Genomic DNA, 206,158 nt, shown 5'->3' with positions numbered 1-206,158 from the left:
ATAGAGCGATGCTGAATAGTGGCAGAGTGAAAAAGCAAGAATAAACTGCCTATATAGAGCGATGCTGAATAGTGGCAGAGTGAAAAAGCAAGAATGAACTGCCTATATAGAGCAATGCTGAATAGTAGCAGAGCACCGAAGCAAAAAAGCACTGCCTATATAGGGGATGGATAGATAGTAGCAGAGCACCGAAGCAAAAAAGCACTGCCTATATAGGGAGATGGACAAATAGTGGCAGAGCACCAATGCAAAATACCTTGTCTTGTGACAGTAGTGTGCCTGCATGTTGGCAATTGTCATCATGCAGGTGCACCTGGGATGCATAGAATAGACTGCATCTGCGCGCCATTGGGGTGTGGAAAGCTTTTACAGCGGCGTATCATATTGACACGCCGTGTATTATAGAATTATAATGATTTGCAATTGTGTTGCATATTTAAAAAGGAGCGGGAATGGAAACAGCGGTACATATTTTTGCCGGGTTCCTTGATAGTGGTAAGACTACGGCTTTACAGGGGACTTTATTAAGAAAAGAAGATGTCGCAAAACGTTCTGTAGTCATATGCACAGAAGAAGGCGAGGAAGAGTACGATATTGATGCTCTTAAAGATAGGGGAACAAGCCTTGTCACAATTGAAGAAGAGGAAGAACTGACAGAAGACTTTCTTGAGGAAATAAAGAAGGTTCACAATCCGGAAGTCGTATATATCGAATTTAACGGAATGTGGGATCTTAAGGCATTTGTCAAAAAAGACCTGCCGGAAGGTTGGTATCTTTCAAATATTTTCAGTCTTGTAGATGCGAACACTTATGATATGTACCTGATGAACATGCGTCAGACTATCATGAATCCGCTTAGTGTTTCGGATGTGATCCTTTTTAACAGGTGCGATGAAAGTTTCAAAAAGAGTGATGTAAGGCGTTCAATAAAAATCCTGAACAATTTGGCTGAGGTATATTTTACAAAGCCGGACGGAAGTATAGATTTTGCAAATGAAGAGTTTTCTGTTCCGGAGAAGGACGGAATACTTGATGTTACCGACAAGTTCTTTTGCCCGTGGTTTATTGACTGTATAGAAGATACCGACAAATACTATGGGAAAACGGTTAGATTCACGGCTCTCATAACAGGCGGAAACGGACTTGGCAGTAATCAGTTCTATGCGGGGCGTTATGCTGCTATATGTTGTGCGGAAGATGCGCAGTATATCGGATTTGTGGCAAAGTACGACGGTGAGATTCCCAAAAACGGCGACTGGGTGATACTTGAAGCAAGGATCGCCAAGGGGCAGAGATCGGACAATAAGCTTGTTATTCTTCTGGTGGTCAATAAGCTTACCAAGATAGAAGCACCGGAAGACAGATTTTTATATTTTTGAATAAAAAAGAATGGAGAAATGCAATGTCAAAGAGAGAAGTACCTATAGTGATCATTACCGGATATCTCGGATCGGGCAAGACAACCCTGATGCAGAATATCCTTAAGCAGGAAAAGAGAAAGATAGCACTTATCGTAAATGATATGGGAAGCGTAAATATAGATGCGTCCATATTGAATAAATCGGGAAACAAACTCCTTCAGGTTGAGATGGTTGAGATGCAGAATGGGTGCATCTGCTGTACTTTGAAAGACGAGTTCATGGCCGAGATAGAGCGCTTGTCAGCCGATAAGTCAATTGAGGCTATTTTTGTGGAAGCGTCGGGAATCAGCGAACCGTCATCAATTGCAGGCGCTTTTATAAATTACGAAGAGATGACTCCCGATACAAGAGTATATCTTAAGGCTGTTGTTTCTGTGGTCGATGTAGACAGGATATACCGCGAGTTCCTTCATAATCTTACTTCCGAGGAAGAGAACGACGACGGAGACATCATCAACCTCATCATGGATCAGATTGAATTTTGTAATCTGATGATACTTAATAAGACAGATCTTTTGACCGAAAGCGAGCTTTCAGAGGTAAAAGAAGGACTTCGCAATATCCAGCAGGAAGCAGAGATGATCACTGCCGTACACGGAGATGTCGATCTTGATGTTATCCTTAACAGACCGGACTTTGAGTTTGAAGAGGTGGAGGCATACAGCGCGGTTCAGAAGGCTCTTAACAACTGCGAACATGACGATGAGAAGGCATGCGTTGATGAGTACGGAATTTCTTCATTTGTATTTGAGGAAAAGAAACCCTTCAACCGTGAAGCTTTCAACAAGCTTGTAATGGACTATCCAGAGACACTTATAAGAACCAAAGGCTACATCTGGTTTGACGATGACTGGGATCACATACAGCTCTTTGAACAGGCGGGAAGGAATGCTTCTATCACTGAGATGTCTCAGTGGGTATCCGCTTGGCCTGAAGAAGAACTCGCACCTGTATTAAAAGACTTCCCCGATCTTACTGACGACTGGGATGAAGTGTACGGTGACAGAGGCAACCAGGTTGTGTTCATCGGTAAGGGGTATGAGAAGGCAGAGATTGTGAAGCTTTTGTATGATTGCATCGAAGAAAAATAAAGATATTAATTACACATAAAATAGTGGATAAATATACGTAAATATAGTACCTTAATTATAGGAGAAAGGAGAATTCATTATGAGATATGTATGCAGTGTTTGTGGTTATGTTTATGACGAAGACAAAGGCGACAGCAATAATGGTATAGCTCCGGGTACTAAGTGGGAAGATCTGCCGGAGGATTTCAAGTGTCCGGTCTGCGGTGTTGACAAGGATATGTTCAATGCACAGGTATGACTTTAAGTTAAGAGGGCTTTCGGCGGATGAATTAAGAAATGCAGGGCAGGAGCGAAATGTTCCTGCCTTTTATACTGCCCTAAAATTATAGAATTAAAAAGAAAATTGCATAAATAATCGCAGAAGTTCTTTTGCCCTGTTAAGACGGTATCCGGGATAGTGCTCCTTGAAATGATTATTGCCGGATATTGCGTCGGTGTAGTATCTAAGCGCAAGTTCAAAGCATATCTTTTTAAAAGAAAATGGGATAAGCTCGGCGATATCTTTGTCCTCGCCTGACGCATCAAGGTATCCCTGTATGAGTTTCGAGGCAGCAGATTTATTAAGACTATTGTCCGATAGGCAGCAGGATCTTATGCAATCGGCAATCTCTTCAGGGACAGAGCCTGTCATGACGGTATCAAGGTCAAGGAAGCCAATGACTTTTCCGTCTTTAAAAAGCATGTTTGAAAGCTTTGCATCTCCGTGGATGACTGATATAAAACTATGCTCGGTGGATAGCATTTCAGGCATCGTCTTTTTTATAATTTCTTCGATTTCGTGATCTCTTATATTATCAGGCGCTTCCCGGTACTGCTTATAATAATATGAGATGTCGTGTAGATGGGGATATATGGCGCGTGGGCCTGCAGGGAGTGTCTTAAGAACAGAGTGGAGTTTCCCAAGGCCGTAACCGCATTGATAGCACTGACCTTCTGACAATGGAGTGCTTAAGATATCGCCTTCTAGATATTTATACATTCTAAAGCTACGGCGCTCTTCATCGGAAAGATCGGTAAAAAAGTAGCTGCCGTTTTGTTGTTTCATCCACTTTGGATACAATATTTTTTCACGATCGAAGACATCTGAATATAGATTGTAATTATATTCAAGCGCAGAAAGAGACATACCTTCCTGCATGCGCTGCAGTACGTATCTGCCTGCAGCGGTTTCGACCAGGTAGGTGTCGTTTATATTTCCGCCGGGTATGGCAGAAACGTTTATGATGTTTTCGGTTAAGTATTTTTTGCAGATATCTGTAATCATGGGCATTTGATGAATAAAATTTTTATAGTATCTTTTTTACCTTAAAGAAGATCATACTTCCGACAACGATGAATATGCTAAGTGCGATGACGATGGGATAGCTGAATTTCCAATCAAGCTCAGGCATATATTTAAAGTTCATGCCGTACCAGCCTACGATCAAAGTAAGAGGCATGAAGATCGTGGTTACGACGGTGAGGACTGTCATAATGCGGTTCTGCTTGACATCGAGCTGCGACTGGTACAGGTCGTTTAGCTGAATGGTGTAATCTCTTAGGTGCGTTGCTGCGTCGTACAGCCTGTCTACGCGGCTTGAGAACATACGAAAGTATCTTAAATTGTCTTCGGAAAAGAAGCCGTTTTCGTTCTCTTCAAGCTCCTGGCCGAGGTCCTGCAGCTGTTCATAGTGTATTCTCAGATCTCTGATGTCGCCGCGAATCTCGTTGTTGCGCTGAATATGCGCATCTTCGGCATCAGACATGATTTCTTTTTCTATTCCGTCAAGTTCGAGTTCGTATCTTTGCATGATCCTAAGGTCGTTATGAATTATCTGCTCGAGAAAATCATAAAGAAAACGCTCAAGAGAAGGTTTGCGCCATTTCTTGGTCTGTTTGATGCGCTTTACGAGGTTAAGGGCGTTGGCGCTTTTGTCAATGAAGATGATACCTTTTTCATCAAGGGCAAAAGAAAAGCTCTCGGGAACATCGGTCCCTGCCGACTCCACGGGAATACAGAAAGTTCCGGTAAGTGAATCGAAGTTTACTTCCGCCTTGGTTGTAAGGATGTCTTCATTTTCCATGTCAAGATCTATGCCCATATCAAAGTTTTCGCTCTGCGCCAGCCACTGCTCCGGGGTAAGAACTGCTACATATGGATAGCTCGCATCGTGGCACTGCTCGGCGCTACATTCTTCAAGGGTGTTCTTGATAAGATAATACATATTATTCCTCCGGAATATTGTTTGAATTCTATATCATGATAGCATTCAATAAGCGCGATAGAAAGAATAAATTGCTATGTCGATTTGTATGACTTATTATAAAAACAATCGGTTTCAAAAATAAGCAAGCAGGGGACAGACATGGAAAAAAGCTTGTCGCTGAGAGCATAGGTTTTGTCGACAGTATGCTCAAAGAGGGCTGGCGCATCAAGATTGTGATTGTTGCATCCAAGGGAAAAGAGCGGTTCTATGAGAAGTTTGGTTTTGCGGAAAGGCCAAATGAATCAGAGGGAGCCGGAATGAATATGTGGAGGGAGATATGATCTGATCGGAAGAAGGACCGCGTTTTAGAGTGACGAAGACAGAAGTGAAATGATTTTTTTAATCCTTATAAAATCCTTATATTTTTCATCTATCCTGTTTTTGACAGGAGGATAACAAATATGTTTAGTATCAGGGAAAAAGGATTAACGGGATTTAACTTAAAGTATCTGGCATTGGCTTTTATGGTGTTGGATCACATTCATTATTTTTTCGAATTTACAGGAAAGGTGCCGATTGTTTTCTCGTGGATTGGAAGACTTGCGGCACCGCTATTTCTGTTTTGCTTTGTGGAAGGATTTATTCATACGCATGACAGAAAAAAATACTTTTTAAAAATATATCTTATATCCGTTGGTATGGGAGCGATTCAGTTTGGCTTCTATAACGTGTTGTCTTTTGCGGTAAGAGGAGACGGATTTTTTCCGAAGAACGGAATGCTGTCCACGTTTGCAATCTTGTTTGTTGTAATGCAGGGAATTGATTGGATAAGGGAAAAGAAATTTGTTCGAGGAATCATTGCGGTGGTAGTTCCGCTCATCTTGCCTTTCATAATGTATTATCTTGTTTTTGCTCCGTTTGTAGCTACGGAGAATAAGATAGGACTCTTTTTGGCAAATCTGGTAAGTCTTTCGGTGCTTCCGCTTCATTCTGCAATCGTTGACGGTGGAACGGTGACGGTACTTGAAGGAATGATTCTTTTGATCTTCAGTTACTGCAAAAATAAGAATATTCGTATCTATGCGTGGGCTGCTTTTACGTTCTTACTTAACACGGCGGTCTTGCTCCTTGCGGGAATGCCGCTTAATGCAGAAACACTTTTCTTCAAGGCATATGAATGGATGGGAGTTTTTGCGATGTTTCTCATGTTATACTACAATGGTGAATACGGTAAGGGTAACGCCAAGCTGTTCTACTGGTTCTATCCCGTGCATGTGTATGTTTTGTACGGAGTTTCAATTTTACTTTACATGGTGATGCAATGAAGATTTTGGCTATAGATGACGAACAGGATATTTTGCGATTGATAGAAAAGGCGCTTAAGGGGCAGTATCAAGTTGATACTGTCCTTGTACCTTTGCAGAGTATTCCTGAAGATATGTCATCGTACAGTTTGATAATAATGGATGTTATGATGCCGAATGAGAGCGGCTATGATGTGATAAAAAGAGTCAGGAGTAAAGTGGGCTGTCCGATTATTTTTTTGAGCGCAAAGGCACTTGAAGAAGACGTGGTTTACGGACTTTCGCTTGGAGCCGACGATTATATCAGAAAGCCTTTTTCTGTCGCAGAATTAAGGGCGAGGATAGCGGCGCATATAAGAAGGGATAACAGAGACGAAGTGCGCGGCATGATCCGTTCAGGAGATATTACTTTGTATCCGGAAGACTGTGAGCTTAGAGTGAATGATAAAAAAGTGGAGCTGACAAAGAGTGAGTTTGAGATTGTGGAGCTTCTTTTTAAAAACAGAGGACAGGTGTTTTCCAAGACTCAGATCTACGAGTTTATTTACGGCTACGACAAGGATGGTGATGAATCGGCAATAACAGAGCATATCAAGAATGTTCGAAGAAAGCTTAAATCTAACGGAGCGGAGCCCATAGAGACCGTATGGGGGATAGGATATAAATGGAAAAAACAAATATAAAACTGACTACGGTTATTGGAATATATCTTTTGGTCATTGCAGGGCTTATGCTCGTTGCGACTGTTTTTTCTGTAATAATCTTTAACGGATTTACGGGTGAAAGAGCGGACAGCACAGAGAAGCAGGTTGAGGAGTGGCTTGATGAGGCGAAAGAAGCAGAAAAGCCGGATGTATTATCTTTTCCTCAAAAAGGTGATTATGTCATTGAATCTGAAAATGAAGTGACGGAATCAAAGATTGAAAACTGCAAGAAGCAGGATATGGATAGGTTTATCTCTTTTTATAAAACAAGCGGGATGAGCCGGCAGATAAAAGGAAGAGAAGTTTTTATTGCAAGAGTTGTGAACGGCTATACTGTATATGTCCATTACAGCATGAAGGCGAAAGGTGAGATGCTCGCGCTTTTTCTGTGTCTTGCAATCTACATTCTTGCAATTTTCGTACCTTCATTTGTGCTTATCTGGAAACTTAAGAGTATGATCTACAAAATTGCGGAAGAGAAGTGGCGAGGGGAATATGAGACTAAGCAGGAGATGGCGCAGATGGCGCATGATCTGAAAACTCCGCTCACGGTCATTCGCGGGAACGCGGACCTTCTCCTTGAGAACAATACGGATCCCGACGCCCGTGAATCGCTGACTTCAATCATAAATAATTCTGAACGCATTGCGCAAAGTATATTAGAGATTTTGGAGAAATAAGTAATATCCTTCGCGAAGTTGTCTGAGCAGATGCATCAAACGCTCGCTTCAAGCATAGGAAAAGCCTCTTTTAAGCGATTGCAAAAATCCGGATTTTGGTAAGTAATCAATGAGGCATTGGGATCGCCGAATACGATCAGTCTTTTATCAAGCCCGTTCTCTTCGAATATAGTATTAAGATATCTGATAAAACCTGTGTCGAACCAGTCATAGTAGAACTTGGCTGTATAATTGTATTCTTTTCCATTGCATTTAAAAGATACTTCACTTGTTCCCGTACCTTTTTCAAGGGTGTCTTTTGATACATTATTGGTTACATCTTCAAAGCTTAGTTCATCTCCCGAGATATGCTGACATTCCTTCAGAAAATCCGCATATTCAACTCCTTCAAAATCCGTATAAAATACATTCGAAAACTCGATTGCAGAGAAGAGAAAAGAAACGATTCCTTCTTCTCCCAGGTCGTTAAGCATATCCTGCGGAAATTTTTTCATGGATTTTATGACATTGGATTCATCGGCTTTTACGGATAAGCCGAGATCTTTTATTTTTTGATAATTCTTTTTCACAAATGCTTCTATATCTATCATTTTTATAATCCCTTTCCTTTTAAGTTGCGGCCGTGTCATTCACGGTGTAAGTTTTACATACAGTTAGTATACCATTTATGCATTGAAGTTTTTTATGGATTTATTTTGGTATGCGGGGAGGTATAAAATGCATTCTGATACAGAATTGACAGAAACGACAGATTTTACAGAATTATCTATATCACGACTTTATGTTGACACAAAAAAGAACATCCCCCATAATTTTATTTAGAGGTTTTTACCGGTGTAATGCGTTGTCTTTTTAAAGCGCTAAGTCAAGGCGCAGGCAACGTCAACAAAAATTCCGAATAAATTGAAGGGAGATTTTTATGGCAAACGAAATGGTTGTATTTCAGGGTAAGTCATTTTCAGTCGGACTTCAGTCAATGCTTGGATCTACGGCATATGGATGGTGTTTGACAGGTCTACCGAAGGGCGTTGTACTTTTAGGCATTGATACGGAAAAGGTTCCGTCATCTGCTACAGTTGCGCCTGTTATTCAGAAGTTCTGGTTCGTTGCTGTTTCTGAAACAGATAAGAAAGCAGAGATTGAATTCACAATGATCAATTTCACCAGCTTATCAGAGACAGAACAGAAACATAATGTTTCAATCTCAGTTGTTCCCAGTGATTCAGATGAATTTGCTAAGTATAGCGAAAATAATGATGTGATGCTTAGAAGTATCGGCAATGCAGCAATTCCTTACGGATATGTGCTCGGAGCGCAGGAGCCGCTCGTTAAGTATGGCTATGCATGTGATGCAGGCGATACGGCAGCACTCAAGTATGGTTATCCATGCGGCGTACAGGATGGAGCAAATATTAACGTAAAGTATGGATACGCATGTGATGTATCCGATACAGCAGCGCTTAAGTATGGTTATCCGTGTGGTGTGCAGGATGCTACATTAAAGTACGGCTATCCATGCGGCGTAGAAGATGCGTCGACCGGCGTTAAATATGGCTATCCATGCGGAGAACCGGTACTCAAATACGGTTATCCATGCGGAGATGCACCGGTACTTAAATACGGCTATCCATGCGGAGATACACCGACACTTAAATATGGCTATCCATGCGGAGCAAAGGATGCCACTCTTAAATACGGATACCCGTGCAATATTCAGAATTCCGCAGTCGCATACGGATATAATAGCAGTACACAGAATGCGTTGATGAAATATGGTTATTTCTGCTAATAAATTGAATACACAATGCCCATCGGCGGTTTGGAGGTTAAGAAATGGCACATATTGAATATAAACCGGTAACGGCAGTCTGGGAGGTTACAATGGGATGCAACATGCGTTGCGGCCATTGCGGCTCGTCTTGTGCGGGCGCACTCCCGGGAGAACTTAGCACAGATGAAGCTCTTGACCTATGCGATCAGATCGCGGAGCTTGGGCTGAGATGGATAACATTGTCAGGAGGAGAGCCGCTTACAAGGAAGGATACACCTAAACTGGTAAAAAGACTTTCTCGTAACGGAGTTAAGGTAAACATAATTACAAACGGCTGGCTTCTTGACGAAGAGATGGCAAAAAAACTTAAAAAGAGTGGGATATCGACGGTTGCAATAAGTATCGACGGAACGCCAAAGATACATGACAGTGTCAGAAAAGAAGGAGCTTTTGAACATGCCCGCAATGCTTTTTTTGCCATGACGGAGCTTGGAATAGAGACTGGTGCTGTCACAACGATCACAAAGAAAAATATCGATATTCTTTCCGACCTTAAAGAAGAACTCATAAGCATGGGCGTTAAGACATGGCAGGTACAGCTTGGTCTGCCGATGGGAAATCTTAAGGAAAACCATGATTGGGTGCTTGATCCGGAACAGGTCAATGATGTTATTGATTTTTGTTATAATACGGCAAAAGAGGGAAGAATACGAATATATCCCGCTGATTGTATTGGATATTATTCGAAAAAAGATCTTGAGACAAGGCGTATTTCTTTTGGCTTTGACAGACATTCTTTGTGGGATGGCTGCAATGCAGGTGTCCGAGGCTTTGGCATATTGCACAACGGTGACATATTGGGATGTACTTCAATTCGCTCAAAAGAGTTTATTGAGGGAAATATTCGCAAGAGAAAATTGCGTGAGATATGGGAAGATGAAAATGCTTTCTTATGGAGGAGGCAGATGACAAAAGAAAAACTTTCCGGTTCATGCAAAACCTGCGTATATGGCTCTAAGTGCCTTGGTGGTTGCCCGAATACAAGGCTTACGATGAAGGGTAGCATATATGAGGAAAATGAGTATTGCGCATACAATCTTTCCCTTAAGAAAAAAGAAACGAAGTATTCCAAGTGTGATAATGCCGCTGCATTACGTAGACTCGCTGATTCGCTTATACAGCAGGGCGATTATCAGGAAGCTTCTTTTGCACTTAAGAGGACAAAAGAACTTGATCCTGACAATGTCGATGTATACAGCGCAATAGGCTACAGTGAATTTATGTGCGGAAACTATGAATCATGCCTCGAAGCAAATAACAAAGCGCTTGAAATGGACGGAAGCAATACTTATGCCATGGGCGGTCAGGCTCTTGCTTTATTCAGGCTTGGGCAGAAGGATGAAGGCATACGCATCATGCGCAAAGCTGTCGAGATGACAGGCGGCCGCGACATGAACCTTATTCAGGATCTTAGGTACATGACAGACGGTAAAATGTGATAATATGTAAAAGATAATATGAAGGGCAGCCTTTTACACAATGGATGGAAAAGGCTGCCCTTTTCATTGCCGTAGGGAAAAATTATAATGGGGAAGAGGGTATAGGAGAAGAGCAAATGAATGAAAAGAAGAGCTAATAAATAAAATGGGGCTGGCAGAGAATATGGCAGCAGCTTTAGTTAGGAAAGGATGACATTTGCCCGGTTCCTGTCAGATTTTAGTCAGAATTGGTCAGAATTACCTTCGAGCATCGAAATGTTTGAAAACCTCCGAAATTGTTGCCGGTTACGTTGGCTATACAGTATGCTCGGCATCGAAAAATCTGGAAATGTTGTATTTTTGATGCTTTGAACATATTTATACATCTTTTGAAGCATCGAAAAACATCTGTGTTTAATATTTTGATGATTTATAGTGATCCGGTATCATAAAAGGAGAACATTGTCTTAGGAAATAGCTGACGGAAAAAATTCATCGACCTAAGGGGGTAATATGCTAAATTTGCATGAAAAAACAGTATCTTCAAGCCTTGGAACAACATACTACTGGACAAATGATATTGATAGTGACATTTCATTAGTTTTTTTGCCCGGATTATCGGCAGATCATAGGTTGTTCGAATTTCAGCTGGATGCATTTAAGGACGAGTACAAAGTTGTGGCGTGGGACTGCCCATGTCATGGCAAGTCGAGACCGTATGACAAATTTTCTTATCTCAATGTCTGCAATGAACTGGATAGTATTCTTGAAAAAGAGAGTGTGGATAAAGCTGTATTCATCGGGCAGTCGTTGGGCGGGATGATAGCTCAGTACTACATTGACAGCCATCCTTCCAAAGCTGCCGGCTTTATTTCGATTGGTAGCGCTCCTTTCGGAGATTATTATTCAAAATCGGATATGTTTTGGCTGTCTCAGCTTGAGTGGATGTGCAAACTTTTTCCCGATAAAATGCTCAGATCTTCAATGGCAAAGATATGTGGCTTAACGGAGGTTTCTCAGAAGCGTATGATTGAAATGCTATCTTCTTACACGAAGAATGAACTATGCCACTTGCTGTATGTCGGTGAAGCTGCGTTTATACCTGAGAACAAGAAAGTGGATATTTCATGCAAGAGCATTCTTTTGCTGGGTGATAAAGATAAAGTCGGTAAGGTGACCGCGTATAACAAAGAGTGGGCGAAACGGACGGGATTTCCGCTTATCATCATTCAGGATGCGGCACATAATGCAAACGACGATCAGCCGGATAAAGTTAATGCTGTTATAAAAGATTTTTTGGAAACTATTGAACCGGCAGAAGTACGTGAGAGATTAAAAGATATCGCAAAATCTATGATTAAAAGCTATGGAGGGTGACGAGATGGGAAAAATTGAGAGGTACGATGTAAGCGAAAAGTGGGCACATTCAGGAATTATCAAAGCAGGGGATACTTGCTATATAGGGTATTGTGTGGGAAATGTCGGCGGAGCTATTGAAGAGCAGATAAATGGAGCTTTTGACAACATGGAAGAAAGACTTGCCATGGTTGGACTTACCTTGGAATCTGTGGTTCAGATGGATTGTCTTTTCAGAGATGTTTGGAATATTCCCGTCATGGAGAAAATCATAAAGGAAAGATTCGGCGGAAAGTACCCTGTGCGCAAATCTATTCAGACTGAGTTTGCACATGTTGGCGGCAAAGATGGATTGCAATTTCAGGTCGATGCTATTGCTTATTGCGGATAAGTGATTCTGATGGAAAAGAGGACTGTATGAAATACGAATGGATCGATGAATATCTTCTGAAAATGCCGGGAGTTTCCAAAGATCTGCAAAAAGATTGGAACTGGATTCGGTACCGGATCGGCGAAAAGATGTTTGTCGCAATATGTCTGGATGATAATGACAAGCCCTATTACATAACTTTGAAACCGGAACCGCTTGAGGGCGATTTCTGGCGCAAGCAGTACGAGGATATAATTCCCGGATATTACATGAACAAGACACATTGGAATTCTGTAAAAGCGGATGGAAATGTGCCTGATGATATTTTAATGGATCTTCTTGAAAAGGCGTACAGAATAGTGCTTGAGAGCCTCAGTAAGAAAAGGCAAAAGGAGATACTGGGAGATGCCATTTGACTTTAAAAAGAATATAAAGAGTTTTATATGCCTAAAGATAAGCCTGAGATTATTACGGTTCCTAAGATGAATTATATCGCGGTTCGCGGCAAAGGTAATCCTAATGATGAAGCCGGTGAATACAAAGCTTCAATCGGGCTCTTATACGGGATTGCCTTTACTATAAAAATGAGTAATAAAGGTGACCATCAGATAGATGGATACTTCGATTATGTAGTCCTGCCATTGGAAGGATTCTGGTGGATGGAAGGAAAGCATCTTTTTTATGGGAAAATTAGATTTTTGATGCTTTTGTCTTTTGTATTAAAACTGAAAAGCATCGATTTTTCAGGCCTTCGCGGCTTTCGATGCTATTTCTATTATTATCAAAGCCTAAAAAGCATCGATTTACCGGACTTTTGCAGCTTTTGATGCTTTCAGCTCCGAAGCGCTCAAACAACCTATCAAAATAACTTAATAAATAGGCAGCATTTTTGAATGAAGCAGAAAAAAAGCTCATTCAAGGATGCTGCTTTTTAGTACCATAAAAGTGTAGTTGATAGAGAGTAATTATCTCTGGCATCTGCACGCAAAGAGTTGCAATTTCATTAAATGATACATTGACAGTTATCTATGTGTGTGATATATCTATACATAGACAATTATCTATGTGAGGTAAAAAATATGAATAGGATCGATGTGGCACTGATATGCAAAGCACTTTCTGACGCAAACAGACTGGAGATCGTGCAAATGCTTTCGGAAGGTGAAAAATGTGGATGCAGATTACTTGAGAGATTCGAGATTACTCAGCCGACTCTTTCGCATCATATGAAAATACTGGTGGAGTCCGGTATGGTAAATGATCGAAAGGATGGGAAGTGGCATTACTATTCTTTGAACGCGGAAACGCTTAAGATGTTTAAAGAATTTATTGAAAAGCTTGGTTGTATATGCGCAAGTGAAGAGACGGGCAGGTGTTGCAGATGATAGACGATTTTATATTGAACCAGGTACTTGGGATGAAGTGGCTGGATGAACTGATAGAAAGCCTGCTTTTATTTGCGGGTGCTGATCCGGAATCAGGACTTGGCGGTGGAATACATTTTTTTCTATATGATGTGATCAAGATTACAATTCTCTTGTGTGTTCTCATTTATCTGATTTCCTATATTCAGAGCTTTTTTCCGCCGGAGAGAAGTAAGAAGATTTTGGGACGTTTTCATGGCATATGGGCGAATTGTATCGCAGCTCTTTTGGGAACCGTGACACCTTTTTGCTCATGCTCATCAATTCCGCTTTTCATAGGCTTTACGAGTGCGGGGCTTCCTCTTGGCGTGACATTTTCGTTTCTCATATCTTCGCCAATGGTTGATATAGCAAGTCTGATCCTTCTTATTAGCATTTTTGGAACCAAGGTGGCTGTTTTATATGTGGGGCTGGGGCTTGTGATCGCAGTGCTTGGAGGAACCTTGATTGAAAAGCTTCATATGGAGGACCAGGTTGCGGAGTTTATTCGAAAGGCCGATTCGGTTGATATTGATTCACCTTCTCTTTCGCAAAAAGAGCGGCTTGTCTATGCGAAGGATCAGGTTTTGGATACTTTAAAAAAGGTTTTTCCATACATTCTTCTGGGCGTGGGAATCGGAGCTGTCATACATAACTGGATCCCGCAAAGTTTTGTGGAAGGCATACTTGGAAGCCACAATCCGATTGGTGTGGTGCTTGCGACTATAGTCGGCATTCCTATGTATGCAAATATTTTCAGTACCATAACCATAGCTGATGCGTTACTCTATAAAGGTGCTCAGCTTGGGACTGTATTGGCATTTATGATGGGAGTGACGACACTTTCACTTCCCTCAATGATAATGCTGAAGAATGCAATCAAAACAAAGCTGCTAACCGTATTTATCGCTATATGTACTGTGGGAATTGTAATTATCGGATATCTGTTTAATTTGATACAGAGTACGATTCTGTAGGAGGAAAAGAGAATGTCATTATTTGATTTTGGTAAGAAAAAAGAAGAGGAGAAAAAGTCCTCATGTTGCTGCGGGGGCAATTACTCTGCTGAAAATATGCAGATCGCTGAGGAAGAAAAAAGCTCAAAAGGGATAAAAATCCTTGGCGGTGGCTGTGAAAAATGTAATAAGCTTGAAGTGGCAACCATTGAAGCATTAACGGAACTTGGCATGGATACAACTATCGATCATGTAAGAGATTATGAAAAGATTGCCAGCTACGGAGTCATGACTACACCGGCCTTGGTCATTGACGGCAGAGTTGTTTCTTATGGTAAGGTTCTTAAGAAAGACGAAGTTGTAAAAATACTGAAAGGCATTGAAGGATAGAGAAGGTGATTATTCTGATGCTGTATCATAAAACTTGACACTTCTTCTTCACAGATTTTATAAAAGATCATGTGAATATATGGAGGGAAAAGGTATCTGTGGTAATCTGAGCGCGCTGTACAATTATCTCCTTCTTCAATGCGGTGTTGATGCGTATGTTTTTCATGATAATGGAATAACGCATGCGTGGTCGTACGTTAAGATTGACGGAGTCGGATATCATGTAGATACTACATGGACTTCAACATTAAATGATTTTATGACTCCAAGTAGTGTTCGTGAAAAGAATCTTGCGGAACATGGAATCACTGCTCCAATCAATCCAAGGTATTCTTTTGATGATGCGCCTCTAAATAAGCCCGGAATTGTTTTTTCTGCAAACGATAATAGATTCGCAGAGCTTCGTAATGGTTGGATTATATTAAATATCGACAGGGAAAGAAAGGTCATAACTTATGATTCTGAGGACGGAGTAAAAGAGTTTGCTTATGGCGATTTTTAATAACAGAATAATGTAGAAAACAGACAGTCTTTTGGCCTGAGCAGGAAATTAAGCTCATTCCGGGAGGCTGTCTGTTTTGATGGAAATGTGCAGGGATGCAATAGTTTTGTGGTCTTCCGCTTTCGGACATTGACTTTAAGAATCATTGAATTTGTATCAATCATCAACTTCAAAAAGGCGCCAATGTAGGGTATTATATTGAAGAGACCAAAATGGAGAGTGGCCGTAGGATTGTATTTTGACTCATATTAATACCTAAGAAAATAATAGTAGAATTATAGGGGAGAAGGATTATGGCGAGAACGGATTATTATTATTCAGATGAAGCACCAAAGGTGAATTCAATTGTTGCGGCTGCTTCAGCTATAGTGACATTAAAAGATGGAAAAATTGTTTTGCATAAGCGAGTCGATAACAAGGAGTGGTCACTACTTGGAGGAGGGATGGAGTATGGAGAATCTATTTCTGAAACTATTTTGCGAGAAATAAAAGAGGAGTCGGGATTGAATTGTGAAATTCATAAAGTAATCGGAATATATACTAATCCTAATCATGTGATAGCATATTCAGATGGTGAGGTAAGACAAGAATTTTCTATATGTTTTCATTGTATTGCAGATGATGGGAAGATTATTGTAAGTGATGAATCGACCGAAGTGCGGGCTTTTACGAGAGATGAGATCGAACTTTTATGTCTACATCCGGCGCAAAAGATAAGAATTGATGACTACTTTAGAAAGGAAGCTGAGGCGTTTATTAGATAATATGAAAAAGATAACAAAAGAGATATTGACATATATAATCATGCTCCTTTTATCCATTATTTTAATTATTTTAGGGGTGGTTTTAAGTGGAGATGCGGCAGATATCATGATGAATATTGGATTGTCGATTATTTCTACGGTAATAGTATATTTTATTCTTAAATTTTGTGCTGGAGATCCTATGGATTCTATTGTTGAAAAAGTTGATCAATTGTCAGATGAGCTTACTTCATCGGTAGACATGTTAAAGAGCACCAAAGAAACGGGAATAATTAATTCTTGGAACAATAGATCTGATTGTCCTACTAAAGAATGGATAAATAGGATAGAGATGAGCGATGGAGCTATTAGAATACTTTGTTATGCCATGTCATTTTTAGTGGATGACGGTGATTTTGATGAGGTAATGTTGAAGAAGGCATCCGAGGGGAAAAAAATCCAAATTCTATTAGGGAAGCCAACCGGAGAATGTATTAAAGCCAGAACTATAGAGGAGCGGATTGAAGGAAATATTGCAGATAGAATTGAACGTGCGGCTGCAAGAGTAGAGGATATTAATAAAAGACTTTCGGAAGAGAATAAGATTGAAGTCAAATATCATGATACTCCGTTATATGCCTCTATCTATATTATGGGGTCTAAGGCAATTATCACACCGCATTTATATGCAACAAGAGGAGCATTGGCGCCGATACTGGAAATTCAAAAAACAGATAATAAGCAATGTATGTATACTAAGTATTTGGAAATGTTCAATGAAGTGTGGAAAGCAGGGAGTGCTAAGAATGTTTGAATTAAAAGATATATTTTGTAAAATTGCAAAATCTGCAGGAGAGATAATATTAAATGCAGATAGAGAGCAATTGGATATTAACTCAAAACAAGGTTCAGCCAATTTTGTAACAAAATATGATGTTTTAGTAGAGGAATATCTGAAAGAAAATCTTTTAAAAGCTGTTCCTGATGCGATTTTTATTGGTGAAGAAGGAGATGAGAACTTTAGTAGCGATTTGAACAAGGCTTTTATCGTGGATCCTATAGACGGTACTACAAATTTTATAAAAGATTATCATATGAGTTGTATTTCTATTGCTTATTTGCAAAAAGGCGAGGTAATTATATCCGTTATTTATAACCCTTTTTTAGATGAAATGTTTTGCGCTGAACGTGGAAAAGGAGCATTTTGCAATGGTGCAAGAATACACGTTTCTAAGTATCCATTGGAAAATGGCCTTGTTTTATTTGGCTCGTGTCCATATCATAAAGAATTATGGAAAAAATCTTTTGAATTGGCATATGAATATTTTGAAAAGGCACTTGATGTTAGAAGAAGTGGATCTGCAGCATTAGATTTGTGTTCAATTGCGGCAGGGCGCGCTGAATTGTACTTTGAATTGTTACTTTCCCCTTGGGATTATGCTGCAGGTATACTCTTGGTGGAAGAGGCCGGTGGTACAGTTACTGATATGAATGGTGAAAAAGTTGGCTTTGATAAGCCTTCTTCAATAATTGCTAGTAATGGATTGTGCGTATAGGTATGTGAAGCTCTTGTAGCTCATTAACACAGGGCTTCAAATTTCAGCAAGGAAGGATGAGGGCACTCTGCTTGATACAGGGTGCTTTTTAGTACCATAAAAGTGTAGTTGTTAGAGAGTAATTAACTCTGACATCTGCACTTATTTTTTTATAATAAGGGGAGTAATTGGTATGGCGAGGTGCTTTTTCTATGGATGAGTAGCAATTAGGGGCGCATTCAAAAACTGTTTCAGAAGAGGATGAAGTATTATATAACTACACATTTGAATATTTTGAGAGAAAGCTCTTGAGGATATTTGAAAGATGGCTTTTTGTGCGTAAAAAATAAAGAGATGGAGCTTTAAGCGCAAAATTCCTTAGTTACTTCGACTAACTTATTTTGCGCTTTCTTCATGTTTGCAGTGCTTCTCTACATACCCGTGAAATCAAATATCCTGCGCGTGCTCATAAAAGCCTAGAGAGCCCCTTAAGAGAGCTTCCTCGGCTTCATCGTGTGCAAGGTTATCATAAGCGGTAAGAAGAGAATCAAATTTTTTTTGCTGATCCGGAGAAAGCTCAGCTCTTAAAGCTACATAAAGCAAGTTTATGCCTGAAACTTTCTGATTGTATTCTTCTGATGAGAGATAAGAGTCCATGATATCGTCATAGGACTCTGTGATGTTTTTTCTTGAGATGGCAACATCCATCGCTTTATCCTCCTGGTATTGTAAGTAAATATGTCATCGGGTAATAGGCGGAAAGAAATATTTAGCACAATATCAGAGAGGATTTTGTCTTTTTGGGTAGCAAAAAAGCGTCCATAATATCGGCATTATTATCTTCAAAGAAAGATAACAGCGATCTTATAAACGGAGTTGAATTGTAGAAAACGGTAACCAAAGCCTGATGGGAGAGTGCTTTGTGGCATTTGTTCCAGATCTTTTTTACAAAATTTCTTATCTTAGAAGAAATACATGTACCAAAAGAATCCTGAATGAGGGAGGCAATAAGCTTTGCTGCATCGCGTATTGTCTTTCTGCAGGAATCAATGATGGGGCTAAATAAATTGCGAAATGTTTTGATGTAAGCGCGTAAGCGTTTTAGTGTAACAATTTTATGGCCGTGTTTTCTATATTCATCCATTTATATAATCACCTCTTTCCCTGGATATAACGTACTACGCTTTTAAGGTTCTATGCGATATGGATAATGCTGTATAGAATACGATTGTTTTTAAATCTTAGGACTCGGCACCGATTATTGCATTGACAAGATCGGCTTTCTGCTTTGGAGTCCAGTTTTTTGCATTTCGTGCTATTGCACGCTGGGTCTTGTAAAATTCAAGTTCGGGGTCTTCTTCAGAAGTCGCCATACCAAGAAGGTATCCGGCCTCTACGTGAAGGACACCGGCGATACTTGCTACAACAGGTCCTTTGGGAATGCGCTCTCCGTTGATGTAGCGGGACATCGATGCATTCGTTACGCCGATTTTCTCGGCAAGTTCTTTTTGACTTAGTCCGTTTTGTTTCAGCAAATCAGAGATACGCTTTCCTAAATCATTGCTCATATACATTTCCTCTTTCCTCGTTAAGATTTACGCATACGTTGCAAGGTTCGCAGCGCAGTCACTACTTCGACATTTCATAAAAAAGCATGAAAGCGTATTAGTTTCTGAATGATAGAAGAAGTCTTTCATCGGTAAATCTGCGTTGATTAATTATTACATTGTTCGGGGATAACCCCCTCATATTAACTTGGTTCTAATAAGGCTGCAGTAGGCCAAATAAAAAAATAATAGATATGCGTATAACTGATTTACCAAAAGTATAATTTTATTTACCGAATGTGTCAATAGGGTAATCAGAATAATTGATTCAAATTAGTCCGTAGCCATGCATTGTTATGGATGTAATGGCAGCAGGATAAATGTTTTTGGTGGATGGTATTGATGGGATTGCGATTACCTTTTGTGTAATTATAATGAAATTATTACAGCAAACAGAGGAACGATAATCATTGATGATTACTGGATTTAATTAGAATTTGAAGTAGGCGTTTATTGTTTAAATTTGCGATTACCATTTGTATAATTTGTGAAACGAGATGCACTCAGAGAAGTTTTTGAAACTTCAAAATCAGTTTTTATTAAAATGGTAATAACACTTCCTGTACGCTGAACTCTGAAACCGGAGTACAGGAAAAATATATTCTAAACAAGACATACAGTTGTCTTGTTTGCTTTGATAGGATAAGCAGGAAAGGTGAGCATATGAAGATTGACAGGTTGATAGGAATACTATCGATACTCTTGCAAAAAGAGATGATAGGTATCCAGTTTACATGGATAAAAAAGAAGCAGCTCTTTACGAGGAAATGAAAAAGGACCTCATCCTTCCGTTCAAAGAGGGAGAGATGATAACTGCAGCAAATGCAGCAGCTCTTTCAGGAAAACTATCCCAGATGCACAACTGCAATTTGTGATATTGTATAATCAGCAAAAAAACATGAGAGCCTCGGAGAATAAATCTCTGGGGCTTTTTACGTGGAGGAATTAAATGCCAAGGAAAGCTTTGCATCCGTGCTCGCATCCAGGTTGCCCTAACCTTTGTGAAGGACGGTATTGTGATGAGCATAAAAAGATACATCCAAATAATGACAGAAAGAATGCGGCAGAGCGAGGCTACGGAAGCAAGTGGCAAAAGGCAAGAAAGATATTTCTTAGTAGGCCAGAGAACTTCTTTTGTGTAAGATGCAAAGAAGATGGTGTTCTTACAAGGGCTACTGTTGTTGATCACATAAAACCGCATAGAGGAGATCAGGAACTCTTCTGGGATGAGAGTAATTGGCAGCCACTTTGTAAGAAGCATCATGATCAAAAAACATGGAATAATGATAAATATCCAGTCTGTTTATTGTAAATCTCAAGAATAAAACTTATGATAGTTTTAGGAGGGGGAGCACTATGATATTTGATGAAAATGTTACACTAAGCGATTTTATTGAAATATATGGTGGTAATGATCAAGGTGGAATAGTGATACCAAGAGATTATCCATACATTTATATTGTTTTTCAAAACGAAGGGGCTAGAAATCATAATAATGATAATTTGGATTGGAATGGCAATGGAACACATGATGTTGTTCATTACACGCATGAAGCTGATAACAAGAAAAATGATGCTGTTATAAATCATAAAAGAAGAAGATGTTATAACAGCATTTTTGTATTTGCAAGGCAAGAAGATGATTCGCTCAATGTTTTGGGGGAATATGAGTTTATTGAAAATGGGGTAGAGAATGATGGTAGCTCATATTTTGTATTGAATAAGTTAGATAGACCAATTTCCGATGCAGAGATTTATTTTTCTGAAAAAGATGGAGAGCTTTCACTTGTAGGAGATTCTAAGATTTTTTTTGAACGATTAAGAGGGATAGTTCGTGAAGAAGCAGAAAATGAACAGATTCTGTATAACGATGCGAATGAAGGCCAATACTATTATAGGGTTGATGATAGATTTGAAAATGTAGTTAATAATTTAGATTCAAATGAATATAAGAGAGCAATGCAAAGAGAATATAGTATTAGAAAGCTTAATGAAAAAATCAGGCGTTTGGCAAGTAGGTATATAATGCCTGAGGGAGTAAATTGTGAAGTTGAGAACGCTTTTTTATACTGTATCAATGTTGGATGTGGAAATATGCTTCTCATGGTTTTGCAAAATGGAGATGAACACAAAATATTTTGTTTTGATTTTGGAATTGAAAATGTGTTTGGAGCTGGTGGCGGTGTCTATAGGGAGCATATAGAAGATTGCTTAGAGCATATCAGAAATATTTTTGGGATTGAGGAAATTATTTTTGATAAATTGTTTATTACTCATCCGCACTATGATCATATTTCAGAGAGTAACCCTTACTTCCTTAGTAGAGAAACAGAAGTGTATATGGGATTTTATAATAATTTTTCAAGTGATAAGTACTTTTCTCTTATAGCAGATACAGCATATAAATGCTGCAATTATGTATCATTAATATGTGATAGCAGTGATGAAATGGTGAATATTCTTCATCCAGAACAAAAAATAGGATATAAGGCACATAGAGGGTATGTTCCCTATAATGCAGAAAAGCTGAATAATGTTTCGCCTATAATATGCATATGTTTAGTTGATAATAATGAGAATAATTATAAAGTAGTTTTTACTGGAGATATCGAAAGACAAGGGTGGCAATGGTATATAAATTGCCCTGGAACAGAAATGCTTGATGTTGATGTATATATTCATTCGCATCATGGAAGTGAAAATGGGCATTCTTTTACAAATCTTACTGGTCGTAATCATGTTTGCTATGACTACTTTGAATCAAGAACAGAATTTGTTTCTACAAGAGATGGATGCAGATTTGGTGGAGGAACTTTAAATGTTGCTACAGGTATATCTCATGATGCATATAGGACAGATGTTCCAGATGGCATTTCATTCTATGAGTATGATATATTCAGAAGAATGCGTAGGCACTATTATGTACGAAGGTAGGGGCGGTTGAAATCTCTAAACCTTGTAGGCTTCCAGACCGAGCCGCCCTCTCACGTGCACAAAAAGCGAAATCAAACAGGGAATAACCCCGGTAGAGTTAAAAGGAGCTAGAAATGGCTAAAGATGGCACTTTACGAGGTGGTGCAAGGGCCGGAAGTGGGCGGAAATCAAAGGCACTTACCGAGAAATTAAATAATGGAAACCCAGGAGGGAGAAAAGGATAATCAAACTTTTTGAGGGTTTGCCAAGCGTTTTGAGGGTCTGACTTGAGGGTCAGATCCTTTTAATGTGGGGAGTTTTTGAGGGTCTACTTTGAGGGTCTGAGTGTTACGGGGCTGTTGTTATGGTTATAGTGGGTGGCCAATAGGATAGCATATCATTATCTGTCGCCCTGGTGCGACGGCCCGACGCCCCATGGGACCCGCCGCTCGCACCGGACAGGGCTCGGTATTAAAGCAAACAAGGAAACGAAGGGAGTGCAAGGATCATCACTACATTAAAAGAACCAGAATTAGTCAGTTTCAATAACTGATTAACTCTGGTTTTGTTTATTATCACGGTAGACCCTCAAACCAAACCCTCAAACCAGACCCTCAAAGTAGCCCCTCACGATAGACCCTCAAACTGGACCCTCAAAATGATTGACCCTCAAAAACTTTGAATACCCGGAGAAAACTCAGAATTATGGAGTTTTCTCCCTCCTCTAATTTACATGGAAATGAAATGCCTGAGCTCAAATCATACATGACGTAAAAACAAAAGAGCGGTGATGATTTTGATGCTAAGAGCGTATTTGAAGAGACATGGAACTGGATCGGGGAAAGGGGATGTGAAAAGCTCATAAGCGCGCAGCTTGTAAGAAATTATGCTATGAGCGTATCAAGATGGATTCAGTGCGAGCATGCGATATCAGAATATGGTTTTCTGGCTAAGCATCCTACGACCGGAGCAGCAATCCAATCTCCATATGTATCAATGTCTCAGAACTACATGAAGCAGGCCAACAACCTTTGGTATCAGATTTTTCAAGTGGTGAAGGAAAACTGCTCTACAGAATTTCAAGGTGCTATACCACAGGATGACGTAATGGAGCGACTGCTTCGTTCAAGAAAAGGAGTTCAATGAAAGAAAGGTCAGAGTTTTTAAAAGAGTTAAAGGCACATAACCTCATAGTTGTAAGGTTCAGAAAGCTTGTGAAGGAAGAAAACCTTAGCTTTACAGTAAGGTACTTCGGGAACAGGACACTGCTTATACGAAAAGAGTTGGAAAAATACCTGGAGGAACATCCGGAGGCAAGGAGGGATTTACATGGCTGGAAAAAGTTCAGGTCTAAGACGTGACAAGAGGCATAGAGTTTTAAAAAGCGGCGAATCCATCAGAGCTAATGGGAAGTACCAGTATAAGTACTTAGTTGATGGAAAACCTAAGTTTGTTTATAGCTGGAAGCTGGAGCCTACTGATCCATTGCCTGCAGGGAAAAAGCCATGCTTATCACTCAGGGAATTAGAAAAGCAAGTAGAGAAGGAGATAGATTCTCCGATTTCTCCGCTGGCTAAGAAAATGACCGTTTTAGAGCTTGCTCAGAGATATGTGAAAGCAAAAGTTGCTGTAAGGCCAAATACAAAGCAAAATTATGCTTTTGTACTGAATCTGCTGGCTAAGGAAGAATTTTCCAACAAGATTATTGCTAATGTAAAGACATCAGATGCGAAGCTCTTTATGATCAAGCTTCAAGAGGATGGAAAGGGTTGCAGTACAATAAAATGTATCAGAGGAGTTTTAAGACCGGCGTTTCAGATGGCTGTAGATGACGATATGCTGGTAAAGAATCCGTTCTGCTTTCAATTTGGAGGAGTTGTGGTAAATGATGCTAAGCCAAGAGAAGCTTTGGATGAAAAACAGATGGAGAGTTTTCTTAGGTTTGTTCATGACGATTATGTTTATTGTAAGTACTATGAGACTATGTACATTTTGTTTCACACGGGACTCCGAATTTCAGAGTTTTGCGGTTTGACCGACAAAGATATTGATTTTGAAAATATGATTATAGACGTTAATAAACAGCTCCACAGGGATTCGAAGATGAATCTTATGATCAATCCTACCAAGACGAATGCTGGAACGAGGAAGCTACCAATGACTGAGGATGTTGCAAAAATGTTTATGGCCATTCTGCAGGATAGGGAGATGCCAAGATTCGATAAAGGTGTTGATGGATATAAAGGATTCTTATTTTATGATAAAAATGGCCTTCCGGAAGTGGCCATGCATTGGGAACATAGGATTAAGAATATGAAGGAAAAATACAATAAGCTTTATAAGCTTCAAATTCCGGCTCTTACTCCGCACATATGCAGGCACACGTATTGCACCAATATGACCAGAGCGGGAATGAATCCCAAGACGCTACAATACCTGATGGGGCATTCGGACATAAGTATCACAATGAACGTATACACTCATCTTGGGCTTGATGATGCAAAAGAGGAGATGATCAGGATGCAGGAGCTCAATATGGCAAGGGATGAAATGAAGAAGGAGGGCAAGGTTAAGCCACTCAGTCAGAAAGCGTTTAGAGTTGTGTGAGTGGGATTGAGGTGAAGCAGAGGAAGCGGGGGAAAGAAGATAGGAAGAAAAAGAGGATAGAGAGGCAAAGCGGATAACCAATCAATGCACCAAATAGGCAGCCTTTTGGCGTGGGCAGGGAATTAAGCTCATTCCAGAGGCTGTTTTTTATTGCAATTTGCAATTATAAGAAAATGATTATTTCGCTTTAATTGGGGCTTAATAATTGACTGGTAGAATAAGGTAAGTAATTGTTTGTATTAAATAAAATTACATGCTGTTGAATACGTTGAATAAGCTCTTTAATCATGCATTACAGAAGGAGGTAAGAAATTATGAAGTATCAAGAAGAGCAGGCACTGAGTAATCTATCATTGAGGATGTTGAATTTAACAGAACAAATTGATGAGTTCGATTATGGTGAGTTTCAGGCTTGTGTAAGTGAGTTAAGAGCTATTAGAGATAATATGAACCCGAGAGGACGTGGTTCATCACAAGCTATAAATTATCTAGACTGGGCTCTTGAAGCTTTTGATGGAGTAACAACTAATAAGGTGTCTGATTTGGAAAATTGTGGAGGGATTGGATATATCTCCGATGCGGAATATTGCTGGATAGATCCAAATGAAGATTTTAAAGGAATGTAAGTATTTTTTCAAAAAGTCCTTGGGATAGCCGTCCTGAGGGCTTTTTCAAACTCCGAATATCTCCGAATGGCGAACCAGGGGTGACTACTTTTTGACTACTTTTCATGTCCATGATATTCCGAAATATTCCGTAATATTACACGATTGTGTTATTATTTTAATGTCGCGTGATAGAGTAAACACTTTTGTAATCCACCGGTGGTGCGCATTTCAGCGAATAACTCGGAATATCAAGGAGTAGGAATATATGTAAATATCGGTATTTTCGTCAGTTGACGGGGATATGAGAGACTGGAGCTGTAGGCATTGTCTACAGTTTTATCGTAGGACATTTGGTTGATTGAATGGTATATAATCGTGGAATTATATAGAGAATCATTATATAATAGTGGTACTAAAGGAGGCGATGGATATGACAAACACTGAAGCATGGGATTATGCGATTGGCATGATCAAGGTGGATGGATTAGAGCCGACAAAGGAATTTAAAGAGTATATTGAAAAGGAAAAGCGCGGAGAAGTTACAATGGAAGATGCTAAGCGCTTTTTAGATAAAAAGTATAAGATTAAGGAGTCAACAAATGCGTGATCCTTATCTGTATGAGGATGTCCCTGTATTAAGAAATTTGCTTGGGATAAAAACTCAAGAGTTATTAGACGAAGCGGAGGCAGACTACGTTGTCTATCGTTTGAAGGATTTGGTAACACATCCGCTTCCGGGGGATTATCATACCGATCATTTTTTGAATATGCATCAGCAGATTTTTCAAGACATCTTTGATTGGGCGGGATGTCCAAGAACTATAGCTATATACAAAGAGGAAGATGTTTTGGGCGGTCAGTCGGTGGAATACTCAGATCCTTTTGATATAGTTACGGATATTCATCATGTTTTGAAAAATATGAGAGAGAAAGACTGGAACTTAATGGATACGGCTGAACTTGCAAATCAATTCTGTGAATCGCTTGCTGCTTTATGGAAAATTCATCCCTTCAGAGAAGGGAATACTCGAACTACAGTTACATTCTGCTGCCAGTTTATTGATGAACAGGGACGGCACATTAACAGAAAATTATTTGAAGATAATGCCGGATATGTGCGGACAGCATTAGTTGCGTATAATGCATATTTTGCAGATGGAAGTGATTTCAGAAAAAAAGAGTATTTATACAAGATTGTATATGATGCTTTTAAGAATAATTGAATTTATGCCTGAAAAATAGGCAGCCTTTTGGACTGGGCAGGGAATTATGCACATTCGGAGGCTGCTTTTATGTAGATCCCACATGGAGCCTTACATTAAATGATTTTATGATGCCAAGTGATGTTCGTGAGCAGACTTTGGCCGGAGCTGGAATCAGCGGTCCGCTTTATCCAAGGCATTATTTAGATGAAGAGCCTATTTATGATCCTAAATTTGATTTCTCTGCAAATGATGATAGATATGCAGAGCTTCGTGATGGCTGGAATATAATAAACATCGACAGGGCAAGAAAGGTTATAACCTATGATTCTGAAGATGGAGTAAAAGAGTTCGCATACGGCAATCTTTAAAACAGTAACAAAAATATAATAATGTAGCAAATAGGCAGCCTTTTGGCGTGGGCAGGGAATTAAGCTCATTCCGAGGCTGCTTTTTGTTGCAATTTTTATGATGAGAAATTTATAATATGAGAAATCGATAAATCGGAATTTGAGGTGATATGCATGAGAATAGAAATGGAGCCAATTGGTTACGTTAGAAATGAAGTGAAGGATAGAAAAGATACTGCTTGGGGAGAAGACACTTCTTCTATCTTGTTGGATAAACGGTACATATCAGGTTTGAAGGGCCTTGAAGACTTTTCTCATGTAATCATCATTTATCATCTTGATAAAGCAAAGTATGAGAAGGATAAGCATCTCCAAAGAAGGCCTCAGAACAGAGAAGATATGCCATTAGTTGGTATTTTTTCGCAGCGTGGAAAAGATAGACCTAATCGTATCGGTATGACTTCCGTCAAAGTGGTTTCTGTTTCAGAGGATGCACTTGTTGTTAAAGGACTTGATGCTGTGGATGGTACCCCAGTGTTAGATATCAAGCCATATTATCCTGTTTATGATAAGAAAGATGCAGTTGTTCCAGAATGGGTTAATCGATTGATGGAGCATTATTTCTAATAGATAAATTGGAAATTGTTGAGCTGTCCGCATAAGAAAAGAGCTCGATAAATTCAAGTTTGCCGGAATCAATAATGTAGTAAATAGGTGGCTTTTCGGCGTGGGCAGGGAATTAGGCTCATTCCGAAAGGCTGTTTTTGCCAAAATACGGCACAATCCCAACTCAGAATATCTCCGAATGGCGAGCCCGGGGTGACTACTTTTTGACTACTTTTCATGTCCATGATATTCCGAAATATTCCGTAATATTACACGATTGTGTTATTATTTTAATGTCGCGTGATAGAGTAAACACTTTTGTAATCCACCGGTGGTGCGCATTTCAGCGAATAACTCGGAATATCAAGGAGTAGGAATATATGATTAAAATACTGTTTGTCTGCCACGGCACAGCACTCTAAAAACTCTTGAAACCTGCATGAATACTGGGCTTTGGCTCTTGCATAATATGGCTTTAACCCCCGTTTAACCCCTGTTTTTTTGGGGGTAAAAAATCTCAATTTATAATTAAGAAAAAACGAAGAAACACATGATTTTTGCGCTACATAGAGCAGTTATCCGAAAGGATAGCTGTTCATTTTTTTTAACGGCATATGTTATGAGATTCGGCAAGGGATTTGATGAAAGTAATTTACGTAATATGCGTCGGTTTTATAATATATTTCCAATTCGTGACGCATTGCGTCCTGAATTCAAATAACAGTTCGTAGAAGACTTGAAGGAAAAATTACAGGCTGGTGGGTGCCTACAGTCGGCGTGAATCTCGCTCTTACCATGATTTCCGAGCACTACGAGGTGGTATGGCTATGGCTCGGCGGAGGGAGAAGGAACACTTTAGAATAAAGGTACATGTACCTAAAATGAGGTGTGCTTTATGGTAATTGCAAGACAACGATATTTGGACAAGCTTATTAGTCATATGAATAATGGTCTGATAAAGGTCATTACTGGAATAAGAAGATGCGGAAAGTCTTATAGAAGATGCGGCAGTTTTACTTTGCTTTCCCAAATGCGAACGCATTGCGTTCGGAATTGAGTTGGACTCATTAGCGAAGCCTTATGCGTGTAGAAGATGTAGAATATACTTTGCCGGAAGACAATAAGCAGATTTTTGCTGCAAAGTATTTGCCGTACATGCCAACAAAAGATGAACTTAGACGTGAATTGAATATTGAGGATTTCGAGAAGAAAGACTTAGATTAACAAATCAAAATAGTCCCGATTACATAGAACGGTTATTTCGAAAGAGGTAGCTGTTCTTTTTTTGCGCTCATTTTGGGCGGTAACAATTCATTTCAAAGGAGGATAAAGAATGGAGTACGAGAAATTCAAAGAACAGTTCGTGGAAGACTTGAAGGAGAGATTACAGGCAGGTGGCGGTGAGTACCTGGTTGAGCCGCATGAGGTTCAGAAGATGAATCAGACCTATGAGGCAGTTACGATCAAGCCACAGGAAGCAACGATTGGCGTGAATCTCAATCTTACCGAGATTCATGAGCGCTACGAGGACGGCATGAGCTATGACTCATTGGTAAATGAAGTAGCAGATAGGGCAGACAGAGCTTTACATGACCGTCCTGATTTCAATTTGGAGGAACTTAAGGATTATGACCGGATGAAAGAGAAGCTTTCCATGGAGGTTGTATCTTCCGGGCGAAATGCAGAACTTTTGAAGGGGGTTCCGCACAGAAACATAGAGGATATGTCTGTTGTATATCGCTTCGTGCTTGATATTGACAAAGAAGGCATGGGCTCAATACTTGTAACAAACCAGCTCCTTGATAGCTACGGCATCACACCGGAACAGCTTCATGCAGATGCACTGCAGTATGCTCCCGTAATGCGCCCTGCTGTCATTCAGACTATGGCAGAGACTCTGCTTGAGATGATGGGACCTGAAGCAAAAGATATGATTCCCGTTATGCCTGAGGATCCGTTATTTGTTGCATCGGTACCCGACAAGACTCAGGGCGCAGGCGTTATTGCCTATCAGGATTTCATGGACCAGGCGGCTGAGAGAGTAGGCGGTGACTTCTTTATTTTGCCCAGTTCGATCCATGAAGTTTTACTTGTAAAAGACGACGGAAACGTAGATATAAACAACTTGGAAGGAATGGTAAAAGAGGTGAATGAGACGCAGGTCGCTCCTGAAGATGTGCTTACAGACAGCGTTTATCACTATGATTCCAAGGAAAAGCTGTTTGAGCTTGCAGGGAAATATCAGGAGAGGGTTAACGAAAAGAAGCGTGAATCAACCCTCGATAAGCTTGATGCCAAGAAGCGTAAAGAACCGGCGCACGAAAAGAGCACACGTCCTCGTTCCCGTGGCGGCGAGGCACTTTAATGAAAAGAGGAACAGGCATGAAGCCCGTAGCCTGTAGAAGTTGTCCTTACGGAAGACATCAGCCGTGTATCGGCTGGTGTACCCGTAAGATTTTGGAAGAGATGAGGCAGTTAAAAGAGGAGAAAAGAAAATGACGTTTGATTATTTCTATGGTCGTGAGAGCGACCTTTTTTCATTTCTCAGGATCCCCAAGATGCTCTTCACAGATGAGCATTTCAAGCGACTTTCCGCAGAAGCGAAGATCATGTACGGTCTACTTCTTGACCGTATGTGTTTATCGGCTGTGAATGACTGGAAGGATGAGAATGGCAGAGTCTACATCATTTACACAATTGATGAAACATCAGAGAATCTTGGCTGTGGTAACAAGAAGGCAGGAAATGTCCTTGCGGAGCTTGAAAACATCGGACTCATAGAAAAGAAACGTCAGGGTTTGACCAAGCCAAATCTTATATATGTAAAGAATTTTGCTTCTGAAGTGTTAAAAGAGCATTTCCAGAAATGTCAAAACGACACTTCAGGAAATGTCGAAAGTGCTGCATCAGGATATGTCAGAATGACAGCTCAAGAACCGTCAGAAAGACGAACTATTAATACTGATAATAATAAAACTGATATTAGTAAGACTGATTCTATTCCATTCTATTCCGGAGAAATCCGCGTTTATGGAGATATGCCCAAGGTAGAAGGAATGGAAGGGAATGGAAATAGAGCTGAAAAAGAGCTGCTTGATAATCAGATATATGTAAGAGAAAGCATCAGTTTGGATGTTCTGGTCAAAAGATATCCTTGTTATAAGGAACTGCTTGAGCAGATTGCAGCGCTTATTGTTGATGTCCTTTGTTCTACAAAGAAAACTATCTGTGTTGGTAAAGAGGACAAGCCTTCAGCGATAGTGAAGTCACAGTTCGAGAAGCTTAATTCAATGCATATCGAGTACGTGTTAGAGGGGCTTCAGAATAACACTACAAGAGTCAGAAACATGCGGCAGTACCTGACAGCTGCTTTGTACAATGCGCCGCTAACCATGGACGCACATTACGAAGCACTAGTACGGCATGACTTAGCATATGGAAACACAAAGGAGGAAAAATGAGTAAGGCACAAGTTATTGCTTTAGTAAATCAAAAAGGAGGAACAGGCAAGACGCAGAGCACCGAGAACCTTGGCATAGGTCTTGCCAATGAAGGTAAAAAAGTTCTTCTTGTCGATATGGATCCGCAGGGATCGCTGACTATCAGCTTGGGGCATCCAAGAGCTGATGAGCTTCCTGTTACTGTTGCGGATATCATGGCAAAAGTATTGCAGGATCAGGTGATAGCACCCAGAGAAGGAATCCTTCATCACGAAGAGGGCGTAGATCTCATGCCTGCAAATATCTCTTTGTCCGGTATGGAAGTCTCTCTGGTAAACGTCATGAGCAGAGAAAAGGTGCTGAAAGAATATATTGATTCTGTAAAAGATAATTACGACTATGTGCTTATCGATTGCATGCCGTCACTTGGAATGCTCACAGTCAATGCTTTGGCTGCGGCAGATAAGCTGGTAATTCCGGTACAGGCTCAGTATCTTTCTGCAAAAGGTCTGGAACAGCTTCTTCAGACAGTAAACAAAGTCAGAAGACAGATAAATCCAAAGCTTAAGATTGATGGAATCTTGCTGACCATGGTTGATAGCAGAACGAACTATGCAAAGGATATCTGTAATCTTATCCGCGGAACTTATGGCAATAAGCTTAAAGTCTACAAGACAGAGATTCCGCATTCTGTAAGGGCTGCTGAGATCAGTGCAGAAGGAAAGAGTATCTTTTCACATGATCCGAAGGGGAGAGTCGCGGAGGCATACAAGAATCTGACAAAGGAGGTACTTAAGAATGAAGAAAGAGCGCTCAAACATTCAGCTGAGCAGTTACGATGATATTTTTGGAGGAAATGACTATGAAAGCACTAAGAGTGAAGCTTCAGGTGATGCTGTTGTGGAGATACCTCTTTCCGACCTTCATCCGTTTAAGGACCATCCCTTTAAAGTCAGAGATGATGAGGAGATGGCTAAGACTGTGGAGAGCGTCAAAGAATACGGAGTTCTCCAGCCTGCCATTGTCAGAGCTGATGAGTCTGGCGGCTACGAGCTTATTTCCGGTCATAGAAGATACCGTGCATCAGAGCTTGCGGGAAAAGAGGCGTTGCCGTGTATCGTAAAAGAGCTTGATGATGATGCGGCTACGATCCTTATGGTTGATAGCAATCTGCAGAGGGAAGAGATATTGCCGAGTGAGAGAGCGTTTGCGTTTAAGATGAAGTTGGAGGCGATGAAACATCAGGGAATGAAACGTGAGGTAGATACTTCCCGACAAGTTGTCGGAAAGCTAGAAGCAGCGAATATTATGGCAGATGAGGTTGGAGAAAGTGGTAGACAGATACAGAGATTTATTCGTCTTACAAACCTTCTCCCTGAGTTCCTTGAGATGGTAGATAACAAAGTTATAGGCTTTAACCCCGCTGTAGAAATATCCTTCTTAAATGAGACTCAGCAAAATGACTTATTGGCAGCTATCGCCTATTCTCAGGCTATACCATCTTTATCTCAGGCACAGCGTATCAAGAAGTTGGCTCTTAACGGAGAGATTACACAGGAAGGCATGAATATTATTCTTTCTGAGGAAAAGAAATCAGAGCTCGACAGAGTTACTTTAAAGAATGATGTCCTAAAGAAGTACTTCCCTAAGTCATATACCCCTAAGCAGATGGAAGAGACAATCATTAAGCTCCTTGATCAGTGGCAGAAGAAACGGAGTAGGGACATGAGTTTATAGAAATGTGATAGAGACTGATGTTGTTGACACCCTACATTGTAGGGCATATACTATTAATTGCAAGGAGTAAGAAATGGTTAGAACATTTATTGAAGTTCCTCTTTTTACAAAAAGATGGAAAGAAATCGGCTTAGATGACAAAGATTTATTGAGACTACAAATAATGCTTTTGAAAGACCCACAGTCAGGACCGGTGATGGAAGGAACTGGAGGTATTAGAAAAGTAAGATTTCCAATCGAAAAACGTGGTAAAAGCGGTAGCATCAGAGTGTGCTATACAGATTTTGAAGAGTATGAAGCAACTTATCTAATTACTGCATTCAAGAAAAACGAACAGGAAAATCTTACTGAAGAAGAAAAGAAAATTCTTAAAAAACTTGTGAAAGCATTGAAAGAAGAGGCCGCTAGAAATAGGAGGTAATCTGATTATGAGTTCATTGTTTGATGATCTGCAAGAAGGATTGCAAGAGGCTATAGATTATGAAAAAGGTTTAGGCAGTGCCAAGACGACAACTTACGTAATCGCACCGATAAAAAAATATACTAATGAAGAAATAAAAAAAGTTAGAAATAGAGCAGGAATGACTCAGACCGTATTTGCTAATTACATGGGAGTTTCCAAGAAAACTGTAGAAGCATGGGAACTTGGAAGAACGCATCCTACAGGTCCTGCATATAGGTTGTTGGATATTTTAGCGAGTGGTAATGCGGAATCTCTTGCTTTTATTTCAAAAGTATGATGATATAAGAGCACGCAATCATAACAACGTAGCTTCAGAAATAACAAGTTGATATTTTATTTGCACTTAAGGTAGTGGATTCTAAAAATCTGCTACCTTTTTTCGTGCCCGGAAAGGAGGAAATTTCATGCAGGAAGAAATAGAAGAGAAAACCGTGCGGCTTGCCATCTCAGGAACGAGACTCACAGGTAGAGCAGTTGCGGCTGCAATTCGAACTTATCTAAGGCACAGAGCTAATGAGAAGCTGGCTTCAATAGATGAGCATATTCAAGGTAAGCAATCTATAGATGAGCTGGTAAAGCAGAATCAGGGAGTCAGTAGCATGGTTGTCGGTGATGCGGGTATCAGAACCTTTGAAAGGATAGCCAAGAAGTACGGCGTGGATTTTGCTATTATGAAGGATAAATCAGAAAAGCCGCCGGTCTATACAGCTTTTTTCAAAGCAAGAGATACCGATGCAATGGAAGCAGTCGTTAATGAATACAGCAAGAAAATGATGAAGATAAAGGAGCGTCCGAGCGTGTTAGAAAAGCTTAAGAAATTCATAGAGATTGCGAAGAAACATCCCAAAAAGGACAGACACAGAACACAGGAGAGAGCACTATGACAAAAAATCAGAAACGTTTCATCCTGCTGAACATTCCCTACGTGCTTGTCGGCGTATTCGCAACCAATTTGGGAGAAGCTTGGAGGCTATCAAAGCTTATTGATACGCCAAATGAGATAGGAGCACTGGCTAAGGCACTGCCTATTGCCTTAGCCAATCTTGTGCCAAGCTTTAACCCTTTTGATCTGATTGTTGGTATTATCTGCGGCGTGTTATTGAAGGTTATAGTTTATATCAAGGGAAAAAATGCTAAGAAATACCGTCATGGTGCAGAGTACGGAACCGCACGCTGGGGAAAAGCGCAGGATATAGAGCCGTTTATGGCTCCAAAATTTAAGGATAATATCATCCTTACGCAGACAGAGAAGCTTATGATGAACAGTCGACCAAAGAGTCCTAAGTTTGCAAGAAATAAGAATGTACTTGTAGTAGGTGGTTCCGGTTCAGGTAAAACAAGGTTTTTTCTGATTCCGAATCTTTTGCAAATGCATTCAAGCTACGTGGTAACCGATCCTAAGGGTGACGTGGTTATAAATACAGGAAAGACCTTGCTTAAGCATGGGTATAAGGTGAAGATTTTCAATACCATCAATTTCGATAAGAGTCAGCATTACAATCCGTTTGCCTATATTCGCAGTGATAATGATATTCTAAAGCTGGTGAATACGCTTATAGCAAATACGAAGGGTGATGGTAAGGCGGGAGATGAGTTTTGGCAAAAAGCTGAAACTCTTTTATATTGCGCTCTTATCGGATATATCCATTACGAAGCTCCGGAGGAAGAGCAGAACTTCAATACTTTGCTGGAGTTTTTGAATGCATCGGATGTTCGCGAGGATGATGAGGACTATGAGAATCCTGTGGATATGATGATGAAAGAACTGGAAGAAATCAATCCAAAGCATTTTGCGGTAAGGCAGTATAAAAAGTACAAATTGGCGGCAGGAAAGACAGCAAAGTCTATTCTTGTCAGCTGTGGTGCCCGCCTCGCTCCGTTTGACATTGATCAGGTGCGGGAGATTACCATGTATGATGAGTTGGAACTTGATACCTTGGGAGATAGGAAGACAGCGCTGTTTCTTGTAATGAGTGATACCGATCCGACCTTTAATTTCCTTATATCCATGATTTACAGCCAGTTATTCAATCTGCTGTGTGATAAGGCTTATAACGTATATAAGGGAAGACTTCCTGTTCATGTGCGTTGTCTTATTGATGAGACAGCGAACATTGGTCAGATTCCTAATTTGGAAAAGCTCGTAGCAACAATACGAAGTCGTGAGATCAGCGCCTGCCTGTTTCTTCAGGCAAAGTCACAACTCAAAGCAATCTACAAGGAGAACGCTGATACAATCATCGGCAATATGGATTCTCAGCTTTTCCTTGGCGGTACAGAGCCAACCACGTTAAAAGACCTGTCTCAGGCTTTGGGAAAAGAAACTATCGACATGTATTCCACAGGTGAGAGCCGTGGCAACAATCCTTCTTATTCCATGAACTATCAGAAAAACGGGAAGGAGCTCATGACAATCGATGAGCTTGCAGTCATGGACGGCGATAAGTGCATCCTGCAGCTTCGAGGAGTACGACCATTTTTGTCGGACAAATATGATGTGACCCAGCATCCACTTTATAAAGAGACTGGTGAATATGATGAAAGGAATAAGTTGGATATACAACGGTTCTTGCATCAGACGTTGAAAGTCAGATCTGGAGAGTTTTTTGATGTGATAAAAATCTAAAAAGTGTCTCTCTCCTTGCTGTGCTTCATGTATAATGGAGTGCAGTGAGAGGAGAAATGTAAAATGAATTTGGATGAATTAAAAGATATATATGACAATGTTGCTATTGAATATAAGAAAATATCTCGTTTTCATACGCTTACGATGCTTACGTATGATGTGGCGTTAGCAGGGGCTGAGAAAGCTGTTGGAAATATACCTAAACTATCTTTATCAGACGAGGAAAAAAAGCAATTATCTTATTCTGCAGCAGATAAAGAAATAGAGAGCGTTGAGTTAATAAGAGGGTGGATTTCTTTTGAAGAATACGCAGAAAAAATTGGTGAACCGATTATTGACGTACAGCAAAAAGCCGAAAGTGGTGAATATGGAAAGGTTGAAGAATATAAGGGTGAGAAAAGAATTTTTTGGCCACCAGAGGAACAAGGGAATGAAGATTTACCACCTGTAGGTTCTAAGAAAAAATATGGTGTTGGAGTAAAAGTAAGAGGGACGATAGTCACTAGTAAAAAAATGGAATATGAAGATATGATGGCATTTTTAGCTTCTTCAAAAAATTTAGAAAGAAATACTAGTGAAGGAAAGGCGTTACTTAATAGGGAAACTTTTTTATTGTATTGGTCGACATTTGAACAATATGTAAAAAATCTATCTACTGCGTTGTTTAGCCTATTTCCAGAGCAAGTTTTTAAGACTAATGCATATAGAAAAAAAGAAATGTCATACTGTGATATTTATGAACTATCATCCCAATTAACGAATTTAACTGACTTAAAAGAAGCTATTATTGATAGTATTTTAGGAGATTCAGTGACGGAGAGACAGGCCATTTCTAAGAGGATAAATTTTATAAAAGATTGCTATCTTGATAAAGGAATTGATCCGTATGCTACATGGTGCGTCTTTAAGGGCAAAAAATTAGATATAGATTTTCAAGTATTAGATCAAGTAAGAATAATAAGAAATGCAATTGTTCATGCTAATGGTAAAATGTCAGAGGAGTGGGATAAAATAAACCTTATAATTAGACCTGCTGATGATGTTATATTTGTCGATGATGAATTGCTTTTAAAGACTGAATTAATTTTGAGTTCAATATCATATAATTTATATAGACTCGTGAATTCAAGTCTTTCAAAAAGATTATAGATTGTTACATAGACCAGTACCCTGGGGACGCCCAGTCCGTACCGGTCTATTATTATGCCCATTTTTAGCGCAGAAAATTGGCATGAGACGTAACTTCCAATCACATTTTAAAGAAAAAGAAAGGAAAGTCCGGGAGCCGACGCTTCCGGACAAGGTAATAATTATGGCATTTTTTCAGAGTTCAATCACAGTTTTGCAGACACTCGTTGTTGCGCTTGGAGCAGGTCTTGGAGTTTGGGGCGTTGTAAATCTTCTTGAGGGATACGGAAACGATAACCCCGGTGCGAAGTCGCAGGGAATGAAGCAGCTCATGGCAGGCGGAGGAGTTTGCCTTATCGGAACACAGCTCATTCCGCTTCTCTCAGGATTGTTTTAAGAAGCCGGTTTACGGGCTTTTGGCAGGGCAGATTTTGTACGTACCGAGTACAAAATCTGCGAACTTTCGGCAGGCAATATCAAGTCGCCATATAAGTTGAATAGCCCGTAAACCTCAACCAAAATAAGGAGATCATTGCATGGAAAGAATTTTTGAGCAGATGACCTCTTGGATTAAGGGATGGATTGTTGATGCGCTGATGGTGCTTCTTGAGGGGATGTTCGACAACATCAACAACAGGGTTGGACAAGTGGCTTCGGATGTAGCTACAAGCCCGGCGAATTTTACGCCGGGTGTGTTCAACCTGATGAGAGAAGTATCGAATAATGCGGTTATGCCGATAGCGGGGATGATACTTACGTTTATCGCATGTTATGAGCTGATACAGCTCGTCATTGCACACAACAATCTGGCAAATTTCGAGACCTGGATATTCTTTAAATGGATATTCAAGACCTTTGTAGCAGTAATGCTTATCACTAATTGCTTTGATATCACCATGGCGATATTTGATGTGGCAGGACATGTCATCACCAGCAGCGGAGCTATAATACAGAACTCCACTGCAGTTGATGGCTCAGGACTTGCACAACTTCGCACGACCTTAGAAGGAATGTCAATCGGAGGACTTCTTCCGTTATTTGGAGAGATTTTCCTCCTCAGCATAGGAATCAAGATCATGTCTATGATGATATTCCTTGTTATCTACGGTCGAATGATTGAAATCTATCTGATGCTCAGTCTTGCGCCGCTACCGTTTTCAACCTTTGGAAACAGGGAGCAGAGCCAGATAGGACAGAACTACGTAAAGAGCCTTGTGGCACTTGGATTCCAAGGATTTCTCATTGTCATATGCGTTGCAATCTACGCAGTTCTCATCCAGAACGTCACAATCTCAGCCGATATCAGGGGCTCTTTGTGGGGAATTCTCGGCTACAACATATTGCTGGTGTTTGCGCTGTTCAAGACAGGCACTTTATCCAAGAGAATTTTTTCAGCACAATAGAATCACAATAAGGAAGGATTACTATGGCAATAAGAGTAAATGTGCCAAGAGATTTATCCAGGGTAAAAGAAAAGGTGGCATTCAATCTGACCAAGCGCCAGCTCATATGCTTTACGCTTGCGGGAATGATCGGACTTCCCACCTTTTTTCTTATAAAAGGCTTTACCGGCAACGTGAGCGCAGCCACCTTTATTATGATGGCTGTCATGATGCCGATGTTTTTCATGGCTATGTATGAAAGAAATGGTGAGGCCATTGAACGCATTATCCAGCACTCAATCGACTGGAAAAGGCAAAAGAAAAAGCACGACGAGGATAAGTATCCTTGGCAGATGTTTAAAAATGGTATCTGCAGAGCCGATGACAATTTCTACAGCAAAACCATGAGGTTTTCGGATATCAACTACAAGCTTGCTACCGATGAGGATCAGCAGGCTATTTTTGACAACTGGAAGAAGTTTCTTAACTTCTTTGACAGCTCGGTTCGCTTTGAACTTACCTTTGTGAACGTTACAAAGGATGAAGCGAAGTTCTACGAGACAATCCGCATCAAAGAAAGAGACGATGGCTTTGACGATGTCAGGGCAGAGTATTCGGAGATGCTGAACAGACAGCTTGATAAAGGCAATAACGGTCTTGAGAAAACCAAGTATATCACCTTTGGAATCCGCGCCAAGTCCTTTAAGGAAGCAAGACCGCGTCTTCGCTCCATTGAGAACGATGTCTTTAATAACTTCAAGAAGATGGACGTAAAGGCAAAGCCACTTACCGGAAAAGAGAGATTAGAACTAATCCGCCTGATCAACAGATTAGGAGGTGATACGAACGACAAGCTGAAATACCCGACCAAGAATACGATAAGGACTAAGACAAGATACGCGACAGTTTCGGCTTTTTCCTATGATGCACCGACTATGGAGGACAGATTCCTCATGGATCTTCTAAACTCGGACGCATCGCAGGTTATCAGCATTCACCTGCAGTCTATCAATCAGAACGATGCAATCAAGAAGGTAAAAAAGACTATCACCAACATCGACTCTACCAAGATAGACGAGCAGAAAAAGGCTGTTCGCTCCGGGTACGACATGGATCTGATCCCCGGAGATCTCGTGACTTATGGCAAGGATGCAAACAGCTTCTTGCAAGACCTTCAGGATCAGAACGAGCGAATGTTCAGAATGACATTCCTTATCATGAATACCGCAGGTTCCAAAATAGAGCTCAAGAACAACTACCTGCAGACATCAAGTACTGCCCAGCAGTTTAACTGCGACACATACAAGCTGGACTATCGGCAGGAACAGGCGCTTTACAGCGTTCTGCCGCTTGCAAGCGACCTCATCCATATAGACAGAAGCCTTACCACAAGCTCAGTAGGAATCTTCATTCCATTTACCACGCAGGAACTCATGCAGACTGATGATGAAGCTCTTTACTACGGACTCAATGCATTATCGCAGAACATCATCATGGGAGATAGAAAGAGCCTTTCCAATCCAAACGGCATGATCCTTGGAAAGCCCGGCTACGGTAAGTCTTTTGCTGCAAAAAGAGAAATGAGTAACGTCATTCTTTCTACAGATGATGACATCATAATCTGCGATCCCGAGCAGGAGTATTCAGCACTTGTAAAGAAGTTTCGCGGTCAGGTGATCCACGTAAGTCAGAAATCCAAGCAGTACATCAATCCTATGGATATCAACGAGAACTACTCGGATGGCGATAATCCGGTATCTCTTAAGGCAGAGTTTATCTTATCCCTTTTTGAACTTGTTATGGATGGAAAAGGGGGACTTGGTCCCGTGGAAAAGACTGTTATCGACCGCTGCATTCATAAAATCTATGAGAAGTATTTCGACAATCCGGTACCTGAGAACATGCCCATTCTGGCTGACCTCTACAATGCATTGATGTTGCAGGAGGAAAAAGAAGCTCATGAAGTGGCGACTGCACTTGAAATCTATGTTACAGGTTCCCTTAATGTATTCAACAACCGCACCAACGTAGATATCAATAACCGAATTGTCTGCTATGACATCAAAGATCTTGGAAATCAGCTCAAGAAGATAGGTATGCTCATAGTTCAGGATCAGGTCTGGTGCCGTGTTACCGCCAATAGAAGCGTCGGAAAGGCTACACGCTACTATATGGATGAGTTCCATCTGCTTCTTCAAGATAAGCAGACAGCCAGCTACAGTGCGGAGATTTACAAGCGTTTCCGTAAGTGGGGCGGTATACCGACAGCAATAACTCAGAACGTAAAAGACCTTCTGAAGTCGCCTGAGGTCGAGAACATTTTCGAGAACAGCGAATTTATCTACATGCTAAAGCAGGCACCGAAAGACAAGGAAATACTTGCACAAAGGCTCGGTATCAGTAAGTACCAGATTTCTTATGTCGAGAAGGCAGAAACCGGCGAAGGATTGCTTATATTCGGAAACCTGATATTGCCGTTTAAGGATCAGTTCCCAAATGACTTGGAGCTTTACAAGATTATGACCACAAAGCCAAAGGAAGTTGCCGTCTGGCAGAAAGGAGTATAGCGGTGAATTTTAACCAAGATGAAAACATTGGCGGCGAAGCTTTAGATGAAGGCGTGATAGCCGCCGCTGAAATAAACCGTGAGCTTCAAAAGCAGTATCGGCGTAAGCAGATAAGGAAAAGCTATTATCGAAAAGATCCGGATTTGCCTTATGTAAAGAGCTTTGCCGACAGAATGCAGGAAGCAGCGGAAGGAGTTAAGGACGCAGCCAAAGAAACAGTAAAACAAATAGTGAAAGCCATTAGAGAGCACCCTGTGGTGCTCTTAATTATTGTCATCATATTTTTGTGCCTGTTTTTCCTGCATTTTTTGTTATGTGGTTTTGAAGTGATGATATCGAGTATGGGAGATACAGTTCTTTCAGCTACTTATACGGCTTATGACGAGGATATAACGGGAGTGGACGCGGACTACGTGAAGCTGGAAAGAGAGCTGCAAGAGACTATAGATAGAACCGAAGAGGACTTCCCCGATTACGATGAGTATGTTTACAACCTTGATGAGATAGGTCATAACCCTTATGAGCTGGCCTCATACCTGACAGTCAGATATGAGGACTATAAGCGCAGACAGCTTAAAAGCATAGTGAAGGATCTTTTTAAAGAGCAGTATGACCTTTCCTATGATATCCGCATAGAGAAACGTTCGCGGACTGTAAGAGCAGATGATTATTCCTACGTGGGGACGGAATACTATACCGTCAATATCCTCACAGTGAACTTAGCAAATAAGAGCCTTGGTGCTGTTATAGCGGGAAAAGGACTTAATGAGGACGAAAAGGCAAGGTACGAAGTGCTTCTGGCGACTCAGGGAAATAAGTCATATCTTTTTGACGATGTCTATGCGGATTATGAGGATCCTGATGAATATCATCCTGTAGGAGAGGCGTTATCAGATCAGAGTTTTGCGGCAATGATAGCGGAAGGGGAGAAGTATTTGGGACGTGCCTATGTATGGGGAGGATCCAATCCCACAAGCGGATTCGACTGTAGCGGATTTGTCAGCTGGGTTGTTAATCACTGCGGATGGAACCTTGGTAGACAGACAGCCAATGGACTTAAGAATCGCTGCAGCGTGGTTTCTCCAGAAGAAGCAAGGCCGGGAGATCTTATTTTTTTCAAAGGAACATATGCAACAAACGGGGCAAGTCATGTCGGCATCTATGTTGGTGACGGCATGATGCTTCACTGCGGAAATCCTATACAGTACACATCCATTAACACAAGGTATTGGGAAAAACACTTCTATTGTTTCGGAAGGCTCCCGTAGAAGGAGGAAATATGCTTGAGAGATTAGAAAAATACAAATCAGAACTGGAAAGGGCAAAGGGTAAACGCGCCGAATGGGATACCAAGGTCAAGGCTCTTGAAAAGAAGGTTTCGGAGGAAGAAAAGACAACCGTCCATGAGATGGTAAAAGCGGCCGACCTTACACCTGAGGAGCTTTCAAGGCTCATTGCCTATTCAAAGAATCATATGCCGGGAGAAACGTCGGTTGAGACAATCGTAAATTTGGAATCAGGAAATTTTGATACGGAGGACAAAGATGATGAAGAACAGATTTAAGTTGCCTGCACTTGCAGCTTCACTTATGATATGGGCATTTCCTGTGACGGCTTATGCCTATGTTCCGGAAAACGTTGATACATCAGTTATTGATGAAGATAAAGATGCGGTTAAGGATGAGGGAAAAGAAAAAAATAAAGAGGAAGAAGATCACAAGCCTCTTACACCTGAGGGCAACACTACAATTGTTGATGACAATGTGAGCAGTGACAATCACAGCAAGCAGTTCATGACGGTAACTACCAAGAACGGAAAAATCTTTTATATCATCGTAGACCGCGACAACACAACAGGAGCAAACAACGTTCATTTCCTCAATCAGGTAGATGAGAGAGACCTTATGGACCTGTTAAGCGATGAGGAGAAAAAAGAACTCGAAGGTCAAGAAGGTGATGATATTGAAACTCCCATAGAACCTGTTCAGCAAACTCAGCAACCACAGGATATTGTGGCAACGGAGGAGCCGGAACTTGAAGTGGTCAAGGAAAAGAAGAAACCGAATCTTTTACTTGGACTTATTATTGTTCTCGGTCTTGCGGGCGTAGCAGGATTCTACTTCTACAGTAACAGCGAGAGCTTCAAGCGCAGGAAGAACGGTGAAGATCCCGATAGCGACTATGCAGATGATTATATTGATATTCCTGAAGATAAGGAGGAAGAGTAAATGGAGCAGATGATTTTTGATAAGGAGGCGGCAACTCGCCGTTTCATGACAATCGGGAAGAAAATGGGAACTATGGTAAAAGAGCGGGTGAAAAAGCCGTCTGTTCTTAAAAAGCTTGATTCATATAAGCAGAGGTGGTGAAAATTGCAAAACCGCACAAACAGGATCTCGGTGAGATTGTCAGATGATGAGCTTGAGCGTATGAGGGCAAAGATGGAAGAAGCGGGAATCACAAACATGAGTAAGTATATGCGAAAGATGATACTCGACGGATACTGCGTGAGGGTAGATACCAAAGATCTCAGGGAAATGGTATATCTTATCCGCATGTGCTCAAACAATCTCAACCAGTATGCCAAGAAAGCGAACGGTCTTGGCGTCATCTGCGTACCGGATATCAAAGATCTGCAACGGAGGTTTGAAGATATCTGGAAAGGCATGCGGGCAATCCTTAAAAAGTTTGCATCCATCAAATGAGAATGAAAGTAAGTTCATGGAGGCATCCTTGCATTTTAAATTTGCAGGAAATAGACTCAATGCAAATGAGATGAATTAAGGAGGTTTGACATGTGGATTATGAGATTTCTTTTAAAAATATTGGTGTTACCGTTACTGCTGGCTGTCGATGCGGCAACTCTCATTACGAAGGTATCTATATACGTAGGATGCTATGTCGTTGGCTTTGCTGTATGGTTGTGTGGTATCTTCTGTATTCTTTCAATTATATTTAAGATGATTCCATGTGCGATCTTCTTTGCGGCGATACTGATAGTCATGTTTGCATGTTTGTTCGCGGCAGCCAATATCCAGCTTTTCTTAGAATCAGCTCACAGAGTACTTAAAAGAGTATAAAACTAAATAAATGATATAGACCAAGGGACAGCTTTTCCATAAAGGATGAGTTGTCCCTGTCTTTTTGAAAGGGGAAGAATATGGCGGCAACAAGGCTACTGGCTCTTCATCAGATTAGGGGCAGAACCATCGCAGAGAGCTTAAAGGAGCGAATGGATTATACAGAAAATGATCTTAAGACCGAGGAGAAAAAGTATATTTCCACATATGGCTGTGATATCGAAACCGCGGATGAAGAGTTTTTGCTTTCTCAATCGTTGTACCACAACGGTGTAAGGGATGTCAGGAGAAAAGAAATAATTGCTTACCAGATCAGACAGTCATTTAAGCCCGGGGAGGTAACGCCGGAGAAAGCAAATGAGATCGGATACGAGCTTGCTATGAGGTTCACCAAGGGGAAATATGCATTCACGGTCTGTACTCATACGGACAAAGCCCATATCCATAACCACATCATCTTTAATGCAATCTCAATGGATGGAAAAAAGAAATTCCGCAATTTCTATTTTTCGGGAATTGCTCTTCGAAGAATTTCAGATATTATCTGCTTCGAAAATGGTCTGTCTATAATAAAGCGTGCTCCGTACAAGGAGCGAAAAAGCAAAGGCAGATATTCAAGGAAAGAGCATTTTACCGATAAGAAGCTGGAGTTTATTAAGGATATTGAAGCAAAGCTCATGGAAGGAAAAGGTAAAGGATATGTGACCTGGGCAAAGCGTTTTAACGCAAAACAGATGGCTAAGACAGTTCTTTTTCTTCAGGAACATAAAATCGAGTCTTATGAGCAACTTAAAGAAATGACCGATGAGAGAAGCGGGAGGCTCAAAGAACTTAAGGATTCTATGAAGGAGAAGGAAGCGCTTCTTTCGGAGAACAAAAAACGGCAGCAGGCCATTATCGATTATTCCAAGAACAGGAAAGTGTTCGAAGCCTACAAAAAGAGCGGATACAGTAAGAAATTTTACAGTGAGCATGAAGCGCAGCTCCTTATCTATAAGGCAGCAGAGGAAGTCTATAAATCTGTGCCAAAGGGACAGAAGCTCAATATGCGTAAGCTTCGTGATGAGTATGGCCACATTCTTGAAGAGAAGAAAAAAGAGTTTACGGAGTATGCGGGAATCAATAAAGATATCCATGAGTACCTGATCGCAAAGCGCAATTTAGAAATGTTGTACCGTCAGGAGCAAGGCAAAAATGAAAAAGAGGGTCGTGATAAACGTACCCGAAACTCACGGACGCAGTCAGTGTTGTAAGAGCCGCATAACGCGTTTGTCGGACAAACGCACTGCTTGCCACAACGACCCTCAGCGCCGGCAGGATGAGAATAAGAATAATTATCAGGAGGATTAAAGAGATGAAAGTAAGTATTAAAGCAAATAAGCTTGAAGCAAGTTCAAACAATGTAAGAGGAATTTGTACAGTAACTTTTGGAGATTGCTTCGCAGTAAGAAATATCTCAATCGTAGAAAGTAGGAAAGGCGGCACATTCGTCTCCATGCCGAGCTTCAAAACGAAAACAGTCGATGAGGAAGGCAATCCAATTTTTAAGGATATAGCTTTTCCTATAACAAAAGAATTTCGCGAGGAGCTTTATGCGAAGATCAAGGAAAGCTATGAGTCAGGGGAGGCGGTTGAGTTTGAGTGGTAAGAATTTGTAAGTAGAAGTTGCACATATGAGAAAAGAGTAAATGCCGGATGATATGCTGCATGGGGATAAACTCTTTATAGATTAATTTAACTACTTCAAACATAAATGCAGAGAGTGATAGTAAATGAGGAAAACTGGCTGGTTCCATAGATGGGGCTGGCCAGTTCTTTTTATATTGAGTTTTTGGATATTTTTTAAAAGCTTTTACTAAAAGTGGATTATAATAATAGTAGGAGGGATGATATGGATAAGCTAAAGAAAATATGTGAATTCCTGAATGAATGCGGGATAACAGCAGAATACAGGACAGATAGAGTTGCACCCTATGTAAATGTAGGCAATGTAAAACGCATAAGGGAAAGAATACAGTTTTGGCTTTCTGATAAATCTGATAATGAAGTATATATGTTTGTAGGAAAAGATATGGGGAAGTGGTATGCGCAGTCATCAAAGTCTGTATACTTTGATTCTAAATATCGGTACAGTGACAAGGAAAACCATATTGTGTTTCCTAATATGGATTTAGCACTCAATTTTATAAAAGAAGTATCTGAGTTATAGGATCTAATAGATTGTAAAAAACTTTTGAGGAGTATTGATTTCGATTAATACTCCCTCTTTTTCATTTAGATAGAAGTTCAAGTATATTTGGGAGTTTATCGGATACTATTTTTGAAATGCCAATTCTGATAGATATGATGGATAAAGAAATTGCTGATTATATCAAGCGTAAAGTTAATCAAATTGATATATAGAAGTCGCTGAAAATGGAAATGTGGAATTGAGTTGAAAATTAAAATTTGGAAAATTTTGTTGCGAAATTTTGTTTACAAAGTTGAATGAAAATCGCAAGAACTTGAATAAAAACACCATTATTTGGTGCGTGTGATATCTCATTATGATAAAATTAGTAGGATGCAGCTGTATCTTTTTTATCTGTGAGGCAAACTATGAAAATCAGTTACAAGAAATTATGGGTAATGTTAGCAGAACAGGAAATGAGCAAGCAGGAGTTTCGAGAAGAATTGAAAATTGCCTCTGGTACTATGACAAAATTAAATAAAGGACAAGAAGTATCTATGTCTGTTATTCTTCGTATATGTGATTTTTTTGATTGTAACATAGGCGATGTATGCGATGCAGTAAAAGTAGAATAAATATATTGGTGGTTTTATGATAGAAAGAATATGCCCTAAATGCAAGGTCCCTATGAATGGCACTAATTGTATTAATCCAAAATGTGGTCATGCTACGGAAATGTCATCAACGTTATATTGGTGTGATGAATGCGGTATTCCTATATATGAAAATGAATGCCCGATTTGTGGCAAAAAAGGAAAATATATTGCGACAGATATTCGACCGGTTTTTCCAGAAGAAAATATATTGATTTCTCTGTTGACTACGGGTGACCCATATAAGTATCAGAAGAGCTCAATCTGGTATGGCTCTAATTCCTATATTGTCGATGGTCAAAAGATTAAGCTTTCTGTAAGTAAGGAGAATTCTAAGCCAATAGAAGAAATTAAGGCTGTGAAAGAAGCTTATGAAAAAGCAGTAGAAAAAATAGATTATAATTTCTTTAAGCAACATATAGACAAATTCGTGAAAGCTAATGCTGATCGATATAATTACATAACAGAAGAAGCTGTCAGCTTTATTCAGAAATATACTGATAAATACAGCATTGAAGATATGATGGTTTCTTTTAGTGGAGGAAAAGATTCAACTGTAACGTCTCATCTTGTTAATCGTGCTTTGGGAACTAATAAGGTATTGCATGTTTTTGGGGATACAACACTTGAGTTCCCGTACACTTTGGAATACAAGAAAAGATTTAATAAGAACGAAGAATCACAAGGAGTAAGGATTCTTACGGCAAAGAATAGAGAGAAAAACTTCGAAGATCTTTGTAGTGTTGTTGGGCCGCCGAGCAGAGTTATGCGATGGTGTTGCACTGTATTTAAGACGGGGGCAATTCAGAAAACTATTTCATCTGCATTTAAGGATAAAACAAACATACTGAGTTTTCAGGGTATTAGACGTAGCGAATCAATTAGCAGAAGTAAATATGAACGAGAAAGTGAAAGCCCGAAGATAACAAAGCAAACGGTTGTTTCTCCGATAATTGATTGGATTGATTTTGATGTATGGCTTTATATTCTGACAACAGGAATTGATTTTAATTATGCATATAGGCTCGGGTGGACGCGTGTAGGGTGCTGGTGTTGCCCTAATAATGGTGGATGGTCTGAATATCTTTCAAAGGTTCATATGTATGATCAGTATATTCATTGGCATGATGTTTTAGTGGAATTTGCAAAACAAATCGGAAAGCCTGATCCTGAAGACTATGTGGCAGAGGGCGGTTGGAAGGCAAGACAAGGTGGAAATGGACTAGAGGCTGCTCAGAAGTCGATAGTTACATTTGAGCCATGCGCTACTGATGAAAATGCATTTAACTATGTTCTTCAAAGACCAATCAGCGAAGAGTTTTACGAATTGTTCAAGCCCTTTGGCTATATTAACAAGGAACTTGGAAACAAAAGATTGGGTGAGGTCTATGTCCTTAATAAGACTGGAAAGGTTGTCCTTATTCTTCAGGGAAGAATAGGTAGTACAAAGCTTAAAGTAATAATTAAGGATGCTAAGATAGCAGGTTCAAAAAATCTTGCTACTGCTGAAATGAAAATACAGTGTCAGCTTACAAAGTACCAAATGTGCCTAGGATGTAAGGCTTGCGAAGCGGTATGCAAACATGATGCTATTAGTGTTAAAGATGATGGCCATGGAAATGTAAGTTATACAATTGATAATGACAAGTGCATAAGATGTACAGAATGTGTTGGCCACTTTAATGCAGGATGTTATATGAGAAAAGTATTGGGAATAAAGAGGACATAATATGGCAACAAGTAAAATTAAGCTTAGACTTCAAGGACATGAAAAATTTGCCCTTAGAGAGGGGTGGCTTAACAAAGGTTTGATAATAGTAAATGAAAACTCAGGAGTATTTCAGAGTGAAGAGGCACCAGACATATTCGGAATTGGTAACAACATGGTGAAGTCTGTTCGCTATTGGCTAAGAGCTTTTGGGTTGATTTCCGAGACTCCTGGGAAAGGGGCATCACTTACAGAAATAGGAAGAATTATCTATGATAACGACCTATATTTTGAAGATGTTTTTACTCTTTGGATTTTGCATTCAAATATAGCTAAGAACATTGAAGAGGCTACATCTTGGTTTATGTTTTTTAACAGATGTCAGGTTGATGATTTAAACAGGGATCAGATACAGCAAATACTAAAAAGAGAAATAACAAAATATGCTGAAGGCACGACGTTCTCTGACAATTCGGTAAAAAGTGACGTTGATGTAATCCTGAATATGTATAGTAATACTAAAGAAATTACGGATCCGGAAGATAAGAATATTTCTCCATTTTCTGAACTAAAGCTTCTAAAAAAGGTAGATGGAAGATATTCCAAGGTTCATGCTGACAGACGAGTGGTTAATGAATGGGTTGTTCTGTATGAACTTGCAAATAAGATGCTAGGATTGGACTCAATCTCAATCGAAGAACTGGCAATTAATGAAAATGGATTACAGAATATATATCAGATGAACTTTGTAATGATAAATGATTATTTGGATAAACTCGATGCATTAGGCTATATTCATGTGGATAGAACAGCAGGACTGGACATGATTTATAGAGAAAAAGAGTTTTCTCCAGTAGAGGTTCTTGAAGAATACTACAGAAATAGCAGATAGGATGAATAAGTATGGAAAGTCTTAAAGATATTGTTGGGTTTAATAGTAATTTTAAAACGTCGATAAATTTGTACCTTAGCCTGAATAAGGAAGAAAAAGTTCTTAGTTATATTCCTACAAAGTCGTCGATTGCTTTTATCAATGGTTATTTTGAATCAATAATTGGAGATAAAGAGCAGGCAACTTTGATGATAGGCCCATATGGTAAGGGAAAGTCGCACCTGTTATTAGTACTTTTGGCAATTCTTTCGCTGGAAAGAAATGGAAAAAATGAGAAAATTGTAAAGGAACTTGAAAAGAGATTTAGATCGGTTGACGAAGTTGGAAATCAGGCAGCTGACAACCTTAGAACTATTTGGGATAGTAAGAAAAGGTTTTTACCTGTTATTTTAAATGATTCAAAAGGGGATTTAAATCAAGCTTTTTTAGTTGCTTTGAGTGATGCATTAAAGAGGGATGGCTTGGATGATATTTCTCCAGATACATACTATTCCCTCGCTGTTGCCAGAATTGAAGAATGGGAGAAGAATTACCCTGATACATATAAACAGTTTGTTAAAGAGTTAATAAAAAAAGACAGGGATGTAAATGGATTATTGGCTGATTTAAAGCGCTTTTCCAAAGACGCTTTAGATGTATTTGTTCAGATTTATCCCAAAGTTACCGCTGGAAGTGAATTTAATCCACTTGCAGCATCAGACGTATTGCCGTTATACAAAAGTATAAGTGAAAAACTTGTTGAAGAATGCGGATACAGTGGTATTTATATAGTTTTTGACGAGTTTAGCAAATTTATAGAGGGACAAGAAAAAGATAAGAGTTCAGTAGGCAATAATATGAAGCTCTTGCAAGATATGTGTGAGCTTGCTGCTGATTCACAGAATGCAAAGATATTTGTCACAATGGTTGCTCATAAAAGCATTAAAGAATATGGGAAATATCTTTCGCAGGAAATAATAAATGCGTTTACAGGTATAGAAGGCAGGATAATTGAGAAGTATTTTGTTACTTCTTCTAAAAACAATTATGAATTAATAAAAAATGCTATAGTCAAAGATGAAAAAAAACTACAGTCTATAGCAGCATATAAGAGGATTGTTAGTCAGGAGAGTGAGCAGAAATTCTTTCAGCTTCCAGCTTTCAAAAGTAACTTTGATGAAGATGATTTTATCAGTACAGTTTTAAAAGGATGCTATCCATTTAATCCGATTACTGCATATTTGCTTCTCAATATTAGTGAGAAAGTAGCGCAGAATGAGAGAACTTTGTTCACATTTATCTCAAATGATGAACCTAATAGCACGGCTCGCTTCATTGTTAACCATAGCGCAGGTGATTCTTGGTATGTCGGCGCAGATTTGATTTATGACTATTTTGCTGGCTTATTTAAAAAAGAAGTCACAAATGAGATGGTACATAATCTGTGGTTGGGAGCAGAATATGCTATTTCAAAGTGCGAGGACGAAGAAGCGATAAAGCTTATCAAAGCGTTAGCGGTTGTGTTGATCGTCAATAAAGATGAGGAAATGCCAGCTGACAGAAGAGTTCTAGCGCTAGCGGTAGATGTTTCAGATCCGGAAGAAATTATCAGTGATCTTTTAGAAAACAAAATAATATATCAAAAAGGCTCTACTGGAACATTTGCATTTAAGACTCGTGCTGGATCTGCTTTGAAGGCTGAGATTAAGCGCCAAAGAGAACTTAAGGGGAATTCAGTAAACTACGCAAATGCTTTGTTACATGTTTCGGGGAAGTATTATGTGTTGCCCAAGAAATATAACACCAAAAAGATGATTACAAGATACTTCCAGCATGAATATTTGGATGTAGATACCTTTTTGGCAATTAACAATGAAGAAACATTGCTAAACAATACTCCTGCAGATGGAAAAGTAATTACTTTATATAGTTTCTCAAGTGCCAAGCAGGATAAAGTCAAAAAGCATGTTAAAGAGCTTGCCAGCGACAGACTTGTATTTGTTGCGCCATCAAAGGCTATAAAAGTCGATAAAAAGCTACTTGACTATGAGATTATTCAGGAACTTCATGACAGTAAAACGTTTGTTTCCGATAATGAAATTTTAAATAGAGAACTACCGCTTCTTGAGGAAGATATAACAACAGAGGTGGAAGATGTTATTTCTGATGCATATTCAAGAGAGCAGAGTAAAGTATTCTACTATGCTGATGGGAAAGTGCAGGAACTTAATGGCGGAAAAGAAGAGAAAGCAGTAAATATTTGCTGTGAGAATTTATATTATAAATCTCCGGTAATTAATAACGAAATAATAAATAGGTCCTTTATTACAACAAGTCAGACGAGAAAAGCTAGAATTAATATAATACAAGCAATTTTGACGCACAGTGATAATAAGGAATTTTTCGCTGGAACAAACCAGGAGGCTACAGTATACAGATCACTTTTCGTTGTGACAGGGCTCAGAACCAACCAGGAAAACGAAGATCTGAAAGAGGTAATGGAGATAATCCATGATTTTATAGAATCGTGTAGTGATAATAAACGTAGAATAAGTGAATTGATTAATCGGCTATGTGCAAAGCCGTATGGTATGCGAAATGGTGTAATTCCGCTGTATCTAGCTTATGCATTTGCACAGAGAAAAGAAGATTTGGTTGTGTATTTTGCGGATAAAGAAGTTTTAATAAGCCCGGATATCATAGTTAACATGTGTGAGAGTCCTGAGGATTATGAACTGTTTGTCTCAAAAGAAGATTTAGAAAAAGAAAAGTATATCAATGACTTGAGAAAACTGTTTTTTGTAGAAGATAACAAGAACCTTTCTGATAATAGGATTAAAGACATCTATGTATGCATGCAACGCTGGTTTCGAGCACTTCCACAAGCAAGCAGAAATCTAGTAAAAGCAGAAGACTATGTCAAAGATGAAAAAGTACTTGGAGCCATGCGCCTATTAAAGAGTGAACTTCAGCAGGTAGAATTTAATCCATACGAGGTGTTGTTTGTTACGGTACCTGAGCAACTTGCGACGGATTCGCTTGATGAAGCATATAAAATCATAAGAAGCAGTTGTAGGGCATATGGTGCATATCTGGGATGGATACAATCTCAAGTCATTGATATCATTTATGGTTTATTTGGCGGAAAAAAGAAAACAGATTTGCATCATCTCCTTACCGAATGGTATGAGGGACAGAGTGATATCTCCAAGCAGGGATTACTTGGAGGAAGAGTTAATGCATTTATGTCATGTATTGAGAACCTAAATGTATATAGTGATGTGGATGTCGCTGTTAAGGTGGCAAAAGCAGTTACTGATATATATGTGGAGAACTGGACAGACGTTTCTTATGATGAGTTTAAAGATCAATTAGCTAATGTGGTTTCAACAGTTGAGCAGATGAAGGATTCTGTTGACGATGGAAAGCTGGAACTGTCTTTTACTGGAAAAAATGGAAAAGCAATAAAGAGATTCTACGACAGAGTGGATGAAGGAACAGGAAGTGTATTAAGAAATATTCTAGAGGATACTCTTGAGGAATATGACGATCTTAGCGTAAATGACCGTGTTGCTATATTGCTTGAGATGATAGAAAAAATAATAGGATAGGTATAGTGGATGATATATCTTGATAATGCGGCAACAACCTTTCCAAAGCCGGAGAGCGTATATGTTGCAATGGATAAAACAAATAGAGAACTGTGTGTTAATGCTGGCAGAGGCTCATATAGAATTGCAAGAGAAGCGAGTGAACTAATAGCTGATACTAAAAAGTTGCTCAGAGATTTAGTTCATGCAGATATTGATAGTGCTGTCGTTTTTTCACCATCCATAACAATATCACTTAATCAGATTATCAAAGGATTATCTTATACAAAGAATGCTGTGGTATATGTTTCACCATATGAACATAATGCGGTCGCTAGGACAGTACATTTAGTATCACAAAAGATTGGCTTTAAAGTGAAGCAATTGCCGATAAATGATGGTTTTGAAATAGACATAGATAAGATAAAATATGAGTTTTCAAAAGAAAAACCGTCTGTAGTTATATGTACTCATGTTAGTAATGTTACAGGGTATGTTCTACCAGTGTCAGAGATTTTTCATGAGGCAAAACAATTTAATGCGATATGTATTTTGGATTCAGCACAATCTTTGGGATTGGTTCCTATTGATGTAAGGTCAATGGCTGTGGATATTATTGCTTTTGCGGGGCACAAGACTTTATACGGCCCATTTGGAATAGGTGGTTTTTTAAACATTTCCGGAATAAGTTTAGGTGAGGTTATAACAGGGGGGACAGGAAGTGACTCTCTGAATCTTGAAATGCCGGACCATCCAGAAGGCAGATACGAGGCTGCTAGCGCAAATATTGTTGCAATTTCTGGACTAAATGCAGCACTCAAAGAAGTAAATACTGAAGAAAACTTTTTAAAGGAAAAAGAACTGACAGATTATTTTATAGGGAGAGTTAGCAAACTTAAGAATATAAAAACTTTTTTGCCAGAAAATATCGAGAACCATGTGGGAATTGTTTCTTTTGTTGTGAATGGTATGGCATCAGAAGATATTGGAACAATCTTGGATGAAGACTTTGATATTGCAGTAAGAACAGGATATCACTGTGCTCCTTTTATACATGATTATATTGGTGATAAGAAGAATAGCGGAACAGTAAGAGTAGGAATTGGAATATTTAATTCAAAAGCAGATATAGATATTTTGATTAGTTCGTTAGAGGATATCGCTGGGTAAGCATTATGGGGTTACAAAATATAACAATACAAAATGAATACAATTCCTTGGAAGAGGATGTAGTAAGAGAATTTTTAATTCCTGCACTTTCGGAGAGCAATCGATATGATAGGGCGGCAGGCTATTTTTCATCTTCGGGTTTAGCCAAGCAGACAGTAGGAATTGCAGAACTTGTGAAAAAAGGTGGGCACATAAGGATTATTGCATCTCCAGAGTTGTCGGAGGAAGATGTTAAGGCTATAGATGAAGGCTATAAACTAAAGGCCTCTGTTATAAGAGAAAGCTTGTTAAGGAGTTTAAGAAATCCGGAAGATGAGTACGAAGCAGAAAGATTGAATTTGCTTTCAAATCTTATTGCTGCAGGAATTCTTGATATTAAGGTAGCATTGTTGAGAACAGAATCAGGGATATTTCATGATAAGTTTGGGATTCTATATGATGAAAATGGCGACTCAGTTGCATTTAGAGGGTCGATGAATGAAACAGAAAATGCCTACTATCATAACTTTGAGACTATAGATGTATATCGTTCTTGGGTTGATGATTATCGGGTTGAGTCAAAAAAAGATACCTTCAATAAAATGTGGGATGATCTGGATTCTTCAGTTACAACAGTGATGTTTACGGAGATAAAGGACGCTATTCTCGACAGGTACAGGCGTGATAACAACATTGACTGGTCAATAGATTTGCGACAGTTTGGTCAATCTAAGAAACGTGATAAAGGGAAGGAATGGCTGATAAATATTCCAGGTAGAGTTCACCTATATGAGTATCAAACTGATGCAATAGATGAATGGGAAAACCGGGACTTTTGTGGAATATATGATATGGCGACCGGTACAGGAAAGACTTTTACTGCGTTGGCAAGCATGGAAAGGTTTGAAAAGCGCCATGGAAATATACTCGGTATTGTAGTTTGCCCATATATTCACCTGGTTAATCAGTGGGCTGAAGACGTTCAAGAGTGGGGAATTAATCCAATTATTTGTCATTCAGAGTCGCCATTACCAGATTGGAGGAAATCACTGACAAATGCATTTCGTAGGTATAAAACGAATGCAAAATCATTTATTTGTTTAGTTACAAATGATACGTTTGGAGATTCTCTCTTTACAGAAATGCTAAATTCTATTAGTGATTCCATGAATGCAGTATTAGTAGTTGATGAGGTTCATAACTTTGGAGCTCAAAACTTGTCAAAGAAGCTACCTGAAAATATTAAATATCGGTTAGGTCTTTCAGCAACTGTTGAACGGTATATGGATGATGAGGGAACTGGAGCTATACTACAGTATTTTGGAGAGAAGTGTATATATTACCCGATAGAGAGAGCTATTAAAGAGAAGGCCCTTGTTAATTACGAGTATTATCCAATTATAGTTACTTTGACCTATGAAGAACTGGAAGAATATAGGAAGATTACTAAACAGATAACAAAATGTATAGTTGAAAAGAATGGTAAAAAGAAGATATCAGATATAGGTCAGCAGTTATTGTTTAAACGGACAAGGCTAGTAGCCGGTGCTGAAAACAAGCTGGAAACCTTAAAAGAAGTAATGCTCCCTTATAAAGATGATAAGCATTTGCTTGTATATTGTGGGGCAACTAGGGGATTTGAGGAGTATAAGGGACAAAAAGAACGTCAAATTGATCGCGTGGAAAAGATTCTGGGACTAGAATATAGCATGTCAACACATAGATTTACCGCTGAGGAAGATGCAGAGCAAAGACGAAAGATAAAAGAAGGCTTTGCAGATGGTGATTATCAAGTTATTACTGCTATTAAATGTTTGGACGAAGGTGTTAATATCCCTAATATTCATGTGGCATTTATCATGGCTAGTAGCAGAAATCCTAAAGAGTTTATTCAGAGAAGAGGCCGTGTATTACGTAAAGCTCCGGGTAAGGAAAGAGCTATTATCTATGATTTTGTTACGTTACCTAGGGCTTTGAGTGAAGTACATTTCGGTGATTTTGAGGCTGATAGAGCAATCGTATTAGGTGAGCTGGCTAGAATTTATGAATTCGGAAGATATTCCATTAATTCGAGAGTAGCGGATAGCATGATAGATGATATCCAGTCTGCATATGACATAGACATATTTGTGGATAGCTTGGATCAAGAAATGGAGGAAGCATATGGCGAAGGTAGAGATTGATGATTCAAAAAGAATCGCAATGTATGGAGAAATACGAGCCATGGAAGGCGAAAATTTACGCACAAACAAGAGAAGTGACAAAGAAATGGTAGATGAGATTATAAAAATAATAATCAAGCATGCCAAAGTAAAATGAGCGGAGAATAATAATATGAAATTCACTAAACTTGTTATTAACAATTTCATGCGCTTTAAGGGAGAAAATACCATTCAGTTCAGCTGTGATGATGATAAAAACGTTACAGTTGTATTGGGGGATAATACTGTTGGAAAAACAACATTAGCTCAGGCAATAAGATGGGTTTTGTATGGAGAAATAATTTCTACTCAATACGAGGGAAATAAGGATGTCACTATACTAAATAACGATGTATTAGGCAATATGACAGCTAATGATTATGCCGAAGTTAAGGTGGAATTGGATTTTGAACAGGAAAAAAACAATTCTGTTAATGCGTACAGAATAGTAAGATTAGCTACTTATGCAAGGAAATTTCCTCAAATGACAACTCGGCAAATTTCAGAAAAGCTGAAGATGTACATTAAGGATGGCAACACTGGAAGTGAAATCCCATATGATAATACTGGCAAGGATGAGGGGAAAGTGGATGAGCTTATTAGTGAGTTTTTGCCTAAACAGCTTTCGAGCTATTTCTTGTTTGATGGTGAGCGGTGGAATGACTCAAAAACTACCAAAGCGGATATAAGAGACTCTATATACAATCTTGTTGGTATTAGCCCGATAAGGCAGATGAAATACCACCTTGGCGAACACGGTACTAGGGGAAGTTTGTCGGTAATAAAAAGACTTGAAGGCAAAAAGAGTGGTGTGAGTGAGGAATATGGCAGAATTGAGAAAGAAATAGAAGCTCTTTACAAAAAGATTGAACAAAACAATAAGGAAATTGAAGATAATAAAGAAAATGCGAAACATTTTTGGGAAAAGGCTGATGAGAAACAAGCGCTGTTAGATTCAAATCCTAATGTTGAACAGGATCAGAAAGAGTATAAGAGACTTGAAGGTGAAATAAGCGCATGTACTAAGCGTATGGAGAGTTTCTATGCTGATATAGTTGACAAGTTTAGTGGTTCGTATACGTATTTTGCTGCTCCTTTGATGCAGGAGATAGTGGATATGCTTGATGGCGTAGATTTAAAAGGCGTGGATCTTCCAGGAGTGACAAATAAGACTATTGAGACAATCCTCAGCAACCACAAGTGTTTATGTGGTCATGATATTGCAGATGGTTCACCTGAAGAAGAAGCCTTGCTGAAATTAAAGAAATTGGTTCCGCCTGCTGTTATTGGTACGATTGTTGGTAATTTTAAGGGCAAGTTAGCTAAGTGGAGTGCTGACAGTGCTGATATGTATGAAACAATCAAGAACAAAGCTGATTCATTCCAGTCAGAATCTGATGATAAATATGATAACGAAGAACAACTGGCAATTAAGGAAAGAAAAATTGACAGGAAGATAAATTTTGAAGTAGAGCGGAGAAAACTTAATGAGTATAAGAGTAAAGCAAGGGAGTATGATCAGGCGGTCACTCATGCTGAAGGTTTGAATCAGTCTCACGAAATAAGAATAAAAACGCTTGAAGAGCAAAAGAGCACTTTGGAGGATAAGTCAGAGCAGAACGCAAGGTTAGATGTTTATATTGAATATGCCAAGCAGCTATATGAAAAAGCTTGTGACATTTATGGTAAGAAAGAGGGAACGCTTCTAAATGATCTTAATGCAATTATAGAAAAGAACTTTAAGGAAATGTTCAAAGAGCAGGAGAAATATGCAAAGCTCGATGAAGATTATGTCCTTAGGCTTTACTATAAAAAAATCAGTAATTCCGGTGACTTGTCAACAACAGAGGCAACTGTATTATCAGAAGGTGAGAAGATAGCAAGAAATTTTGCTTTTATCGTAAGTATTTTGGAACTTGCGAATAACATGAAGGCTGATAACGAAGATGCCGAAGTGCTTCCACTGGTACTTGATGGACCGTTCTCAAAGCTTAGTGATGTTAACACTGCCAAGGTTGCGAGTGTTATGCCCAAAGTAGCTGAACAGGTTATTGTTTTCATGCTAGATAAAGATTGGGAACCGAGTGGGCTGGGTGATTTTACAGATAAGAAATATATGTATAGGGTTTCCAAGAATATAGATGAGAATTCGTCTAGCATTACACATAATACGGAGGCATGATATGGCAAATTTTGAGTATTTTAAAAAGGATATAACAATTACAGGAAAGTATGCTGATTATGTCGATGCGTTGTGGACTCAGAATCAGATTCAGCAGTCATATTTTAAGAGATTGGTTGACTTATGCACTATTGCGCCTGTAATTGGATTGAGAGCAAAGCATAAAGTAAAAGCTAGTTCAGAGGGAGAAAATAAAAGAACTGTGCAGCTGCAGCAGATAATGACAAGAAGAGAAGATCTGATAACAATATTACAGATGATTATTCTGATGGATGAAAGCGATGGCTTAACTATAGAACAGAGGGTAGACAGAGCCTTCAGGGGACCAGAAAATGAAACAGATTATCAGAAAGATATGGAGCTGTTTACTCAATACTTATTGGGGGGGATAGAAATTCTTTACGATGAACTATTTAAACGTTCATTGAGTATGGATGATGAATACTCAGATCTTAAAGTGGGCAATATCATTGCTTTACTTAATAAGCCCTTTGATTTGTGAATATATGCATGATTTGGAGGATAAAGATGAGCGAGCCAAAAACGACTATGAATTTGCAGGAAATCATTAATGAAATAGAAGCAGGAGATGTCCTTTTGCCAGATTTTCAGCGTAAATTTGTATGGACGGAAGAAGAACGGCAAAAAAAGATTGTTGCTTCAATTCTTACAAAAATGCCGATAGGGAGTATATTATTATTAGAATCTGACCCTTCTGATTACTCATCAAAAGTCATAGGATGTAAAACTATTATAAATGCGAACAAGCTTAAAAATACTGTAGAGTTTTTACTAGATGGTCAACAAAGAATTACTGTTTTAACTAATGTTTTCTCAAATGTGATTCATAATAATTGCAATAAGGTAAGTGATCTTGTTTCTCCAACATTAAAGAGACGTTTCTTTTTATGCATTCCCAAATGGAAAAATAGAGAAGGATCTGATTTGTTTGGAGTTCAAAATCTTAATTTTCCATATAAAGATCCTGATTCAAAAGATCCGGATTTTCTTTCCGGGGAAATCATGCCTTTTATAGTGTGTGAAACATTTACTGCAGGTGATCAAATGCCATATAATCCGGCAATGGATTTATCAACTGCCCTTGATGAGTATTGCCTAAGTAATGAAGAAGGCTATCTACTGCCTCTTTTTTTGATGACGCCATCAAGTGAAAAAAATCCTTCACTAGCAAAGCTTAGATTAAATACAATCCGAAAAAATATTGCAGAAAAAATAACTCAGGAAATTGAGAATCACTTTGAGAGTTTAACAGATTCGGCCAAAAAACAGGCATTTATTGATGAATTATTTATTGATGACAAAAAAATGTGTGAGGCAGTAAAAAAAGACTACACATTATTAGGGAAAAAACTTTCTGAGCGTGCAGAAGTTTGGGAAGGTGAAATTAAGGAGTACCTTGACTCGTGCGTTAAGAATATTGTGTTAAATAAAATAGTAGTATCTGCAGAAAAAAGGGCACGTGCAATTGATATATATGAAAATCTGAACATTGGCGGAGTGTGCCTGAATATTTTTGACTTAATAATGGCTAAAGTTGCCAAAGTAGATAATGCTCCGTATTATGAACGTTTAATTGGTTTTATTAAAAGCGAGAAAGAGTACACTAAATCAGTTATACCTGATACTGTAGCTTCTTTGATGAAACATAAAGTTACTTCAGAGATAGATGGAGTAATGACTGCTAAAGAAGTAGATATGTTAGAAGATAAGTACTATAATGCCTCTCTATTTACAAAGTGTTATAACGAAGATAAAAATGAGATTAATCCAAAATTCATTGATGCATTTTTGAATACACTATCGTTGTATACGTATAATCCATCATATAAGCCTGATGAATATAAAGTCGATCATATAAAAAGAAATAAAATACTGGAATTAACTCCAGAAGATATTCATTCGAATACAGAGAAAATATGCTGTGCTATTGATAGGGCACTCTTTTTCTTTCAGACTAGATGTGGAATTCGAAGCATCAATGAATTGAATTATTCACTGATGATATCATTGGTCGCAACTGTGTTTACTAATGATTCTTGGTATGCAGATATAAATGTTCATAAAAAATTAGAAGCGTGGTATTGGAGTAGTTTGTTTTCAGGTAACTATGATAGGGACCAGAATACTATATTTATTCAAGATTTACAATCTGTTATGGATATGCTCACAAATACAGCAGATATTGGTTGGATTAGCAAGAATATCGATTATATTTTAGATGCTCAGAATTTTTCGGATGAATCTTTGTTGTTGATGGAAAAAGTACAAGAAGAAAGATACCCTAAACGAGTTCTTCGTATTTTTATGTGTCAGTATTTACTTGCTAAAACTTATGCGGACATGTTTGACCCAAAGATTACCATATCGGTGTTTAGTAACGTGGCAAATGCATTAGAAGCTCATCATATAATACCGTTAGGCAGCGTAAAGAAAATGGATGAATCAACGGAAGCATTAAGAAAAGATGACAAGAATATATGTAACTCTCCAATTAATTTTGTTTATATAACAAAAAAATCGAACGATGAAATCTCTGACGACACTTTGGATGTGTACATAACGAAGATTACGGATGAAGCTAAATCTACGCTTTCTATACAAAGTTATACAACTTCCAATATTGATGAAGATAATACAAAACAAATTCTAAAGCAAAGGTATACAGCGTTAAAGGGGGATATTAAAACACATGTAAGGCAATTATTACAATAAATATGTATTGCAGGAGAGAATATTAAGGTGATTTATGGATATAAGGCAGATAGAACATATGGTAGAAAACTGTATAAAAACAAAACAGATGCCATTAAAAAAGGCTAGAACCGTATGCTTTATCTGAAAGATAGAGGTGTCAAATGAAGAAGAGAACAATCTGTGATGCGATCAAAGAAGTCCTTAAGGATGAGAAAAATGGACTGACATACAAAGAGATATTTCGTCGCATCGAGGAAAGAAAGCTATATGAGTTTGGTGCAAAATCACCGCAGGGAGTGGTTCATTTGGAAATTAGAAGACATTGTACAGATCTATTTTTTCCAAATGCGTCTCCTATTAAGTGTTTTAAGATTGCTCGCATTGAAGATAAGACCTATTATTATACGTTAGCAGATGAATCGGATATATCCGAATCTAAAGAAGCAGATGAATCAAACAGTATACAGTACGTGATAGACATAGAAGATGAGCTTTTGCCAGAAGAAAAGATGGTTCAGGCATACCAAAGGTATTTAAGTGATTTGAAACATTCTTTATTAGAGAAAGTGCGGGAGTGCCATCCAAGCTTTTTTGAAAAATTAGTAGTAGATTTACTTTTGGCGATGGGATACGGATGTGATGATAAATCAGGGCAAGTAATTGGAAAGTCACATGACGGAGGAATTGATGGGATTATAAGAGAGGATAAATTAGGGCTTAATCTTATCTATATACAGGCAAAGCGATACAATGAAGGAAACAGTGTTGGAAGGCCCGAGATTCAACGTTTTATAGGGGCAATGCAAAAGGCTGAGAAAGGGGTTTTCATTACTACATCAAGGTTTACAAAAGAGGCTTTAGATTTTGCAAATGCTGAAACCAGAAAACATATTAGACTTATTGATGGTGATTCTTTAGTGGAATTAATGATAAAAAATAGTGTTGGGCTAGAAAGAATCAAAGAATACATAGTATTCAAGATTGATGAAGATTATTTTGAGGACACTAACTAGTATCGATGATTAATTATCGAGGTTGCATTATGAAGATAATAAAAGGCGACAACGAAGGGCAATGTTTATAATATTGGGGCCTGGAAATAGAATTGATGTTATGAAGCTTTTCTTAAATAAAGTGGAAAGCCTAACGATTCTATTATAAATGGCATAATTATTTTACTGGATTACTTGGAGGTTATAATGGATTACGTTGGTTTAAGATGGTATAAATGTGATTTTCATCTTCATACTATGAGCAGTAAATGCTATGAAGACGAAGATACAATTGAGGCGTGGGTTGATGAGGTAGAACGCAAGGAATTAAACTGTATAGCAGTCACTGATCATAATGATTACCGTTATATTGATAAAATCAAAGAGGAAGCTGAAAAAAGGAATATTACTGTATTCCCTGGAGTAGAGTTGACTTGTGATACGGCTAAAATACATGTGCTTATTCTATTTAATACAGATTGCAATGCAGATGATGTTAGAGATTACTTAACAGGCGTTGGAATCGATAAGAGAGCCGTAGAAAATGGCGAAGTAACATCTGAATCTATTTTTAATGTATGTGACAAAGCAAAAAAGTTAGGATGCATAGTAATACCAGCGCATATCGATGAGCTTAATGGCATTAATTCTATGAGTGACGCAAATATATCAAAACTTTTAACTGGTAAATATATTGATGCCGTGCAAGTTGTTAATGAAGATGTTTGGGAAAATAAGGATGTAGATTTCAAACAGGCTATTCGAGATAAGTATAATGATCAGTCTATTTCTGATGAGAAGATTGATGCATGGTATAAATCCTATAAAAAGGCAAAAACGTCTGAAATCCCATTTATCATGTCATCGGATAATCCAAGGGCAGAGCATGATGCTAAGCATGGTTTATGGGGGATAGGAAGGGATTATTGTTGGATAAAGATGGGAGACACTCCTAATATTGAAGGCTTAAGACAAGCCTTTTTGTCATATAAAGAGCGTATAAGAACAAGTTATCAGAGTAAAAATCTTCCAGAGAGATTACCAGAGGTTTGGATCAAATCAATAACAGTCAATGGAGTGTCGATTAGCCCATACTGTGGAATAAATTTGGAATTTAATACACAGTTAAACACAATAATCGGTGGACGAGGAAGTGGAAAATCATCAATTATAAGACTTATTGCTGGAGCACTAAAGTCTGCAAAGTTTGATGATTTGGAGGTTATTAAAGCTGAGCAGGAAAACTTTTATCAATTGACTGATAAAAATGGAAAGGGAGTATTGGCAGAAAAATCATCTATAGAAGTACAGATATATAGAAATGGTATTTTATATAAGATAATTGAAACAGATTTTAAAAAGAAAAGTAGTAGCTTTTCAATCATGAAATATAATCAGGAGCTTGACACATGGGATGCCGTTAAAGAGGAACAATTCATAGATTTTCTTTTGGTTGATACATATACTCAAAAACAGATTTATGAGCTAGCCCAAGCACCGGATGCATTGGGGAGATTGATTGATAAGGATAATGAAGAATTACCAGTTTTATTGGAAAAGGCGGATGAGGCTTATAGCGAATTAATAGATAAGATTAAAGAGCTGAGATTGGCAAAAGATAAAATAAAGGAAGAGGCAAAACTCAGTCTTGAATTGAAAGATTTAAATAACCAAATTGATGTATATAAGAAAAGCGGTTTTACAAGTGCTATAGAGGAAAAGACCAAGTACGAAAATGAAAAAAATGCAATAGACAGTTATTTAAATAGCGTTAAAAGTATCGGTAATGAGCTGGTTGAGTATTCTAGTAAAGAACATATTTCAAGGCCAATTGATACTTTTTTGTCAGATGATATAAAAACAATACTAAAAAAAGGGAAAAATAGTATCGATGTCGTGTTTGCTGAAATCAAGAAGAATGGTGAAAGTATTGTATCTCAGTATGAATTATTAAAAGGCGAAGTCGAAAAGAGTGAATGGAATATAAGATATCAAGAATCAATTGCTGCTTATGATAATGCTAAGACAAAATTAGATGAACAGCATTTAGAGGCGGATAAATTGGACGAATTACTAGAGAAGCAAAAGCAAAAAGAACAGGATATTAAAGCTCTCTCTGATTTGAAGAATAGTATTTTGGATATAGAAAAAGAAATTGGTAAGTTAGAAACTAAATATAATACACAATTGAATAATATACGAAACTGTCGTAAAGCTTTTATTGATTCAATACTATCAGATGATCAAGATGTCAAAATTGAATATATTGAAAAAGCAAATAAAAAATCAGTTGAAGATTTACTTTTGAAGTATACACAAAGCACAAGTACGAATGTTGTTGATGATATATATAAAGTTGCTGAGCAAGCTGTTTCAAGAGGTGGTTTAAAAAGGTTCAGATCATTAATTGAAAAAATAGTTAATGAAGAAGAGGTTAGTGGTGTGAGCATGTATTTTCAAAGAGCGATAAAGAATCTTGATTCTTCATTGATTGATCAAATATTATCATTTGTTCCTACTGACGATTTACAGGTAAGTTATAAAAACGCAGCAGGTAAGCTTGTGCCATTGCATACTGCTTCTCCAGGACAGAAAACAACAGCGATACTAACTTTTATTCTTGCATATGGTGATAGACCCTTGTTGTTAGATCAGCCAGAAGATGATTTGGATAATAGGTTGGTCTATGATCTTGTGGTAAAACAATTGAAAAAATCTAAGAAGCATAGGCAGATTATTGTTGTGACGCATAATGCCAATATTCCAGTTAATGGAGATGCTGAGTATATTATCTCGATGGATTCATCAAGTAGATATGTGGCTGTTAAGAATGCAGGTACTATTGATAATGATATAATTCGCGAAGAAATATGTGATGTTATGGAAGGAACGGAATTTGCATTTAAAATGAGAGCAAAAAAATACCATGTACATTAGTCTTGTGTTCTATCAGAGCGCTGATGACGCTGTGTTTAAAGCGTTAGGGGTGGAATAATTGCCTACCATAATAATAGCCAGAAGATGTTTTGAAAATATGGCTGCTATGAATGTAACATGCGAAAGATAATGACTTATAGGCATGAGAGGGATGGTATTTCGTGGATTGGACAAAATTTAATACACATGGAGAATCGTGTAATCATGCCTTTGAGGTTATGTGCAATCTTCTTTTTGAGGCGTGGTGCAAAAAAAGAGTATGGAAAAACAAAAGTCAACGTAACTTTTGTTAATGGAGATGGTGGAGTTGAGGCATACGCAACATTAAGTAATGGATATTGCTCTAGCTGAAATTAATGTATTTACAGAAAGGATATATTTTTATACAACATGAGCGACATAAGAGAAATACTGGATTCTTTGAGTAAGCAGGATTTGATTGAACTTTTAATTGAGTACAGTGATAATGGATACTTTCCGTTGGATTTATTTCTTTTGAAGGCGGATTATCGGTTCTCGGCAGAAGACTTGGAAGAATATTGGAATGATATTTATGATAAGGCACTGGAATATGACAGAAATAAAGATGATAGAGCGTCTGATCTACTTAGAGATTGCGCAGAGATGTGCTTTGAACAGGCTAAAAAGCATGAGGATGACGAAAGTAAAAAGAGTATCTGCGATATGCTCATAGATAGTCTTACTGCCGCATCGGAGAGTGATGGCATCGGAATGTACCACGACTCAGAGTGGCTGTACATTGAAATACGCGATGAGATAAGCGATTTCGTTGAAGAAAATTTTTGAGTAGTAATATAAATAAGCATTGGAATGGAGCAGTTTAAAGAAATGCCAGACAATATAGATGTTTTTACCCAAAACAGCATAAGAATCCGAAGCGACTTCGGCGTGATATATGTGGATCCTTTTCACATGAAGGAGGAGCCGCATGATGCGGATTATGTTCTGATAACGCATTCGCATTACGATCATTTTTCGATTGAGGATATCAGGAAGGTGATCAAAGCGGATACGATTCTTGTTGTTCCTGAGAAGATGGAGGATGACGCCGGAGAGCTTAAGCCTGATGTAAAAGATATTGTGACGGTTAAGCCCGGCATTTACAAGGAGATAAACGGTCTTGAGATGGAGACTGTACCTGCTTACAACACGATAAAGCCGTTTCATCCAAAGCGCGCCGAGTGGGTTGGCTATATCCTTAGGGTTAACGGAAAGCGCATTTACATTGCGGGAGATACGGGAGCTACGAAAGAGGCAAGGCAGGTGAAGTGCGATATAGCTCTTTTGCCCATTGGAGGAACGTTTACGATGGATGCCAAAAGAGCTGCAGATCTTGCAAATACAATAAGGCCGGAATACGCCATCCCCGTCCACTACGGCGGACTTGTCGGGAAAAAGAGCGACGCTCAGACTTTTGCTTCGCTTGTAAAGAGCCCTGTGAAGGTTATTGAAAAGATGCAGTATTTTGATTGAGATAGGAGATTTTAGTTATGACTATGGATGAATTTCTTAAATTGGAATATGGATCTGTTGTTATAAGTAAAAGTAATCCTGAAGAGGAATATGAGATTATTGATACAGATGTGTTCGGAGAAAGTTACAGAGGGCGAGAACACTGTGTATTAGGCGCTAGAGGAAAAATAACTCATAGAGATATTCGGATAGATAGAGGTAATCTTAAATATTGGGATATCGCAAACTACAATATGTAAAAAGAGTTCTCAATGATAAAGAAAATCATTTTACATATTGAGTCACTAATAAAAAAGAACATCTTTAGATTATATTCTAATTGCATAGGAGGGTTCTTATGAAGTGTAAATCATGTGGTTCAAATTTGGGTTTTGGTGTAGCTTTTTGTCCTAAGTGCGGAGCTAAGGTTGAAGAATCAGCAAAGCCGGGAATAAAGATCAATGCTGATCAGATTAAAGAATTCTCATCCAATATATCTAAGAAAGGTAGTGAGGCTCTTAAGAGATCCAGTGCGGTTATTTCAGAGAAAGCAGTGGAAGTCAAAGATAAGGCTATGGAAGCTAAGGAAGATATTACCAATAAGCTGACAGAGCTTGATAGGATGCTTGAAAGTTCCATTACCGAATATAATGATGCCTACACTCTTATGAATGATAAAGGTATGCAATTATATGTTGAGAGATGCAGAGCTGTTGATTCAATCAATAACGTTGAACTCCTTGTCAACAGCATTGCTAATCATCCCAAGAGTTTTGATGCAGATTTTGAAGAGATTAATGTCAATAGAAAGCAGTTCACGGATGCATGTGAGTTTGCAAAGAAAGAAGTAGATTCCGCTAGGATGGCAGCAGGCGGTGCGGGAGCCGGACTTGCTGCCGGCGCCAGTGTTGCTTTTATGGCCCCGACAGCGGCTATGTGGATTGCAACTACTTTTGGTGTGTCTTCGACAGGAACTGCAATATCAACTTTGACCGGAGCTGCTGCAACAAAAGCTGCTTTGGCATGGCTTGGCGGAGGCGCGTTGAGTGCAGGAGGAACAGGTATAGCCGGAGGGCAGGCTCTTTTGGCTTTGGCAGGACCTGTTGGCTGGACTATAGCAGGAGCAACGCTTCTTACTTCTATACTTCTTTTTTCCAAAAATAGAGCAAAACTAAATAAAGAGAAAAATGAGGAGATTGAGGCTGTTAAGCGCAATATTGAGGCTATAAAAGAGATGGATGGCAAGATCTCTGAGATACTGACACGTACAAATGATGTGAGAACGGGATTGAATTCAAACTTCCAAGATTGCCTTTCATTGTTCAGTGGAGATTATACGACGTTCAGCGATGATGATAAGAATAAGCTGGGGGCTATGGTTAATCTTACAAAGACTTTATCGGCATTGTATTGTAAGCAAATTGTCGCAGAGGGTGAGAGTCATGGTTGAAGAATTATTGAAGGATATTACATTAGATTATCTGAAGGATACAGATATCGGTGCAAATATCCAAAAGGCTATGAATGGAATCGCAAAGGCACAAGAGACTGTTTTGGCATATATGAATGATGATAGTCCTGAGCAGTTGAAACGCATAAGAATCGGTACCATTGCAACATTTGCTATCCTTGGCAAAATAGCTTCAGGGAAAAATATTAAGGAGTTCGATAAACAAGATTGGATTGATATTGCGAGTAAGATCTCAGATCTTGCGATTCTTCCTGACGGTCAGCAATATAGTGTCGAGGTCTTTGAGGCTTATGCTGATTACGTTGATATTTCTGTGAAATTGCTTGATAAAAACGGGATTTCAAAAGAGAAGTGTGAAGCCATAAGCCGGATAGCTAAAGAGGTTAGGAAGCTGTCTAAGGATGTAAGCAAAGGAATTATATCCGAAGTGGATTACACCGAGAAGTGTCTGTGGCTGTTGTTGGAAGCAATGATAAAGCTTATTACATCGTATAGTGCGATTCTTCTTGGAGAAGATCTGGCACAGTTTAATCAGAGTGTGGCTATGCTTGCCTTTGAATATGGACGATATTCACTGTACAAGCATGAGTCAGAGATTCTGAATCAGTATATTGAATATCAAGCCACAGTTGATGCTGAGCTTGAAGCTAAGCTTGATAAATATAGGGATGAGATTCAAGAAAGAAGCAAAGTTTTTGATGAGTTACTTGCAAATGCATTTAGCCGGGATATATCCGAGCGGCTTAAGGCGTCAGCAGAGATTGCAAGAAACGTTGGTGTTGATGAAACAGAGATTTTGAATTCAGTTGAGAAGATAGATGATTTTTTTGGTTGAGGTATGGACAAAGAAACGGACAAGGTAGTAAGTGATGGAAGTAACATACAAGAATGAAATACTTAAATACATCGATGATTTTCATGGAGAGCCTGTTCTTTGGATAACGGATCCATCTCAAAGAAATATGGAGCATATGACTTTTGTGGGTGGATATCCAAATGAATATGCCATATATTTAAGGGATTTAAGTCAAGATGAGCGCGAAGATATATATAGGCAACTAAAACATTGATAGTGGAGTAGTGCTGAATTATCAGCGCGGAGCTTATAAGTGTGATTTTATCGGAAGATGATTTTGGTGATAGATGAAACTTATATCGCAATCCGCCACTTACTGTTATGTGTCTCAAAATATAACCGTACCTTCCGCTTGTAATCAAGTACGACAACAACACATTCAAAAACAAATGTGGAGTAAGAAACATAGAGCCCGTCCGGAGTAGTATAAGGCCCCGGATGGGTAATTGTTCTATAACCTTTTATCGTATAATTTTCATATTGGCCATCTTCGTTCATCAGCCGGAAGCGGAGGGGAATTACTTCGCCGTTCGACTTGTGCTGGCAGATGACGTCTACAGATTCCTAATGTTGATGATTGGGGTGGGGATTTATTTGGTGGACTTTTGAGACTTGTATATCGATTAGTTATACGTTAGAATACAATTAAGAAGGAGGTGAGCTTTATGGCAAAAACAGCAAATGTATTGGCAAGAGTTGAACCTGATGTAAAAGAAGAGGCGGAGAGTATTCTTAATGAGCTTGGCGTGCCGGCTTCTGTTGTTATAAATATGCTTTATAAACAGATCATAATGACAAAAGGAATTCCGTTTTCACTTACACTTCATAAGGCGCCTGTTGCATTGGATGAAATGACAAAAGAAGGATTTGATGCAATGATGGGAAAAGGACTTGAGCAGGCTAAAGCTAATGAGGGCAGAAGTGCGGAAGATGTGCTTGCAGATGTAAGAAGCAGCATTAAGAAGTGGACTAGGTGAATAATTATTGCATTATAGTGACGCCGCAAGCAGAAGAACAAATTCGTGATATTGCATATTATATTGCAGTGGATCTTCAAGAGCCAGGTGCTGCGGAAGTGTTTGTTGATGAACTTCAGGAGGCATTTCAAACAATAAGCAGTAATCCTGAGAGGCAGTTTTTGGTAGAGGATGAACCATGGCACAGTGAAGGTATTAGAAAAATCAAAGTGCGGAATTATATGGTTTATTTTTGGATAGATATAGAAAATGCATCGGTAAAGATAATCGGTGTGTGCTATTCAAAAAGAGATTTAAAGAGATTTCTTAAAGGATTGAGTTTGGAATAAGATTATATAGAGCAATTAAAATATTGTGTTTTTAGGAAGAGGTGAAAAAGCCACAAAGCAAGTAATCGCCTCTTTCTTTTTAATATGAAGACGGCGATATATTGATTTACACTTAAAATTGACCCGGGTCAATTTTACTTGACAATCAACACCGTGGTTTTGATTTTTGGAGCAGTTATTTCAAGAGAGAAGCTGCTTTTTGATGATTGCAGAAAGACCAAACAAGTAGATAAATACAATAGGTAATGGTTCTATTAAATAGAAGATTGTTAGAAGAGGAAATGCTATGAGCTATCAGAGAAGATTGATAAATTATACAATTGCATGTGTTAATGAGTTTGCTGAAGCTTTTAATTTGAATGTTAAAGAAGCATATAGATATCTTCGAGATTTCAAGGGAATAGAGTTCCTGAAGGATTTCTATGAGGAAGAGTATCTTTTATCATTTGATAATGTGGTTGAAGATTTACAAGCTCTTTGCCGGAGAAATGGAGGAACTATATGATTCTTTTTTGGATTCCTCTAGTCTTAGAATCAAAAATTTTGGTGAAGAAACAACGGAAGATTGGGCTCGTTTTGTAATGAATAATAGGAATAGAGGCTTTGAGAATTATTCAGATCCATTGTGCAATTTCGATTCTAAGTATGATATCGTAATTGGACCTGTTGCGGATGATAATATGGCAATGCTGTTTAGACAATATGAAGAAGAAGTTATAGATTTTGATACGCTTCTTAAAGGCATGATATATAAAAAGACATCTTCACAGTATTCATTCCATACACCTGCAGCTATTTCATTATTGAGGAAAATTAGTTATGAATGAGAAAAAGCAACTAATAGAGTATGCTATTCAGGATATTGTTGAAATGATCTCGAAAGATCAGAACGTAGAATATGACGAGGCTATGAACTTCTTTTATGAATCAGAGGTTTTTGATAAGCTTCAAGATGTAGAAACAGGGCTTTATCGTGAAAGCTCTGCTTATATTTATGATTTATATAAAGATGAGCTGAACTTCGGGCATATCGTTCAAGCTGAAATATAATAACCGCCTATTACATAGAGCAGTTATCTCAAATGAGGTAGCTGCTTTTATATGTCCCTCTCTAAATCTTTCATAAACTTCTCTGCAGCTTCTCTAAAAACTGCATTAGGGGTTGTTCCTGCATCTTTACAAGCCTTTTTAAACGCTTCTGCTTCCGGTATCTTCATTTTACAACCAAGTACCGTATAATGAGCTAAATTGTATTTATTATCGGCTCGTCTCTTTGCGTCGCTTCTTGGCATAGCGTACCTCCTATTGAAAAAATTTCTACATGATATCTCTCATTTCTTTTTTAATATCATTTTACAAAAAATGTGGGGGACAATAAGGGTTAATATTATTATTTTATCGTATTTTAATAAATGCTTTAAGGATATGATGAGATAATATAAATGTCTTTCTATGTACGGGTATTTTAAGAAACTTATTGTATTTGTGAGAGAAATATATGAGGGATTCGTTATGAAATACAGCGTTCGTATCATAGTCATTTTTTTATTGAGCTTATTGATTCTAGCGGGATGCGAAGAAAATTCTAAAACTTCTATGGTGCAATCATCAGAACAGGGAACAAATCAAGAATCTGATAGTGAAGGTGACGTAGCTTCATCAGAAGAATCTGTGATTGTGATGCATAAGCTCTATTTTGACGTAAATGTCACTTCTTCTGAAGATGTCTTTCAAAACCATTCCATTGAATTATACCTTGATGAACAGCCATTCCATAAATTTGAAGATGGTAAATATTATACGGAATTAGCAGAAGTTGAAGAAGGGAATCATGTTATTTCATTTAAAGTAGATGATGCTATTCTTAATGATCTCAACCAGAACGTTAATGTAAATGCTGATATGAGTATAGTATTTACGCTTGGTTTTAATGATTCATTGGATATTACTTCCTTTGGGACAAGTGAATCAATAGCAGATTCGGCTATAGTTTACGATAGTATGGAGAATGTTGCTTTGGATAAGGCAATAGAGAATCTTGCTAACAAGCATTTTGTCAATGTCAGGTATGAATCAAATGATTCCACAAGTATACTTGATACTTCTGAATGGCTGGTTGTAGGGCAGAATGTTTCTCCGGGCTCACAATTGGATAAGGCGGAAGAAATAGTTTTGACATGTCGGAAAGTATATTTTCAGTTGTATTTTGATTTGTCATTTGATCAGAATATATTTTTGGCAACGTATGATATAGAAGTGTATTTAGATGGGGAAAAGATAGATACAATCCCTCATGGTAAGAATTTTACCTATTCGACAAAGTTAAAGGAAGGAGAGCATACTGCAACATTCTATAAGAGTACTGATAACAAAGTATTTTCTGAAAAGAAGATAAATATCACGACTGATTCGACTTTGAGCGGAAGATTACACTCTAATAACAAAGATATCGAGTTGAACAATTTTGTGCTTAATAATGGCATTGCGGATACTTCTTTTGAAGTGGTGAATGTTGTTGGTATGCAGCTTGATAAAGCTTTATCTGTGCTTGGCGGAATTGGATTTACCAATGTAGTTAAAGAACCTTCCGATGATATCTGGATGGATTCTAATTGGATAGTGACAGCACAGAGTGTTTCTGCAGGAACAAAAGTAGATAAGAACACGAAAATTGTTTTGAATAGCGTAAAAAAGGAAGCTTACCTGTCTTCAAATTATGTGTCATTAAATATGAATGATGCAGCTAAAAAAGCAAAGGCGTTAAACAATGAGATTCTATATGTTGATTACGCTAAGAATATGTATATGACCAATAAGATATCAACTATGGATGAAAATGAGAAAAAACTATGGATTGTCAAACAAGCTTCGTTCAACAGTGAAGGCAAGATTCAGCTTGATTTTATATATACGGGAATGGTAGAGATGCCGAATTTAATGGCTAATAATTTGGCAGATGCGCTAGCGACTCTGAAAAATGCTGAATTTTCAGATGTTGAAAGTAAAACTCAAGATGGAAGTTATATTTGGGATAACTCTGATTGGAAGGTGGTTTCACAGAGCGTATCAGCAGGAACAAAAGTAAATGCAAATAAAAAAATAGTAATAACAGTGGGGAAGGATGATGCTGTTCAGGCTACAGCGCAAACTTCTTCGTCGCCAGTTAAAGAGGAAACGCAAGAGGATAAGCTGGCAGACGAAAAAGACTCATTAATGAAATCTGATCTGAGTAAGGAAAGTAAGGATTCTATAGCTACTGATGAGCAGATTGATATTCTTATGGCACAAACAGAAGCATTATTAAAAACGAAAGAGAAAGATGGTATTCATTCCACAATCGAAAGAGATGATAAATATGTTATTGTAAATTTATGGAAAGATGGACTGACGGAAGCAGCAGTTTATGTAAAAGAGGGACAACTTCCAAAGAGTCAGTGGAATGATGTAATAGATGGAATGACGATTTTATCTAATGCAATCTATTCTAATTATAAACCGTATGGAATAAATGTAATGGTTAATCTTTTAAATAATAGAAATAAGGAAAACATACTTGCATCATTTTACAATGGACAAAAAACATATGATGTAGTGGATGATTGAGTCATACGATTAAGATGGTACGGACGAATTGCCATTTGATTAGATGTTCCTTTATATCGCAATCCGCCACTTACTGTTATGTGTCTCAAAATATAATCGTACCTTCCGCTTGTAATCAAGCACGACAACAACACATTCAAAAACAAATGTGGAGTAAGAGACATAGAGCCCGTCCGGAGTAGTATAAGGCCCCGGATGGGTAATTGTTCTATAACCTTTTATCGTATAATTTTCATATTGGCCATCTTCGTTCATCAGCCGGAAGCGGAGGGGAATTACTTCGCCGTTCGACTTGTGCTGGCAGATGACGTCTACAGTATCAATCACTCTACTCATAACATATAACCTCAATCAAAAAAGAACTAACGTTCGGGTATAAATATAATATACCTTTGACACGGATGTTTCAATAAAGTTCTAATAAAAAATGTAAGCGGTAATATAAACGCGCATCGCGAAATATCAAAATTAAAAAAAGAACCTATTAGCATAGAGGAGTGGCTAATAGGTTCTTGCGTTCTATATGGCATATAGAACATCTTGGAGGCTTATATATTTTAAGGTTAGAAATATATAAGGCCTGAGCTGGGAATTTATAACAAAATAACGTTAACACATTCTTAAAGTGAAATCAATCTGAATCCTATTTATATCCGATAGAATTATAAATTTCCATAAAAATATCTATAGGCCTATTCCGAAATATAGAAGCTCCTATCCCACTATTTTTCTAATATTCTAAAAAGAACACCCGGATGACGAATTAACATTGATAAAGACTATCTCACATGATAAGATGTTAATAATTATTTTATAATATGGAGCTATTCTTATGGCAGAAAAAAGCGTATACATAGACACGCGGGTGTTTACAGATATTGTTAATGAGATACAGACCACTTCAGCTAATTGTGTTCTTTCAAAGGATCCACTCAGCAAGGTGAATGTTTTTGAAGGCATGAATGTTGGACGTGAGATGAATGAGATTCTTAAACTTTTCTATAAATCCACAGACACATACAGGCATGAAGCTTCTGAATGTCTTCCAAGAGCACTTCTGACGATCCGAGACAGTATGATCGAGCAGGATAGGATCCTCAGCGAAGGGCTTACTGTAGAAACAAAGCGGAGGTAATAGATGGGACTTCATTCAAGATTAGCAGAGAAAGAACATGAAAAAAGAGAATATGAACAAGATCTTGCCGAGTGCGAAGAATCATATGATTTTATCAGTCAGAAACGTAGGATAATTGAGGAAGATATCTATCAGCCGGATAAAGCCTTTGATATGACAAGCTCCGGCGATTGGTATGGAAAACTTGAACAAGACGCAGATAATTTCAGAAATGATCTATGTTCAAAGACAAGCATAATACTGAGCAATACATCAGAGCACCTGAATGATCTGCAAAAAGTAATGGAAAGACTCCGGGAACTTATCAGAGAATGTGAAGAAGAAATAGCAGCTCTTGAGGAAGAAATCCGTGAAAGGGAGCGAAGAGATAACGCATGAAAAAATTGGAGTTAATGTAATGGGAAAAAGTTGGGATACTAAGAAGATACATGATTTTATAGAAACTTTTGAAAATGCAGCTCATAATTATATGGAAGGCATAGGCTATCTTCAATCAGGCTATGAAAAATATCAGAATAACGAGACATTCGTAGGCGGAGGCGCTGAAGCTACTAAGAGATTTATAGGCACGAAGCAGTCTGAATTTAACCGCCAGCAATACGAGCTTTCAAAGGAAATGATCAAGAGATACGTTGATCTTGATGAAACTTTTAAGGTTATGGTCGATCCTGCCGATGATGCTAAGATAGATACCGATGTAGTAGGAAGGACAAAAACACGTTTTCAGAGGCAGCTTGAAGAGTATGAAAGTCTGGCTTTTGCAATCCAGCAGAAAACAATGGAAGATGTCGATAAATTCAGAAAATACTGCGGAGACATAGAAGAAGTATATGTAAGGGATACTTTAGCTGACTATGATGAATTTTGCGGCACCGGAGGTTTTCTTTATGATTGCATAAAGAAGGTTGAAGAATTCGACGACGAAGCAAGCAATCGTCTGTTTAATTCAGGTATTAAGGATGCTATTCAGGGACATATAGAAGAAATATCAGATAAAGCGGCAGGACTTGATTCAATACATTCTCATGCTGTTGAAATTGATAAGCAGACGATAAGTCTTGTGGCACTCGGAACAGATGCAACTTTGAATTCAATTAATTTGGCGCCGAGATTGATGGCTTCAAATAGAATAAGCCTTGTTTCACCAAGGTATAAAACGCCTAGAAAATGGTCTTTGGTAAAGAAAAAGTTTTCTATTGATAATATAAAATCAAATGCTGAAATAAATGAAGTTAAATACATAGAATCTATGGAAAAATTATATGGATTTAGCAAAGAAGAATCGAAGCTTTTTAATGATGCATATTTAAAGCATTGTGAACATTATAAAGATGCAGAAAAAACAGGAAACAGAGAAAAAGCTGATTCTTTTTATACTGCACTTGCGTGTTTGTTCACTCAATATTCGGCAGATTCATGGCAATTTAAACTTATGGGAAATAATAAAATGTCTCCAAGTGAAGCTGTTGCATATTTTGATGCTATTGGCGCAGATGGTAAAGCGCTTTATGATGCGGTAAATAATCAACATAATACTTGCAAAAAAAATGAAAAGCGTGATTTTGCGCATGAATGTGCTATATATTCGGTGATGGCAGATGACAATATCTATAAAGGTGCAGCTACATTAGACGATAACGTAGGTGAACTTGTAGGATTTAAAGGTGATGTATATTCCGGAAGTATGGGTGATGATGATAAAATGTCAGATGTTTCAGCATACAATATATATTATCGTATGAAAAAAAGTGAAGATGGTGATATATGGAACACCATGGTTGAATATAATATAGATGTTTGTGATGGTTCTATTAATGAAGCAACAGAATTTTTGCAAAACATGGGCTATGGTAATGCTAAAATTGGAATGACAGTACTAAAAACAAAATTGAATTATAAAACCGCTTCTGCGCTTCTCATAACAGCAACCTCTAAGACCAATCTTACTAAAGTCAAGAAGACAAAAGAGGAATTTCTTGATTATATAGCCGACGAAAGCGGAATAGACTGGAAATAATTTTTTTAGCGGGAGAATAAACATGCCACAAAAAGTACTCAAAAAAATAATATGTATTGTATTTTTCGCATTTATTATAGCGGTAGCAATATATTTTTTTATTAACTATAAAAAAGAAATGATAACAGAAAAAGCTAATAAAGCTGGTGAATCTGTAGAGTTCTCTGGGTATAAAAACTTTTCTATAAAAGAAGGAGCTGTTACATATTTTTATACCCTTGGCATTGCAAAGGTCAAATTTATAAAATATGAAATTGTTGTTGAAGAACCTGATAAAAAAGTAAAAAAGGGAGAGCTTACAGTTAGCGTACAGAACAAAGATAAAGATGGAAAACAAATTGAAGGCAGTTACGATGATACTCGAACTTTAATAGCAGACGACGGAACAGAAAAAAATATGCATTCGGGCATGTTTTTTATATGCAATAATAATTTTGATAGATCATCTTTGGTTACTACCGGATGGATAGATGCTGAGCAAAAAGCCATTGAAGCATATGAAAGTGTTACAGGTTATGTTCCGGTAGAAGAATTAAAACAATATTACAATCGTGCTTTAACTATTTGCAATCAGCTAAACGAGTAATGTAAGAATTAAGTGTTTTTGTATATATTGTCGGAGGTAGGACATTGAATCGAAGTGAAAAACGTCTAGAAATAAAGAAACTCGATGAACAGCTCAAAGAATATGAGAACGACCTCATTATGCTTGAAGAAAGTTATAAAGTAATAAAATTAGATTACGAGAGTATTGTTAAGGACGTTTATGAACCAACAAAGACTTATGACATGACTCCACTTAAGATATACGGGAATGATATATACGAAGGAGCGGAGGAACATCGGAAGAAGATTGTTGTGGGAATTCGGAAAAACCTTAAGGATACAGAAAAATTCATGTCTGAACTCTTAGTTGCTAAAAAAAATATACAAAAAGCAATACAGGAATGTGAAGGTAAGAAGAAGGCTTTTGAAGCAGAACTTGATATTTCAGTATTGTAATATTATGGTTCAGTCAGATTAAGAGATTTGGCTGAGCCATTTTTATATCCATATTCTTCAAACTAGATGCAACACCATATACCGGTCAGAGTAAATGCATTTAAAATTGCATTTACCTTGAAAAATAACCTAATTCATTTTCTGAATATAATAACTGATACACTGTAATTATACGAGGAGAAACTATATTGAAAAATCAAGTTTTTTTAAAAATTATTAAATTTATTCCCGCATTAATAATAGCAGGAGTACTTTTGCTATATATTTTGTGTCCTATCAATAATGATCATGTCGCAAAAAATATTGTAAATGAATTACAACAGATTCCTCTTCCCGAAAAAACAGTAATAGTTGAAGAAAAATCTATGGCGGCGAAACTGTGCGGAAATGGCAATGGAATGCAATATTTTGGTGCGCTATTAATAAAAAGTGAGTTGTCACAAGATGATTTAAATTTATACTATGCTCAGTTTAATGAAAAATATCATGTTAAACCTCAAAGTGATAGCGAAATAAAACAAATTGAAACGCAGATTGTGTACTTTGACACAAACATTGATAGTGACAATTATTACATTTTATATACTTGGGGAGACTATTATGGGATATCTAGTGAATTTGATTTGAGGGGGCATTGAGAATATTTCGTAAATATTAAAATCATTCAAATGGTTTTATATACTTCGTGGAAAGTGATGGTAATTCTTATAGGAATAGCTGCATTGATCATATTTTTGGGAGCAGTTATTCGTGGTTCAATAGAAAGTGAAGTCAGAGATGCTAGGAGAGAGGCACGTAAATGATTTTATGAATGGAGACGCGTTATATGGATAAGAATAAATTACCTAAGTTTAAATATCACCCCAATGTTTATGAAAGTGGAGAAGTAAAGTTTAGCAAGGGTGTTTGTAATTGTTGTGGCAAGGAAGTAGAAGCTTATGTTCAGCATATGTATACAAGGGCGAAGGTAGATTGTATCTGCATGGATTGTGTTGCAAGTGGCAAAGCGGCTGAAAAGTTTGATGGTTCTTTTATTCAGGACGCTGATTCGATAGATAATGAAGCTGCTACAGAAGAATTATTTTGTAGGACGCCGGGATATGTGAGTTGGCAAGGTGAAAACTGGGCGGTTTGTTGCAATGATTATTGCGAATATATTGGTACGGTAGGGACAAAAGAATTGGATGAACTAGGCATTGCGGATGATCTTTTTGAAGCAGACGGCTCTTTTGATGGATATGATAATGCACGTGAGTATCTGGTAAAAGATGGGAGTCTTTGTGGTTACTTGTTCCGCTGTTTACATTGCGGAAAATACTATTTGCGAATAGATGCGGATTAAACATTATAGAGATAGAGCGGGCAAGCGCTTTTATATCGCAATCCGCCACTTACTGTTATGTGTATCAAAATATAATCGTACCTTCCGCTTGTAATCAAGCACGACAACAATACATTCAAAAACAAATGTTGAGTAAGAAACATAGAGCCCGTCCGGAGTAGTATAAGGCCCCGGATGGGTTATGGTTCTATAACCTTTTATCGTATAATTTTCATATTGGCCATCTTCGTTCATCAGCCGGAAGCGGAGGGGAATTACTTCGCCGTTCGACTTGTGCTGGCAGATGACGTCTACAGTATCAATCACTCTACTCATAACATATAACCTCAATCAAAAAAAGAACTAATGTTTGGGTATAAATATAATATACCTTTGAAGCGGATGTTTCAATAAAGTTCTAATAAAAAATCACCTTACTACAGTCAAGTAAATCCTCGATTCAGTTAGGTTAAATGCAGTAAGTTATTACTCTACAATAATTATGTAGTACTTCGTGGGGATTGGAGGTTTTTTTACCACAATGGATGTTACTGCTAAATGGCTGATTGATAGGATTGATAATCTACGTGGCGAAAAGAATATGTCAGAATACAGGCTGTGTGAGCTGTCCGGAGTAACTACTTCGACTATGTCCGCGATGCGAAGACGGACCAGCATGCCACAGATTCAAACAATACAAAAGATATGTGATGTGTTTGGAATATCTTTGAGCGATTTTTTTAAACCGACTGCGGAGCCAAAAAGTGGCATGTATTTATCTGATAAAGAAATGGAAATAGTCACATATTTACGTAATATGACGGAGGCAGATTTTATCTTGGTGCTTACGTATGCCAAGGCGCTTAGTGATGCATATAGTAGTAGGGAAAAATAGATATCATAATGCGGAGGGAGGTTTGGTTATGGCAACTATATCCCGAAATGAGCAGCGCATTAACAATTTATGTATTAGTAACGGATTTGAACCTAAGGATGTGTGCGATCTGACGAAGCTCTTGTTGGAACACTATCGGAGTGGCTTTGAGATACCGCAGCTGTTTAAGATCAATTTGGACAGTGATGGGATCCGTGATCAAAAGATATCGATGCGAAGGGATTTTTTGGAGGCAATGAGATTACCTTTAAAAGAATCTACTGAGTATCTTGACAGGATATTCCAAAATCTCAGGGATTGTACCTGGATGCGGTCGGTAATTGATATGGTACTGGAGAAGATTGCAGGTGGAACAGGCGAGGGCGACCTCTATAAGCGGATTATTGAGAATTACTATCTGAATTCGGAATCTATATCAAATGAGGAGATGGCGCGAGCGGAGAATCTTTCTACCGCGTCTATAGAACGTAAGAAAAGAGAGGCTATCAAGTATCTGGGAATCAGCATGTACATATACGCATGCTGCAGAGAACAAGAAGAAAGGGACCAATATGACAGAGCAAGGTGAGCTTTAGAGCTGCTGTTTTGCATTTATATGTGAGACAGTAGCTCTTTTATGGTAAAAAAGCATTTGATGGATTGCTGATGGTTATTTGATGGTTTTAGTACATTAAATTGATAACAAGTTGATGGAATAAAAAGTAAAATGTGGTGTTATTATATTACGCGACAAGGTTTAAAACCTATCTTTTGAGGGGGAGCAGTAATTTCAAAAGAGGGGGTATAGGTCTTGGAACATGTGGAAGAGAAAATGATCTATGTCTGTTGTCCTGTCTGCGGGCGATTGCTGTTCAAAGGTGAGAGTTTCTCAGGTGTTGAAGCAATGTGCCCAAAATGCGGGGCGAAAATCAAGGCAGAAAGACAGCGGATTTATATTCGTATTTCGTTCGAATCTAAAGAAGCTGTATAGTTGTTACAATTAAATACCTGAGTTATCCGTACCGGCATCGTATCCGGCTGTGAATCGGAATGGTTGCGGCGGGTAGCAAGAGTTTGTTAGCGGCTATGAACGACATAGAATCGTTGAAAGGCGGAGCAAAACAGAAAGAAGTATCTAGTGATAGATATTCTGTTTTGCTTCGTCTTTTTTCTTTGCTCATATTACAGGCTTCTTTCTGTTGCTCTGAGTGTGAACGCAGGTGCATAAGTGGGAGACCTATGTTGGGCGCTATCCGTGACTTCCGTTTTTGGGAACTTATGAATTTTCAAAACGGAGGTCAGAAATGAATAATAGAAAAGATGGACGCCCTTCAATAGCAAGGGAATTAAATAAGAGTCAGGATTTATATAAGTTGTACAGTTTGGAGAAGCATTACCCCGGAATCGAGGGAGATGCAAAATGGGCGATAGCTACAGATCTGTCCCGTGAGGAGCTGGAGGCGTGCGATGGATTTGAACTTAATCTCTTTAAGCCATATATCATCATAACGCCTGAGCAGGGAGAGGTATTTGCGGAGTATGAGCGTTTGGAGAAGAAGCTCCAGATGCAGGATTATCGCCACACGGATATGAATGCCTATGAAGATGGCATGGAGGTGAATAGGAAGGCTATGGATTACCTTAGAGGCGTGCCAAAAGCCATTGATCCGGAAGAAGCGATAAATGCTTATGTTCTTCGCGTTGCGATAAATCAGTTGCCGGAAAAGCTTCAAAGGAGGCTACGAATGTTCTTTTTCCATGGATTTAATGAAACGGAGATTGCGGAAATTGAAGGCGTGTCACGACAGGCTGTGCATTATTCATTGCAGTCGGCGATAAGGCAGATGAGGTATGTGTTGGATATTTAATAAAAGAAGGAGAGCGGCCTATTTGAGGTCGCTCGAATAAAATTGATTGTGGCGATGCAGCTTATATACGGCTGTATCGCTATTTCCTTATGATTTTCCGTGCTTGCAGACGTATATTTGTGCGTGATAAAATATTACTAATTTGTTACAAAATATTAAAAACAAGGAAAAGAAATATATGGCAGAAAATAAAGTATTTATGGATACCGGCATATTTACCGGTATCGTTGAGGATATGAGAGGAGCAGCGGCGGAGCTTGCAATTACTGATTCACCGCTTGCTGGAGCAGAAGCTTTTTGCGGAATAACCGGTGGATGCAAAATGTATAACATCTTAGAGGAAATGTACCGTACCGATTACTTTTACAATAAAGTCGCATCAGTGTCGTTACCCAATGCACTTTTTAAAGTTCGAGACGGCATGATTGCCGTTGATCATGCTGCAAGCGAAAGCCTTACTGTGAATATAGCACATGGAAATATTGGAGGAACAAAGAAGTAATGGGGAGAAGATCGGAAATACACGAGCTTGAACGTCGCATATCAGAATATTGGAACAAAATTGATAAACTTGAATCTGCAGCTGAAACTATAAGGCAGGAACAAGCAATTATAGAGAGTGATGTACTCAAACCAAACAGAACGTATGATATGAGTAGTGCTGATGAATGGAGAGGCAATTTTAGTCAGAGAGCTAAAGAATATCAGGCTGAAATAGATAGCAAAGTATCTTCCGGATTACGTGCTACAGAGAGGCTTCTTTCTAACATTCAGAAGGCAATAGAAAGGCTACACGAATTGATAAGAGAATGTGAAGAAAGAATAAGTGAGCTTGAAGCTGAAATTGAAGCAGAATCCTGCGCAGAAAGGATGTAAGGAGACCGGCAAGAAATGATGTTAGTTCTAAATGATATGTCTGAATATTTGGAATACGATGCTGAAAAAACAAATAGGTTCATTGATGATTTGTTACATGCTCTTGAAGCGTATAATTCAAAAGCTGCGATGTTGTATTCTGTTTATGGCAGATATTGCAGTAATGATACTTTTGTTGGAGAAACTGCTGATAAATCGAAATTGTATATTTCGGCTCATCAGAAGTTTCTCGATGATAAATATGAGCTTCAGAGTGCTATATACAAGAAATATTGTGAAATAGCAAATACATTCAGAGATACCGTGGATGCATCGCCTATTGCAAGAATAAAAATGCCGGTTTTAAAGAAAGTGAGAAGCGATTATCAAAGAGTTTCTGAATCTATGGATTATCATGGAAGAAAGGTAATGCATCTGGCGCAGGAACTCGATGATGAATTTGGCGAATTCGCAGATTTTGAAACACCGGATTTTGCTAGTGCGATATATGTATTTGAAGATTTCTGTTATGGTAGCGGATTTCTTGATAAATGCATAAACAAGCTATTAGAGTTCGATAGATGGAGCTCCTATACTGTTGATAAAACAGGGTTCTTTGATGCGGAAAAGGATATGCAAAAGAAGCTGAGAACAACAGCTAATTTGCTTGATAGCATGACCGTTTATCAACCTGATATTGCAAAGAACTCTATTGAGCTTACTATGCTTGGGGCAAAAATAGGTACTGCTCTTGGGATTATGGGGGTTCAAGATGCTGTTAACAGCAAGAAGGAACTTGATGCCAAAGTTGATAAATGGCTATCTCCTAATTATAAGTTGTCACCTGAGGAGGTGAAAGAAGCACAGCAGCTTGTAAGAAAAGAACTCGGTTCTTTAAAGTATGATCCTATACTTGGTTGTCCTATACTTAGAACTAATGAAGAAAAGGCGATATACAAGAGATATTCTGCTTTGGCTAACAAGGTTTCAAAGCTTGGTAGCTTTATGATGGGAGTACGAAAGCCAATATATAATCTTGTAGATTTTACTCTTGATTGTTCCGATTTTATTATGTCGCATACTACAGGATTAATTATTGAGAAGGGCTCATCTCTTATTGACCATTGCTTTGGAACGGATACTAATAAATATATCCATCTGTTTGTGAATTCATATAAAGATTTCAGAGGTGATTTCGACAAAGAGATGGAAGCGGCTATAGAGAATTCTAAATTGCAGAATTCAAAAGAATTTAAAGCAGGAGAAGTAACCGGAGTTCTTATTCTATATTATTTTACATCAGAACTAAGTGCATCGTTTGAAGTTGGAAAAGATGTAGGATTTGCCGCGAAACAAGCGAAAGAGAACATTCAGGATCTTGTGTTGGACACAAGAGAACTGTATCAAGAGCTATCTAAAGACGGAGAATTATCAAAATCCGATTGGATGTTGCTGGGTGAAAATGTAGCCGGAAACTTTTCTATGAATTTGTTTTTCGGGGGATTCAGTGAAGTAACAGATATCTTTAAGCCAACTAAAGAGCTTAATCTTAAAAGAGTTGAAAAAGTTGCTGAAGAAGCGGAAAATGTTAAGAAGGTAGAAAAGGCTGTCGATGGAACGAGCGATGTTACGAAAGTGGCCGGCGATACTGCGGAGGATGTTGCAAAGACTGCGAAAGAGACAGGAAAAGTGGTCAATAGTTCTTGGGTAAATGATGTGCAATCAAAAACGCCTAAGGAATTGCTTGAGGAAGGATGGGATGATGTTACGAATCCCAAAATGGCGGCAAACACTACTTCAAGAGAATTTAGAGATCCAAATTTAGGGATTACAATAAGATATGATAAAGGTGTTGAAGGGGCATATGGATTTGAAGCAGTAGATCATTATCATATACTTAATCCTGATTGTACAAATAAAAAAATAGACTATTATTTGGATATAGATGGTAATCCTGTAGGTAAAGGTTCAAGGGCATCGCATATTGTTATTAAAGGAGAAGGATAAGAAATGCTGGTTAAGGAATTGGTTGAGAAAATTAATTTTAATGATAGTTGCGTAAATGGATTGGTTTATACTGATGGAATAGTTAAATTGGATATTGATTTATGTATGTGGAAACAAGCTGGCTATCAAGAAGGAACCCCAGAACTAAAAAATGTCGTTTTGTGTTTTTTGGATATTACAAATTATAATTGGGATTCGGATAAAAGAGAAAATGAGATAGATTATGATTCAATTATAGATATTGCTTTTGAAGAGGGGGTAGTAAAGATAGTGCTAGAGGATGACGATGTTTCTGTGCTGACATTTATGTGTAGAGAGGTCTCTATTGAAAGCTGATATTGCAGAAATGAAAATATCAATAACAATGTGGGGAGCAAAAAAGGAAATTGGATAGAATTTTATACAGATATTAAAGAAATAATAGATAATTTAGGGTATGAGCACACTCACATTGGTATAAAAAATGGAAAGTTTTCTTCTGGAAAAATAATGACTGTAAAGCGTAAAGAAAAAGAAATTTTTGAAAGCATAAATGGAGGCGATTTGCCTTTGAGTTTTTCGTTATATTCTTTACCTAAGAATTATAAAGTAGCATCATTTGATTATGATTTTTTATGCGAAAGAAATGATTCGTATATATCTGTTATTATTAAAGAGAATGATTATAATGCATCTATTGAGAAAACAATATTATCTGTATTAGAAAAGTATATTGACTTAGAATATGGTGAAGTATACTCGGTATTGGCATCTGAAATGCCATTGTTATATGCTGAGACAAGAGATACAAAGAATTTGAAAACATATAGTATGATAAAAATATTGAAAAATAGGAGCTGAAAAATATGGACACAAATTCAATTGACATTATCGGTAAAAGAGTTGATGGTGGAATTGATTTAGTTATCATAGTGCCTGATGTGCTTGAAGATTCTGAGGAATTACAATCTCAGTTGCTTGATAAGATTGAAAACTACTTGAATTATATTAAAGGGGCAGAGTTTAAAAAAGATTTTCCAGGTATCAGTTCTGATAATATTTTTATTAAGCTAAAATTACGAGTGGAGCCATCTGAAAGGCTATTGAAGTGGCTGGATGAAATCAAGAGGTGGGTTGAATCTAGCGGAGTAAAACTTTTAGTGTGAGTAGTAAGATTAAGAATAATAAGCTTAATGCAGATTATCAATATGATGAGATTTATACAAATACAGAAAAAACATCGGATGATATAGCTGAAATGTGGTATCAAGAGATGCTGAAAAAAATTTAAATTTTGGAAAGTTAAAAGGCAATCTTCTGTTTGGGCAATTGGAGCCCATTCTTGGAAGGTTGCTTTTTTATTTTTTTCAAAAGAGACTTACCTTTTGCCTTATTTCTGTAGTTATTAGTGAAGGGATTTTCCCTTGTCTGTACTTTGACAAGAGAATATACATTCACTAAGTACGTTCCCGTAGTATGTAGCCCCAAAGGTACGCCTTGCGCGATATAGCCTCACTGGAATGTCGGTAGCACCGGCACTGGCGATGACAGCTACGGGTATAATGATACTTCCGCTCAGCCACAACTCATCGTAATGGGAGCGGTCTTGCGAGAACCGCAGGAAGGGTTGAGCCTATGGAGCTGTGCTGCAGCCGCTTAGTGACTTCCCGTTCTCCGGGGCGCCGTGGGCAAATAGGGGAACATATAACTGTTTGATTTTTAGAAGGTATTCCACTGTGTACTGGCAGTGGGTGCCTTCTTTTTACATAAATGGAAGGAGAGAGTGTGATCATGGTTAGACGTGGAGAGATATATCTTGCTGACTTAGGAGCAGGTGTCGGATCGGAACAAAAAGGCGAGAGGCCGGTAATTATTGTGCAGAACAATAAAGGGAATAAGTATTCACCGACGGTTTCTGTTGTGCCTATAACGACAAAGATTCATAAAAGCGCAGGAATGCCTACGCATGTTCTGTTAGGTAAAATTGCAGGACTTGATATGGAATCAGCCTGTATGGCAGAGCAGGTTATGACAATAGATAAGAAGAGGCTTATAGCGAGGATAGGTAAACTTCCCGAAAACGTTATGAGTCGGGATATAGCTAAGGCTTTGAATATTCAGTTGGATTTGAAAGTGGGGAAAAAGAGAAATGGAAAAGATTGAAGTGCCGGTGTGGCGAAAGTATTCACTTAGTATACAGGAAGCGGCTTCCTATTATGGTATCGGAGAGAAGAGACTTCGCAGTCTCGTTTCAGATAACCTGAATGAGGAATTTGTGATAGAAATAGGCTCACATGTCAGAATAAAGCGCAGGAAATTTGAAGAGTATCTTGATGATGCAGGAGTTATATAAGGGGCGGCATTCTGGCGCTTTTTTTATTGTAAAGGTACAATAGATGAAGCGTAAAAAAATGCTGCTTCTCCGTTTGTGTTGGAAGGAGCTGATTAAAATAGAAAGAAGGTATGATAAAAAAGGAAGAGTTCTCCATGATGGAGAATATCAGATGCCGGATGGCCGATACAGATTTAGATATACATCTTGGGATGGCCATCGTAAGACAATTTATAGCTGGAGACTTGCTAAGAATGACAAGGCGCCTGAAGGCAAGAAGTATACGGAATCTCTTCGTGAAATGGAGAAGAAAATCCATGCAGACAGCTTTGATAAGATAGTATCTAATGGAGGAGACCTTACGGTCTTGGAGTTGGTTCAGAAGTATGTTGCTACCCGCGTGGGCGTTAGGATATCAACAAGACGCGGATATCAGACAGTTCTGAATTTTCTTGCAAAGGACCCTTTTGGAAAGAAGAGAATTGATCTTGTGCGTAAGTCAGATGCCAAGCTATGGCTTATTCAGCTTCAAAAGGAGAAAGGTAAGAGCTATTCCCAGATTCATACAATCAGGGGGCTTGTCAGACCTGCTTTTAAACTTGCAATGGATGATGATCTTATCCGCAAGAATCCATTCGATTTTGAGCTGGTTAATGTTGTTGTAAATGATTCTACAAGGCGAGATGCCTTATCTCGGGAAGAGGAGCGCAAGTTTCTTAAGTTTATCAAGGAAGATAACCATTACAAGAAGTATTATGAAGGAATCTATATTCTGTTTAATACAGGACTGAGAATATCTGAATTTTGTGGTCTTACATTATCAGATATAGACTTTGAGGATCATTCTGTTAATATTGATCATCAACTTCAAAAAGGTGCTCATGTAGGGTATTATATTGAGGAGACCAAGACGGAGAGCGGTCGTAGGAAGATTCCTATGACTCCTGAGGTGGAAGAGTGTTTTAAGACAATAATAGCAAACAGACGACCACCCAAGCCTGAGCCTATGATAGATGGCAAAGCGGGATTTCTGTATTTTGATAAGGATGGAAGCGTTGTATATTCGCTTCATTGGGATCATTATTTCAAGCACATCCGCGATAAATACAATCGTATCTACAAGATACAGATACCATTTGTGTCTCCGCATATCTGCAGGCATACTTATTGCAGTAAAATGGCAAAGTCGGGAATGAATCCAAAGACCCTTCAATATCTGATGGGGCATTCAGATATAAGTGTTACATTAAATACATACACTCATGTTGGATTTGAGGATGCTCAAAGAGAGCTAAAGTCGCTTAAAACCTTAAAGGCAATATGATTTGAGGGTTAAATTATTATATCCATTTTGCCATGGGGAAACGGCAAATGTTATTTTTGGACTGAAAGGGTCTAACCACAAAGTTTTAACCCTATTTTTAACCCTACAAAAAAATGCAGGGTTAAACTCAAAATTTTTAACCCCGTTTTTAACCCTACCGGTTGCAAAATAACGCTAAAATATGCAATGATATGCCGACTTATAAAAAAATGAAAATAGCATGAATGCTAGGAAATATGAGGATTTAGGGAATGATTAAGATACTATTCGTCTGCCACGGCAATATATGCCGTTCACCAATGGCAGAGTTTGTTTTAAAAGATATGGTTAAGAAGCGCGGGCTGGAGGATAAGTTTTATATCGAGTCGGCCGCGACGAGCACGGAAGAAATCTGGCATGGAGTCGGGAATCCGATTTATCCGCAGGCAAAAGCGAAGCTGAGAGAGCACGGCATCGGGACTGCGGACAATGAACTTGGAGTAGGCGATAAGAGAGCCAAACAGACAACTAAGAGCGATTATGAAAAATTTGATTATATTATCGGGATGGACAGAGCAAATATCAGAAATATGCAGATGATATACGGCGAAGATACCGATAATAAGATCTATAAGATGCTGGATTTTACAGAGAGGGACGGCGATGTTGCGGATCCGTGGTATACGGGACGTTTTGATGCGACATGGCTCGACGTTACGGAAGGTTGTATAGGACTTTTAAATAAGCTTGAGAGTGAAGGACTGATATAATGCTTATGTTTATTCCGGAAAGCTGATGTCGAGAATATCATCGAAGGGTATTTTGGTATTTACGATCCTAAGGATTCTTGCAACTTCATCAAAACGGGCAACCATGCCCGTCATTTTCAGGTACTCGCCTTTGCAAAAGTATATGCAAGTGATGATCGAGCCCTTTTTAATATTGTGCATTTTTTTATTGAGTTCTTCGGCCATCTCGTCGGAGAGCTCGATTTTTGGTACTTTTATTTTTTCTTTTGCCAAAAGAGCTTCATCAAGCCCTTTGACCGCCTGAAACGGCAGGAATTGGGCAGCTCTTTTATCCATTGACATTTTCTGTCTCATATCTATATCCTCTGACAAAATCAAAATTTAAGCCTTGTGTCCGCCAATCTGATTATTTCGTTCTCTGGTCGTTGCGCCTTCTTCGAAGTTAAGCCCTTTTAAAATTGCATTTTTTCCAAATTTATTTTTTATCTCAAGTACAGCTTTCTGCATCCGCCTGTCGCGTTCGAGGTCGGCGGGAGAAACGAAGAATGAATACTGAGTATATTCCTCGGGGATGACATTGTTTGCAATGACATACATTCGACGAACATTATATGCGGGATTGACAATATGCTTGTAGAGGTCGGCGATTCCGGGAATCAGAAGCATCGAAGCGTTGGTCTCCGTATCTAGTGAAAAAGTGCCCTTGGCGGAAGGAATCGGAGCTCCTTTGGCATAACCGACCATAAGGGTAAAAGACTTACTGACAAGGTCTTTGTCGACCATATCAAGACACATAACATCCGTCATCTCTTTTGCGATTATAAGTCCTTTCTCAAAAGTGTAATCACTCATAAGTACCTGCCCCTGACTGAGCGAGTGGGTTGAAGAGCGGTAGGATTTTATATCGCTTATCGTCACAGGTTCGCGTCCCCAGGCGTGGTCTATGAGGAGTTCCGCATTTACACCAAACAGCTTGTACAGCAGGTTCTCATCGCCGTTTGCAATATCTTTCATGGTGAGCATTCCGTAGGTTGCAAGACGGTTTGCGATGCCTTTTCCGATGCGCCAGAAATCGGTGAGCGGCCTGTGGTCCCATAAAGTCTCGAGGTATTTCTTTTCATCAAGTTCGCCGATGAAATCGGGAGAGTGCTTGGCGGTTATATCAAGGGCAATCTTGGCAAGGAAGAGATTGCTACCGATGCCGCAGGTTGCGCGAATATTTAAAGTCTTGTCTATATCATCCATGATCTGCTGTCCTAGCTGCCTTGCAGTCATATGGTACAGGTTAAGATATTCAGTGACATCCATAAATGCTTCGTCAACAGAGTAAACATGGATATCGTCTTTGGAAATATATTTCAGGTAGATTCCGTATACTTCGGCGGAATAATCAAGATATTTCTGCATTCTGGGAACAGCCATAATGTAATCGATGTTCTTGGGTATCTCAAAAACGCGGCATCTGTTGCGAACGCCGAGAGCCTTCATTGCAGGTGATACGGCGAGACATATCGTCTTATCGGAGCGCTCCGGATCGGCTACGACAAGGCGCGTTGTCATGACATCGAGGCCTCTTTCCGCACATTCAACCGATGCGTAGAAGGATTTAAGATCTATGCAGATGTAAGTTCTTTCTTTTCCTATCATGAGATTATAATAACGAACATGCGTTCTTTTGTCAAATGTGTATGACTTCTCGAATGAAATTACAGAAATCCGCACCGGTTGCGGATTTCGTGAGAAAGTGATACAAGAGTCAACCAAGCCTCATCGACGAAGTCGATTCGAATTGGCTTGGTTGATACAATCTTGAACTTCATGTTCAAGAATGTATCAGATTAAAAACGATATACCGCTTTGGGTGTTAACATGAATACGAAGCCTTGAAATAGGGATTTGGACTTGAGGTATCATCGTGTTATAATAACCAAAATGGCCTGATGAATCATTTTCTGATTAACTATCAGAAAATAATGTACCGGCGCTGATAATTTAATATGTAAGAGGAGGGGACTATGTTAAAAGATGGAAAGATTTGGATTGCCAACACAGAAGACGGTGAAAACATATTTCTTTTGCCCAAGATGGCTAACAGGCATGGGCTTGTAGCAGGTGCTACGGGAACAGGGAAAACGGTCACGCTTAAAGTCTTGGCGGAATCTTTCAGTGACATGGGTGTTCCCGTCTTTCTTGCAGATGTTAAGGGCGACCTTTCGGGAATGGTGTGCGAGGGCACGGATTCCGAGGATATGCAAAAGAGGATCCGGAAATTCGGACTTGCGGAAGCAGGCTTTAAATATCAGAAATATCCTGTAACATTTTGGGATGTTTTTGGTGAGAAGGGAATCCCGCTAAGGACGACAATCTCGGAGATGGGACCGCTTCTTTTGGCAAGGATACTGGGGCTTAACGATCTCCAGAGAGATATTCTCTCCATTGCATTTAAGATTGCGGATGATAACAATCTTTTGCTCATAGATACCAAGGATCTGAAGGCGATGCTCAATTACATCTCCGATAATAATAAGGAGTTTGCGGCAGATTACGGTAATATCAGTAAAGTTTCCGTGGCAGCCATCGTAAGGGCGGTTGTTTCGCTTGAGATAGCGGGGGGCGACAAGTTCTTCTTTGAGCCCGCGCTTAATATCAGGGATTGGTTTACGGTTGGAAGCGACGGCAAGGGAATGATCAACATTCTCGATAGCACGAGCCTTATAAATAACGGCACATTGTATGCGACATTCCTTCTTTGGATGCTTTCAGAGCTTTTTGAGACGCTTCCTGAAGTCGGGGATCTTGATAAGCCCAAGATGGTGTTCTTTTTTGACGAGGCACACCTTCTGTTTGCGGACACGCCAAAGCTTTTGATGGATAAAATCGAGCAGGTGGTCAAGCTTATTCGTTCCAAGGGAGTCGGTATCTATTTTGTGACGCAGAATCCCAGAGATATTCCGGACGGAGTTCTTGCGCAGCTTGGAAACAAGATTCAGCATGCGCTTCATGCTTATACTCCGGCTGATATTAAAGCGGTCAAGGCAGCAGCAGACTCGTTTAGAGAAAATCCTGCGTTTAAGACGGAGGATGTAATACAGGAACTTGGAACGGGAGAGGCTGTGTGTTCGTTCCTTGCTGAGGACGGAACGCCTACCGTATGCGAGAGGGTTAAGATACTTCCGCCGCAGAGCAGGTTTGGCGGAATCGATGATTCCGTTAGGGAAAAAGAAATCAAGGGAAGCCTTCTTTACAGCAAATATTTTGAACCTGAAGATCCCGATTCTGCTTATGAATTCCTTGAACGCAAGGGAATTGCCGATGCGGAAGAGGCTGCAAGGCTGAAGGCTGAAGCGGAAGCAGCGAAGGCAAAAGAAAAAGAGGATGCCGCAGCTGCAAAGAAGAAGGAAAAAGAAGAAGCGGCCGCTGACAGGAAAAGAAAGCAGACGGCTAAAACAATAGGAAATTCAGTGGTTGGAACGGTTGGAAGAGAAGTTGGCAAGACTGTCGGAGGAAAGTTTGGTAAATTCGGAAAGACTCTCGGCGGAAATCTTGGTGCCAGCCTCGGAAGAGGAATCCTTTCAACACTGTTTAAGTCATAAGTTTTATCAAAAAGAAAAACGCCTTGAATAAGGCGCCTTAATATTGGGAGGAGGGGTTGCCCGGTGGGGAAACCATGGCAACCCGTGTATGAAAAAAAGTATTGTTGGGGGTTCAGAAGGTATGTTCTTCTGACAGTCTTTATGATACAGTCCAACTGTTGCTAAACTATGTCAGAACTCTAAAAGAAATATAACGTATTATTAAATAAGTATTGGAGTAAAATAAAAATGTCAGGAAATAATCTAAACAGAAGAGATGCGTATATCCCCGGAGGCCGTGAAGGATATGAAGGTGGTGATGAATACAGAGAAATAGAGCGATATGAAGACGAATTCAATGAATACGACGATGAATATGGCGACAGATACAGGGATGACTATCGTGATGATTACAGAGACGGGCATGTAGGTGATTATCGTGATGATTACAGGGATGATTATCGTGACGATTACCGCGATGATTACAGAGATGACTATAGGGACGATTATCGTGATGACTATAGGGATGATTACAGAGACGACTACAGAGATGATTATGACGATGACGGCAGGGATCGTTACAGGGATGAGCGTGATGACAGAGATCGCTATGATGAGGATCCCGACATGTACAGAAATCGCGGAAGTTACAGTAAAGAGGTCGGCGATATTGACAGATACAGAGATATAAAAAAAGAAAGAAACGAAGATATGGGAAGAAGCAGAAAGAACACATATATTCCGAGAGACAGAAACAGATTTGCTTTCGGAAGATTTATTTTTTCACTTATGGTTGTCTGCCTTGTTCTTATGATGTTTATTAAGGTTGCGCTTCCGAAGATCGTTAAGAAGGCCAAGAAAGCGGCGGCGGATAAGGCAGTAGAGATCATGTATGACAATGTAGAGAAGATTGCGGGAAAGAATCCGAAGGTGAAAGAAGCACTGGAATCAATGTCGGAAGAGGACAAAGAGAAGGTGAGCGAGATAGTTGCGGAGCACATGGATGCTGAGACTATGACGGATGTCATGGAGTACGTTAATAAGAACGATCAGGCAGGACTTGTAGAATATGCCGCAAAGAATTTTTCACCCGAAGAGATGAATGAGTTTAAAGATCTTTATGAGAAATATGGAGATAAGTAAATAAAGAGCTTACGGCGTTTTAATAAAGAGAAAGAGCTTGCGACGGTTTTATATGACCGGTTGCAGGCTCTTTTTAGGTCCTTTTTATTGAGAAATGTTCTCAAATAAGAAAAATATTCCTAACACGCAAAAACACCCACGGGGGGACGTGAGTGCCTGCGATTTTCTTATGAGGGGGAGATAGTGATTAGCTCTACAGATTAGAGCAAACTTACATCACTAACTTAATAATAACTATATACTAAAATTGTGTTCAAAAAGTGAAAAAATCCGACTTTTTTTGAAAAAATTTATAATGCAGTAACCATCAAGATTTTCGCCGATTCTGAAATCATTATTTCATTTTTAGTTGGAAATTTCGGCAATTCTGTTTCAATTTTACGAATTTATCATCGAATTTGTATAGATTTTTTTTACGATAATGCTACTATATGTTCAAGAAATTGTTTTTTTGCACTTATAAAAGGAGGTTAATATGAGTAGCGTATCATCTGTCAGCGGATCGGGTTATTCGCCATACTCTGTTATTGCTAATGGCGGAACCTATTCCAGGGCTGCTCAAGGGGCATCAGAGCTTGCAATCCAGGAGAGAACCAAACAGCAGGTTGGTGGACTTAAGGCAGGTTCTGAGAATCTCAGATCGGCCGATTCGGCACTTAAGGTCGAAGACGGCGCTATGGGAGAAGTTACCGGATACTTACAATCAATCAGAGAACTGTCTGTAAAGGCAATGAACGGGACCATGTCAGACAGTGACAGGAAATCTGTTCAGGATCAGATCGATCAGTACAAAAAAGGCATTGAAGATATCGCAAACAATACTACATATAACGAGAAAAATCTTTTGAACAAGGATGCCAAGGAGATGACTGTTGCAACTGATGCAAACGGCTCATCCGAAAAAATATCGGGCTACAATATGACACTTGAATCGCTTGGTATCAAGGACTACGACGTTACGAAGGATTTTGACATAAAAGATATAGACAAGGCTTTGGAAAAAACTTCAAATTCAAGAGCGTCTGCGGGAGCAAAGACAAACGGAGTTGAGTATTCACTTTCATACAATTCTCATGCGGCTCTGGAACTTGACGGATTTCAAATGGATAAAGAGGAGAGAAACAGCGTAGATGCTTATCAGAAGCTTAAGACCAAGCAGGCACTTGATGTATATCAGACAACTCTCCAGAAAAAGAAGCAGGATGACGAAGAGCGCAGATCTATGATGCTTTTCGCGTGATTTCGAGTTTACATAAATACAAAATTGTTACATCTGTCCGCGACACGTGGACAGATGTTTTTTTGTGAGAGATTCTTGATATATATTAATCATTTTTATTTTGGGTTGAGCGAATTTAATCAATCTACTTGACATAAGTTTTGTATTTAATTATCATAATTTTTGCTTGCACGTATTAGCGAGCTATGTAAATTCATTTTTTCATGTTAGTATGCTTCACAATTAACTGAAATATTATTACACTATGAAGATAGTGAGCAAGGCTTTTTTGAAAAATCGTGAGTTTTATCTACACCAATACGCGCATATCAAGATGGTAGGACGATACAATGACGTACGGGCAAGTATGTCGTTGTATTTTTTTTTGCGATTTAACGTAGTGCAGTGCTAATGTTATGAACAAAACATCTTGAAAAACAAAATTTAGCTAAAATTTTATACATTTTAGCGTTAGTTTTATTTATACTATATGTAGAGAGACAGGTTGGAGATACTATGAACACAAAAACACTGATGTACATTCTGAAGAGGATTTTGCTTGCAGCTGTTACTGTTTGGGTGGTTATAACAGTCACATTTTTTGTAATGCATGCAATTCCGGGTGGCCCATTCGTGGGAGAGAAAGCCGTAACCGCAGCGGTTCAGGCGGCAATGGAAGCTAAGTATGGTTTGGACAAACCTCTTGGTGAACAATATTTAACTTATCTGGGGGACATTGTGAGATTAGATTTCGGTCCTTCACTTAAGAGCAGAGGTCGTGAAGTAAGCGACATGATTTTTGATGGAATGAGAACTTCCTTCAAGCTTGGTATTATAGCTGCTTTCATAGCACTTATTTTTGGTGTTGTATTCGGCGCTATAGCTGCTCTTAGAAGAAATAAGATTATCGACAGGATAATCATGATAATCACAACGGCATTTGTATCAATGCCATCATTCATTATGGGATCTTTATTGCTTGTTGTTTTTTCAATTAAGCTCGGATGGCTTCCTGCAAACGGAGCGCAGAAGAATGGACTTATTCTTCCCATCATTACATTGTCACTTTATCCGATGGCTTATATAACAAGACTTACAAGATCGTCTATGCTCGAAGTTCTTGGTCAGGACTATATCAGAACAGCTAAGGCCAAGGGTGTTTCGGGTGTCAAGATAATCTTCGGACACGCATTGAAAAATTCGCTTATTCCGGTCATCACATATTTTGGACCTATGCTTGCATATATCGTAACAGGTTCACTTGTAGTAGAGCAGATCTTTGCTGTTCCCGGTATCGGTAGAGCTTTTGTAAACAGCATTACCGGTCGTGATTACCCGCTTGTTATGGGAACTACTATCGTACTGGCTACGCTTATCGTAATAATGAACCTTATCGGCGATATCATGTATAAGATTGTCGATCCACGTATTACATTAGAATGATTGGAGATATTTCAGACATGGATAATAAGATATTAAGCGCGCAGGTTAATATGGATGATTTTATTCCTGCAACCGAAGAAGAAAAAGAATATATGGTGCAGATGCGCCCTTCATCAACATTTTTTAAGGATAGTGTAAAGAGACTTCTTAAGAATAAGGTCGCAACTGTTTGTTTCTTTATAATTGTACTTATAACACTGGCAGCAATTTTTGTTCCTATGTTTTGGCCATATGCATACGATCAGGCTCTCGGAGTTATTCCCGGTAAGCCGGTTGATAACACTTTCAACGATCTTGCTCCTTTCGAATATGGAAAAGCAGAGCTTAAGAGAATTGAAAAAGGTGAGAGTGTTGTTCCTCATATCTTTGGAACAGATGCTCAGGGTCGTGACTATTTCATAAGAGTTGTATATGGAACACGTATTTCACTTGCTGTTGGATTTTTTGCAAGTATTATCGTTCTTATAATCGGTATGACTATCGGAGCTATTGCAGGTTATGCAGGCGGTAAGGTTGACCTTATCATAATGAGAATAGTCGATGTTATATATTCGCTTCCGGATATGCTTATGGTCATACTTCTTTCATCGGTACTTAAGGTTGTTCTTGAGGGTACACTTGAAGGAACCGTACTTTCCAAGATCGGTTCAAACATCATAAGTTTGTTCATTGTGTTTGGTGTGCTCTATTGGGTATCTATGGCAAGACTTATCAGAGGACAGATCTTGTCACTCAGAGAGCAGGAGTATGTACTTGCTTCACAGGCAGCCGGAGCAAAGGGAAAGTGGATTATCTTAAAGCACCTTATCCCTAACTGCTTCTCAGTAATAGTTATATCAACGGCACTCCAGATTCCCAGTGCAATTTTTACGGAGAGTTATCTTTCATTCCTGGGACTTGGTGTAAATGCTCCCATGCCTTCATTGGGTTCGCTTGCTTCAGATGCGCTTAACGGAATCAATTCATATCCTTACAGATTGGTATTCCCTGCGCTTGTTATTTCACTCATCGTTTTGTCTCTCAATCTTTTCGGTGACGGACTTCGCGATGCGTTTGATCCTAAGCTTGATACTTGATGTGACATAGTTTTTTAGTAGAACAATATAATGTGGAGATTTTAAAAAGATGAGTTTATTAGAAGTTAAAGATCTGCATACCTCATTTTTTACCGATGCCGGAGAGGTTAAGGCAGTTAATGGCGTATCATTTTATTTAGATAGAGGCAAAGTCCTCGGAATAGTAGGAGAGTCGGGTTCAGGTAAATCTGTAACAGCATATTCCATCATGCAGATTCTTGCCGGAGCAGGTAAGATCGTATCCGGCTCAATAAAGCTTGATGGACAGGAACTTGTCGGAGCAGGTGAAAAGGTTATGAAGACCGTCCGTGGAAATAAAGTTTCAATTATTTTCCAGGATCCCATGACATCACTTAATCCTACATATACAATCGGCCATCAGCTTATGGAGGCAATTTTGCTCCATACAAACAGAAACAGAGAACAGGCTAAAGAGCGTGCTATCGAAATGCTTAAGCTTGTTAACGTAAATGAACCTGAAAAGAGAATGAATCAGTATCCGTATGAGTTTTCAGGCGGAATGAGACAGCGTGTTATGATTGCGATGGCTCTTGCATGTGAACCTGACATTCTTATTGCCGACGAGCCTACAACAGCTCTTGACGTTACAATTCAGGCTCAGATCCTTGATCTTATGAAGTCTCTTCAGAAAGAGCTCGGAATGGCGATCATTATGATCACACACGATCTTGGTGTTGTTGCACAGATGTGTGATGAAGTTATTGTAATGTATGCAGGATCAATATGTGAGCAGGGTACAGCGGATGAGATATTCTACAATCCCTGCCATGAATATACAAAAGGGTTACTTCGCTCAATCCCTACAGAGGGAAAGGAAGGCAAAAAGCTTGAGCCTATCACCGGTACACCTATTGACCTTCTGAATATGCCCAAAGGATGTCCTTTTGCACCTAGATGTGAAGCTGCTATGAAAGTCTGTCTTCGTGAAAGAGCAGAACGTATGCAGATCAATGATGATCATGCGGCATGTTGCTGGATGAATGTTAAGAAGCAGATGGAAGGCGGTGAGTCCAAGTGAGCGAAAATATAAATAATGAAAAGAATCTTATTGAAATAAAGCATTTAAAAGAGTACTTTAATGTTAACGTAGGCTTTTTTAAATCAAAGTATTTGAAGGCTGTCGATGATGTATCTTTTTCTATTAAAAAGGGTGAAACACTCGGACTTGTAGGTGAGTCAGGCTGCGGTAAGACTACAGTCGGAAGAACAATATTAAATTTATACAAGCCTACATCCGGAGAAATCTGGTACGACGGTAAACTTATAAAGTCAAAGAGCGATATTAAGGAATTTAGAAAAAAGGCAACTATGGTATTCCAGGATCCATATTCATCATTGAATCCCAGAATGACTGTTTCCGATATTATCGGAGAGCCTCTTGATATACACAAACTTTATAAGACGAAGGAAGAGAGAAGAGAGCGTATTCTTGAGCTTATGAGCTATGTAGGACTTAACAGTGAGCATGCTTCAAGATATGCGCATGAGTTCTCGGGCGGACAGAGACAGAGAATCGGTATTGCAAGATCTCTTGCCGTAAATCCGGAATTTATTGTGTGCGATGAGCCTGTATCTGCATTGGATGTTTCAATCCAGGCACAGGTTATAAATATGTTTGATGAACTTCAGGATAAACTTGGACTTACATATCTGTTTATTGCTCATGACCTTTTGGTCGTAAGACATATCAGTGACAGAATAGCAGTTATGTACCTCGGAAAGATGGTTGAGCTTGCAGATGCCGATGAAATTTATCTTCATCCGCTTCATCCTTACAGTAAATCACTTCTTTCTGCGGTTCCAATTCCTGATCCTAAGATCGCAAGAGCAAATCAGCGAATTGTACTTTCGGGTGATATCCCAAGTCCGCTTAATGCTCCTTCAGGATGTCCTTTCCGTACCAGATGCCCTTATGCAAAAGCAGATTGTGCAGAGAGTATGCCTGAATTTAAGGAAGTTAGCAAAGGTCACTTTGTTGCGTGTCATCATGTAGAAGACGCCAACTAAATGATATATTATCATTCATAATTCAGAAGGAGGAAAATTATGAAAAAGAAATTACTCTCAGTACTTCTTGCTTCAAGCATGTTACTGAGCCTTGCTGCTTGCGGAAATACATCTGACACCGCAGATCAGGCAGGAACACAGAATGCTTCACAGGCTGCAGCGGAGGAGCGTTCAGCTTCAAAACCTGCTGAAGAAGGAAAAAACTCAGGCGTTATCAATGTTTGTCTTGGTTCAGAGCCTCAGTCACTTGATCCTGCTGTTAACTCTACAGTTGATGGAGCATCTGTCATCTGTCATCTTTTCTCAGGCCTTGCTAAGTGGGGCGCTGATGCTAACGGAAAAGCTGAGCTTCAGCCTGATTGTATAGAAGGATTTACAGAAGGCGTTAAGAACGACGACGGAACTGTTACATACACATACAAGCTTAGAGATGGCCTTAAGTGGTCAGATGGTAAGGATTTGACAGCAGGAGATTTCGTATATTCATGGAACCGTGCTGCAGGAACAGAACTTGCTGCTGACTATTGCTACATGTTCGATGTAATCGTAGGTTACGACGAGATGTGGGCTGACAATGCAAAGGGTGATGAGAAACTTAAAGTTGAAGCACCCGATGACAAGACTATCGTAGTTACACTTAAGAACGATGTTCCTTACTGGAACGAGCTTCTTGCTTTCCCTGCATACATGCCTGTTCGTGAGGACGTTGTATCAAACGAGAGCTGGGCTACAGATCCTAAGTCATATATCTGTAACGGACCTTACACAATAGCAGATTGGCAGCACCAGTCAGTTATCAAGCTCCAGAAGAGAGATGATTTTGTTGATGCAGCTGATGTAACAATAAATGAGATTAATTGCTATCTTTCTGATGATAATAACAACATGCTTGCTAACTTTGAGAACGGATCATGGGAGTTCATCGATGAAGTTCCTACAAACGAGATTCCTAACCTCAAAGAGAACTATCCTACAGAGCTTAAGATTGAAGGACAGCTTGGAACATATTATATCTGCTGGAATATCAACAAGGATATTCTTCCTAAGACAAGCAAACTCACTGGCGCTGAGAAGGTAAGAGCTGAGGAAGAAATCCGTAATGCATTTGCTCTTCTTATCGACAGAAACTACATTGTAAACGATGTTTCTAAGAAGGGTGAGATTCCTGCTTCTTCATTCGTTGCTATGGGTCTTACAGACGCTGACGGATCACAGTTCTATGAGAATGCAGGTCCCGATCCCAGCTATGTAGGTTACTATGATGTAAAAGAAGATGCTTATGAAGCAAACTGGGAGAAGGCTCTCACAACACTTAAGAAGTATTACACATTTGATGAATCTACACAGAAGTTCACAGATGTTCCTAAGCTTATGTACCTCTACAACACAAACGATAACCACAAGGCTATCGCAGAAGCTGTACAGTCAACATTATCAGGAATCGGTATTTCAATGGATCTTCAGAACCAGGAGTTCGCAACATTCGTTGAAACTCGTAAGAAGGGTGACTACTTCGTAGCACGTAACGGATGGCTCGGAGATTACAACGATCCTATTTCATTCCTTGATATGTGGATCACAGGTTCAGGTAACAACGACGTTCAGTACGGTAAGGGCGCACATGCTGATGTTAAGGCATACAGCATTGACCTTACAGACCTTGGATATGATACAAAGGTTGAGAACGGAACATGGGCTGAGACTTATGATGTTGTTATTAAGGACATCAAAGAGTGTACAGATACTAAGACTCGTTATGAGCTTATGCACAGAGCAGAGGATCTTCTTATGTCTACAGGATGTATCTGCCCTATCTACTTCTACACAGATATCTACATGGTAGATGACAGTGTAAGTGGAGTATACACAAGTCCTCTTGGATTTAAGTTCTTTATGCACGCAAAAGTTAACAAGTAATTGAATACGTGTTATAATATGAAACGCCGCCTCGGTATTCCGGGGCGACGTTTTTTTGAGCAGAGCACTTGCTGAACTCAAAAGTATTATATTCAAGGGAGATTATTATGGAAAACGAAAGATTAAAGCCAATGCTGTTTACTGTTATAAAAGGCTATAACGGCAAGCAGTTCTCACAGGACCTGATTTCAGGAATCATTGTTGCGATTATTGCATTACCGCTCTCAATCGCACTTGCACTTGCATCGGGAGTAGGACCTGAAGAGGGACTATATACCGCAATTGTAGCCGGATTTATCATTTCATTTCTTGGCGGAAGCAGAGTGCAGATTGCAGGACCTACAGCGGCTTTTGCAACTATAGTTGCAGGAATTGTTGCAAGTAAGGGAATGGAAGGCCTTGCACTTGCTACGATATTTGCAGGTGTTATCCTTGTTTTGATGGGAGTTTTCAAGCTCGGATCACTTATTAAATTTATTCCTTATACAATAACTACGGGATTTACAGCAGGTATCGCTGTGACTATCTTTGTCGGTCAGATAAAGGATTTTTTGGGACTTACATATCCTGCGGGAACTACAACAGTTGAGACTGTAGAGAAGCTTGAGGCGATTGGAAAAAATATTTCTACGATCAATTTCGGCGCTCTCATCGTTGGCGTAATCTGTCTTGTTATCCAGATTGTCTGGCCTAAGATTAATAAGAAGATACCCGGATCGCTCATTGCGGTTATCGTTGGTATTCTTATGGTTAAACTTCTTAATATGAATGTTAATACTATCGGAGATCTTTATGAAATAAAGGGACAGCTCCCTGCGCTTAGATTGCCGGCATTCAGCTATAAAACACTCAGAGAAGTCGCAGGAGACGGATTTACCATCGCGATTTTGGCTGCAATCGAATCTCTTTTGTCATGTGTTGTCGCAGACAGCATGATTGATTCCAAGCACAGATCAAACATGGAACTTGTTGCACAGGGTGTAGGTAATATCGGTTCTGCTTTATTCGGCGGAATCCCTGCTACAGGTGCTATCGCACGTACCGCTGCAAATATCAAGAACGGTGGAAGAACTCCTATTGCAGGTATGATTCACTCAATATGCCTTGTTCTTGTACTTGTTGTTTTGATGCCTTTTGCAGCACTTATTCCCATGCCCACCATTGCGGCAATTCTGTTCATGGTCGCATATAATATGTGCCAGTGGAGAACTTTCGTACATTTGTGTAAGACAGCGCCCAAGAGCGATATCCTTGTACTTGTAATGACTTTTGTGCTTACGATCGTATTTGACCTTGTTGTTGCTATTGAGATCGGTATGGTTGCGGCTTGCGTTCTTTTTATGAAGAGAATGAGCGAAGAATCAAGGGTCAAAGGCTGGAAGTACTATGATCCCGAGGATGATCCGGACGGAGCAGGCCTTAGAGATATTCCTAAGCACGTTCGTGTGTATGAGATAAGCGGACCTATGTTCTTCGGTGATGCCGAGCAGATTGCGGCTATCGGATTTAAGGAATTCACAAGAGTTCTTGTTATCCGTATGAGAGGTGTTCCGGCTATCGATGCGACAGCTATGCACTCTTTTGAAGAACTTTATAACAGATGTAAGAAGAATAATGTAACTCTTGTATTCTCACATGTAAACGAGCAGCCTATGAGCACTATGGAAAAAGACGGATTCGTAGATCTTGTCGGACGTGAGAATTTCAGACCACATATAGATGATGCCCTTGCCAGAGCGGCAGAGCTGTAAAAAATATTATAATCTGTATTGCTAAAAAAGATGTTTGGTTTTTGCTTAGGTATTGATTACGAAAAGCAAGTGCCGGACATCTTTTTAATTGAAAATTTCGGATAGGAGTTATAAGTTTTTTGTCTTATTGATTGATATAAAATTGACAATATATAGTGTGCTTTATAATAAAAAAGATAACGCAAACACAAGATGTGGTATAATTATATTGTAATCTGTATGCCAAGAGTAATAAAAGAGGCTTTTGGTATGGAAAGATGTATCATAAAAATAAAATAATGGGGAGGGCTCCGTATGAAGAAGATCTACGTACTGGACACCAATGTTTTGATTCAGGCACCACACGCCTTGAAGTGCTTTGAGGATAACGAGGTCGTTCTTCCACTGGTAGTCTTAGAAGAACTTGACGCCCATAAGCGTGATGAGGGCGAGAGAGGAGCTAATGTACGAGAAGCAATCAAGATCCTCGAGCAGATTCGGGGGACAGGCGATCTTGTTGCAGGGGTTAAGCTCGATAACGGCGGAGTTCTTAGAGTTGAAAAGAACTTTAAAGACGTGGAGCTTCCCAAAGATCTGTCGGAGCATAAATCCGACAATCGAATCCTGAAGGTTTGCAAAGGACTTTCAGAGAGTAGGAAAGAGCAGGTTATTCTTGTAACTAAGGACATTCTGATGAGGATAAAAGCTCAGATACTCGATATGAGATCTGAGGATTTTACCACAGAACAGGTTGCGGGAGGAGGTGAGCAGTACAGCGGACGAATAGATGTATATGCTCCCGAGGATGCCTTTAAAGAGCTTAAGAAAAAAGGTATTCCTATTGAAAAGGTGTATTGCTGTGATGCGGAAGGTAAGCGCTTTGCACCGGATCTTTATGAAAATGAGTTTGTTGTTGTAAGAGCAGATCAGTCCAATAATAAAACTCAGATGGGCAGAGTTTCGAATGGCTTTATCAAGAAGCTTGATTATGAAAAGAGTCAGCCCTATGGCGTTAAGCCGAGAAATGCAGGTCAGTATTTTCTTCAGGAAGCACTTATGCAGCCTGCTGATGTTGCACCACTTGTTATTGTTAAAGGAATGGCGGGAACTGCCAAGACTTTTTATTCGCTCGCGGTCGGCCTTGAGAAGATGCTCAACAGACCAACGGGTGAGTACAGAAGGATTCTTGTATGCAGACCGAATTCTCAGTTTGATGATGATATAGGTTTTTTGCCCGGAGATGAGCAGGAAAAGATTTCGCCGCTTATGCGTCCTATAATCGACAACCTTGAGCAGCTCATAGATTCTAACGAAGAAGAACGTTATAAGGATGAAAAAGAGCTGACGGACAAGACGGACGAAGTCTTTGACCGCGGAATTATTCAGTGTGAGGCTTTGAATTTCATAAGAGGAAGATCGATTCTGAAAACATATCTTATAATAGACGAAGCCCAGAATATGACGCCCACTCAGGCAAAAGGTATCATAACCAGAGCCGGCAAGGATACCAAGATTATTCTCCTTGGCGATCCGAACCAGATAGACAGACCTTTCCTTGATGAACGGACAAATGGACTGTCCTACGCAAGTGAGCACATGAAAGGAAGTCCGTTCTGCTGGCAGATATCTTTATCGGCATCGGAGTGTGAGCGTAGTCGTCTTGCAATGGATGCTATTGAACGTTTGCGGGACAAAAAAGATATTTGATGTGACGATTTATGAAAAAAGAAAATAGGTGAAGAGTATCAGAGCAGGCGTCTGTGTTGGACGCCTGCATTTTTGTAGATATAAGGAACAAAGAGTTTTCTGAAATTAGCTATGAACTTGAAGCTGATGTAGCGGATATTCAGTCATTCAAAATCGTGATATTTTTTCATACATCCTCCACTTATCCTGAAACAAACTTAATTTTAATTGATACTGTAACATATGCGTGATAAAATTGTTAACAGTATATTACAAAAGTTTTGGATTTAGAAACAAAAGGAGAGAGATGGAAAAAGAGGTTTTCATGGACACAAATGTGTTCACACAGATAGTTGGGGATATTCAAAGTGCCGCAGATAATCTGGTTCTTTCTGATAGTGCTCTCAAAAATTCAGATTGCCTTAACGGTTTTCCGGCAGGAGTTGAGATTATTGAAGCCTTAAAGGAAGTGCATACAACTTCGAAATTGTATAGATATGAAGCGGCTGTTGCCCTCCCCAAAGGACTTCTTACGCTTAGGGACAGCATGATAGAAGTTGATGAATCTGTAAGCAGAAGCCTTAGGGTTGATAAGACTCCGGGAGGTGTGAGAATTGAGTCGAAGAGGTGATATCGAGCGTGAGATTCGCCATAATTGCGAGAAGATTGATGATTATAGGTCAGAAATTTCAGACCTTCAGGAAAAAGCGGAGATCATAAAAGAGAAGGAAAGAAGGATTCGAAAAGAAGTTTATGAACCTACAAGATCTTATGATATAACTCACGGAGATGTATTTAGGGGACGTCTTGAGCGCGAAGTTGAAGAGTATCGGGCAGAAATCTGTAGAAGAACCGCTATGGGACTTGGTGAAACAGGAAAACTACTGTCAGATATTCAAAGCATCATAGATAGGATATATGAGCTTATAGAAGAACTCGAACACAGAAATAGTGAGCTTGAAGCGGAACTTTGCTCGCTTGAAGATGATTATTAAGGATGGAGTTTTATATAGATGGGGTTAATTTACGAGGACGAAAGATATTTTTCTGCAAGTGATGTTAATAGATTTGATGCAGAAAAATTCGATAGATTTATTGATTGCCTTGCACATGATATTGACAGGTACACCGCAGATGCGAAGATACTTGAGAACGGATATGGAAAATATTACCATAACACCACTTATGTAGGTCAAGCAGCCAATGCATCAAAAGAGTTCATTGACCGTAAACAGTTTGACAAATTTCATGTAGAGAGTAAGGAAGTTCAAAAAGAGCTTTTTTATAAATGCACCGACGTTCGGGATATGTTCAGAGAACAGGTTGATTCTTCGCCCAAAGCACGTATTGATTCTGAAACTTTGGAATTTATCAAGCGTGATTATAGGGATTATTACGACGAACTTGAACACGAAGGCTATGATATCGAATGCATGGCGCGGGAAATAGAGAATTACTATGGGAAATATGGAAAGGAAGTTACTCAGCCCAACTACCGCAGATCCATGGAAGTATATGATGAATTATGCTGTCATGGCGGCTTTATGGATAAATGCATACGGAAGTTTGAAAACTTCAATGAAGATGCCAGACAGCACATGAAGCGTTCTATGATAAAAGAACATTCTTACGATCTACAGAAAGATATAAAAGCCACAGCATCGTCGCTTGAAGGAATGACTGTGTTTAAGACCGAAGTAGAACGGCAGTCAGTTTGGGTTAATGCTCTTAATGCAAGTAATGTAGTAGTTGATCCTGAAAAGTTAGCGACTGATATACGAGAAATCATCAAACTTTCAGGATTGAAATATGACAAAAATGCACTTATTGATGCTAATATAATAAAGACTGCAACTAATCTGGCGTTACTAAATTGTAAAAGTAAAGATGAAAAAGTTTTAATACAAAATTGTTCGGCTTCGATGGTGTCAGCAGCTGCTATAGGGCCTATTTCATGGGATGTAATTTATGGAATAGTTGCGGCAGCAATTAAAGCTATTGGTGCTTCGCAGCCTTGGGCTATTGCAATAACTGCGTTTGTTCTTTTAATTTGTTTTGTTTTATCCTGTTCACATGATATTAAACGTGGTTTTGAAAGGTTTGTTTCGCCAAAGGAAAAAGAAGAAAATAGCCATATTATTGATATTCCGCCTAAAGAAGACAAAAAAACTATAATCGAAGGACCGACCGCCGTACCACAGAAACCTTCTGTGACTGATATTCCGTCCGGAAAGGTGGAAGAAAAAGAGTTAGGCCATGAAATATTCCCGAAGACTCCGGCAGATGAAGATAAACCGAAGATAATGACTATTCAAGGAAATGAAGATGGATTGGATTATTCTAATAGTGATTATGGTAAGTCGGTAGTTGTTTCGGAAGAAAAAATGTATCAACAAGGCAAGCATTACAATAAGCATGGTCGTGATATGGGGTATTCCAGTAAAAAAGAGTACGAACAAGGCGCACGAGATTTTCTTGAAAAGAACCGTGATGTAGCTGAAATATACGAAGGAACATGGAATGACTCTAGGGGAAGTCAAGCAGGGCAAAGGCAAATAATTATACGACATGATGGAAAACAGTTGATAATAAATAAAGAAACAAATCAAATAATAGATTATTATGAAGGCACTGATTTAGGCGGATTTAAAGATTTAGAAAGGGTACAATAATGTTGATTATAGGTGAAATTGAACCAGGTATAAGAATTGGAAACTTAAGAATTGGAGCAATGAAGGAAGAACTTCTTTCTCAAATCGAGGACAAATATACTGTTTGGGAAAGAGGAGATGGTTTTTCTATCTATACTTTTGATAACTACAAGCTTTGGTTTGATGTAGATGGTTCATTACAGCAGATTGGCGTTACAGATGGATTTAAAGGGAGCTATAAGTCTGTTCATATTGGGACAACCATGAAAGAAATAAAAACTGATTTTGGTGATTATGAGAATGAGAATGATGAATATGAAATTTCAGGGATCAAAGGACTTTGCTTTGAATTAGGTGATATGGATGACTGTGATGATTGGGATGAATTGGAAGCACCAATAGAATGGATTTTTGTTTATAAGTGTTAATGGGATTATGCATAAACTTAAAGAATTAGAAAATAATTTGCTCAATTACATGTTTGAAGCGGATTTTATGGATAAAAATATTTTAGTAAAACAAGCAGAAGAATCAGTGATTACAACGTTGTACGAGGAGGGGGTTATCACAATTAAGTTTTCAAATCTTCAAGGCGATATATATCCTCATTCTGTGAGGGTTCCTATTGAGATGAGGGCATTTCAGGAAGAAAGCGCTCCGATTGTGTTTATGCTTCATGTGATTAATGGATATTTGGATGAATTAGAAATATTTTCAGCGGATGGTTCAACAATTAATGTTGATAATATTTCGCTAGATAAACTGGAATATGTAATTGATCCCGAAGTTTCATGTGATAATTAATTAAAGAGGATGTAGCCTCAAATATTATTTGGCTACATTCTCTTGGCCATGATGATAACTATAAAAAATAAACTTCTTTCTCTATTTCTTCAAGCAAATCTGTTGGTAATTGAAATCCATTTTCATCGAATTCGGAATGTGAAACCAAAACAAGAGTCTCGTTTTCTCCCTGAATGGATCTTCTTTCTTCAATTGGGAGTTGATTATAGCATTTGCGAATATCTTCCCAGAAACGCAGAGTATTGACAAAATCCATTGGCTGGCAGTTATCGTCACAGACGTAATCACCGTTTTCGTAAGGGCTGTTGCCGTTTTTTACCCATTCTTGGAGAAGCTTACGTTCTTCTTTGGTCATGTCTTTAAAACCAAGTTCATATTCATTGAGCTGTTCGACAAGTCAATAAGCCTATAATTGAAACGCCTACTCCAGTACCGCAGGAACCTTCAGTAACTGACATTCCGTCCGGAAAGGTGGAAGAAAAAGAGTTAGGTCGAGATATCTTCCCGAAGACTCCGGCAGAAGAAAATGAGGGGCCTAAGATTTATTTAGAAGAGGGAGATACAGAAAGCAACACTGATAATAGGTTTAATGAATTATTAAATAGTGATGCTTATAAAAAGGATAATGGATATGAGTATGGGCGTATAGAACCGTTCGATTACCATGAAGTATATAGCGATGGAGAATATATATATATGATCCACGTTATAGTAATGAACCTGTTCCTAAGAGTGACTATTTTAGAAGTCTTAGAGAAATTAATCCAGATGGATTTGATGTATTTGAAAAAGATATGGAGCCATAATATGAATAAAGAATATGAAACTATAATAGGCAAGATGCTTAAAGAATATGTTCCGATAGAATGGATGAGGTATAAGATGTTTCATGTAGATGATGTATATTCATCTATACCGATGTTGGTTTTTCGATTAGAGCAAAAAGATGATAAATTTGATATGTTGTTAAAGTGTATAGATAATTTTAATGGAAATGCAAGGTGGGAGATTTTTAGAAATCCTTATACTCGTAAAGAAAATTATTTATTAACTGTTTCGGAAGTAAAACAAATGTATCAAGAAGAAAAAGAGAAATTAATGTATCAGAAAGATTTTTTTGGTGATGAATACATTGAAATATGCGATAAGGCTTTAAGTGATATTCCTAGATTGGCAAGCCATATTGAAAAGTGGTTTAATTCAAGTGAAGAAACGTAATATCAAATTTAGTTCGCGTATGGGTATACAGTACATGATTTCTACGGTTATGAAGGGATTTTATTATTGTCAGGAGTTTTCTGTTACAGAAAACTTAGAAAAGGAAGATTTTTATGATGTATACTTTGATCTATCAATACTAACCGGCAATATATATTGTTGATGCTAATATAATAATAGAATGTGGTGTTTGAATCGCAATATTTTTTTTGATGAATGTATTAAAGCTGGCTATATTCCAATGAGATACGGAAGAGTTTATAAAGATGCCATTTTAACCATTGTTTCCTGATACATCTGGAAAAGTAATGATACCAAGTGAAAGTAGGGAATCATAATATTGGAATGAATAAAGAATACAGAGAAATCGAATATACAGTGAAAGAAGCAGACGGAAGGCTAACTGCGGGCGAGATTATGAGAGAGAGGCTCATGCTTTCAAGTAGGGAGGTCAGCAGGTGCAAGCAATTTGATGATGGTGTTATGTGTAAGGGAATGCCTATACGGATAATTTCTGTGCTAGAGCCGGGTGAAGTGCTGACCGTAAGGCTATATGAAGACATAGAGAACGGATCGCTCATTATTCCGAGTGATGAGCCGATTGATATAGTATATGAAGATGAGGACCTTATCTTACTAAATAAAAAGGGAGATATGGTCGTGCATCCTTCTTATGCTCATTACAAGGATTCACTTAGTAATGCTCTTGCAGGCTTTTATAAGAAAACAGGACAGGAGCACGTTATGCGTGTGATAGGAAGACTTGACAGGGAGACGTCGGGACTTATCATTTTTGCAAAGAACAGGCACAGCGCTTCAATTCTTTCAAGAAAAAGTGAGCGTATGTCGAGAAGAAAAGAATATCTTGCTCTTTGCAGCGGTATTTTTGAGACCAAAGAGGGAACGGTAGATGCGCCAATAGAGAGAATCCCCGGACAGAGGATGATAAGAGAAGTGCGCGACGACGGTAAGAGAGCAATTACTCACTATAAGGTTGAAAAAGAGTTCCAGGAATTCTCATTGGTAAGGCTTAAACTTGATACCGGAAGGACGCACCAGATAAGAGTCCACATGTCATATATCGGGCATCCGCTTCTTGGCGATAACCTTTACGGAAAAGAGATTGAAGATAATAAAGGACTTACGAGGGCTGCACTTCATGCATGCCATCTTGAATTTGAGCAGCCTATAACGGGAGAGAAGCTTTCTTTTGAAGCACAACTCCCCGAAGATATGCAAAACGCAATTGGTGATTAATGGAAAAAAGCAGATTTATACAATGTTGTTGCATGTATAAAACTGCTTTTATATTGCGTATCAGACGCGTCCTTTCTTTATTGTATCTTTTCCAAACTTCAGATTGATCTCATCAGCCATTTTATTCAGCCGCTTTGTGCGCTCATCATTATTACTGTTGTTAAATGAGGCATCAAACAGCGAAAGCTGTCTATAGGAGCCGTCATCGAGTTTACTTAGGCCAACGCCTACAAGTCTGACATTTTCACCCTTCATAAAAAGACCGTCCGGTCCAAGTAACATTTTATCTGCCAGTTCTTTGGAATATATAAAAAGCTTGTCGGCATCATCGATGGAATTTTCAAGCTGCATCTGGCAGGAGTGACGCTTAAAATCAGTAGTCTTAACGGAGACTGTGACTGTACGGCCAAATACATTGTCGCGCCTTAGCCTTTTCGATACGCTTTCTGACAAATATTTAAGAACGGGTATTATATCAGTATCGTAATTATTGGCGGTTAGATCCGATGAAAGAGTTGTTTCGTTTGAGTAGCTTTTGGCTTCTTCATATTCGACTGAGACAACATTGCTTCCGTAGCCGTTTGCGCTGTAATATATATAATTTCCGATATTTTCTCCAAGTATATGCGACAACATAGACAAATCAGAGTTTGCGGCATCTCCGATCGTGCGGATCCCGATGTTTATGAGCCTTTCAGCGGTTGCCTTGCCGCATCCGTATAAGTCGCCTATGGGAAGTGGCCACATTTTCTTTTCTATTTCATCAGGGAAAAGAGTATGTATCTTATCCGGTTTGGTAAAGTCACTTGCCATCTTTGCAAGAAGTTTATTGTCTGATATTCCGACATTTACGGTAAATCCAAGAGTGTCGCGAATTTCATTCTTGATCTTATCGGCAACACAGATGGGGAATGGCATATCGGGCGTGACAAGGTCTGCGTAGACCGATTTCATTCCTGTCATATCAAGGTATGCCTCATCGACAGATACCTGTTGAACTCGCGGAGAATACTTGTTTAATATATCGATAAAAGCGTGAGAGTATTTCTTGTAAGTTGCAAAATCAGATTGAACCAGGACCAGCTTGGGACATTTCTGAAGAGCTTTGATAACAGGCTCGCCCGTAACGATTCCATATTTCTTGGCCGGAATTGATTTAGCCGTGATAATGCCGTGACGCGTCTTGACATCACCTCCCACGGCGGAGGGAATAGTCCTTAGATCGATGCTCCCGGGCTCTTCCTGCAATTTCTTAAGTGCCGACCATGAGAGAAATGCTGAGTTTACATCGATGTGAAATATGTAATTGTCATAATTGTATGATAAAACGTTCAAAAGAAACCTCACAAACGGTAAAGATGTGATGAAAACTGATTTTTTCTTTCAAGATTACTATACACCGAACATACATTCGAATCAACAGGGCAAAATGTGAATTTTTAAAATCCAGTAAAAGAGTGTGTTTGAAGAGTTATATCGAAATTTAGGTAAAAAAATTTCAACGGACAACTTATTTAAGTGAAATAATAGATATTTTTAATCCAAAAAAAGTGATTAACTATATTGAATGATAAAAAGAATTGATATAAAGTATAGCTAGGTTATGAGAGGGTTATGTTGTACCTAATATTTATGCTTATGCAGGAGAGATGGATATGAGAAATTTAAAGAAACTTTTCGCTGTAATGTTTTCATGTGTACTTGCTTTCACTTTTGTGGCTTGCGGATCGGCCAAAGAGGGGGCACTTGATGGCCAGGCTGCTACAAGAGGAGCTGAGGAAGGAGCCGGAGAGACTTATATTGATGATCAGGCAATTGCTCTTGCAGGATCTGCTTCATCAAGCCAGGCAGCAATCGATGCTTGCGCAGGTGTATTCAACCTTATGAATCAGCAGAGAGCAGCTCAGGGACTTTCAGCACTTGTATGGAGCGATGCTCTTACATCAGCAGCTCAGGTTAGAGCTAATGAGATCACAACTTCATTTTCACACACAAGACCTAACGGATCTGATTTCTGGACAGTAGATAGCAATGTTCAGTACGGAGAGAATCTTGCTAAATTGTATCAGTCAGCTGATGCGGTTTACACAGCATGGATGAACTCACCTACACACGCTGCCAACATTCTTGATGGCGGATATAAGACTGTAGGTATCGCAGTATTCCAGGCAGCAGACGGAAACTGGTACTGGGCACAGGAATTCGGATATTGATAAATTGATAATATAAACAAATACAACAGACAAACCCCATGAAGTAGAAGCCTTGAGAAACAGATGATTTCTCAAGGCTCTTTTCATCTGAATCAATAAGATCATTTCATCGTAATATTATTTTTATTTGAATCTAAAAAAAGAGCCGCAAGCGACTCTTTTTTTATAGGAAAACTCAGTGAATTCTTAGTTCTTGGAAGCATCTCCTTCCGTATACTTCTCATCGCAGTATTTGCAACGGTATACCTCGTTCTTCTCGTCGGCAAGATAGAAGACCTGAGGAAGTCCCTGCTCGATAGATGAGATACATCTGGGATTGTGGCAGCGGATAACGTTTGTGATCTCCTTGGGAAGTACGAGAGCGCGCTTTTCGATGATCTCGCCGGATTTGATAACATTAACAGTGATGTTGTGATCGATATATGCAAGGATATCAAGGTTGAGAGTATCGATGTCGCATTCAACCTTTAAGATATCTTTTTTGCCCATAACCTTACTCTTGGCATTCTTTATTATGGCAACCGTTGAATCGAGCTTATTGAGCCCTAAATGATTGTAAATCTGCATGCCTTTTCCGGCCTGGATATGATCAAGTACAAAACCTTCTTCAATTTTTCCGATATTTAACATGTATGACCTCTTTCTGTTTATTAGAATTTCTTAAGCAATCCTTCGTTCATATGAGCATCTGTCATATTAAGAAGCGTAAGGATAAGCGCCATTCTTACATACAGCCCGTATTGAACCTGCTTGAAATAAGCAGCTCTGGGATCTTTGTCAATCTCTACGGCAATCTCGTTTACTCTCGGAAGAGGATGGAGAATGTGCATTTTTTCTTTTGCAAGAGTCATCTTTGCTTCGTCGAGAATGTAGAAATTGCGAAGTCTGATATAATCTTCCTCATTGAAGAAACGTTCTTTCTGTACACGTGTCATGTAAAGAAAATCAAGTTTTGGCATTACTTCTTCAAGCTTGATCACTTCTTCGTATTTGATGCCTTTGTTATTGAGCATTTCTGTAATGTAATCAGGAACGCGAAGCTCCTTGGGAGAAACAAAGATGAAATTAATTCCTTCATATCTTGTCAGAGCATTTATCAAAGAGTGGACTGTTCGACCAAATTTAAGGTCGCCGCAAAGACCGATAGTGAAATCACCTAATTTACCATGTAAAGATCTGATCGTAAGAAGATCGGTAAGTGTTTGTGTAGGATGTTGATGACCACCGTCACCGGCGTTTATAACAGGTATCTCGGAGTTGGCAGCTGCTACCATCGGAGCACCTTCTTTTGGGTGTCGCATAGCACATATGTCAGCGAAACAGGAGATAACACGAATCGTATCGGCAACGCTTTCTCCTTTGGCTGCCGAAGAATTGCTTGCATCGGCAAAACCAAGACATTTGCCGCCAAGTCTTAACATCGCAGTTTCAAAACTAAGTCTTGTTCTTGTACTTGGTTCATAGAAACATGTAGCGAGAAGCTTTCCGTCACACTTGTGAGAGTAGGCTTCCATATTTTTCTCAATGTCGTTAGCTACATCGAAAAGGGCCTCCAATTCAGAAACACTGAAATCGAGGGGGTTCATCATGTGTCGCATATTATTCATACCATCTCCTCAAAAAAATCAAAAAAAGATTACTAAATCGCTATGAACGGATCAGTAGGCACTTACAAAAATAGAAGCAGGTGACGATCCATTCAATGGCATATGATACATCACATCATCCAATCCGTAAACCTTAAAATAAAGATATTTTGAAGACAGATTTATACTGTTTACTATTCCGTCAAATAAGACTACGGTGTCTCCTCCTGTGAGAGTACATCTTTTTAAAGACGGAGTGTTCGGATCGGAAAATGCATAATAAATATAATTATCGTCCATGGCAAAACAATCAAGCCTTTCCGGAATAATAGGCTGCTTTTCGCCGCTTGCAAGATTTGCGCGCCATAAACTGTAATTATCATCGCCGTTCATGTAGTAGATATAGTCTCCATGGACAACGGGATTAAAATAGTTGCCTTCGAGTACGGTAGAAATCGAATCTCCCGCAGCTGTCTGCATGGCATGAAGGTTGTGATCTGCTGTCACACCTGAAAAATATATTGCACCGTTACTGTAACAAACGGGAGATATCTTTTCATTCGCAACGACAGAGCGGTTCTTCTGATCGACTCGTATCTTTTCAAGAGTTCCTCCGTTGTTTTTCTTAACCTGGAAATACAGATATTCTCCGCATAACTGAACTTCTCCGCAGAGATCTCTTAAAAGACAGACCTGATTTCTTCCGTTAGTCTTGCACCTGTAGATACCGTACTGATTGGTGACTGATCCAAGACCTGAAAGATTGCCGGATTTTTTGGTAGAGTCCATGTAGAAATACAAAAGACCGTTTGCGCCGTTTATATATTTGACTCCCATGCTGGTGAGTCTTTTGGGATTATTTTCATTGGGATCCATGGAATAAAGACAATCGCTGTCAGCGGGATTGGAAAAAAAGACCTTGCCGTCCATTTCAAAGACAAGACCGGAATTATGAAGATTGCCCGCCAGGTTGCCATGATCGGATGGGAACATAGCTATCTGCTGATCCTTGATATGGACTGCAACAACAAATGCTATGATAAGAGTAATGATAGCGAAAGTAACCGCAGTTCGTTTTGTCATTTGTCCACCTCTTTTTATGTTTCCGTTATAATTATTATAGGCGTGTTATTTCTTGCTATCAAGAAGCATTTGTTCTAAAATTCTATTAGATTTAACACTTGGAGGAATACGCAAATTTATGGATCTGAAAGATTTACGAAGCGAGATTGATGTTATAGACAAGCATATTGTCGAACTTTATGAAAAGAGAATGGAAGTTGCGTCACAGGTCGCTGATTATAAAATATCTGTAGGAAAAAAAGTTTTTGACAAGCAAAGAGAAGATGAGAAGCTTAAGGCGGTTAAGGCGCTTGCACATTCTGATTTTAACAGGATTGGCGTTGAGGAGCTCTTTTCCCAGCTAATGTCTATGAGTAGAAAACTTCAGTATCAGAAACTTTCAGAGAAAGGAGCTTCGGGGAATCTTCCTTTTATACAGAAAGACAGCATAGATAAAAAGAACTCCAGAGTTTGTTTTCAGGGCGCTGCGGGATCTTATTCGGAAGAAGCAATGAAAAAGTTTTTCGGAGAAGATGTAAACAGTACAGCTGTTGAGACATTCAGGGATGCAATGGCTCTTTTGGAAGAGGGAAGTGTTGATTATGCGGTTCTTCCCATTGAAAATTCGACAGCGGGTATCGTGAGCGAGATATACGATCTTCTTTCCGAGTATGAACATTATATCGTCGGAGAACAGATCATAGAGATTAAGCATTGTCTTTTGGGCGTACCCGGAGCAAAGCTTGAAGATATCAAGACGGTCTATGCTCATCCGCAGGCACTTATGCAGAGCGCGAAGTTCTTGTCTGAAAACGGAAACATTCAGCAGATAGGTATGAAGAACAATGCGTTTGCGGCAAAGAAAGTTGCAGATGAAAAAGATAAAACTCAGGCTGCTATAGCAGGTGCCGGCGCAGCTGGCGTGTACGGCCTTGAAGTAATAAAAGAAGGAATAAATCAGGCGGATTCAAATTCGACAAGATTTATAATAGTAACAAATCAGAAAGTATTTTTGAAGGATGCGAAAAAGATAAGCATATGCCTCGAAATCCCACATGAAGCAGGCTCTCTTTATCACATCATGTCACATTTTATATATAACAATCTCAATATGACCAAGATTGAATCAAGACCTATAGAGGACAGAAACTGGGAATACAGATTCTTTATAGATTTTGACGGAAATCTTGGAGACAGTGCGGTTAAGAATGCACTTCGCGGACTTCGTGAGGAAGCAAAAACGCTTAGAATACTCGGTAATTACTGATTTTTCAGCAGAATTAAACTATGAGGGGTTTAACTTATGACGGGTGAAGTATTTGCTGCTATTGACGTCGGTTCATATGAAATATCGCTTAAGATATTTGAACTGTCAATGAAGTATGGTGTAAGAGAACTGGATCACGTATGTCATCGCATGGATATCGGAAGTGAGACTTATGCTACGGGAAGAATATCAAGTTATCACGTCGATGAGATGATACGTATTCTTTCGGAGTACAAGAAGATAATGAAGGAGTACGGAGTAACTCATTATCAGGCGTACGGAACCAGTGCGATAAGGGAGACTAAGGATATTGCCATTGTACGTGACCTTATCGAGAACAGAACGGGCATACATATAGATGTCCTTAGTAATTCGGAACAGCGTTTTATAGACTATAAGTCCATTGCGCTTAAATACGATCAGTTTGAAGAGATAATCTCTAAACCTACCGCAATCGCGGATATAGGCGGAGGAAGTATACAGATATCTCTTTTTGAAAAAGATACACTTGTTGTAACTCAGAATCTTATGACAGGTGTTCTTCGTCTGCATACGACCATGGAGCAGGTGCATGCTTCAAGACTTAAGTACGCGGAGCTAGTTACGGAGCTTATTAATTCAAGACTCTCGGTTTTCAGTAAGATGCATCTTAAGGATAAAAAAGTCGAGAATCTTATTATCATTGACGACTACGTATCTCCGGTGCTTCAAAAGGTCGGTATCGGAACGGAGAGAGAAGGATACGCTTCGGCGGAGGAATATCGCTCTTTTTATAAAAAATCTTATAAAAAGAGCGATCTTGAACTTGCCAAAAAGCTCAATATTCCGGAAGAGAATGTTCCGCTTTTTCATGTTGCGGGTGTCCTTGTAAAGTGTATTCTGGACGTTACAAATGCTGAAAATCTGTGGGCTCCGGGAATTACACTTTGCGACGGAATAGCCTATGAATATGCGGAAAACAAGAATTACATAAAGTCGCCGCATGATTTTGAACAGGACATTATTGCCTGTGCACAGAATATTTCAAAGAGATATATGGGCAGCAGGTCAAGAAGAGAGACACTTCAGAAGATCGCGCTTACTATCTTTGACAGTACGAAGAATCTGCATGGACTCGGAGAAAGAGAGAGACTTCTTTTGCAGATCGCAACGATCCTTCACGATTGCGGAAAGTATATTAGTCTTGTATATCTGGGCGACTGTTCGTACAACATAATAATGTCGACTGAGATTATCGGTCTTTCTCATGTGGAGAGAGCCATTGTTGCAAATGTCGTGAGATTTAATCACGAGAGTTTTGAGTATTACAGCAGCGGAAGCAGATTTTTTGACGGACTATCAAGGGAAGACTATCTCAGGATAGCTAAGCTTACAGCGATAATACGAGTTGCGAACGGCCTTGACAGGACGCATAAGCAGAAGTTTAAAGATGTAACGGTAGAACTTAAAGAAAGAGAGCTTGTTATAAATGTCGATACTGCGGCGGATATAACGCTGGAAAAAGGTCTTTTTACAAACAGGGCGAATTTTTTTGAAGAAGTGTTCGGGGTAAAGCCGGTAATAAGGCAGAAGAAGCTGTTGTGACAAATATGAGAGGGATATTATGACAAAGAGCAAAACTTCAGGTAAAACGGGCGTTAATGTTGAAAGTTCCAAATATTATATGAACAGGGAACTTAGCTGGATCCAGTTTAACGAAAGAGTGCTTTGTGAGGCTGAGGATGAATCGAATCCTTTGCTTGAGAGAGTTAAGTTTTTGAGTATTTCGGCAAGTAATCTTGATGAGTTTTTTATGGTTCGCGTTGCATCGCTCAAGGATATGATAAATGCGGGGTATAAAAAGCCGGATATCGCGGGGATGACTGCGACAAAGCAGCTTCAGGAGGTCCTTAAAAAGCTGCACGATTTTACGGAGAGTCAATATGCGGTCTATAATGACTGTCTTTTGCCGCTTCTTGAAGAAAACGGATTTAATATATGCGATATAAGCGAGCTTAAGGGAAAAGAGCTTGATTATGCGGAAAGATATTTTGATGAAGTTGTTTTCCCTGTTCTGACTCCCATGGCAGTTGATTCATCGAGGCCTTTTCCGCTTATAAGGAATAAAACGCTCAATATCGGAGCGCTCCTTAAAAAGAAAGAGGGAAAAGACGACGTTGATTTTGCTACCGTACAGGTGCCGGACGTTCTTCCGAGACTATTACATATTCCGGGAAATGAAGAGAACAGATCGGGGAAATATATATTTCTTGAAAATCTCATAATGCAAAACGTGGATAAGCTTTATCTTAACTATGATGTCATTGCCAGCGCACCTTACAGGGTTGAGCGAAATGCCGATCTTTCCATAGATGAGGACGAAGCGGAAGATCTTCTTAAAGAGATTGAGAAGCAGATAAAGAAGCGTCAGTGGGGACAGGCGATAAGGCTCGAAGTATCTGCGGGGATGGATGAGAAGCTTTTAAAGCTTATAGCCAAGGAACTTGATGTTGACGACAATGAGATATTTAAGGTGAACGGACCGCTTGATCTTACTTTTTTGATGAAGCTTTATAAGGTTGAGGGATTCGATCATCTCAAAGAGCATGGATACAGGCCGCCAAGTCCGGTTCCTGCCTTTATAGGAGAAAAGGATATTTTCAAGGTTATAAGTGACGGTGACGTCCTTATGCATCATCCTTATGAGACTTTTGAAAATGTTGTCAGATTTGTAGAAGAGGCAGCAGTTGACCCCGGAGTCCTGGCAATCAAGCAGACTCTTTACAGAGTAAGCGGTAACTCGCCTATTATCGCGGCACTTGCAAAGGCAGCAGATAACGGCAAGCAGGTTACGGTGCTTGTTGAGCTTAAGGCAAGGTTTGACGAAGAGAATAATATCGTATGGGCAAAGATGCTTGAGAAAGCAGGATGCCACGTAATATACGGTCTTGTGGGACTTAAGACGCATTGTAAGATAACGCTTGTGGTCCGTAAGGAAGAGGACGGTATAAAGAGATACGTTCATCTTGCTACGGGAAATTACAATGATTCGACTGCAAAGCAATATACGGATATAGGTCTTTTCACATGCGCACCTGCGTTTGGTGAGGATGCGACGGCCGTATTCAACATGCTTTCGGGATATTCGGAGCCGCTTGGATGGAACAAATTGTCGCTTGCGCCTCTATGGCTCAAAGACAGAATAATAGACCTTATCAGAAGGGAAAAAGAGCATGCTCTTAAGAATGAGCCGGCAAGGATCGTTGCAAAGATGAATGCGATATGCCACAAGGAGGTCATTACAGAGCTATATCTTGCAAGCTGCGCAGGAGTTAAGATTGATCTTATAGTAAGGGGAATTTGCTGCTTAAAGACAGGAATAAAGGGTGTTTCAGAGAATATTACAGTGAGATCCATCGTCGGTAATTTCCTTGAGCACAGCAGAATATTCTGTTTTGAGAACGGCGGCAGCAGAGAAATCTATGCAAGCAGTGCGGACTGGATGCCGCGAAATCTTGAAAGACGTGTGGAGATTCTTTTCCCCATTGAGAATGAGGAACTTAAAAAGAAAGCGTGGCATATACTTGACCTGGAACTTCGTGATACCGAGAAGGCTCATATAATGAATGACAAGGGAGAGTACGTAAAGGCCGTTGTTTCTGAGGATGTACCGAGGATAAATTCGCAGAAGATACTGTGCGAAGAGGCTTACGCAGAGGCAAAAACATTTAACAGCAGGAACACGAGGATCTTTATTCCCGAGACAAATCCTAATGTTAAGGCTTAAAAAGTGAAAAATGTACTATTGTAAAGGAGTAGCACGAGGTAATAAGATGAGATATGTACTGGCATCGGGGTCACCCAGACGCAAAGAGCTTTTGAGAAAGGTGATCGAGGATTACGAGATTCTTATTCCGGAAGGAGAAGAGGTCACAGACTCAAAGGAGCCCGAAAAAGTTGTCATGGAGCTTTCTTTCAAAAAAGCTTCAGAGATTTTTCATAAAATTTTAACGGAAGACGTGGTTGTAATAGGCGCTGACACAGTCGTATCATATAATCAGAAAGTGCTTGGTAAACCTTCTGATAAAGATGATGCGAGGAGGATGATCGGGGAGCTTTCAGGCAACACGCATCAGGTATACACAGGGGTGACTTTATTTTTCAGGAAAGACGGAAAAGAAGGACACATATCATTTTGCGAAGAAACAAATGTTGATGTCGTAAAAATGACTGATGATGAAATTGACGCTTATGTTAAAACCAATGAACCTGACGACAAAGCGGGAGCCTATGGGGTACAAGGCTTGTTTGCACGCTATATCGGCGGAATAAAGGGTGATTTTTATAATGTTGTAGGTTTGCCTGTGGCAAGACTCTACGCAGAGATGAAAAGGAAAGATTTGTTGTAATTGGAGGTTTTTTGTATGCATGAGTATGATGAAGCAGTATTGAGATGTTTTTTGGAGAATCAGGGACAGCTTTTTCCTGAGGATGTAGCAGAGAACATGGAAGAAGCGGAAGCTTTTTTGGAGGACTCGATGGCAGTTGTTGTTAACAGTCCGGATGAAGTCGAAGAGTATTTTGAGGAGTCCGGTGTTGACACTGAAGGTAGTAATGTACTTGAAGCTGATGAAGTTTTTGATATAGGTGACGGAAGATATTTGATCGTTGAAGCATAAGAAGTAAGGAGTAATAAGTGAAGAGATCTGACAGAAAGATTTTTTTCTTTGACCTAGACGGCACTCTTCTTACAACTAAAAAAGATATTTCACCAAGGACAATGGATGCCCTGAAGAAGTTCACGGATGCCGGTAATTATTTTTGCATAAATACCGGCAGGGCGATAGATAGTGCGAAAGCTGTCTATCGCGGACTGGGACTTGACTTTAAGGGCTCTTTTTTGTGTGGTTGTAACGGAACCGAGATTTACAGTGTCGATGAGGATAAGTACGTATATAAGACCGGAGTTCCACTTGAGCTTGTACCTGTTATTATGGATATGGCGAAAAAATATGATATTCACTGCCATACCTATAATGACACGCACATAGTAACTTCGATGAATGACGAGTGCATGGATTATTACAGGAGGGTTATCAAAACGCCGCTTCTTGTAACCGATGATGTGGTAAAAGAGCTCACATCCCCACCGCCAAAGATGATTGCGATAGAGCTTCACGATAAGGTGAAGCAGGAGAATTTCCGTAAGGCACTCGATGAGGTTGTGGGCGACAGACTCACTCTTTTATATTCAAGTCCGTATTACCTTGAGATATTCCCAAAGGAAGCCGGAAAAGGAAGTGCGGTAAAGAGGCTTGCGGATATACTTGGCGTTCCTATCGAAAATACCTATGCCGCGGGAGATGAAGAAAATGATATTTCGATGCTCGAGGCAGCAGGTGTCGGCGTAGCCATGCTGAATGGAAAGGATGCGGTCAAAAAAGTCAGCGATGTTGTTACGACTTACGATAACGACCACGATGGACTTGCTGATATAATCCTGGGCGCTATATGATAAATTATAAATATGTTTATTGGAAGCAATTGAGATTGAAATATCTCGGTTGCTTTTTTTTGGATTTGCAAAAAAAAGTTATTTAGTGCCGCACATTTTCGTGTGATATCCGTTAATCATTATGAAGGGGGCAAAACTGAATCCATGGACTTAGAAAAAGCTTATGACAAGATATACCGGTATACGTACTTTAAACTTAATGATCAAGCTGTTGCGGAAGATATAGTGCAGGAAACGTTTCTTCGCTTTATGGAACAAAGAGGAAGATTTAGTGATTATGAAATGCGATATTTATATACCATAGCCAGAAATCTTTGTATTGACGAATTTAGAAGGGTTAAACCTGAACCATTGCCTGATGACTATGAACAGAGGAACTTTTATTCGGGGAAATCCACGGAAGATATAGTGATGGTTCGTGAAGCGTTATCACATCTATCTGTTGAAGATCAGGAATTATTACTATTAAGGCATGTGAACAAAGAATCGGTTGGAACTATCAGTAATGCGCTTGGAATATCCAGATTTGCGCTTTATAGACGGTTGAAGGCAGCTGAGAATGAACTTCGCATGAGATTGGAGGTGGAGAAAAATGAAGAATGATATGGAAAAACTTTTAAGTGACGCTTTTTATGCGCCGGAGCCAAAGAATAAACAGGCATTTCTTAAGAACATACGACCAAGAGAAATAAGCACATTTGAAATGATCCTTCAGCAGTTTTATTATATCAGATTTTCCGTTTGGCTATATGTACTGGGATTGATCGTGGTCGTGGTTACGGGGGCGTTATTACAATTTGAGGCTATAAGAATTCTTTTTACCATTATGATGTCTTTTACTGCGGTAATTACGGTTCTGGAGACAAGAAGATCAAAAAAATTCGGAATGTCGGAATTGGAAATGGCAACGAGATATTCATTAAAAAGTGTGGTTATTGCAAGAATGTTGATCGTTGGAATGGTTTCACTTGCTGTTTTATTCATCTCGTCACCGATTATGGCAATTTCTTTTCAGGAGGATGTAATAATCACGACAATGCGAACAATGATTCCATATCTTGTTACATTGTTCGTCAGTCTGAGATTTGAGCGAAGTGTACTTGGAAGATCGACAGAATATGGTTCTTTGGTTATAGGATTTGCTGTTTCAGCAGCTATGATCTTTTTTCACACTAATTGCAGGGAAATTATCATTGGATACATTGAAATGGTAGAAAAGTGGGGCGTGTTTATAGTGGTATTACTAATTGCATTAACTGTGTCTGAGCAATGTAAGACCGTGAAAAATGTGGAGGAGTTTGCATGAACTTATCAGTAGACAGATTATCTAAACAATACAAAAACAAAATTGCAGTGGATCGGATATCTTTCAATCTTACGGATGGTGTGACCGGCTTATTGGGGGCAAACGGGGCGGGAAAGACGACACTTATGCGTATGATGTCGGGAATATTAAATCCGACAAGCGGATCCGTGACAGCAGATGGAATCCCTGTTCAGACAGAAGAATACCGTGCTCTTTTGGGCTATTTACCGCAGGATTTTGGATATTACCCTGAATTTACTGCAAGAGAATTTGTGCAATATATAGCGGCACTAAAAGGAATTGAGAAAAAAAAAGCTAAAAATAAAACGGAAGAATTACTGGAGACGGTAGGTCTTTCTGATGTTGCAAATAAAAAGATCAAGACTTTTTCCGGAGGTATGAAACAAAGAGTCGGTATCGCACAGGCTCTTGTAAACGATCCTAAAATTCTGATTTTGGATGAACCGACGGCCGGACTCGACCCTAAGGAGCGCGTTCGTTTTCGAAATCTGATCGCTGAGATCGGTAAAACAAGTATAGTCTTATTTTCAACGCATATTGTGTCTGATATTGAGCACATCGCAGGTAATTTACTTATGATTCGTGACGGACAATTGATTTATGAAGGAAAGTGGGACAATCAAAAAGGTGATCTTGAACAATTCTATATGGAGGAGTTTGGCTGACATGAATAATCTCGGAACGCTTTATAGATTTGAAATTAAAAAGATCCTGAAGAATCGTGTAACTCAGGTAATGTTGGTAATCTTATGTATAATTACCATATTGGAGGCAATAGTGCCGGGTCTGTCTGTGACACGCGACAAGCGCGATGCGCGCATGGAACTGAACGGAAGAATCATTGACGATACATTGCTGAATGAAATGTATCAAAATATAGATGATAATGGACATTCGTCAACCCCGAATAATGAAAAGTATTTTGGGATATGTTACTTGGAACAGACTTCGATACCGGGGCCTGATAATGTTCTTGCTGATTACACGGCAGAAGATATGTATAGGGCTCGAGAAGAACAAATTTTGGGATATATGGATGATATAGAGCTGAGCGATCAAATTATTACCCACTGGAAAGAAATAATGAAAAAAACAGAAAAGCCTTTTAAATATATTTATTCGTGCGGAAGTCTTTTCTTATCACAGGGACTTGGCGTAATGATGTTGATAATCATGCTTTTGTCTGCATTATGTCTTACTACGGTATTTACAATCGAGTACAGGCAGCGTACGGATCAGATTGTGCTAAGTAGCAGGAACGGTCGAAAAGAGACATATCTTGTTAAATTATGTGCGGGTCTGTCGGTTATTATCGCAAGCACCGTTTTTGCAACCGGACTACTTACAGTGCTTATATTTGTAATATACGGAAGTTCGGGATTTGATTCTATTGTTCAGTTATCGTCGATATTTTCAGCATATCCTTTTTCAATGGGGCAATTCATCATTATTCAAATGGTAATAATGATCACGGTGGTAATAATGTATGCTGTGTTTGCAATGGTAGTTTCAATATTTACCAAAAACAGTCTTGCCGTTATGGGTATGATGTTTGGTGCATATCTGTTTGGAGAGCTTGATGTTTTATCGGATAAGGCAGGAAATATATCTTTCCTGAGAACTTTAATGTCGTCATATGTAATCAGTATGCATTCTCTTTCGGAGTACAGGATGCTGAATATCGGAGGTAAACTGTTTACGATATATGTTGCTTCACCGATACTATATCTGCTAATATCAATCATATTAACTGTTATCGGTAGTATGGTTTATGAAAGAGGTCAGGTAAACGGCCGCTGATACCTGCAAGATATAGGAGAAATCATGAGAGCAATCGATCTACATACACATTCAACATATTCGGACGGAACTTTTTCTGTAAAAGAGCTGATTGACAGGGCACATGAAAAGGGGCTTGCTGCGATAGCGCTGACAGATCATGACACGGTGGACGGTGTTGATGAAGCTATAGAGTATGCTGCTTCGAAATATCCCGATTTGGAAGTCGTTCCGGGCGTTGAGCTTTCAACTGAGGGTGAAGGTCGAGAAGTGCATATTGTTGGATTGTATATTGACAATCATGATGATGAGTTCGTAAGCGGGCTGAAAGATTTTATAGATTCGAGAACTACCAGAAACAAGAAGATGTGTAAGAAGCTCACGGAGGAAGCGGGAATACCTATTTCATATGAGGAGCTTACAAAGGAGTTTCCTGATACCGTGATAACTAGGGCGCATTATGCTAAATTCATGGTAGACAGGGGATACGTAAACAGCAGAGCGGAGGTCTTTGACAGATATATAGGAGACCATTGCCCGTACTATGTCGGAAGAGAGAAGATAACTCCCGAAGATGCCATAAGGAGCATACTTAAGGCTAAGGGAGTTCCTGTTTTTGCCCATCCTATCTTGTGCAGATTCGGCGACGACAGACTGGATGCGTTTGTGGGAAAACTTAAAGACGCAGGACTTGTGGGAATAGAAGCGATTTATTCCACGTATGAACTACGGGATGAGAGGCAGATAAAAGAGCTTGCGAAGAAATACGATCTTTTGGTAAGCGGAGGATCTGATTTTCACGGGGCGAATAAACCTGATATAGACCTCGGAACGGGCTGCGGAAAGCTGTTTGTTCCTGAGGATTTACTGATACCTATAAAGGCTGCAAGAGGTTGACATTGCGGCCTTTTTTGTGCTTTAATGAACTAAATTGCGAAAGTTAGGGGGCTTTTTTTATGAGCGAAAATACAAAGATACCTTATAAAATTTATCTTAGCGAGGACGAGATTCCAAAACAGTGGTATAACGTCAGAGCGGATATGAAGAATAAACCGGCGCCGCTTCTTAATCCTGCGACAATGAAGCCGATGAGCTTTGACGATCTTCGTCCTGTTTTTTGTGATGAACTTATAAAGCAGGAACTTGATGATACAACTGCTTATATAGATATTCCGGATGAGATCCGAAACTTTTACAAGATGTACAGACCCGCTCCGTTGGTAAGAGCGTACTGTCTTGAGAAAGCACTTGGAACTCCGGCAAAGATTTATTACAAATTTGAAGGTAATAATACGAGCGGAAGCCACAAGCTTAATTCTGCTATTGTTCAGGCATATTATGCCAAGAAGCAGGGACTTAAGGGCGTTACAACCGAGACCGGTGCAGGTCAGTGGGGAACGGCTCTTTCAATGGCATCTGCATATCTTGGAATTGATTGTAAAGTATATATGGTTAAGGTTTCATATGAGCAGAAACCTTTCAGACGTGAAGTTATGCGTACATACGGAGCAAGCGTAACACCTTCTCCTTCAATGGATACAGAAATCGGAAGAAAGATAAATGCGGAGCACCCCGGAACAACAGGTTCACTTGGCTGCGCTATTTCTGAGGCCGTAGAAGTTGCTACAAAGACGGAAGGTTACAGATATGTACTTGGAAGCGTTCTTAATCAGGTACTTCTTCACCAGACTGTAATAGGTCTTGAAGCAAAGGCTGCGCTTGATAAGTACGGTATTACTCCCGATATCATCATTGGCTGTGCGGGAGGCGGATCTAACCTCGGCGGACTTATTTCTCCTTTCATGGGTGAGAAACTTCGCGGCGAAAAAGATTATCAGATCATTGCTATTGAGCCTGCAAGCTGTCCAAGCCTTACAAGAGGTAAATTTGCATATGATTTCTGCGATACGGGAATGGTATGTCCTCTTGCGAAAATGTACACACTTGGAAGTAACTTTATTCCTTCGGCAAACCATGCGGGAGGACTTAGATATCACGGCATGAGCCCGATTCTTTCACAGCTCTATCACGATGGTTATATGGAAGCAAGATCCGTTGAGCAGACAGCTGTATTCGAGGCAGCAGAGCAGTTTGCAAGAGTTGAGGGAATCCTTCCCGCTCCCGAGAGTAGCCACGCTATCAAAGCCGCTATCGATGAAGCACTTAAGTGCAAGGAGACTGGTGAAGAGAAGACAATTCTGTTTGGTCTTACGGGAACAGGTTACTTTGATATGGTTGCATATCAGAAGTTCAACGACGGTGAGATGTCAGATTACATCCCTACAGACGAAGAACTTGAGAAGAGTTTCGCAACACTTCCAAAAGTAAATATTTAAAAAAGTAAATGCTTAAAATTGAGGCAAAAGTGATTTAGGATGATAAGTCACTTTTGCCTTTTTTGTTTATAATAAGAACTATTATTACTATAAGGAGGGTTCTTATGGCGGCGTATAATGACAAAAAATACAGAAATGTTTTTAGTGAGATCGGAAAAAGCGATGCTGAGATCGAAAAGAAGATCAAGGATGCGGTAGATACCTTTTTCTACGGATCTGATGATGAGAGAATCTATCATCCTGTCGGTGATGATATGGGATATTTTGAGGATACGGGTAATCATGATGCAAGGACGGAAGGCATGTCCTATGGAATGATGATGTGTGTTCAGCTTGATATGAAGGAAGAGTTTGACCGTATCTGGAAGTGGTCCAAGACTTATATGTTCATGGATGAAGGTGAAAACGAGGGTTATTTTGCATGGAGCTGCAATGTTGACGGCTCAAGAAATTCAGACGGTCCCGCACCTGACGGAGAAGAGTTTTATGCAATGGCTCTTTTCTTTGCTTCACACAGGTGGGGCGACGGAGAAGGCATATTTAATTACTCCGCTGAGGCAAAAGAGATACTGAGGGCCTGTGTTCATAAAGGTGAGAACGGAAGAGCGGGTGCACCTATGTGGAACAGGGACAATCATCTCGTTTTGTTTGTTCCGGGACACCCTTTCTCAGATCCTTCTTATCATCTGCCTCATTTTTATGAGCTTTTCGCAGAGTGGGCTTATGAAGAAGATAAGGAGTTCTGGCAGACTGCAGCCAAGGAGAGTAGAAAGTATCTTGTAAAGACCTGCCATCCTGTTACAGGACTTAATCCCGAGTACGGAAATTTTGACGGCTCTCCTGTAAACGATCCAATGCCGTGGGACGGAAGCGTTCACGGAAGATTTTTCAGCGATGCATACAGAACAGCTGCAAACATCGGTCTTGACGCCGAGTGGTTTGGAAAAGACGAAGGTCAGATTTCCGTTCCGCTTAAGATGATGAAGTTCTTCGGAACGGATATTGAGGCAATGAGATGCGTATATGAAATTGACGGAACAAGCCTTGAACTTCCCGTTCTTCATCCGGTAGGACTTCTTGCAACAATGGCCCAGAGCGCACTTTCTGTTCCTTACAGCAAGGAAAGCGGAAGCGATTTCGAAATCGCATCAAAGTGGGTTGAATGGTTCTGGAACCAGCCACTCAGACAGGGAAAGAGAAGATACTATGATAACTGTCTGTATCTCTTTGCACTTCTTGCTCTTTCGGGAAATTACAGAATCTGGTAATTGAATCGGAATTAAAACTTTAAATAAATGAGTGCTGCAATCTTTAAGTAATTGTTTTTGCTTACCGATTGCGGCATTTTTTTATATCAAAGGAAATTGTTTCCAATATGGGATATTATTTGATTTGAAGCAACAGTTGGCTATTTGATTTGTGATATTATATAAGGAGTGTTGTTAAGTCCGATGGAATGTGACTTTGAGTTCATATGTGTGCTGCTGATGCAGGTGTGCTGTGGGGTGAACATTATATATATGGAGGTAGTATGGAAAAAAAGAAGATTTTAGGCATTGCTTTGATGATAGTTTTTTGCGTATTGATGTGGGGAATATTCTTTATGCTTGGGATTAAAACAATCGGTGCTGTACTTGCTCCGATTGTCATTTGTCTGGTATGCTGGGGAGCAGGAATAGGTTATGAAAAGCTGCTTGAAAAAACAGGTGAAAGTAAGAAGGTTGTTGTAACAATAGCTTTGCTTGCTTTTCTGGGCATTCTTTCAGTATTGTTCCTTTCCGAAGGAAAAGATATAGCCGGAAAGATAGTCAGCTTCTTATTCCCAAGCGTGCTTGGTGGAATGATATTTGCCGGAGGATGTCTTGGAACCAAGTGCAAGAAGGACTTCAGTGAGAAGCTTGGCATGTTTAAAGGGATTGCAGCAGGCACCGGAGTGCTATTTCTCTTGCTTTATGTATTTGCGGTATTTAACCGGCATGTAATCGGGACACTTAATGATGTACTGCAGATGATAGTCTTTGGAGTAATCTTTTTTGCCGCAAGCTTTTGGGAGAAAACATCCGAATCCAAGAGCGATGATGAGGAAGAGAATGCAGAGGAAATAAAGGAGGATAAAATAAATGGTTAAACATGTGATAGATGTACGAGATAGGATAGTAAATAATGAATAAAAAGTTAACTTTTTGCAGTAAAAATTCCATGCATGTGATATGATACATAGCGTAATATTGTTTTTAAGGAGAAAATTGCTATGAAAAAGAAATTTTTAACATTATGCGCTATCGTATCTATTAGCGCTATGTCTATTGCTTGTGGGGATACAGCTACTGAGGGTGAAACAGCTGTTGCTGAGCTATCAGGTGTAGAAACTGATATTGATTTTGATGATGAGGCAGATGCTGCGGAAGCAGAAGTGTCTGAAGAAGCGGATGATGCTGCATCTACCGATGGTAGTGGCGAAGAAGGAAAGTATTCTGTATTTACAGATGCCAGCGATGCTGAGGTAGAGGCATATGCACAGAAGGTTGTAGATGCAGTTCTTGCAAAAGACTGGGATTCTGTTGGCGATATGATTTCTTATCCTATCGGTTCTAAAGAGGATAACAACCTTTGCAATAATAAGGAAGAGTTTGTGGAATATGCCAAGAATACAGGCTTTGATGACAGCTATTTCAAATCACTTTCAGCATGGAAAGTTTCAGATTTATGGGGCAACTGGCAGGGGGGTTGTATTGATGATGGAAATATCTGGTTTAGTGGTGTAAATGATGAAGGATTCAAGATTCTTACATTGTTTGATTTACGCATGGGTGATGCTACAATAACAGATTAAATTTAAAGGGCTAAGCACAAATAATCAGTGCTTAGCCCTGTTTTTTCTATCAAAGTTCTATCAAAGATTTGCTTTGATCTTGGCGATGATCTCGTCGTATTCAGCGTCGCTGAGGAACTTCTCCTGAGGATTCATTGCGAATACGCCGCCCCATTCATATCCGTCCTTGTACTTGGGTACGAGGTGCATGTGAAGGTGGCAGAGAGTATCACTGTATGCTCCGTAGTTGACCTTGTCGGGATTAAATGCTGCATGAATAGCTTTTGCGGCACGATTAACATCTGCAAAGAATGCATTTCTCTCATCATCTGAGATGTCTACGATCTCATTTACATGATCCTTGTAAGCTACGATGCATCTTCCGAGATGGCTCTGCTCCTTGAAGAGAACCAGCTGGCTTACGCCGAGGTCACAGATTTTGATTCCGAATTTTGCAAGGTTGTCTCCGCCTGCACAATAAGGACAGTTGTTGTCTTTCATACTTCTTATTCCTTTCAAAACGTTATATTGCGTAACGTCGGCATTTATGCGGCTTTCGCTGGTGCCGACGATGACATTCCTATATTATAGAGCTTTTTTGATCGCTTGTAAAAGGTCTTTGTACTCTTCGAATGCAGGAAGATCGGGATAATCAGCCTTGATCTTGTCTGTGGAACGGAAGAGGAAGCCTGCTTTTGAAGCCTGGATCATTGCAAGATCGTTGTAGCTGTCGCCGCTTGCAATGGTTTCGTATCCGATTGACTGAAGAGCTTTAACGGTTGTGAGCTTTGAGTTTTCAATTCTCATCTTGAAACCTGTGATCTCGCCGCTTTCTGCAACTTCAAGAGAATTGCAGAAGATTGTGGGCCATCCGAGCTTCTCCATGAGAGGAGTTGCAAACTGTGTGAATGTATCACTGATGATGATCACCTGAGTAGTCTTTCTGAGTTCATCAAGGAACTCTTTTGCACCCGGAAGAGGATCGATCTTTGCGATTGTATCCTGAATCTCTTTAAGTCCGAGATCGTGTTCTTTGAGAATTCCGATTCTCCATTTCATAAGCTTATCGTAATCAGGCTCGTCTCTGGTTGTTCTCTTAAGTTCGGGGATTCCGCTTGCTTCGGCAAAAGCAATCCAGATTTCGGGAACGAGCACGCCTTCAAGGTCTAAACAAACAATATTCATTATTTTATGCTCCTATTTCGTATTTTTTTCTTTGACGATTTTAACACATTAACGCAATGCAAACAATGTTTTATTTCTGCATCTTGAGATGAGCGGCAAAGGTTCTTTTTACTGGACAAAACTGATATAAGGATTAATATTAATTATAAGAGGTAAGAGATTATGGCAAATCTTGTAAATTATATTAAATGGCGCGGGGATCTTGGTTTTGAGCAGTCGCCCTTTAATGAGGTGGACAATCTTGCATTTTCGCTCCTTATTTACAATGACTTAAACGGGATTGTTCCCGATTCTGCAACAGGCGGTGAGATCACGGTCAAAAAAGCTGCCGACATATATTTCAGTACGCATCCAAAAGATGGACTTTCGAGAGTCGATTTTGACTGGGTGCTGCTGTACATGGCAAAGAGTAAAAGGTTTGGGGAGCTTACTCTTTCCGACTATCTTGATGTCAACGATATGGACAAAGATATGCTTATAACGGCGATGACTATTCATTTTCCGGACGGAAGTCTCTTTGTTTCGTTTCGCGGAACAACAATGGATATCGATGACTGGAGGATGGATTTTAAGATAAGCTTTGAAGAGATCATGGCGCAAAAAGAAGCTGTGAACTATCTTAGGTATATTCTGTCCAAATATGCAGGTGACGTTTATGTGGGAGGTCATTCAAAAGGCGGGAATCTGGCAGTTTATTCCGCTATGAATCTTCCGAATATTGTTCAACAAAGGATTAAACATGTTTACAGTAATGACGGCCCGGGAATATGTCCGGAGCTTCTTGATGAGAGAAAATTTGCAAATGTAAAATGGAAACTTACACATATAGTTCCTACGTACAGCATTGTCGGTATGCTGTTTGAGCTGGATGTCCCGCACAAGATTGTTGCAAGTGACGGTGAGAGGATGCTTCAGCACTCAGGAATGACGTGGAAAGTTGACGGTGATCATTTTGTCACCAAAAAGCATCTGACAGAGGAAAGTTCTGCGCTTAACAGGGTTATCGATGACTGGATAGAAAATGCTACAATGGAGCAGCGAGAAGCGTTTACTAGGGATATTTTTGACGCTATGAAAGCGGGCGGCGCGGTATCTCTATATGATATATCAAAGGGCGGATTCCATGATTTTGGAACAATCTTGCTGTCTGCGGCTCAGTCGGAGAGTAAGACCAAGATCATTCTTGGAAAGTTCTTCGGATCGCTGTGGCGTGAATTTGAGAAAATAAGGGTTATGGAGGCGCTTAAAACCCAGCAGGGACTTGTTGATGCTTTTCTTATCCTTCTCGGTATCGTGTTCCTTGCAATTCCGAAGGCTATCTATAATATGATAGGCGGAGCGGTTGCTCTTACGTGCGCATTGTTCAGCGCTTCCAGAATACTTAAGGCGGGAACGAGAGATGAGAAGGCATTTATAAAACGGGGCCGAATGCTCTTTCACATAATCGTAATGAGCTTCATGGTGTTTATCGTATCCAACGTGGAACGCATTCCGAGATGGACCAATGCATTTATTTCAATCGTCTTTTTTACCATGGCGGCAGCCAGTGTTCAGTACGTAATTAAGCATAAAAAGACGATAAAGAGGTCGGGGAGCTTCTGGATGATACTTATCGCGGTTGTAAACCTGAACATTGGTATCATCTCACTTGCTACGCCGCAGAGACTGACTTCCGTGAAATCCCTCACGGTTGGAAGTTATCTGGTTTTGATCGGAATTGTAAGGTTGCTTATACAGATTTTGTCTAAGAGACCTTCTCCAAAGGATAACGGATATTCTTACGAAAGTGAAGATTGAGAGATTTATACTGACGCAAAAGTACCACCACCGGGAGTCTACCGCAGTGATGGTACTTTTATTATTGGTTTAAGGGAGGTTATTTAGCAGGTTTATTTATCTTTGTAAGATATATCGGAGAAAAAAGATTGCCCTTTAGAGGTTTATATTTATTTGATAGATTGTTTAGAAATGTAAAAAACAATATGATTTTACGCTTTTTCGTGTAAAATAGAAATCGTGGGTTTAAAGTAGGGATGTCTTAGTTATAAAAGACAATAAAAAAACTTGGAGGAGAATTATGAAATGTAACAATTGTGGTAGAGAAATTAGTGATACCAGCAATTTCTGTGTATACTGCGGGACACAGGTAGCAAATCAGCAGTATGCACAGAATGCTGCAGCGATGGGGAATATGGCTGAGGCTGAGGCTAAGGCAAATGCAAGTGATAAAAAAGGGAAGATCGGTCTGATTGTTTTGGTTGTGATCATTTTTGCAGTTATATCCGGAATTATCTGCAATTTTGCTTTTAACTTGGTAAAAAAATATGTTATGCCGGAGTTGGCAAGAATAACAGATACAAATGCAGATACGAATACAAATGCGAATACTAATACTAATTCGCATACTAATATTAGTGTTTCGGGAAATGCAATGGTTGTTGTCGATGGAGCGATATTCAATTCAGCCGGAGGAGTAAATGAGCAGTTTAAAGGAGCGGAAGGATATGAATTCTACTCAGACCCTGAGGGCACGGTCGGAGTTATCTTTGTTGAGGGTGAAGTATATTTAATCGATTCCAAATTAAAGACAACGCTCATTGATGATAATTGCGTGGACGTATCAATGAACTTTACCGGCAATTATGTTTATGTGGCGACATCAGAGAAATCCAAGCTTGGCAAAGGCTTATGCGTTTACAATACAAAAGATAACAGTTATAACTTGATAGAAGAGTGCGATATAATTGATTCATGCTGCGTTACAGCCTCTCCGGACGGTAATACTGCGCTTGTTTCAAGAACAGACGGATTATTTATCATGGGGGTTGACGGAACGAGTGAAAATATATTCGACGTGAATCAATTTTTTAACGTGATTTCCGTATCAAATGACAGGCATGTGGCATATTTCTCGCCCCAAATGGGTAAGGGAGTGTTTTGCTGGAAAGATGGCAACGTTATTAAGATTTATGATGGTGAATTTAACTCTTTTAGCGGTAATGTTGCGTTAAATGCAGATTGTAAAAAAATCTTGTTTAAGAAATCGGGTGAAGGATTACGTTATTTCGATTCAAACGAAATGAGCGAGTCAAAAGTTATTCTGTCAGATGCATATGTCGATGCGTATTATAAAGGAAGAGGATTTATTCTTTCAGATATTACAGTTAATTATTTCCCTGAGGCCGAAACCTTTGAAGGAATGTATTTAGTTGCTGATAGAAGTAGTTATTGGCTTAATTCCGATATGGAAGCTGTTTGTAAAACGGATGGATTTTCAACTTCATATTCAAGAAGAGAATTTAAGGTTTATGATATAGAGGATAGTTCGATAAATGCAATCATATATAAGGACGGGAAGACGCAGACAGAAGAGCTGTACCACGGTGATAATGTCGTATATGATGTTGCGGTAAGTGATGATGAAAGCGTTATGTGGATCTTATTATATGATAAGATCGTTACTTACAAAGACGGAAAAGTTGTGGGTGAAGCACTTAAGGTTCCGGGGGATGGCTTTTCCATTGGAAATATAATGAACGATCCATTGAGTGATAAAGCATATTGTTTAAGTGATAACGGAACTGTATATGTTCTTGATGAAAACGGAAATCATGATGAGATTGGAAAGGTTGATAATGCATATGGCTTTTGGGATGAGTATTCCGCCGGAAAAAGCATTATTTCCGTTGAAAGTGATGATTATACTTTATCATATATCGTATATGGTAATATTGTAAAAATGATTGATAAATGATAAATGAAAAACGCCGGCCGCATTACTGCGACCGGCGAAATCTTTTTATACCATATTACATCAAACGTTAAGTTCCGATCCTGTAAGGAGCTTATATGCTTCAAGATACTTGGCGATTGTCTTATCGATTACGTCCTGAGGAAGATTGTAGTCACATTCAGGATTTGCCTTTAAGTAGTCACGAACGAACTGCTTATCAAATGAAGGCTGACCGTGTCCGGGCTCATAGCCTTCAACAGGCCAGAAACGTGAGCTGTCAGGTGTGAGCATCTCATCCGCAAGTACAACTTCACCATTCTCATCAATACCAAATTCAAACTTTGTGTCAGCAATGATGATGCCGCGAGTGAGAGCGTAGTCTGCACACTTCTTGTAAAGTGCGATAGTGTAATCCTTGATCTTTGTTGCATACTCAAGACCTTTTCCGGGAAATGCCTTTTCAAGAACTTCTACGCTGCGGTCAAAATCGATGTTCTCATCGTGATCGCCAATTTCAGCCTTTGTGCTGGGAGTGTAGATGGGTTCAGGGAGCTTGTCGCACTCTTTAAGACCTTCGGGAAGCTTGATTCCGCAAACTGTACCGTTCTCTTTGTAGCTGTTCCAGCCACTTCCTGTGATATATCCGCGAACGATGCACTCAACGGGAACCATGTTGAGCTTCTTGCAAAGCATGCTGTTTCCTTTAAATTCCTCGGTTCTGAAAAATTCAGGCATATCATTTGTATCAACGCTTACCATGTGGTTGTTTACGATGTCCTTGGTAAGATCAAACCAGAACTTTGACATCTGGGTCAACACAGCACCCTTCTTAGTAACTTTGTTCTTGAGAATAACGTCAAAAGCGGAGATTCTGTCTGTTGCAACCATGATAAGGTTCTCTCCGATATCGTAAATTTCTCTTACTTTTCCTTCTTTTACGGGATTAAATGTCTGCATGCTAATGCTCCTCCTTAATATATATGAATATCAGTCGTCTTCCTCTTCATCGGCAACTGTATTATAAACTGTACGTTTTCTGGCCATCTCATCACTCTCGAGATATTCGTCGTAAGTAGAACGCTTGTCGACAAGTGATCCGTCGGGGAGAATTTCCATTATTCTGTTTGCTGTTGTCTGAACAACCTGATGGTCACGGCAGGCAAAAAGTTCTACGCCGGGGAATTTGATCATTCCGTCATTGAGAGCGGAGATTGATTCCATATCAAGGTGGTTGGTGGGTTCATCGAAGATAAGGCAGTTTGCTCCGCTTATCATCATCTTAGAGAGAAGACAACGTACTTTTTCTCCTCCTGAAAGAACCTTGACCTTCTTTACACCGTCTTCACCTGCAAAGAGCATACGTCCGAGGAATCCTCTTACGTAAGTTGCGTCCTTTACTTCCGAATAGCCTGTGAGCCATTCTGTGATGTTGTAATCATTATCAAATTCTTTTGTATTATCCTTTGGGAAGTAAGCCTGTGAAGTTGTTACGCCCCATTTGTATGTTCCCTCGTCGGGCTCAATCTCGCCTGTAAGGATCTGGAAAAGAGTAGTCTTTGCAAGCTCGTTTCCACCTACAAAAGCAATCTTGTCATCATGCTGAACGACGAAAGAAATGTTGTCGAGAATCTTCTCGCCGTTTATTGTCTTTGAAATTCCGGAAACGGTAAGCACTTCGTTACCGATCTCACGCTCGGGTCTAAAGTCGATATAAGGATACTTTCTGCTTGAAGGTTTGATAGTATCAAGCTCGATCTTCTCAAGAGCTTTCTTTCTTGATGTAGCCTGCTTTGATTTACTTGCGTTAGCAGAGAAACGGGCGATGAACTCTTTAAGTTCCTTGATCTGTTCCTCTTTCTTCTTGTTTGCTTCCTTCATCTGACGGATCATGAGCTGTGATGATTCGTACCAGAAGTCGTAGTTACCGGCATAGAGCTGAATCTTGCCGTAGTCTATATCAGCAATATAAGTGCAGACCTTGTTCAGGAAGTAACGGTCGTGAGATACAACGATGACAGTGTTCTCAAAGTTAATAAGGAACTCCTCAAGCCATGCGATGGCATCAAGATCCAAGTGGTTAGTAGGCTCGTCGAGGAGCAGTATATCAGGGTTACCAAAAAGAGCTCTTGCAAGAAGAACCTTGACCTTCTGATTACCGTCAAGTTCTTTCATGAGCTTATAATGATTCTCAGTCTCAATACCAAGTCCGTTAAGAAGGCTCTCTGCGTCTGATTCAGCCTCCCATCCGTTCATTTCAGCAAACTCAGCCTCGAGTTCACTTGCGCGGATTCCGTCCTCGTCAGTGAAATCTTCTTTTGCATAAATTGCATCTTTTTCATTCTTGATCTCAAAAAGACGTGAATTTCCTGCGATAACAGTGTCGAGAACGACCTGCTCGTCATATTTAAAGTGATCCTGCTCGAGGAAAGACAAACGCTGACCGTCTGTGATAACGACATCGCCGTTTGTTGTCTCAATCTGACCTGAAAGAATTTTCAGAAAGGTAGATTTTCCGGCGCCGTTAGCACCGATGATTCCGTAGCAGTTTCCTTCGGTAAATTTGATATTTACGTCTTCGAACAGAGCTTTTTTACCAACTCTCAGTGTTACGTTATTAGCACTTATCATTAAAAATAGCCTCACTTATTAATATAGAAATAGTCATTGCAACATTTCGTATTATAGGAGAAACTCCCGTAAAATGCAATAAGGACAAAAAATGGGAAGCCCGCACATCAAAATATGAGAAGTGAAATACAGGCCTATGAATTATATTTTCAGTTATAAGCCGGATTAAGCAGAGAAGCTTGCACGATATTCACTTGGCGACATATTCTTTTGCTCCTTAAAAACCCTGTTAAACGAGGATATACTTTGAAAGCCTGACAGCATTGCAATTTCTGTCAGCGACATGCCGTCATTGGACATTAGTTCTGCGGCTTTCTCGACTCTGATAAGATTTAGCCACTTATTGTAATTAAGTCCGGTTATCTCCTTAAAAATTCGTGAAAAATAATCTTTGCTTATTCCGGCTCTTTTTGCCATTTCGGATTGTGTAAGATTGTCATCCGTGAGATTATTTTTTATATAGTCTGTGACTTTTACCATTTTGAAATATAGCTCGTCGGTGACGGGAGATGAGTAGCTGTCGGTAAGTTCGCCGCTAAGCTCCTGTTTATGGGCGTCGAGTATCAGCATAAATTCAAATAAGAGCATGGTACACAGGATTTCTTTATTATTGTTGTTTGAAATGAAAGTGTCACGCATTTTGCCGGCAATCTCACCAAGTTTTAAAGCGAGTTCCCTGTGTGTATTTATGCAGATCACGTGAAGATTGTGATAGTAGTGTATTATACGCTTAAAGTCGAACACGGCATCTGCTATCGTATTACTGAACTGCAGGATTACAGAGCGGGTCCTGTCGGCATCAACGATCTCATGCATTTCCATGGGCCATATAAGTACAATATCACCTTCGACAAGATTATATATTTTTTGACCGATCTTATAGACATTCTTTTCACCGGGACCGACAAGGATGATTTCGCCAAAAGAGTGCCAGTGTGACGGAAACGATCTGTCTTCCGATCCGGATGCAAGATTAAATGCGTGGGTAGCCTGAAAAGGAAAAGTCTCATACTGACTTGGATCCATATTCATACCTCCGTTATTAATATCTGAAATAATAAGACAATTTTATATGAAATTTATAAGGAAAAGAATGGAAAAAATGGACAATTTCACCTTTTATTCTCCCACATACTTTGATCATCCCGAAGCTTGTTGAGGTTCTTTGCAGAGGCGATGGAAGAAAAGGTAGCATAAGCGGCTTTTTTAGCAGGGGGCTGTCGCATTTAGGCAGTCCTCTGTTTTTGTATCACAGTGAAATGCTTTCTAAATGAGGAAAATTCTTTCCTACAGGATGGCGGTCTTTCTATATGATAGTTCTTCATATATAATATAATGTACAAAAAATGGGGATATGGAGATACACTATGAAACTAAACTATAAGAGAACGGTATTTATCGGCTTTGCCTTTCTTTCAATCTGCGCATTCTGGCAGTTTTATGATAATGAGATTCCCAAGATATTGAAATACAGTTTTGGACTTGGTGAAACCGCGACCGGCATTGTAATGGCACTTGATAATGTATTTGCACTTTTTCTTTTACCGCTTTTTGGAAATCTGTCGGATCACACAGACAGCAAGATAGGAAAAAGAATGCCGTATATTCTTGTGGGAACGGCATTGTCGGTAGTCCTTTTGTATGCTCTTATAGCTGTTGCGAGAAAGAGCGGAAACCTTCTCTTATTTATGTTTGGACTTCTGTTTATTTTATTTGCGATGGGAATATACAGATCACCGGCTGTTTCGCTTATGCCGGATCTTACTCCCGCGCCGCTTAGAAGTGCGGGAAACGCAATAATAAATCTCATGGGAACAGTCGGCGGTATTTTCGTCCTTGTTATGACCAAGGTTTTGTTAAAAGAAGCTGAGGATCCCGCGGGTACTGATTATATGCCTTTTGTCATAAGTATTATTATCTGCATGGTACTTAGCGTTGGAATACTGTTTTTTACCATAAATGAAAAGAAGATAAGAAAAGAGATCGAAGCGGAGGGAGGGCTTAAGTCTCTCGGAGAGAAGTTTGAGGAAAAAACTTCGGAAGATGCGGAAGATGCTGTGCGGGAAGAAACAAAGAGCAAGATGCCTTCTGAAGTTAAAATGAGCCTGATCTTTCTTCTTGTTTCGGTATTTTTCTGGTATACGGCTTATAATGCGGTGACTACTGCGTTTTCGCGCTTTGTCGGTGTTGTGTGGAATCTTCATAACAACGATTATGCCACATGCCTTCTTGTTGCAACGATCGCAGCCACTTTGAGTTATCTTCCGATAGCTTATGTGTCGGGAAAGATAGGCAGAAAAAAGACTATCCTTTGCGGAATTACTCTTATGGCGGCAAGCTTTGTCATTACAGGTATGTATCAGCATTTTTCCGGTTCGATCAATATCTTTTTTGCACTGGTCGGAATAGGCTGGGCTGCCATTAATGTAAATTCTTATCCGATGGTTGTTGAGATGTGCAAAGCGGGAGAGATAGGAAAGTACACGGGAACGTATTACACATTTTCCATGGCGGCACAGGTATTTACGCCTGTATTTTCCGGATATCTTCTTGAGCACATTTCTTACAAAACATTGTTTCCGTATGCGTTTATATTCTCTGCGCTGGCTTTTTTGACAATGCTAATGGTAAGGCACGGAGACACAAGACCTGATATGAAGGGTAATATACTGGAAAATTTTGATGTTGATGAATAAAGAGGTTTTATAAAGACAGCATGACATATCGAATTATTGCATTGGCTTTTCTGATTGTTTTTTACGGAATATATTTTACAAAGATGTTTTTGCAGGCAAGAAAAGGCATAGTTACCGATCAGATTGCCAAGGGTAAAAACAGAGACAGAGCTTTTTATATTGAACTTACGATGAAGATCGCAACCATACTTGTACCTTTGACGGAGGTCTTGTCTGTTATAGCCGGTACGGCGCTTCTTCCTATTATGTATAGGGTTATAGGAATGTATTTTGCGTTTATCGGTGACATCGTGTTCTTTTCTGCGGTCTTTACAATGAGAGACAGTTGGAGGGCCGGAGTTGCGGCGGGTGATAAGGAAAAAAGAGAGCTTGTAACTGCGGGAATATATAATTATTCGAGAAATCCCGCATTTCTTGGTTTTGATCTAGTCTATATCGGAATACTGCTGATGTTTTTTAATCCGATTCTTCTTGTGATCACATTGTTTGCGATGATAATGCTGCATCTTCAGATTTTGGAAGAAGAGAAATTCCTTGAGGGATTTTTTGGAAAAGAATATGTGGAATATAAAGGCAAAACAAGCAGATACGCAGGGATGGGAAAGCCGTCTTTATTAAAGGCAATTTTGTATATCTACTTTGTGCTCGGTGTTTGGTCTGTACTGTATTTTTTTACCTGCCTTGCATACGGCGGTGGATTCATGCTTTCCTGGGTTTGGCTGTGGCTTCTTATTGCAGCATTTTCTTTTGTACGGGTTAAGATGCTTAAACGCAGGATAGACGGTAGGGAAAAGAGAAAGATTCCCGGGGCTGTCGTGGTGATATACAGGGCTTTGTTTGCGGCTTTTTTGATATTTTTTGTTATAACCGAAGTTAAGATAATCGGGGCGATGCGGGCAAAACCAAAGGAAAATCTTGACTATATCATTGTGCTCGGAGCAGGACTTCATAGGACGGAACCAAGTAATCCGTACAGGGCAAGGATAGAAAGAGCCGCAGAGTATCTTGGTGAGAATGAGCGAACGATGGTTGTTGCATCCGGCGGGCAAGGAAAGTTTGAAGAGATAAGCGAAGCCGAGTGCGCAAGGAGAAAGCTTGTTGATGTATACGGCATTGATGAAAACAGGATAATTCTTGAAGAAAAATCCACGGATACAGAAGAAAATCTGCGATACAGTCTTGAATATATCAAGGATCCTACGGCTTCCGTGGGGATAGTTACAAATGGATTTCATGAACTAAGGGCGTTGTCAATTGCAAAAAGGGAAGGGTATGAGAATGTATCATCCGTTCCTGCAAGGACTCTTTTCCCGGTCGGAATTCACTATGTTGTAAGAGAATTTTTTGGAATGACTGAGTTTTATATGAAAAATTTATAGGCGGAGCATGCTGTTAGGATGATTAATCTGCATAGAGATTAAAAAATAAATAAAATTAATGTTGATTAATTCATTTAATTGTTGCGAATTAAACAATTAGGAAGTAAAATATGTAGCAGACGTGTTAAAAAATTATCAGTAGGAAGTGGATTAATGCTTTTTATTAAGGTTTTGTGCATATTAGCACCTATAATGGTCGTTCTTTATTTACTTATGATCATGCCGAGGGTAGTACATAAACCTGACAGATTACCTCATGTGGGTGTGCGTTATGCGCACCGCGGACTTCATGACAATACATCTATGGCACCTGAGAACACTATGGCGGCTTTTAAGAAAGCAGTGGATGCGGGATATGGAATTGAATGTGATGTCCAACTTACCAAGGATGGTATTCCTGTTATTTTTCACGATTTTACACTTGCAAGAGTGGCGAGATACGAGAAGGGAGAGGTTCCTTCCGATGCAGTGAGAAACAGCGACGGGACATTCGGAGTTAAGGGGAAGGTAGTCGACTATACATATGAAGAGCTTCAGAGATTTCATATTCTTGATTCTGTTGAGAAAATCCCCACATTTGAAGATTTTTTGGCGCTTGTAGATGGCAAGGTTCCGCTTATTGTGGAGCTTAAAATTGAATTTAAGGACTGTGGAGTCTGTCGGAAGGTGAATAAGCTTCTTGAATCATATAAGGGAGTTTATTGCATTGAATCTTTTAATCCGCTTGGACTTTTATGGTACAGGAAACATAGGCCTGATATTATGAGAGGACAGTTATCCGATGAATTCCATAAGGAATCTCCTTCGGAATTTAACAGTTTTCTTTATTTCACGCTTACAAATCTGATGTTTAATTTTTTAACCAGACCGGATTTTATAGCATATAATCACAAATACGCAGGTAACCTGTCATTATGGCTGTGCAGACACCTGTATAAGAATGTCACCGCTGCATGGACGATCAAGAATGAAGAGGAACTTGTAAGAGCTGAGCAGAATTTTGACATTTTCATATTTGACAGTTTTATCCCCGCAAGGGGGCCTAAAGTGTGATCTTTTTAATATGGCAATGAAGATCATATGAAAATATATTTTTCAGAGGTTTTATTTAGGGTAATTATCCGCGTTTTATTTCACGGTAGTGTATTCCGCGGTAGTTATAAAAAAGAAATACATGAAAGGTGCCGGTTTTATAGAGTGACCGGTAAGAAAGGTAAGACAAAAATGGCGAACAAGTGGGTTTATATGTTCAACGAAGGTAACATGACAATGCGTAACCTTCTCGGTGGTAAGGGTGCTAACCTTGCTGAGATGACAAGTATTGGTCTTCCTGTACCTCAGGGATTCACAATCACAACAGAAGCATGTACACAGTATTATGAGGATGGCCGTAAGATTAACGACGAGATCATGGCTCAGGCTATGGACGGAGTTAAGAAGATGGAAGAGATCAACGGAAAGAAATTCGGAGACCTTCAGAATCCTCTTCTTGTTTCAGTTCGTTCAGGAGCTCGTGCTTCTATGCCCGGTATGATGGATACAATCCTCAACCTCGGTCTTAACGATGAAGTAGTTGCAGCAATGATCAAGGGAAATCCCGATCCTGCATTCGAGCGTTTCGTATATGATTCATATCGTCGTTTCATCCAGATGTTCTCTGACGTAGTTATGGAGGTTGGTAAGAAGTATTTCGAGCAGCTTATCGACCAGATGAAAGAGAAGAAGGGTGTTAAATTTGACGTTGACCTTACAGCAGCTGACCTTAAGGAGCTTGCAGAGCAGTTCAAGGCTGAGTATAAGAAACAGCTTGGCAAGGACTTCCCTTCAGATCCTGTAGAGCAGCTTAAGCTTGCTATCGAGGCTGTATTCCGCTCATGGGATAACCCTCGTGCAAACGTATATCGTCGTGATAACGACATCCCTTACTCATGGGGAACAGCCGTTAACGTAATGCCCATGGTATTCGGTAACCTTAACAATGAGTCAGGTACAGGTGTTGCATTTACCCGTGACCCTGCTACCGGTGAAAATAAACTTATGGGTGAGTTCCTTATCAACGCACAGGGTGAGGACGTAGTTGCAGGTGTTCGTACACCTATGCCTATCGCTCAGATGGAGAAGGAGTTCCCTGAGGCATATGCTGAGTTCATCAAAGTATGCGATACTCTTGAGAACCACTACCATGACATGCAGGATATGGAGTTCACTGTTGAGAACAAGAAGCTCTATATGCTTCAGTGCCGTAACGGTAAGAGAACAGCTCCTGCTGCTCTTAAGATTGCTTGCGACCTCGTTGATGAGGGACACAAGACTCCCGAAGAGGCAGTTGCTATGATCGATCCTCGTAACCTTGATACACTTCTTCACCCTCAGTTCGATGCTGCTGCACTTAAGGCTGCAACACCTATCGGAAAGGGTCTTGGTGCATCACCCGGAGCTGCTTGCGGTAAGGTTGTATTCACAGCTGATGACGCAGTAGAATGGGCTGCAAGAGGCGAGAAGGTTGTTCTTGTTCGTCTTGAGACATCTCCTGAAGATATCACAGGTATGAAGGCTGCTCAGGGTATCCTTACAGTACGTGGTGGTATGACATCACACGCTGCCGTAGTTGCTCGTGGAATGGGTGAGTGCTGCGTATCAGGTTGTGGTGACATCAACATGGACGAAGAAAACAAGAAGTTCACACTTGGTGGAAAGACATTCACAGAGGGAGACTTCATTTCAATTGATGGTACAACAGGTAACATCTATGAAGGACAGATCGCTACTGTAGACGCTCAGATCGCAGGCGAGTTTGGACGTATCATGGCTTGGGCTGATCAGTTCAGAAAGCTTAAGGTTCGTACAAACGCTGATACTCCTGCTGATGCTAAGAAGGCTAGAGAGCTCGGTGCTGAAGGTATCGGTCTTTGCCGTACAGAGCACATGTTCTTCGAGGAAGACAGAATTGCTGCATTCCGTGAGATGATCTGCTCAGATACAGTTGAAGAGAGAGAAGCTGCACTTGATAAGATTCTTCCTTATCAGCAGAATGACTTCAAGGCTCTTTACGAGGCACTTGAAGGAAATCCTGTTACAATCAGATTCCTTGATCCCCCGCTTCACGAGTTCGTTCCTACAACAGAGGACGAGATCAAGAAGCTTGCAGATGCTAAGGGCAAGAGTGTAGAAGATATCAAGGCTATCATCAATTCTCTTCACGAGTTCAACCCTATGATGGGACACAGAGGATGCCGTCTTGCAGTTACATATCCTGAAATTGCTAAGATGCAGACTAAGGCTGTTATCCGTGCTGCTCTTGAAGTTCAGAAGGCACACGCTGACTGGAATGTAAAGCCTGAGATCATGATTCCTCTTGTTTGTGAAGTTAAAGAGCTTAAGAACGTTAAGAAGGTAGTAGTTGAGACAGCTGACGCTGAGATCGCTGCTGCAGGCGCTAAGCTTGAGTATGAAGTTGGTACAATGATCGAGATCCCCAGAGCTGCTCTTACAGCTGATGAGATCGCTAAGGAAGCTGACTTCTTCTGCTTCGGTACAAACGACCTTACACAGATGACATTCGGATTCTCTCGTGATGATGCAGGTAAGTTCCTTGATGCTTACTATGATGCTAAGATCTTCGAGAACGATCCTTTCGCTAAGCTTGACCAGACAGGTGTTGGTAAGCTTATGGAAATGTCACTTAAGCTTGGTAAGCCCGTTAATCCTAATCTCCACGTTGGTATCTGTGGTGAGCACGGTGGTGATCCTTCATCAGTTGAGTTCTGCCATAAGATTGGACTTGACTATGTTTCATGTTCACCTTTCCGTGTACCTGTTGCAAGACTTGCAGCAGCACAGGCAGCTATCGCTAACAAGTAATAGGGAGTCAGAGGGACGGTTCTTTTGACTTCTTAAGAACTGAATAAATAAGACTCAGAACACCCGCATTGCAGAGTATATCTGCTTTGCGGGTGTTTTTAGAGGAGACAAAAGAACCGTCCCTTTGTCTCTTTTGATACCTTAGTTGGCTAATCTATAATCTCTAGGAGACATGCCATAGGCTTCCTTGAATTTGCGGTAGAAGTAACTACTGTTATCGTACCCAATGTAGGTATAAATATCTTCAATGGTAAGAGTGGTGTGGCTGAGAAGATAGGCCGCCTGTTGAAGACGACGTGTCATCAATTGCTCTTTAAAATTTTTACCAGTGTGCTTTTTAAGCAGTCTACTTATGTAATAGGTAGGCTGCTTTGTTTGTTCAGCAATTGCTTCAAGGGTGCCATGCTTATAGTGAGCATCAATATACTTCAAAACAGTAAGTAAAAGGTTTTGTTCATACTGAGATGGTGTGCCTTGGTTAACCAAAGAAACATATACTGAAAGGGTCTGTAATAGTAGACCCATTGTGGTCTTATTTATATTATTGATAATTGTTTCTGAATCCTGATTTAGCATAGTGAAAATCATATTTTCCATAAGATTTTGCACAGGAAGAATATCTGCAGCAGGGAAGTGCAGATAGGTTAGGAAGGATGACTCTGGAGATAGTGTGGAAATTAAAAAGTCTCTAAGTAAGTCTCCTTCTGGAATCATTTGTAGTGCTTCATCAAAAAACTCAGGAAGCAAGATAAAGTTAATTGCAACATCACCCTCTGATGCTGGAAGAATTTCCTGAGTGGCATTTTGGTTCAAGAATAAAAGTTCACCGGCTTTAAGTGTGATTTCATCAGTTCCATTTAAAATATGATGAGTTTCCCCTGAGACCATATAAACGAATTCAACATAGTTATGGGTGTGTTTTGGAAAGTGCACAAAACGAGTATGAGGACGTATCTCTATGAGACGTCCTTTTTTTAATAGCTTCTCACTGTCGATGACAAAACTGTTGCCGCTGGAGTACCTATTTTTGTCAATGACACCGCCCTTTAAAATTTCTTGTTCTTCCTCTGTCAGCTGTGATAGCTGCTGTAATAAACGCTTTTCCATAGGTAAATTATAGAATGAATCTAGCTGCAAATAAAGTCCTATTTTTGATTATTTTACGACCTTAAAAGTGAGCTTATCAGGATATATACTCATATCATAAACGAGGTGAAACTATGAGTAACTATTATTTGGCAGTAGACATTGGGGCCTCAAGTGGCCGTCATATGCTATTTACAATTGAAGACGGTAAGATGCAGATGGATGAAATCTACCGTTTCGAAAATGCCATGACAAATGTAGGGGGAAAGCTTCTTTGGGACACAAAAAAGCTTTTTAACGAAATCAAAAATGGCATGAAGGAATGCAAAAGACTTGGTAAGATTCCATGTTCTATGTCCATTGATACTTGGGGCGTTGATTATGTGCTCTTAGACGAAGTTGGACAGGTTTTAGGTGATACATACGGTTATCGTGATCACAGAACTGATGGAATGGATGAGGAAGTTTATAAAATCATCTCTGAAGAAGAATTGTATAATCGAGTTGGAATTCAAAAAGCAATTTTCAACACAATATATCAATTGACAGCAGATAAGCTTCAAAGACCAGAGGTGTTAAAAGAAGCAAAGACTTTGCTTATGATTCCGGATTATCTAAATTTCCTTCTTACAGGTGTTAGAGCATCAGAGTATACCAACGCGACAACAACAGGTCTTGTTAATCCTCATACCAAGCAGTGGGATTATCAGTTAATAGAAATGCTTGGTCTTCCTAGAGAAATCTTCTTAGAGCTTAAGCTTCCTGGTAATGAAGTGGGTAATCTAAGAGATGAAATCAAAGAGGAAGTAGGCTTTGATTTAAAGGTGCTTCAGTGTGCAAGCCATGATACAGCTTCTGCTGTAATGGCAATGCCTCATTTAGGCAACGAGGGGCTTTACATCAGCTCTGGCACCTGGTCACTTATGGGTGTGGAAAATACAGAAGCTCTTACTCGCGATTGCGACAGAAAGAGTAACTTCACAAATGAGGGTGGTTACGATTATAGATACAGATATTTGAAAAATATCATGGGTCTTTGGATGATTCAGCAGGTTCGCCATGAGGCAAATGATGCTCTTAGTTTTGCGGAATATGCAGAGTTGGCAGCAAGAGCAAACAGCTTCCCATCGCTAGTTAATGCTAATGATGAGAGATTCCTTTCTCCTAAGAATATGACAGAGGAGATAAAAAAAGCCTGTGCTGAGTCAAGACAGCAAGTTCCTAGCACTTCAGGAGAGATGGCAGCTGTTATTTACAAGAGTTTGGCAGCTTGCTACGGAAATACAATAAAAGAGATTAGCGCAAATACAGGCAAGCAGTATGAAGTGCTTCACATTATCGGTGGTGGTTGTAAAAACAGATATTTAAATCAGCTTACAGCCGATGCCACAGGACTTACAGTCCTTGCAGGCCCATCAGAAGCAACAGCCATCGGAAATGCAATGGTGCAGATGATAGAAGACGGTGCGTTGGCAGATCTTATGGCAGCTCGCGAGACTGTACATAAGTCATTTGATATAGAGGTTTTTAATCCAAAAGGAGGAGAAAGATGTTAGTAAATACAAAAGCTAAGGTGGGAGTTTTTTCAATTGCTCTTGGAGCGTATCTTCCACAGTTTCCAAGCTTAGTTCCAGAGTTTAATAAACAGTTTGAGGATTTCAAAGCGTCAATTCCTGACACAGTTGAAATCATTGATGGTGGTGTAGTTACCACAAAGGAACAGTCACAGGCTGCAGGAGATTTGTTCAGGGCCGCAGATGTTGATTTAGTATTCATGCAGCTTCTTACTTATGCTACATCTTACAACATGCTTCCAGCAGTAAAGGATTTAGATGTACCAGTTGTACTTGTAAATCTTCAGAAGCTTAAGGCTCTTGATTACGATACAGCCGGCACAGCAGAGTGGCTTGGTGAAGCATATGCATGTGGTGCTGTTGGTGAGATGGTAGCTGACTTAAATCGTTACGGAAAGCGCTCAGCTGTTATCACAGGTGTAGTAGAAGGCGGCGATGCAGCTGTTGCAAAGGAAATTGATCAGTGGTGCCGTGCAGCACAGTGTCGTAGAAGATTTAGAGAGACAAATCTTGCGCAGATTGGTCGCCCATATCCTGGTATGATGGACCTCTACATTGATGAGTCAAATCTTTACAGAAGAATGCACGTATATACAAAGCAGTTCGACTGGGAAAAGATTTGGGCTATTGCAGATGATATTACAGATGAGACTGTTATCAAGGCTAAGGCTGAGGATATCTTAGATACTTTTGAAATCGTTGGCGGTGTTGATGAAGAGAAGCTTCATGAGATGGCTAAGTACGTAGTTGCTTTCGAGCAGTGGGTTAAGGATGAAAAGCTTGGCTTTGTAGCATCTCACTATGATGGTTATGCAAAGGGGCAGGCTGGAGTTGTTGATAGTCTTCTTATCCCAGCATTCTCAATGTTAATAAAGCAAGGTACAGCTTGTGCTGTTGAAGGCGATATCAAGGTTGCCATGGCAATGAGTATCCTTAAGACAATCGCAGGTTCTGGACAGCTTTCAGAAATGTACACAATCGATTTCAACGATGGAGTAACTCTCATCGGACACAGCGGTTCTGGTGACGCAGATTTCTCTCAGGCTAAGAAGCCTACTATGAAGATTGTAGATGTATTCCACGGCAAGACAGGTGGTGGATATCTTACACAGTTTTATCCACCAGAGGGAGATATTACATATCTTGCAATTACTCAGGATGGTGAAGGTCACTTCAAGTTCGTTTGTGCTGAGGGTGTAAATGTACCAGGAAAGATTCTTCAGAATGGTGACACAATGATGCGTACAGAATTTGCAATTTCACCAGCTGAGTTCGTAACAAAGTGGAGCGAAGCTGGTCCAACACATCACTTTGCAGCAGCAATCGGTCGTCACATCGATGTAGTTGAAAAGGTAGCAAAGATTTTTGATGTACCAGTGGAAATCATCACAAGATAAGGAGATATAGAAATGAAGATAACAGAAGTAAAGTTTGTTGAAGGTTTTATTAGAATGGCAAATGATGGATGGGAGCAGGGCTGGCATGAGCGTAACGGCGGTAATCTCTCATATAGAATGAAGGATGAGGATGTTGCAGCTGTTAAGGAGTTCCTTTCAGAAGATGGTGAGTGGAAGGAGATTGGTACTGAGGTTCCAGGTCTTGCAAATGAGTACTTCATGGTAACAGGTAGTGGAAAGTATTTCCGCAACGTTATCATTGATCCAGAGGATTCAATCGGTATCATCAAGGTAGATGAGACTGGTACAAAGTATCAGATTCAGTGGGGCTTCGTAAATGGTGGAAGACCAACATCAGAGCTTCCTTCACACCTTATGAATCTTGAAGTAAAGAAGCGTGTTACAAATGGTAAGTACAGAGTTGTTTACCACGCTCACACTACAAATACAATCGCTCTTACATTTGTACTTCCTCTTAAGGACGAAGTATTTACAAGAGAGCTTTGGGAGATGGCTACAGAGTGTCCTGTAGTATTCCCTTCAGGTATCGGCGTTGTTGATTGGATGGTTCCAGGCGGAAAGGATATTGCAGTTGCAACTTCTAAGCTTATGGAGCAGTATGATGTAGCTATTTGGGCTCATCACGGTATGTTTGCTTCAGGTGAAGATTTTGATCTTACATTTGGTCTTATGCACACTGTAGAAAAGGCTGCAGAGATTCTTGTAAAGGTTCTTTCAATTACACCTAACAAGCTTCAGACAATCACACCAGATCAGTTTAGACACTTAGCAAATGATTTCAAAGTAGAGCTTCCAGAGAAGTTCCTCTATGAAAAATGATCCTAATCTAAGAAAACCTCAGGTCGTTTTTGGCGGTCTGAGGTTTTTTGTGGTATTAAGGGAGTCAGACTTGCTACCGGAAAGATTCCTTTAAATGAGCTAAAAATCTTTCTGCGATAGGTGTAAATGCTTGATATCTGTTCCATGCAATATATATTTTGTTCTCGAGCCTGGGAGACAGTGGTCTGAATACAAGGCCGCTGTCTTTTGACGTATTTACAAGATGCTCATAGGTGAGAAGATATCCTAAGCCCTCCATGGCAAAAATCGATCCATTGTAAGAAAGGCGGAATGAACCTTCCAACTTAAGTTCTTTAAATCTGTTACCTGCCCAGTTTTTAATATCTCCATTCCATGCTTGATCAGAACAGAATAATGGCAGGCCTACAAGGTCATCCAAACGGATGGCTGTTTTCTTTGCCAGGGGATCGGTATCCGGAATGATAAGTCCCCAGGTATCTGTTTGAGGTAATTCAATATATTCATATTTGCGGATATCCGGCTGTTCTACCAGTACTACAAAATCAAGTAAGCCTTTATCGACTTTTTCAGAGAGCTGCTCGGTATCACCGCTTGTGATGTGATAATGAAGGTTTGGATAATGCTGCTTAAATTCTTTTATTGACCTTGCCAGGTATCGAAGCTGGTAAGATTCAGCAAGACCAAGATAGAGATCTCCGCCACCTATATCATCCAGAGATACAAATTCCTGCTCGATTTTATCTGCCATGCTGACGAGGTCTTCCGCGCGATTGCGAAGCAGGATTCCTTCGTCGGTAAGTTTTATACTAAAAGCGTGTCTTGTAAAAAGCTTTTTTCCAAGTTCCTCCTCCAGCGATTTAAGCTGTTTTGACAGGGTAGGCTGAGTTACATGCAGAAGTTCAGCAGCTCTACTCATATTTTCTTCTCTTGCCACTGCTAAAAAATATCTTAAAGTTCTAATTTCCATAGAATTTCCTTTCCATGATCAGTGCACTCGAAATACTTCGTATTTCTCGTTCTTCGGCATTCGCCGAATATCAATATATATTGCTATATGATATTCTAAAATGGAATATTATGATATTCATTATAGCCATTAGCAAGAGTGTTCACAAGCACGTACAATAAAGATGTCAGGAAAATAGTACGATTGAGTGAGGAAATCTCATGGATAAAGAAAAACTGAAACAGTGCCTTATGGATACAGGATGTAGCGAAGATGCATCAGAAAATATCCTTAAGCAATATGAATCCGGAAGCATGGAAAACATGCTTCGACTTTTGAAAAAAGAGCGTTGTCGCATAATGGATGAATATCATGAATGCGGAAGAAAAATTGATTTCATGGATTTTATGCTTAGAAAAATAGAAAGCGAAATGAATAAGAATAACGGAGGTATCAAGTGATGATGAAAAAAGAAAAAATCGTTCAAACAGCAGGAAGAGATGCACTTGGGAGTTTTGCGCCTGACTTTGCCGGATATAATGATGATGTATTGTTTGGTGAAGTATGGAATGACACGACATTGGATTTAAAAACAAAAAGTACAATTGTAATTTCTGTATTTATGGGCAGAGGTCTTTGTGACAGTTCTTTAAAGTATCACTTACTTACGGCAAAGAAAAATGGAATTACAAAAGACGAAATCGCAGCCATTATTACCCATGCCGCATTTTATGCCGGCTGGCCAATGGCATGGGCTGTATTTAATATGGCTAAGGAAATCTGGAATGATGATGCTCCGGCCTGTGATGATAAAGAAAGATTTCAGAAGGAAGTATTTCTTCCAATTGGAGAAAAGAATCCTTACGGAAAGTACTTTACAGGACAAAGCTATCTGGCACAGGTATCCTCAGACCAGGTGCCTGCATTTAATGTGACATTTGAGCCTGGTTGTCGTAACTTCTGGCATATTCATCATGCAAAATCCGGTGGAGGGCAGATGCTCATATGTATAGGCGGCAGAGGCTGGTATCAGGAGGAGGGAAAAGAAGCAGTGGAGCTTACTCTGGGTAAAGTTGTGAATATTCCGGCAGGTGTAAAACATTGGCATGGAGCTGCTGCTGATTCCTGGATGAGTCATCTTGCTTTTGAGATTCCTGGTGAGGGTGGTTCAACAGAGTGGTGTGAACCGGTTTCGGATAAACTATATGGTGAATTAAAATGATGTCGAAAAGAATTGTTGCAATACTGGTGGTCTTTTTGTTGCTGTTAACAGGGTGTAAAGCGAATAGTTCCGGTGATTTTCAAGAAGATGATAATGCTGTGCAGATGGAATACGGTGTTCAAACAGATACAAATGAGCTAAAGGAGCAGACTGAGATGAAAAACGCGGATGAAAGCACTCTGGCTGATAATCAGATTCGTGTAACTGTAGGAAACAGTTCTTTTATTGTGAATCTTGAAGACAATGAAACAGCCAAAGCTTTGAGAGAAATGCTTACAGATGAGGATTTGACTATTTCAGCGTCAAATTACGGAGGATTTGAGAAAGTCTGCCGGTTAGGAAAAACTCTACCATGTAATGACACGCAGATTACAACTGAGGTCGGCGATGTAATGTTATACAGCGGGAATCAGATTGTATTTTTTTATGGTGCTAATTCATGGACTTATACGAAACTTGGTAAAGTGGAAGAGCCGAGTTTAGAAACACTTGAAAAGATATTAAGTGGACCGGAGACGGAAATTACACTAAGTATAAGGTAGTAAAGGGGAGTCAAAGGGACGGTTCTTTTGACTTACTGAGTCAGCCGAACCGTCCCCTTGACTTGCCCTTTATTCTGTTTTTTCTGCGCTTAATAATTCTGCGTCATAGTTGTCGGCGTCAAGTCCCGATCCTGTGAAAGTTATGATATAACCGTCTTTGATAAGGCAGATACATCTCTGGTAAAGAACTGTACCGTTTATTTTTGCCTTAAGTACAAGTGAAGGATGATCTTCCCCTAGGAATTTAACTGTCTCCATATCGGCAGTTACATCTGTTAATCCCTGAGCTTCAAGAGCTGAAATTGAAGGTTCTTTCTGAGATTCCATAATTGACTGCTCATTTGCAAGAGCTCCGGCAAGTGAACCTACACTCTGAAGTACAACGTTCAATGTTTTGCCTGTTGTTCCGTCAACGGCGTAAGTTACTACCATAATGCTTCCGCTGTCGAGTGCTTTCTTGGCTGCCTTGTTATCTTTGAAGGCATCTAAATCTGTTATTGTGCTGTTTAATGTCTGAAGTTCTTCATCGTTTGCGAATTTGAAGTTATCGCCCAAAGCGAATTTTACTCCAAAATATTTGTTTTCGTATGTGGTTCCGTTTACAACACCTGAAATGCTATCACTTGAAGCGTTTGCATTCGATTCCTCTGACGATGCATCTTCAGATGCAGCTTCGCTTGAAGATTCGGAAGATGTTTCTTCAGCGGGTGCTTCGCTGGAAGCATTGTTGTTCTTTGCAGGCTCGACCTTCTGAGCTCCGCAAGCAACTGAGCTTGCTGATAATGCAAGTGCTATCATTGTTACCAATAATTTCTTTTTCATAAATTTCTCTCCTAAATAGAACATAAAATAAAAACACGTTAATTCTAGCATATAATATTGGGGAATGCTATAAAAAAATTAACTGATTTATCGTTTGTGTAATAAATGCTGATTGAGACTGTGTTTGCGGGTGATGATAATAAATATTTCTTGAGTGGTAAATGTAATAATGATAAAATTGTTATTAGAAATAGATAACCAATAGTTTATTGCAGGCCGATTTTTGCTGACCTATCGGGAGATGTGACATCTATGGACACTCAGGTACTTGATTTAGATCTTGATCTTGAAAATGAAACGATGTCTTACTCCGGTCTTTCTTCGCTTAATAAGAGTGCGTTGGAGAGAGAACTAGAGATGTGCAGAGAATTGGGGGCAGATGCTGATAAGCTTCGGGCTCTTAATTTTAATGCACTTCAGCTTTCCGAGATACGAAAAGGTATCAATGATAAAGTCGATGTTGCAAAATATATGGATCCCAGAAAATCATGGACTGAGATGGAAGAGCTGAGGCTTGAAATGACTCAGAACATTGATATGAGCTCATACAGGGAGCAGGGATTTGATGTTCAGCAGCTTGCCCAGATAAGAAAAGGTATTGCTGCGGGGATAGATGTTTCTGTATATGCCAAGAGGGAATACCTTGCGGATCAGATGAGAGAGATTCGAATCGGGCTTAGCAGAGGCGAAGGTGTTCCTATCATTTTTTTTCAGGACCCGGCGTTTGACAGCCTCCAAATGCGCGAGATCAGAAAAGGTCTCGAAGAGGGTATTGATATTTCTAAATACGCTTCTGTAGACATTCCATATATGAAAATGAGGGCGATAAGAAAAAGTGCGGAAGACGGACTTTTCTTTACTGACGCGCAGATACAAAACTACAATGCGAGCATACTTGAAGAACTGCATTCGGCATACAACGATAAAGTTGATGTAAGTCGATATGTTGCGGAAAGATATGAAGCGGAGCAGATTGAGCAGATAAGGATCTGTCTAAAAGAAAAAATCCCGATAGATAAATATATTAATCCCGATATGAGAAGTGATGCGATCAAAGAGATAAGGATCGGATTGGAAAATGGTATTGATGTCGGAAGATATGCCGATGCGGCGTATGGTTGGCAACAGATGTATGAGATGCGAACAGGTCTTGAGCATCAGATTGATATCACACCATATTCGAATCCTCTTTATCAGGCAGATCAGATGAGGGAAATCAGGCTTGGTATAGAAGACGGACTCGATATCAGTGCTTTTTCATCGATGATGTATACCGCACGTGATATGCGCAGGATAAGAGAACGCATATTGGGAGAGGGATATGAGTTTGTGGGACACAAAACACATGATGCACAAGTTCTTGACAGGACTAACGGTGTTCCGAATGAAGCTGTTCTTCTTAATTATATGCTTGAAAACAGGGATGAATTTCTGTCATTTACTTCCGATGAGATGATATGCTGGATAAAACTTCCTGCGAGAACCGACGGCGCGGTATATACCGAAAATCTTATTATGAGTTTTCTTGTTCAGTGCAGAATAATGGCGGGAATCAATAAAGAAGCTATCTCCAATATGTTAAGCAACTTAAATCATAACGAGAAATATGTTGTTGCTGCCGGAAAAGCTGCCGTTAACGGAGTTGACGGTTATTATGAATTTTTGGTTGATATGACGCAGGAACAGGAACCTGTGATCTTAAAAGACGGAACGGCGGATCTTTCCAATATTGAAGCGATCAAGCAGGTGAAAGCCGGAGATAAGATCGCGATATATCACAAGGCGAAAAAAGGAGAGGACGGATATAACGTATACGGAGAAGCCTTGAGGGCAAAAAACGGCAAAGAAATCCCTATCTTAAAGGGCGAGGGATTTATGATACTTAATGACAGGGTGACATATGTTGCCAAATATTCCGGCGCGATCAGCATGGTTGACGGAGTGATAAATATCGAAAAGATCATGATACTTCCCGAAGTAAAGATAACCGATAAAAAGATTGCCTACGACGGAGTTGTATATATAACCGGTGATGTACATTCGGGATGCAATATCAATGCGTCGGGAGATGTGATAATAGGCGGCCATATGGAAAGCTCCGAAATAGTCAGCGGAAGGAATGTTATCATTAAAGGGGGTGCGACATGTCCCATCAGAGGCTCTATCAGAGCAAAGGGAGATGTTTCTGCGAAGTTCTTTGAGGGTGTGACGATAAGCGGGAAGAATATTTCCGCAAACTATTTCATAAACTGTAATGTTGTGGCGAGCGGGCTTATTAGGACATACGGAAGAGTCGGAACGATATACGGAGGAAGCGTTCAGAGTCTGTTTGGTATTGAGACCGCATCTGTCGGAAACAAAGCCGGCGCAAAGACAATTGTCACACTGGGCGTGAATAATACCATACTTGCGGAGCTTAGTAATATCAATAAAGCAATCAGCAGGGAGGAAGAAGAACTTAACAGCCTCAAGGTTCAAAGGGACAGGCTTGCCGAAGATGCATCCGCCGACAGACAAAGGATGCAATGGAAGATCAAGGTCAATGCAGCGATAGGAATGAAGGAAGGAAAAATAAAAGACCTTGAAGCCAAAAAAAGTAAAGTTCAGGCTGAGATTGACAAAGGAAGTGAAGCAAGGGCGACAATAACCGAAGTTGCCTATTCCGGAACCGTATTTGTCATAGACAGAATGGTGCTTAGGATTGAGGATGACAGGAAAACATACGATAAACTTACGATCAAGGCAAGTGCTGACAGAGACAGTATAGAAGTCATATAAATGTGAGAAAAAATATTTTCCGGATAGCCTTAATTTTGCTTAAAAACACCAAATTAAGCAAAGTTAAGGCTTTTTTTTACATTGCATTATTAAAGCTGATTTTCTATAATTATATGTATATTTTTGGGAAAGGTAAACAATATGAAGGAATTACTTACTGAACTTTTGATGGAAGAAAAGACCTGTTTCCGCATCCCTTTCGGAGACGGATATATCGATGTTTATAAATCCGTAGTAATGACCTGGGGAGTTATGCTTGTTTTATTTGCGCTTATATTGTTCCTTACGCATGGCTTTAAGGTGCATAATATATCAAAGCGCCAGGCCGCGGTCGAGACCTTTGTAATCTGGTTGAGAGGCGTCACCGGTGGAATGCTCGGTGAAGAGGGCATAAGCTATGCCGATTATCTGGCAACCGTGCTTATCTTCATAGCTGCATCCAATATGGTCGGACTTCTCGGATTCACACCTGCGACAATGGATCTCAATGTTACGATAGCACTTGCACTTATGAGTATCGTGCTTGTTGAGATTGCAGGTATGAGAAAAAAAGGTGTCAAGAAATGGCTGAAGGGCTTTGCGGAACCTATGGCAATTGTTGCGCCCATGAACATTTTGGAGATTGGCATAAGGCCGTTGTCTCTTTGTATGCGACTTTTTGGTAACATACTCGGAGCCACGGTTATCATGGAACTTATAAAATTCATGGTTCCTGTTATCTTGCCGGCAATACTTAGCTTGTATTTTGACATATTTGACGGAGCAATCCAGGCGTATGTCTTTGTCTTTTTGACATCATTATACATTAAAGAAGCCGTTGAATAATTCGGCACAAGGAGGTAATAAAAATGAGTTTAACAGCAATAGGAGCAGCTATCGCTGCATTTACCGGAATAGGAGCAGGTATCGGAATCGGTCTTGCTACAGCAAAGGCAACCGATGCAGTTGCAAGACAGCCTGAAGCTGACGGTAAAATAATGAAGATGCTTGTTTTGGGATGTGCACTTGCGGAAGCTACAGCTATTTATGGACTTGTAGTAGCAGTTATGATCATATTTTTATCATAATTTAAGCAATAATGTAGAGAGGGGTTAAAACGTGTTAACTGTAAGCTTGATAAACATTGGTTTTACCATATTTAACCTTCTGCTTTTGTATTTATTTGCGAAAAAATTTCTTTTCGGCAGAGTCGATGCTATTCTTGCTCAGAGAAGAGAGGAAGTTGACAGTGCTACTAAAGCTGCAGAAGCCGCTACACAGGAAGCTTTGAATACAAAGAAAGAGTATGAAGAAAAAATCGCTAACGTTGATGAAGAAAAAGAGCAGATCCTTGCTGATATAAAGAAACAGGGATATGTAGAATACGAGCGTATTATTGGTGAAGCCAAGAAAAAAGGTGACAAGATTATTGTTGAGGCTAAGCACAATGCTGAAGTTGAGAATGAGCGTGCCAAAGAGGTCTATGCTGCTCAGCTTACAGATATGGTTATCGATGCCGCATCCAAGATTGCGGCTACAAAGCACAGTGCTGCCGATGACAAAGAATTATATGACAAATTTATAAGCGAAGCCGGAGCAAAGAATGAGTGAATTATTGAAAGCGAAACTGCGCTATGCGGGCATTGCTCCCAGTGAGGAACAGCTTTCCAAGATAAAGGGAATACTCCTTGAGAAGTTTGACGTTCCGGATATTGACATGGAACTTGTTCAGGACACTTCTATCGGGGGCGGATTCATTGTATCATGCAAGAACTTTGAATATGACTGGTCCGATGCGGGAAGAGCAAGGCAGCTTCGTGCAGAATTAAATAACTTAAGCAGAAAAACCGGAGACAGAGAAACCGGCAAGATCATCAGCATGCTAAGCAGCAAGGTTGAGAATTTCGATCTTGCGATCGGTGACAGAGAAGTCGGAACGGTTACCTGGGTTGGAGACGGAATCGCCAATATCGACGGTATCGAGCATGCTTTTTATGGCGAGATCATCGAGTTTGAGGGCGGTACCAAAGGTATGGCTCAGGATATACGTGAAGATCACATCGGATGTATCCTGTTTGGTAACGATACAGGCATCAGACAGGGGACAAGGGCTGTCAGAACTTACAAAGAAGCCGGAATACCTGTCGGAGAAGCTTTTATCGGAAGAGTAATAGATGCTCTCGGAACTCCCATAGACGGTCTCGGAGATATCAAGGAATCGGGATACAGACCTGTTGAGCAGCCTGCTCCCGGAATTATTGAGAGACAGTCCGTAAACGAGCCTATGGAAACGGGAATTTTATCTATTGATACCATGTTCCCCATAGGAAGAGGACAGAGAGAACTTATTATCGGTGACAGACAGACCGGTAAGACATCGATTGCCCTTGACACAATTATTAACCAGAAGGGCAAAAACGTTATTTGTATATATGTTGCGATAGGCCAGAAGGCATCTACCGTCGCAAAGATCATACAGACACTTAAGAAGACGGGAGCCATGGACTACTCGATAGTTGTAAGCTCAACCGCTTCAGATATGGCGCCTCTTCAGTATATTGCGCCATATTCCGGAACAGCAATGGCTGAGTATTTCATGCATCAGGGTAAGGATTGCCTTATTGTTTATGACGATCTTTCCAAGCATGCCGTTGCATACAGAGCAATTTCACTTCTTCTTGAGAGATCGCCGGGAAGAGAAGCGTATCCCGGAGATGTATTCTATTTGCACTCAAGATTGCTTGAGAGATCAAGTAAGCTTTCATCGGAGCTTGGAGGAGGTTCAATTACTGCACTTCCTATCATTGAGACGCAGGCGGGTGATGTATCTTCATACATTCCTACCAATGTTATATCTATTACGGACGGACAGATTTTCCTTGAGAGTGACCTGTTTTTTGAAGGAATGAGACCTGCCGTTAACGTAGGACTTTCCGTATCCCGTGTAGGTAGCGCGGCTCAGACCAAAGCAATGAAAAAAGCAGCGGGAAGTATTAGAGTGGATCTCGCACAGTACAGAGAAATGGCTGTGTTTACACAGTTTAGTTCGGATCTTGACGAAACAACCAAGAATCAGCTTGCGCACGGAAACGTTCTTATGGAACTTTTAAAGCAGCCGCTTGAACATCCGCTTGCAATGCATGAGCAGGTAATTATTCTGGTTGCTGTCGGTGCCGGCAGACTGGATATGATTCCTGTCAAAAAAGTCAGGGATTACAAAGAGAGACTTCTTGCTTATTTTGAAACGGAACAGGGCGATATCTGCGAAGAGCTTTCTAAGAGCGGAGATTTGTCCGATCAGTTAAAGAAGAAAATTCTCGAAGCCGTTGATGCTTTTAACGACAGCGAGAACAAGATACTTAAGGAAGAATTGGAAAGTGGCAACCATTAAAGAAATCAGGGATCGTATAAACAGCGTAAACGATACCAGAAAAATTACAAATGCGATGTATCTGATCTCTTCTACAAAGCTTCGAAGGGCAAAGAAGATGCTCACTGATACCGAGCCGTTCTTTTTTGCCACCCAGGCTATGATCTCACGTCTGGTAAGACATTTACCGGAGGGAGTGGATAATATTTTCCTGGAGACGAGGCTTGAGATCCCCGAGGATGAGCGAAGGAGAGGGTACATTATCTTCACTGACGACAAGGGACTTGCGGGTTCATATAACCACAATGTCATAAAGCTTGCGGAAGAGAAGATTGCTGCCGACAAAGGTGAATGGAAACTCTTTGTCATAGGTGAGGTCGGCCGTTTTCATTTCCTTTCAAAGGACGTGAATATTGAGGAATCATTTATGTTCACGTCACAGAATCCGACTCTTCACAGAGCGAGGAAGATAGCTGCGGAAATTCTTGATTACTATTATTCGAGAAAGTTGGATGAGTTCTATATTATTTATACGACTGTTCAGGGACCGAAGATTGATACTAGGTTTGAGAAACTTCTTCCTCTTGAGATCATTACCGATATCAAGAGAGAAAAGCCGGTGACCGATGCCATTCTTGAAGAGTTTCTCATGGAGCCCAGTCCTTCAGCTATTCTTGATAACATAGTTCCGAATTATGTTACGGGATTTATATACGGAGCATTGGTCGAGGCTTTTTGCAGCGTTCAGAGTGCCAGAATGATGGCGATGGATTCTGCAAACAAGAATGCGGAGACAATGATCGCCGAACTTCAAAGAACCTATAACAGGCAGAGGCAGGCAATGATAACTCAGGAAATCACTGAGGTTGTCAGCGGAGCAAAGGCTCTTAAGAATGCCAAAAAAGCCAAAGAGAGAAACAAAGATAAGCAGAAAACGAGGAATTACAGTTGAAAAACGGTAAGATTTTGCAGGTCATGGGACCTGTTGTGGACGTAAAATTTGAGGACAGCGATCTTCCTTATATCAGTGATGCGCTTTTTGTTATGGTTGAAGATCAAAAGCGCGTTATGGAAGTTGCTCAGCACATCGGTGACAATGTTGCGAGATGCATCATGCTTTCTCCGAGTGAAGGACTGAGCAAGGATATGGAAGTTTATCTTACGGGCGGACCTATAAGTGTTCCTGTCGGAGATGAGGTTCTCGGAAGATTGTTTAATGTTCTCGGAGATACGATTGATAAAAAAGGTGATGTTAAAACCTTGGAAAAATGGGATATTCACAGAGAACCACCGAGGCTTGTCGATCAGAGCCCCGTAGTTGAAATCCTTGAGACGGGAATAAAGGTTATCGATCTTCTTGCACCTTATGCAAAGGGCGGAAAGATCGGACTTTTCGGTGGTGCCGGTGTAGGTAAGACCGTCCTTATCCAGGAACTTATTCAGAATATCGCGACGGAGCACGGCGGATATTCAATCTTTACGGGAGTTGGAGAAAGATCACGTGAAGGTAACGACCTTTGGAGTGAAATGAATGAATCAGGCGTTATTAATAAGACAGCGCTTGTGTTCGGCCAGATGAATGAGCCACCCGGAGCAAGAATGCGTGTTGCGGAGACAGGTCTTACAATGGCTGAATATTTCAGAGATGTAAAGCATCAGGATGTGCTTCTTTTCATAGATAATATATTCAGATTTGTACAGGCAGGTTCAGAGGTTTCTTCACTTCTCGGAAGAATGCCTTCGGCGGTCGGATATCAGCCGACACTTGCAACCGATCTTGGTATGCTTCAGGAGAGAATTACTTCGACAAGACTCGGATCGGTCACATCGGTTCAGGCTGTATACGTTCCTGCGGACGATCTGACGGATCCCGCTCCTGCGACGACGTTTGCACACCTTGATGCGACAACGGTTCTTTCACGTAAAATTGTTGAGCAGGGTATTTATCCTGCTGTCGATCCTCTTGAATCTTCAAGCAGAATCCTTGAAGAGGATATTGTAGGTAAGGAACACTACGAGACAGCGATTAAGGTTCAGGAGATACTTCAGAAGTATAAAGAGCTTCAGGATATCATCGCAATCCTCGGTATGGAGGAACTTAGTGATGAAGATAAGATTACTGTTTACAGAGCGAGAAAGATACAGAGATTCTTGTCTCAGCCTTTCCATGTTGCTGAACAGTTTACGGGTATAAAAGGAAAGTTTGTACCTCTTGCCGATACAATAAAGGGCTTCAAAGCTATTATTGACGGCGAGATGGATCAGTATCCCGAAGCTGCATTTTTCAACGTAGGTACTATTGAGGAAGTAGTTGAAAAAGCAAAGCAGATAGAGGCATAAAATATGAATGGTAATAAGGTAATGACCTTTGGACTGAGGGTAATTTCCGTCAACGGAATATTTTATGACGACAGGGCGGAAGAGATCATTTTACCTTGCGCAGACGGTGAGCTCGCTGTACTTGCGAATCATGAGGAAATGATCCTTGCGTTATCTGACGGTGTGATCAAGATTAAAAAGCCCGGTGGGGAGTGGCTTTATGGTGTGGTTAGTCTTGGTTCTGTGCAGGTTGCAAATAACAGATGTATCGTACTTGTAAATACTGTGGAGAAACCCGAGGATATCGACAAACAAAGAGCTAGGGAGGCTTATGAATTTGCGATGGAGCATTTGCAGCAAAAGCAGTCCATCAAAGAATTCAAGAAATCACAGGCCGGTCTTGCAAGAGCGCTTACAAGACTTAAGGCTGCATCAAAATATGTTGATTGATATGGAGATTGTTTTGGAAAAGAAGAGAAAATTCAAGATTGTTGATGTTGTTTTTTGCATGTCATTTTTTATGGTATTAACAATTATGACGGGGTGCGGAAAGAAGGGGGACAGTGCTCTTTCTGCATATAAGGCGAGCATGTCTGAGTTTTATGACAAACTTGCTCAGTATGATAGTTCGATAAACAGTATAAATCCCGATTCCGACTCTGCGAAGGAAGAACTTCTCGGATACCTTGATGAAATGAATGAGGCTTATAAAGCCATGGGGGATCTGGAAGTTCCGAATGAATTTTCGGGCATTGCCGAGATTGCATCTGAGGCAAAAGATTATATGCAGATGGCAAATGAATGCTATCACAAAGCATATGACAATGAGTTTGATGAAGAAAGCCTGTCTCTTGCAAGTCAGTATTATGAGAGAGCAAATAAGAGAACCTTCATTATGTTGCAGGTTCTTCACGGTGAGAATCCTACGGAAGAAGGCGTTTCGGTAACTACCGAAGATTCTTTCAAGTTTGCTACCATAAGTGATGACGAAGAAGAAACAGAAACAGAAGAAATTACAGAAGATACAGAAAGCACTGAGTAATATCAGTGCTTCTTTTCTGAAATGGCAAAATAATAATGAAAGAAAACAAATTCTTATATCTGGTTAAGTTCATAGCATGTATGCTGGTTATCGTCATTCATACAAGGTTTCCGGGAAACTTTGGAACAGCGATGGATGCGGTAAGTAGGATTGCCGTGCCTTATTTCTTTGCTTTGTCCGGCAGATTCCTTTTGCGGGAAGGCGATGATGATGCTGAGAAGATAAGGGAAAAGAGCGGAAAATATCTTGTTAAGCTTTTGAAAATCACAGGGATTGTATATTCCGTTTACTTTGTCTTTTCTTTTTTAGTACATATTTATCTCAAAGATTCTGTCAAAGAGTGGCTTATATCCAAGTATTCCCCTAAGGAAGCATTGTGGTTCGGGCTTTTTAATTCCGGCACTTTTGTTTATGATTCTGTATTTACTTTCGATCATATGTGGTTTCTTTTTGCACTTATTTATGTGATTGGGCTTATATATATCTTTGCGGGGGTTCTCAGAAAATGGTATAAATGGCTTATCGCGGGCCTTCTTTTTATGTTATATTTTGGAGAAGCGCTTCAGACATTTTATCCGATAAGACCTTTTGATATAAGCATTACAACGTGGTATGTTATGAGGAACTGGCTGTTTGTCGGACTTCCGTTTGTGCTTTTGGGAATTCTTTTGTCTGATATTTTTAGGGAAAAGAAAAAGGAATACGGCGATTCTTATGCCGAAGTGATGACAAAGAAAAAGCCGTTATTCATTATTTTGGTCGCAGCGGGGATTGTCTGTTCAATCGCAGAGGCTTTTGTTTTTGGGAAAAAAGAAGTCTTTTTCGGTTCGCTTGTTGCTGTCATCGGATTGTTTCTTTTGTCCGAGTGCGAAGTTTCCTGCGGAAAATATTTATATAAGATCGGAAAAAACAGTTCTGACGTAATTTACTATTATCATGTACTTGTTATTGCGGTACTTGATAGATTATCATATAGCGAGGTGATACCTTATCCGCCGATGTGGTTTAAACCGATTTTGGTGATGGTATTATGTCTTTTGATTTTTTATATTGTTCCGGCAGTTTTTAAGCGAAAGATTTTTATAAAAGGAAAGTGATCTATGACCAGAGAAGAATTTTTGAAATTTAGTAGTGACAGGGTAATATTTCTTGACGGAGCAACCGGCTCAAATCTAATAAAGGCCGGAATGCCGGTCGGAGTGTGCCCTGAGGACTGGATTCTTAATCATAAAGATGTTATGAAGAAGCTTCAGAGCGATTATGCCGACGCGGGTTCCGATATTGTTTATGCGCCCACTTTTACGGGAAACAGGATAAAGCTTGCGGACTATGGCTTTGAAGGAAGAATTGAAGAGATAAATTCTGAGCTGATCAAACTTTCAAAGGAAGCTGTCGGAGGAAGGGCACTTGTTGCAGGTGATCTTACGATGACGGGTAAGCAGTTAAAGCCAATAGGTGACCTTGATTTTGAGGAGCTTGTTGACGTTTATAAGGAACAGATCGGCATTCTTGAAAAAGCGGGCTGCGATCTTCTTGTCGTCGAGACGATGATGAGCCTTCAGGAGTGCAGAGCTGCGCTCATTGCGGCAAAAGAAGTTTCTGATCTTGCCGTAATGGTGACTCTTACATTTGAAGCTGACGGCAGAACTCTTTTTGGTTCCGATGCTGCGGCAAGTGCGATCACACTTGAGGCACTCGGTGCATGCGCGATAGGTGCAAACTGTTCGACGGGGCCCGATAAGATGGTTGAGATCATCAGTAACATGGCTTCTGTAACAAGCATTCCGATCATTGCAAAGCCAAACGCAGGACTTCCTTCCGTTGATGAAAACGGAAATACAGAGTATGACATGGACTGCGAGACCTTTGTTGTCGAGATGGAGAAACTTATAAATGCAGGTGCGTCGGTTCTTGGCGGATGCTGTGGAACAACACCCGACTTTATAAGAGGGCTTAAAAATAAATACGGCGAGCTTAAGCCGTCCACAATAAGAGATGATGACGGAAATCCGATCCGCAGAAAAGATCCATCAAAGAGATATCTTTCTTCCGAGAGAAGCAGTCTTTCATTTGGAATGGACGATCTTTTCATGATAGTAGGCGAGAGAATTAATCCTACCGGTAAGAAGAAACTTCAGGAGCAGCTTCGAGAGGGCAATCTTGATATGGTCATCGACTTTGCTGAGAAGCAGGAAGAAGACGGCGCATCAATTCTTGATGTAAATGTCGGAATGAGCGGAATCGACGAAAAAGCCATGATGCTCACGGTTATGGAGGAAGTTACTTCAATAACGGACCTTCCTCTTTGCCTTGATACAAGCAGCGCGGAAGTTATGGAAGCGGCACTCAGAAGATATCCGGGAAGAGCGCTTATGAATTCAATATCGCTTGAAAAGGGTAAAGCAGAGGTATTCCTTCCAATCGCAAAGAAATACGGAGCAATGTTCATCCTGCTTCCTCTTAATCCCGAGGGACTTCCAAAGAATACTGAGGAGAAGATCGGAAATATAGAAAAACTCTCCGGGATGGCCAAAGATATGGGAATGACCAAACAGGATATTGTTGTCGACGGTCTTGTTGCGACAGTCGGCGCCGATCCTGCGGCTGCTTTAAATACTCTGGATACGATAGATTATTGTTATAAAAATGATTTCGCTACAATATGCGGACTTTCAAATATATCATTCGGACTTCCTCAGAGAAGTAATGTAAATACGGCATTTTTGACTATGGCAATAGAAAAGGGACTTTCCATGGCAATTGCCAATCCGTCTCAGGAAATGCTTGTAAATGCTGCTTTTGCATCGGACCTTCTTAAGAAGAAAGAAGGCGCGGATCTTCGTTATATCCAGAGGATGCAGCGGTATGAAATGAAGAATGAGAGTGGTGCATCTTCTGGAAAAGAGGTTAAAATCACCACTAACTCTGATGAGGATATTCTTGATATAATAAAAAAAGATGTGCTCACGGGTTCTAAGAGAAGCATTGTAAAGAATACCGAGAAAGCCGTGAATATGGGAATTGAGCCGAGGGTTATTTTGGATACCGTGCTCATGCCTGCGATAAATGAAGTCGGAGATCTTTTTGACAAAGGAAAGTATTTCCTTCCGCAGCTTATTGCGGGCGCGGAGGCGATGAAATTATCGATTGCATATCTCGAGCCTTTGCTTAAGGGCGGAGACGATGACGGAAAGGAACTTCCTGCGATCGTTATCGCAACGGTTCACGGTGATATTCACGATATCGGTAAGAATCTTGTGGCACTTATGCTTAAGAACTACGGCTTTAATGTTATCGACCTCGGAAAGGATGTTCCGAAGGAAGAAATAGTTAAGGCTGCAAAGGAAAATAATGCGAGTATTATAGCTCTTTCTGCACTTATGACAACAACGATGAAGGAAATGAGAAACGTTGTCGATCTTGCTCACGAAGAAAATCTTGATTCCAAGATAATAATCGGTGGCGCCGTTGTTACACCCGATTATGCGGAAGAGATTGGAGCGGATGGATATTCGACCGATGCGGCTGACGCGGTGAGGCTGGTAAAGCAGATTTTAAGCATAGATTAATAGAATAGATTTTGGAGGAATGACATGATAGGAGCTGAGGCTATAGTAAAATGCCTTGAAAAAGAGAAGACAGAAGTTGTATTCGGTTATTCGGGAGTTGCGATAGATCCTTTTTGGAACAAGATTCTCGAAACGGACATTAAGAGAGTGCTTATCAGAACCGAGCAGAATGCTGCACATTGTGCCAACGGATATGCAAGGATAAGCGGTAAAGTAGGTGTCTGCGCCGTGACTTCGGGCCCCGGTGCCACAAATCTTATTACAGGTATTGCCACTGCCTATGCCGACAGTATACCTCTTGTTGCTATCACAGGTCAGGTAAACAGCGACATGATAGGAAGTGATGTTTTTCAGGAAGCTGACATCACGGGCGCTGTTGAGTCTTTTGTAAAATACAGTTATCTTGTAAGGGATGTTAATGACATTCCCAGGATTTTTAAAGAAGCTTTTTATCTTGCGGGAACGGGACGAAAAGGACCTGTCCTTATAGATATTCCTTTTGACGTGCAGAATGCGCAGCTTGAAGGGAAATTCAGCTATCCCGAGACGATTTCCATGAGAACCTATAAGCCCACAGTTAAGGGAAATATGGTTCAGATAAAGAAAGTAATAAAAGAAGTTGAGAAGGCGAAGAGACCTATTATCTGTGTCGGAGGCGGTGTTCACTTAAGCAAGGCGACCGCTGAGATCAGAAAGTTTGCTGAGCTTAACAGCGTGCCTGTTGTTTCTACGATGATGGGTATCGGTGTAATGCCGACCGAACATCCTTTATATTTTGGTATGGTCGGAAATAACGGACAGAGTTATGCCAACAGGGCTATGAATGAATCGGATCTCTTACTTATGGTAGGTGCGAGAGTGGCTGACAGAGCCGTAAACAGACCCGATCTTATTACTGAGAACAAGGTTATGGTCCATATCGACGTAGATCCCGCCGAGATTGGCAAAAATGTCGGTCCAACAATTCCTCTTGTAGGTGATATCAAGCATATTTTTGCAGATTTTCTTGCTCAGGACGATAGAGCGGACGATCATTCTCAGTGGCTTGAGATCTTAAACGGATACAAGAAAGAAGCCGCTGTTAAGGTTAAACCCGCAAAGAAAGGCTATGTTAAGCCTAAGGATTTTATAGTAAAACTTTCAGAGATCATGGAAGATGATGCAATCTATGTAGCGGATGTAGGTCAGAACCAGATGTGGTCCTGTTCTTATCATATAGTAAAGAACGGCAGATTCATAACATCCGGTGGTATGGGAACTATGGGATATTCAATCCCTGCAGCTATGGGCGCAAAGCTTGTCGATAAGAAAAAACAGGTTGTTGCCGTTACGGGTGACGGTGCTTTCCAGATGTCCATGATGGAGCTTGCGACAATGCGTCAGTACGGAATTAACGTAAAGATTGTTGTCATGAAGAACGGTTTCCTCGGAATGGTAAGAGAGCATCAGCATTATGCTTATAATGACAATTATTCAATGGTTGAACTTCAGGGTGATCCGGATCTTTCTCTTATTGCGGCAGCATATGGAATGGATTATGCGAAGGTTGACGGAAACAGCGATGTAGAAGCCGAACTTAAGAAATTCCTTAAGGATGATAAGTCGGCTCTTATGGAAGTTTGCGTCGATCCGATGGAACTTACCGGAGAGAAGTAATAACCGTCGTCATATTAGAAATTATAAGAGGAGCCCATTATGAAGCGTATTTATTCAGTTCTTGTAGAAAACAGAGCCGGTGTTCTTTCAAAGGTATCCGGATTGTTCTCAAGAAGAAATTTCAATATTGATTCACTTGTTGTAGGTGAGACTGCCGATAAGAGCGTATCCTGTATGACTATCGTATCTTCCGGAGATGAGCGCACGATCGAGCAGATAGAAAAGCAGCTTAATAAGAAGATAGACGTCATCAAGGTAAAGACATTTAAAGAGAGCCTTAGCATAAACAGAGAACTAATGCTTATCAAGGTAAAATATAACAAGGAAAACAGAAGAGACATCATGGAAAACTGCCAGATCATGAATGCGCAGATTGTCGATATGTCAAAGAACATGATGGTTATTCAGATCTGTGATACATCGGAGAGAATAGAGCTCTTTATCGAGATGCTAAGAAGCGTCAGCATTGTTGAGATCGCACGCACCGGAACGGTCGCACTCACAAAATGTAAAGAACAATAATTTGCATGGGAAAAACCGTCAATACAGCACTTTATCAAGTTGCAACGATATAAGTTTAAAGCAAAAAAGAAAAACTTGTTGAATGTATGAGTTTCTAGTGCTACAATTCATTTAATTGGTTAAAAAACAGGGTGTATTTTTATCCTGAAATAATCAAAGGAGCAGAAAGAAAAATGCAGAAAAAAGTATTTCAGCTTCTCGTAGACAATAATCCCGGTGTTCTTTCGAGAATTTCGGGTTTGTTTTCAAGAAGAGGATATAATATCGAGAGTATCACGGCAGGCGTGACTGCCGATCCCAGATATACCAGGATCACGATAGTTGCGGCAGGCGATGACGTAATACTCGATCAGATTGAGAAGCAGGTTTCCAAGCTGGTGGATGTGAGAGATATTCACGAACTTACACCTTCAGACAGTGTTTACAGAGAACTTGCGATGGTCAAGGTTAAGGCCGCTGCGGAGCAGAGACAGAGTATTCTTGCTACGGCAAATGTATTCAGGGGAAATATCGTTGATGTCAGCATTGATTCGGTAATTGTTGAGATCACGGGTAATCAGTCAAAGATTGATGCTTTCCTTAAACTTCTGGAAGGATATGAGATCCTTGAACTTGCAAGAACGGGAATCGCAGGACTCGGAAGAGGAACAGACAAAGTTATCTATTTGGATGACTGAGCTTTTATATCATGGGCAAATATCTTTTTATTGATAGTATATGATTTTGATCATTCAAAATATATATGAATTATAGGATTTAAAAATGAAAAACGGAGGAAAAAGAAATGTCACAGGACGCACGTATTTTTTATCAGGAAGATTGTAACCTTTCATTGTTAGAGGGTAAGACTATTGCTATTATCGGTTATGGTTCACAGGGACATGCTCATGCACTTAACCTTAAAGATTCAGGATGCAACGTAATCATCGGTCTCTATGAGGGATCAAAGAGCAAGGCTAAGGCTGAGGCTCAGGGACTTAAGGTTTACAATACAGCAGAGGCTGCTAAGATGGCTGACATCATTATGATCCTTATCAATGATGAGAAGCAGGCTAAGATGTACAAAGAGGACATCGAGCCCAACCTTCAGCCCGGCAACATGCTTATGTTTGCACACGGATTCAACGTACACTTCGGTCTTATCAAGGCTCCTAAGGATGTAGACGTAGCTATGATCGCTCCCAAGGCTCCCGGACACACAGTTCGTTCAGAGTATCAGGCAGGAAAGGGAACACCTTGTCTTGTTGCTGTTGAGCAGGATGCTACAGGTAAGGCTCTTGATCTTGCACTTGCATATGGTGCAGGAATCGGTGGAGCAAGAGCAGGTCTTCTTGAGACTAACTTCAGAACAGAGACAGAGACTGACCTCTTCGGTGAGCAGGCTGTTCTTTGCGGTGGTGTTTGCGCACTTATGCAGTGTGGTTTCGAGACTCTTGTTGAGGCAGGATACGATCCTAGAAACGCATACTTTGAGTGTATCCACGAGATGAAGCTCATCGTAGATCTTATCTATCAGTCAGGTTTCGCAGGAATGAGATATTCAATCTCAAATACAGCTGAGTACGGTGACTACATCACAGGACCTAAGGTTATCACAGCTGAGACAAAGAAGGCTATGAAGCAGATCCTTAAGGACATCCAGGACGGAAGCTTCGCTAAGGAATTCCTCCTTGACATGTCAGAGGCAGGCGGACAGGTTCACTTCAAGGCTATGAGAAAGCTTGCTTCAGAGCATCCCGCTGAGAAGATCGGTGAGGAGATCAGAAAGCTTTACAGCTGGAATAATGAGTCAGATAAGCTCATCAACAACTAATCCTTTAGCATATAATTGAAATTGTTTCAAAATAGGGATAATATAGAAAGAGTGTCGTTTGTTTTAAATGGCGACACTCTTTTTCTTTAGGTTGAGTAATTTTTATTATAGAGGAGATTATTTTGGAAACTGGTTTGGATACTACAAATACTAAGAAGAAAATTACGGAAAAAAGCTGGTATGTACCTGTGGTAGTGTTTCTTAGTGCATACCTTATGTATGTGATCGCTGTACTTCCTATTCTTATCAAGAGAGGAATGCCGTTTTTCTATTACGGTGATTATAATGTACAGCAGATTCCGTTTTACATTGTTGCGCACAGAGCCGTAAGAAGCGGACAGTTCTTTTGGAACTGGAATATCGATCTTGGCGGAACAATGTTCGGAGATTTTGCATTTTATCTTTGGGGAAGCCCATTCTTTTGGTTGACCACTCTTTTTCCCGAGAGTGCGATCCCGTTTATGATGCCGTTTCTTATGGCACTTAAATATGCCGTTTCGGCAACATGCGCTTATCTGTATATAAGAAAATATGTACATAAGTATACATATGCCATGATAGGTGGCTATCTCTATGCTTTTTCGGGATTTAATGCATGCAACATTGTATTCAATCATTTCACGGATGCCGTTGCATTCTTTCCGTTATTCCTTTTGGCATTTGACAACCTTATGAATGTGCCTGCAAGAAAAGACGGTAAGTTTAATCTTGCCGGAAAGCCGTTTGTGCTTTTTGCGCTTATGACAACATTTATGTCTGTCATAAATTATTACTTCTTCTTTGGACAGGTTGTCTTTCTGGTTCTCTATTTCCTTATCAGATATGTCGACCTTGAAGATAAAGAGACTGTTGCAGTGAGATTCGGAAGAGCTTTTGCTGCGGGAGTTGTCGGAGTTTTGCTTGCAGGATTTTTCCTGATGCAGGCGTTTGTCGGAGTTCAGGGAAATACAAGACTTGATAATTATATAAACGGCTATGATATGCTCGTTTATCCGAGTGAGAAGCTTATCTTTGATATCGTAAAGAGTCTTTCGATGCTTCCCGATATCATCGGAAAAGGAACACTTTTTTACACGGGAACCGTTAAGAACGCATCTCTTGCGGCTTATATTCCTTTGTTTGGTATTTCTGGCGTCATCGCTTATTTTTTACAGAACAAGAAGAAAAAGAACTGGCAGAAGATACTTATTACCGTTTGCGCCGTTATCGCGGTAGTGCCTGTGTTTAATGCGGCATTTTCGATGTTTAACAGCTCATATTATGCTAGATGGTTCTATATGCCTATCCTTATTATGTGCCTTATGACTGCGGAAGCGGCTGAACGCGGTAAGTCAATACACATGAAGAGGGGCGCCGTTGCTGCGGTTTTGATGTTCCTGTTCTTTGTGGTTGTATACCTTCTTCCTTCGAAGAATGATAAAGGAGACATAGTCTTCTTTAATATGACCGAGAACGTTTCCATTTTTACAAAGGATCTTCTGTGGTCTTCGATTCTTTCATTTATGCTTTTGATGACCGTATTTGCCATTCCAAAGCGCTTTAAGGTTGAGAAGAACTTACTTGAAGAGAAGAAGATAAGGCTTCGTATCAGCTTAAGAGATCATATCGTTCTTGGAATTGTAATTATAAGCTGCGTTATCTCTACATATGTTCCGATTGTCAACGGAAGTTCCATTATTTCCGACAAGGGAAAAGAGAAGTGGCAGAATCAGATGCTCTTTAACAAAGTTACCGTTGATCAGTCGACTTTTTGCAGAGGCGAAGTAGACAGTACATCGACCAACTACGATATGGTATGGGGAATACCTTCGATCCATTGCTTCTTAAGTACGGTTCCGTCCGAGATCTTTGATTTCCTTGACGGTACTGCAGGTATCACAAGAACCGTTGAGACTAATATTCCGGTCAACAGAGCGGGTATACGTTCAATCTTATCTGCAAGATATTACATGGAAAACGCGCAGGTAAGTAAGGACAGGATCTTCAACAACGGTGAGGGTACCGAGGGATATTCGTTCCGCGATAATCAGGATGGATTTGATGTATTTGAGAATGCAAATTATATTCCTATCGGATTTGCTTATGACTACTACATAACAGAAGATGAGTGGGGCGACCTCGATCCTGCGGATTATGACTATGAACTTGCCAGAGTCCTCATTCTTTCATCTGAGGATGCGCTCAAATATGCGGATGCACTTGGAATGGAAGAGATCAAGTCCGAGGAATTGTCAGAAGGAAGCCTGACATACAGCAGGTTTACCGATGAGTGCAAAAAGAGGGCACAGACTGCCTGCACATCATTTACGACCGATACATACGGATTTAGTGCAAAGACAGCCAATCTTGCCGAGGGAAGACTTTTGTTCTTCTCTGTTCCCGCAACGGAAGGCTTTAGCTGCAAGGTTGACGGACAGGATACGGATATAGTGAAGGCAGATTACGGACTTATGGCTATTCCTGTGCCTGCCGGAGTTCATGATATCAGAGTTACCTACACACCTGAAGGATTCAAGACAGGTCTTATAATGTCAATCGCAGGAGCGGCTTTATTGGTAATTTACTCAGTCTACACATTAAAAAATATCAAGAAAAACGATTAAAATTGTCATGTTCTTTATGTAAGAACGTTGTGTTATATTTAGTAGTATATTTTTGATTATAATTAATTGAAGGAGATTACAATATGAGCGGAATGACTATGAGCCAGAAGATATTGGCAGCCCATGCGGGACTTCCCGAGGTAAAAGCTGGGCAGCTTATCGAGGCTAATCTTGATCTTGTTCTTGGCAATGACATTACAAGTCCCGTTGCTATTAATGAGATGGCTAAATTTACAAAGGATGGCGTGTTTGACAAAGATAAGATTGCTCTTGTCCCCGATCACTTTACTCCGAATAAGGATATTAAGTCTGCAGAGAACTGCAAGTGCGTAAGAGAGTTTGCAAGAAAGAACAATATCACAAACTACTTTGAAGTGGGACAGATGGGTATCGAGCATGCGCTTCTTCCCGAGCAGGGTCTTACGGTTCCGGGCGACCTTATCATCGGTGCGGATTCACATACATGTACATACGGAGCGCTCGGCGCGTTTTCTACAGGTATCGGTTCTACCGATATGGCTGCGGGAATGGCAACAGGTAAGGGATGGTTCAAGGTTCCCAGCGCAATCAAGTTCAATATTATCGGAAAGCCTTCGAAGTGGGTAAGCGGTAAGGATGTTATCCTTCATATCATCGGTATGATCGGCGTTGACGGAGCTCTTTATAAGTCAATGGAGTTTGTCGGTGAAGGCATCAAGAATCTTACAATGGATGACAGACTTACAATTGCCAATATGGCTATTGAGGCAGGCGGAAAGAACGGTATTTTCCCTGTTGATGATATTGCAAAAGAGTATCTTAAAGAGCACGCTCCGAATAAGGAGTATACTGTTTACGAAGCAGATCCCGATGCTGAATATGATGCGGAATATACAATTGACTTAAGCACTCTTAAGCCTACGGTTGCTTTCCCTCATCTTCCAGAGAATACTCATACATTTGACGAGATCGAAGAGACCAAGATCGATCAGGTGGTTATCGGTTCATGTACAAACGGAAGAATCGACGACCTCAGAACTGCAGCTGAGATCATAAAGGGAAGAAAGGTTGCGCCGGGTATCAGATGCATCATCATCCCCGCAACACAGAAGATTTTCCTTCAGGCTATGGAAGAAGGTCTCATAAAGAGCTTTGTTGAAGCAGGCGCAATCGTTTCAACACCTACATGCGGACCTTGCCTCGGCGGTTATATGGGTGTCCTTGCTTCTAAAGAAAAATGCGTTTCTACAACAAACAGAAACTTTGTAGGCAGAATGGGTGCCATTGATTCCGAGATCTATCTTGCTTCTCCGGCTGTTGCCGCTGCAAGTGCAATTACCGGTAAGATCTCACAACCCGCTGAACTTGGATTATAAGGAGAATAGAAAATGAAGGCTGCAAAAGGTACAGTTTTTAAATATGGTGATAATGTAGATACAGACGTAATCATACCCGCACGTTATCTTAACAGTACAACGGGTGAAGAGCTTGCTAAGCACTGCATGGAAGATATTGATAAGGATTTTACCAAGAATGTTAAAGAAGGAGATATCATCGTTGCCGAGAAGAATTTTGGTTGCGGATCTTCAAGAGAACATGCGCCTCTTTCAATTAAGTGTGCAGGCGTAAGCTGCGTTATCGCAAAGAGTTTTGCAAGAATCTTTTACAGAAACAGCATAAACATCGGACTTCCGATCATCGAGTGTGAGGAAGCCGCAGATGCTATCAATAACGGAGATGTTGTAAGCGTAGACTTTGACTCCGGTATCATCACGGATGAAACAACGGGTGAGAAGTTCCGCGGACAGGCTTTCCCTGAATTTATGCAGAAGATAATTGATTCTGAGGGACTTATCAATTATATAAATTCATCGGAGGAGAAGTAAAAAATGAACAGGCTTTTCTGCGTAATTCCTTGTTATAACGAACAGGAAGTATTGCCTGAGACATCCAGAAGGCTTAAAGAAAAGATCGAAGACCTTGTCGGAAGAAAGATGATTTCTTCCGACAGTAGGATTCTTCTGGTAAATGACGGCTCAAAGGATGATACATGGAATATAATCAAAAAACTTCATGAGGAAGATGAGGTCTTTCAGGGAATTAATCTCTCGAAGAATATGGGACATCAGAATGCTCTTTTGGCGGGACTTATGACTGCAAAAGATCTCTGCGATATGGCCATTTCTCTTGATGCGGATCTTCAGGATGACATCGATGCGATCGATGCCATGGTTGATAAATTCAACAAGGAAGACTGCGAGGTCGTATACGGAGTAAGATCAAAGAGAGCGACAGACACTTTCTTTAAGAGATTTACGGCTGAATCTTATTACAAGCTCATTGATGCAATGGGAGCAAAGACGGTTTATAACCATGCGGATTACAGGCTGTTAAGCAGAAGAGCTCTTCAGGCACTTTCCGAATTTGGCGAAGTTAATCTTTTCCTCAGAGGAATTGTTCCCATGCTCGGATTTAAGTCTGATATAGTATATTATGAGAGAGCAGAGAGATTTGCCGGAGAGAGTAAGTATCCTCTCAAGAAGATGCTCAGTTTTGCGATTGAAGGAATCACAAGCCTTAGTACAAAGCCTATAAAGATGATAACAGAGCTTGGTTTCTTTATATTCTTTGTAAGCATCGCAGTATTCATCTATTCTCTTGTAAGATATTTTACGGGACACACGATCCAGGGATGGACGACAACGGTTCTTTCCGTATGGGCGATCGGTGGACTTATCATGATCTCTCTAGGTGTAATAGGAGAGTATATCGGCAAGATCTATCTTGAGACCAAGAATCGTCCGAGATTTATTATCGAGTCTTATATCGGTGATAAAGAAGACGAAGAGATTGCCGACTGTGTTTATAAGCGTTAAGCATATGCACAATTATATTTTTATGAAACGGAGATAGAAAATGGCTAACGGACACGGCAAGAAGCCGGAGGACTTTAAGAAGCAGATGGAGGACAACTTTAAAGTTGCTCCCGGAGAACATACACATGTAAAAAAGGTTGTCGGAATAGTAAGCGGTAAAGGCGGCGTCGGAAAGAGCCTTGTAACAGGTCTTTCTGCGGTATATATGGCGAAGGACGGCTATAAGACAGCGATTCTTGACGCGGATATCACGGGACCTTCCATTCCCAAAATGTTTGGAATAGGACAGGCAAAGAACGCCGATGAGACAGGTCTTTTGCCTGCTGAATCGGAAAAAGGCACTAAGGTAATGTCTCTTAATATGCTTATGGATAACGAGACCGATCCCGTTATATGGAGAGGGCCTGTCATTGCGGGTATCGTAAAGCAGTTCTGGTCTGATGTGAACTGGGGCGATGTTGACTTTATGTTTGTTGATATGCCTCCCGGAACGGGTGATGTTCCGCTTACGGTTTTCCAGTCTCTTCCCGTGGACGGAATAATCGTTGTCGCAACTCCTCAGGAGCTTGTCGGCATGATTGTTGAAAAAGCTATAAATATGGCTGAAATGATGAAAATCCCGGTACTTGGTATCGTGGAGAACATGAGCTATATGAATTGTCCTCATTGCGGTAAGCCGATAAACATCTTTGGCGAGAGCAAGATTGAGGGCTATGCGGCTTCAAAGGGAATCAACATTCTCGGAAGAATTCCTTTGGATCCTGCAATTTCGCAGCTTTGTGATAATGGAAAAATTGAAGATATTAATGATGATTATCTCGACAGTCTCAAGTACATTTTGAAGGGAATGACTGAGCAGTAATGTCGGATGATCGGGGGGCATGCACATGAAAATGAAACCGGAGAAAAACCAGGTAACCTGGGCGATAACTATTTTCTTCCTTAGCATTGCGATAATGCTCGCTTATTATGTTATATTCAACGGAATATCTGTTGTTAAGACGCTTTCCAAGGTTATAGATTCTTTATCGGGAATTATAATAGGCGTGATAATCGCATTCGTTCTCATACCGCTTACGGATGGGATTGAGAGAAAGATAGTTATTCCCATATATCATATGAGGGGATATGATATTTCGCGTTCAACAAACGCTAATTCAAAAAAGAGAAAACAGGCTAGGAAAATATCTGTTACTATCACAATGATCATTTTCCTGTTTGTAATATACAGTTTATTCAGGATAATCATTCCTGAACTTATTGACAGTATCAAGCAGATCGTAAGAAAGTTTCCCGAGTATGAGAAACAGATAAATGAAGAATCGCAGCTTTTGTTTGAATCAAACTCAATTGAGGTTCAGAATTTTATCAATTCACAGCTCGACCGCTCTTATGTTTCGCTTAGTGAGTTCCTTCAGGAGAAGCTGATGCCGCTTGTTCCCAGCGTTGATTCTTTCTTTAAGATGGCTTCTCAGGGAGTGTTCTCTATTATCAAGGTTCTTTTTGATCTTGTTGTAGGACTTATTGTTGCGATATATGTCCTGAATTCAAAAGAGGTATTTTCGACAAGAGGCAAGAAGATTGCTTACGCTCTGTTCAGAGAAGAGTTTGCAAATGAAGTTGTAGGCGGATTCAGATTTATCGGAGATGTCTTTGAAGGATTTGTGGGCGGCAAATTGGTGGATTCCGTAATAATAGGAATTATATGTTATATAGGATGCGTTCTTTTGAAACTCGATTATCCTTTGCTTATTTCCGTTATTGTCGGTGTGACCAATATTATTCCTTTCTTTGGACCGTATATTGGAGGCGCGATAGGAGCGATGCTTCTTTTGATAACTCCTGTTAAAGCACTTATATTCCTTGTATTTATTATCATTCTGCAACAGTTTGACGGAAATATCTTAGGGCCTGCCATTCTTGGAAATTCAACGGGACTTTCAAGCTTTTGGGTTCTCTTTTCAATCACGTTCTTTGGCGGAATGTGGGGAATAGTAGGATGGCTTGTGGGTGTTCCTATTTTTGCTGTCATATATGCTTTTATATCAAGGATCACAAATATCCTTCTATCCAAGAAGGAACTAAGCGTCGATACGAATGATTATGACAATCTTGCGTATATAGAGAACAAGGAGTACAAGACGCTTACCGACGAGCATAATGATAAGTATAACGCACACAAAGAAGTCGGCATGGTGACAAAGCTCTATCACAACGGTCGTGATAAAGTGAAGAATGTCGTCGAAAAGATTAAAAAGAAAGACAAACCGGAAGAGAAGTAATTGTTTTTATTCATTACTTGACGTTCAAAAATATTGGACTATAATTTAACTATTAGCGCTTTGCCGCATTAAAGTATCTGGAAAGGGGATGCAGTGTAAAATGAGTAAGAAAAATTTAGATTGGGCAAATATCGGCTTTAGTTACATGGTTGCCGACAAAAGATTCGTTTCGAATTATAAAGACGGAAAATGGGATGACGGTGTCATTACCGAAGACAATATGATCGTTCTTAGTGAGGATGCAGGTGTTCTTCATTACGCGCAGGAGTGCTTTGAGGGACTTAAAGCATATGAGACTGAGGATGGTAAGATCGTAATTTTCAGACCTGACTTAAATGCAAAGAGAATGGTAGATTCAGCTACAAGACTTGAGATGCCTGCTTTCCCTGAAGATAAATTTATCGAAGCTGTAGAGAAAGTTGTTCAGGCTAACCTTGACTGGGTTCCTCCATACGGAAGCGGAGCGACACTTTATATCAGACCTGTTATGTTTGCTACAGGAAATGTTATCGGAGTAAAGCCCGCTGATGAGTATCAGTTCAGAATATTCGTAACACCCGTTGGACCTTACTTCAAGGGTGGTGCTAAGCCTATCGTTGTTAAGATAAGTGATTTTGACAGAGCTGCACCGCACGGAACAGGAAATATCAAGGCGGGTCTTAACTACGCAATGAGCTTACATCCTATTGTAAAGGCTCATGAGGAAGGTTTTGCAGAGAATGTATATCTTGATGCAGAGAGCAGAACTTACATCGAGGAGACAGGCGGAGCAAATATCATTTTCGTTACAAAAGAAGGTGGACTTGTAGTTCCCAAGTCACACACAGATTCAATTCTTCCTTCAATCACAAGAAGATCGATCGTCTATGTTGCGAAAGAGATTCTTGGACTTAATGTTGAAGAGAGACCTGTTAAGCTTTCGGAAGTTGAGAACTTTGTTGAGATGGGACTTTGCGGAACAGCAGCTGTTATCAGTCCTGTTGGTAAGATCAACGATCACGGCAAAGAAATCTGCTTTGCAAGCGGAATGGAAGAGATGGGACCTGTTACCAAGAAACTCTATGATACACTTACAGGAATCCAGATGGGACGCATTGAAGCTCCTGAGGGATGGATCCACACAATCGAATAATTATGTCATACCTGAGCAGATGCAAAAATTACTTGCATCTGCTTCTTTTTTGGCGCAATTTAATGCATGGAATGTGATATAATGAATGAGATTATGTAATGAAGAAGACATAGGAGAAGTCTTTTGAGTAATATCAGTATAGTATGTGTCGGCAAGATCAAAGAGAAGTATTGGAATGATGCGATAGCGGAATATTCCAAGAGACTTTCGAGATATTGCAGATTAAACATAATTGAAGTTGCCGACGAGAAAACTCCCGACAATGCGCCGCCGGCTATAGAGGAGCAGATTAGGAAAAAAGAGGCGGAGAGAATTTTAAAGAATATTGATGAGAGAGCACATGTTTGTGTACTTGCGATAAAAGGTAAGAGATACACGTCGGAAGCTTTTTCTGAATATATAAGTTCGCTTGGTGTGAGCGGCACAAGTCATATACAATTTGTCATAGGCGGATCTTTGGGACTCCATGATAGTGTACTTAAGAGGGCGGATTCGTCTATCAGCTTTTCGGATATGACATTTCCTCATCAGATGATGAGAGTTATTCTTTTGGAACAGATTTATCGTGGTTATAAAATTTTTTGTGGAGAACCGTACCATAAATGAGTGAGATTACAGAACTTAGATTGGCGCTCACGGCTGAGGACGAGCGCAATATATTCGGTGGAAACGACAGTTATATCCGTAAGATTGAGGATAGTCTTCATGTAGAGATCATCGACAGAAACGGTGAGCTTCGCATAATCGGAGAAAAAGAGGGTGCAAACAAGGCTTCAAGTATTATAAGAGAACTTGTGCAGCTCTCGAGGAGAGGGTCGCATATAGAGGAACAGAGTGTTGACTATGCGATTTCTTTAAAAGAAGATTCAAAGAACAAGGACGTCGTTCAAAATGACAATGTTCTTGTTGATATAGACAGAGACATCATTTGTCACACAGTCTCGGGAAAACCGATAAAACCTAAGACTCTCGGACAGAAAAAATATATAGACGCTATCAGAAATAAAATGATAGTTTTCGGACTCGGCCCTGCCGGAACAGGTAAGACATATCTTGCAATGGCTATGGCGATAACGGCGTTTCAGCGTGAAGAGGTAAGCAGGATCATTTTGACGAGACCTGCGATAGAGGCCGGAGAGAAGCTCGGATTTTTGCCCGGTGACCTCCAGAGCAAGGTCGATCCGTACTTAAGACCTTTATATGATGCCCTTTACCAGATAATGGGCACAGAGAATTTTATAAAGAATATGGAAAAAGGGCTTATTGAAGTGGCACCTCTTGCATATATGAGAGGAAGAACTTTGGATAACGCTTTTATAATTCTCGATGAGGCACAGAATACAACACCTGCGCAGATGAAGATGTTCCTTACAAGAATCGGATTCGGTTCCAAGGTTATCATCACAGGTGATGCGACTCAGAAGGATCTTTCTGCGGATGTAAGATCCGGTCTTGAGATTGCGGGAAATGTCCTTAAGGGAATTGATGATATCGCTTTTTGTACACTTACCAGCAGCGATGTTGTGAGACATCCGCTCGTTCAGAAGATTGTTAAGGCTTACGAAGACTACGAGAAGAAGGCCGAGAACAAGAAGAAAAAGAAGTCAATACAAAAGTTGGAGAAGCGTTCGGACAATGGAAAACGATAAGATTTCTAATTTGAAAATCAGATTGTTATACGTGGCAATGCTTGTTTTTACCGGAGTTATTGTTTTTGCTTTTTCATTTTTTACGGATAAAAGCTATGAAGCTATTTTAAGAAATACAATTGTTTCTGTCGCTATAGCGGGAACAGTCGTTTTTATGCTTGTAGATGCCGTTTCCGACGGGCAGAGCAGATTGTTATATGATAATAATGTGGTGAGAAACCGCTTTGTTGTGGGGTATTTTGTCACACTTATTTTGGCATGTATATTCAGCCTTATACCCAATGTGTTGTGGCCGTACATGTCGCTTTTTGTTATGCTTGCGCTTTTTTCAAATACGGAGATAGGTATGATCTCCGGAGTCGGACTTGTTTCGATTTCCGTTATGCTTGAGAAAAACGGAGGATGCGGAGAATTATTTATGTATATTCTTGCCGGAGCGGTTGCAATCGCAATGTTTAGGAATCTGGAAGAAAATACCGAGATAGGAATTCCGACATTTATTTCTCTAATGATGCAGGCGGTATTTTTGGTTGCATATAACGTTTTGTTCCTTAACAGAACTTTTTCCGCATACCTGCTTGTTTCACCTGCCATCAATATTATGCTCAATCTTACCATTCTTCTTATATTCCTGAACATTTTCGGCGTTTATGTTATAAGACGGACAAATGATATGTATATGGTAATCAATGATGCGGATTTCCCGCTTCTTGTTACTCTCAAGGAAAATAATAAAGACGAATATTACAGAGCCATACATACGGCATATATTGCCGAGAGAATCGCACTCGGCCTTAATATAAATGCAAGAGCGGTCAAGAACTGTTCTTATTATCACAGGATAGGTGTGCTTGAAGGAAAGTCAAAATGGGATGACGTCAAACATATCTATACGGATAACAGCTTCCCGACGGAGGCGATGGATTTTTTACATGATTATATAGAACCTAAGAAGAACGAGCCCAAGTCCAAAGAGGCGCTTGCGGTTCAGCTCGGAGAAGTTCTTATTGCGTCCATAATGTATCTGCTTAAAAAGGACAAGGATGCAAAGATAGATTACGACAATCTTATTGATTCGATAATTGATAAAAAAGTTTCCGACGGAGATCTTAAGGACTACGATGTTACGTTCAGGGAACTTGAAGTTATGAAGAAGATAATGAAAAAGGAGAAGCTTTACTATGACTTTTTGCGTTGAGAATGAGACGGGAGCGCAATTTGATTTTGATCCCGAGGAAGTTGCGGCGCTTGTTGCAAAAGAGGTTCTCAGATCCGAAGGGTGCGACAGAGAAGTTGAGATTAGTCTCACGATCACCAATGATGAAGGAATACAGGAGCTGAACAGAGAATTCAGAGAAATTGACAGGCCGACTGATGTTCTTTCTTTTCCCAATGTTTCGTATGAAGAACCGGGAGATTTTTCCGTTATGGAGGGTGAGCAGGAAGTCGATCTTCTCAATCCGGATACCGGAAATATTATGTTTGGAGATATTGTTGTGAACGAAGACAGGGTCAGAAGTCAGGCACAGGAGTATGGTCACAGCACAAAGAGAGAATTTGCTTTTCTTATCGCACACAGTATGCTTCATCTTTGCGGTTACGATCACATGGAGGAAGACGAAGCAAAGGTAATGGAAAAAAAGCAGAGCGATGTTCTTAATACACTTGGTATAACAAGAGACTGAAAAATAAAATTGGAGATCAAACATGAAAAAGTACTACGAAGAAAAAAGAATAAGACCCGACGTGCTTACAGCCGCTGTATATTGTTCAATCATAATACTTATGCTGTATGAGGTTGTGGCGATAAGGATTTACGGAGAGAAAGGTGCAGGTTATTCTGCGGGCTCTCTTGCGATATTCTTTGCATTTTATTGTTCTTTCGTTCTTGCCGTGCAGAAGGCCGTATGGGTAATGGTGCGTGTAAGAGCAAGAAAATCCCAGTACAAGAATGCTGAGGAGAATATGAAGAAAACTCTTAAGATATTCGCTTTTACAGGCGTTCTGGTGACTGTGGTATTTACCTTTATAGGTATCAATTTCTCCGATCTTTTGCTTGGATCGAACAGAGGAAGTTTTCAGTTTCTTATATCGACTTTTTCAGTATTGTTCCTGTGCGTTCAGGGTGTTATAAGAGGTTATCTGCAGGGTGTCGGATATACAAAGCCGATAGTTGTTTCCGATGTTTTGATGGCTGTTGCGGCATTCCTTGTCGGAACATTGTTTTCTGCGATCATGTACGGATACGGACTTAAAGTAAATACTCTTTTCCATGTCGAAGAATTCAGTGCGGTATACGGCTCGACGGGAATGACACTCGGACTCTTTGTGGCATCGATCGTCGGACTTGTGCATACATCTGTAAGCTTTTATGTAAGAAGAAATGAGCTTGAAGAGATAGGAAAGAGAAGTGCGCCGAGATACGTTGACAGTAAGAATGACGTTATGTCGGGACTCAGGCCTATTTTGTTCATGTATGCTTCACCCGGAATAGCTCTTTTGGTCGATCAGGTCTTTTACATGATCCATCACAGAACTGTCGGAAGTAAGGCGGATCCTATATATAACTACGGTATTTATGCGGGAAGAACTATTCCCATTGTAATAACATTTTCACTTCTTTGCTGTCTTCCTTTTCTTATCGAGTGGAACAGGATCAGAGCGAGATTTGAGAGAGATGAGCCTGAAAATGCGGGAGAAAAGCTCTCGAGATTTGTAAAACATTTTATTGAGATCACGGTTCCGGTCGCATTGTTTATCTTTACATTGGCTTCATCTGTAGACACGCTCGTATACTGGAAGGGAAATGATTTTAGCGTTGAGCTTTTGAGAGCGGCAAGTTGTTTGATCATTCTTGTTCCTTTTGCGATTTTCTTTTCGTGGATCTTGTTCCATGCGGGTAAGTCTATACTTATTGTATTTGGACTCGGAATAACATGGCTTGTTCATATTGCGATGCTGTTTGTATGCGCGAGTGTCGGAAATATCGGATTGTACGGAGTATTGATCCCTGTTATCGTTTCATTTCTGGTTTATGACATTCTTTCGCTTATTGTCTTTAAGAAAATGCTTAAAGCAGATTATGCTCTTTTGGTAAATTTTGCAAAGACGCTTGTGGCAGCGGCTGTAGCCGGATTTGTGGTGTTTTTGATCGATATGGTTTTGGTAAAAAATATAGGTGAGATTCTTTCACTTGTTGTTTGTACGCCTGTTTTCTACGTTATATACATTGCGATCATGGTTATGATCGGAAGCATTGACGAGAGAGAACTTAGAAGTATTCCTTTTGGTAAGTACTTTAAGGCACTGCCTGTTTTTATCAAGACTGACGAAGCGTAAGAGGATTTTGTGTGAGTAAAAAAGTTTACGTTGCAGGAGGCGGCGCGGCAGGAATGTGCGCGGCTGTATATGCTGCAAGAAACGGTGCAGATGTGACGATTGTTGAGAAGAATACAAGGCTTGGAAAAAAGCTTTCCGTTACCGGAAACGGAAGATGCAATCTTACCAATCTCGATATGCGCCCTGAATACTATAACAAGGCTGCGCAGGGACGGATGAAGAACTGGCTTTCACTTTACGGCCCCGAAGAGACGATAAAGTTTTTTAAATCACTGGGGGTAATTGTAAAGAGTGAAGACGGGTATATCTATCCTGTTTCGGGACAGGCTTCTACGGTCGTTAATGCGCTCATAAACGAGCTTAAAAGACTTAATGTGAATGTTATCACGGAAAGTCAGGTTAAGGCTGTTAAAAAGGCTGAAAATGAGAAATCGCCGTATGTTCTTGTGACAAACAAGGATAAATACGAAGCAGATGCCGTTATTCTTGCGCTCGGATCGCTTTCCGGTGCAAAGAGCACAATGTCAACCGGAGACGGATATTATATCTGCAAGCAGCTTGGAATGAATCTTAAAGATACATATCCCGCTCTTGTCGGATTTAAGTGCGAGGATGACGGAACCATGCCGGATGCTGGAGTAAGAGCTGCTGCAAGGATTTCTTTTTATCTCGGAGATGAGCTTTTGACTTCGGAGAGCGGAGAACTTCAGATATCCAGGGATGGAATATCGGGAATACCCGTAATGCAGGCAAGCAGGGAAATAATCAAGTTTGTTTCTGAGAAAAAGCCCGTGGTCGCTTCGGTAGATTTTTTCCCGGAATATGATGAAGAAGATTTTGAAGCCCTTAAACGGGATATGTATAAGCTTCGCGATAACAGAACTCTTGAGGAGTTTTTGCTTGGGTTTGCAAACAGCAATATAAATTCGACGGTGCTTAAAAAGATGAAACTGTCGCCGGCCATGCATATGAAGAATATTGCAGACAGCATGGTATCGTGTATACTGGACAGATACAGAGATATACGTTTTAATCTTAAAGAGAGCTATGGCTATATTCAGTCACAGGTGACGACAGGCGGAATGAGCCTTGGTGATATCGGCGACGACATGTCGGTTGTTGGCTTTCCCGGAGTATACCTCGTCGGAGAACTTCTTGATGTTGACGGAAGATGCGGCGGATACAATCTTCAGTTTGCATGGACGAGCGGAAGTATAGCAGGTACGGCGGCTTCAATGTAAGGGCATTTGGAAATAGGAATTATATGATAAGGATCAATCAGATTAAATTACTTAATGACGGTAAAAATATGCGCAGTCATAATGAGCTTTGCGATGTCTTAAAGAAAAAGGCAGCAAAGCTTTTGCGTATAACGGAAAATGATGTCGAAGACATTGTTATAATGCGTCAGTCGATAGATGCAAGAAAGAAACCTCAGATAGTAGACGTCTTTATGATCGATGTTTCCGTAAAGGGAGCTTCCGACAAAAAGGCTGAGGAAAAAATTGTTTCAAGAGCGAAGGATAAAGGAATCACGGTCGTTACTCCCGTTACTTACAATTTTTTGGAAAGAGCGGGAATTGAGGGCGATATGCCTTCAAAGGCTTTGGATACAAGGATCGCTGTTATAGGATCCGGACCTGCGGGACTTTTTTGCGCATATATGCTTGCATCAAACGGCTTTAAGCCTGTTGTTTTTGAGAGAGGCGCCGATGTCGACAAGAGGCAGGAAATAGTCGAAAAGTTCTGGGAGACGGGAAAGCTTGATACCCGCACCAATGTGCAGTTTGGAGAAGGCGGAGCCGGAACTTTTTCTGACGGCAAGCTAAATACAATGGTAAAAGACAAGGACGGAAGAGGAAGAAAAGCTTTGTCCCTGTTTACTGCTTTTGGAGCAGATAGTAAGATAATGTATGACGCGAAGCCTCACATCGGAACGGACGTACTCAGAAAAGTCGTAAAAAATATGAGAAATGAGATAATTTCTCTCGGCGGCGAGTTTAGATTTGAGACGCAGGTTACGGATATTGTCTTAAGCAAAGACGGAGGTGTGAATGCTCTTGTTGCAAACGGCGAAGAGATTCCGTTTGATATAGCCGTTCTTGCTATAGGACACAGTGCGAGAGATACTTTTTCAATGCTAAAAGACAGAGAAGTATCGATGCAGAAGAAGCCTTTTGCAGTCGGATTTAGGGTTGAACATCCGCAGAAGCTGATAAATCTTTCGCAGTACGGAATCGAGGAGCCAAAGTCGCTCCCTGTTGCTTCGTACAAACTTGTTATGAATACCAAAGAGGGGCGCGGTGTTTACTCTTTTTGCATGTGCCCCGGAGGGTATGTCGTCAATGCTTCGTCCGAGGAGGGGAGACTTGCCGTAAACGGAATGAGTTACAGCGGCAGAGATTCCGAAAATGCCAATTCTGCGATCATAATCACGGTCGATCCTAAAGATTTCGGATCCGATGATGTTCTTGCGGGAGTTGAGTTTCAGAGAAAACTTGAAGAAAAAGCATATGAACTTGGCGGAGGAAAGATTCCCGTTGAGTACTACGAAGATTTTAAGAAAGCGGTCTCTCCGTTTGAAGATAAGACGGGCGATAAAAATAATCCGAAAGAACCTGTCAGATTCAGAGATGTATGCAAGCCCAACACGAAGGGCGCGTATGTTTTTTCAAATGTTCATGAGATCTTACCGGACGATCTTAATAAATCCTTTGTTGAAGGAATGGAGAAGTTCGGTACAATGATAAAGGGATATAATTCACCGGATGCTCTTATCGCCGGTGTGGAAACAAGAACTTCGTCGCCCGTAAGAATTAATCGTACGCAGAGCGGTGAGTCAGAAAATATTAAAGGACTTTATCCGTGCGGTGAAGGAGCCGGATATGCAGGCGGAATCATGTCTGCAGCTATGGATGGTATCAAGATAGCCGAATTTATTGCAAAAAAATTAGTAGAAACTTTGCGCTGATTCAAATACAATGGAAGGTACCGATGGAAAAAGACTTAATAAGAAAAGATGTCTTACAAAAAAGAGACGAACTCAGTGTATATAAGATTGAGGTAAAAAGCAGGGAGATTTTTGAGGAACTTGTCACAAGACCCGAATATATCGAGGCTTCCAATATTCTTACATACGCCTCTGTCAGAAATGAAGTTAAGACAGATGAGATTATTCTTGATGCGCTTGCACTTGGGAAAAGAGTTTTTTGCCCTAAGGTTACAGATAAGAAAAACGGCATAATGAAGTTTGTGAGGATATACGAGCCGGAAAATCTTGTTCCGGGTGATTACGGTCTTATGGAACCGGAGATTAGGGATGACAGTGAGATATTCGATCCGGATTTTTATGCCGATGAATCAAATGTTCGCCGGATAGACGGTGAAAATGCCGGAAAGACAATGGTCATCGTTCCGGGAGTTGCTTTTGATGAGAAAGGCAACAGGATAGGTTATAAGGGAGGATTCTACGACAGATTTCTCTCAAAAGTAAGCTATGCCGATACAGTGGCACTTTGCTATAAGATTCAGATTGTTGATGAGATTATACCGAGTGAATATGATATTCCCGTAAAGAGTATCATTCACGAGAAATAAAGGAGCTGGAGAACATAGATGGAACTTATTGAGATTTGTAAAAAAGCTAAAAAAGTAAAATACGAGATTCAGTGTCTTACCACGAAAGAGAAAAATGACGCTCTTCTTGCGGTTGCGGATAAACTTGTTGCTGAGGCAGACAGTATTATTGCAGCAAATGCGAAGGATTATGAGAGAGGCGTTTCAAACGGAATGCACAAAGGCCTTTTGGACAGACTTCTTCTTGATAAAAAAAGAATTGAAGCTATGGCTGAGGGACTTAGGCAGGTTGCGGCTCTTCCCGATCCTATAGGAGAAGTTATCGATAGCTTTTCACGTCCCAATGGGCTTCAGATAAAGAAAGTCAGGGTTCCTATGGGTGTTATCGGTATAATTTACGAAGCAAGGCCCAATGTTACGGCTGATGCTTTTGCGCTTACTTTTAAAGCGGGTAATGCTGTTGTTTTAAAAGGCGGAAGCGATGCCATAGACAGCAATATTCAGATTGCAAATGTTATGAGAGCTGCACTTTCGGAATGCGGTATCAATCCCGATGCGATCCAGCTCATTGAAGATACGGACAGAGCAGTTACGACTAAGTTTATGCAGATGAATGAGTACATAGATGTTCTTATTCCCAGAGGAAGTGCAAGACTTATAAATGCTGTGGTTGAGAATTCTACTATTCCCGTTATCGAGACAGGTACGGGTAATTGTCACATCTATGTAGATAAGGATGCCGATATTGACAAGGCAATCCCTATCATTATCAATGCCAAGACTCAGAGAATAGGCGTATGTAATGCCGCTGAATCTCTGGTTGTCCATGAGGATATTAAGGATAAGTTCCTTCCTCTTTTTGAAAAAGCGATGAACGAGCACAATGTTGAGATAAGAGGCGACGAGGAAAGCCGCAAACTTATGAACAGTGCCGTTTCCGCTACTGAAGAGGATTTTGGAAAAGAGTTCCTTGATTATATTATTTCCGTTAAAACAGTTAAGAATGTCGATGAAGCCATCGATCATATAAACAAGTATAATACAAGTCACTCGGATGCCATCGTTACAGAGAATGAAGAGACTGCAAAGAGATTTCTTGAAAGAGTTGATTCCGCTTGTGTATATGTAAATGCTTCAACGAGATTTACAGACGGATTTGAGTTTGGATTCGGAGCCGAGATCGGTATAAGCACGCAAAAGCTTCATGCGCGCGGACCGATGGGACTTAAAGAACTTACATCCTATAAGTATCAAATTGTCGGAGAGGGACAGATCAGGTAATGAAAAGTAGAAAAGAAGATTCTGAATTTCTTGAGGAAAAACAGCATGTCATAGATGTGGCGAATGAGTTGCACAAAAAAGGCTATTTACCACGTACATGGGGAAGTGTTAGCTGCAGAGTCGACAAGGAAATCTTTTTGATAACTCCGAGCGGTATCAGATATGAAGATATGACGCCGGATATGATTTGCCTTGTTAATCTCAAAAATCTGAACTTCATGGGAGAGTATGATCCGTCTTATGAAAGAGGAGTGCATGCGGCTTGCTACAGAACCAGAAAAGATGTGGAGTTTGTTGCTCTTACACATCAGGTTTTTGCTTCATGTGCCGGAGTTTTGGGACTTAAAAGAATATATACATATGTTGAGGATGAGGATGTTGTCATCCCCTGTGTTCCTTATGCTTATCCCGGAAGTGCCAAACTTGCGGGAAATGTTGCTGCGACCATAAAGAAAAACAGGGAGTCCGACAGTTTTATCTTGTCTAATCACGGTGCATTGTTCATGGGAGCAAACTCCGATGAAGTCATTGAGAATATCGAGAGAATCGAGGATGCCTGTGATAATTTCCTTATGGATGTATGTAAGACCGATATGTATCATGGCGTTGAAGAGGGCTTCGGAAGCCATCTTGAAGGCGATGAGATTATTTATGATGTCGAAGATACACCTGAGCGTGTTAAGCATATTCACAGAGAAATCTATGACAGAAGACCGGATGTAAAATACATAGTTCACAATAAGTCTGACGCGGTTATGACGGTATCAAGAACCGCGACTCATTTGAGACCTCTTTTGTTCGACTTTGCGGAGCTTGTCGGATACAGCGTTAAGATTCCGAGTAACGAGCACGGAAAAGACGGACACAGTTATCATAATATCAAGAAAAATTCCAATGCAGTTTTTGCGCTTAATGACGGTGCTTATTGTATAGGTGAGACTTTGGAGGATGCGGTTGCCGCGTCTATAGTTCTGGATAAGGGATGTATTGCTTATCTTGCGGCTCTTCGTCACGGAGAAGGCCATCCCATATCTTATCTTGACTGCATCAAGATGAATAAGTATTACAAAAAGGTTTATTCAAGAATTTCATCCGATTATCTTGAAGAGAAATACAGAGATGAATTTGAAGATGACGAAGACGATGAAGAAGAGGAAGATATTGTAAGAAGACCGTCAAGGAAAACTTCACGCGAATCCTCCGGAGAGTCAGCAAGGGAATCTTCAAGAACATCAGGGAGAGAATCTTTGAGAAAAGCTTCAAGAGAATCCGGTAGAGAATCTTTAAGGGAATCTTCGAGAGAAGCTTCAAGGGAGTCAGCACGTGACTCCAAGAGAGAATTAAGAAGAGAATCTGACAGAAGAGCAAAGAGAAATATAGATATTGATCTGGATCTTGATGAAGATCAGGATGATGATCTTGATATGGTTTCGAGCAAAGTTGCCAGAAGAGAAGCAATAAAGAAATCGATAAACAATTCACTCAGAAAACCCGAACCTACTAGAGAACTTTCAAAATTACCCAAAAGAGAATCGTTTAGAAGAGCTCAGGATGATTTTGACGAGGATTTTGAGGAAGAGGAGCCTAAAAGAACTCCGAAAAGAGAGTCATTCAGCGAATCTATAAAGAACCTCAGGAAAAATCCGAGAACTGCTTCAAGGAAGACTGTTTCGGATGAATATGAAGATGATTTCGAAGATGAGCTTGAAGACGATTTTGACAACGATTTTAACGATGATGAGTATCATGATGACTATGAGGAAGAATATATAGAAGGCTTTGAAGAAGAGTACGATGACGACTTTGACGAGGGTTTTGGAGATGATTTCGAAGAAGAGTTCAGGGAAGAATTCGGCGATGAATTCAGGGCTGATTATTCCAAAATGAGATCGAAAGGAAAAGGAAACTCAAGAGGATCGTTTGGAGACGATTCAAGCAAGAGAACGAGGAGAAGATGATCAGAAAACCGGACAGCATAAAGAAAGGTGACACCATAGGAATAACCGCTCCTTCATTCGGTGCGGCTATAGAACCGTATAGTTTTTTGATAGATATTGCCGAGAACAGGATAAAAGGCAGAGGTTACAATATTATCGAGGGTAAGACGGCAAGGATGGGAGACGGACTTGGAATAAGCACCGATCCCAAAGTTACAGGTGCCGAGCTTACGGATTTTTATAAGAGAGACGATATTGATGCGATTATCTCTGCGGGCGGCGGAGAGCTCATGGTTGAGACTATCTCAAATGTTGATTTTGAGATTATAAAAAGCGCCAGGCCCAAGTGGTTTGTCGGATATTCCGACAATACGAGCTTTTTGCTTCCGCTTGTTACTATCGCAAATACATGTGGGATTTACGGCCCCAATATTACGGGATATGCCAAAGAATGGGAAGGTACCGAGAATGACGCCTTCGCATTGCTTGAGGGAACAAAGAAGGTATTTAAGGGCTATGACAAATTTGTAAAGCATAAAGAAGAAAAAGAGGAAATAGATTATTCCAAGCCTTTTGTATACAAATGCGATGCGAAAAAAGTTTTGACCAATTACGATTGTTCTTCAAAGAAAGCCGAGAAGACAGATGGCAAAGTAAGCATGCAGGGAATCCTGCTCGGCGGTTGCATCGACGTAATGGCCAATATGATAGGAACAAGATTTGATAAAGTCGCGGATTTTGTAAAAAAATGTGATGATAAAATTTTGTGGGTTATCGAAAACTGTGAGCTCAATCCCATGAGCTACAGAAGAGCAATCTGGAATATGAAGGAAGCCGGCTGGTTTGAAAATGTCGGTGGATTTATTGTCGGAAGGTCAAACGGATGCTTTGACGGAGATATGATGGGCGTTGACAGATTTAACGCACTTACGGATCTTTTGCAGGATTATGGGGCTCCTATAATCTTTGATGCGGATATCGGGCATATCGATCCGATGCTTCCCGTTGTAATGGGGGCAAGAGCAGATGTATCGGCAGATGCCGATAATCTTGAAATAAGGTATTTATAATAAACGGGCGTGATTGCCATTTTCTTGAATTTTACATTCGAGAATATATAATTATAAATATAAAAAGAGAAGAGAAAATAAGATTGTTGTTAGACACGGAGGAAAAATTTATGACTGGAATGAAAAAAAATCTTATTACTGCGCTTGGTACATTTTTGGTTGCAGGATCGCTCATGTCTGTTAATGCGCATGCAGAAAGTGATCTTCCCATGTACTTTGACTTTGGGGATACTGTAATTAATATGAACGCAGGAAGCGAACACACAATGCATATGAGGTCAAAATTTAACTATACATATCATCTTGGACCTCACACAAGTAACGGAACATATCTTGAGTGCTCATTTAAGAGCGGAACACAGGATGTTATTTTCCATGTTGGCGCCGATGAGCAGGCTAAAGACGTACCTTTCTATTTCTATATTGATGATGAAAAGGTTCAGTCAGACGGCACATACGATGAGGTTCTTGTTCGCGTAGGAAATGCCGCTCAGACTTCAGAGTCTGTTCAGGTTGAGCTTGCAAAGAAAGCGACAGGAACTGTAAAGAAGAACGGAAACGTTGCAATGCTTTATAACGATAAGGATGTTGCAATGGCATCTTTCTCTCTTACAAACGGAAACGGACAGATGGCAACAATTTCTTTAAAGGGTGTTGCCGTAAATGAAGGTTCCAAGTATTTTGATGTTGTATCGGCAACTGATTCCGCACCTGTTATTTCTGAATCAGACAAGGCTGTTATGACAGCAAACGGATTTGTCGGAGTATGCGTAAACGGCAAGTATAAAAACTGGTAATTATTATATAAATATACATTCAGGAGGCATGTTGTAAAATGGCTGGAAAAGACAAGTATGTGGCTTATGTATCTAGCTACACTTCCGGACTTGGTTCCAAATTTGGAATTAAAATTTATGACGTTGATATGAAAAACGGCAGATTTAAGGAGAAGCAGAAGGTTGAAATAACCAATTCATCTTATATCGGAATATCTCACAATAAGAAGACTCTGTATTCCATTACGGATGCGGGTGTCGAGGCTTATCATATTCTGCCCGACGGAGGCCTTGAATTCTTAAATGAGGCTTCAATCAACGGAATGCGTGGATGTTATCTCAATATGGATCAGGAAGATAATTATCTTTTGACAGCCGGATACCATGACGGTAAGGTGACAATCCTTAAGCTTAACAAAGACGGAAGTATCGGTGAGATCACCGATGAGAGATATCATAAGGGTCTCGGAACAGCAGCCGGAAGAAATCACGTGCCTCATGTACAGTGTATAAAAGTATCTAAGGATAATAAGTATCTCCTTGCAGCCGATCTTGGAATGGACAGAGTTAATGTATATTCTCTCAATGTTGAGTCCGGTAAGATCAAAGAAGTTGATGTTATTCACTGTGATCAGGAATCTTCACCCAGACATATGCAGTTTTCCAAAGACGGAAGATTTCTTTATGTTTGTCTTGAGCAGAAATGCGGCATTGAAGTATATGAGTATACAGACAATAACGGCGATCCAGAATTTAACAAGATTCAGACCGTATCTAATTCAGATGAAGCTGATTCTATCGGTGTTGCAAGCAGTGCGCTTACATTCTCCGAGGACTACAACTATCTTGTAAGTTCGACAGCGGGAGAGAACAATGTAATTATTTACAAGGTTGATAAGGAAACGGGACTTCTGACAAAGAAAATCCAGCTTCCGATCGCGGGCGAATATCCTAAGGATGCTGCTTTGTTCCCTGACAATAAGCATCTTGTATCACTCAATCATGAGTCGGATTCGCTTACATTTTTTAAGGTTGATCTTGAGGCAGGAACGCTTGTAATGAACGGACCAGAAGAGCACGTAAATAGACCTAACTGCATTGTATTCCACAAATTAGAGGGATGATATAAATTAGTGTCCTGTAAAAATAGAGCCTGTAAATACATTCTTTTAAAGAGTTTGTATTTACAGGTTTTTTCTTTTTTGCAAAAAAAGTTTTTTACTTCTTGTAGAAGTTTATTATGTTTGAGGCTTTCGCGGAAATGTTGGAGATCAAAAGGTCGAGGAGTGTGAAAGCACACATGCTCTCAACTACAACAACGGCTCTCGGAACCACAACGGGGTCGTGACGACCTTTTATATTTATTGATATATTTTCATTCGATTTGTTTACGGTGTTCTGCGAACGCGCAATGCTGGGTGTCGGCTTTACATAAGCTCTGATTACAATCTCGCTTCCGTCTGACATTCCGCCCAGAATTCCTCCTGAGTTATTTGTTTTTTTAGAAACAGAATTGTTCTCATAAATGAATTCGTCGTTGTTTTCCGAGCCGTATAGTTTCGCTGCTTTGGTTCCGCAACCTATCTCGACGGCTTTAACGGCACCGATACTCATGACAGCTCTTGCAAGGAGAGCATCAAGTTTATCGAAAACAGGTTCGCCGATTCCTGCGGGAACGCCTTTTATGCGGCATTCTATAACACCGCCTATTGAGTCCATGTTTTCGCGGCATTTCATGATAAGATCCATAGCTTTTTTATCCGCTTCTGTATCGGGCATGGATGTTGGTGTTGTATATATTGCATTTCTGTCAAATTTTTCGTCATCGATCTCCACATCTCCGATAGAGCGTGTGTATGCATAAACGTCGATCCCCATCTCTGACAGCAGTTTCTGACAGAGAGCACCTGCGGCAACCCTGCCTATCGTTTCTCTTCCTGAAGAGCGTCCGCCGCCTCTGTAGTCTCTGAAGCCGTATTTTTCATCAAAGCAGTAGTCGGCGTGGCCGGGGCGATAGTAGCTTGCGATCTCACTGTAGTCGGAAGATCTTTGAGAAGTATTTTTTACCATCATGGAAATGGGAGTTCCGGTTGTTTTTCCTTCAAATATTCCGGAGAGTATGCAGACTTCGTCGTCCTCTTTTCTTGATGTTGTGGCAGATGAAGTTCCGGGTTTTCTTCTGTCGAGGAATTTTTGAATATCTTCTTTGGTGAGATCGAGTCCTGCGGGGAAGCCGTCAACAACGACTCCGAGCGCTTCGCCGTGAGATTCTCCCCATGTTGATATTGTAATGTTTTTTCCGAGTGTTGAACCTGACATAGGCATCCTTTCATGTTGACAAAAATTATTGAAATAAAATATATGATTTAGCGCATTGTGGCGCATTATCAGCTATAAAAAATGATGAAATATACGGTAAAGTGTTATATAATATGATATAGATTTCTAAGCCATAAACGCGTATAACATATCATATTATACGCGTTGTCATATTACAAGCCAAGTATCCGAAATGAGAGGGGATTTCCGATATGAACGCTAGTAGCTTACAGATGAAGCTTGCTTATAAGAACAAGATCTTTTCCAAGGTAAAAAAATTTAACAGAAAACATAAAGCGTTTTGCTTTTTGGGTATCTGTTATGCTTTTGCGGCAATCGCGCTTTATGATATCCTTTTCTACTTTTATAGAAGCAGTAAGAGGTATATTTGTCTTGCCTGCGGACTGTTGTTTTTTGTTTTTAGCAGCAGTTTTTCGTATCCTGCGATGTCACTTAATATCAGTTTTGCGTCGGATGTGAGCGTTGACGGATATTCTTCCGATTCGGAAGAAGTGCTTTCCAGTGAGGAAGTTGCCGAGTCTGATGCGGAACTTGCAGTCAGTCAGGATATTGATTCCGAACTTATCAGGGAAGCGATGGAAAGTGAGAATCCCGATGTAGCGGAGGCTGAGCATTTTAATCCCGAGAAGCAGGCCTCTCTTTCTGAAATTCTTGAAGCAACGGGGGATGGCGCAGCAGTGACCGAGGAGACGGATGAAGGGACAGATCTTTCGAATCCGGATGAGATTAATTTTGACGGCAGCGACTGGAAGATAATGCTTGTAAATAAGCAGCATCCGATTCCGGATGATTATGAATTTCCACTCGGAACCATAAGTGGTACGATGAGATGCGATGAGAGGATAATTGCTCCGCTTCTTGAAATGATGAGAGCCGCAAATGCGGACGGAGTGGCACTTATTATCTGTTCTCCCTACAGGGACAGAGACAGGCAGACAATGCTTTTTAACAACAAAGTCAGCAGGTACATGGAAGGCGGAATGAACTATATGGAAGCGTATAATCTTGCTTCCCAGGCGGTTACCGTTCCCGGATCTTCCGAGCATCAGATCGGCCTTGCGATAGATATTATAACGGAAGGATATTCAAGTCTTGATGAGGGATTTGGTAATACACGCGCCGGAAAATGGCTTGCCGACAACAGCTATAAGTACGGATTTATTTTGAGATATCCTGCCGGAAAAGAGAATATTACAAGTATTGAATTTGAACCCTGGCATTTTAGATATGTGGGGGTTGACGCGGCGACTGTTATACACGAAAATGGTATCTGTCTGGAAGAATTCTGGAATACTTATGTTAATTAGAGGATTTATATGTACAAAATTGTAAATAAGGACGGGAACGCCAAGAGCGCTACTTTTTCCACCGTTCACGGTGAAATACAGACTCCTGTATTTATGAATGTCGCAACGGTTGCGGCTATAAAGGGAGGAGTATCTACAAGAGATCTCGAGGATATCGGCACTCAGGTTGTTCTTTCAAATACGTATCATTTGCATTTGAGACCGGGAGACGATCTGGTATACAGAATGGGCGGACTTCATAAGTTTATGTCGTGTAACAAGCCTATTCTTACAGATTCGGGTGGATTCCAGGTCTTTTCTCTTGCTAAGACAAGAAAGATAAAAGAGGAAGGAGTATACTTCCATTCGCATATTGACGGACATAAACTGTTCATGGGCCCTGAGGAGAGTATGAGGATACAGTCCCATTTGGGATCGACCATCGCGATGGCGTTTGATGAGTGTCCTTCTGCTAAGGCAGAGCATGAATATGTGCAGATGTCTGTGGACAGAACGACAAGATGGCTTGAGCGATGCAAAAAAGAGATGGACCGACTGAACGGCCTCCGGTATACGGTTAATCCGCATCAGATGCTTTTTGGAATCAATCAGGGAGCTATATTTAACGATATCAGGATAGAGCATGCCAAGAGAATCGCAGATATGGATCTTGACGGCTACGCTGTCGGAGGACTTGCGGTCGGTGAGAGCCACGAGGAAATGTATGATGTTCTTGAACATGTTGTGCCTTTTCTTCCCGAGGATAAGCCGACATATCTAATGGGTGTCGGAACACCGGCAAATATCCTTGAAGCCGTGGACAGGGGAGTAGACTTTTTTGACTGCGTTTATCCAAGCAGAAACGGAAGACACGGACATCTGTATACCAAGAGAGGTCATATCAATATATTAAATGCCAGATATGAGCTTGATGACACGCCTATTGAAGAGGGCTGTCAATGTCCCGCGTGCCGGAGCTATTCCAAGGCATATATAAGGCATCTTCTTAAGGCCGGTGAAATGCTTGGAATGAGGCTTTGCGTTCTTCATAACCTGTACTTTTACAATAATCTGGTAAAAGAGATCAGAGAAGCGATAAGAAGCAATAATTATCAGGCTTACAAGAAGAAAACTTTGGAGAGCATGTCAGAGTTTGATTCGGTTATCTCAAGCGAGTCATATAATATTGCCCGAAATTGGAGAAAAGGTTAAATTTGTAATGTGTCCGGATGAATTTTGACTACTTGAATTTGCCGTTTCTTTCTAGTATTATTGTTTGGTATATAATTAAAGAATAAGTTTTTGGAGGATGTTATGTTATTATATTTTACTGAAGCAGCAACAGAGCCTGTTTCTGCAGGTTCTGCAATTGTACCGACATTACTTTTTTATGCTGTGGTAATGGCAGTGTTCTATTTCCTGCTTGTTCGTCCCAACAGTAAAGAGCGTAAGCAGAAAGCGCAGGTATTGGCTGCATTGGCTGTAGGTGACAGCGTAAGAACCACAGGTGGTTTTATCGGAACTATCATTGACATCAACGACGATATGGTTATTGTAGAGTTTGGTAACAATAAGAATTGTCGTATCCCCATGGTTAAGGATGCAATTGTTGAAGTTGAGAAGCCCGAGGACGCAATCGCTTCTTCAAACGATAGCACCAAGGATTCAAAGAATTCAAAGAAAAAGTAATTAAATTTTGATTCTGTTAAGCCTGATTGGTGCTTGCGCACTCAATCGGGCTTTATTGCATAATGAGATGAAAATCATTAAATTATGACTTAAAAAATACATTATAGAAAAGAGATACGGGTATGAAGCTTAATATTACATGTATTCCTGGTGACGGAATAGGACCTGAAATTGTTACGGAAGCAAAGAAAGTACTTGATAAAGTTGCTTCGGAATTTGGACACTCCATTGAATATAAGGATATTCTGATGGGCGGTTGCTCAATAGATGTTCACGGTGTGCCTCTTACTGATGAGGCTATTGAAGATGCAAAGGCTGCCGATGCCGTACTTATGGGATCAATCGGCGGAAATACATCAACATCCCCATGGTATAAACTTGAGCCTTCACTCAGACCTGAAGCAGGTCTTTTGAAGCTCAGAAAATCACTTAATCTTTTTGCCAACTTAAGACCTGCATATCTTTATCCTCAGCTTAAGGATGCTTGTCCTTTAAAAGAAGCTGTTGCGGATAAAGGTTTTGATATGCTTATTATGAGAGAGCTTACAGGCGGTCTTTACTTTGGCGAGAGATGGACAAAGGAAGAGAACGGTGAGCAGGTTGCGACAGATACTCTTGTTTATAAAGAGAGTGAGATCAGAAGGATTGCAATAAGAGCTTTTGATGTTGCAAGAAAGCGCAGAAAGAGCGTTATAAGCGTAGATAAAGCAAACGTTCTTGATTCTTCAAGACTTTGGAGAAAAGTTGTTGAGGAAGTAAAGAAGGATTATCCCGATGTAACACTTGAGCATATGCTCGTAGATAACTGCGCAATGCAGCTTGTAAAGGAGCCTACACAGTTTGATGTCGTTCTTACCGAGAACATGTTCGGTGATATTCTTTCGGACGAAGCAAGTATGATCACGGGATCTATCGGAATGCTTCCCAGTGCTTCACTTAATGATACAAGCTTTGGATTGTACGAGCCCAGTCACGGAAGCGCCCCTGATATTGCGGGAAAAGATATTGCTAATCCTATTGCTACCGTGCTTTCTGCAGCAATGATGCTCAGATATTCCTTTAACCTTGATAAGGAAGCGGATGCTATAGAAAATGCCGTTCGCAAGGTTTTGGAAGACGGTTACAGGACAACGGATCTTATGCCTAAGGGCGGGGAAGATAACTTTAAACTCGTCGGTTGTCGCATGATGGGAGACTTATTGGTTGAGCGTATCAGCAATTGCTAAAACTGAAAAGAAAATAAATGAGCTTCTTCCGAAAAGCCCCGAAGGAATGGCAGTTACGCTTTTTGTTATTGCGATGGCTTCTTACTATCTGTGGAGAATGTTCGCGATATCTCCGAATTACGACGAACTGTACACATTTTATTATTTTATTTCGAAAGGGCCTTTGTATTCAGCGGTACATTGGCCTCTTCCGAATAATCATGTGGGTTATTCGATACTGTCTTCGATGCTTTACCGCTTTGGTAATTCTTATATTGCACTAAGGGGTGTGTCGTATGTTGCGGCTATTGCAAATCTTATTCTGGTTTACAGGATATGCAGAAAATATTATTCGCATGCGATACCGTTCGGAGCTGTGGTTCTTTATGCATCGATGCAGATAGTAAATGATTACAGCGTTCTCGGAAGAGGATATACACTCGCTACGACCTGCTTTTTACTTTCGATATATTATATCGGTTATATTTGCAGGCTCGGAACCGAAAAGAAGTCGTATTATTTTTTGTTCGGAGGAACTCTGGTCCTTGGAATGTATATTGTTCCGAGCAGCATCTACTGGGTAGTGCCGGTTTGGGCTTCGGGTGCGATATTTCTTTTTATCAATGCGATGAGAAGTAAGGGTGTATACAGTTCGATTTCCGAGAATATCTATTACGGTAAACTCCGTAAACTTTTGGATACCGCGGTGGTTTCCATGACGATCGTCATATTGTTGTATATGATAATATGGCTCGCAATCGGTTCGAACATACTTGTGACTTCGGAAAATTCCGGATTTTTTGAATTATCTCATTTTAGTGTTATTATGAAAGCACCTCATAAAGCTATCCTGACGGGGATGAGATATATGATATCCCATTCATATATTCAGAAGCTTTCTTTGCCGGTTTTCGGACACAGAATCTGGTCATGGTTTATGAGCCTTCTGAATTCTTTGGTGCCGAAGTTTAGCATTATGACACTATTATTCCTGCTTATCAGTCTGGGATGTTTGTTTTATGAATGCTTTAAGCATTTTGAGTACAGCAGGACGGTAATCAATCTTGTTGTTATCGTAAACCTGATGTTTCTTGGCATTGTTTTGCTTTCGCTCCGTACATTGCCATATCTTCGCGTTTTTGGTTATATCGCATTTGTTATCGTCTTGTGCGTCTGTACGGCGCTTGAAAGACTCATAAATGTGAGTATAAGGCTTTATAACCGGAGGAAACTCAGCGCAAAAGGTGTTGAGGGCGTTAAGTCTCATGAAGAGATCGAGACGGTGGAAAAGGGCGATAAATGGTATTCGGGTATCGGAGTATATATCCCGGTTATTGTAATAGTGATTCTTTTTATTTTCAGATTTTTTGACCCGGGATTTAGTTGTCAGATAGCTGAAAGAGAAAATAATGTGTTTAATACGCTTTATGTCGCTGAAGTGACAAAGAGGCAAAGCATTGCAGTGCTGGATTGCGATCAGCAATATCTTCTTAAGTTTGGATGGAATATTGATTGCAACAAGACGGATGTTAAAGGTGCCGATTGCGTACTGCTTGATAAGAATATGTTCAATCCGAATTATAACGGAGACGATCTTTGGAAATTCTATCAGACATACAGGACGATTGATTGGGATTATTTATCTTCGATGCACGTAAGATACGAAAATGACAAATTTATTTTATATACTAAGTAAAAGGAGAAAAGATTATGGCTATGAACAGTGACAGAGTTATGGAGGGCGTTCAGCAGGCTCCTCACAGAAGTTTGTTTAATGCTCTTGGATTTACAGAAGAAGAGAGAAGAAAACCTCTTATTGGAATTGTTAGTTCTTTTAATGAAATAGTTCCCGGACACATGAATCTTGATAAGATCACGGAAGCTGTAAAACTTGCGGTAGCAGAAGCGGGCGGTATGCCTGTTGTTGTTCCCGCTATTGCTGTATGTGACGGTATCGCAATGGGACACATCGGAATGAAATATTCTCTTGTAACAAGAGACCTTATCGCGGACAGCACAGAGTGTCTTGCAAAGGCACATGCTTTTGACGGAATGGTATGCATTCCCAACTGCGACAAGAATGTTCCCGGTCTTCTCATGGCTGCTGCAAGGGTTAATATCCCTACAGTATTTGTATCAGGCGGCCCTATGATGGCAGGAAGAGTAGATGGACACAAGACTTCACTTTCTTCTATGTTTGAGGCTGTCGGAAGTGTTTCTGCAGGAAAGATGACTAACGAGAAGCTTTGTGAATATGAAGAGAAGGCTTGTCCTACCTGTGGTTCATGTTCGGGTATGTATACAGCAAACTCAATGAACTGTCTTACAGAAGCAATCGGAATGGGACTTCCCGGAAACGGAACAATTCCCGCCGTATATTCCGCACGTATCAGACTTGCCAAGCATGCGGGCTATGCGGTAATGAATCTTATAGAGAAGAATATCAGACCCAGAGATATCATGACAAAAGAGGCATTTATGAATGCCATGGCTATGGATATGGCTCTTGGATGTTCCACAAATACGATGCTTCATCTTCCTGCAATCGCACATGAAGCAGGTGTGGATCTTGATATGGAGATTGCAAATGAAGTATCAAGCAGAACACCGAATCTTTGCCACCTTGCACCTGCAGGTCCCACATATATGGAAGATCTTAATGAGGCAGGTGGTGTGCTTGCTGTTATGTCAGAGCTTGTTAAAAAGGACCTTATCAATACGGACCTTATTACGGTTACAGGTAAGACAATCAAGGAAAATCTTGAGGGTGTAAAGAATCTTAATCCCGAAGTTATCAGACCTATCGAGAATCCTTACATGCAGTCGGGCGGAATCGCTGTACTTAAGGGTAACATCGCTCCCGATACAGGCGTTGTTAAGAAGTCTGCGGTTGTTCCTGAGATGCTTGTTCATGAGGGACCTGCCAGAGTATTTGACTGCGAGGAAGATGCTATTGAAGCAATCCTTACAGGTAAGATAGTTGCGGGGGATGTTGTTGTTATCAGATACGAAGGACCTAAGGGTGGCCCCGGAATGAGAGAGATGCTCAATCCCACATCGGCTATTGCAGGAAGAGGACTTGGATCGTCTGTAGCACTTATCACAGACGGAAGATTCTCCGGAGCCAGCAGAGGAGCATCTATCGGACATGTTTCTCCCGAAGCGGCCGTTGGTGGACCTATCGCGCTTATTGAAGAAGGCGATATCATCAGTATAGATATTCCAAACAACGCACTTAATGTTAAGGTTTCTGACGAAGAGCTTGCAAAGAGAAAAGAAAAATGGCAGCCCAGAGAGCCCAAGGTTACGACGGGGTATCTTGCAAGATACAGAGAACTTGTTACAAGCGGAAACAGAGGAGCAATCCTTGAGATTCCCGGAACTTCAAAATAATTTGAATAAATCATATAGGATGGTACATATAAAATGCAGTTAAACGGGTCACAGATAGTTTTAGAGTGTCTTAAAGAGCAGGGAGTCGATACCATATTCGGTTATCCCGGCGGAAGTATTCTCAATATATATGATGAACTTTACAAACAGAGTGATGATTTCCTTCATATCAGGACTTCTCATGAGCAGGGTGCTGCACATGCTGCCGACGGATATGCAAGATCTACGGGCAAAGTGGGCGTATGTTTTGCAACAAGCGGCCCAGGAGCAACAAATCTTGTAACCGGTATTGCCACGGCATATATGGATTCTGTTCCGATGGTTGCGATTACCTGTAATGTAAATCTTCCTCTTTTGGGAAAAGATACTTTCCAGGAAGCCGACATTGCCGGAATAACCATGCCTATCACAAAGCACGGTTATATCGTTAAAGATGTAAGAGAACTGGCTGATACTCTGAGGAAAGCATTTAAGATAGCAAGCACCGGAAGACCGGGGCCTGTTATCGTAGATATTACAAAAGATGTAACAGCAAAAAGCTGTGAATTTAAAAAAATTAAAAAAGTTGCTGACAAATCGGCGATAAAGACATATACTGATGATAACATTAATGTAACAATCAAAATGTTAAAAGCGGCAAAAAGACCTTTCATTTATGTGGGAGGTGGTGCTATTATCTCGGGCGCTTCCAAAGAGGTATTGGAATTTGCCGAGAAGTTTGATTGTCCGGTCTGCGACACACTTATGGGAAAGGGTGCTTTTGACGGTACACATCCCCTTTATACCGGCATGATAGGTATGCATGGTACAAAAGCTTCTAATTACGGCGTAAGTGAGTGCGACCTTCTGGTTACATTAGGTGCCAGATTTTCTGACAGAGTAACCGGAAACACTAAGACTTTTGCATCAAAAGCGAAGATTCTTCAGATAGATATCGACGCCGCTGAGATCAATAAGAATATCAGAACAAGTTATTCCATAGTCGGAGATCTTAAGGAAGTTCTTTCTGAGATAAATGCAAAACTTGATCAGATGGATCATACCGAGTGGAAGGAAAAGATAAACGGATACAAGGAAAAATTTCCTCTGAGCTATCAGACGGATAAACTTACCTGTCCGTATATTATCGAGACGCTTTACAAACTTACGCAGGGCGATGCCATTATTTCAACTGATGTAGGACAGCATCAGATGTGGACAGCCCAGTATTATAAGTTCAGAAAGCCGAGAACGTTCCTTACATCAGGTGGCCTTGGAACTATGGGTTACGGACTTGGAGCATGTATTGGTGCAAAGGTTGGAAATCCTGATAAGGTCTGCGTAAATATTACCGGAGACGGATGCTTCAGGATGAATATGCAGGAGCTTGCGACTGCATCGGGCTATGGCCTTCCGATTGTTGAGATCATCATTAACAATAGAGTTCTGGGAATGGTAAGACAGTGGCAGACACTGTTTTATGAAAAGCATTATTCTCAGACGGTATTCGAAGATAAGGTTGACTACTGTATGGTAGCTAAAGCACTTGGTTGTGAGGCTGTCAGAATTACCAAGAAGGAGGAAGTAGAACCTGCTCTTAAGAAGGCGTTAGGTTCAAAAGTACCTGTTGTCCTTGATTGTGTTATTGAAGAGGATGATAAGGTATTTCCGATGGTACCT

209 protein-coding genes and 3 pseudogenes (1 of these 212 cut by a window edge) are annotated in these 206,158 nt (G+C 40.0%); 187 read left to right on the top strand and 25 right to left on the bottom strand.

The features are described 5' to 3' along the window. The first annotated feature begins 452 nt into the window (after positions 1 to 452). The 3 genes from BLP87_RS03655 (at position 453) to BLP87_RS03645 (ending at position 2,750) form a co-directional block, all read left to right on the top strand. Entirely contained in the window at positions 453 to 1,379 is a 927-nt protein-coding gene (locus BLP87_RS03655) for a TIGR03943 family putative permease subunit (protein WP_074461473.1), read from the top strand. A gap of 23 nt (positions 1,380 to 1,402) precedes the next feature. Then, positions 1,403 to 2,512, top strand: a complete 1,110-nt coding sequence (locus BLP87_RS03650; RefSeq protein ID WP_074461472.1) for a CobW family GTP-binding protein — start codon at positions 1,403 to 1,405, stop codon at positions 2,510 to 2,512. A 79-nt stretch (positions 2,513 to 2,591) separates the two neighbouring features. Next, entirely contained in the window at positions 2,592 to 2,750 is a 159-nt protein-coding gene (locus BLP87_RS03645; RefSeq protein WP_074461471.1) for a rubredoxin, read from the top strand. Positions 2,751 to 2,843: 93 nt separating this feature from the next. Here BLP87_RS03645 and BLP87_RS03640 read toward each other — a convergent pair whose 3' ends face one another. Continuing rightward, positions 2,844 to 3,776 carry a phosphotransferase enzyme family protein gene (locus tag BLP87_RS03640; RefSeq protein WP_074461470.1) on the bottom strand — a complete coding sequence of 311 codons (933 nt, stop codon included), beginning with the start codon at positions 3,774 to 3,776 and terminating at the stop codon, positions 2,844 to 2,846. Between the two features lie 22 nt (positions 3,777 to 3,798). Then, a complete protein-coding gene (locus BLP87_RS03635; protein ID WP_074461469.1) occupies positions 3,799 to 4,716 on the bottom strand; it encodes a magnesium transporter CorA family protein in 918 nt (305 codons plus the stop codon). 443 nt (positions 4,717 to 5,159) lie between these two features. Here BLP87_RS03635 and BLP87_RS03625 point away from each other — a divergent pair, with 443 nt between their 5' ends. The 3 genes from BLP87_RS03625 to BLP87_RS03615 are packed head-to-tail and all read left to right on the top strand — an operon-like array spanning position 5,160 to position 7,386. Continuing rightward, positions 5,160 to 6,023: a TraX family protein gene (locus BLP87_RS03625; RefSeq protein ID WP_083334447.1), complete on the top strand. Its 864-nt coding sequence runs from the start codon at positions 5,160 to 5,162 to the stop codon at positions 6,021 to 6,023. Continuing rightward, positions 6,020 to 6,685 (top strand): response regulator transcription factor, encoded by a 666-nt coding sequence (locus BLP87_RS03620; RefSeq protein WP_074461467.1) that lies wholly within the window; start codon positions 6,020 to 6,022, stop codon positions 6,683 to 6,685. The genes BLP87_RS03625 and BLP87_RS03620 overlap by 4 nt, the downstream gene beginning before the upstream one ends. Next, positions 6,667 to 7,386, top strand: coding sequence for a histidine kinase dimerization/phospho-acceptor domain-containing protein (locus tag BLP87_RS03615; RefSeq protein ID WP_074461466.1), 720 nt, complete (start codon positions 6,667 to 6,669; stop codon positions 7,384 to 7,386). Before BLP87_RS03620 ends, BLP87_RS03615 begins: the two co-directional genes overlap by 19 nt. A gap of 35 nt (positions 7,387 to 7,421) precedes the next feature. Here BLP87_RS03615 and BLP87_RS03610 read toward each other — a convergent pair whose 3' ends face one another. Beyond that, positions 7,422 to 7,976 (bottom strand): hypothetical protein, encoded by a 555-nt coding sequence (locus BLP87_RS03610; protein ID WP_074461465.1) that lies wholly within the window; start codon positions 7,974 to 7,976, stop codon positions 7,422 to 7,424. Positions 7,977 to 8,305: 329 nt separating this feature from the next. Between BLP87_RS03610 and BLP87_RS03605 the strand changes: the two genes are divergently transcribed. The 13 genes and pseudogenes from BLP87_RS03605 to BLP87_RS03545 all read left to right on the top strand — a co-directional run bounded on the left by BLP87_RS03605 (position 8,306) and on the right by BLP87_RS03545 (position 17,911). Further along, positions 8,306 to 9,175, top strand: a complete 870-nt coding sequence (locus BLP87_RS03605; protein WP_074461464.1) for a hypothetical protein — start codon at positions 8,306 to 8,308, stop codon at positions 9,173 to 9,175. Between the two features lie 44 nt (positions 9,176 to 9,219). Continuing rightward, entirely contained in the window at positions 9,220 to 10,656 is a 1,437-nt protein-coding gene (locus BLP87_RS03600) for a radical SAM/SPASM domain-containing protein (protein ID WP_074461463.1), read from the top strand. 492 nt (positions 10,657 to 11,148) lie between these two features. Continuing rightward, positions 11,149 to 12,012 (top strand): alpha/beta fold hydrolase, encoded by an 864-nt coding sequence (locus BLP87_RS03595; protein WP_074461462.1) that lies wholly within the window; start codon positions 11,149 to 11,151, stop codon positions 12,010 to 12,012. 4 nt (positions 12,013 to 12,016) lie between these two features. Then, positions 12,017 to 12,382, top strand: coding sequence for a RidA family protein (locus tag BLP87_RS03590; RefSeq protein WP_074461461.1), 366 nt, complete (start codon positions 12,017 to 12,019; stop codon positions 12,380 to 12,382). 26 nt (positions 12,383 to 12,408) lie between these two features. Further along, the gene (locus tag BLP87_RS03585) at positions 12,409 to 12,777 is read left to right on the top strand and encodes an MmcQ/YjbR family DNA-binding protein (protein ID WP_074461460.1); all 369 of its coding nucleotides are present in this window, start codon (positions 12,409 to 12,411) and stop codon (positions 12,775 to 12,777) included. After that, positions 12,767 to 13,026, top strand: a pseudogene (locus BLP87_RS16530) (transcriptional regulator); the annotation flags it as partial. The gene BLP87_RS03585 and the pseudogene BLP87_RS16530, both read left to right, overlap by 11 nt. A gap of 414 nt (positions 13,027 to 13,440) precedes the next feature. After that, complete coding sequence (locus tag BLP87_RS03575) at positions 13,441 to 13,746, top strand: ArsR/SmtB family transcription factor (RefSeq protein WP_074461459.1); 306 nt, start codon at positions 13,441 to 13,443, stop codon at positions 13,744 to 13,746. Further along, entirely contained in the window at positions 13,743 to 14,741 is a 999-nt protein-coding gene (locus BLP87_RS03570) for a permease (protein ID WP_074461458.1), read from the top strand. Before BLP87_RS03575 ends, BLP87_RS03570 begins: the two co-directional genes overlap by 4 nt. A gap of 12 nt (positions 14,742 to 14,753) precedes the next feature. After that, entirely contained in the window at positions 14,754 to 15,110 is a 357-nt protein-coding gene (locus BLP87_RS03565) for a thioredoxin family protein (RefSeq protein ID WP_074461457.1), read from the top strand. A gap of 79 nt (positions 15,111 to 15,189) precedes the next feature. Beyond that, positions 15,190 to 15,612, top strand: coding sequence for a transglutaminase-like domain-containing protein (locus tag BLP87_RS03560; protein ID WP_143002075.1), 423 nt, complete (start codon positions 15,190 to 15,192; stop codon positions 15,610 to 15,612). Between the two features lie 293 nt (positions 15,613 to 15,905). Then, entirely contained in the window at positions 15,906 to 16,376 is a 471-nt protein-coding gene (locus BLP87_RS03555; RefSeq protein ID WP_074461455.1) for an NUDIX hydrolase, read from the top strand. Then, a complete protein-coding gene (locus BLP87_RS03550; protein ID WP_176756596.1) occupies positions 16,336 to 17,169 on the top strand; it encodes a DUF5919 domain-containing protein in 834 nt (277 codons plus the stop codon). The genes BLP87_RS03555 and BLP87_RS03550 overlap by 41 nt, the downstream gene beginning before the upstream one ends. Beyond that, positions 17,162 to 17,911 (top strand): inositol monophosphatase family protein, encoded by a 750-nt coding sequence (locus tag BLP87_RS03545; RefSeq protein ID WP_074461453.1) that lies wholly within the window; start codon positions 17,162 to 17,164, stop codon positions 17,909 to 17,911. The genes BLP87_RS03550 and BLP87_RS03545 overlap by 8 nt, the downstream gene beginning before the upstream one ends. 426 nt (positions 17,912 to 18,337) lie before the next feature. On the opposite strand, the gene BLP87_RS03540 is transcribed toward BLP87_RS03545, so the two are convergent. The 3 genes from BLP87_RS03540 to BLP87_RS03535 form a co-directional block, all read right to left on the bottom strand. Continuing rightward, the gene (locus tag BLP87_RS03540) at positions 18,338 to 18,598 is read right to left on the bottom strand and encodes a hypothetical protein (protein WP_074461452.1); all 261 of its coding nucleotides are present in this window, start codon (positions 18,596 to 18,598) and stop codon (positions 18,338 to 18,340) included. 61 nt (positions 18,599 to 18,659) lie between these two features. Beyond that, on the bottom strand, positions 18,660 to 19,034 hold the full coding sequence (locus BLP87_RS15835; protein WP_143002074.1) for a hypothetical protein: 375 nt from the start codon (positions 19,032 to 19,034) through the stop codon (positions 18,660 to 18,662). 97 nt (positions 19,035 to 19,131) lie between these two features. Then, positions 19,132 to 19,458 (bottom strand): helix-turn-helix domain-containing protein, encoded by a 327-nt coding sequence (locus BLP87_RS03535; protein ID WP_074461451.1) that lies wholly within the window; start codon positions 19,456 to 19,458, stop codon positions 19,132 to 19,134. Positions 19,459 to 20,231: 773 nt separating this feature from the next. Here BLP87_RS03535 and BLP87_RS15980 point away from each other — a divergent pair. The 58 genes and pseudogenes from BLP87_RS15980 to BLP87_RS03260 all read left to right on the top strand — a co-directional run bounded on the left by BLP87_RS15980 (position 20,232) and on the right by BLP87_RS03260 (position 71,530). Next, positions 20,232 to 20,372: a hypothetical protein gene (locus BLP87_RS15980; RefSeq protein WP_176756595.1), complete on the top strand. Its 141-nt coding sequence runs from the start codon at positions 20,232 to 20,234 to the stop codon at positions 20,370 to 20,372. Positions 20,373 to 20,446: 74 nt separating this feature from the next. Next, positions 20,447 to 20,809, top strand: a complete 363-nt coding sequence (locus BLP87_RS03530) for an HNH endonuclease (RefSeq protein WP_074461450.1) — start codon at positions 20,447 to 20,449, stop codon at positions 20,807 to 20,809. Between the two features lie 44 nt (positions 20,810 to 20,853). After that, positions 20,854 to 22,431: a ComEC/Rec2 family competence protein gene (locus BLP87_RS03525; RefSeq protein ID WP_074461449.1), complete on the top strand. Its 1,578-nt coding sequence runs from the start codon at positions 20,854 to 20,856 to the stop codon at positions 22,429 to 22,431. Positions 22,432 to 22,544: 113 nt separating this feature from the next. Next, a pseudogene (locus BLP87_RS16525) lies at positions 22,545 to 22,649 on the top strand (terminase); the annotation flags it as partial. Between the two features lie 448 nt (positions 22,650 to 23,097). Next, positions 23,098 to 23,556, top strand: a pseudogene (locus BLP87_RS16270) (P27 family phage terminase small subunit); the annotation flags it as partial. Further along, the gene (locus BLP87_RS03510) at positions 23,553 to 23,771 is read left to right on the top strand and encodes a hypothetical protein (protein WP_074461448.1); all 219 of its coding nucleotides are present in this window, start codon (positions 23,553 to 23,555) and stop codon (positions 23,769 to 23,771) included. The pseudogene BLP87_RS16270 and the gene BLP87_RS03510, both read left to right, overlap by 4 nt. Then, a complete protein-coding gene (locus BLP87_RS03505) occupies positions 23,740 to 25,017 on the top strand; it encodes a tyrosine-type recombinase/integrase (protein WP_074461447.1) in 1,278 nt (425 codons plus the stop codon). The genes BLP87_RS03510 and BLP87_RS03505 overlap by 32 nt, the downstream gene beginning before the upstream one ends. A 314-nt stretch (positions 25,018 to 25,331) precedes the next feature. Continuing rightward, positions 25,332 to 25,643, top strand: a complete 312-nt coding sequence (locus tag BLP87_RS03500; RefSeq protein ID WP_074461446.1) for a hypothetical protein — start codon at positions 25,332 to 25,334, stop codon at positions 25,641 to 25,643. A gap of 412 nt (positions 25,644 to 26,055) precedes the next feature. Then, positions 26,056 to 26,232, top strand: a complete 177-nt coding sequence (locus BLP87_RS03495) for a hypothetical protein (protein WP_242871803.1) — start codon at positions 26,056 to 26,058, stop codon at positions 26,230 to 26,232. Beyond that, positions 26,225 to 26,848 carry a Fic/DOC family protein gene (locus BLP87_RS03490; RefSeq protein WP_074461444.1) on the top strand — a complete coding sequence of 208 codons (624 nt, stop codon included), beginning with the start codon at positions 26,225 to 26,227 and terminating at the stop codon, positions 26,846 to 26,848. Before BLP87_RS03495 ends, BLP87_RS03490 begins: the two co-directional genes overlap by 8 nt. Further along, on the top strand, positions 26,845 to 27,198 hold the full coding sequence (locus BLP87_RS03485; RefSeq protein WP_074461443.1) for a hypothetical protein: 354 nt from the start codon (positions 26,845 to 26,847) through the stop codon (positions 27,196 to 27,198). Before BLP87_RS03490 ends, BLP87_RS03485 begins: the two co-directional genes overlap by 4 nt. A gap of 153 nt (positions 27,199 to 27,351) precedes the next feature. Continuing rightward, on the top strand, positions 27,352 to 27,804 hold the full coding sequence (gene tsaA / locus BLP87_RS03480; RefSeq protein ID WP_026515159.1) for a tRNA (N6-threonylcarbamoyladenosine(37)-N6)-methyltransferase TrmO: 453 nt from the start codon (positions 27,352 to 27,354) through the stop codon (positions 27,802 to 27,804). A 1,059-nt stretch (positions 27,805 to 28,863) separates the two neighbouring features. Beyond that, on the top strand, positions 28,864 to 29,007 hold the full coding sequence (locus BLP87_RS15820) for a hypothetical protein (RefSeq protein ID WP_155833802.1): 144 nt from the start codon (positions 28,864 to 28,866) through the stop codon (positions 29,005 to 29,007). A gap of 109 nt (positions 29,008 to 29,116) precedes the next feature. After that, positions 29,117 to 30,148 (top strand): DUF5688 family protein, encoded by a 1,032-nt coding sequence (locus BLP87_RS03475; RefSeq protein ID WP_074461442.1) that lies wholly within the window; start codon positions 29,117 to 29,119, stop codon positions 30,146 to 30,148. Continuing rightward, positions 30,148 to 30,282, top strand: coding sequence for a hypothetical protein (locus BLP87_RS16405; protein ID WP_278246550.1), 135 nt, complete (start codon positions 30,148 to 30,150; stop codon positions 30,280 to 30,282). Before BLP87_RS03475 ends, BLP87_RS16405 begins: the two co-directional genes overlap by 1 nt. Beyond that, positions 30,279 to 31,244 carry a DUF6017 domain-containing protein gene (locus BLP87_RS03470; protein ID WP_074461441.1) on the top strand — a complete coding sequence of 322 codons (966 nt, stop codon included), beginning with the start codon at positions 30,279 to 30,281 and terminating at the stop codon, positions 31,242 to 31,244. Before BLP87_RS16405 ends, BLP87_RS03470 begins: the two co-directional genes overlap by 4 nt. Then, positions 31,241 to 32,065, top strand: a complete 825-nt coding sequence (locus BLP87_RS03465; RefSeq protein WP_074461440.1) for a ParA family protein — start codon at positions 31,241 to 31,243, stop codon at positions 32,063 to 32,065. The genes BLP87_RS03470 and BLP87_RS03465 overlap by 4 nt, the downstream gene beginning before the upstream one ends. Next, a complete protein-coding gene (locus BLP87_RS03460; protein WP_074461439.1) occupies positions 32,022 to 32,960 on the top strand; it encodes a ParB/RepB/Spo0J family partition protein in 939 nt (312 codons plus the stop codon). The genes BLP87_RS03465 and BLP87_RS03460 overlap by 44 nt, the downstream gene beginning before the upstream one ends. A 73-nt stretch (positions 32,961 to 33,033) precedes the next feature. Further along, complete coding sequence (locus BLP87_RS03455; RefSeq protein WP_026668069.1) at positions 33,034 to 33,381, top strand: type II toxin-antitoxin system RelE/ParE family toxin; 348 nt, start codon at positions 33,034 to 33,036, stop codon at positions 33,379 to 33,381. 7 nt (positions 33,382 to 33,388) lie between these two features. Beyond that, positions 33,389 to 33,700 (top strand): helix-turn-helix domain-containing protein, encoded by a 312-nt coding sequence (locus BLP87_RS03450; RefSeq protein ID WP_026668068.1) that lies wholly within the window; start codon positions 33,389 to 33,391, stop codon positions 33,698 to 33,700. A 127-nt stretch (positions 33,701 to 33,827) separates the two neighbouring features. Further along, on the top strand, positions 33,828 to 34,307 hold the full coding sequence (locus BLP87_RS03445) for a PcfB family protein (protein ID WP_074461438.1): 480 nt from the start codon (positions 33,828 to 33,830) through the stop codon (positions 34,305 to 34,307). Then, a complete protein-coding gene (locus BLP87_RS03440; protein ID WP_074461437.1) occupies positions 34,304 to 36,049 on the top strand; it encodes a VirD4-like conjugal transfer protein, CD1115 family in 1,746 nt (581 codons plus the stop codon). Before BLP87_RS03445 ends, BLP87_RS03440 begins: the two co-directional genes overlap by 4 nt. Positions 36,050 to 36,112: 63 nt before the next feature. Continuing rightward, positions 36,113 to 37,198: a hypothetical protein gene (locus BLP87_RS03435; protein ID WP_074461436.1), complete on the top strand. Its 1,086-nt coding sequence runs from the start codon at positions 36,113 to 36,115 to the stop codon at positions 37,196 to 37,198. Between the two features lie 163 nt (positions 37,199 to 37,361). Further along, a complete protein-coding gene (locus tag BLP87_RS03430) occupies positions 37,362 to 37,574 on the top strand; it encodes a Maff2 family mobile element protein (RefSeq protein ID WP_026668063.1) in 213 nt (70 codons plus the stop codon). A gap of 139 nt (positions 37,575 to 37,713) precedes the next feature. Next, entirely contained in the window at positions 37,714 to 38,580 is an 867-nt protein-coding gene (locus tag BLP87_RS03425) for a VirB6/TrbL-like conjugal transfer protein, CD1112 family (RefSeq protein ID WP_074461435.1), read from the top strand. A 23-nt stretch (positions 38,581 to 38,603) separates the two neighbouring features. Continuing rightward, positions 38,604 to 41,126: a VirB4-like conjugal transfer ATPase, CD1110 family gene (locus BLP87_RS03420; RefSeq protein WP_074461434.1), complete on the top strand. Its 2,523-nt coding sequence runs from the start codon at positions 38,604 to 38,606 to the stop codon at positions 41,124 to 41,126. Between the two features lie 2 nt (positions 41,127 to 41,128). Beyond that, positions 41,129 to 42,394: a C40 family peptidase gene (locus BLP87_RS16400; RefSeq protein WP_074461433.1), complete on the top strand. Its 1,266-nt coding sequence runs from the start codon at positions 41,129 to 41,131 to the stop codon at positions 42,392 to 42,394. A gap of 11 nt (positions 42,395 to 42,405) precedes the next feature. Further along, entirely contained in the window at positions 42,406 to 42,690 is a 285-nt protein-coding gene (locus BLP87_RS03410; RefSeq protein WP_074461432.1) for a DUF4315 family protein, read from the top strand. Next, on the top strand, positions 42,671 to 43,354 hold the full coding sequence (locus tag BLP87_RS03405; RefSeq protein ID WP_074461431.1) for a CD1107 family mobile element protein: 684 nt from the start codon (positions 42,671 to 42,673) through the stop codon (positions 43,352 to 43,354). Before BLP87_RS03410 ends, BLP87_RS03405 begins: the two co-directional genes overlap by 20 nt. Further along, a complete protein-coding gene (locus BLP87_RS15970; protein ID WP_176756594.1) occupies positions 43,355 to 43,495 on the top strand; it encodes a hypothetical protein in 141 nt (46 codons plus the stop codon). A gap of 3 nt (positions 43,496 to 43,498) precedes the next feature. Next, a complete protein-coding gene (locus BLP87_RS03400) occupies positions 43,499 to 43,831 on the top strand; it encodes a plasmid mobilization protein (RefSeq protein ID WP_074461430.1) in 333 nt (110 codons plus the stop codon). Positions 43,832 to 43,921: 90 nt separating this feature from the next. Then, on the top strand, positions 43,922 to 44,206 hold the full coding sequence (locus BLP87_RS03395; protein WP_074461429.1) for a hypothetical protein: 285 nt from the start codon (positions 43,922 to 43,924) through the stop codon (positions 44,204 to 44,206). Positions 44,207 to 44,286: 80 nt separating this feature from the next. Further along, the gene (locus BLP87_RS03390; protein ID WP_074461428.1) at positions 44,287 to 45,459 is read left to right on the top strand and encodes a relaxase/mobilization nuclease domain-containing protein; all 1,173 of its coding nucleotides are present in this window, start codon (positions 44,287 to 44,289) and stop codon (positions 45,457 to 45,459) included. Positions 45,460 to 45,560: 101 nt separating this feature from the next. Beyond that, positions 45,561 to 45,854: a SpoVG family protein gene (locus tag BLP87_RS03385; RefSeq protein ID WP_074461427.1), complete on the top strand. Its 294-nt coding sequence runs from the start codon at positions 45,561 to 45,563 to the stop codon at positions 45,852 to 45,854. Positions 45,855 to 46,097: 243 nt separating this feature from the next. Next, the gene (locus BLP87_RS03380) at positions 46,098 to 46,415 is read left to right on the top strand and encodes a hypothetical protein (protein ID WP_074461426.1); all 318 of its coding nucleotides are present in this window, start codon (positions 46,098 to 46,100) and stop codon (positions 46,413 to 46,415) included. Positions 46,416 to 46,804: 389 nt separating this feature from the next. Further along, a complete protein-coding gene (locus BLP87_RS03375; protein WP_026514799.1) occupies positions 46,805 to 47,011 on the top strand; it encodes a helix-turn-helix domain-containing protein in 207 nt (68 codons plus the stop codon). A gap of 16 nt (positions 47,012 to 47,027) precedes the next feature. Next, the gene (locus tag BLP87_RS03370) at positions 47,028 to 48,758 is read left to right on the top strand and encodes a phosphoadenosine phosphosulfate reductase domain-containing protein (RefSeq protein WP_242871801.1); all 1,731 of its coding nucleotides are present in this window, start codon (positions 47,028 to 47,030) and stop codon (positions 48,756 to 48,758) included. A gap of 1 nt (position 48,759) precedes the next feature. Beyond that, positions 48,760 to 49,629 (top strand): DUF4007 family protein, encoded by an 870-nt coding sequence (locus BLP87_RS03365; protein WP_074461425.1) that lies wholly within the window; start codon positions 48,760 to 48,762, stop codon positions 49,627 to 49,629. An 11-nt stretch (positions 49,630 to 49,640) separates the two neighbouring features. Further along, a complete protein-coding gene (locus BLP87_RS03360; protein ID WP_074461424.1) occupies positions 49,641 to 53,219 on the top strand; it encodes a hypothetical protein in 3,579 nt (1,192 codons plus the stop codon). Positions 53,220 to 53,228: 9 nt separating this feature from the next. Beyond that, on the top strand, positions 53,229 to 54,368 hold the full coding sequence (locus BLP87_RS03355) for an aminotransferase class V-fold PLP-dependent enzyme (RefSeq protein ID WP_074461423.1): 1,140 nt from the start codon (positions 53,229 to 53,231) through the stop codon (positions 54,366 to 54,368). 5 nt (positions 54,369 to 54,373) lie between these two features. Continuing rightward, positions 54,374 to 56,530: a DEAD/DEAH box helicase family protein gene (locus tag BLP87_RS03350; protein WP_074461422.1), complete on the top strand. Its 2,157-nt coding sequence runs from the start codon at positions 54,374 to 54,376 to the stop codon at positions 56,528 to 56,530. Then, the gene (locus BLP87_RS15965) at positions 56,511 to 56,666 is read left to right on the top strand and encodes a hypothetical protein (RefSeq protein WP_176756593.1); all 156 of its coding nucleotides are present in this window, start codon (positions 56,511 to 56,513) and stop codon (positions 56,664 to 56,666) included. The genes BLP87_RS03350 and BLP87_RS15965 overlap by 20 nt, the downstream gene beginning before the upstream one ends. A 15-nt stretch (positions 56,667 to 56,681) precedes the next feature. Then, entirely contained in the window at positions 56,682 to 58,730 is a 2,049-nt protein-coding gene (locus BLP87_RS03345) for an AAA family ATPase (RefSeq protein ID WP_074461421.1), read from the top strand. A gap of 1 nt (position 58,731) precedes the next feature. Then, positions 58,732 to 59,232, top strand: coding sequence for a hypothetical protein (locus BLP87_RS03340; protein WP_074461420.1), 501 nt, complete (start codon positions 58,732 to 58,734; stop codon positions 59,230 to 59,232). 26 nt (positions 59,233 to 59,258) lie between these two features. Continuing rightward, on the top strand, positions 59,259 to 61,463 hold the full coding sequence (locus BLP87_RS03335; RefSeq protein ID WP_074461419.1) for a DUF262 domain-containing protein: 2,205 nt from the start codon (positions 59,259 to 59,261) through the stop codon (positions 61,461 to 61,463). Between the two features lie 143 nt (positions 61,464 to 61,606). After that, positions 61,607 to 62,458: a restriction endonuclease gene (locus tag BLP87_RS03330; RefSeq protein ID WP_074461418.1), complete on the top strand. Its 852-nt coding sequence runs from the start codon at positions 61,607 to 61,609 to the stop codon at positions 62,456 to 62,458. A 186-nt stretch (positions 62,459 to 62,644) separates the two neighbouring features. Beyond that, a complete protein-coding gene (locus BLP87_RS03325; protein ID WP_074461417.1) occupies positions 62,645 to 65,374 on the top strand; it encodes a TrlF family AAA-like ATPase in 2,730 nt (909 codons plus the stop codon). Positions 65,375 to 65,764: 390 nt separating this feature from the next. Then, positions 65,765 to 66,181, top strand: a complete 417-nt coding sequence (locus tag BLP87_RS03315; protein WP_074461415.1) for a hypothetical protein — start codon at positions 65,765 to 65,767, stop codon at positions 66,179 to 66,181. A 42-nt stretch (positions 66,182 to 66,223) separates the two neighbouring features. Further along, positions 66,224 to 66,868: an MBL fold metallo-hydrolase gene (locus BLP87_RS03310; protein ID WP_074461513.1), complete on the top strand. Its 645-nt coding sequence runs from the start codon at positions 66,224 to 66,226 to the stop codon at positions 66,866 to 66,868. Between the two features lie 17 nt (positions 66,869 to 66,885). Next, positions 66,886 to 67,107 (top strand): hypothetical protein, encoded by a 222-nt coding sequence (locus BLP87_RS03305; RefSeq protein WP_074461414.1) that lies wholly within the window; start codon positions 66,886 to 66,888, stop codon positions 67,105 to 67,107. 98 nt (positions 67,108 to 67,205) lie between these two features. Further along, positions 67,206 to 68,297 (top strand): zinc ribbon domain-containing protein, encoded by a 1,092-nt coding sequence (locus tag BLP87_RS03300; protein WP_207648712.1) that lies wholly within the window; start codon positions 67,206 to 67,208, stop codon positions 68,295 to 68,297. Beyond that, a complete protein-coding gene (locus tag BLP87_RS03295) occupies positions 68,290 to 69,153 on the top strand; it encodes a hypothetical protein (RefSeq protein WP_074461413.1) in 864 nt (287 codons plus the stop codon). The genes BLP87_RS03300 and BLP87_RS03295 overlap by 8 nt, the downstream gene beginning before the upstream one ends. 34 nt (positions 69,154 to 69,187) lie before the next feature. Then, a complete protein-coding gene (locus BLP87_RS03290; protein ID WP_027209059.1) occupies positions 69,188 to 69,388 on the top strand; it encodes a hypothetical protein in 201 nt (66 codons plus the stop codon). Positions 69,389 to 69,839: 451 nt separating this feature from the next. After that, positions 69,840 to 70,151, top strand: coding sequence for a type II toxin-antitoxin system RelB/DinJ family antitoxin (locus BLP87_RS03280; protein ID WP_074461411.1), 312 nt, complete (start codon positions 69,840 to 69,842; stop codon positions 70,149 to 70,151). After that, entirely contained in the window at positions 70,148 to 70,480 is a 333-nt protein-coding gene (locus tag BLP87_RS03275) for a type II toxin-antitoxin system RelE/ParE family toxin (RefSeq protein ID WP_026668454.1), read from the top strand. The genes BLP87_RS03280 and BLP87_RS03275 overlap by 4 nt, the downstream gene beginning before the upstream one ends. A 286-nt stretch (positions 70,481 to 70,766) precedes the next feature. Further along, complete coding sequence (locus BLP87_RS03270) at positions 70,767 to 70,985, top strand: DUF3791 domain-containing protein (RefSeq protein WP_074461410.1); 219 nt, start codon at positions 70,767 to 70,769, stop codon at positions 70,983 to 70,985. After that, positions 70,903 to 71,307, top strand: coding sequence for a DUF3990 domain-containing protein (locus BLP87_RS03265; RefSeq protein WP_143002073.1), 405 nt, complete (start codon positions 70,903 to 70,905; stop codon positions 71,305 to 71,307). Before BLP87_RS03270 ends, BLP87_RS03265 begins: the two co-directional genes overlap by 83 nt. After that, complete coding sequence (locus BLP87_RS03260) at positions 71,300 to 71,530, top strand: hypothetical protein (protein ID WP_026490285.1); 231 nt, start codon at positions 71,300 to 71,302, stop codon at positions 71,528 to 71,530. The genes BLP87_RS03265 and BLP87_RS03260 overlap by 8 nt, the downstream gene beginning before the upstream one ends. Before the next feature lie 47 nt (positions 71,531 to 71,577). On the opposite strand, the gene BLP87_RS03255 is transcribed toward BLP87_RS03260, so the two are convergent. After that, positions 71,578 to 71,772 (bottom strand): hypothetical protein, encoded by a 195-nt coding sequence (locus tag BLP87_RS03255; RefSeq protein ID WP_026668456.1) that lies wholly within the window; start codon positions 71,770 to 71,772, stop codon positions 71,578 to 71,580. 220 nt (positions 71,773 to 71,992) lie between these two features. Here BLP87_RS03255 and BLP87_RS03250 point away from each other — a divergent pair, with 220 nt between their 5' ends. Then, complete coding sequence (locus tag BLP87_RS03250) at positions 71,993 to 74,083, top strand: PASTA domain-containing protein (protein WP_176756592.1); 2,091 nt, start codon at positions 71,993 to 71,995, stop codon at positions 74,081 to 74,083. A gap of 51 nt (positions 74,084 to 74,134) precedes the next feature. Here the strand turns inward: BLP87_RS03250 and BLP87_RS03245 are convergent, their stop codons facing one another. Then, a complete protein-coding gene (locus BLP87_RS03245; protein ID WP_026654598.1) occupies positions 74,135 to 74,419 on the bottom strand; it encodes a hypothetical protein in 285 nt (94 codons plus the stop codon). Positions 74,420 to 74,915: 496 nt separating this feature from the next. Between BLP87_RS03245 and BLP87_RS03240 the strand changes: the two genes are divergently transcribed. The 7 genes from BLP87_RS03240 to BLP87_RS03210 all read left to right on the top strand — a co-directional run bounded on the left by BLP87_RS03240 (position 74,916) and on the right by BLP87_RS03210 (position 79,579). Beyond that, entirely contained in the window at positions 74,916 to 75,218 is a 303-nt protein-coding gene (locus tag BLP87_RS03240; protein ID WP_026668459.1) for a hypothetical protein, read from the top strand. Positions 75,219 to 75,221: 3 nt separating this feature from the next. Beyond that, on the top strand, positions 75,222 to 75,596 hold the full coding sequence (locus tag BLP87_RS03235; protein ID WP_074461408.1) for a hypothetical protein: 375 nt from the start codon (positions 75,222 to 75,224) through the stop codon (positions 75,594 to 75,596). A 19-nt stretch (positions 75,597 to 75,615) separates the two neighbouring features. Further along, complete coding sequence (locus tag BLP87_RS03230) at positions 75,616 to 77,235, top strand: hypothetical protein (RefSeq protein WP_143002072.1); 1,620 nt, start codon at positions 75,616 to 75,618, stop codon at positions 77,233 to 77,235. 22 nt (positions 77,236 to 77,257) lie between these two features. Next, positions 77,258 to 77,821 carry a hypothetical protein gene (locus tag BLP87_RS03225; protein WP_026668462.1) on the top strand — a complete coding sequence of 188 codons (564 nt, stop codon included), beginning with the start codon at positions 77,258 to 77,260 and terminating at the stop codon, positions 77,819 to 77,821. Positions 77,822 to 77,865: 44 nt separating this feature from the next. Beyond that, positions 77,866 to 78,237 (top strand): hypothetical protein, encoded by a 372-nt coding sequence (locus BLP87_RS03220; RefSeq protein WP_026668463.1) that lies wholly within the window; start codon positions 77,866 to 77,868, stop codon positions 78,235 to 78,237. Between the two features lie 188 nt (positions 78,238 to 78,425). Continuing rightward, a complete protein-coding gene (locus tag BLP87_RS03215; protein ID WP_034469715.1) occupies positions 78,426 to 78,875 on the top strand; it encodes a hypothetical protein in 450 nt (149 codons plus the stop codon). Positions 78,876 to 79,063: 188 nt separating this feature from the next. Next, complete coding sequence (locus tag BLP87_RS03210) at positions 79,064 to 79,579, top strand: CbrC family protein (RefSeq protein ID WP_026668465.1); 516 nt, start codon at positions 79,064 to 79,066, stop codon at positions 79,577 to 79,579. Positions 79,580 to 79,609: 30 nt separating this feature from the next. On the opposite strand, the gene BLP87_RS03205 is transcribed toward BLP87_RS03210, so the two are convergent. Next, a complete protein-coding gene (locus BLP87_RS03205; RefSeq protein WP_027208795.1) occupies positions 79,610 to 79,894 on the bottom strand; it encodes a hypothetical protein in 285 nt (94 codons plus the stop codon). 205 nt (positions 79,895 to 80,099) lie between these two features. Between BLP87_RS03205 and BLP87_RS03200 the strand changes: the two genes are divergently transcribed. The 15 genes from BLP87_RS03200 (at position 80,100) to BLP87_RS03130 (ending at position 89,546) form a co-directional block, all read left to right on the top strand. After that, a complete protein-coding gene (locus BLP87_RS03200) occupies positions 80,100 to 80,453 on the top strand; it encodes a helix-turn-helix domain-containing protein (protein ID WP_051199068.1) in 354 nt (117 codons plus the stop codon). A gap of 28 nt (positions 80,454 to 80,481) precedes the next feature. Next, complete coding sequence (locus BLP87_RS03195) at positions 80,482 to 81,021, top strand: hypothetical protein (protein WP_026668466.1); 540 nt, start codon at positions 80,482 to 80,484, stop codon at positions 81,019 to 81,021. Between the two features lie 243 nt (positions 81,022 to 81,264). Next, the gene (locus BLP87_RS16570) at positions 81,265 to 81,423 is read left to right on the top strand and encodes a Com family DNA-binding transcriptional regulator (protein WP_420314842.1); all 159 of its coding nucleotides are present in this window, start codon (positions 81,265 to 81,267) and stop codon (positions 81,421 to 81,423) included. 313 nt (positions 81,424 to 81,736) lie between these two features. Next, the gene (locus BLP87_RS03180; RefSeq protein ID WP_074461406.1) at positions 81,737 to 82,300 is read left to right on the top strand and encodes a sigma factor-like helix-turn-helix DNA-binding protein; all 564 of its coding nucleotides are present in this window, start codon (positions 81,737 to 81,739) and stop codon (positions 82,298 to 82,300) included. A 178-nt stretch (positions 82,301 to 82,478) separates the two neighbouring features. Beyond that, positions 82,479 to 82,802, top strand: coding sequence for a hypothetical protein (locus tag BLP87_RS03175; protein ID WP_074461405.1), 324 nt, complete (start codon positions 82,479 to 82,481; stop codon positions 82,800 to 82,802). Further along, entirely contained in the window at positions 82,802 to 83,176 is a 375-nt protein-coding gene (locus tag BLP87_RS03170; protein ID WP_074461404.1) for a YwqH-like family protein, read from the top strand. Before BLP87_RS03175 ends, BLP87_RS03170 begins: the two co-directional genes overlap by 1 nt. A gap of 15 nt (positions 83,177 to 83,191) precedes the next feature. Next, on the top strand, positions 83,192 to 85,162 hold the full coding sequence (locus tag BLP87_RS03165) for a hypothetical protein (protein ID WP_074461403.1): 1,971 nt from the start codon (positions 83,192 to 83,194) through the stop codon (positions 85,160 to 85,162). Positions 85,163 to 85,165: 3 nt separating this feature from the next. Beyond that, entirely contained in the window at positions 85,166 to 85,498 is a 333-nt protein-coding gene (locus tag BLP87_RS03160) for a hypothetical protein (protein ID WP_074461402.1), read from the top strand. A 30-nt stretch (positions 85,499 to 85,528) separates the two neighbouring features. Continuing rightward, complete coding sequence (locus tag BLP87_RS03155) at positions 85,529 to 86,002, top strand: hypothetical protein (protein ID WP_074461401.1); 474 nt, start codon at positions 85,529 to 85,531, stop codon at positions 86,000 to 86,002. A 5-nt stretch (positions 86,003 to 86,007) separates the two neighbouring features. Continuing rightward, positions 86,008 to 86,307, top strand: a complete 300-nt coding sequence (locus BLP87_RS03150) for a DUF6572 domain-containing protein (protein WP_074461400.1) — start codon at positions 86,008 to 86,010, stop codon at positions 86,305 to 86,307. Next, complete coding sequence (locus tag BLP87_RS16395) at positions 86,304 to 86,432, top strand: hypothetical protein (protein WP_278308252.1); 129 nt, start codon at positions 86,304 to 86,306, stop codon at positions 86,430 to 86,432. Before BLP87_RS03150 ends, BLP87_RS16395 begins: the two co-directional genes overlap by 4 nt. 500 nt (positions 86,433 to 86,932) lie before the next feature. After that, entirely contained in the window at positions 86,933 to 87,304 is a 372-nt protein-coding gene (locus BLP87_RS03145) for a type II toxin-antitoxin system PemK/MazF family toxin (protein ID WP_083334438.1), read from the top strand. After that, a complete protein-coding gene (locus BLP87_RS03140) occupies positions 87,291 to 87,494 on the top strand; it encodes an excisionase (protein ID WP_074461398.1) in 204 nt (67 codons plus the stop codon). The genes BLP87_RS03145 and BLP87_RS03140 overlap by 14 nt, the downstream gene beginning before the upstream one ends. 43 nt (positions 87,495 to 87,537) lie before the next feature. After that, a complete protein-coding gene (locus BLP87_RS03135; RefSeq protein ID WP_242871800.1) occupies positions 87,538 to 88,797 on the top strand; it encodes a site-specific integrase in 1,260 nt (419 codons plus the stop codon). Between the two features lie 251 nt (positions 88,798 to 89,048). Next, positions 89,049 to 89,546: a low molecular weight protein-tyrosine-phosphatase gene (locus tag BLP87_RS03130; RefSeq protein WP_074461397.1), complete on the top strand. Its 498-nt coding sequence runs from the start codon at positions 89,049 to 89,051 to the stop codon at positions 89,544 to 89,546. A gap of 9 nt (positions 89,547 to 89,555) precedes the next feature. Here BLP87_RS03130 and BLP87_RS03125 read toward each other — a convergent pair whose 3' ends face one another. Beyond that, positions 89,556 to 89,879, bottom strand: a complete 324-nt coding sequence (locus tag BLP87_RS03125) for a YolD-like family protein (RefSeq protein ID WP_074461396.1) — start codon at positions 89,877 to 89,879, stop codon at positions 89,556 to 89,558. 27 nt (positions 89,880 to 89,906) lie between these two features. After that, a complete protein-coding gene (locus BLP87_RS03120) occupies positions 89,907 to 91,172 on the bottom strand; it encodes a Y-family DNA polymerase (protein ID WP_176756597.1) in 1,266 nt (421 codons plus the stop codon). Positions 91,173 to 91,540: 368 nt separating this feature from the next. On the opposite strand from BLP87_RS03120, the gene BLP87_RS03115 reads away from it, so the two are divergent. From BLP87_RS03115 to BLP87_RS03045, 15 genes are all read left to right on the top strand, one after another. Then, positions 91,541 to 93,118, top strand: a complete 1,578-nt coding sequence (locus tag BLP87_RS03115) for a helicase HerA-like domain-containing protein (protein WP_074461395.1) — start codon at positions 91,541 to 91,543, stop codon at positions 93,116 to 93,118. A gap of 228 nt (positions 93,119 to 93,346) precedes the next feature. Next, complete coding sequence (locus BLP87_RS03110; RefSeq protein ID WP_074461394.1) at positions 93,347 to 94,240, top strand: hypothetical protein; 894 nt, start codon at positions 93,347 to 93,349, stop codon at positions 94,238 to 94,240. Positions 94,241 to 94,715: 475 nt separating this feature from the next. Beyond that, on the top strand, positions 94,716 to 95,480 hold the full coding sequence (locus BLP87_RS03105; protein ID WP_074461393.1) for a flagellin: 765 nt from the start codon (positions 94,716 to 94,718) through the stop codon (positions 95,478 to 95,480). A 495-nt stretch (positions 95,481 to 95,975) separates the two neighbouring features. Then, positions 95,976 to 96,902 (top strand): ABC transporter permease, encoded by a 927-nt coding sequence (locus BLP87_RS03100; protein ID WP_074461392.1) that lies wholly within the window; start codon positions 95,976 to 95,978, stop codon positions 96,900 to 96,902. A gap of 17 nt (positions 96,903 to 96,919) precedes the next feature. Continuing rightward, positions 96,920 to 97,978, top strand: a complete 1,059-nt coding sequence (locus tag BLP87_RS03095) for an ABC transporter permease (RefSeq protein ID WP_074461391.1) — start codon at positions 96,920 to 96,922, stop codon at positions 97,976 to 97,978. A 49-nt stretch (positions 97,979 to 98,027) separates the two neighbouring features. After that, complete coding sequence (locus BLP87_RS03090) at positions 98,028 to 99,017, top strand: ABC transporter ATP-binding protein (protein ID WP_074461390.1); 990 nt, start codon at positions 98,028 to 98,030, stop codon at positions 99,015 to 99,017. After that, positions 99,014 to 100,006: an ABC transporter ATP-binding protein gene (locus tag BLP87_RS03085; protein ID WP_074461389.1), complete on the top strand. Its 993-nt coding sequence runs from the start codon at positions 99,014 to 99,016 to the stop codon at positions 100,004 to 100,006. The genes BLP87_RS03090 and BLP87_RS03085 overlap by 4 nt, the downstream gene beginning before the upstream one ends. Positions 100,007 to 100,045: 39 nt before the next feature. After that, positions 100,046 to 101,923 carry a peptide ABC transporter substrate-binding protein gene (locus BLP87_RS03080; protein WP_074461388.1) on the top strand — a complete coding sequence of 626 codons (1,878 nt, stop codon included), beginning with the start codon at positions 100,046 to 100,048 and terminating at the stop codon, positions 101,921 to 101,923. Positions 101,924 to 102,030: 107 nt separating this feature from the next. After that, a complete protein-coding gene (locus BLP87_RS03075) occupies positions 102,031 to 103,674 on the top strand; it encodes a SulP family inorganic anion transporter (protein ID WP_074461387.1) in 1,644 nt (547 codons plus the stop codon). Positions 103,675 to 103,968: 294 nt separating this feature from the next. Next, positions 103,969 to 105,360 (top strand): PhoH family protein, encoded by a 1,392-nt coding sequence (locus BLP87_RS03070; RefSeq protein WP_074461386.1) that lies wholly within the window; start codon positions 103,969 to 103,971, stop codon positions 105,358 to 105,360. A 286-nt stretch (positions 105,361 to 105,646) separates the two neighbouring features. Then, the gene (locus BLP87_RS03065; protein ID WP_074461385.1) at positions 105,647 to 105,970 is read left to right on the top strand and encodes a hypothetical protein; all 324 of its coding nucleotides are present in this window, start codon (positions 105,647 to 105,649) and stop codon (positions 105,968 to 105,970) included. Next, entirely contained in the window at positions 105,954 to 106,334 is a 381-nt protein-coding gene (locus tag BLP87_RS03060) for a hypothetical protein (RefSeq protein ID WP_074461384.1), read from the top strand. The genes BLP87_RS03065 and BLP87_RS03060 overlap by 17 nt, the downstream gene beginning before the upstream one ends. An 18-nt stretch (positions 106,335 to 106,352) precedes the next feature. Continuing rightward, complete coding sequence (locus tag BLP87_RS03055) at positions 106,353 to 108,011, top strand: hypothetical protein (protein WP_074461383.1); 1,659 nt, start codon at positions 106,353 to 106,355, stop codon at positions 108,009 to 108,011. Further along, positions 108,011 to 108,418 (top strand): hypothetical protein, encoded by a 408-nt coding sequence (locus BLP87_RS03050; RefSeq protein WP_074461382.1) that lies wholly within the window; start codon positions 108,011 to 108,013, stop codon positions 108,416 to 108,418. The genes BLP87_RS03055 and BLP87_RS03050 overlap by 1 nt, the downstream gene beginning before the upstream one ends. 67 nt (positions 108,419 to 108,485) lie before the next feature. Next, positions 108,486 to 108,794: a hypothetical protein gene (locus BLP87_RS03045; RefSeq protein WP_176756591.1), complete on the top strand. Its 309-nt coding sequence runs from the start codon at positions 108,486 to 108,488 to the stop codon at positions 108,792 to 108,794. 58 nt (positions 108,795 to 108,852) lie between these two features. Here BLP87_RS03045 and BLP87_RS03040 read toward each other — a convergent pair whose 3' ends face one another. Next, positions 108,853 to 109,149 carry a hypothetical protein gene (locus BLP87_RS03040; protein WP_074461380.1) on the bottom strand — a complete coding sequence of 99 codons (297 nt, stop codon included), beginning with the start codon at positions 109,147 to 109,149 and terminating at the stop codon, positions 108,853 to 108,855. A 116-nt stretch (positions 109,150 to 109,265) separates the two neighbouring features. Between BLP87_RS03040 and BLP87_RS03035 the strand changes: the two genes are divergently transcribed. Beyond that, positions 109,266 to 110,012 carry a hypothetical protein gene (locus tag BLP87_RS03035; RefSeq protein WP_074461379.1) on the top strand — a complete coding sequence of 249 codons (747 nt, stop codon included), beginning with the start codon at positions 109,266 to 109,268 and terminating at the stop codon, positions 110,010 to 110,012. A gap of 345 nt (positions 110,013 to 110,357) precedes the next feature. After that, positions 110,358 to 111,269, top strand: a complete 912-nt coding sequence (locus tag BLP87_RS03030) for an RluA family pseudouridine synthase (protein ID WP_074461378.1) — start codon at positions 110,358 to 110,360, stop codon at positions 111,267 to 111,269. 60 nt (positions 111,270 to 111,329) lie between these two features. Here BLP87_RS03030 and BLP87_RS03025 read toward each other — a convergent pair whose 3' ends face one another. Beyond that, a complete protein-coding gene (locus BLP87_RS03025) occupies positions 111,330 to 112,604 on the bottom strand; it encodes a DNA polymerase Y family protein (RefSeq protein WP_074461377.1) in 1,275 nt (424 codons plus the stop codon). Positions 112,605 to 112,924: 320 nt separating this feature from the next. Between BLP87_RS03025 and BLP87_RS03020 the strand changes: the two genes are divergently transcribed. After that, positions 112,925 to 113,482 (top strand): CAP domain-containing protein, encoded by a 558-nt coding sequence (locus BLP87_RS03020; RefSeq protein ID WP_176756590.1) that lies wholly within the window; start codon positions 112,925 to 112,927, stop codon positions 113,480 to 113,482. Between the two features lie 186 nt (positions 113,483 to 113,668). Here BLP87_RS03020 and BLP87_RS03015 read toward each other — a convergent pair whose 3' ends face one another. Genes BLP87_RS03015 through BLP87_RS03005 form a run of 3 tightly spaced genes read right to left on the bottom strand, consistent with a single transcriptional unit; the run spans position 113,669 to position 116,151 of the window. Then, on the bottom strand, positions 113,669 to 114,112 hold the full coding sequence (locus BLP87_RS03015; protein ID WP_026654634.1) for an aspartate carbamoyltransferase regulatory subunit: 444 nt from the start codon (positions 114,110 to 114,112) through the stop codon (positions 113,669 to 113,671). A 20-nt stretch (positions 114,113 to 114,132) separates the two neighbouring features. Continuing rightward, positions 114,133 to 115,080 (bottom strand): aspartate carbamoyltransferase, encoded by a 948-nt coding sequence (gene pyrB, locus BLP87_RS03010; protein ID WP_074461508.1) that lies wholly within the window; start codon positions 115,078 to 115,080, stop codon positions 114,133 to 114,135. 60 nt (positions 115,081 to 115,140) lie between these two features. Further along, complete coding sequence (locus BLP87_RS03005; RefSeq protein WP_074461376.1) at positions 115,141 to 116,151, bottom strand: DUF5050 domain-containing protein; 1,011 nt, start codon at positions 116,149 to 116,151, stop codon at positions 115,141 to 115,143. A gap of 118 nt (positions 116,152 to 116,269) precedes the next feature. Here BLP87_RS03005 and pheA point away from each other — a divergent pair, with 118 nt between their 5' ends. The 15 genes from pheA (at position 116,270) to BLP87_RS02930 (ending at position 131,166) form a co-directional block, all read left to right on the top strand. After that, a complete protein-coding gene (pheA, locus tag BLP87_RS03000) occupies positions 116,270 to 117,397 on the top strand; it encodes a prephenate dehydratase (RefSeq protein ID WP_074461375.1) in 1,128 nt (375 codons plus the stop codon). Between the two features lie 36 nt (positions 117,398 to 117,433). Beyond that, complete coding sequence (locus BLP87_RS02995) at positions 117,434 to 118,981, top strand: Ppx/GppA phosphatase family protein (RefSeq protein WP_074461374.1); 1,548 nt, start codon at positions 117,434 to 117,436, stop codon at positions 118,979 to 118,981. A gap of 19 nt (positions 118,982 to 119,000) precedes the next feature. Next, positions 119,001 to 121,163: an RNA degradosome polyphosphate kinase gene (locus BLP87_RS02990; RefSeq protein WP_074461373.1), complete on the top strand. Its 2,163-nt coding sequence runs from the start codon at positions 119,001 to 119,003 to the stop codon at positions 121,161 to 121,163. 10 nt (positions 121,164 to 121,173) lie between these two features. Continuing rightward, on the top strand, positions 121,174 to 121,785 hold the full coding sequence (locus tag BLP87_RS02985; RefSeq protein ID WP_330389955.1) for a Maf family protein: 612 nt from the start codon (positions 121,174 to 121,176) through the stop codon (positions 121,783 to 121,785). A gap of 15 nt (positions 121,786 to 121,800) precedes the next feature. Beyond that, positions 121,801 to 122,055 carry a glyoxalase gene (locus tag BLP87_RS02980; RefSeq protein WP_074461371.1) on the top strand — a complete coding sequence of 85 codons (255 nt, stop codon included), beginning with the start codon at positions 121,801 to 121,803 and terminating at the stop codon, positions 122,053 to 122,055. Between the two features lie 17 nt (positions 122,056 to 122,072). Further along, positions 122,073 to 122,891 (top strand): Cof-type HAD-IIB family hydrolase, encoded by an 819-nt coding sequence (locus BLP87_RS02975; RefSeq protein WP_074461370.1) that lies wholly within the window; start codon positions 122,073 to 122,075, stop codon positions 122,889 to 122,891. A 144-nt stretch (positions 122,892 to 123,035) separates the two neighbouring features. Next, the gene (locus tag BLP87_RS02970) at positions 123,036 to 123,494 is read left to right on the top strand and encodes an RNA polymerase sigma factor (protein ID WP_074461369.1); all 459 of its coding nucleotides are present in this window, start codon (positions 123,036 to 123,038) and stop codon (positions 123,492 to 123,494) included. After that, positions 123,484 to 124,197: a hypothetical protein gene (locus tag BLP87_RS02965; RefSeq protein WP_074461368.1), complete on the top strand. Its 714-nt coding sequence runs from the start codon at positions 123,484 to 123,486 to the stop codon at positions 124,195 to 124,197. The genes BLP87_RS02970 and BLP87_RS02965 overlap by 11 nt, the downstream gene beginning before the upstream one ends. Next, complete coding sequence (locus BLP87_RS02960; RefSeq protein WP_074461367.1) at positions 124,194 to 124,883, top strand: ABC transporter ATP-binding protein; 690 nt, start codon at positions 124,194 to 124,196, stop codon at positions 124,881 to 124,883. The genes BLP87_RS02965 and BLP87_RS02960 overlap by 4 nt, the downstream gene beginning before the upstream one ends. A gap of 1 nt (position 124,884) precedes the next feature. After that, positions 124,885 to 126,018: an ABC transporter permease subunit gene (locus BLP87_RS02955; RefSeq protein WP_074461366.1), complete on the top strand. Its 1,134-nt coding sequence runs from the start codon at positions 124,885 to 124,887 to the stop codon at positions 126,016 to 126,018. A 24-nt stretch (positions 126,019 to 126,042) separates the two neighbouring features. Further along, entirely contained in the window at positions 126,043 to 126,894 is an 852-nt protein-coding gene (locus BLP87_RS02950) for a PHP domain-containing protein (RefSeq protein WP_176756589.1), read from the top strand. A 59-nt stretch (positions 126,895 to 126,953) separates the two neighbouring features. After that, positions 126,954 to 128,333: a TrpB-like pyridoxal phosphate-dependent enzyme gene (locus tag BLP87_RS02945; protein ID WP_074461364.1), complete on the top strand. Its 1,380-nt coding sequence runs from the start codon at positions 126,954 to 126,956 to the stop codon at positions 128,331 to 128,333. A 104-nt stretch (positions 128,334 to 128,437) separates the two neighbouring features. After that, the gene (locus BLP87_RS02940) at positions 128,438 to 129,601 is read left to right on the top strand and encodes a glycosyl hydrolase family 8 (RefSeq protein ID WP_074461363.1); all 1,164 of its coding nucleotides are present in this window, start codon (positions 128,438 to 128,440) and stop codon (positions 129,599 to 129,601) included. A 263-nt stretch (positions 129,602 to 129,864) separates the two neighbouring features. Then, complete coding sequence (locus tag BLP87_RS02935) at positions 129,865 to 130,461, top strand: hypothetical protein (RefSeq protein WP_074461362.1); 597 nt, start codon at positions 129,865 to 129,867, stop codon at positions 130,459 to 130,461. 123 nt (positions 130,462 to 130,584) lie between these two features. After that, positions 130,585 to 131,166 (top strand): hypothetical protein, encoded by a 582-nt coding sequence (locus BLP87_RS02930; RefSeq protein ID WP_026666881.1) that lies wholly within the window; start codon positions 130,585 to 130,587, stop codon positions 131,164 to 131,166. A gap of 60 nt (positions 131,167 to 131,226) precedes the next feature. Here the strand turns inward: BLP87_RS02930 and BLP87_RS02925 are convergent, their stop codons facing one another. Then, positions 131,227 to 131,646 (bottom strand): HIT family protein, encoded by a 420-nt coding sequence (locus tag BLP87_RS02925; protein WP_074461361.1) that lies wholly within the window; start codon positions 131,644 to 131,646, stop codon positions 131,227 to 131,229. A gap of 84 nt (positions 131,647 to 131,730) precedes the next feature. Next, positions 131,731 to 132,330: a bifunctional phosphoserine phosphatase/homoserine phosphotransferase ThrH gene (gene thrH / locus BLP87_RS02920; protein ID WP_074461360.1), complete on the bottom strand. Its 600-nt coding sequence runs from the start codon at positions 132,328 to 132,330 to the stop codon at positions 131,731 to 131,733. A 162-nt stretch (positions 132,331 to 132,492) separates the two neighbouring features. On the opposite strand from thrH, the gene BLP87_RS02915 reads away from it, so the two are divergent. Both BLP87_RS02915 and BLP87_RS02910 read left to right on the top strand, forming a co-directional pair. Continuing rightward, positions 132,493 to 134,127, top strand: a complete 1,635-nt coding sequence (locus BLP87_RS02915; RefSeq protein WP_074461359.1) for an Mbeg1-like protein — start codon at positions 132,493 to 132,495, stop codon at positions 134,125 to 134,127. 280 nt (positions 134,128 to 134,407) lie between these two features. Further along, entirely contained in the window at positions 134,408 to 136,084 is a 1,677-nt protein-coding gene (locus BLP87_RS02910; RefSeq protein ID WP_074461358.1) for a zinc-ribbon domain-containing protein, read from the top strand. A 60-nt stretch (positions 136,085 to 136,144) separates the two neighbouring features. Here BLP87_RS02910 and BLP87_RS02905 read toward each other — a convergent pair whose 3' ends face one another. The 3 genes from BLP87_RS02905 to BLP87_RS02895 form a co-directional block, all read right to left on the bottom strand. Further along, a complete protein-coding gene (locus BLP87_RS02905; RefSeq protein WP_074461357.1) occupies positions 136,145 to 137,020 on the bottom strand; it encodes a phosphoribosylaminoimidazolesuccinocarboxamide synthase in 876 nt (291 codons plus the stop codon). A gap of 30 nt (positions 137,021 to 137,050) precedes the next feature. Then, complete coding sequence (locus BLP87_RS02900) at positions 137,051 to 138,691, bottom strand: ABC-F family ATP-binding cassette domain-containing protein (protein WP_074461356.1); 1,641 nt, start codon at positions 138,689 to 138,691, stop codon at positions 137,051 to 137,053. A gap of 165 nt (positions 138,692 to 138,856) precedes the next feature. After that, positions 138,857 to 139,717, bottom strand: a complete 861-nt coding sequence (locus BLP87_RS02895) for an AraC family transcriptional regulator (protein WP_074461355.1) — start codon at positions 139,715 to 139,717, stop codon at positions 138,857 to 138,859. Positions 139,718 to 140,058: 341 nt separating this feature from the next. Here BLP87_RS02895 and BLP87_RS02890 point away from each other — a divergent pair, with 341 nt between their 5' ends. The 4 genes from BLP87_RS02890 (at position 140,059) to ppdK (ending at position 146,627) form a co-directional block, all read left to right on the top strand. Further along, positions 140,059 to 141,387 (top strand): MFS transporter, encoded by a 1,329-nt coding sequence (locus tag BLP87_RS02890; protein ID WP_074461354.1) that lies wholly within the window; start codon positions 140,059 to 140,061, stop codon positions 141,385 to 141,387. A gap of 20 nt (positions 141,388 to 141,407) precedes the next feature. Further along, on the top strand, positions 141,408 to 142,766 hold the full coding sequence (locus BLP87_RS16460) for an ElyC/SanA/YdcF family protein (protein WP_074461353.1): 1,359 nt from the start codon (positions 141,408 to 141,410) through the stop codon (positions 142,764 to 142,766). A gap of 153 nt (positions 142,767 to 142,919) precedes the next feature. Beyond that, the gene (locus BLP87_RS02880) at positions 142,920 to 143,819 is read left to right on the top strand and encodes a glycerophosphodiester phosphodiesterase family protein (protein ID WP_074461352.1); all 900 of its coding nucleotides are present in this window, start codon (positions 142,920 to 142,922) and stop codon (positions 143,817 to 143,819) included. A 171-nt stretch (positions 143,820 to 143,990) separates the two neighbouring features. After that, a complete protein-coding gene (gene ppdK / locus BLP87_RS02875) occupies positions 143,991 to 146,627 on the top strand; it encodes a pyruvate, phosphate dikinase (RefSeq protein ID WP_074461351.1) in 2,637 nt (878 codons plus the stop codon). A gap of 141 nt (positions 146,628 to 146,768) precedes the next feature. Here the strand turns inward: ppdK and BLP87_RS02870 are convergent, their stop codons facing one another. Beyond that, positions 146,769 to 147,734, bottom strand: a complete 966-nt coding sequence (locus BLP87_RS02870; protein WP_074461507.1) for an AraC family transcriptional regulator — start codon at positions 147,732 to 147,734, stop codon at positions 146,769 to 146,771. 113 nt (positions 147,735 to 147,847) lie between these two features. Between BLP87_RS02870 and rhaB the strand changes: the two genes are divergently transcribed. The 3 genes from rhaB to rhaD are packed head-to-tail and all read left to right on the top strand — an operon-like array spanning position 147,848 to position 151,524. Then, positions 147,848 to 149,269, top strand: a complete 1,422-nt coding sequence (rhaB, locus tag BLP87_RS02865) for a rhamnulokinase (protein WP_074461350.1) — start codon at positions 147,848 to 147,850, stop codon at positions 149,267 to 149,269. Next, on the top strand, positions 149,263 to 150,684 hold the full coding sequence (locus tag BLP87_RS02860) for an arabinose isomerase (protein WP_074461349.1): 1,422 nt from the start codon (positions 149,263 to 149,265) through the stop codon (positions 150,682 to 150,684). The genes rhaB and BLP87_RS02860 overlap by 7 nt, the downstream gene beginning before the upstream one ends. Positions 150,685 to 150,696: 12 nt before the next feature. Beyond that, the gene (rhaD, locus tag BLP87_RS02855) at positions 150,697 to 151,524 is read left to right on the top strand and encodes a rhamnulose-1-phosphate aldolase (protein ID WP_028246698.1); all 828 of its coding nucleotides are present in this window, start codon (positions 150,697 to 150,699) and stop codon (positions 151,522 to 151,524) included. Between the two features lie 73 nt (positions 151,525 to 151,597). On the opposite strand, the gene BLP87_RS02850 is transcribed toward rhaD, so the two are convergent. Next, positions 151,598 to 152,473 carry a LysR family transcriptional regulator gene (locus tag BLP87_RS02850; RefSeq protein ID WP_074461348.1) on the bottom strand — a complete coding sequence of 292 codons (876 nt, stop codon included), beginning with the start codon at positions 152,471 to 152,473 and terminating at the stop codon, positions 151,598 to 151,600. Positions 152,474 to 152,673: 200 nt separating this feature from the next. Here BLP87_RS02850 and BLP87_RS02845 point away from each other — a divergent pair, with 200 nt between their 5' ends. The 3 genes from BLP87_RS02845 to BLP87_RS02835 are packed head-to-tail and all read left to right on the top strand — an operon-like array spanning position 152,674 to position 154,216. Further along, positions 152,674 to 152,913, top strand: coding sequence for a hypothetical protein (locus tag BLP87_RS02845; RefSeq protein WP_074461347.1), 240 nt, complete (start codon positions 152,674 to 152,676; stop codon positions 152,911 to 152,913). Beyond that, the gene (locus BLP87_RS02840) at positions 152,913 to 153,674 is read left to right on the top strand and encodes a carboxymuconolactone decarboxylase family protein (RefSeq protein WP_242871799.1); all 762 of its coding nucleotides are present in this window, start codon (positions 152,913 to 152,915) and stop codon (positions 153,672 to 153,674) included. Before BLP87_RS02845 ends, BLP87_RS02840 begins: the two co-directional genes overlap by 1 nt. Beyond that, positions 153,674 to 154,216, top strand: coding sequence for a cyclophilin-like fold protein (locus tag BLP87_RS02835; RefSeq protein ID WP_143002069.1), 543 nt, complete (start codon positions 153,674 to 153,676; stop codon positions 154,214 to 154,216). The genes BLP87_RS02840 and BLP87_RS02835 overlap by 1 nt, the downstream gene beginning before the upstream one ends. Positions 154,217 to 154,285: 69 nt before the next feature. Here BLP87_RS02835 and BLP87_RS02830 read toward each other — a convergent pair whose 3' ends face one another. After that, the gene (locus tag BLP87_RS02830) at positions 154,286 to 155,038 is read right to left on the bottom strand and encodes a hypothetical protein (RefSeq protein ID WP_074461345.1); all 753 of its coding nucleotides are present in this window, start codon (positions 155,036 to 155,038) and stop codon (positions 154,286 to 154,288) included. 252 nt (positions 155,039 to 155,290) lie between these two features. Here BLP87_RS02830 and BLP87_RS02825 point away from each other — a divergent pair, with 252 nt between their 5' ends. From BLP87_RS02825 to BLP87_RS02655, 35 genes are all read left to right on the top strand, one after another. Next, complete coding sequence (locus BLP87_RS02825) at positions 155,291 to 157,816, top strand: DUF342 domain-containing protein (protein ID WP_074461344.1); 2,526 nt, start codon at positions 155,291 to 155,293, stop codon at positions 157,814 to 157,816. Positions 157,817 to 157,957: 141 nt separating this feature from the next. Then, positions 157,958 to 158,641, top strand: a complete 684-nt coding sequence (locus BLP87_RS02820) for a F0F1 ATP synthase subunit A (RefSeq protein ID WP_074461343.1) — start codon at positions 157,958 to 157,960, stop codon at positions 158,639 to 158,641. Between the two features lie 23 nt (positions 158,642 to 158,664). Continuing rightward, a complete protein-coding gene (gene atpE / locus BLP87_RS02815) occupies positions 158,665 to 158,883 on the top strand; it encodes an ATP synthase F0 subunit C (protein WP_074461342.1) in 219 nt (72 codons plus the stop codon). Between the two features lie 31 nt (positions 158,884 to 158,914). After that, positions 158,915 to 159,406 (top strand): ATP synthase F0 subunit B, encoded by a 492-nt coding sequence (locus BLP87_RS02810; protein ID WP_074461341.1) that lies wholly within the window; start codon positions 158,915 to 158,917, stop codon positions 159,404 to 159,406. Positions 159,407 to 159,674: 268 nt separating this feature from the next. Then, a complete protein-coding gene (gene atpA / locus BLP87_RS02805; RefSeq protein ID WP_074461505.1) occupies positions 159,675 to 161,186 on the top strand; it encodes a F0F1 ATP synthase subunit alpha in 1,512 nt (503 codons plus the stop codon). Next, positions 161,173 to 162,117, top strand: a complete 945-nt coding sequence (atpG, locus tag BLP87_RS02800; RefSeq protein ID WP_074461340.1) for an ATP synthase F1 subunit gamma — start codon at positions 161,173 to 161,175, stop codon at positions 162,115 to 162,117. The genes atpA and atpG overlap by 14 nt, the downstream gene beginning before the upstream one ends. Continuing rightward, on the top strand, positions 162,114 to 163,505 hold the full coding sequence (atpD, locus tag BLP87_RS02795) for a F0F1 ATP synthase subunit beta (protein WP_074461339.1): 1,392 nt from the start codon (positions 162,114 to 162,116) through the stop codon (positions 163,503 to 163,505). The genes atpG and atpD overlap by 4 nt, the downstream gene beginning before the upstream one ends. A gap of 3 nt (positions 163,506 to 163,508) precedes the next feature. Beyond that, positions 163,509 to 163,934, top strand: coding sequence for an ATP synthase F1 subunit epsilon (atpC, locus tag BLP87_RS02790; RefSeq protein WP_026654676.1), 426 nt, complete (start codon positions 163,509 to 163,511; stop codon positions 163,932 to 163,934). Positions 163,935 to 163,947: 13 nt separating this feature from the next. Beyond that, positions 163,948 to 164,526, top strand: coding sequence for a hypothetical protein (locus tag BLP87_RS02785; protein ID WP_143002068.1), 579 nt, complete (start codon positions 163,948 to 163,950; stop codon positions 164,524 to 164,526). Between the two features lie 35 nt (positions 164,527 to 164,561). Beyond that, positions 164,562 to 165,623 carry an acyltransferase family protein gene (locus BLP87_RS02780; protein ID WP_074461337.1) on the top strand — a complete coding sequence of 354 codons (1,062 nt, stop codon included), beginning with the start codon at positions 164,562 to 164,564 and terminating at the stop codon, positions 165,621 to 165,623. A gap of 3 nt (positions 165,624 to 165,626) precedes the next feature. Next, the gene (locus tag BLP87_RS02775) at positions 165,627 to 168,095 is read left to right on the top strand and encodes a homocysteine S-methyltransferase family protein (protein ID WP_074461336.1); all 2,469 of its coding nucleotides are present in this window, start codon (positions 165,627 to 165,629) and stop codon (positions 168,093 to 168,095) included. 24 nt (positions 168,096 to 168,119) lie between these two features. Then, a complete protein-coding gene (gene ilvB, locus BLP87_RS02770; protein ID WP_074461335.1) occupies positions 168,120 to 169,751 on the top strand; it encodes a biosynthetic-type acetolactate synthase large subunit in 1,632 nt (543 codons plus the stop codon). A gap of 39 nt (positions 169,752 to 169,790) precedes the next feature. After that, a complete protein-coding gene (ilvN, locus tag BLP87_RS02765) occupies positions 169,791 to 170,273 on the top strand; it encodes an acetolactate synthase small subunit (RefSeq protein WP_027208840.1) in 483 nt (160 codons plus the stop codon). 173 nt (positions 170,274 to 170,446) lie between these two features. Beyond that, a complete protein-coding gene (gene ilvN, locus BLP87_RS02760; RefSeq protein WP_074461334.1) occupies positions 170,447 to 170,950 on the top strand; it encodes an acetolactate synthase small subunit in 504 nt (167 codons plus the stop codon). A 107-nt stretch (positions 170,951 to 171,057) separates the two neighbouring features. Continuing rightward, on the top strand, positions 171,058 to 172,086 hold the full coding sequence (gene ilvC, locus BLP87_RS02755; RefSeq protein WP_026515333.1) for a ketol-acid reductoisomerase: 1,029 nt from the start codon (positions 171,058 to 171,060) through the stop codon (positions 172,084 to 172,086). 122 nt (positions 172,087 to 172,208) lie between these two features. Beyond that, positions 172,209 to 174,689, top strand: coding sequence for a YfhO family protein (locus BLP87_RS02750; protein WP_074461333.1), 2,481 nt, complete (start codon positions 172,209 to 172,211; stop codon positions 174,687 to 174,689). An 83-nt stretch (positions 174,690 to 174,772) separates the two neighbouring features. After that, on the top strand, positions 174,773 to 176,044 hold the full coding sequence (leuC, locus tag BLP87_RS02745; RefSeq protein ID WP_074461332.1) for a 3-isopropylmalate dehydratase large subunit: 1,272 nt from the start codon (positions 174,773 to 174,775) through the stop codon (positions 176,042 to 176,044). Positions 176,045 to 176,056: 12 nt separating this feature from the next. Next, positions 176,057 to 176,554: a 3-isopropylmalate dehydratase small subunit gene (gene leuD / locus BLP87_RS02740; RefSeq protein WP_074461331.1), complete on the top strand. Its 498-nt coding sequence runs from the start codon at positions 176,057 to 176,059 to the stop codon at positions 176,552 to 176,554. A 3-nt stretch (positions 176,555 to 176,557) separates the two neighbouring features. Further along, on the top strand, positions 176,558 to 177,544 hold the full coding sequence (locus tag BLP87_RS02735) for a glycosyltransferase family 2 protein (protein ID WP_074461330.1): 987 nt from the start codon (positions 176,558 to 176,560) through the stop codon (positions 177,542 to 177,544). A gap of 40 nt (positions 177,545 to 177,584) precedes the next feature. Further along, positions 177,585 to 178,406, top strand: coding sequence for an Mrp/NBP35 family ATP-binding protein (locus BLP87_RS02730; RefSeq protein WP_074461329.1), 822 nt, complete (start codon positions 177,585 to 177,587; stop codon positions 178,404 to 178,406). A 25-nt stretch (positions 178,407 to 178,431) separates the two neighbouring features. Next, the gene (locus BLP87_RS02725) at positions 178,432 to 179,826 is read left to right on the top strand and encodes an AI-2E family transporter (RefSeq protein WP_074461328.1); all 1,395 of its coding nucleotides are present in this window, start codon (positions 178,432 to 178,434) and stop codon (positions 179,824 to 179,826) included. 88 nt (positions 179,827 to 179,914) lie between these two features. Further along, entirely contained in the window at positions 179,915 to 180,958 is a 1,044-nt protein-coding gene (locus BLP87_RS02720) for a branched-chain amino acid aminotransferase (protein ID WP_074461327.1), read from the top strand. Between the two features lie 123 nt (positions 180,959 to 181,081). Next, positions 181,082 to 181,564: a 23S rRNA (pseudouridine(1915)-N(3))-methyltransferase RlmH gene (gene rlmH, locus BLP87_RS02715; RefSeq protein WP_074461326.1), complete on the top strand. Its 483-nt coding sequence runs from the start codon at positions 181,082 to 181,084 to the stop codon at positions 181,562 to 181,564. Further along, entirely contained in the window at positions 181,561 to 182,607 is a 1,047-nt protein-coding gene (locus BLP87_RS02710) for a PhoH family protein (RefSeq protein WP_074461325.1), read from the top strand. Before rlmH ends, BLP87_RS02710 begins: the two co-directional genes overlap by 4 nt. Beyond that, on the top strand, positions 182,594 to 183,805 hold the full coding sequence (locus tag BLP87_RS02705; RefSeq protein ID WP_074461324.1) for a hypothetical protein: 1,212 nt from the start codon (positions 182,594 to 182,596) through the stop codon (positions 183,803 to 183,805). Before BLP87_RS02710 ends, BLP87_RS02705 begins: the two co-directional genes overlap by 14 nt. Then, positions 183,789 to 184,292: an rRNA maturation RNase YbeY gene (gene ybeY / locus BLP87_RS02700; RefSeq protein ID WP_074461323.1), complete on the top strand. Its 504-nt coding sequence runs from the start codon at positions 183,789 to 183,791 to the stop codon at positions 184,290 to 184,292. Before BLP87_RS02705 ends, ybeY begins: the two co-directional genes overlap by 17 nt. A gap of 22 nt (positions 184,293 to 184,314) precedes the next feature. Beyond that, a complete protein-coding gene (locus BLP87_RS15960) occupies positions 184,315 to 185,946 on the top strand; it encodes an MATE family efflux transporter (protein WP_074461322.1) in 1,632 nt (543 codons plus the stop codon). 11 nt (positions 185,947 to 185,957) lie between these two features. Beyond that, positions 185,958 to 187,187, top strand: a complete 1,230-nt coding sequence (locus BLP87_RS02690; protein WP_074461321.1) for an aminoacetone oxidase family FAD-binding enzyme — start codon at positions 185,958 to 185,960, stop codon at positions 187,185 to 187,187. Between the two features lie 23 nt (positions 187,188 to 187,210). Continuing rightward, entirely contained in the window at positions 187,211 to 188,917 is a 1,707-nt protein-coding gene (locus tag BLP87_RS02685) for an NAD(P)/FAD-dependent oxidoreductase (protein WP_074461320.1), read from the top strand. 23 nt (positions 188,918 to 188,940) lie between these two features. Further along, positions 188,941 to 189,543, top strand: coding sequence for a 5-formyltetrahydrofolate cyclo-ligase (locus tag BLP87_RS02680; RefSeq protein WP_074461319.1), 603 nt, complete (start codon positions 188,941 to 188,943; stop codon positions 189,541 to 189,543). An 18-nt stretch (positions 189,544 to 189,561) separates the two neighbouring features. Continuing rightward, positions 189,562 to 190,803, top strand: a complete 1,242-nt coding sequence (locus BLP87_RS02675; protein WP_074461318.1) for a glutamate-5-semialdehyde dehydrogenase — start codon at positions 189,562 to 189,564, stop codon at positions 190,801 to 190,803. Next, on the top strand, positions 190,803 to 192,761 hold the full coding sequence (locus BLP87_RS02670; protein WP_074461317.1) for a class II aldolase/adducin family protein: 1,959 nt from the start codon (positions 190,803 to 190,805) through the stop codon (positions 192,759 to 192,761). Before BLP87_RS02675 ends, BLP87_RS02670 begins: the two co-directional genes overlap by 1 nt. Next, positions 192,758 to 193,810 carry a S66 family peptidase gene (locus BLP87_RS02665; RefSeq protein ID WP_083334427.1) on the top strand — a complete coding sequence of 351 codons (1,053 nt, stop codon included), beginning with the start codon at positions 192,758 to 192,760 and terminating at the stop codon, positions 193,808 to 193,810. The genes BLP87_RS02670 and BLP87_RS02665 overlap by 4 nt, the downstream gene beginning before the upstream one ends. A 110-nt stretch (positions 193,811 to 193,920) precedes the next feature. Beyond that, a complete protein-coding gene (locus BLP87_RS02660; RefSeq protein ID WP_074461316.1) occupies positions 193,921 to 194,607 on the top strand; it encodes a hypothetical protein in 687 nt (228 codons plus the stop codon). Positions 194,608 to 194,645: 38 nt separating this feature from the next. After that, positions 194,646 to 195,710, top strand: coding sequence for a lactonase family protein (locus BLP87_RS02655; RefSeq protein ID WP_074461315.1), 1,065 nt, complete (start codon positions 194,646 to 194,648; stop codon positions 195,708 to 195,710). Positions 195,711 to 195,804: 94 nt separating this feature from the next. Here BLP87_RS02655 and aroC read toward each other — a convergent pair whose 3' ends face one another. Further along, positions 195,805 to 196,905 (bottom strand): chorismate synthase, encoded by a 1,101-nt coding sequence (aroC, locus tag BLP87_RS02650; protein ID WP_074461314.1) that lies wholly within the window; start codon positions 196,903 to 196,905, stop codon positions 195,805 to 195,807. Positions 196,906 to 197,117: 212 nt separating this feature from the next. Between aroC and BLP87_RS02645 the strand changes: the two genes are divergently transcribed. The 7 genes from BLP87_RS02645 to ilvB (BLP87_RS02615) form a co-directional block, all read left to right on the top strand. Next, complete coding sequence (locus BLP87_RS02645) at positions 197,118 to 198,233, top strand: M15 family metallopeptidase (protein WP_083334425.1); 1,116 nt, start codon at positions 197,118 to 197,120, stop codon at positions 198,231 to 198,233. Positions 198,234 to 198,242: 9 nt separating this feature from the next. Then, positions 198,243 to 199,424, top strand: coding sequence for a tRNA guanosine(34) transglycosylase Tgt (gene tgt, locus BLP87_RS02640; protein WP_074461312.1), 1,182 nt, complete (start codon positions 198,243 to 198,245; stop codon positions 199,422 to 199,424). A 102-nt stretch (positions 199,425 to 199,526) separates the two neighbouring features. Continuing rightward, a complete protein-coding gene (gene yajC / locus BLP87_RS02635) occupies positions 199,527 to 199,901 on the top strand; it encodes a preprotein translocase subunit YajC (RefSeq protein ID WP_026654709.1) in 375 nt (124 codons plus the stop codon). 122 nt (positions 199,902 to 200,023) lie between these two features. Further along, positions 200,024 to 201,127 carry a 3-isopropylmalate dehydrogenase gene (gene leuB, locus BLP87_RS02630; protein ID WP_074461311.1) on the top strand — a complete coding sequence of 368 codons (1,104 nt, stop codon included), beginning with the start codon at positions 200,024 to 200,026 and terminating at the stop codon, positions 201,125 to 201,127. Beyond that, a complete protein-coding gene (locus BLP87_RS02625) occupies positions 201,105 to 202,802 on the top strand; it encodes an ArnT family glycosyltransferase (protein ID WP_074461310.1) in 1,698 nt (565 codons plus the stop codon). The genes leuB and BLP87_RS02625 overlap by 23 nt, the downstream gene beginning before the upstream one ends. 20 nt (positions 202,803 to 202,822) lie before the next feature. Beyond that, positions 202,823 to 204,499 carry a dihydroxy-acid dehydratase gene (gene ilvD / locus BLP87_RS02620; protein ID WP_074461503.1) on the top strand — a complete coding sequence of 559 codons (1,677 nt, stop codon included), beginning with the start codon at positions 202,823 to 202,825 and terminating at the stop codon, positions 204,497 to 204,499. A gap of 33 nt (positions 204,500 to 204,532) precedes the next feature. Continuing rightward, on the top strand, positions 204,533 to 206,158 hold the 5' portion of the coding sequence (gene ilvB, locus BLP87_RS02615) for a biosynthetic-type acetolactate synthase large subunit (RefSeq protein WP_074461309.1). The gene runs 57 nt beyond the window's last position; 1,626 of the gene's 1,683 nt are visible here — the first part of the coding sequence; the start codon lies at positions 204,533 to 204,535; the stop codon falls past the right edge of the window.

It is taken from the genome of Butyrivibrio hungatei (genome assembly GCF_900101605.1).
In the GTDB taxonomy this organism is placed as follows: Bacteria; Bacillota; Clostridia; order Lachnospirales; family Lachnospiraceae; genus Butyrivibrio; species Butyrivibrio hungatei_B.
Note: the sequence above shows the minus strand (reverse complement) of the source record. Positions and strands in the feature narration are given on the sequence as shown.

What these genes read in the sequence shown, in the direction of transcription:
- BLP87_RS03405 (WP_074461431.1), top strand. Translation starts at nt 42,671, where the DNA reads ATGATGAAGAACAGATTTAAGTTGCCTGCACTTGCAGCTTCACTTATG.
- BLP87_RS02780 (WP_074461337.1), top strand. Translation starts at nt 164,562, where the DNA reads ATGAAAGAAAACAAATTCTTATATCTGGTTAAGTTCATAGCATGTATG.
- BLP87_RS03305 (WP_074461414.1), top strand. Translation starts at nt 66,886, where the DNA reads ATGACTATGGATGAATTTCTTAAATTGGAATATGGATCTGTTGTTATA.
- BLP87_RS02660 (WP_074461316.1), top strand. Translation starts at nt 193,921, where the DNA reads ATGACTGGAATGAAAAAAAATCTTATTACTGCGCTTGGTACATTTTTG.
- pyrB (WP_074461508.1), bottom strand. Translation starts at nt 115,080, where the DNA reads ATGCGACACATGATGAACCCCCTCGATTTCAGTGTTTCTGAATTGGAG.
- BLP87_RS02955 (WP_074461366.1), top strand. Translation starts at nt 124,885, where the DNA reads ATGAATAATCTCGGAACGCTTTATAGATTTGAAATTAAAAAGATCCTG.
- BLP87_RS02730 (WP_074461329.1), top strand. Translation starts at nt 177,585, where the DNA reads ATGGCTAACGGACACGGCAAGAAGCCGGAGGACTTTAAGAAGCAGATG.
- BLP87_RS03270 (WP_074461410.1), top strand. Translation starts at nt 70,767, where the DNA reads ATGAGCTATCAGAGAAGATTGATAAATTATACAATTGCATGTGTTAAT.
- BLP87_RS03545 (WP_074461453.1), top strand. Translation starts at nt 17,162, where the DNA reads ATGTTTGAATTAAAAGATATATTTTGTAAAATTGCAAAATCTGCAGGA.
- BLP87_RS02725 (WP_074461328.1), top strand. Translation starts at nt 178,432, where the DNA reads ATGAAAATGAAACCGGAGAAAAACCAGGTAACCTGGGCGATAACTATT.
- BLP87_RS03080 (WP_074461388.1), top strand. Translation starts at nt 100,046, where the DNA reads ATGAAAAAGAAATTACTCTCAGTACTTCTTGCTTCAAGCATGTTACTG.
- BLP87_RS03390 (WP_074461428.1), top strand. Translation starts at nt 44,287, where the DNA reads ATGGCGGCAACAAGGCTACTGGCTCTTCATCAGATTAGGGGCAGAACC.
- BLP87_RS03455 (WP_026668069.1), top strand. Translation starts at nt 33,034, where the DNA reads ATGGTTAGAACATTTATTGAAGTTCCTCTTTTTACAAAAAGATGGAAA.
- BLP87_RS03440 (WP_074461437.1), top strand. Translation starts at nt 34,304, where the DNA reads ATGACAAAAAATCAGAAACGTTTCATCCTGCTGAACATTCCCTACGTG.
- BLP87_RS02820 (WP_074461343.1), top strand. Translation starts at nt 157,958, where the DNA reads ATGAAGGAATTACTTACTGAACTTTTGATGGAAGAAAAGACCTGTTTC.
- BLP87_RS03575 (WP_074461459.1), top strand. Translation starts at nt 13,441, where the DNA reads ATGAATAGGATCGATGTGGCACTGATATGCAAAGCACTTTCTGACGCA.
- BLP87_RS03240 (WP_026668459.1), top strand. Translation starts at nt 74,916, where the DNA reads ATGGCAGAAAAAAGCGTATACATAGACACGCGGGTGTTTACAGATATT.
- BLP87_RS02925 (WP_074461361.1), bottom strand. Translation starts at nt 131,646, where the DNA reads ATGAAAGACAACAACTGTCCTTATTGTGCAGGCGGAGACAACCTTGCA.
- BLP87_RS03175 (WP_074461405.1), top strand. Translation starts at nt 82,479, where the DNA reads ATGGCAGAAAATAAAGTATTTATGGATACCGGCATATTTACCGGTATC.
- BLP87_RS02825 (WP_074461344.1), top strand. Translation starts at nt 155,291, where the DNA reads ATGGACACTCAGGTACTTGATTTAGATCTTGATCTTGAAAATGAAACG.
- BLP87_RS15965 (WP_176756593.1), top strand. Translation starts at nt 56,511, where the DNA reads ATGGCGAAGGTAGAGATTGATGATTCAAAAAGAATCGCAATGTATGGA.
- leuC (WP_074461332.1), top strand. Translation starts at nt 174,773, where the DNA reads ATGAGCGGAATGACTATGAGCCAGAAGATATTGGCAGCCCATGCGGGA.
- BLP87_RS03310 (WP_074461513.1), top strand. Translation starts at nt 66,224, where the DNA reads ATGCCAGACAATATAGATGTTTTTACCCAAAACAGCATAAGAATCCGA.
- atpA (WP_074461505.1), top strand. Translation starts at nt 159,675, where the DNA reads ATGCTAAGCAGCAAGGTTGAGAATTTCGATCTTGCGATCGGTGACAGA.
- BLP87_RS03315 (WP_074461415.1), top strand. Translation starts at nt 65,765, where the DNA reads ATGAGCGACATAAGAGAAATACTGGATTCTTTGAGTAAGCAGGATTTG.
- BLP87_RS03125 (WP_074461396.1), bottom strand. Translation starts at nt 89,879, where the DNA reads ATGAGACAGAAAATGTCAATGGATAAAAGAGCTGCCCAATTCCTGCCG.
- BLP87_RS03350 (WP_074461422.1), top strand. Translation starts at nt 54,374, where the DNA reads ATGGGGTTACAAAATATAACAATACAAAATGAATACAATTCCTTGGAA.
- BLP87_RS02840 (WP_242871799.1), top strand. Translation starts at nt 152,913, where the DNA reads ATGATGAAAAAAGAAAAAATCGTTCAAACAGCAGGAAGAGATGCACTT.
- BLP87_RS02995 (WP_074461374.1), top strand. Translation starts at nt 117,434, where the DNA reads ATGACGGGTGAAGTATTTGCTGCTATTGACGTCGGTTCATATGAAATA.
- BLP87_RS03550 (WP_176756596.1), top strand. Translation starts at nt 16,336, where the DNA reads ATGACTACTTTAGAAAGGAAGCTGAGGCGTTTATTAGATAATATGAAA.
- BLP87_RS03425 (WP_074461435.1), top strand. Translation starts at nt 37,714, where the DNA reads ATGGAAAGAATTTTTGAGCAGATGACCTCTTGGATTAAGGGATGGATT.
- BLP87_RS03495 (WP_242871803.1), top strand. Translation starts at nt 26,056, where the DNA reads ATGACAAACACTGAAGCATGGGATTATGCGATTGGCATGATCAAGGTG.
- BLP87_RS02965 (WP_074461368.1), top strand. Translation starts at nt 123,484, where the DNA reads ATGAAGAATGATATGGAAAAACTTTTAAGTGACGCTTTTTATGCGCCG.
- BLP87_RS03420 (WP_074461434.1), top strand. Translation starts at nt 38,604, where the DNA reads ATGGCAATAAGAGTAAATGTGCCAAGAGATTTATCCAGGGTAAAAGAA.
- BLP87_RS03530 (WP_074461450.1), top strand. Translation starts at nt 20,447, where the DNA reads ATGCCAAGGAAAGCTTTGCATCCGTGCTCGCATCCAGGTTGCCCTAAC.
- BLP87_RS02905 (WP_074461357.1), bottom strand. Translation starts at nt 137,020, where the DNA reads ATGCAGACATTTAATCCCGTAAAAGAAGGAAAAGTAAGAGAAATTTAC.
- BLP87_RS03375 (WP_026514799.1), top strand. Translation starts at nt 46,805, where the DNA reads ATGAAAATCAGTTACAAGAAATTATGGGTAATGTTAGCAGAACAGGAA.
- BLP87_RS03340 (WP_074461420.1), top strand. Translation starts at nt 58,732, where the DNA reads ATGGCAAATTTTGAGTATTTTAAAAAGGATATAACAATTACAGGAAAG.
- BLP87_RS03325 (WP_074461417.1), top strand. Translation starts at nt 62,645, where the DNA reads ATGGATTACGTTGGTTTAAGATGGTATAAATGTGATTTTCATCTTCAT.
- BLP87_RS03135 (WP_242871800.1), top strand. Translation starts at nt 87,538, where the DNA reads ATGAAGCGTAAAAAAATGCTGCTTCTCCGTTTGTGTTGGAAGGAGCTG.
- BLP87_RS02720 (WP_074461327.1), top strand. Translation starts at nt 179,915, where the DNA reads ATGCAGTGTAAAATGAGTAAGAAAAATTTAGATTGGGCAAATATCGGC.
- ilvD (WP_074461503.1), top strand. Translation starts at nt 202,823, where the DNA reads ATGAACAGTGACAGAGTTATGGAGGGCGTTCAGCAGGCTCCTCACAGA.
- rhaB (WP_074461350.1), top strand. Translation starts at nt 147,848, where the DNA reads ATGAGTAACTATTATTTGGCAGTAGACATTGGGGCCTCAAGTGGCCGT.
- BLP87_RS03560 (WP_143002075.1), top strand. Translation starts at nt 15,190, where the DNA reads ATGGAGGGAAAAGGTATCTGTGGTAATCTGAGCGCGCTGTACAATTAT.
- BLP87_RS03430 (WP_026668063.1), top strand. Translation starts at nt 37,362, where the DNA reads ATGGCATTTTTTCAGAGTTCAATCACAGTTTTGCAGACACTCGTTGTT.
- BLP87_RS02705 (WP_074461324.1), top strand. Translation starts at nt 182,594, where the DNA reads ATGGAAAACGATAAGATTTCTAATTTGAAAATCAGATTGTTATACGTG.
- BLP87_RS03295 (WP_074461413.1), top strand. Translation starts at nt 68,290, where the DNA reads ATGGTTGAAGAATTATTGAAGGATATTACATTAGATTATCTGAAGGAT.
- BLP87_RS03130 (WP_074461397.1), top strand. Translation starts at nt 89,049, where the DNA reads ATGATTAAGATACTATTCGTCTGCCACGGCAATATATGCCGTTCACCA.
- BLP87_RS02830 (WP_074461345.1), bottom strand. Translation starts at nt 155,038, where the DNA reads ATGAAAAAGAAATTATTGGTAACAATGATAGCACTTGCATTATCAGCA.
- BLP87_RS02945 (WP_074461364.1), top strand. Translation starts at nt 126,954, where the DNA reads ATGAGCGAAAATACAAAGATACCTTATAAAATTTATCTTAGCGAGGAC.
- thrH (WP_074461360.1), bottom strand. Translation starts at nt 132,330, where the DNA reads ATGAATATTGTTTGTTTAGACCTTGAAGGCGTGCTCGTTCCCGAAATC.
- BLP87_RS03015 (WP_026654634.1), bottom strand. Translation starts at nt 114,112, where the DNA reads ATGTTAAATATCGGAAAAATTGAAGAAGGTTTTGTACTTGATCATATC.
- BLP87_RS02935 (WP_074461362.1), top strand. Translation starts at nt 129,865, where the DNA reads ATGGAAAAAAAGAAGATTTTAGGCATTGCTTTGATGATAGTTTTTTGC.
- BLP87_RS03050 (WP_074461382.1), top strand. Translation starts at nt 108,011, where the DNA reads ATGTTGATTATAGGTGAAATTGAACCAGGTATAAGAATTGGAAACTTA.
- BLP87_RS03280 (WP_074461411.1), top strand. Translation starts at nt 69,840, where the DNA reads ATGGCAAAAACAGCAAATGTATTGGCAAGAGTTGAACCTGATGTAAAA.
- BLP87_RS03610 (WP_074461465.1), bottom strand. Translation starts at nt 7,976, where the DNA reads ATGATAGATATAGAAGCATTTGTGAAAAAGAATTATCAAAAAATAAAA.
- BLP87_RS03260 (WP_026490285.1), top strand. Translation starts at nt 71,300, where the DNA reads ATGAATGAGAAAAAGCAACTAATAGAGTATGCTATTCAGGATATTGTT.
- ilvB (WP_074461335.1), top strand. Translation starts at nt 168,120, where the DNA reads ATGATAGGAGCTGAGGCTATAGTAAAATGCCTTGAAAAAGAGAAGACA.
- BLP87_RS03650 (WP_074461472.1), top strand. Translation starts at nt 1,403, where the DNA reads ATGTCAAAGAGAGAAGTACCTATAGTGATCATTACCGGATATCTCGGA.
- BLP87_RS03115 (WP_074461395.1), top strand. Translation starts at nt 91,541, where the DNA reads ATGTTAAAAGATGGAAAGATTTGGATTGCCAACACAGAAGACGGTGAA.
- BLP87_RS03360 (WP_074461424.1), top strand. Translation starts at nt 49,641, where the DNA reads ATGGAAAGTCTTAAAGATATTGTTGGGTTTAATAGTAATTTTAAAACG.
- BLP87_RS03210 (WP_026668465.1), top strand. Translation starts at nt 79,064, where the DNA reads ATGGATAAGAATAAATTACCTAAGTTTAAATATCACCCCAATGTTTAT.
- BLP87_RS02835 (WP_143002069.1), top strand. Translation starts at nt 153,674, where the DNA reads ATGTCGAAAAGAATTGTTGCAATACTGGTGGTCTTTTTGTTGCTGTTA.
- BLP87_RS03070 (WP_074461386.1), top strand. Translation starts at nt 103,969, where the DNA reads ATGAAGAAGATCTACGTACTGGACACCAATGTTTTGATTCAGGCACCA.
- BLP87_RS03100 (WP_074461392.1), top strand. Translation starts at nt 95,976, where the DNA reads ATGAACACAAAAACACTGATGTACATTCTGAAGAGGATTTTGCTTGCA.
- leuB (WP_074461311.1), top strand. Translation starts at nt 200,024, where the DNA reads ATGAAGCTTAATATTACATGTATTCCTGGTGACGGAATAGGACCTGAA.
- tgt (WP_074461312.1), top strand. Translation starts at nt 198,243, where the DNA reads ATGTACAAAATTGTAAATAAGGACGGGAACGCCAAGAGCGCTACTTTT.
- BLP87_RS02970 (WP_074461369.1), top strand. Translation starts at nt 123,036, where the DNA reads ATGGACTTAGAAAAAGCTTATGACAAGATATACCGGTATACGTACTTT.
- BLP87_RS15820 (WP_155833802.1), top strand. Translation starts at nt 28,864, where the DNA reads ATGCGTGTAGAAGATGTAGAATATACTTTGCCGGAAGACAATAAGCAG.
- BLP87_RS03195 (WP_026668466.1), top strand. Translation starts at nt 80,482, where the DNA reads ATGGCAACTATATCCCGAAATGAGCAGCGCATTAACAATTTATGTATT.
- BLP87_RS02880 (WP_074461352.1), top strand. Translation starts at nt 142,920, where the DNA reads ATGCTTTTTATTAAGGTTTTGTGCATATTAGCACCTATAATGGTCGTT.
- BLP87_RS02890 (WP_074461354.1), top strand. Translation starts at nt 140,059, where the DNA reads ATGAAACTAAACTATAAGAGAACGGTATTTATCGGCTTTGCCTTTCTT.
- BLP87_RS02910 (WP_074461358.1), top strand. Translation starts at nt 134,408, where the DNA reads ATGAAATGTAACAATTGTGGTAGAGAAATTAGTGATACCAGCAATTTC.
- BLP87_RS03255 (WP_026668456.1), bottom strand. Translation starts at nt 71,772, where the DNA reads ATGCCAAGAAGCGACGCAAAGAGACGAGCCGATAATAAATACAATTTA.
- BLP87_RS03265 (WP_143002073.1), top strand. Translation starts at nt 70,903, where the DNA reads ATGAGGAAGAGTATCTTTTATCATTTGATAATGTGGTTGAAGATTTAC.
- BLP87_RS03505 (WP_074461447.1), top strand. Translation starts at nt 23,740, where the DNA reads ATGGCTGGAAAAAGTTCAGGTCTAAGACGTGACAAGAGGCATAGAGTT.
- BLP87_RS03475 (WP_074461442.1), top strand. Translation starts at nt 29,117, where the DNA reads ATGGAGTACGAGAAATTCAAAGAACAGTTCGTGGAAGACTTGAAGGAG.
- BLP87_RS03165 (WP_074461403.1), top strand. Translation starts at nt 83,192, where the DNA reads ATGATGTTAGTTCTAAATGATATGTCTGAATATTTGGAATACGATGCT.
- atpE (WP_074461342.1), top strand. Translation starts at nt 158,665, where the DNA reads ATGAGTTTAACAGCAATAGGAGCAGCTATCGCTGCATTTACCGGAATA.
- BLP87_RS03555 (WP_074461455.1), top strand. Translation starts at nt 15,906, where the DNA reads ATGGCGAGAACGGATTATTATTATTCAGATGAAGCACCAAAGGTGAAT.
- BLP87_RS02655 (WP_074461315.1), top strand. Translation starts at nt 194,646, where the DNA reads ATGGCTGGAAAAGACAAGTATGTGGCTTATGTATCTAGCTACACTTCC.
- BLP87_RS15960 (WP_074461322.1), top strand. Translation starts at nt 184,315, where the DNA reads ATGAAAAAGTACTACGAAGAAAAAAGAATAAGACCCGACGTGCTTACA.
- BLP87_RS03370 (WP_242871801.1), top strand. Translation starts at nt 47,028, where the DNA reads ATGATAGAAAGAATATGCCCTAAATGCAAGGTCCCTATGAATGGCACT.
- BLP87_RS03590 (WP_074461461.1), top strand. Translation starts at nt 12,017, where the DNA reads ATGGGAAAAATTGAGAGGTACGATGTAAGCGAAAAGTGGGCACATTCA.
- BLP87_RS03235 (WP_074461408.1), top strand. Translation starts at nt 75,222, where the DNA reads ATGGGACTTCATTCAAGATTAGCAGAGAAAGAACATGAAAAAAGAGAA.
- BLP87_RS02735 (WP_074461330.1), top strand. Translation starts at nt 176,558, where the DNA reads ATGAACAGGCTTTTCTGCGTAATTCCTTGTTATAACGAACAGGAAGTA.
- BLP87_RS02870 (WP_074461507.1), bottom strand. Translation starts at nt 147,734, where the DNA reads ATGGAAAAGCGTTTATTACAGCAGCTATCACAGCTGACAGAGGAAGAA.
- BLP87_RS03335 (WP_074461419.1), top strand. Translation starts at nt 59,259, where the DNA reads ATGAGCGAGCCAAAAACGACTATGAATTTGCAGGAAATCATTAATGAA.
- BLP87_RS03205 (WP_027208795.1), bottom strand. Translation starts at nt 79,894, where the DNA reads ATGAGTAGAGTGATTGATACTGTAGACGTCATCTGCCAGCACAAGTCG.
- BLP87_RS03355 (WP_074461423.1), top strand. Translation starts at nt 53,229, where the DNA reads ATGATATATCTTGATAATGCGGCAACAACCTTTCCAAAGCCGGAGAGC.
- BLP87_RS03620 (WP_074461467.1), top strand. Translation starts at nt 6,020, where the DNA reads ATGAAGATTTTGGCTATAGATGACGAACAGGATATTTTGCGATTGATA.
- tsaA (WP_026515159.1), top strand. Translation starts at nt 27,352, where the DNA reads ATGAGAATAGAAATGGAGCCAATTGGTTACGTTAGAAATGAAGTGAAG.
- atpC (WP_026654676.1), top strand. Translation starts at nt 163,509, where the DNA reads ATGAATGGTAATAAGGTAATGACCTTTGGACTGAGGGTAATTTCCGTC.
- BLP87_RS03500 (WP_074461446.1), top strand. Translation starts at nt 25,332, where the DNA reads ATGAAGTATCAAGAAGAGCAGGCACTGAGTAATCTATCATTGAGGATG.
- BLP87_RS03380 (WP_074461426.1), top strand. Translation starts at nt 46,098, where the DNA reads ATGGATAAGCTAAAGAAAATATGTGAATTCCTGAATGAATGCGGGATA.
- leuD (WP_074461331.1), top strand. Translation starts at nt 176,057, where the DNA reads ATGAAGGCTGCAAAAGGTACAGTTTTTAAATATGGTGATAATGTAGAT.
- ilvC (WP_026515333.1), top strand. Translation starts at nt 171,058, where the DNA reads ATGTCACAGGACGCACGTATTTTTTATCAGGAAGATTGTAACCTTTCA.
- ybeY (WP_074461323.1), top strand. Translation starts at nt 183,789, where the DNA reads ATGACTTTTTGCGTTGAGAATGAGACGGGAGCGCAATTTGATTTTGAT.
- BLP87_RS03160 (WP_074461402.1), top strand. Translation starts at nt 85,166, where the DNA reads ATGCTGGTTAAGGAATTGGTTGAGAAAATTAATTTTAATGATAGTTGC.
- BLP87_RS02685 (WP_074461320.1), top strand. Translation starts at nt 187,211, where the DNA reads ATGATAAGGATCAATCAGATTAAATTACTTAATGACGGTAAAAATATG.
- BLP87_RS15835 (WP_143002074.1), bottom strand. Translation starts at nt 19,034, where the DNA reads ATGGATGAATATAGAAAACACGGCCATAAAATTGTTACACTAAAACGC.
- BLP87_RS16570 (WP_420314842.1), top strand. Translation starts at nt 81,265, where the DNA reads ATGATCTATGTCTGTTGTCCTGTCTGCGGGCGATTGCTGTTCAAAGGT.
- BLP87_RS03640 (WP_074461470.1), bottom strand. Translation starts at nt 3,776, where the DNA reads ATGATTACAGATATCTGCAAAAAATACTTAACCGAAAACATCATAAAC.
- ilvN (WP_074461334.1), top strand. Translation starts at nt 170,447, where the DNA reads ATGCAGAAAAAAGTATTTCAGCTTCTCGTAGACAATAATCCCGGTGTT.
- BLP87_RS03635 (WP_074461469.1), bottom strand. Translation starts at nt 4,716, where the DNA reads ATGTATTATCTTATCAAGAACACCCTTGAAGAATGTAGCGCCGAGCAG.
- BLP87_RS03300 (WP_207648712.1), top strand. Translation starts at nt 67,206, where the DNA reads ATGAAGTGTAAATCATGTGGTTCAAATTTGGGTTTTGGTGTAGCTTTT.
- BLP87_RS02860 (WP_074461349.1), top strand. Translation starts at nt 149,263, where the DNA reads ATGTTAGTAAATACAAAAGCTAAGGTGGGAGTTTTTTCAATTGCTCTT.
- BLP87_RS03490 (WP_074461444.1), top strand. Translation starts at nt 26,225, where the DNA reads ATGCGTGATCCTTATCTGTATGAGGATGTCCCTGTATTAAGAAATTTG.
- yajC (WP_026654709.1), top strand. Translation starts at nt 199,527, where the DNA reads ATGTTATTATATTTTACTGAAGCAGCAACAGAGCCTGTTTCTGCAGGT.
- BLP87_RS03410 (WP_074461432.1), top strand. Translation starts at nt 42,406, where the DNA reads ATGCTTGAGAGATTAGAAAAATACAAATCAGAACTGGAAAGGGCAAAG.
- BLP87_RS03065 (WP_074461385.1), top strand. Translation starts at nt 105,647, where the DNA reads ATGGAAAAAGAGGTTTTCATGGACACAAATGTGTTCACACAGATAGTT.
- BLP87_RS03450 (WP_026668068.1), top strand. Translation starts at nt 33,389, where the DNA reads ATGAGTTCATTGTTTGATGATCTGCAAGAAGGATTGCAAGAGGCTATA.
- BLP87_RS03600 (WP_074461463.1), top strand. Translation starts at nt 9,220, where the DNA reads ATGGCACATATTGAATATAAACCGGTAACGGCAGTCTGGGAGGTTACA.
- BLP87_RS16405 (WP_278246550.1), top strand. Translation starts at nt 30,148, where the DNA reads ATGAAAAGAGGAACAGGCATGAAGCCCGTAGCCTGTAGAAGTTGTCCT.
- BLP87_RS02990 (WP_074461373.1), top strand. Translation starts at nt 119,001, where the DNA reads ATGACAAAGAGCAAAACTTCAGGTAAAACGGGCGTTAATGTTGAAAGT.
- BLP87_RS02930 (WP_026666881.1), top strand. Translation starts at nt 130,585, where the DNA reads ATGAAAAAGAAATTTTTAACATTATGCGCTATCGTATCTATTAGCGCT.
- rhaD (WP_028246698.1), top strand. Translation starts at nt 150,697, where the DNA reads ATGAAGATAACAGAAGTAAAGTTTGTTGAAGGTTTTATTAGAATGGCA.
- BLP87_RS03615 (WP_074461466.1), top strand. Translation starts at nt 6,667, where the DNA reads ATGGAAAAAACAAATATAAAACTGACTACGGTTATTGGAATATATCTT.
- BLP87_RS02900 (WP_074461356.1), bottom strand. Translation starts at nt 138,691, where the DNA reads ATGATAAGTGCTAATAACGTAACACTGAGAGTTGGTAAAAAAGCTCTG.
- BLP87_RS16460 (WP_074461353.1), top strand. Translation starts at nt 141,408, where the DNA reads ATGACATATCGAATTATTGCATTGGCTTTTCTGATTGTTTTTTACGGA.
- BLP87_RS15970 (WP_176756594.1), top strand. Translation starts at nt 43,355, where the DNA reads ATGGAGCAGATGATTTTTGATAAGGAGGCGGCAACTCGCCGTTTCATG.
- BLP87_RS03525 (WP_074461449.1), top strand. Translation starts at nt 20,854, where the DNA reads ATGATATTTGATGAAAATGTTACACTAAGCGATTTTATTGAAATATAT.
- BLP87_RS02680 (WP_074461319.1), top strand. Translation starts at nt 188,941, where the DNA reads ATGGAAAAAGACTTAATAAGAAAAGATGTCTTACAAAAAAGAGACGAA.
- BLP87_RS03395 (WP_074461429.1), top strand. Translation starts at nt 43,922, where the DNA reads ATGTGGATTATGAGATTTCTTTTAAAAATATTGGTGTTACCGTTACTG.
- BLP87_RS02845 (WP_074461347.1), top strand. Translation starts at nt 152,674, where the DNA reads ATGGATAAAGAAAAACTGAAACAGTGCCTTATGGATACAGGATGTAGC.
- BLP87_RS03250 (WP_176756592.1), top strand. Translation starts at nt 71,993, where the DNA reads ATGAAATACAGCGTTCGTATCATAGTCATTTTTTTATTGAGCTTATTG.
- BLP87_RS03565 (WP_074461457.1), top strand. Translation starts at nt 14,754, where the DNA reads ATGTCATTATTTGATTTTGGTAAGAAAAAAGAAGAGGAGAAAAAGTCC.
- aroC (WP_074461314.1), bottom strand. Translation starts at nt 196,905, where the DNA reads ATGTCAGGTTCAACACTCGGAAAAAACATTACAATATCAACATGGGGA.
- BLP87_RS02980 (WP_074461371.1), top strand. Translation starts at nt 121,801, where the DNA reads ATGCATGAGTATGATGAAGCAGTATTGAGATGTTTTTTGGAGAATCAG.
- BLP87_RS02895 (WP_074461355.1), bottom strand. Translation starts at nt 139,717, where the DNA reads ATGGATCCAAGTCAGTATGAGACTTTTCCTTTTCAGGCTACCCACGCA.
- BLP87_RS03465 (WP_074461440.1), top strand. Translation starts at nt 31,241, where the DNA reads ATGAGTAAGGCACAAGTTATTGCTTTAGTAAATCAAAAAGGAGGAACA.
- BLP87_RS03030 (WP_074461378.1), top strand. Translation starts at nt 110,358, where the DNA reads ATGAATAAAGAATACAGAGAAATCGAATATACAGTGAAAGAAGCAGAC.
- BLP87_RS03510 (WP_074461448.1), top strand. Translation starts at nt 23,553, where the DNA reads ATGAAAGAAAGGTCAGAGTTTTTAAAAGAGTTAAAGGCACATAACCTC.
- BLP87_RS02645 (WP_083334425.1), top strand. Translation starts at nt 197,118, where the DNA reads ATGAACGCTAGTAGCTTACAGATGAAGCTTGCTTATAAGAACAAGATC.
- pheA (WP_074461375.1), top strand. Translation starts at nt 116,270, where the DNA reads ATGGATCTGAAAGATTTACGAAGCGAGATTGATGTTATAGACAAGCAT.
- BLP87_RS03290 (WP_027209059.1), top strand. Translation starts at nt 69,188, where the DNA reads ATGGAAGTAACATACAAGAATGAAATACTTAAATACATCGATGATTTT.
- BLP87_RS02940 (WP_074461363.1), top strand. Translation starts at nt 128,438, where the DNA reads ATGGCGGCGTATAATGACAAAAAATACAGAAATGTTTTTAGTGAGATC.
- BLP87_RS03540 (WP_074461452.1), bottom strand. Translation starts at nt 18,598, where the DNA reads ATGGATGTTGCCATCTCAAGAAAAAACATCACAGAGTCCTATGACGAT.
- BLP87_RS02850 (WP_074461348.1), bottom strand. Translation starts at nt 152,473, where the DNA reads ATGGAAATTAGAACTTTAAGATATTTTTTAGCAGTGGCAAGAGAAGAA.
- BLP87_RS03055 (WP_074461383.1), top strand. Translation starts at nt 106,353, where the DNA reads ATGGGGTTAATTTACGAGGACGAAAGATATTTTTCTGCAAGTGATGTT.
- BLP87_RS03105 (WP_074461393.1), top strand. Translation starts at nt 94,716, where the DNA reads ATGAGTAGCGTATCATCTGTCAGCGGATCGGGTTATTCGCCATACTCT.
- BLP87_RS03005 (WP_074461376.1), bottom strand. Translation starts at nt 116,151, where the DNA reads ATGACAAAACGAACTGCGGTTACTTTCGCTATCATTACTCTTATCATA.
- BLP87_RS03110 (WP_074461394.1), top strand. Translation starts at nt 93,347, where the DNA reads ATGTCAGGAAATAATCTAAACAGAAGAGATGCGTATATCCCCGGAGGC.
- BLP87_RS03140 (WP_074461398.1), top strand. Translation starts at nt 87,291, where the DNA reads ATGGAAAAGATTGAAGTGCCGGTGTGGCGAAAGTATTCACTTAGTATA.
- BLP87_RS03170 (WP_074461404.1), top strand. Translation starts at nt 82,802, where the DNA reads ATGGGGAGAAGATCGGAAATACACGAGCTTGAACGTCGCATATCAGAA.
- BLP87_RS02775 (WP_074461336.1), top strand. Translation starts at nt 165,627, where the DNA reads ATGACCAGAGAAGAATTTTTGAAATTTAGTAGTGACAGGGTAATATTT.
- BLP87_RS03040 (WP_074461380.1), bottom strand. Translation starts at nt 109,149, where the DNA reads ATGACCAAAGAAGAACGTAAGCTTCTCCAAGAATGGGTAAAAAACGGC.
- BLP87_RS02985 (WP_330389955.1), top strand. Translation starts at nt 121,174, where the DNA reads ATGTACTATTGTAAAGGAGTAGCACGAGGTAATAAGATGAGATATGTA.
- BLP87_RS03120 (WP_176756597.1), bottom strand. Translation starts at nt 91,172, where the DNA reads ATGATAGGAAAAGAAAGAACTTACATCTGCATAGATCTTAAATCCTTC.
- BLP87_RS02960 (WP_074461367.1), top strand. Translation starts at nt 124,194, where the DNA reads ATGAACTTATCAGTAGACAGATTATCTAAACAATACAAAAACAAAATT.
- BLP87_RS03435 (WP_074461436.1), top strand. Translation starts at nt 36,113, where the DNA reads ATGAATTTGGATGAATTAAAAGATATATATGACAATGTTGCTATTGAA.
- BLP87_RS03075 (WP_074461387.1), top strand. Translation starts at nt 102,031, where the DNA reads ATGGAAAACGAAAGATTAAAGCCAATGCTGTTTACTGTTATAAAAGGC.
- BLP87_RS03200 (WP_051199068.1), top strand. Translation starts at nt 80,100, where the DNA reads ATGGATGTTACTGCTAAATGGCTGATTGATAGGATTGATAATCTACGT.
- BLP87_RS03345 (WP_074461421.1), top strand. Translation starts at nt 56,682, where the DNA reads ATGAAATTCACTAAACTTGTTATTAACAATTTCATGCGCTTTAAGGGA.
- BLP87_RS15980 (WP_176756595.1), top strand. Translation starts at nt 20,232, where the DNA reads ATGGATAAAAAAGAAGCAGCTCTTTACGAGGAAATGAAAAAGGACCTC.
- BLP87_RS03470 (WP_074461441.1), top strand. Translation starts at nt 30,279, where the DNA reads ATGACGTTTGATTATTTCTATGGTCGTGAGAGCGACCTTTTTTCATTT.
- BLP87_RS03535 (WP_074461451.1), bottom strand. Translation starts at nt 19,458, where the DNA reads ATGAGCAATGATTTAGGAAAGCGTATCTCTGATTTGCTGAAACAAAAC.
- BLP87_RS02915 (WP_074461359.1), top strand. Translation starts at nt 132,493, where the DNA reads ATGGCAAATCTTGTAAATTATATTAAATGGCGCGGGGATCTTGGTTTT.
- BLP87_RS03445 (WP_074461438.1), top strand. Translation starts at nt 33,828, where the DNA reads ATGCAGGAAGAAATAGAAGAGAAAACCGTGCGGCTTGCCATCTCAGGA.
- BLP87_RS03180 (WP_074461406.1), top strand. Translation starts at nt 81,737, where the DNA reads ATGAATAATAGAAAAGATGGACGCCCTTCAATAGCAAGGGAATTAAAT.
- ppdK (WP_074461351.1), top strand. Translation starts at nt 143,991, where the DNA reads ATGGCGAACAAGTGGGTTTATATGTTCAACGAAGGTAACATGACAATG.
- BLP87_RS03330 (WP_074461418.1), top strand. Translation starts at nt 61,607, where the DNA reads ATGAAGAAGAGAACAATCTGTGATGCGATCAAAGAAGTCCTTAAGGAT.
- BLP87_RS02710 (WP_074461325.1), top strand. Translation starts at nt 181,561, where the DNA reads ATGAGTGAGATTACAGAACTTAGATTGGCGCTCACGGCTGAGGACGAG.
- BLP87_RS03655 (WP_074461473.1), top strand. Translation starts at nt 453, where the DNA reads ATGGAAACAGCGGTACATATTTTTGCCGGGTTCCTTGATAGTGGTAAG.
- BLP87_RS03585 (WP_074461460.1), top strand. Translation starts at nt 12,409, where the DNA reads ATGAAATACGAATGGATCGATGAATATCTTCTGAAAATGCCGGGAGTT.
- BLP87_RS02665 (WP_083334427.1), top strand. Translation starts at nt 192,758, where the DNA reads ATGATCAGAAAACCGGACAGCATAAAGAAAGGTGACACCATAGGAATA.
- BLP87_RS03460 (WP_074461439.1), top strand. Translation starts at nt 32,022, where the DNA reads ATGAAGAAAGAGCGCTCAAACATTCAGCTGAGCAGTTACGATGATATT.
- ilvN (WP_027208840.1), top strand. Translation starts at nt 169,791, where the DNA reads ATGAAGCGTATTTATTCAGTTCTTGTAGAAAACAGAGCCGGTGTTCTT.
- BLP87_RS03150 (WP_074461400.1), top strand. Translation starts at nt 86,008, where the DNA reads ATGGACACAAATTCAATTGACATTATCGGTAAAAGAGTTGATGGTGGA.
- BLP87_RS03095 (WP_074461391.1), top strand. Translation starts at nt 96,920, where the DNA reads ATGGATAATAAGATATTAAGCGCGCAGGTTAATATGGATGATTTTATT.
- BLP87_RS03230 (WP_143002072.1), top strand. Translation starts at nt 75,616, where the DNA reads ATGGGAAAAAGTTGGGATACTAAGAAGATACATGATTTTATAGAAACT.
- BLP87_RS03625 (WP_083334447.1), top strand. Translation starts at nt 5,160, where the DNA reads ATGTTTAGTATCAGGGAAAAAGGATTAACGGGATTTAACTTAAAGTAT.
- BLP87_RS03020 (WP_176756590.1), top strand. Translation starts at nt 112,925, where the DNA reads ATGAGAAATTTAAAGAAACTTTTCGCTGTAATGTTTTCATGTGTACTT.
- BLP87_RS03045 (WP_176756591.1), top strand. Translation starts at nt 108,486, where the DNA reads ATGGATAAAAATATTTTAGTAAAACAAGCAGAAGAATCAGTGATTACA.
- BLP87_RS02950 (WP_176756589.1), top strand. Translation starts at nt 126,043, where the DNA reads ATGAGAGCAATCGATCTACATACACATTCAACATATTCGGACGGAACT.
- BLP87_RS03090 (WP_074461390.1), top strand. Translation starts at nt 98,028, where the DNA reads ATGAGTTTATTAGAAGTTAAAGATCTGCATACCTCATTTTTTACCGAT.
- BLP87_RS03605 (WP_074461464.1), top strand. Translation starts at nt 8,306, where the DNA reads ATGGCAAACGAAATGGTTGTATTTCAGGGTAAGTCATTTTCAGTCGGA.
- BLP87_RS03645 (WP_074461471.1), top strand. Translation starts at nt 2,592, where the DNA reads ATGAGATATGTATGCAGTGTTTGTGGTTATGTTTATGACGAAGACAAA.
- BLP87_RS03365 (WP_074461425.1), top strand. Translation starts at nt 48,760, where the DNA reads ATGGCAACAAGTAAAATTAAGCTTAGACTTCAAGGACATGAAAAATTT.
- BLP87_RS03570 (WP_074461458.1), top strand. Translation starts at nt 13,743, where the DNA reads ATGATAGACGATTTTATATTGAACCAGGTACTTGGGATGAAGTGGCTG.
- BLP87_RS03225 (WP_026668462.1), top strand. Translation starts at nt 77,258, where the DNA reads ATGCCACAAAAAGTACTCAAAAAAATAATATGTATTGTATTTTTCGCA.
- BLP87_RS03145 (WP_083334438.1), top strand. Translation starts at nt 86,933, where the DNA reads ATGGTTAGACGTGGAGAGATATATCTTGCTGACTTAGGAGCAGGTGTC.
- BLP87_RS03385 (WP_074461427.1), top strand. Translation starts at nt 45,561, where the DNA reads ATGAAAGTAAGTATTAAAGCAAATAAGCTTGAAGCAAGTTCAAACAAT.
- BLP87_RS03245 (WP_026654598.1), bottom strand. Translation starts at nt 74,419, where the DNA reads ATGAGTAGAGTGATTGATACTGTAGACGTCATCTGCCAGCACAAGTCG.
- BLP87_RS02675 (WP_074461318.1), top strand. Translation starts at nt 189,562, where the DNA reads ATGGAACTTATTGAGATTTGTAAAAAAGCTAAAAAAGTAAAATACGAG.
- BLP87_RS02670 (WP_074461317.1), top strand. Translation starts at nt 190,803, where the DNA reads ATGAAAAGTAGAAAAGAAGATTCTGAATTTCTTGAGGAAAAACAGCAT.
- BLP87_RS03595 (WP_074461462.1), top strand. Translation starts at nt 11,149, where the DNA reads ATGCTAAATTTGCATGAAAAAACAGTATCTTCAAGCCTTGGAACAACA.